The sequence below is a fragment of the Tsuneonella sp. CC-YZS046 genome (assembly GCF_035581365.1).
Classification (GTDB): Bacteria; Pseudomonadota; Alphaproteobacteria; order Sphingomonadales; family Sphingomonadaceae; genus JAWKXU01.
This window is the reverse complement of record NZ_CP141590.1, coordinates 847,544-1,073,658: the sequence shown is the minus strand read 5'-3', so window position 1 is coordinate 1,073,658 and position 226,115 is coordinate 847,544. Positions and strand designations below refer to the sequence as shown.

At 63.2% G+C, this 226,115-nt stretch carries 215 protein-coding genes, 9 tRNA genes, 1 other RNA gene and 2 pseudogenes (2 of these 227 running past the window's edge); 89 read left to right on the top strand and 138 right to left on the bottom strand.

The window, feature by feature from the left end:
- The 10 genes from prsR to thiE form a co-directional block, all read right to left on the bottom strand.
- Positions 1-318, bottom strand: partial view of a PEP-CTERM-box response regulator transcription factor gene (prsR, locus tag U8326_RS05395; RefSeq protein ID WP_416385513.1) — the beginning only. The gene continues 1,065 nt to the left of window position 1, outside the view; only the first 318 of its 1,383 coding nucleotides appear in the window; its start codon is at positions 316-318; its stop codon lies beyond the left edge, outside the window.
- On the bottom strand, positions 315-2,429 hold the full coding sequence (gene prsK / locus U8326_RS05390; RefSeq protein ID WP_324742816.1) for an XrtA/PEP-CTERM system histidine kinase PrsK: 2,115 nt from the start codon (positions 2,427-2,429) through the stop codon (positions 315-317). Before prsK ends, prsR begins: the two co-directional genes overlap by 4 nt.
- Entirely contained in the window at positions 2,426-3,814 is a 1,389-nt protein-coding gene (locus U8326_RS05385; RefSeq protein WP_324742815.1) for a TIGR03013 family XrtA/PEP-CTERM system glycosyltransferase, read from the bottom strand. The genes prsK and U8326_RS05385 overlap by 4 nt, the downstream gene beginning before the upstream one ends.
- A gap of 149 nt (positions 3,815-3,963) precedes the next feature.
- Positions 3,964-5,286: an amidohydrolase gene (locus tag U8326_RS05380; RefSeq protein ID WP_324742814.1), complete on the bottom strand. Its 1,323-nt coding sequence runs from the start codon at positions 5,284-5,286 to the stop codon at positions 3,964-3,966.
- 95 nt (positions 5,287-5,381) lie between these two features.
- Positions 5,382-7,238: an acetate--CoA ligase family protein gene (locus U8326_RS05375; RefSeq protein ID WP_324742813.1), complete on the bottom strand. Its 1,857-nt coding sequence runs from the start codon at positions 7,236-7,238 to the stop codon at positions 5,382-5,384.
- 164 nt (positions 7,239-7,402) lie between these two features.
- Positions 7,403-7,487 (bottom strand) — tRNA-Leu (locus tag U8326_RS05370).
- Between the two features lie 65 nt (positions 7,488-7,552).
- Positions 7,553-8,344, bottom strand: a complete 792-nt coding sequence (locus U8326_RS05365; protein ID WP_416385527.1) for an inositol monophosphatase family protein — start codon at positions 8,342-8,344, stop codon at positions 7,553-7,555.
- A 79-nt stretch (positions 8,345-8,423) separates the two neighbouring features.
- The gene (locus U8326_RS05360) at positions 8,424-8,864 is read right to left on the bottom strand and encodes a hypothetical protein (protein ID WP_324742811.1); all 441 of its coding nucleotides are present in this window, start codon (positions 8,862-8,864) and stop codon (positions 8,424-8,426) included.
- A 2-nt stretch (positions 8,865-8,866) separates the two neighbouring features.
- The gene (efp, locus tag U8326_RS05355; protein WP_324742810.1) at positions 8,867-9,430 is read right to left on the bottom strand and encodes an elongation factor P; all 564 of its coding nucleotides are present in this window, start codon (positions 9,428-9,430) and stop codon (positions 8,867-8,869) included.
- Positions 9,431-9,501: 71 nt separating this feature from the next.
- On the bottom strand, positions 9,502-10,125 hold the full coding sequence (gene thiE / locus U8326_RS05350) for a thiamine phosphate synthase (protein WP_324742809.1): 624 nt from the start codon (positions 10,123-10,125) through the stop codon (positions 9,502-9,504).
- A 124-nt stretch (positions 10,126-10,249) separates the two neighbouring features.
- Here thiE and U8326_RS05345 point away from each other — a divergent pair, with 124 nt between their 5' ends.
- Positions 10,250-10,618, top strand: a complete 369-nt coding sequence (locus U8326_RS05345) for a hypothetical protein (protein ID WP_324742808.1) — start codon at positions 10,250-10,252, stop codon at positions 10,616-10,618.
- A 3-nt stretch (positions 10,619-10,621) separates the two neighbouring features.
- Here the strand turns inward: U8326_RS05345 and U8326_RS05340 are convergent, their stop codons facing one another.
- The 6 genes from U8326_RS05340 to tkt all read right to left on the bottom strand — a co-directional run bounded on the left by U8326_RS05340 (position 10,622) and on the right by tkt (position 16,712).
- A complete protein-coding gene (locus tag U8326_RS05340) occupies positions 10,622-11,524 on the bottom strand; it encodes a fructose bisphosphate aldolase (RefSeq protein ID WP_324742807.1) in 903 nt (300 codons plus the stop codon).
- A gap of 111 nt (positions 11,525-11,635) precedes the next feature.
- Positions 11,636-12,052 carry a VOC family protein gene (locus U8326_RS05335; RefSeq protein ID WP_324742805.1) on the bottom strand — a complete coding sequence of 139 codons (417 nt, stop codon included), beginning with the start codon at positions 12,050-12,052 and terminating at the stop codon, positions 11,636-11,638.
- The gene (locus tag U8326_RS05330; protein ID WP_324742804.1) at positions 12,049-13,248 is read right to left on the bottom strand and encodes a phosphoglycerate kinase; all 1,200 of its coding nucleotides are present in this window, start codon (positions 13,246-13,248) and stop codon (positions 12,049-12,051) included. The genes U8326_RS05335 and U8326_RS05330 overlap by 4 nt, the downstream gene beginning before the upstream one ends.
- Positions 13,245-13,715 carry an MOSC domain-containing protein gene (locus U8326_RS05325; RefSeq protein ID WP_324742802.1) on the bottom strand — a complete coding sequence of 157 codons (471 nt, stop codon included), beginning with the start codon at positions 13,713-13,715 and terminating at the stop codon, positions 13,245-13,247. Before U8326_RS05325 ends, U8326_RS05330 begins: the two co-directional genes overlap by 4 nt.
- 1 nt (position 13,716) lies before the next feature.
- Positions 13,717-14,724: a type I glyceraldehyde-3-phosphate dehydrogenase gene (gap, locus tag U8326_RS05320; RefSeq protein ID WP_324742801.1), complete on the bottom strand. Its 1,008-nt coding sequence runs from the start codon at positions 14,722-14,724 to the stop codon at positions 13,717-13,719.
- Positions 14,725-14,738: 14 nt separating this feature from the next.
- Entirely contained in the window at positions 14,739-16,712 is a 1,974-nt protein-coding gene (tkt, locus tag U8326_RS05315) for a transketolase (RefSeq protein ID WP_324742799.1), read from the bottom strand.
- Between tkt and U8326_RS05310 the strand changes: the two genes are divergently transcribed.
- The 4 genes from U8326_RS05310 (at position 16,711) to U8326_RS05295 (ending at position 18,454) form a co-directional block, all read left to right on the top strand.
- Complete coding sequence (locus U8326_RS05310) at positions 16,711-17,121, top strand: hypothetical protein (RefSeq protein WP_324742797.1); 411 nt, start codon at positions 16,711-16,713, stop codon at positions 17,119-17,121. The genes tkt and U8326_RS05310 overlap by 2 nt on opposite strands.
- Positions 17,118-17,450 (top strand): cell division protein ZapA, encoded by a 333-nt coding sequence (locus tag U8326_RS05305; RefSeq protein ID WP_324742796.1) that lies wholly within the window; start codon positions 17,118-17,120, stop codon positions 17,448-17,450. Before U8326_RS05310 ends, U8326_RS05305 begins: the two co-directional genes overlap by 4 nt.
- Before the next feature lie 219 nt (positions 17,451-17,669).
- Entirely contained in the window at positions 17,670-18,242 is a 573-nt protein-coding gene (locus tag U8326_RS05300; protein ID WP_324742795.1) for a 5-formyltetrahydrofolate cyclo-ligase, read from the top strand.
- Positions 18,242-18,454, top strand: a complete 213-nt coding sequence (locus tag U8326_RS05295; protein ID WP_324743529.1) for a DUF2842 domain-containing protein — start codon at positions 18,242-18,244, stop codon at positions 18,452-18,454. The genes U8326_RS05300 and U8326_RS05295 overlap by 1 nt, the downstream gene beginning before the upstream one ends.
- A 43-nt stretch (positions 18,455-18,497) precedes the next feature.
- Here the strand turns inward: U8326_RS05295 and U8326_RS05290 are convergent.
- Positions 18,498-18,574, bottom strand: a tRNA-Asp gene (locus U8326_RS05290).
- 203 nt (positions 18,575-18,777) lie between these two features.
- On the opposite strand from U8326_RS05290, the gene U8326_RS05285 reads away from it, so the two are divergent.
- Positions 18,778-19,239, top strand: coding sequence for a hypothetical protein (locus tag U8326_RS05285; RefSeq protein ID WP_324742794.1), 462 nt, complete (start codon positions 18,778-18,780; stop codon positions 19,237-19,239).
- A 6-nt stretch (positions 19,240-19,245) separates the two neighbouring features.
- Here the strand turns inward: U8326_RS05285 and thyA are convergent, their stop codons facing one another.
- Positions 19,246-20,202: a thymidylate synthase gene (thyA, locus tag U8326_RS05280; RefSeq protein WP_324742793.1), complete on the bottom strand. Its 957-nt coding sequence runs from the start codon at positions 20,200-20,202 to the stop codon at positions 19,246-19,248.
- A gap of 100 nt (positions 20,203-20,302) precedes the next feature.
- On the opposite strand from thyA, the gene U8326_RS05275 reads away from it, so the two are divergent.
- Positions 20,303-20,379 (top strand) — tRNA-Pro (locus U8326_RS05275).
- Positions 20,380-20,571: 192 nt separating this feature from the next.
- On the opposite strand, the gene U8326_RS05270 is transcribed toward U8326_RS05275, so the two are convergent.
- Positions 20,572-21,243, bottom strand: a complete 672-nt coding sequence (locus tag U8326_RS05270; protein ID WP_324742791.1) for a GIY-YIG nuclease family protein — start codon at positions 21,241-21,243, stop codon at positions 20,572-20,574.
- Positions 21,244-21,523: 280 nt separating this feature from the next.
- Between U8326_RS05270 and U8326_RS05265 the strand changes: the two genes are divergently transcribed.
- From U8326_RS05265 to U8326_RS05250, 4 genes are all read left to right on the top strand, one after another.
- Positions 21,524-22,228 (top strand): NAD(P)H-dependent oxidoreductase, encoded by a 705-nt coding sequence (locus U8326_RS05265; protein ID WP_324742790.1) that lies wholly within the window; start codon positions 21,524-21,526, stop codon positions 22,226-22,228.
- A gap of 191 nt (positions 22,229-22,419) precedes the next feature.
- Positions 22,420-23,331 (top strand): helix-turn-helix domain-containing protein, encoded by a 912-nt coding sequence (locus tag U8326_RS05260; protein ID WP_324742789.1) that lies wholly within the window; start codon positions 22,420-22,422, stop codon positions 23,329-23,331.
- 181 nt (positions 23,332-23,512) lie between these two features.
- A complete protein-coding gene (locus U8326_RS05255; RefSeq protein WP_324742788.1) occupies positions 23,513-24,379 on the top strand; it encodes a phytanoyl-CoA dioxygenase family protein in 867 nt (288 codons plus the stop codon).
- 10 nt (positions 24,380-24,389) lie between these two features.
- Positions 24,390-25,601, top strand: coding sequence for a cytochrome P450 (locus U8326_RS05250; protein ID WP_324742787.1), 1,212 nt, complete (start codon positions 24,390-24,392; stop codon positions 25,599-25,601).
- 91 nt (positions 25,602-25,692) lie between these two features.
- Here U8326_RS05250 and recG read toward each other — a convergent pair whose 3' ends face one another.
- Positions 25,693-27,750: an ATP-dependent DNA helicase RecG gene (recG, locus tag U8326_RS05245; RefSeq protein ID WP_324742786.1), complete on the bottom strand. Its 2,058-nt coding sequence runs from the start codon at positions 27,748-27,750 to the stop codon at positions 25,693-25,695.
- 109 nt (positions 27,751-27,859) lie between these two features.
- Between recG and U8326_RS05240 the strand changes: the two genes are divergently transcribed.
- The 3 genes from U8326_RS05240 to mfd are packed head-to-tail and all read left to right on the top strand — an operon-like array spanning position 27,860 to position 32,122.
- Positions 27,860-28,264: a host attachment family protein gene (locus tag U8326_RS05240; protein ID WP_324742785.1), complete on the top strand. Its 405-nt coding sequence runs from the start codon at positions 27,860-27,862 to the stop codon at positions 28,262-28,264.
- Between the two features lie 49 nt (positions 28,265-28,313).
- Complete coding sequence (locus U8326_RS05235; protein WP_324742784.1) at positions 28,314-28,595, top strand: succinate dehydrogenase assembly factor 2; 282 nt, start codon at positions 28,314-28,316, stop codon at positions 28,593-28,595.
- A 38-nt stretch (positions 28,596-28,633) separates the two neighbouring features.
- Positions 28,634-32,122, top strand: coding sequence for a transcription-repair coupling factor (mfd, locus tag U8326_RS05230; protein ID WP_324742782.1), 3,489 nt, complete (start codon positions 28,634-28,636; stop codon positions 32,120-32,122).
- 8 nt (positions 32,123-32,130) lie between these two features.
- On the opposite strand, the gene U8326_RS05225 is transcribed toward mfd, so the two are convergent.
- Positions 32,131-32,781, bottom strand: coding sequence for a hypothetical protein (locus U8326_RS05225; protein WP_324742780.1), 651 nt, complete (start codon positions 32,779-32,781; stop codon positions 32,131-32,133).
- Positions 32,782-32,785: 4 nt separating this feature from the next.
- Positions 32,786-34,114, bottom strand: a complete 1,329-nt coding sequence (locus U8326_RS05220) for a GGDEF domain-containing phosphodiesterase (RefSeq protein WP_324742779.1) — start codon at positions 34,112-34,114, stop codon at positions 32,786-32,788.
- A gap of 135 nt (positions 34,115-34,249) precedes the next feature.
- Here U8326_RS05220 and U8326_RS05215 point away from each other — a divergent pair, with 135 nt between their 5' ends.
- The 5 genes from U8326_RS05215 to U8326_RS05195 all read left to right on the top strand — a co-directional run bounded on the left by U8326_RS05215 (position 34,250) and on the right by U8326_RS05195 (position 37,229).
- Positions 34,250-35,038, top strand: coding sequence for an NAD kinase (locus U8326_RS05215; RefSeq protein ID WP_324742778.1), 789 nt, complete (start codon positions 34,250-34,252; stop codon positions 35,036-35,038).
- Positions 35,039-35,097: 59 nt separating this feature from the next.
- Positions 35,098-35,172 (top strand) — tRNA-Asn (locus U8326_RS05210).
- Between the two features lie 146 nt (positions 35,173-35,318).
- The gene (locus tag U8326_RS05205) at positions 35,319-35,678 is read left to right on the top strand and encodes an EF-hand domain-containing protein (RefSeq protein ID WP_324742777.1); all 360 of its coding nucleotides are present in this window, start codon (positions 35,319-35,321) and stop codon (positions 35,676-35,678) included.
- A 424-nt stretch (positions 35,679-36,102) separates the two neighbouring features.
- Positions 36,103-36,414, top strand: coding sequence for a hypothetical protein (locus U8326_RS05200; protein WP_324742775.1), 312 nt, complete (start codon positions 36,103-36,105; stop codon positions 36,412-36,414).
- Positions 36,414-37,229: a ferredoxin--NADP reductase gene (locus tag U8326_RS05195; protein WP_324742774.1), complete on the top strand. Its 816-nt coding sequence runs from the start codon at positions 36,414-36,416 to the stop codon at positions 37,227-37,229. Before U8326_RS05200 ends, U8326_RS05195 begins: the two co-directional genes overlap by 1 nt.
- 96 nt (positions 37,230-37,325) lie before the next feature.
- On the opposite strand, the gene secA is transcribed toward U8326_RS05195, so the two are convergent.
- Together secA and U8326_RS05185 are read right to left on the bottom strand one after the other, a co-directional pair.
- Positions 37,326-40,064 carry a preprotein translocase subunit SecA gene (secA, locus tag U8326_RS05190; RefSeq protein WP_324742773.1) on the bottom strand — a complete coding sequence of 913 codons (2,739 nt, stop codon included), beginning with the start codon at positions 40,062-40,064 and terminating at the stop codon, positions 37,326-37,328.
- A gap of 92 nt (positions 40,065-40,156) precedes the next feature.
- Entirely contained in the window at positions 40,157-40,525 is a 369-nt protein-coding gene (locus tag U8326_RS05185; RefSeq protein ID WP_324742772.1) for a hypothetical protein, read from the bottom strand.
- Between U8326_RS05185 and argJ the strand changes: the two genes are divergently transcribed.
- The 3 genes from argJ to U8326_RS05170 are packed head-to-tail and all read left to right on the top strand — an operon-like array spanning position 40,518 to position 43,169.
- Complete coding sequence (argJ, locus tag U8326_RS05180; protein WP_324742770.1) at positions 40,518-41,744, top strand: bifunctional glutamate N-acetyltransferase/amino-acid acetyltransferase ArgJ; 1,227 nt, start codon at positions 40,518-40,520, stop codon at positions 41,742-41,744. The genes U8326_RS05185 and argJ overlap by 8 nt on opposite strands.
- Before the next feature lie 4 nt (positions 41,745-41,748).
- Positions 41,749-42,360, top strand: a complete 612-nt coding sequence (locus U8326_RS05175; protein ID WP_324742768.1) for a glutathione S-transferase family protein — start codon at positions 41,749-41,751, stop codon at positions 42,358-42,360.
- Entirely contained in the window at positions 42,357-43,169 is an 813-nt protein-coding gene (locus U8326_RS05170) for an inositol monophosphatase family protein (protein WP_324742767.1), read from the top strand. The genes U8326_RS05175 and U8326_RS05170 overlap by 4 nt, the downstream gene beginning before the upstream one ends.
- Here the strand turns inward: U8326_RS05170 and trxA are convergent.
- The 8 genes from trxA to ahcY form a co-directional block, all read right to left on the bottom strand.
- A complete protein-coding gene (trxA, locus tag U8326_RS05165; RefSeq protein ID WP_324742766.1) occupies positions 43,166-43,486 on the bottom strand; it encodes a thioredoxin in 321 nt (106 codons plus the stop codon). The two genes, U8326_RS05170 and trxA, sit on opposite strands and share 4 nt — an antisense overlap.
- Before the next feature lie 55 nt (positions 43,487-43,541).
- Positions 43,542-47,015, bottom strand: coding sequence for a double-strand break repair helicase AddA (addA, locus tag U8326_RS05160; RefSeq protein ID WP_324742765.1), 3,474 nt, complete (start codon positions 47,013-47,015; stop codon positions 43,542-43,544).
- Entirely contained in the window at positions 47,012-50,008 is a 2,997-nt protein-coding gene (gene addB, locus U8326_RS05155) for a double-strand break repair protein AddB (RefSeq protein ID WP_324742764.1), read from the bottom strand. Before addB ends, addA begins: the two co-directional genes overlap by 4 nt.
- Positions 50,001-50,723 carry a nucleotidyltransferase family protein gene (locus U8326_RS05150; protein WP_324742763.1) on the bottom strand — a complete coding sequence of 241 codons (723 nt, stop codon included), beginning with the start codon at positions 50,721-50,723 and terminating at the stop codon, positions 50,001-50,003. Before U8326_RS05150 ends, addB begins: the two co-directional genes overlap by 8 nt.
- Positions 50,720-51,709: an aminoglycoside phosphotransferase family protein gene (locus tag U8326_RS05145; RefSeq protein WP_324742762.1), complete on the bottom strand. Its 990-nt coding sequence runs from the start codon at positions 51,707-51,709 to the stop codon at positions 50,720-50,722. Before U8326_RS05145 ends, U8326_RS05150 begins: the two co-directional genes overlap by 4 nt.
- Positions 51,706-52,149 (bottom strand): tRNA (adenosine(37)-N6)-threonylcarbamoyltransferase complex ATPase subunit type 1 TsaE, encoded by a 444-nt coding sequence (gene tsaE, locus U8326_RS05140; RefSeq protein WP_324742760.1) that lies wholly within the window; start codon positions 52,147-52,149, stop codon positions 51,706-51,708. The genes U8326_RS05145 and tsaE overlap by 4 nt, the downstream gene beginning before the upstream one ends.
- Entirely contained in the window at positions 52,146-54,488 is a 2,343-nt protein-coding gene (locus tag U8326_RS05135) for a sensor histidine kinase (RefSeq protein WP_324742758.1), read from the bottom strand. Before U8326_RS05135 ends, tsaE begins: the two co-directional genes overlap by 4 nt.
- 140 nt (positions 54,489-54,628) lie before the next feature.
- Entirely contained in the window at positions 54,629-56,065 is a 1,437-nt protein-coding gene (ahcY, locus tag U8326_RS05130; RefSeq protein WP_324742756.1) for an adenosylhomocysteinase, read from the bottom strand.
- A 182-nt stretch (positions 56,066-56,247) separates the two neighbouring features.
- Between ahcY and U8326_RS05125 the strand changes: the two genes are divergently transcribed.
- A complete protein-coding gene (locus U8326_RS05125) occupies positions 56,248-56,727 on the top strand; it encodes a peroxiredoxin (RefSeq protein WP_324742755.1) in 480 nt (159 codons plus the stop codon).
- 44 nt (positions 56,728-56,771) lie between these two features.
- Here U8326_RS05125 and U8326_RS05120 read toward each other — a convergent pair whose 3' ends face one another.
- From U8326_RS05120 to U8326_RS05105, 4 genes are read right to left on the bottom strand one after another with little or no spacing between them, the layout of a single operon-like run.
- Entirely contained in the window at positions 56,772-57,458 is a 687-nt protein-coding gene (locus tag U8326_RS05120) for an SDR family oxidoreductase (RefSeq protein ID WP_324742753.1), read from the bottom strand.
- A 54-nt stretch (positions 57,459-57,512) separates the two neighbouring features.
- The gene (gene folE, locus U8326_RS05115) at positions 57,513-58,121 is read right to left on the bottom strand and encodes a GTP cyclohydrolase I FolE (RefSeq protein WP_324742752.1); all 609 of its coding nucleotides are present in this window, start codon (positions 58,119-58,121) and stop codon (positions 57,513-57,515) included.
- Between the two features lie 14 nt (positions 58,122-58,135).
- Entirely contained in the window at positions 58,136-59,665 is a 1,530-nt protein-coding gene (locus U8326_RS05110; RefSeq protein WP_324742750.1) for a phospholipase D-like domain-containing protein, read from the bottom strand.
- Between the two features lie 19 nt (positions 59,666-59,684).
- Positions 59,685-60,176: a hemerythrin domain-containing protein gene (locus U8326_RS05105; RefSeq protein WP_324742749.1), complete on the bottom strand. Its 492-nt coding sequence runs from the start codon at positions 60,174-60,176 to the stop codon at positions 59,685-59,687.
- A 158-nt stretch (positions 60,177-60,334) separates the two neighbouring features.
- On the opposite strand from U8326_RS05105, the gene U8326_RS05100 reads away from it, so the two are divergent.
- A complete protein-coding gene (locus U8326_RS05100; RefSeq protein WP_324742748.1) occupies positions 60,335-61,114 on the top strand; it encodes an SDR family oxidoreductase in 780 nt (259 codons plus the stop codon).
- 60 nt (positions 61,115-61,174) lie between these two features.
- Here U8326_RS05100 and U8326_RS05095 read toward each other — a convergent pair whose 3' ends face one another.
- The 6 genes from U8326_RS05095 to U8326_RS05070 all read right to left on the bottom strand — a co-directional run bounded on the left by U8326_RS05095 (position 61,175) and on the right by U8326_RS05070 (position 67,438).
- The gene (locus U8326_RS05095; protein WP_324742747.1) at positions 61,175-63,163 is read right to left on the bottom strand and encodes a putative bifunctional diguanylate cyclase/phosphodiesterase; all 1,989 of its coding nucleotides are present in this window, start codon (positions 63,161-63,163) and stop codon (positions 61,175-61,177) included.
- A 148-nt stretch (positions 63,164-63,311) separates the two neighbouring features.
- Positions 63,312-63,989, bottom strand: a complete 678-nt coding sequence (locus U8326_RS05090; RefSeq protein WP_324742746.1) for a class I SAM-dependent methyltransferase — start codon at positions 63,987-63,989, stop codon at positions 63,312-63,314.
- Positions 63,990-65,142: 1,153 nt separating this feature from the next.
- Positions 65,143-66,021, bottom strand: a complete 879-nt coding sequence (locus tag U8326_RS05085) for a sulfurtransferase (RefSeq protein ID WP_324742745.1) — start codon at positions 66,019-66,021, stop codon at positions 65,143-65,145.
- Positions 66,022-66,219: 198 nt separating this feature from the next.
- The gene (locus tag U8326_RS05080) at positions 66,220-66,690 is read right to left on the bottom strand and encodes a DUF6557 family protein (RefSeq protein WP_324742744.1); all 471 of its coding nucleotides are present in this window, start codon (positions 66,688-66,690) and stop codon (positions 66,220-66,222) included.
- Positions 66,691-66,872: 182 nt separating this feature from the next.
- Positions 66,873-66,949, bottom strand: a tRNA-Arg gene (locus U8326_RS05075).
- 54 nt (positions 66,950-67,003) lie between these two features.
- The gene (locus tag U8326_RS05070) at positions 67,004-67,438 is read right to left on the bottom strand and encodes a (deoxy)nucleoside triphosphate pyrophosphohydrolase (protein ID WP_324742743.1); all 435 of its coding nucleotides are present in this window, start codon (positions 67,436-67,438) and stop codon (positions 67,004-67,006) included.
- A 99-nt stretch (positions 67,439-67,537) separates the two neighbouring features.
- Between U8326_RS05070 and U8326_RS05065 the strand changes: the two genes are divergently transcribed.
- Positions 67,538-67,705: a Flp family type IVb pilin gene (locus U8326_RS05065; protein WP_324742742.1), complete on the top strand. Its 168-nt coding sequence runs from the start codon at positions 67,538-67,540 to the stop codon at positions 67,703-67,705.
- 97 nt (positions 67,706-67,802) lie between these two features.
- On the top strand, positions 67,803-67,985 hold the full coding sequence (locus tag U8326_RS05060; protein ID WP_324742741.1) for a Flp family type IVb pilin: 183 nt from the start codon (positions 67,803-67,805) through the stop codon (positions 67,983-67,985).
- Between the two features lie 83 nt (positions 67,986-68,068).
- Here the strand turns inward: U8326_RS05060 and U8326_RS05055 are convergent, their stop codons facing one another.
- The 5 genes from U8326_RS05055 to U8326_RS05035 all read right to left on the bottom strand — a co-directional run bounded on the left by U8326_RS05055 (position 68,069) and on the right by U8326_RS05035 (position 73,528).
- Positions 68,069-69,556 carry a M48 family metalloprotease gene (locus U8326_RS05055; RefSeq protein WP_324742740.1) on the bottom strand — a complete coding sequence of 496 codons (1,488 nt, stop codon included), beginning with the start codon at positions 69,554-69,556 and terminating at the stop codon, positions 68,069-68,071.
- A 126-nt stretch (positions 69,557-69,682) separates the two neighbouring features.
- On the bottom strand, positions 69,683-70,630 hold the full coding sequence (locus U8326_RS05050; protein WP_324742739.1) for an acetyl-CoA carboxylase carboxyltransferase subunit alpha: 948 nt from the start codon (positions 70,628-70,630) through the stop codon (positions 69,683-69,685).
- Positions 70,631-70,640: 10 nt separating this feature from the next.
- Positions 70,641-71,519, bottom strand: coding sequence for a tyrosine recombinase (locus U8326_RS05045; protein WP_324743528.1), 879 nt, complete (start codon positions 71,517-71,519; stop codon positions 70,641-70,643).
- Positions 71,520-71,543: 24 nt separating this feature from the next.
- Positions 71,544-73,391 (bottom strand): hypothetical protein, encoded by a 1,848-nt coding sequence (locus U8326_RS05040; RefSeq protein ID WP_324742738.1) that lies wholly within the window; start codon positions 73,389-73,391, stop codon positions 71,544-71,546.
- Positions 73,388-73,528 carry a hypothetical protein gene (locus tag U8326_RS05035; RefSeq protein ID WP_324742736.1) on the bottom strand — a complete coding sequence of 47 codons (141 nt, stop codon included), beginning with the start codon at positions 73,526-73,528 and terminating at the stop codon, positions 73,388-73,390. Before U8326_RS05035 ends, U8326_RS05040 begins: the two co-directional genes overlap by 4 nt.
- A gap of 90 nt (positions 73,529-73,618) precedes the next feature.
- Between U8326_RS05035 and U8326_RS05030 the strand changes: the two genes are divergently transcribed.
- From U8326_RS05030 to U8326_RS05020, 3 genes are read left to right on the top strand one after another with little or no spacing between them, the layout of a single operon-like run.
- Positions 73,619-74,188 carry a shikimate kinase gene (locus U8326_RS05030; protein WP_324742734.1) on the top strand — a complete coding sequence of 190 codons (570 nt, stop codon included), beginning with the start codon at positions 73,619-73,621 and terminating at the stop codon, positions 74,186-74,188.
- Positions 74,179-75,285 (top strand): 3-dehydroquinate synthase, encoded by a 1,107-nt coding sequence (gene aroB, locus U8326_RS05025; protein WP_324742733.1) that lies wholly within the window; start codon positions 74,179-74,181, stop codon positions 75,283-75,285. The genes U8326_RS05030 and aroB overlap by 10 nt, the downstream gene beginning before the upstream one ends.
- Before the next feature lie 43 nt (positions 75,286-75,328).
- Positions 75,329-76,720: a peptide MFS transporter gene (locus U8326_RS05020; RefSeq protein ID WP_324742732.1), complete on the top strand. Its 1,392-nt coding sequence runs from the start codon at positions 75,329-75,331 to the stop codon at positions 76,718-76,720.
- On the opposite strand, the gene U8326_RS05015 is transcribed toward U8326_RS05020, so the two are convergent.
- From U8326_RS05015 to U8326_RS04975, 9 genes are all read right to left on the bottom strand, one after another.
- Positions 76,712-77,083, bottom strand: coding sequence for a tRNA-binding protein (locus tag U8326_RS05015; protein WP_324742731.1), 372 nt, complete (start codon positions 77,081-77,083; stop codon positions 76,712-76,714). The genes U8326_RS05020 and U8326_RS05015 overlap by 9 nt on opposite strands.
- Positions 77,083-79,089 (bottom strand): acetyl/propionyl/methylcrotonyl-CoA carboxylase subunit alpha, encoded by a 2,007-nt coding sequence (locus U8326_RS05010; protein WP_324742729.1) that lies wholly within the window; start codon positions 79,087-79,089, stop codon positions 77,083-77,085. Before U8326_RS05010 ends, U8326_RS05015 begins: the two co-directional genes overlap by 1 nt.
- An 8-nt stretch (positions 79,090-79,097) precedes the next feature.
- The gene (locus tag U8326_RS05005; protein ID WP_324742727.1) at positions 79,098-79,487 is read right to left on the bottom strand and encodes a lysozyme inhibitor LprI family protein; all 390 of its coding nucleotides are present in this window, start codon (positions 79,485-79,487) and stop codon (positions 79,098-79,100) included.
- Positions 79,484-80,509, bottom strand: coding sequence for a biotin synthase BioB (bioB, locus tag U8326_RS05000; RefSeq protein ID WP_324743527.1), 1,026 nt, complete (start codon positions 80,507-80,509; stop codon positions 79,484-79,486). Before bioB ends, U8326_RS05005 begins: the two co-directional genes overlap by 4 nt.
- A gap of 2 nt (positions 80,510-80,511) precedes the next feature.
- Entirely contained in the window at positions 80,512-82,680 is a 2,169-nt protein-coding gene (gene scpA, locus U8326_RS04995) for a methylmalonyl-CoA mutase (protein ID WP_416385512.1), read from the bottom strand.
- Between the two features lie 72 nt (positions 82,681-82,752).
- A complete protein-coding gene (gene mce, locus U8326_RS04990) occupies positions 82,753-83,190 on the bottom strand; it encodes a methylmalonyl-CoA epimerase (protein ID WP_324742723.1) in 438 nt (145 codons plus the stop codon).
- On the bottom strand, positions 83,190-84,371 hold the full coding sequence (locus U8326_RS04985) for an acetyl-CoA C-acyltransferase family protein (RefSeq protein ID WP_324742722.1): 1,182 nt from the start codon (positions 84,369-84,371) through the stop codon (positions 83,190-83,192). The genes mce and U8326_RS04985 overlap by 1 nt, the downstream gene beginning before the upstream one ends.
- A gap of 46 nt (positions 84,372-84,417) precedes the next feature.
- Positions 84,418-84,849 (bottom strand): hypothetical protein, encoded by a 432-nt coding sequence (locus tag U8326_RS04980; RefSeq protein ID WP_324742721.1) that lies wholly within the window; start codon positions 84,847-84,849, stop codon positions 84,418-84,420.
- On the bottom strand, positions 84,830-86,362 hold the full coding sequence (locus tag U8326_RS04975) for an acyl-CoA carboxylase subunit beta (protein WP_324742719.1): 1,533 nt from the start codon (positions 86,360-86,362) through the stop codon (positions 84,830-84,832). Before U8326_RS04975 ends, U8326_RS04980 begins: the two co-directional genes overlap by 20 nt.
- A 120-nt stretch (positions 86,363-86,482) precedes the next feature.
- On the opposite strand from U8326_RS04975, the gene U8326_RS04970 reads away from it, so the two are divergent.
- On the top strand, positions 86,483-87,892 hold the full coding sequence (locus tag U8326_RS04970) for a helix-turn-helix domain-containing protein (protein ID WP_324742717.1): 1,410 nt from the start codon (positions 86,483-86,485) through the stop codon (positions 87,890-87,892).
- A 12-nt stretch (positions 87,893-87,904) separates the two neighbouring features.
- Here the strand turns inward: U8326_RS04970 and gorA are convergent, their stop codons facing one another.
- Both gorA and pgi read right to left on the bottom strand, forming a co-directional pair.
- A complete protein-coding gene (gorA, locus tag U8326_RS04965) occupies positions 87,905-89,251 on the bottom strand; it encodes a glutathione-disulfide reductase (protein ID WP_324742715.1) in 1,347 nt (448 codons plus the stop codon).
- Between the two features lie 19 nt (positions 89,252-89,270).
- Entirely contained in the window at positions 89,271-90,788 is a 1,518-nt protein-coding gene (pgi, locus tag U8326_RS04960; RefSeq protein WP_324742713.1) for a glucose-6-phosphate isomerase, read from the bottom strand.
- Positions 90,789-90,961: 173 nt separating this feature from the next.
- Here pgi and lepB point away from each other — a divergent pair, with 173 nt between their 5' ends.
- From lepB to era, 3 genes are read left to right on the top strand one after another with little or no spacing between them, the layout of a single operon-like run.
- Positions 90,962-91,801, top strand: coding sequence for a signal peptidase I (gene lepB, locus U8326_RS04955; protein WP_324742711.1), 840 nt, complete (start codon positions 90,962-90,964; stop codon positions 91,799-91,801).
- The gene (gene rnc / locus U8326_RS04950; protein ID WP_324743526.1) at positions 91,756-92,481 is read left to right on the top strand and encodes a ribonuclease III; all 726 of its coding nucleotides are present in this window, start codon (positions 91,756-91,758) and stop codon (positions 92,479-92,481) included. The genes lepB and rnc overlap by 46 nt, the downstream gene beginning before the upstream one ends.
- Positions 92,478-93,392, top strand: a complete 915-nt coding sequence (gene era / locus U8326_RS04945) for a GTPase Era (RefSeq protein ID WP_324742710.1) — start codon at positions 92,478-92,480, stop codon at positions 93,390-93,392. Before rnc ends, era begins: the two co-directional genes overlap by 4 nt.
- A 19-nt stretch (positions 93,393-93,411) precedes the next feature.
- Here era and U8326_RS04940 read toward each other — a convergent pair whose 3' ends face one another.
- From U8326_RS04940 to plsY, 4 genes are all read right to left on the bottom strand, one after another.
- Entirely contained in the window at positions 93,412-94,875 is a 1,464-nt protein-coding gene (locus U8326_RS04940) for an MFS transporter (RefSeq protein ID WP_324742708.1), read from the bottom strand.
- 35 nt (positions 94,876-94,910) lie between these two features.
- Positions 94,911-97,430, bottom strand: a complete 2,520-nt coding sequence (topA, locus tag U8326_RS04935; protein WP_324742706.1) for a type I DNA topoisomerase — start codon at positions 97,428-97,430, stop codon at positions 94,911-94,913.
- A 128-nt stretch (positions 97,431-97,558) separates the two neighbouring features.
- Positions 97,559-98,647, bottom strand: a complete 1,089-nt coding sequence (gene dprA, locus U8326_RS04930; RefSeq protein ID WP_324742705.1) for a DNA-processing protein DprA — start codon at positions 98,645-98,647, stop codon at positions 97,559-97,561.
- On the bottom strand, positions 98,644-99,237 hold the full coding sequence (gene plsY, locus U8326_RS04925) for a glycerol-3-phosphate 1-O-acyltransferase PlsY (RefSeq protein WP_324742704.1): 594 nt from the start codon (positions 99,235-99,237) through the stop codon (positions 98,644-98,646). Before plsY ends, dprA begins: the two co-directional genes overlap by 4 nt.
- An 83-nt stretch (positions 99,238-99,320) precedes the next feature.
- Between plsY and murI the strand changes: the two genes are divergently transcribed.
- The 4 genes from murI (at position 99,321) to U8326_RS04905 (ending at position 102,725) form a co-directional block, all read left to right on the top strand.
- Complete coding sequence (murI, locus tag U8326_RS04920) at positions 99,321-100,121, top strand: glutamate racemase (RefSeq protein ID WP_324742703.1); 801 nt, start codon at positions 99,321-99,323, stop codon at positions 100,119-100,121.
- A 123-nt stretch (positions 100,122-100,244) separates the two neighbouring features.
- Positions 100,245-101,459, top strand: a complete 1,215-nt coding sequence (gene hemA / locus U8326_RS04915) for a 5-aminolevulinate synthase (protein WP_324742702.1) — start codon at positions 100,245-100,247, stop codon at positions 101,457-101,459.
- Positions 101,460-101,649: 190 nt separating this feature from the next.
- Positions 101,650-102,102 carry a hypothetical protein gene (locus tag U8326_RS04910; protein WP_324742701.1) on the top strand — a complete coding sequence of 151 codons (453 nt, stop codon included), beginning with the start codon at positions 101,650-101,652 and terminating at the stop codon, positions 102,100-102,102.
- Between the two features lie 170 nt (positions 102,103-102,272).
- Complete coding sequence (locus U8326_RS04905; RefSeq protein WP_324742700.1) at positions 102,273-102,725, top strand: hypothetical protein; 453 nt, start codon at positions 102,273-102,275, stop codon at positions 102,723-102,725.
- Positions 102,726-102,931: 206 nt separating this feature from the next.
- Here the strand turns inward: U8326_RS04905 and nhaA are convergent, their stop codons facing one another.
- Both nhaA and U8326_RS04895 read right to left on the bottom strand, forming a co-directional pair.
- On the bottom strand, positions 102,932-104,182 hold the full coding sequence (nhaA, locus tag U8326_RS04900; protein WP_324742699.1) for a Na+/H+ antiporter NhaA: 1,251 nt from the start codon (positions 104,180-104,182) through the stop codon (positions 102,932-102,934).
- Between the two features lie 156 nt (positions 104,183-104,338).
- Positions 104,339-104,779 (bottom strand): helix-turn-helix domain-containing protein, encoded by a 441-nt coding sequence (locus U8326_RS04895; protein ID WP_324742698.1) that lies wholly within the window; start codon positions 104,777-104,779, stop codon positions 104,339-104,341.
- 137 nt (positions 104,780-104,916) lie between these two features.
- Here U8326_RS04895 and U8326_RS04890 point away from each other — a divergent pair, with 137 nt between their 5' ends.
- Positions 104,917-105,591, top strand: coding sequence for an SDR family NAD(P)-dependent oxidoreductase (locus U8326_RS04890; RefSeq protein WP_324742697.1), 675 nt, complete (start codon positions 104,917-104,919; stop codon positions 105,589-105,591).
- A gap of 55 nt (positions 105,592-105,646) precedes the next feature.
- On the opposite strand, the gene U8326_RS04885 is transcribed toward U8326_RS04890, so the two are convergent.
- Entirely contained in the window at positions 105,647-105,976 is a 330-nt protein-coding gene (locus U8326_RS04885) for an SMR family transporter (RefSeq protein WP_324742696.1), read from the bottom strand.
- 146 nt (positions 105,977-106,122) lie between these two features.
- On the opposite strand from U8326_RS04885, the gene U8326_RS04880 reads away from it, so the two are divergent.
- Positions 106,123-106,419 (top strand): PilZ domain-containing protein, encoded by a 297-nt coding sequence (locus U8326_RS04880; RefSeq protein ID WP_324742695.1) that lies wholly within the window; start codon positions 106,123-106,125, stop codon positions 106,417-106,419.
- 95 nt (positions 106,420-106,514) lie between these two features.
- Here U8326_RS04880 and U8326_RS04875 read toward each other — a convergent pair whose 3' ends face one another.
- From U8326_RS04875 to U8326_RS04860, 4 genes are all read right to left on the bottom strand, one after another.
- Positions 106,515-107,705 carry a type III PLP-dependent enzyme gene (locus tag U8326_RS04875; protein WP_324742694.1) on the bottom strand — a complete coding sequence of 397 codons (1,191 nt, stop codon included), beginning with the start codon at positions 107,703-107,705 and terminating at the stop codon, positions 106,515-106,517.
- A 143-nt stretch (positions 107,706-107,848) separates the two neighbouring features.
- Positions 107,849-109,021, bottom strand: coding sequence for a carboxynorspermidine decarboxylase (locus tag U8326_RS04870; protein WP_324742693.1), 1,173 nt, complete (start codon positions 109,019-109,021; stop codon positions 107,849-107,851).
- An 11-nt stretch (positions 109,022-109,032) separates the two neighbouring features.
- A complete protein-coding gene (locus U8326_RS04865; protein ID WP_324742690.1) occupies positions 109,033-109,383 on the bottom strand; it encodes a DMT family protein in 351 nt (116 codons plus the stop codon).
- Between the two features lie 7 nt (positions 109,384-109,390).
- Positions 109,391-110,602: a saccharopine dehydrogenase family protein gene (locus U8326_RS04860; RefSeq protein WP_324742689.1), complete on the bottom strand. Its 1,212-nt coding sequence runs from the start codon at positions 110,600-110,602 to the stop codon at positions 109,391-109,393.
- Positions 110,603-110,791: 189 nt separating this feature from the next.
- On the opposite strand from U8326_RS04860, the gene U8326_RS04855 reads away from it, so the two are divergent.
- The 3 genes from U8326_RS04855 (at position 110,792) to U8326_RS04845 (ending at position 113,188) form a co-directional block, all read left to right on the top strand.
- Positions 110,792-112,009 carry a DUF3419 family protein gene (locus tag U8326_RS04855; RefSeq protein WP_324742688.1) on the top strand — a complete coding sequence of 406 codons (1,218 nt, stop codon included), beginning with the start codon at positions 110,792-110,794 and terminating at the stop codon, positions 112,007-112,009.
- Entirely contained in the window at positions 112,006-112,662 is a 657-nt protein-coding gene (locus U8326_RS04850) for a class I SAM-dependent methyltransferase (protein ID WP_324742687.1), read from the top strand. Before U8326_RS04855 ends, U8326_RS04850 begins: the two co-directional genes overlap by 4 nt.
- Before the next feature lie 97 nt (positions 112,663-112,759).
- Positions 112,760-113,188 (top strand): MAPEG family protein, encoded by a 429-nt coding sequence (locus U8326_RS04845; RefSeq protein ID WP_324742686.1) that lies wholly within the window; start codon positions 112,760-112,762, stop codon positions 113,186-113,188.
- Positions 113,189-113,213: 25 nt separating this feature from the next.
- On the opposite strand, the gene trxB is transcribed toward U8326_RS04845, so the two are convergent.
- Positions 113,214-114,200: a thioredoxin-disulfide reductase gene (trxB, locus tag U8326_RS04840; RefSeq protein ID WP_324742685.1), complete on the bottom strand. Its 987-nt coding sequence runs from the start codon at positions 114,198-114,200 to the stop codon at positions 113,214-113,216.
- A 140-nt stretch (positions 114,201-114,340) separates the two neighbouring features.
- Between trxB and U8326_RS04835 the strand changes: the two genes are divergently transcribed.
- Positions 114,341-115,204, top strand: coding sequence for an alpha/beta hydrolase (locus U8326_RS04835; protein WP_324742684.1), 864 nt, complete (start codon positions 114,341-114,343; stop codon positions 115,202-115,204).
- A gap of 13 nt (positions 115,205-115,217) precedes the next feature.
- Here the strand turns inward: U8326_RS04835 and U8326_RS04830 are convergent, their stop codons facing one another.
- Positions 115,218-115,997, bottom strand: a complete 780-nt coding sequence (locus tag U8326_RS04830; protein WP_324742683.1) for a tyrosine-protein phosphatase — start codon at positions 115,995-115,997, stop codon at positions 115,218-115,220.
- A 236-nt stretch (positions 115,998-116,233) separates the two neighbouring features.
- On the opposite strand from U8326_RS04830, the gene U8326_RS04825 reads away from it, so the two are divergent.
- From U8326_RS04825 to U8326_RS04815, 3 genes are read left to right on the top strand one after another with little or no spacing between them, the layout of a single operon-like run.
- Positions 116,234-119,599 carry a transglutaminase family protein gene (locus U8326_RS04825; protein WP_324742682.1) on the top strand — a complete coding sequence of 1,122 codons (3,366 nt, stop codon included), beginning with the start codon at positions 116,234-116,236 and terminating at the stop codon, positions 119,597-119,599.
- A complete protein-coding gene (locus U8326_RS04820) occupies positions 119,596-122,103 on the top strand; it encodes a circularly permuted type 2 ATP-grasp protein (RefSeq protein ID WP_324742681.1) in 2,508 nt (835 codons plus the stop codon). The genes U8326_RS04825 and U8326_RS04820 overlap by 4 nt, the downstream gene beginning before the upstream one ends.
- Positions 122,100-122,972, top strand: a complete 873-nt coding sequence (locus U8326_RS04815; protein WP_324742679.1) for a transglutaminase family protein — start codon at positions 122,100-122,102, stop codon at positions 122,970-122,972. The genes U8326_RS04820 and U8326_RS04815 overlap by 4 nt, the downstream gene beginning before the upstream one ends.
- Before the next feature lie 19 nt (positions 122,973-122,991).
- On the opposite strand, the gene U8326_RS04810 is transcribed toward U8326_RS04815, so the two are convergent.
- On the bottom strand, positions 122,992-123,324 hold the full coding sequence (locus U8326_RS04810) for a hypothetical protein (RefSeq protein ID WP_324742677.1): 333 nt from the start codon (positions 123,322-123,324) through the stop codon (positions 122,992-122,994).
- 165 nt (positions 123,325-123,489) lie between these two features.
- Between U8326_RS04810 and U8326_RS04805 the strand changes: the two genes are divergently transcribed.
- A complete protein-coding gene (locus U8326_RS04805; protein ID WP_324742676.1) occupies positions 123,490-124,257 on the top strand; it encodes an SDR family NAD(P)-dependent oxidoreductase in 768 nt (255 codons plus the stop codon).
- A gap of 182 nt (positions 124,258-124,439) precedes the next feature.
- Here the strand turns inward: U8326_RS04805 and U8326_RS04800 are convergent.
- The 4 genes from U8326_RS04800 to U8326_RS04785 all read right to left on the bottom strand — a co-directional run bounded on the left by U8326_RS04800 (position 124,440) and on the right by U8326_RS04785 (position 127,273).
- A tRNA-Met gene (locus U8326_RS04800) sits at positions 124,440-124,516 on the bottom strand.
- A 181-nt stretch (positions 124,517-124,697) separates the two neighbouring features.
- Positions 124,698-125,669: an endolytic transglycosylase MltG gene (gene mltG / locus U8326_RS04795; protein WP_324742675.1), complete on the bottom strand. Its 972-nt coding sequence runs from the start codon at positions 125,667-125,669 to the stop codon at positions 124,698-124,700.
- 10 nt (positions 125,670-125,679) lie between these two features.
- Positions 125,680-126,942: a beta-ketoacyl-ACP synthase II gene (gene fabF / locus U8326_RS04790; protein WP_324742674.1), complete on the bottom strand. Its 1,263-nt coding sequence runs from the start codon at positions 126,940-126,942 to the stop codon at positions 125,680-125,682.
- Between the two features lie 94 nt (positions 126,943-127,036).
- The gene (locus U8326_RS04785; protein ID WP_324742673.1) at positions 127,037-127,273 is read right to left on the bottom strand and encodes an acyl carrier protein; all 237 of its coding nucleotides are present in this window, start codon (positions 127,271-127,273) and stop codon (positions 127,037-127,039) included.
- A 333-nt stretch (positions 127,274-127,606) separates the two neighbouring features.
- Here U8326_RS04785 and U8326_RS04780 point away from each other — a divergent pair, with 333 nt between their 5' ends.
- Together U8326_RS04780 and U8326_RS04775 are read left to right on the top strand one after the other, a co-directional pair.
- Positions 127,607-129,391: a GGDEF domain-containing protein gene (locus tag U8326_RS04780; RefSeq protein ID WP_324742672.1), complete on the top strand. Its 1,785-nt coding sequence runs from the start codon at positions 127,607-127,609 to the stop codon at positions 129,389-129,391.
- A gap of 128 nt (positions 129,392-129,519) precedes the next feature.
- Positions 129,520-130,284, top strand: coding sequence for a glucose 1-dehydrogenase (locus U8326_RS04775; RefSeq protein WP_324742670.1), 765 nt, complete (start codon positions 129,520-129,522; stop codon positions 130,282-130,284).
- Between the two features lie 54 nt (positions 130,285-130,338).
- On the opposite strand, the gene aspS is transcribed toward U8326_RS04775, so the two are convergent.
- The gene (aspS, locus tag U8326_RS04770) at positions 130,339-132,120 is read right to left on the bottom strand and encodes an aspartate--tRNA ligase (RefSeq protein ID WP_324742669.1); all 1,782 of its coding nucleotides are present in this window, start codon (positions 132,118-132,120) and stop codon (positions 130,339-130,341) included.
- Between the two features lie 137 nt (positions 132,121-132,257).
- On the opposite strand from aspS, the gene rnd reads away from it, so the two are divergent.
- Entirely contained in the window at positions 132,258-133,448 is a 1,191-nt protein-coding gene (gene rnd, locus U8326_RS04765) for a ribonuclease D (protein ID WP_324742668.1), read from the top strand.
- A complete protein-coding gene (locus tag U8326_RS04760) occupies positions 133,445-134,341 on the top strand; it encodes a hydrogen peroxide-inducible genes activator (protein ID WP_324742667.1) in 897 nt (298 codons plus the stop codon). The genes rnd and U8326_RS04760 overlap by 4 nt, the downstream gene beginning before the upstream one ends.
- 11 nt (positions 134,342-134,352) lie before the next feature.
- On the opposite strand, the gene pgsA is transcribed toward U8326_RS04760, so the two are convergent.
- Positions 134,353-134,904 (bottom strand): CDP-diacylglycerol--glycerol-3-phosphate 3-phosphatidyltransferase, encoded by a 552-nt coding sequence (gene pgsA, locus U8326_RS04755; protein ID WP_324742666.1) that lies wholly within the window; start codon positions 134,902-134,904, stop codon positions 134,353-134,355.
- 112 nt (positions 134,905-135,016) lie between these two features.
- Between pgsA and U8326_RS04750 the strand changes: the two genes are divergently transcribed.
- Positions 135,017-136,327, top strand: coding sequence for an MFS transporter (locus tag U8326_RS04750; RefSeq protein ID WP_324742665.1), 1,311 nt, complete (start codon positions 135,017-135,019; stop codon positions 136,325-136,327).
- 30 nt (positions 136,328-136,357) lie between these two features.
- On the opposite strand, the gene U8326_RS04745 is transcribed toward U8326_RS04750, so the two are convergent.
- Both U8326_RS04745 and U8326_RS04740 read right to left on the bottom strand, forming a co-directional pair.
- Entirely contained in the window at positions 136,358-136,552 is a 195-nt protein-coding gene (locus tag U8326_RS04745) for a hypothetical protein (RefSeq protein WP_324742663.1), read from the bottom strand.
- A 105-nt stretch (positions 136,553-136,657) separates the two neighbouring features.
- A complete protein-coding gene (locus U8326_RS04740; protein ID WP_324742662.1) occupies positions 136,658-137,071 on the bottom strand; it encodes an EVE domain-containing protein in 414 nt (137 codons plus the stop codon).
- A gap of 60 nt (positions 137,072-137,131) precedes the next feature.
- Between U8326_RS04740 and U8326_RS04735 the strand changes: the two genes are divergently transcribed.
- From U8326_RS04735 to U8326_RS04705, 7 genes are all read left to right on the top strand, one after another.
- Positions 137,132-138,070: an isopenicillin N synthase family dioxygenase gene (locus U8326_RS04735; RefSeq protein WP_324742661.1), complete on the top strand. Its 939-nt coding sequence runs from the start codon at positions 137,132-137,134 to the stop codon at positions 138,068-138,070.
- A 94-nt stretch (positions 138,071-138,164) separates the two neighbouring features.
- The gene (locus U8326_RS04730) at positions 138,165-139,862 is read left to right on the top strand and encodes a putative bifunctional diguanylate cyclase/phosphodiesterase (RefSeq protein WP_324742660.1); all 1,698 of its coding nucleotides are present in this window, start codon (positions 138,165-138,167) and stop codon (positions 139,860-139,862) included.
- Positions 139,863-139,925: 63 nt separating this feature from the next.
- Positions 139,926-140,735, top strand: coding sequence for a diaminopimelate epimerase (gene dapF, locus U8326_RS04725; RefSeq protein ID WP_324742659.1), 810 nt, complete (start codon positions 139,926-139,928; stop codon positions 140,733-140,735).
- Entirely contained in the window at positions 140,717-141,904 is a 1,188-nt protein-coding gene (locus U8326_RS04720; protein ID WP_324742658.1) for a MiaB/RimO family radical SAM methylthiotransferase, read from the top strand. Before dapF ends, U8326_RS04720 begins: the two co-directional genes overlap by 19 nt.
- Positions 141,901-142,827 (top strand): signal recognition particle-docking protein FtsY, encoded by a 927-nt coding sequence (gene ftsY, locus U8326_RS04715; protein WP_324742657.1) that lies wholly within the window; start codon positions 141,901-141,903, stop codon positions 142,825-142,827. The genes U8326_RS04720 and ftsY overlap by 4 nt, the downstream gene beginning before the upstream one ends.
- Positions 142,827-143,465: an inner membrane-spanning protein YciB gene (locus tag U8326_RS04710; protein ID WP_324742656.1), complete on the top strand. Its 639-nt coding sequence runs from the start codon at positions 142,827-142,829 to the stop codon at positions 143,463-143,465. Before ftsY ends, U8326_RS04710 begins: the two co-directional genes overlap by 1 nt.
- Positions 143,466-143,566: 101 nt before the next feature.
- The gene (locus U8326_RS04705) at positions 143,567-144,160 is read left to right on the top strand and encodes a urate hydroxylase PuuD (RefSeq protein ID WP_324742654.1); all 594 of its coding nucleotides are present in this window, start codon (positions 143,567-143,569) and stop codon (positions 144,158-144,160) included.
- 64 nt (positions 144,161-144,224) lie between these two features.
- Here the strand turns inward: U8326_RS04705 and U8326_RS04700 are convergent, their stop codons facing one another.
- The 10 genes from U8326_RS04700 to U8326_RS04655 all read right to left on the bottom strand — a co-directional run bounded on the left by U8326_RS04700 (position 144,225) and on the right by U8326_RS04655 (position 152,376).
- Positions 144,225-146,141 carry a potassium transporter Kup gene (locus U8326_RS04700; protein WP_324742653.1) on the bottom strand — a complete coding sequence of 639 codons (1,917 nt, stop codon included), beginning with the start codon at positions 146,139-146,141 and terminating at the stop codon, positions 144,225-144,227.
- Between the two features lie 97 nt (positions 146,142-146,238).
- Positions 146,239-146,874 carry a tetratricopeptide repeat protein gene (locus U8326_RS04695; protein WP_324742652.1) on the bottom strand — a complete coding sequence of 212 codons (636 nt, stop codon included), beginning with the start codon at positions 146,872-146,874 and terminating at the stop codon, positions 146,239-146,241.
- The gene (locus U8326_RS04690) at positions 146,871-147,281 is read right to left on the bottom strand and encodes a cytochrome c-type biogenesis protein (protein ID WP_324742651.1); all 411 of its coding nucleotides are present in this window, start codon (positions 147,279-147,281) and stop codon (positions 146,871-146,873) included. The genes U8326_RS04695 and U8326_RS04690 overlap by 4 nt, the downstream gene beginning before the upstream one ends.
- Positions 147,278-147,814 carry a DsbE family thiol:disulfide interchange protein gene (locus tag U8326_RS04685; protein WP_324742649.1) on the bottom strand — a complete coding sequence of 179 codons (537 nt, stop codon included), beginning with the start codon at positions 147,812-147,814 and terminating at the stop codon, positions 147,278-147,280. The genes U8326_RS04690 and U8326_RS04685 overlap by 4 nt, the downstream gene beginning before the upstream one ends.
- A complete protein-coding gene (locus tag U8326_RS04680) occupies positions 147,814-149,757 on the bottom strand; it encodes a heme lyase CcmF/NrfE family subunit (RefSeq protein WP_324742647.1) in 1,944 nt (647 codons plus the stop codon). Before U8326_RS04680 ends, U8326_RS04685 begins: the two co-directional genes overlap by 1 nt.
- A gap of 13 nt (positions 149,758-149,770) precedes the next feature.
- The gene (gene ccmE / locus U8326_RS04675; protein WP_324742646.1) at positions 149,771-150,232 is read right to left on the bottom strand and encodes a cytochrome c maturation protein CcmE; all 462 of its coding nucleotides are present in this window, start codon (positions 150,230-150,232) and stop codon (positions 149,771-149,773) included.
- Complete coding sequence (locus U8326_RS04670) at positions 150,229-150,369, bottom strand: hypothetical protein (protein ID WP_324742645.1); 141 nt, start codon at positions 150,367-150,369, stop codon at positions 150,229-150,231. Before U8326_RS04670 ends, ccmE begins: the two co-directional genes overlap by 4 nt.
- An 8-nt stretch (positions 150,370-150,377) precedes the next feature.
- Positions 150,378-151,097: a heme ABC transporter permease CcmC gene (ccmC, locus tag U8326_RS04665; RefSeq protein ID WP_324742643.1), complete on the bottom strand. Its 720-nt coding sequence runs from the start codon at positions 151,095-151,097 to the stop codon at positions 150,378-150,380.
- Positions 151,098-151,179: 82 nt separating this feature from the next.
- The gene (locus U8326_RS04660) at positions 151,180-152,244 is read right to left on the bottom strand and encodes a Glu/Leu/Phe/Val family dehydrogenase (protein WP_324742641.1); all 1,065 of its coding nucleotides are present in this window, start codon (positions 152,242-152,244) and stop codon (positions 151,180-151,182) included.
- Between the two features lie 55 nt (positions 152,245-152,299).
- Positions 152,300-152,376: transfer RNA gene (locus U8326_RS04655), tRNA-His, on the bottom strand.
- Between the two features lie 182 nt (positions 152,377-152,558).
- Between U8326_RS04655 and U8326_RS04650 the strand changes: the two genes are divergently transcribed.
- Both U8326_RS04650 and U8326_RS04645 read left to right on the top strand, forming a co-directional pair.
- Positions 152,559-153,191, top strand: a complete 633-nt coding sequence (locus tag U8326_RS04650) for a 2OG-Fe(II) oxygenase (RefSeq protein ID WP_324742640.1) — start codon at positions 152,559-152,561, stop codon at positions 153,189-153,191.
- Positions 153,192-153,220: 29 nt separating this feature from the next.
- Complete coding sequence (locus U8326_RS04645) at positions 153,221-154,039, top strand: MipA/OmpV family protein (RefSeq protein WP_324742639.1); 819 nt, start codon at positions 153,221-153,223, stop codon at positions 154,037-154,039.
- A gap of 66 nt (positions 154,040-154,105) precedes the next feature.
- Here the strand turns inward: U8326_RS04645 and rpmE are convergent, their stop codons facing one another.
- The 12 genes from rpmE to rpsB all read right to left on the bottom strand — a co-directional run bounded on the left by rpmE (position 154,106) and on the right by rpsB (position 165,500).
- Positions 154,106-154,333, bottom strand: coding sequence for a 50S ribosomal protein L31 (rpmE, locus tag U8326_RS04640; RefSeq protein WP_324742638.1), 228 nt, complete (start codon positions 154,331-154,333; stop codon positions 154,106-154,108).
- Positions 154,334-154,426: 93 nt separating this feature from the next.
- The gene (gene fabZ, locus U8326_RS04635) at positions 154,427-154,906 is read right to left on the bottom strand and encodes a 3-hydroxyacyl-ACP dehydratase FabZ (protein ID WP_324742637.1); all 480 of its coding nucleotides are present in this window, start codon (positions 154,904-154,906) and stop codon (positions 154,427-154,429) included.
- A gap of 25 nt (positions 154,907-154,931) precedes the next feature.
- Positions 154,932-155,621 carry an OmpH family outer membrane protein gene (locus U8326_RS04630; RefSeq protein ID WP_324742636.1) on the bottom strand — a complete coding sequence of 230 codons (690 nt, stop codon included), beginning with the start codon at positions 155,619-155,621 and terminating at the stop codon, positions 154,932-154,934.
- Positions 155,621-158,302, bottom strand: a complete 2,682-nt coding sequence (gene bamA, locus U8326_RS04625; protein ID WP_324742635.1) for an outer membrane protein assembly factor BamA — start codon at positions 158,300-158,302, stop codon at positions 155,621-155,623. Before bamA ends, U8326_RS04630 begins: the two co-directional genes overlap by 1 nt.
- Before the next feature lie 241 nt (positions 158,303-158,543).
- Positions 158,544-159,632, bottom strand: a complete 1,089-nt coding sequence (rseP, locus tag U8326_RS04620) for an RIP metalloprotease RseP (protein ID WP_324742634.1) — start codon at positions 159,630-159,632, stop codon at positions 158,544-158,546.
- A 28-nt stretch (positions 159,633-159,660) separates the two neighbouring features.
- Entirely contained in the window at positions 159,661-160,827 is a 1,167-nt protein-coding gene (gene dxr / locus U8326_RS04615; protein WP_416385511.1) for a 1-deoxy-D-xylulose-5-phosphate reductoisomerase, read from the bottom strand.
- Complete coding sequence (locus U8326_RS04610) at positions 160,812-161,522, bottom strand: phosphatidate cytidylyltransferase (protein ID WP_324742633.1); 711 nt, start codon at positions 161,520-161,522, stop codon at positions 160,812-160,814. The genes dxr and U8326_RS04610 overlap by 16 nt, the downstream gene beginning before the upstream one ends.
- Before the next feature lie 4 nt (positions 161,523-161,526).
- Positions 161,527-162,225: a polyprenyl diphosphate synthase gene (gene uppS, locus U8326_RS04605; protein WP_324743524.1), complete on the bottom strand. Its 699-nt coding sequence runs from the start codon at positions 162,223-162,225 to the stop codon at positions 161,527-161,529.
- A gap of 59 nt (positions 162,226-162,284) precedes the next feature.
- Complete coding sequence (gene frr, locus U8326_RS04600; RefSeq protein WP_324742632.1) at positions 162,285-162,842, bottom strand: ribosome recycling factor; 558 nt, start codon at positions 162,840-162,842, stop codon at positions 162,285-162,287.
- A gap of 3 nt (positions 162,843-162,845) precedes the next feature.
- The gene (gene pyrH / locus U8326_RS04595; protein ID WP_324742630.1) at positions 162,846-163,568 is read right to left on the bottom strand and encodes a UMP kinase; all 723 of its coding nucleotides are present in this window, start codon (positions 163,566-163,568) and stop codon (positions 162,846-162,848) included.
- 146 nt (positions 163,569-163,714) lie between these two features.
- Positions 163,715-164,644 carry a translation elongation factor Ts gene (gene tsf / locus U8326_RS04590; RefSeq protein ID WP_324742629.1) on the bottom strand — a complete coding sequence of 310 codons (930 nt, stop codon included), beginning with the start codon at positions 164,642-164,644 and terminating at the stop codon, positions 163,715-163,717.
- A gap of 85 nt (positions 164,645-164,729) precedes the next feature.
- Positions 164,730-165,500, bottom strand: a complete 771-nt coding sequence (rpsB, locus tag U8326_RS04585; RefSeq protein ID WP_324742628.1) for a 30S ribosomal protein S2 — start codon at positions 165,498-165,500, stop codon at positions 164,730-164,732.
- A gap of 241 nt (positions 165,501-165,741) precedes the next feature.
- Between rpsB and U8326_RS04580 the strand changes: the two genes are divergently transcribed.
- Positions 165,742-166,098 carry a hypothetical protein gene (locus tag U8326_RS04580; RefSeq protein ID WP_324742627.1) on the top strand — a complete coding sequence of 119 codons (357 nt, stop codon included), beginning with the start codon at positions 165,742-165,744 and terminating at the stop codon, positions 166,096-166,098.
- On the opposite strand, the gene U8326_RS04575 is transcribed toward U8326_RS04580, so the two are convergent.
- Together U8326_RS04575 and U8326_RS04570 are read right to left on the bottom strand one after the other, a co-directional pair.
- Positions 166,099-166,932 (bottom strand): phosphatidylcholine/phosphatidylserine synthase, encoded by an 834-nt coding sequence (locus tag U8326_RS04575; RefSeq protein ID WP_324742626.1) that lies wholly within the window; start codon positions 166,930-166,932, stop codon positions 166,099-166,101. It lies immediately after the preceding gene.
- Positions 166,929-167,678 (bottom strand): phosphatidylserine decarboxylase, encoded by a 750-nt coding sequence (locus U8326_RS04570; RefSeq protein ID WP_324742625.1) that lies wholly within the window; start codon positions 167,676-167,678, stop codon positions 166,929-166,931. Before U8326_RS04570 ends, U8326_RS04575 begins: the two co-directional genes overlap by 4 nt.
- A gap of 120 nt (positions 167,679-167,798) precedes the next feature.
- Here U8326_RS04570 and U8326_RS04565 point away from each other — a divergent pair, with 120 nt between their 5' ends.
- Positions 167,799-168,893, top strand: coding sequence for a phosphatase PAP2 family protein (locus U8326_RS04565; protein WP_324742624.1), 1,095 nt, complete (start codon positions 167,799-167,801; stop codon positions 168,891-168,893).
- A 7-nt stretch (positions 168,894-168,900) separates the two neighbouring features.
- On the opposite strand, the gene cofC is transcribed toward U8326_RS04565, so the two are convergent.
- The 6 genes from cofC to U8326_RS04535 all read right to left on the bottom strand — a co-directional run bounded on the left by cofC (position 168,901) and on the right by U8326_RS04535 (position 174,544).
- The gene (gene cofC, locus U8326_RS04560; RefSeq protein WP_324742623.1) at positions 168,901-169,506 is read right to left on the bottom strand and encodes a 2-phospho-L-lactate guanylyltransferase; all 606 of its coding nucleotides are present in this window, start codon (positions 169,504-169,506) and stop codon (positions 168,901-168,903) included.
- A 4-nt stretch (positions 169,507-169,510) separates the two neighbouring features.
- Complete coding sequence (gene cofD / locus U8326_RS04555) at positions 169,511-170,443, bottom strand: 2-phospho-L-lactate transferase (RefSeq protein WP_324742622.1); 933 nt, start codon at positions 170,441-170,443, stop codon at positions 169,511-169,513.
- Complete coding sequence (gene cofE, locus U8326_RS04550) at positions 170,440-171,219, bottom strand: coenzyme F420-0:L-glutamate ligase (protein WP_324742621.1); 780 nt, start codon at positions 171,217-171,219, stop codon at positions 170,440-170,442. The genes cofD and cofE overlap by 4 nt, the downstream gene beginning before the upstream one ends.
- Positions 171,216-171,896 carry an NADPH-dependent F420 reductase gene (gene npdG, locus U8326_RS04545; protein WP_324742620.1) on the bottom strand — a complete coding sequence of 227 codons (681 nt, stop codon included), beginning with the start codon at positions 171,894-171,896 and terminating at the stop codon, positions 171,216-171,218. Before npdG ends, cofE begins: the two co-directional genes overlap by 4 nt.
- Positions 171,886-174,288, bottom strand: a complete 2,403-nt coding sequence (cofH, locus tag U8326_RS04540) for a 5-amino-6-(D-ribitylamino)uracil--L-tyrosine 4-hydroxyphenyl transferase CofH (RefSeq protein WP_416385526.1) — start codon at positions 174,286-174,288, stop codon at positions 171,886-171,888. Before cofH ends, npdG begins: the two co-directional genes overlap by 11 nt.
- Positions 174,289-174,458: 170 nt before the next feature.
- Positions 174,459-174,544, bottom strand: a tRNA-Tyr gene (locus U8326_RS04535).
- A gap of 147 nt (positions 174,545-174,691) precedes the next feature.
- Here U8326_RS04535 and rlmB point away from each other — a divergent pair.
- Genes rlmB through U8326_RS04520 form a run of 3 tightly spaced genes read left to right on the top strand, consistent with a single transcriptional unit; the run spans position 174,692 to position 176,365 of the window.
- A complete protein-coding gene (gene rlmB, locus U8326_RS04530; protein ID WP_324742618.1) occupies positions 174,692-175,486 on the top strand; it encodes a 23S rRNA (guanosine(2251)-2'-O)-methyltransferase RlmB in 795 nt (264 codons plus the stop codon).
- A gap of 17 nt (positions 175,487-175,503) precedes the next feature.
- Entirely contained in the window at positions 175,504-176,256 is a 753-nt protein-coding gene (locus U8326_RS04525; RefSeq protein ID WP_324742617.1) for a hypothetical protein, read from the top strand.
- Positions 176,171-176,365, top strand: a complete 195-nt coding sequence (locus tag U8326_RS04520) for a hypothetical protein (protein WP_324742616.1) — start codon at positions 176,171-176,173, stop codon at positions 176,363-176,365. The genes U8326_RS04525 and U8326_RS04520 overlap by 86 nt, the downstream gene beginning before the upstream one ends.
- A 204-nt stretch (positions 176,366-176,569) precedes the next feature.
- On the opposite strand, the gene U8326_RS04515 is transcribed toward U8326_RS04520, so the two are convergent.
- The 3 genes from U8326_RS04515 to U8326_RS04505 form a co-directional block, all read right to left on the bottom strand.
- Positions 176,570-176,842, bottom strand: coding sequence for an HU family DNA-binding protein (locus tag U8326_RS04515; protein ID WP_324742615.1), 273 nt, complete (start codon positions 176,840-176,842; stop codon positions 176,570-176,572).
- Positions 176,843-177,079: 237 nt separating this feature from the next.
- Positions 177,080-179,479 (bottom strand): endopeptidase La, encoded by a 2,400-nt coding sequence (gene lon / locus U8326_RS04510; protein WP_324742613.1) that lies wholly within the window; start codon positions 179,477-179,479, stop codon positions 177,080-177,082.
- The gene (locus tag U8326_RS04505) at positions 179,476-179,700 is read right to left on the bottom strand and encodes a hypothetical protein (protein ID WP_324742612.1); all 225 of its coding nucleotides are present in this window, start codon (positions 179,698-179,700) and stop codon (positions 179,476-179,478) included. Before U8326_RS04505 ends, lon begins: the two co-directional genes overlap by 4 nt.
- 159 nt (positions 179,701-179,859) lie before the next feature.
- On the opposite strand from U8326_RS04505, the gene U8326_RS04500 reads away from it, so the two are divergent.
- The gene (locus tag U8326_RS04500; RefSeq protein WP_324743522.1) at positions 179,860-180,882 is read left to right on the top strand and encodes a TerC family protein; all 1,023 of its coding nucleotides are present in this window, start codon (positions 179,860-179,862) and stop codon (positions 180,880-180,882) included.
- A 47-nt stretch (positions 180,883-180,929) separates the two neighbouring features.
- Here U8326_RS04500 and U8326_RS04495 read toward each other — a convergent pair whose 3' ends face one another.
- From U8326_RS04495 to hrpB, 5 genes are all read right to left on the bottom strand, one after another.
- Positions 180,930-181,271 (bottom strand): YbaB/EbfC family nucleoid-associated protein, encoded by a 342-nt coding sequence (locus U8326_RS04495; protein ID WP_324742611.1) that lies wholly within the window; start codon positions 181,269-181,271, stop codon positions 180,930-180,932.
- A gap of 13 nt (positions 181,272-181,284) precedes the next feature.
- Positions 181,285-183,099: a DNA polymerase III subunit gamma/tau gene (locus U8326_RS04490; RefSeq protein ID WP_324742610.1), complete on the bottom strand. Its 1,815-nt coding sequence runs from the start codon at positions 183,097-183,099 to the stop codon at positions 181,285-181,287.
- Positions 183,100-183,137: 38 nt separating this feature from the next.
- Positions 183,138-183,232: signal recognition particle sRNA small type (ffs, locus tag U8326_RS04485), an RNA gene on the bottom strand.
- A 63-nt stretch (positions 183,233-183,295) separates the two neighbouring features.
- Complete coding sequence (locus U8326_RS04480) at positions 183,296-183,574, bottom strand: ETC complex I subunit (RefSeq protein WP_324742609.1); 279 nt, start codon at positions 183,572-183,574, stop codon at positions 183,296-183,298.
- 46 nt (positions 183,575-183,620) lie between these two features.
- A complete protein-coding gene (gene hrpB, locus U8326_RS04475; protein ID WP_324742608.1) occupies positions 183,621-186,092 on the bottom strand; it encodes an ATP-dependent helicase HrpB in 2,472 nt (823 codons plus the stop codon).
- A gap of 64 nt (positions 186,093-186,156) precedes the next feature.
- Here hrpB and U8326_RS04470 point away from each other — a divergent pair, with 64 nt between their 5' ends.
- Positions 186,157-186,588, top strand: coding sequence for a DUF5990 family protein (locus tag U8326_RS04470; protein ID WP_324742607.1), 432 nt, complete (start codon positions 186,157-186,159; stop codon positions 186,586-186,588).
- 18 nt (positions 186,589-186,606) lie between these two features.
- Here U8326_RS04470 and U8326_RS04465 read toward each other — a convergent pair whose 3' ends face one another.
- Positions 186,607-187,617, bottom strand: a complete 1,011-nt coding sequence (locus U8326_RS04465; RefSeq protein WP_324742606.1) for a polyprenyl synthetase family protein — start codon at positions 187,615-187,617, stop codon at positions 186,607-186,609.
- 65 nt (positions 187,618-187,682) lie between these two features.
- Between U8326_RS04465 and U8326_RS04460 the strand changes: the two genes are divergently transcribed.
- Together U8326_RS04460 and U8326_RS04455 are read left to right on the top strand one after the other, a co-directional pair.
- Positions 187,683-187,976 carry a chorismate mutase gene (locus tag U8326_RS04460; RefSeq protein ID WP_324742605.1) on the top strand — a complete coding sequence of 98 codons (294 nt, stop codon included), beginning with the start codon at positions 187,683-187,685 and terminating at the stop codon, positions 187,974-187,976.
- Positions 187,977-188,056: 80 nt separating this feature from the next.
- Positions 188,057-188,530, top strand: a complete 474-nt coding sequence (locus U8326_RS04455; RefSeq protein ID WP_324742604.1) for a nitroreductase/quinone reductase family protein — start codon at positions 188,057-188,059, stop codon at positions 188,528-188,530.
- 56 nt (positions 188,531-188,586) lie between these two features.
- Here the strand turns inward: U8326_RS04455 and U8326_RS04450 are convergent, their stop codons facing one another.
- From U8326_RS04450 to U8326_RS04425, 6 genes are all read right to left on the bottom strand, one after another.
- Positions 188,587-189,588, bottom strand: coding sequence for a toll/interleukin-1 receptor domain-containing protein (locus U8326_RS04450; RefSeq protein WP_324742603.1), 1,002 nt, complete (start codon positions 189,586-189,588; stop codon positions 188,587-188,589).
- On the bottom strand, positions 189,585-190,700 hold the full coding sequence (locus tag U8326_RS04445) for a hypothetical protein (protein WP_324742602.1): 1,116 nt from the start codon (positions 190,698-190,700) through the stop codon (positions 189,585-189,587). Before U8326_RS04445 ends, U8326_RS04450 begins: the two co-directional genes overlap by 4 nt.
- A gap of 5 nt (positions 190,701-190,705) precedes the next feature.
- Positions 190,706-192,109 (bottom strand): HAMP domain-containing sensor histidine kinase, encoded by a 1,404-nt coding sequence (locus U8326_RS04440; RefSeq protein WP_324742601.1) that lies wholly within the window; start codon positions 192,107-192,109, stop codon positions 190,706-190,708.
- 7 nt (positions 192,110-192,116) lie between these two features.
- Positions 192,117-192,794, bottom strand: a complete 678-nt coding sequence (locus U8326_RS04435) for a response regulator transcription factor (protein ID WP_324742600.1) — start codon at positions 192,792-192,794, stop codon at positions 192,117-192,119.
- 85 nt (positions 192,795-192,879) lie between these two features.
- A complete protein-coding gene (locus U8326_RS04430) occupies positions 192,880-193,191 on the bottom strand; it encodes a hypothetical protein (RefSeq protein WP_324742599.1) in 312 nt (103 codons plus the stop codon).
- Between the two features lie 68 nt (positions 193,192-193,259).
- Entirely contained in the window at positions 193,260-193,979 is a 720-nt protein-coding gene (locus U8326_RS04425; protein WP_324742598.1) for an SIMPL domain-containing protein, read from the bottom strand.
- A gap of 408 nt (positions 193,980-194,387) precedes the next feature.
- On the opposite strand from U8326_RS04425, the gene U8326_RS04420 reads away from it, so the two are divergent.
- A complete protein-coding gene (locus tag U8326_RS04420) occupies positions 194,388-196,175 on the top strand; it encodes an ABC-F family ATP-binding cassette domain-containing protein (RefSeq protein WP_324742597.1) in 1,788 nt (595 codons plus the stop codon).
- Positions 196,176-196,207: 32 nt separating this feature from the next.
- Here the strand turns inward: U8326_RS04420 and U8326_RS04415 are convergent, their stop codons facing one another.
- Positions 196,208-196,684 (bottom strand): DUF6456 domain-containing protein, encoded by a 477-nt coding sequence (locus U8326_RS04415; RefSeq protein ID WP_324742596.1) that lies wholly within the window; start codon positions 196,682-196,684, stop codon positions 196,208-196,210.
- A gap of 91 nt (positions 196,685-196,775) precedes the next feature.
- Here U8326_RS04415 and U8326_RS04410 point away from each other — a divergent pair, with 91 nt between their 5' ends.
- The 3 genes and pseudogenes from U8326_RS04410 to U8326_RS16405 all read left to right on the top strand — a co-directional run bounded on the left by U8326_RS04410 (position 196,776) and on the right by U8326_RS16405 (position 198,527).
- Positions 196,776-197,348 carry a helix-turn-helix transcriptional regulator gene (locus U8326_RS04410; protein ID WP_324742595.1) on the top strand — a complete coding sequence of 191 codons (573 nt, stop codon included), beginning with the start codon at positions 196,776-196,778 and terminating at the stop codon, positions 197,346-197,348.
- Positions 197,345-197,884, top strand: a pseudogene (locus U8326_RS04405) (glycosyltransferase); the annotation flags it as partial. The gene U8326_RS04410 and the pseudogene U8326_RS04405, both read left to right, overlap by 4 nt.
- A pseudogene (locus tag U8326_RS16405) lies at positions 197,879-198,527 on the top strand (glycosyltransferase). The pseudogenes U8326_RS04405 and U8326_RS16405, both read left to right, overlap by 6 nt.
- Before the next feature lie 22 nt (positions 198,528-198,549).
- On the opposite strand, the gene secF reads toward U8326_RS16405, so the two are convergent.
- Genes secF through yajC form a run of 3 tightly spaced genes read right to left on the bottom strand, consistent with a single transcriptional unit; the run spans position 198,550 to position 201,481 of the window.
- The gene (gene secF / locus U8326_RS04395) at positions 198,550-199,527 is read right to left on the bottom strand and encodes a protein translocase subunit SecF (RefSeq protein ID WP_324742594.1); all 978 of its coding nucleotides are present in this window, start codon (positions 199,525-199,527) and stop codon (positions 198,550-198,552) included.
- A gap of 13 nt (positions 199,528-199,540) precedes the next feature.
- Positions 199,541-201,145 (bottom strand): protein translocase subunit SecD, encoded by a 1,605-nt coding sequence (gene secD, locus U8326_RS04390; protein ID WP_324742593.1) that lies wholly within the window; start codon positions 201,143-201,145, stop codon positions 199,541-199,543.
- 9 nt (positions 201,146-201,154) lie between these two features.
- Positions 201,155-201,481 carry a preprotein translocase subunit YajC gene (yajC, locus tag U8326_RS04385; protein ID WP_324743519.1) on the bottom strand — a complete coding sequence of 109 codons (327 nt, stop codon included), beginning with the start codon at positions 201,479-201,481 and terminating at the stop codon, positions 201,155-201,157.
- Positions 201,482-201,679: 198 nt separating this feature from the next.
- Here yajC and U8326_RS04380 point away from each other — a divergent pair.
- Positions 201,680-201,756, top strand: a tRNA-Pro gene (locus U8326_RS04380).
- A gap of 256 nt (positions 201,757-202,012) precedes the next feature.
- Here U8326_RS04380 and U8326_RS04375 read toward each other — a convergent pair.
- The 3 genes from U8326_RS04375 to U8326_RS04365 are packed head-to-tail and all read right to left on the bottom strand — an operon-like array spanning position 202,013 to position 204,769.
- Positions 202,013-203,164, bottom strand: a complete 1,152-nt coding sequence (locus tag U8326_RS04375; protein ID WP_324742592.1) for a patatin-like phospholipase family protein — start codon at positions 203,162-203,164, stop codon at positions 202,013-202,015.
- Positions 203,165-203,168: 4 nt separating this feature from the next.
- Positions 203,169-203,927, bottom strand: a complete 759-nt coding sequence (locus U8326_RS04370; RefSeq protein WP_324742591.1) for an acetoacetate decarboxylase — start codon at positions 203,925-203,927, stop codon at positions 203,169-203,171.
- A gap of 35 nt (positions 203,928-203,962) precedes the next feature.
- A complete protein-coding gene (locus U8326_RS04365) occupies positions 203,963-204,769 on the bottom strand; it encodes a 3-hydroxybutyrate dehydrogenase (protein WP_324742590.1) in 807 nt (268 codons plus the stop codon).
- Positions 204,770-205,045: 276 nt separating this feature from the next.
- Here U8326_RS04365 and U8326_RS04360 point away from each other — a divergent pair, with 276 nt between their 5' ends.
- Positions 205,046-206,065 carry a DUF808 domain-containing protein gene (locus U8326_RS04360; protein ID WP_324742589.1) on the top strand — a complete coding sequence of 340 codons (1,020 nt, stop codon included), beginning with the start codon at positions 205,046-205,048 and terminating at the stop codon, positions 206,063-206,065.
- A gap of 50 nt (positions 206,066-206,115) precedes the next feature.
- On the opposite strand, the gene U8326_RS04355 is transcribed toward U8326_RS04360, so the two are convergent.
- The gene (locus U8326_RS04355; RefSeq protein WP_324742588.1) at positions 206,116-207,441 is read right to left on the bottom strand and encodes a hypothetical protein; all 1,326 of its coding nucleotides are present in this window, start codon (positions 207,439-207,441) and stop codon (positions 206,116-206,118) included.
- A gap of 389 nt (positions 207,442-207,830) precedes the next feature.
- On the opposite strand from U8326_RS04355, the gene ppk2 reads away from it, so the two are divergent.
- From ppk2 to accC, 9 genes are all read left to right on the top strand, one after another.
- Positions 207,831-208,751 (top strand): polyphosphate kinase 2, encoded by a 921-nt coding sequence (gene ppk2, locus U8326_RS04350; protein WP_324742587.1) that lies wholly within the window; start codon positions 207,831-207,833, stop codon positions 208,749-208,751.
- Positions 208,752-209,047: 296 nt separating this feature from the next.
- Complete coding sequence (locus tag U8326_RS04345; RefSeq protein WP_324742585.1) at positions 209,048-210,379, top strand: OprO/OprP family phosphate-selective porin; 1,332 nt, start codon at positions 209,048-209,050, stop codon at positions 210,377-210,379.
- A 188-nt stretch (positions 210,380-210,567) separates the two neighbouring features.
- A complete protein-coding gene (gene pstS, locus U8326_RS04340) occupies positions 210,568-211,662 on the top strand; it encodes a phosphate ABC transporter substrate-binding protein PstS (RefSeq protein WP_324742584.1) in 1,095 nt (364 codons plus the stop codon).
- A gap of 25 nt (positions 211,663-211,687) precedes the next feature.
- Complete coding sequence (locus tag U8326_RS04335) at positions 211,688-213,427, top strand: Na/Pi symporter (protein ID WP_324742583.1); 1,740 nt, start codon at positions 211,688-211,690, stop codon at positions 213,425-213,427.
- 211 nt (positions 213,428-213,638) lie between these two features.
- Positions 213,639-214,385 carry a transporter gene (locus tag U8326_RS04330; RefSeq protein WP_324742581.1) on the top strand — a complete coding sequence of 249 codons (747 nt, stop codon included), beginning with the start codon at positions 213,639-213,641 and terminating at the stop codon, positions 214,383-214,385.
- Between the two features lie 151 nt (positions 214,386-214,536).
- The gene (locus U8326_RS04325; protein WP_324742580.1) at positions 214,537-214,950 is read left to right on the top strand and encodes a holin family protein; all 414 of its coding nucleotides are present in this window, start codon (positions 214,537-214,539) and stop codon (positions 214,948-214,950) included.
- Between the two features lie 86 nt (positions 214,951-215,036).
- Positions 215,037-215,474, top strand: coding sequence for a type II 3-dehydroquinate dehydratase (locus U8326_RS04320; RefSeq protein WP_324742578.1), 438 nt, complete (start codon positions 215,037-215,039; stop codon positions 215,472-215,474).
- Between the two features lie 109 nt (positions 215,475-215,583).
- A complete protein-coding gene (gene accB, locus U8326_RS04315; RefSeq protein ID WP_324742577.1) occupies positions 215,584-216,078 on the top strand; it encodes an acetyl-CoA carboxylase biotin carboxyl carrier protein in 495 nt (164 codons plus the stop codon).
- Positions 216,079-216,094: 16 nt separating this feature from the next.
- Positions 216,095-217,444 (top strand): acetyl-CoA carboxylase biotin carboxylase subunit, encoded by a 1,350-nt coding sequence (gene accC, locus U8326_RS04310; RefSeq protein ID WP_324742575.1) that lies wholly within the window; start codon positions 216,095-216,097, stop codon positions 217,442-217,444.
- A gap of 23 nt (positions 217,445-217,467) precedes the next feature.
- Here the strand turns inward: accC and U8326_RS04305 are convergent, their stop codons facing one another.
- Positions 217,468-217,932: an Lrp/AsnC family transcriptional regulator gene (locus U8326_RS04305; protein WP_324742574.1), complete on the bottom strand. Its 465-nt coding sequence runs from the start codon at positions 217,930-217,932 to the stop codon at positions 217,468-217,470.
- A gap of 144 nt (positions 217,933-218,076) precedes the next feature.
- On the opposite strand from U8326_RS04305, the gene U8326_RS04300 reads away from it, so the two are divergent.
- Positions 218,077-219,966 carry a sensor histidine kinase gene (locus U8326_RS04300; RefSeq protein WP_324742573.1) on the top strand — a complete coding sequence of 630 codons (1,890 nt, stop codon included), beginning with the start codon at positions 218,077-218,079 and terminating at the stop codon, positions 219,964-219,966.
- Positions 219,938-220,933: a polysaccharide deacetylase family protein gene (locus U8326_RS04295; RefSeq protein WP_324742571.1), complete on the top strand. Its 996-nt coding sequence runs from the start codon at positions 219,938-219,940 to the stop codon at positions 220,931-220,933. The genes U8326_RS04300 and U8326_RS04295 overlap by 29 nt, the downstream gene beginning before the upstream one ends.
- Before the next feature lie 35 nt (positions 220,934-220,968).
- Here the strand turns inward: U8326_RS04295 and U8326_RS04290 are convergent, their stop codons facing one another.
- The 4 genes from U8326_RS04290 to U8326_RS04275 are packed head-to-tail and all read right to left on the bottom strand — an operon-like array spanning position 220,969 to position 224,237.
- Positions 220,969-221,820 (bottom strand): hypothetical protein, encoded by an 852-nt coding sequence (locus U8326_RS04290; RefSeq protein WP_324742570.1) that lies wholly within the window; start codon positions 221,818-221,820, stop codon positions 220,969-220,971.
- Positions 221,774-222,286 carry a DUF3299 domain-containing protein gene (locus tag U8326_RS04285; protein WP_324742569.1) on the bottom strand — a complete coding sequence of 171 codons (513 nt, stop codon included), beginning with the start codon at positions 222,284-222,286 and terminating at the stop codon, positions 221,774-221,776. The genes U8326_RS04290 and U8326_RS04285 overlap by 47 nt, the downstream gene beginning before the upstream one ends.
- Positions 222,287-222,288: 2 nt before the next feature.
- A complete protein-coding gene (locus U8326_RS04280; RefSeq protein ID WP_324742568.1) occupies positions 222,289-223,578 on the bottom strand; it encodes an ABC transporter permease in 1,290 nt (429 codons plus the stop codon).
- Positions 223,578-224,237, bottom strand: coding sequence for an ABC transporter ATP-binding protein (locus tag U8326_RS04275; protein WP_324742567.1), 660 nt, complete (start codon positions 224,235-224,237; stop codon positions 223,578-223,580). The genes U8326_RS04280 and U8326_RS04275 overlap by 1 nt, the downstream gene beginning before the upstream one ends.
- A 391-nt stretch (positions 224,238-224,628) precedes the next feature.
- Between U8326_RS04275 and U8326_RS04270 the strand changes: the two genes are divergently transcribed.
- The gene (locus U8326_RS04270) at positions 224,629-225,801 is read left to right on the top strand and encodes a GTP-binding protein (protein WP_324742565.1); all 1,173 of its coding nucleotides are present in this window, start codon (positions 224,629-224,631) and stop codon (positions 225,799-225,801) included.
- A protein-coding gene (hisI, locus tag U8326_RS04265) for a phosphoribosyl-AMP cyclohydrolase (RefSeq protein WP_324742564.1) crosses the window boundary here: on the top strand, positions 225,798-226,115 show its 5' portion. Its footprint extends 162 nt past the window's final position; only the first 318 of its 480 coding nucleotides appear in the window; it begins with the start codon at positions 225,798-225,800; its stop codon lies beyond the right edge, outside the window. The genes U8326_RS04270 and hisI overlap by 4 nt, the downstream gene beginning before the upstream one ends.

The following is a 226,115-nucleotide window of genomic DNA, read 5'->3' as shown; positions in this document are numbered from 1 at the left end:
ATCGATTGCCTTCAGCGCGCTTTCCCGCGCGCCATGGCCGGATGCGACAATCACCTTGGTATCGGGCTTAATCGCCATGATCTCATCCAGCAGAGCGAAACCCTCGCTGGTTCCGTCGGGATCGGGCGGCAGCCCCAGGTCCAGCGTGACGACGACAGGCTCCTCGGCGCGCAATGCCGCGATAGCCGCCGGACGATCCCCGACAACTATCACCTCGAAATCCTCATAGGCCCATTTGAGTTGAGCCTGCAGGCCCGGATCGTCTTCGACGACGAGTATCTTCGGTTTGCTTGCATTGATCTGCGGTTGGGCCATCATGCCACCTCGGCCTTGCCGGAATCGAACTTGCTGATGAGATCCGCCATCTCGGCCAAGGGCAGGCGGATGAAGAAGCGGGTGCCCAGCCCTTCCCGGGATTCCACGTCGAGAGTTCCCTTCATGGCCCGGATCAACTCGCGGGCTTCGAAGGCCCCGATACCGAAGCCTCCAGGCTTGGAAGATACGAAGGGTTTGAAAAGGCGGGTTCTGACAAATTCAGGGCTCATTCCGCATCCTGAATCGACAATCTCTATCACGCCCTCGACGCGATCCCGCCGCACTCGAACGAACACCGAGGCATCGTCCGGGCTGGCGTCGATCGCATTCTGCACGATATGCACGAGCGCCTGCTCCAAAGCCTCGCGGTTCGCGGTGACGAGGCAGGGCTGGCTTTCCACAACCATGATCTGGCTGCTTACGCTGAACCGCCTGGCGAGATCCGCGGCGCATTCGTCCAGATTGACGGCTTCGAGCGTTTCGGCCCCATGCTTGCCGTAGCGGCCAAGCCGCGCAAGCAACCCATTCAGCTTGTCGGCGCTGTTGCGCAGAGTAAGCAGCATATCGGCCCGAAATTCAGGATTGTCGGCATGGCGTTCGGCGTTCCGTGCCAGCAGGGAAAGCTGGCTGGCAAGGTTCTTGATATCATGCATCACGAAGGCGATGCGGCGATTGAACTCGTCGAAATTGCTGGCTTCTCTCAGCGCATCCTGCCCCGCCTGCTCGGCCAGATAGCTTGCGAGGTGCTGGCCCACCACGCGCAGCAGATCGAAATCCTCCCAGTCCAGTTGCCGGGCGACAGGGGGATGAGCCAGCACGACCAGCCCTGTGAGGCGCTCGTAATGGAGCAGGGGCACAAGCGTCCATGCCTTGCTTTCATCCAGCAGCCATTGCGGAACTATCGCGGCCTCGCCGCGCTGCTCGTGCCCATTCCTCAGATCGTCGAGATTGCAGACGAAATTCTCCCGCTCGAAGAATTCAACAGCCGAAGGCGGCATCGCCTCGGCGGGAACATCCGCCAGTGGCCATTGCCAGCTTGCGGCGAGCACCAGCTTCCCGTTTTCGCCAGGCAACAGCAGCAGGCCGCTGGGGCTGTCGCAAATATCCGCCACCGCCTTGATCGCCCGCTCGTGCAGCGGCGGCGCATCTTCTCCTGCGAGACCGATGGTCCGGGTAAAACGCAGCCACTCCGCCCTGTAATCGTAGCGGTGCTGGAACAGATGCTTGACCGCCGTTACCCGGAGCCATCGCCGCATATGCTCCGACGGCAGCCACAGGAGCGCAAAGACGCTGGCCGCGAACACGAAACCGATCTGGGTCAGCCGGGCAAAACCGCCGCCAATGAGGGCGATGGAATGCGCGATCCCGACCATGGTCACCAGATAGGCGCCGATCGCCAACAGCGAGAGGCTCTGAAAGGTCACTACGCGGGATGGCTTGAATTTCAGTTGGGACGCGCGCCGGCTGAACCCGATCGCGAGCGGCGCGACCATGGCGGCGGTAATCAATCCCCGCATCGCCGCCAGTTCGATGGGAAAGCGATCGCCCAGATAGCTGATCGTGTAGAAGTTGAGGTCGTATACCCACATCGCGGCCAGCGCCGCCGCCGGCCACCGCAGGATCGAGCGCGCCACCTGCTCCGCACCCACGTAAAGATTGTGCAGAAGCACGAGCGCTCCGACCGTGACCATCAGGCGGAATGTCACCAGAAGATGGAAGATCGCATCCTTCAAGGAGGCGGCCAGACCAGGCTGGACCGAAGCGAGAACCACCAGGGGCAGCAGCAGTTCGACAAAACCCAGCGCGAACAGGACCGGGCGGATCGGCCGCAAGCTCGCGTGGCGGCCGTCCGACGCGAACAGGAAATACAGCGCGACAAGCCAGCCTATATTCCGCAGGCTTTCAAACAGCAGCGCGGCAGGGGAAATCGGAGAAGTGCTGGCTGCTATCAGGCTCCACAAGGCGCTCAATGCCAATGCGGCGATAATCGCCCAGCGATTGGCTTGCCCTTCCTTCCTGCCCAGCAGCCATACCGCCAGCGATACGCAGGCAACCGCGCCGATCAAATGGCTCCAATAGCCGAACGCAATCCAGAACACGCTGCCGCCGCTCATCGCGCGCCCTCACCCCACAGGATGACGCGAAAGGTCTGCAACAGGATCAGTAGATCGAGAAAAGGCGTATAGTTCTTCGCGTAATAGAGATCATATTCCAGCTTGTGCCGGGCGTCCTCGATCGAGGCGCCATACGGATAGTTGATCTGCGCCCATCCGGTGATACCCGGCTTCACCATGTGCCTTTCCGCATAATACGGAAGTTTGTCCTCGAGGTCCGTAACGAATTCGGGCCTTTCCGGGCGCGGCCCCACGAAGCTCATCTCGCCTTTCAGCACAGTCCAGGCCTGGGGAAGCTCGTCGATCCGCACCTTGCGGATAAAGCGGCCGATCCGGGTTACGCGCGGATCGTTTTTCTGCGCCCACTTCGCCTCTCCGGCCTTTTCCGCATCCGACCGCATGGAGCGGAGCTTTATTACGTCGAAACTCTCGCCATACAGCCCCACTCTGGTCTGCCTGAAAAAGGCCGGCCCCTTGCTGTCCAGTTTGACCAGCAAGGCGAACAAGGCGATGATCGGCCATGTGACAAGCAGCAACAAGCTGCTGGCCGTGACGTCAAATATCCGCTTGGAGATACTCGACATCATGCGGCCGGAGGAAAAACCGTCCGAAAATATAAGCCAGCTCGGATTGACGGAATCCAGATCCACCCTGCCGGTTTCGCGCTCGATGAAGCTCGAGAAATCATTGACATGCACACCGGCGGTTTTGATCCGCAGGAGATCCTTGAGAGGCAGAGCGTTGCGCCGTTCCTCCAGCGCGAGCACGACTTCGCTTACGCCGAGATTTTCGACAAAGCGGCTGAGATCGTGAATAGCGGAACGGTTGATGGCTTCCTCGATCAGCGGCTTATTTTCGCTCATGCCGATGAAGCCGACGATCACGAAACCGCTGCCTTGGCGATTGGCCAGATCACGCAATCTCTCGGCACGCCGGCCGGCACCCAGCACGAGCACCCTGCGGCGGAACGCGGATGTCCCCAGCAGGCCGCCCACCACGATGCGGTTCACGATCAGCAGAATGATCGAAAACACCATGGCATAGGCCAGGGTGGAGCGCCAGAAATCGAGGCCCGGCACGACAAAATCGACAAAGGATAGCGCAATTATCCCGAGGCTGACCGCAACGACCAGACGCGCCAGCGCATAGCGCAGGGATCGCAGCGCCTCCGCGCCGTAGACGCCGACCGAGATCATGGCGATCAGCACAATCCCGGCAAACACGGAAAGCGAGGACAGGCGGTCGCCAATATGCCCGGCATTCATATCCAACTGCCCCGCGCGCAATTGCCAGGCCAATTCACCCGCAAGCATCAGCAGCAGGAGATCGACCAGTCCCAGCAACAGCACGGCATGGGGGATGTAATGCTTGAAGAGACGGATCATTGCTCCCCTTCACCCTTCACGTCCCAAGGACGACAAAGGACGCCTTAACCGAGAGAAATGAACTGTCGGTAAATTTTACAGAACTTTAAAAATCCAAGCGATTGCATTCGCTTGGAAGGTTTCCAAGCCCTTACTTGCCGGCAGATCGCTTATGGGGAGGAAGCAGGCATCAACTCGAGCGCCGCTAGCGCAAGCGCTTCGGCCGCCGTGCCGATCACCTTCTCGGCATCGGGCGCCCAGAACGGGCTGTGCAGCGAAGGGAGTTCCCGTTTGCCGGCCTGCGCTTCCTCCCACTGAGTTGCAGACACACCGCCCACCCAGAAAATCAGCGATTTGATGTGCTCCGGGTCCGCGCGACGATAACGGCCGAAATCCTCTCCGCCCATCACGGATGGCACTTCACGGACATGCTCCGCCCCAAACCGCGACGCGAACACAGCCGCGATGTCCCTGGTGAACGACGGGTCATTATAAGTTGCCGGGGTATAGCTTTCCGCAACCGTGACCTTGGGCATCCGGTCCTCCGGAACACCCGCGGCCAATGCCTCGCCCCGAGCGATGCGGGAAATTCCCTCAAGCAAGGCCTTGCGGGATTCGTCGCTATAGCTGCGAACCGTCAACTGCAGCCGCGCCTCATCGGGAATGATATTATGCTTCGATCCCCCATGAAAGCTGCCGACCGTCACCACGGCAGGTTCGAGCGGATCGTTCTCGCGGCTCACCAGGGTCTGCAGTTTCATTACAATCGAACTGGCCAGGACGATCGGGTCCCTGGTCGTATGGGGATACGCGCCATGGCCGCCCACTCCCGAAACCAGAATGTCCACGCTATCCACATTCGCCAGGGCATAGCCCGGCGAATAGCCGATCATTCCGGCGGGAAATTGCGCGGCATTATGGAATGCAATCGCATAATCCGGTTTTGGAAAGCGCTCGAACAGGCCATCGGCCAGCATGGCCGCCGCGCCTTCCCCGGTCTCCTCTCCGGGCTGGGCAATCATCACCAATGTGCCGGACCATTGCTCCTGGCGTTCGGATAAAAGCCGCGCAGCGCCGATCCATGCGGTCATATGGGTATCATGGCCGCAGGCATGCATTACCCCGGTTTCGAGGCCGGAGGCCGGTATGGCCACCTGCCTGGATGCAAAGGGCAATCCGGTCTGCTCGACCACCGGCAGCCCATCCATATCCGCGCGCAGCATCACCGTAGGCCCGGGGCCATTCGCCAGCACCGCGACTATGCCGGTCTTTCCGACTTTTTCCGTCACCTTGAACCCAAGGCCGCGCATCTGCCCGGCGAGCTTTGCGGCGGTTTCGACCTCCTGCATGCTCAACTCGGGTTGACTGTGGAGATCGCGATAGAGCGCCATCAACTCGAGCATATCTTCCGCGACAGCCGTCTTGAGATCATCCGCACGCGCCGGAGCAGAGAATGCCGCCAGCACCAGAAGAGGCAGAAGTATCCTTCTCATGATGCCATGCTATCTCAGATCGACGGCCATGCAAGCTCGCAGCTGAAGCTCATGAACCAGGCTCCGCAGCAGGAACGCCCCACCGGCCTTCACGGTCAGGCCGGAGGGCGAACGATCTGCACATGCCGAGAGTGAGGAGTGACCAGATCATAGGTGAGGCGGATCAAACCGCTCAAAGCCTGGCTTGTATCGGCGGATTCCAATAGAATTTTTATCGTATCGAAATGCGCGGACGCGAGGCCATGCCGCTTCAATTCCTCATCGCTTGTCACGATCAACGCGCCGGTCAAGGATTTGTCGATAAGCAGTGACCTGGCCGCAGCGAGATCATTGTCGAATGGTCTGGACCAGCCGAAACCGTCGATCCAGCTGCGATTGCGGAATGCCAATCCATTACAGCCCAGCTTAGCCGCCATTCGGGCGGCATTGAATTTCGGCACTTTCTCATTCTCAAGTATGATGAGATGCAAAGGAATTGTGGCCTTGCCGGGCATCAGCTTGCGCAGGATCTCCTTGAATATCTCGGGGGTGTCACGATAGCCGATCTGGGGCTGCGCATTGACCTCGCAGATAATGGCATGGCTTTCGCGCCACGATTTCGAAATATCCGGAATCAATAAATCGACACCCGCAAAATCGAGCTGCAGGATCTCGGCAACCCGCACAGCCATGCGCAGATTATCGGAATGAACCTGATCGAACGGGATCAGTTCATGGAAACCGCCCGCCGACACATTGGCCTTCCGGCGCAGGGGAACGAACACGCCCTCTTCCGGAATAGTGTCGGGAGAGCATCCATCTTCGTGCAGGATGGCGAGCGCTTCATCATCCAGCTTCAGGGAAACACGGTTCTTCCACGAGCGCCCGGACTCTTTCTCCGATGCTTTCCGCACATCCTCGAGCAATAGGGCGACAGACCTTTTTCCATCCCCCGTCACACCGCCCGGACGCCGCCTCATGATCTTTATGACTTCGCCATTCATCACGGTGATACGGAAATCCTCGCCTGCGACGTGCTGTTCGACGAGGATCAATTTCGATATCTTTCTGGCATCGGCATAACGCGCGCGCAGCGCTTCTTCCGTCCTTATGGATGGAAAAACTCCGACTCCCTGTTCCTGATCGGTTGGCTTGACCACCACGGGATAACCTAGAGCCGCCGCAGCTTCGACCGCAGCTTCCTCATCGGATACGAGCCGATGATTGGGCGCCGGCAAGCCGAACCGGCGCAGGACCTGAGCCGTCAGATATTTGTCCTTGGAAAAGATCCCACCCATCCATGTGGTATGTTCGCTGATAGTGCTGAACAGGCGAATGGAATTCTTGCCCTGGCCATAGGCTATCATATCATGGACAACGGTATGATACGGAATGCCCAGTTCCATGGCGGCTTCCATGAAGCGGAAACCATTGGTTCCTTTCATGGCGTAAGGCATCAGACTGTTCTGCATTGCTGCGAGCGAATTGCCCAACTCGCTTAATGTGCCATCCAGATTGCCAACGCCGGCGGCCAGGCGATTGACCGCCATGATCGTCCAGGCGAGCGCCATTCTGGTCGCTTCCAGATGGTCTGATGGAACGGCAAAACGAAAGCGTACTTTTGTCGCTCCCTCGGCTCCGCCGTTCATTCTCGAAATGCTGCAGGGGCCGAATACCGGCACGCTGCGATCCCGCTGGACCGCCGCCTGCCAGGCATGGACGCATTGCAAGAGATTCTCCTCCAGGGATGCCTCCGAATCCGGAGGCATCAATCGCGCATGAGGCACCAGTTGGGTCATTGCGGCCTTGATCGGGTCGATTTCCAGATCGGCCGGAGATTGAAGCGATACGACGCAAATCACGCTCGATTGCATGAGTCCAAGGATGGAACCTGCCAGCCAGAATGCCGTTTCCGGTTCGACCAGGATCAGCGGCGCTTTTGCGCGCTCCGTCTCTTCCCCCTGCGACGCCAAATCCGATGCCCTTCCCTGCGGATGAGAGATGATAATGGCGTCGACAAAGGGCGAAAACCAGCACTTCCAATCGAACGGGAAACCGTTCGCTATCCTGGGGTGAGTTTTGGACGCAAAACAGCGGGGATGAACGGCTTTCCTGTAAAGGCCGCTTCGTTTCCGCCTGGTGCCCCTGGCCCGACTCGAACGGGCACTTCCGAAGAAACTCGATTTTGAGTCGAGCGCGTCTACCAATTCCGCCACAGGGGCTTCGGAGGTTGCCGCCGTCTAGCGGCCTCGCATGGCTCCTTCAAGCCGCATCAGGGAATTTGCCCTCAATCCTTGAGAGCTTCGACCAATAATTTGTGGAGACGGGAATGAAGCGGATCATTTCCAGCCAGCACCTGACTATCGCAGATCGCCTGGGACCGCCCTCGCCAATCGGTCACAAAACCGCCCGCTTCCCTCACCAGCAGGCAACCCGCCGCCGTATCCCAGGGCTGGAGGTTGCTTTCCCAGAAAGCCTCATACCGGCCCGCGGCAACCCAGGCGAGATCGAGCGCGGCGGAGCCGAAACGGCGGATTCCGGCCACGCGCGGCCCGATGGCCTGATAAATCCGGCTCCATTCGCCCACATCGCCGGCACCGGCGAAAGGGATGCCCGTGGCGATCAGGGCTTCATCGAGATGGCGCCGCCCGGACACGCGCAGGCGGGCGTCCTGCAGCCATGCACCGCGCGACTTTTCCGCCCAGAAACTCTCGTCAGTAATCGGCTGGTAGACCAGCCCCGCCGTAACTTCCCCCCAACCGCTGCCATCGAGCTTCGGCTCCTGAACCGCGATGGAGATGGCGAAATGCGGGATTCCGTGGAGAAAATTGCTGGTGCCGTCGAGTGGATCGATGATCCAACGCGGCTTGCCCGGATCACCTTCCACCTCACCGCTTTCCTCAAGCAGGAAACCCCAATCGGGACGGGCCTGTTTGAGGTCATCATATAGGCTGCGCTCGGCGGCCCGATCAGCCTTGGACACAAAATCCGCCGGCCCCTTTCGGCTGACCTGCAGATGCTCGACCTCTCCGAAGTCCCGACGCAATCGGCTGCCCGCACGGCGGGCGGCGCGCTCCATCACGCGTAAAAGTCCTGAAACGGCCATTTAATTTACAAGCCTACGCGATGCAGTTGCCGCCCGATACAAGTTCACGCGATCAGCGGCCCTTGGCGGGAGCGGGAGTCGCCGAAGTAGCCGGCTTTTCCGCCTTGGCGAACGAGGGAGCCTTGGTCACTCCGCAGATCGTGGCAGCAGCCTGATAGAGGTTCTTCGGATCATTCGCGTCGAGCTTCGGATTCTTCGTGAAAACCTCGCCAGTCGCGACGCTGATGTTCTCCAGCTTGTTGTTGTAGAGGCAGGAGAACAGATAGCCTTTCTGGTCTTCCGGCACTTCCTTGTTCTGCAGGGCGCTGCTGAAGAGGCTCAAAATCTTGACGCCGCGCTCCACATTCGCCTTCTGCTGTTCAGGCGTGAGTGCAGTCTGTGCGGGAGCCGGCGCCTTGGCCGCCTCCTTGGAATTCTTGGCCGGCTCTGCGGCATGGAGCGCGAGCGGAATCGCGAGGACGGCAAGCGTAGCGACGATCGAGAAGGTACGCATAATCAATCAGCCTTTCGTACATATTCGCGGGCATAAACGTCGACCACGATCCGGGTGCCACTTTCGATATGCGGGGGAACCATCACGCGAACGCCATTATCAAGCACCGCAGGCTTATAGCTGGAACTGGCTGTCTGGCCTTTCACCACAGCATCCGCCTCTACGATGGTCGCCTCGACCTGTTCGGGCAGTTCAACACTGATCGGCCTCTCGTCATAAAGTTCCAGTGTGACATCCATCCCATCCTGCAGAAACGCGGCGGCATCGCCGAGAAGGTCCGCGGGAAGCTGGATTTGGTCGTATGTCTCCTTGTCCATGAACACGAGATTATCGCCCTCGGCATAGAGGTACTGAAAATCCTTCGTATCCAGCCGGACGCGCTCGACGGTATCGGCGCTGCGGAAGCGGACGTTGGTCTTGCGCCCATCGATCAGGTTCTTCATCTCGACCTGCATGAACGCCCCGCCCTTTCCGGGCTGGGTATGCTGGGTCTTGGCAACCTTCCAGATTCCGCCTTCATATTCGAGGATATTACCGGGGCGAATGTCAACGCCACTGATCTTCATGGGCCATACTTTCGAGAAACAGGGAAGCGGTTGCGCGCCCCTAGCGCCTGCCCGTAGCGAGAGCAAGGCAGCTAATGCTTCCGCTCTCCCAACAATTCGGTAAATCCGCGCATCGCCTCCGCTTCATCGCCGCTCCACACGGCTGCTGAAACCGCCAGGAAATCCGCTCCCGCCTCGATCAAGGGCCGGCAGTTGCCGAGCGTTATTCCGCCGATGGCGACGCAGGGCAATTCGAACAGATCCTGCCACCAGCGCAACAGCTCCGGTTCCGCCTTGTGCTTCGTTTCCTTGGTGACACTGGGGAAGAACGCCCCGAACGCAACATAATCGGCCCCGGCTTCCCCTGCTTCCATCGCCAGATGACGGCTGGCATGGCAGGTGACGCCGATCTGCACATCCCGGCCCAGCAACTCGCGGGCTTCGCGCACGTCGCCGTCCTGCTGGCCGAGATGAACTCCATCTGCCTTGATCCGGCGGGTCAATGATACGCTGTCATTCACGATGAATGCGACATCATGCGCAGCGCAGATTTCCTGCAGCGGGCCTGCGAGCCGGGCCGCTTCGTGCTCGTCCAGCCCCTTGACGCGAAACTGGAAGGCAGCCGCCGCGCCAGCCTGGAGCGCACGCTCCAGCCGTTCAGGAAAAGGGCCGCCCACTTCCAGCGGAGAAATCAGATAAAGTTGGCAAGTCTGCATGGACTTTGCCCTATCCTGCCTTTGCCAGGCCGCCAAGTCCGCTCTGGAGCAGGCGCCGATCATCGGGCATGATGGAGCGATGGCTATTGTCACTTTGTCGAAACGGCGGGCTTTGCCCGCAAGCATGTTCCTGTTGTTGACCATCCCGCTCATGGCTGGATGCGTGAGCTACAAGGTCAGGCAGGACGGCATTGCCAGAGCGGGACTGGGTGAAACAGTCTATGTCGATGGGCCACGGGTCACGCCGCTAAAGCTGCTGGAAGACAGCCGATGTCCGGCCAAGGTGCAATGCGTCTGGGCCGGGCGGATACGCATAGAGGTGCGTATCGATCTCGGATCGCGGAGCGAAACGCGAGAACTCACGCTGGGCGAGCCGATAACGGTCGCCGACGGGGCGCTCGATCTGGTGGAAGTATATCCCGAAGCGAAGGCCGACCGGAGCATATCTCCGGAAGACTATCGCTTCGGATTTCGTTTTGCGGGAGGAATTTAGAGATCAGGCGTCGGCCGGAGCCGCCACCGAAGCCTTGTAGATTTCGTCGATCGCACCGGCCAGCGAGGCGTCGAATTCCTCGTCGCTCATCTGGGCACGCAGATCTTCCAGCAGCGCGCGGCTGAAGCTAGCGATCACGCCCCGGTTCCGGGAAAGCTCCACGCAGGCCTCGGGCCGCTTGTAGCCGCCGGAAAGGGCAACCACGCGCAGCACCTTCGGATGATCCACCAAAGGATCGAACAGGCCCGGCTTGACCGGCAGGCTCAGCTTCAACATCACTTGCTGTCCATCCGGCAAGGCATCGAGATTGTTGAGGATTTCCTCGAGCAGGATCTGGTCGCACTCGGCGCGGGTCTCGCTCTTGATGTTCACTTCCGGCTCGAGAATCGGCATCAGGCCGTGGGCCGTCACCTGCGCGCCCACCTCGAACTGTTGCTTGACGACAGCGGCAATGCCTTCGCGATTGGCCGAGTTGATGACCGAACGCTCCTTGGTACCGAACACGCCAAGCGCCTTTGCGCGGGTAAGCAGAGCGTCGAGTTCGGGCATCGGCTTCATCAACTGAACGCCGTTCGCCTCGTCTTCCAGACCCTTGTCGATCTTGATGAACGGCACGACACCGCGTTCGATCAGCGCCTGCGGAGTGGGCTTTCCATCGACAGCGCCATCCATGGTCTTCTCGAACAGGATCGCGCCGATCACCTTGTCGCCCGTGAAAGCGGGCGAGGTGATGATCCGGCTGCGCATCTGGTGGATCAGACCAAACATTTCCTCGTCATTGGAATAGGCGGTTTCCTCGATCCCATATCCACGCAGCGCCTTGGGAGTAGAGCCGCCGCTCTGATCCAGAGCCGCGATAAAACCGTTCCCATTGGAAATCTTTGCCAACATGTCCTGATGAGTCATCGTGCCTTCCTGCCTTCTGTATGTCTTGCGCGCCTTAGCCAGCGGCGCAGGCTGCCGCAACACAGTCAACCATATCCGTTAAGCCCTCGTGACGGGCCACGGCGTTCTGCCTCAAGAATCCAATTCCCTGGATGGTCCCTTCAACTCCAGTACGTTGCCTTCCGGGTCGGCAAGGTAGATGCTGGGACCGTAGCCTTCCGCGCCATAACGTTGCGCGATTTCTGCCTCCGGAATGCCATGCGTAGCCAAAAAGGCAAGTATAGCCTCTCCGTTCCACGGGTCGAGCCGGAAGCATACGTGTTCGATATTGCGCCCCTCTACACCTGGCGGCGCTCCGCCCCGTTGCCCCAGCCTGCCGGCGCAATCGACCAGATCGATCAGGCAACCACCGGCCCGAAGCTGCACAAGGCCAAGCTCCTCGACCTGACGCTCGATCCGGGCGCCCAGAACATCTTCATAGAAACGAACCATCGCTTCCATGTTTCTCGCGCGGAACACGACATGGTCGATGGCCTTGATCGAGATCACTTCACCAGGGCCACCACGCCCGGCAGTTCCCGGCCTTCCATCCATTCGAGGAAAGCTCCGCCTGCTGTCGAGACATATGTGAAATCGGCGGCAACACCCGCATGATTGAGCGCGGCAACAGTATCGCCGCCCCCGGCGACCGAAACCAGCGATCCTTCACGGCTGAGTGCGGCCGCAGTCCTGGCGAGGGCCACGGTGGCAGCGTCGAACGGCTCGATCTCGAACGCGCCCAAAGGGCCATTCCAGACCAGCGTGCGGCAGGTCTTCAGCACATCGCCCAGCGCCTCAACAGCTTGCGGTCCGACGTCCAGGATCATCTCGTCGGCACCGACTTCATGGACATTGCAAATCCGCAACGACGCGGGATTGGCCGCAAATTCACGCGCAACCGCCACGTCATAGGGCAAATGCACCGTGCAGCCCGCCTTGTCGGCAGTTTCCATGATCTCTTCGGCCGTGCCGGTCAGTTCATGCTCGCACAGCGACTTGCCGACAGCGACCCCGCGTGCGGCGAGGAACGTGTTGGCCATCCCGCCGCCGATGATAAGGTGACCCACCTTGCCGACGAGGTGCTTGAGCACGGCCAGCTTGGTCGAAACCTTGGCGCCGCCAACCACTGCCGCCACGGGCTTCCGTGGGTTGCCGAGCGCCTTCTCCAACGCTTCCAGTTCCGCCTGCATGGAACGCCCCGCATAGGCTGGCAGAATGCGCGCCAAGCCCTCGGTCGTGGCATGGGCACGATGGGCTGCGGAAAAGGCATCGTTCACGTAGATGTCGGCATTCGCGGCGATCGCCTTTGCGAATTCCGGATCGTTCTTTTCCTCGCCCGGCCAGAAGCGGGTATTTTCCAGCATTCCGATATCGCCCGGACGTAGGATGCCGATGGCCTGAGCGGCAACAGGCCCTGAAACCTCGGGAATGAACATGACTTCGCGCCCCAGCACATGCTCCACCGCACCCTGCACGAGGCTCAGCGACATGGTCGAGTGACGCGCGCCCTTGGGGCGGCCGAAATGAGCCAGCAGGAGCACCTTAGCGCCCGCATCCGCCAGTTCGAGGATAGTGGGGGCGGAAGCCTTCACCCGGGTCGTATCGGTGACATGGCCCTCCTGCATCGGAAGGTTCAGGTCCACGCGAACCAGAACGACCTTGCCGCTCACGTCACCAATATCATCCAGAGTGCGAAAACCGCTCATTCCTCGATCCTCACTTCATCGCCGATGGCAATCTCGCCATCATCCAGCACCCGGCCCAGCACGCCGCCCCGCCAATCCGGCATCAGGGCCGCCTTCAAACCCGGGACAATCTCTTCCATACGGCTGCAAGGATCGCATTCGCAGGTTACTTCGATCCGAAGCGCATTGCCGATTGCGATCACCTTACCCGGCTCGCGCGGCAAGCGCAGCCCTTCGATCAGCAGATTGGCCCGGCGTGCATACCATGGCAGCGCCGTCCCATCCATCAAGCCGAGATCGGCAATGGCCGCACCCCAGCTTTCCGCCTCGATCAGTGAAACCTGACGGCGGGCGCTCTTGCCGGGACGGATGGCCCCACGAAAATCGCCGGCAACTCCACCCATGCGACTTACCGAAACTGTTTGCAGGGTTTCGATTTCGCCGCGTGGGCGGGCATGCCGTGCTATTCCGGCAAGGCGCCCGGACATTTCAAAGGAAGCTCGCCATCACTCCTGCCGTATCCAGCATGCGGTTGGAGAAGCCCCATTCATTGTCGTACCAGCTGACAACGCGCGCCAGTTGCCCTTCGAGGACAGCGGTTTCCAGGCTGTCGACGGTCGAGCTGGCCGGGTAATGGTTGAAGTCTGACGAGACCAGCGGCTCATCCGTATAATCCAGAATGCCCTTCATGGCGCCTTCAGCCGCAGCCTTCAGGGCGGCGTTGAGTTCCTCCTTCGACGTATTCCGCGAAGGCGTGAAGACCAGATCGATGAGGCTGACGTTCGGCGTGGGCACGCGAACCGAGCTGCCGTCCAGCTTGCCGTTGAGTTCCGGCAATACCAGACCGACAGCGCGAGCAGCGCCCGTCGTGGTCGGGATCATGTTGGTCGCACCGGCGCGAGCACGACGCAGGTCGGAATGCATCTGATCCAGCATCCGCTGGTCGTTGGTATAGCTGTGGATCGTGGTCATGAAGCCACGCTCGATGCCCACCGCCTCATGCAGAACCTTGGCCACGGGGGCGAGGCAGTTGGTGGTGCAGCTGGCATTCGAAACGACGATATCGTCGGCCGTCAGAGTGTCCTGATTGACGCCGAACACGATGGTCTTGTCGACGCCATTGGCCGGCGCGGAAATCAGCACGCGCTTCGCCCCGGCTTCGAGATGAGGGCTGGCCGCATCCTTCGACTGGAAAAACCCGGTGCATTCGAGCGCAATATCGATGCCCATCGCCTTGTGCGGCAGCTTGCCCGGATCGCGTTCCTTCGTGACGACGATTTTCTTGCCGCCCACCGTCATGCTGTCGCCATCCGACGTTACTTCGGCGGGAAACCGCCCATGAGTTGAATCATACTTGAACAGCAGGGCGTTGGATTTCGCATCAGCGAGATCGTTGATCGAAACCAGCTCCAGTCCACAATCGGGCCGTTCCAGGATAGCCCTGGCGACAAGCCGCCCGATACGTCCGAAACCATTGATCGCAACCTTGGTCGCCATATGAAGAACTCCTGCTAGCTGGCTAGTTTAGCTTTGATTTGCGGAACAATCGCTTCGACGGTGAAGCCGAAGTGCTTGAACAGATCGCCGGCCGGAGCGGAAGCCCCGAACCTGTCGATTCCGACGGTCAGACCATCGCTTCCGACGATCCGTTCCCACCCCAGAGTGACGCCGGCCTCTATCGAGACCTTGAGCACATCCCCGGGCAGCAGATCGGCGCGATAGGCGTCATCCTGAGCGAGGAAGCGCGACATGGACGGCATGGATACCACATCCACGCCAATGCCTTCCGCCTCCAGCGCCTCCCGCACATTCACAGCGAGTTCGACTTCCGAGCCGGTGGCAACAATCACGACCTTGCGCGGAGCAGACGCACCCTTCAGCCGATAGCCGCCTTTCGCGCTCAGATTCTCACCGCCCTGACGCAACTGCGGCAGGTTCTGGCGGGTCAAGGCCAGCACCGAAGGCTTGTCGCCGCTCTGCAGCGCAAGCTCCCAGCATTCGCCCGTTTCAACGAGGTCGCAGGGGCGAAACACCTCCAGATTGGGAATCATCCGCAGCGACATGACATGCTCGACCGGCTGGTGAGTTGGCCCATCTTCGCCGAGGCCGATGCTGTCATGCGTCAGAACGTAGATCACGCGTGCATGCTGCAAGGCCGAGAGACGGATCGCATTGCGGCAATAGTCCGAAAACACCAGGAAGGTGCCGCCATAGGGAATGACTCCGCCGTGCAGAGCCATGCCGTTCATCGCAGCGGCCATCCCGAATTCGCGAATGCCGTAATAGAGATAGCGGCCGGAATAATCGCCAGCGGAAAGCGGGCCGGTCGCCTTGGTCTTGGTATTGTTCGAGCCAGTGAGATCCGCCGATCCCCCTACCATTTCGGGAATCAGCAGAGTCAGCACTTCGAGCACCAGTTCGCTGGCCTTGCGGGTCGCAACAGTCTGCGGTTCGGCAAACAGCGCCTGCAGCCCCTGTTGGACGGCATCCCCGGCAGGCAGATCGCCATTCATGCGCCGCGAAAGCTCGGCGCCGCGAGCATCGGCGGCAAGCCGCCCTTCCCATTCGCTGCGGGCGGAAGCACCTTTCGCGCCAAGCGAGCGCCAGTCGGCCAGCACATCGCCCGGAACCTCGAAGGGAGCGGCGGTCCAGCCCAGGGCTTCGCGCGTGGCCGCAATTTCATCCCCGCCAAGCGGCGAGCCATGCACATTATGGCTGCCCTGCTTGTTGGGCGCGCCCTTGCCAATGATCGTGCGGCAGGCGACAAGCGACGGACGCCCATCGGCCACGGCAGCGGCAATCGCGCGCTCGATGTCGGCGAAATCGTGGCCGTCGCAGGATTCGGTATGCCATCCGGCAGCGCGGAAGCGGGCCGACACATCTTCGCTGGTGGAAAGATCGGTACCGCCATCGATGGTGATACGATTATCGTCCCACAGCACGACCATGCGGCCCAGCTTGAGATGCCCGGCGAGGCCGATCGCCTCATGGTTCACCCCCTCCATCAGGCAGCCGTCGCCGGCGACCACCCAGGTACGATGATCGACCAGATCGTCCCCGAAGCTGGCGTTGAGGTGCCGTTCGGCGAGCGCCATGCCCACCGCCATCGCCAGGCCCTGCCCCAACGGGCCGGTCGTGCATTCGACGCCCGGCAGCAGGAAGTTCTCCGGATGGCCGGCGCAAGGGCTGGTCAACTGACGGAAGTTGCGGATCTCTTCCATCGTCGGGTTCGCATAGCCGGTGAGGTGCAGCAGCGAATAGATCAGCATCGAGCCATGACCGGCCGACAGCACGAAACGGTCGCGATCCGGCCATTTGGGGGCCGCAGGATCGAACTTGAGGAAACGCGAGTAAAGCACGGTGGCTACATCGGCCATGCCCATCGGCATGCCAGGGTGGCCGCTATTGGCGGCCTGCACCGCGTCCATCGACAGAGCGCGGATGGCATTGGCCATAGGCGCCAGGCGGGACGGATCGAGGCTCATGCGAATTCTGCTCCTGCGAAGGCGCCGTGCGAAAAACGATCATCGGGGGCCGATTCGGCGCGCGGTTTCCTTTGCGGACGCGCCGCCTGCCGTCAAGCGCAGCGCTTTCGCAGATGCGCAACGATTTTCCTCAGATTTGTTTGCCGCTCCGGCGTGCAAATCTTTGCGGCAGCCCGCCTTTACGCTAACAAACCGCATGTCTCGGGACCGCATCGACATCGCCGTGAGGCGCATAGAGTCCGCTTTGGCGCGCATAGAAAGCGCTGCAGGCGATACAGAACGGCACGCACCGGAACCCGATCTCGTCGAACCCGACGAAGGCCTCCTGATCCGCCATGAGGCGCTGCGGCAAAGCGTGAGAGCCTCTCTTGCCGAATTGGACGCCCTGATCGGAGCCCTCGAAAAATGAGCAATGTCACGCTGGCGATTGGCGGCCGCCACTACACCGTCGCTTGTGCCGAAGGCGAGGAAAGCCATGTCACCCGGCTCGGACAGATGATCGCGGAAAAGCTTTCCGGGATGGGCAATGCCGTCGGGCAGAACGAGGCCAGGCAGCTTCTTTTCGCGAGCCTGCTGCTGGCCGACGAATTGCATGAAGCGCGCGCTGCCTCCTCCGCTTCCGAAGCTGCCGCACCACCTGCCGATCCGAGCGAGGATCTGGCGCCTTTGCTGGAACGGATCGCCGACCGCATCGAAAATCTTGCGGAACAGCTTGAGACGATGCCGGGCACTCCCTAAGTAGACCCATGACGGGTACTGCCCGGTACGCGCCGCTTGAACATCCCTGAGGCTATAAGCAATCCAAGGGGGCTGTCCCTGGCCGGGTCACTTTTTCGCATTGGGATTCGGCACATATGGCTCCCACCTGACGTTTTGGCGTCAGAGGATTTCCCGGCACCGGCCCATGGTGGTCCCGTCACCCTCTTTTGCCGGCCTGGACCGGCCCATCGGTGAAATATGGATTCCAAGCAGGAACTACGCAGCCGATTGCGCCGTTTGCGGCGGGAATATGCCGAAGCCCTGCCGGACAACATGCGTGGACTGATGTTCATGCGCCCGCCCCGGCTGGTGATGGACCATCTGCCTGCCCGGGCCACGATAGGCGTCTATCGCTCCAATTCCTTCGAGGCGCCGGCTTCGGCCTATGCGCGCTTCTTCCTCGAAGCGGGTCACGACATCGCCCTGCCCTGGTTTGCCGACCGGGAGAGCGGAATGGAATTCAGGGCATGGACCGATCCGTTCGGCGACACCGATCTCGAAATGGGGCCTTACGGGATTCTTCAGCCTGCCGGAGACGCCAGGCGACTTGTGCCCGATACGGTTTTCGTGCCGCTGCTGGGCTTCACGGCCGATGGCCAGCGGCTGGGCCAGGGGGGCGGACATTACGACCGCTGGCTCGCCGCCCATCCCGATACGATCGCAATAGGGCTGGCATGGGATTGCCAGCTGCTGGACAGCCTGCCGGTCGAACCGCATGATCGCCCGCTTGCGGCCGTCATCACACCGACCCGCCTTTTTGGAGCTTTATGATGCGTAAGGACCCTACCTGGCGTATTCCGGTCGGGATTCTCGGGCTACTCGGGGCGCTCGCGATTTATGCCCTGCTGGTATCCAGGGCAGCCGGCCCGATCGGAGGGCTGCCCGTGCTGGTGCAGACGGTGATCTACATCGTGCTGGGAACGATCTGGCTGCTTCCGCTGCGGCGGTTTCTGATCTGGATGGAGACGGGCCGCTGGCGTTGAGGGAGACGTCCGAACCAACCCCAGAACCGCGGAAATTCCCCAATGGCGCGAGTGACGGGGCTCGAACCCGCGACCTCCGGCGTGACAGGCCGGCGCTCTAACCAACTGAGCTACACCCGCGTATTCCTGGGCGTGCGTCCCTTGGGGAGCCGCGCCACTAGGGCAGCCCATCACGGCTGTCAACCGCCTCTCAATACCGGCGCGCAATCAAATCGCCGAACCGCTCGAAACGCCCCGCCTCACCCGCATCGTTAACCATATCTTGGCGCTTTGCGGCCTATTGCCTCGGCCTGTCCGGCAAGGGAGCGGACGGGGGGAATTGCATGCGTCCGATCTTGTTCGCCGCCTTTGCGCTATGCCTTGGCGCAGCCATCCATCCGGCCCAGGCCGAATTGATCTGGCGTCCTGCCCATGCGGTCTATGTCGAGAAATCCCATGTTCCAGGCTTGCGCCCGGTGCGCCTGCTGGAGCCGGCGGGCAAGATGTCGCCGGGCGACCGCGTGGTGCTGGTGCTCGATTGGCGCTCGCCCGCCAAGCCGGGCGGCTTCACCCTGACCAGCCCGGTTCCCAAGGCGCTTTCCTATGAGCGCAGCAGCAACGGGATGGAGGAAATCTCCGTCGACGGCGGCCGGAACTGGGGACGTTTGGGCGCGCTCACCATCCGTGATCCGGAAGGCGCCCGCCTCGCCACGCCCGAAGACGTGACTCATGTCAGGTGGCGCATTCCCGCACAGGCTGCCGCGCGCGGCAGCGGCAGGATAGCCTACAGCGCAATCGTGCGCTGAACCGGGTCAAACCGCCACGGGCGCCGGAATATGGGTCTGCGGCTCATACCCGCTGACCTGAAAATCCTCGATCCGGTAGGCGAAGATCGATTCGGGCAAACGCAGTATCTCCATCCGTGGATCGCCCGAAGGGGTGCGTGAAAGCTGCTCTTCCACCAAAGCCGCATGATTCAGATAGAGGTGGACATCGCCGCCCATCCAGACAAGCTCGCCCGGCTCCAGCCCGCTCTGCTGGGCCAGCATTCGGACCAGCAGGGCCGCGCCCCACAAGTTGAACGGCAATCCCAGCGCCACGTCGCAGCTGCGCTGATAGAGCAATCCGTTGAGACGGCTTCCGGCCACATGGAATTGATAGGTCTTGTGGCAGGGCGGCAGGGCCATTCCGTCCAGCTCGGCCACATTCCAGCCTTCGATGATATGCCGCCGGCTGCCCGGATTCTCGCGCAGGCTTCGCACCACCTGCGCCACCTGATTGATGCCCGGGCCAGCGCGAAACGAGCCGTCGCCCACAGGCTCATAGGTGGGCCAATCGACCCATTGCTTGCCATAGACCGGGCCAAGGTCGCCCCAGCGCTCCGCGAACCGTTCATCCTCGACGATTCTCGCGGAAAAATCTTCCCGGCTAATCGGATCGCCCGTCTCCCTGCGGTAGCGATCCAGCGGCCAGTCCGTCCAGATCTGAACGTTCTGCGCGCACAGCGCACGGATATTCGTATCGCCGGTGAGAAACCACAGCATCTCCCGGCTTGCCGTCTTCCAATAGACTCGCTTGGTCGTGAGCAAGGGCATCCGGCCGTCGGACAAATCGAAGCGAAGCTCGGCGCCAAAAACGGATCGCGTGCCGACGCCGGTGCGGTCGATGCGTTCGTCGCCTTGCCGCCAGATCCGGCGCATAAGCTCGAGATACTGCCATTCCCAGTGAGGGGAAGAAAGAGAATCGGTCGATTGTGCAAGACTGGCCATGGGCTATTCCTAAACCTGCAAATGCCCGCTTGCCACCCCGCCCTCTCGCTCCTATAGGGCCGCCTCTGCCTTGCTCCACAGCTTCTGTGGCGGCACCGGTCGGGGAGTAGCTCAGCCTGGTAGAGCACTGTCTTCGGGAGGCAGGGGCCGGAGGTTCGAATCCTCTCTCCCCGACCATTTTATTTTATATGTTCAAATCAGAGTAAGCGGCATGGCCCTCCGCAATGACGGGCTTGAGCCGCCCTGCCTTGGCAGGATTCAAGCGGCGGGTTTTCGGTCATTTTGCCAACCAGAGTCCTAAAACCGTCAGCAGGGTCCATCCTAGCGCAAAGCTACCAACTGCTCCTAGTATGAAGCCTACAATTAACTTCATGCCCCCCTCACATTCCATGGAAGTGAATAACGGTTAATTAAACCTGCTTCCAAACCCATGACTCCATCGACAGGCAAGCCATTCCAATCAAAGTTTGAAGGCATAGCCGCAAGAATTTCAAGTTTGCGGCCTTGCGCAAGCTCACTCTTGATGATGGCATTAATTCGTATGTTGGTAATCTGCCTTGGGCCTGGGCGAGTGTAAAAATATAAACGCTTTGCGATCCCCTTTGCGGCGACTCCAATATATTGAACGACATCGCCCTTACAGAACGCATAGACGCCCCGCTCAGTAGGTAAACGGCAATCGAATTCTATTACCTCTCCACTACTCAATCTCCAGGTCGCGCACATCTTAAAGCCACAGGTCAATAGGTAGGACTTGGTGAGGACGGGCTTTGCAGCAGACAACGAAGCTGGTTTTGATTCGAGCTTCGAGGCGATTATCTCTGGAGTTACAAAGCTTTTTTGGAGCGGATAATAGGCATACGGATCAGACTGGTATCCTGCGCCTCGACGTTCAATTTTCTGCTCTTTGACCAATCTGCGGCAAATATAATTTACCCTTTGCTGGACTCCTTCCTTTCCGAACAAATGCTTCGAAATCTCCAATTCCGTGAGGCCGGGCTTCTGCTGCACCAATTTCAAAACAGTGTTCGCGTGACTCATGTCCTCGATCCCCCTTTTCAAACGTAAACCGTCTTTCTCATGTTAAATTGAAATCGACAAACTGGCGCAAGTGCGCGGACCAATCAAAGCCACCGGAATGCACGGCGGCCACTCGTTCCTGCAGTCATGAAATGCAATCAGCTGATTTCAGCTTGGTTATCCACGCAAACGGCACCGCGCTACGGATCGCCGGGAAAATTTTCGAGCGAATTTCGTAAACCTGTTGACCTTTTTTCCGGACCACGCAATGTAAGTCATTACATAAATTCCGGGGAATTCGATGCCTACAGCCCTTCTCGTCCATGCCCATTCCGAACGCGATTCCTTCGTTACGGCGATGCGCGACCGGATTGCCGAAACGCTTTCCGCCAGCGGCCATGAGCTGATCCATTCCGACCTTTATGAAATGGGGTTCAATCCGGTCCTCTCCCCGGCGGATTTTGGCGAGCGAGGCAATCCCGACCATCTTGTTTACGCCTTGGAACAAAGGCACAATTTCAACGCCGGAACCCTGGCCCCGGATCTCGTCGCCGAGATCGAAAAGGTGAAGCAGGCCGATCTCATCGTGCTGACCTTCCCGCTGTTCTGGTTCGGCACGCCCGCGATCATGAAAGGCTGGTTCGACCGTGTTTTCATCTCCGGCGAGTTCTATGGCGGCAAGACCATCTATGAACGCGGCGGGATGGCCGGAAAGAAGGCCAGCGCGGCTTTCAGCCTTGGCGGCCGGGAAGACATGGTGGGCGCGCGCGGCATCCATGGGCCACTGGTGCATGGCATGCTGCGGCATCTTTTCCAGGGCACCCTGGGCTATGTCGGCATGGAGGTGATCGAGCCGTTCGTGGCTCACAACATTCCGTATCAGCCGCTGGAGGTAAGGCGGAAATGCCTGGACGACCTGGGCGCCTATTTCGCGGATCTGGACAGCAAGCCGCGTATTCCCATCCCTGATCTTGCAAACTTCGGCCCGAGATTCGAGCAATTGTAGGGGCCTGATGGCAAGGCAGCCCGACACATGCCGCCCCGCGTTGACCGGCGCCGAACGGCGGAGTAGCATCCCCTCCAAGCGCGATGGTGAGTGAGCCACGTTTTCGTGTGCGATCTGCTGGGCACAGGTCCGCATACGCCTCGACGATCGGCGCTCTCTCCGCAAGACGCGCATATGGATTGGAGAGCGAGATGTTCCAGATGGATACGGCGCAGGCTTGCTCGGCAGGCTACGACTGGTTCCGGAGTTGCTGGAACGTCGTGCCATCAAGCAAGGAAGATTGCACGATTTCGCAGAAGCATCGCCTGCAGGGCGATTGCCTGTTCGTTGATACGAAAATCAGGGGCTGCGAGGGGCACCGGGGAGAGAACGAGATCGTCCATTCGCAGGAGGACGGCCTCTACGTCACGCTCTACAATGCAGGCGGACTGCGCTTCTCCGCGGGAAGCCGGGAATCGGTAATGCAGGCTGGCGATATTCTGCTCTGGGACACCAGCCTCACCGGATCGTTCGATTGCAGGGCCGGCGCGAGCGGACGCACCATTCTGTTTCCTCGCAGGATGGTCGAAAGGCGGCTCGGGTCCGGCAACCGGATCAGCGGGATGCAGTCCGACCGGCATGATGCCAGAACCCTGCTTCTGCGATCATATCTCGAGAAATTGCATGATCTTGCCGGCAAAACCGCAGAATACATATTAAACGACCTGCTCGAGGCTTCGCTGGAACTGACCTATCTGTGCATGATCGGCGGCGATGACCTGCCCGACAGGGCCAGAACCCGCGCCGCGTTTCAGGACATAAGGAAGGATATTCGCGATCATATCGGCTCGGAAGACCTGACTCCGGCCGCTTCGGCGGCACGGCTGGGAATGAGCCTGAGAAGCCTTCAGACAACGCTTTCCACCCACGGCACCACATTCACCGCTCTGCTGGCGAACGAACGCATGAAGCGGGCCGCCCAGATGTTGCGCTCCCCGGCCTTGGCAGGCGCCTCACTCTCGGAGATCGCGCTGTCGCTGGGATTTTACGACCAGGCGCATTTCTCCAACGCCTTCCGGCGGTACTACAGAATGTCCCCGCGGCAATATCGGAACCTGTCCTAGCCGAACCGCGCGCCCGCACATATCGCGCCGCATTTACAAGTTTTCATGCAAGCGATTCCAAGAGTTGCGCCGGTTCTTCGGATAAACAGGCGGGATGACGCACGACGCTGGCGGCGAAGGACCATGACCGCGCCTTGAGGCCGAGTGCGTCGCACCGAAAGCAGAACGGACGAGGCGAGAGATGGAAGGTCAATATTCCCAATATGCGGAAGGCTTTGCCGAGGATGGCGTGGTCCTGATACCGGGCGCGCTGGATTGGCAGGAAATGGATCTGCTGGAAATGTGCTATGAAGCGCATTTCAATGCCGACAAGCAACTTGCGGAGCGGATGTATGGTGACGGGAAGGATGAGATCTACTTCCTGACAGACAACACCATCAGAAGCAGCGAACGCTATCAGCGGCTGATGTCGGAAACCCGCATAGCCGACATCGCGCGCGATCTCTTCGGAGGGCGGGACACCTATTATTATCTCGAGCAGATGTGGCAGAAGACCGGCGGCGCGCGCCGGACCGCCTGGCATCAGGATACGTCCTACATCCCCTTTTACGGCCCGGGCCTGCTGATCTTCTGGATTCCCCTCGATCCTCTCGATGAGGAGAACGTGCTCGAAGTGGTGCGCAAATCGCACAATGGCACCCTGTTCAACGCATCGATGTATGATCCGACCGACTTCACGGCGCCGCTCTACGATGAGAAGGACCTGCCCCGTCTTCCCAACATCGAAGCCGAGCGCGAGAAATGGGATATTTTCTCCACCTCCATGCAGCGGGGCGACGTGCTCGCATTCCATCCGGGCTGCCTGCATGGCGGCGCGCCGACCAGGCCGGACCAGCTGCGGCGCAGCTACACCTTCCGCTTTTTCTCCGACGAGGCCTATTTCCGTCCGCTGCCGGGCAAGCGCGATCTGGGGACGAACAAGTTTTCAAACCAGCGCCAGAACACCGATGACCGGATCGTGATGAAGGGCTTTGGCGTGCTTAATCCGGGGGATCCGCTCTGCAATAGCGATGAATGGGAGCGCGTCCGGACCGCAATCGATGCCTGAGGATCAAACGATGAGCCTGATCTCGAACTTCGATCATTATGCGACCCCGCTGGGGCCTGACGGCACGCCGTATGAATATTTCGAGATGATCCGCGATGAGGCGATTGCCGCAGGCGAGGAAATCGCCTGGAGCAATGCCCATGGCGGCTTCTGGGTGGTGACAAGCTGGCAGGCGAGCCGGGAAATTCATCAGAACACGGTCGATTTTTCGAACTCCGCGGTGACTTTCCCGCAATATTCGACCCCCAGCGGCAAGCCCTTCATGCTGTCCGGGCAGGACGAGCCTGATCACACCCATTATCGCCGGATGGTGCAGGCCCCCTTCACCAAGGTCCGCGCCAACCGCATGCTCGACGACATGCGGGCGATTGCCGATATGCTGGTCGACAGGGTGATCGACAAAGGCCGGATCGACGTCTGTCAGGCGACCGACCCCATGCCTGGCTATGCCTTCTGCGCGATCGTCGGCCTGTCGATGGAGGATGCCGAAAAATTTCGGCGCTTCGTTCATGCGATGGTGGAAGGGGCAACCGATCCCGAAGCCGCCGCGCCCGTCATGAAGGAGATGGAAGCCTATTGGCGGGAAACCGTGGAATTGCGGCGCAAGGAACCGAACGACGGGCTTCTGAGCGAAATCATCAACAGCGAATATGACGGGCAACGGCTGAACGACGAGGAACTGCTCGATTTCTTCACCGTGCTGCTGCTTGGCGGCTTCGACAATACGCTGCGTTTTCTGGCGAATTGCTTCTACCGCCTTGCCTGGGACAAGGAGTTGCGCCGCCAGCTCACCCGCAAGCCGGAGCTGATCCCCAGCGCTGTCGATGAATTTCTGCGGCTCGACGGCCCTGCCTGCATTTTCCGTAAAGTGGTCAATCCGATCACCATCGCCGGCGTAGATCTCCAGCCAGGGCAGATCGTGGGCATGATTCATCAGATCACCAATCGCGATCCGCGCCAGTTTCCGCACCCGGATCGCTTTATCCCCGATCGCAAGCCCAATCATCATTTCGCCTTTGGGATCGGCATCCATCATTGCCTTGGCGCCTATCTGGCCAAGGTCGAAGCCATCGCGATGATCGAGCGCTTCCTTGCCCGCATTCCGGAATTCGAGCTTGACCCCGAACGCCCGACACGATGGGTTTCAGGGCAGGTCGGCGGGATGCATGAAGTGCCGATCCTGTTCGAGCCGGGCAAGGTAAGCCAGTCTCTGGCCGCGTAGCCGGGCGGACAGTTTCCCGAACATCAATCGCGATCTTCCCGCAAAACGGCTTGTTCAGCACGGCATCGGCAGCCGCACCTGAGACTGGCCGCTAACCGCCCCGAAGCAGTTGCACGCCCCAGTCCCGCTCGAACAGGTAGAGCAGAATCCGCGCCGCTTCCCCGCGCGGGCTGGAAAGGCCGCCATCCCGCTCCACCAGCAGGCGGGCATCGTCATGGGCCAGCGGCAGCAACCGCTGGATCTGCTCCAGATTGGCCACATTGAACGGCGTATCGCCCGATTGCCGGGTGCCCAGCAGTTCCCCGCCGCCGCGCAGCTTCAGGTCCTCCTCGGCCAGGCGGAAGCCATCCTGCGTTTCCCGCATCAAACCCAGGCGCTGCCGCGCGGTTTCGGAAAGATGCTCCCCGCGCAGGAGAAGGCACACCGATTTCTCCGACCCGCGCCCCACCCTGCCCCGCAACTGATGCAGCTGGGCAAGGCCGAAACGCTCCGCCTGCTCGATCACCATCAGCGTGGCGTTTGGCACATCGACGCCGACCTCGATCACCGTGGTCGCGACCAGCACGCGCGCATCGCCGCTGGCGAAGCGTTCCATGGCAGCGTCCTTGATTTCCGGCTTGAGCTGGCCATGCACAAGCACCACAGCGTCACCGAAACGCGCCTTAAGGGACGTAAAACGCGCCTCAGCGGCGGCCAGATCCTCCGTCTCGCTGTCGCGCACCATGGGGCAGACCCAATAGGCCTGCTGGCCGCTTGCGATATGCCGTTCGACTCCCGCCGCCACATCGGCCAAACGATCCACGGCGATCACGCGCGTGTCGATCGGCTGACGGCCGGGCGGCATCTCATCGAGCCGGGACACGTCCATCTCGCCATATTGCGCCAGCGTCAGGGTGCGCGGGATGGGGGTCGCCGTCATGGCAAGGCAGTGCGGCGTGCGCTTGCCCTTCTGCGTGAGCATCAACCGCTGGCCCACTCCGAAGCGATGCTGCTCGTCGATCACCACCAGCGCGAGATTGCGATAGCTCACGCTCTCCTGAAAAATCGCATGAGTGCCCACCACGATGTCGATACTGCCATCCATCAGGCCCATCAGGATCGACTCCCGGGCCTTGCCCTTGTCTCGCCCGGTCAGCAGCGCGATGTTCACTCCGGTCGGCGCGGCAAGGCCACGCAAGGTCTGGTAGTGCTGGCGCGCGAGAATCTCGGTGGGAGCCAGCATGGCGGCCTGTGCGCCCGCCTCCACCGCCAGCAGCATCGCTTCCAGCGCGACCACAGTCTTGCCCGCGCCGACATCGCCCTGCAGCAGGCGCAGCATCGGGGCGCCCTGGGCCAGGTCCCCCTCGATCTCGCGGATAGAGCGCTGCTGCGCGCCTGTGAGCGGAAACGGCAAGTCCAGCTTCGCCCTGAGCGAATTATCGCCCGTGAGCGGCGTTCCCTTGCGGCTGCGATTGGCGTCGCGCACCAGCATCAAGGCAAGGCTGTTGGCCAGCAATTCATCATAGGCCAGACGATCCCGCGCCGCGGGATGCTCCGCCTTATGCGCCAGCAGCAGCGCATCGCGCCAGACCGGCCATTGCATTTTGGCCAGCAGGCCCGGCTCGATCCATTCCGGCAATTTGGGCAACCGCCCTAGCGCCTGCTGGACGAGAGCGGCAATGCGCGGCTGGGTCAGCCCTTCGGAAAGCGCATAAACCGGCTCGCACAATTGCCCGAGCATCGCGCTGCTTTCTTCCGCGACATGGTCGGGATGCACGATCTGCAGCATCTGCCCATATTGATCGAGCCTGCCCGCCACCCAGCGCATCTCGCCGACCGGAAGCTGCTTCTTCGCGGTGTAGGAAGCGCGGCCGAAATAGGTCAGCGCGCAGATGTTCCCCGCCGCATCCTGCGCCAGCACGCGATATGGCCCACGCCCCGACGTGGAGCGGTGCTCGGTGGGCGTCAGCGCAATCACGATCTGCTCCCCCACCGACGCTTCATCGAGATTGCCCACGGCGCGCCGTTGCACGAAGCGATCCGGCAGATGATAGGCCAGATCCCGCAGCCGATTCAGCCCCAGCTTTTCAAGCGGCTTGCGCAGCTTGGGCCCGACACCGTCGAGACTGTCCGTTTCCGCAAAGACCGGGTTGAGGCATTCGGGCCGCATGGCCCTTCATAGACAGGTTGGCGGGAAAATCGCCAGATTTGACGCAGCGCATTGTTCCACCTCCATGCTATGATGAAATGCAGGCCATCGTAACGAGAGGAGCAATCGCATGTTGCTGGCCCACAATACCGTTATCGCCTTGATCGACGGCAAGCGGTTCGAATTGTTCAGGAACGCCGGAAACGAGGCGGAACCGCAGCTTGCGCCCCTCCCCGCCCCCAGGCTGGACAAGCACAACAAGGGCGCCGGTGCGCATCACTATTCCAGCTCGGGCAATCCGACCGGGCACTTGCTGGATGAAGACGCCCATGCCGCCGCTGTCGCGGACTGGCTGAACCGGCAGGTTCTGGATCACAAGATCGAAAAGCTGGTGGTGATCGCCGCCCCGCGCACGCTGGGCGAATTGCGCCGCCATTTTCACAAGCAGCTCGAATTGGCCCTGCAAGGCGAACTGGCCAAGGATCTGATCGGCAGGCCCGCGCCGGAAATTCTTGCCGCCCTGCGCGGAAAATAGGTCGAAGGGTGGGTTGCCTGCCCACGCCGCCTGCCTTACCGGCAAATTCATGTCCAATGTCTCCGCCCCCGGGTCCGTCCGTCTCGCTCGCCTGAAGTTTCGCGCCTGGCATCGCGGCACGCGTGAGGCGGACTATATGATCGGCGGTTTCTTCGACCGCTACCACACCCAATGGGGTGCGGCTGAAATCGACTGGTTCGAGGATCTGCTGGAAGAGGATGATGTCGATGTGATGGCCTGGGCGCTCCGCACCATGCCGGTTCCGGAGCGATTTGCAGGCGAGCAGATGACGCTGATGCAACAGCTCGACTACGTAGAAATTCCGCGCTGACGGGAACGGTCCCGGCGCTTACAGCTTCCGCACAAAGAATGCCCGATCTTTCCCGTATCCTTACTGCCCGCAAGCCGCTGACCCTGGCTTCGGTCGCGCGCGGGGCGCAGCCGCTGGTGCTCGCGGACCTGGCCCGGGCCGCCCATGCCAGGTCGAAGGGCGGCCGCGCGATATTCATAGCGCCCGATGAAGCGGCTATGCGCGCGGTGGCCGATGCGGCAGGCTATTTCGCGCCTGAACTGGAAGTGATCGAATTTCCGGCGTGGGATTGCCTTCCCTACGACCGCGCCAGCCCGGCCCATTCCGTCAGCGCCCGCAGGCTTTCGGCGCTGTACCGGCTTCAGGCAGGCGATCCCGGGACACAATTGCTGGTAACGACCGTCAATGCACTGCTTCAGCGCGTGCTGACCCCATTCCGTATCCGCCAATCGGTGCGCGAATTGAAACCGAGCCTGGAAATCGGCCGGGAAACGCTGATCGCGCTGCTCCAGCGGCAAGGCTATGCCCGCACCGATACGGTGGCCGATGCGGGCGATTTCGCGGTTCGCGGCTCGATCTTCGATATTTACCCATCCGGCCTGGAAGGCGGGCTGCGACTGGACTTTTTCGGCGACGAGCTGGAATCGCTGCGCCTGTTCGATCCCAACACCCAGCGCACGACCGGGGTGATCGATTCGCATCTGCTGCTGCCGGCCAGCGAAGCCTTGCTGGACGAGGAGACGATCAAGCGCTTCCGCACGCGCTATCGCGAGATGTTCGGGGCCAATGCCACCGGCGATCCGCTCTATCAGGCAGTCAGCGACGGGCGGCGGCTGGCCGGGATGGAGCACTGGCTGCCCCTGTTCGAGGAACGGCTGGACACGCTGTTCGATCATCTGTCGAAGGACGATGTCGTCGTGATCGACGGCAGCGCCCTGTCTGCCGGTGAAGAGCGCCTGTCCGACATCGCGGATTACCATACCGCGCGCAACGAAACCGCAGGCCAGGCTGCGGGCAGCTACCGCCCTCTGGCCACCGACGCGCTTTACCTGCCGCAGCAGGAATTGGACGCCAGGCTGGCGGAATGGCCGGTGCATCGCGCAGGCATTTTCGCCGAGCCTGAAAGCGAACGCGTGTTGGATTTCGGGTTCACCTCCTCGCGCGATTTCGGCGCGGAGCGGGCGCGCGGCGACAATGTCTATGAAGCGGCTGCCCGCCACCTCGCCGCCCTGGGCAAGGCCGGGAAGAAGCCCCTGCTGGCGACCTACTCATCCGGCAGCCGGGCGCGGATCACGTCGATACTCGCCGATGCGGGGACGGAAGCCCGCCTGGCCGATAGCTGGCAGGATGCGCTAGGTCTTGCCGCGAAGGGCAAGCCGGTGGCGATCGTGCTGCCGCTGGAAACCGGCTTCGCCAATGACGAACTGGAGCTGGTCACAGAGCAGGACATCCTGGGCGACCGCCTTGTCCGGCGACGCAAGCGGAAGAAGGATTCGGACGCATTCCTGGCGGAGCTTTCCGCCATGCACCCCGGCGATCTGATGGTGCATATGGAGCATGGCATCGGCCGCTACGCCGGGCTGGAATCGATCCAGGTCGGCAAAAGCCCGCATGATTGCGTGATGCTGGAATATGCCGGGGGCGATAAGCTCTATATTCCGGTCGAGAATATCGACGTGCTGTCCCGCTATGGCAGCTCGGAGGAAAGCGTCCCGCTGGACCGGCTGGGCGGCGAGGCCTGGCAGCGCCGCCGGGCGAGGCTGAAGGAGCGCATCCAGCAGATCGCGCATGAGCTGATGCGCACCGCCGCGGTTCGCGCGCTCAAATCCGCCCCGGCCCTGCTGGCGGAGGAGGCGATCTACAACCAGTTCATCGACCGCTTCCCGTGGCAGGAAACCGAGGATCAGGAACGCGCGATCGGGGATGTGCTGGGCGACCTCGGGGAAGGCAAGCCGATGGACAGGCTGGTCTGCGGCGATGTCGGCTTCGGCAAGACCGAAGTGGCCCTGCGCGCCGCCTTCGTTGCCGCCATGTCCGGCCAGCAGGTGGTGGTGATCGCGCCCACCACGCTTCTGGCGCGCCAGCATTATTCCAATTTCGTCGAGCGCTTCGCCGGCTTTCCGATCAGGATCGGGCGGCTGTCCCGCCTCGTCCCCGCCAAGGAAGCCGCCCAGACGCGCGATGGGCTGGGCGACGGCACGGTGGACATCGTGATCGGCACGCATGCGCTGCTGTCCAAATCCGTCAAATTCAAGCGGCTTGGGCTGGTCATCGTCGATGAGGAGCAGCGCTTCGGCGTCAATCACAAGGAAAAGCTCAAGCAATTGCGCACCGATGTGCATGTGCTGACGCTCACCGCCACGCCGATCCCGCGCACGCTGCAGATGGCCATGTCCGGCCTGCGCGAGCTTTCCACCATCCAGACCCCGCCGGTCGACCGCCTTGCGGTGCGGACCTATGTGATGGAATGGGACGACATGGTGATGCGCGAGGCCTTGCTGCGCGAGCATCATCGCGGCGGGCAGAGCTTCCTGATCGTGCCGAGGATCGCCGACATTGCCGATATCGAGGAATGGCTGCGCCAGACCGTGCCGGAAGTGAAGGTGGTGACGGCGCATGGCCAGATGGCGGCCAGCGAAGTCGAGGAGCGGATGAGCGCCTTCTACGAGCGCAAATACGATGTGCTGCTGTCCACGACCATCGTGGAGAGCGGGCTGGATATTCCCTCGGCCAACACCATCATCATCCATCGCGCGGACCGCTTCGGGCTGGCCCAGCTATACCAGCTGCGCGGACGGGTCGGCCGCTCCAAGCTGCGCGCCTATGCCTATCTGACCTATCCTCGCGACCAGGCGTTGAGCGAAGTCGCCGAGAAACGCCTGAAGGTGCTGGGCGATCTCGACAGCCTGGGCGCCGGTTTCCAGCTTGCCAGCCACGACCTCGACATTCGCGGGGCGGGCAACCTGCTGGGTGACGAACAATCCGGCCATATCCGCGAAGTCGGGTTCGAACTTTACCAATCCATGCTGGAAGACGCGATCCTGGCGGCAAAGGCGGGCGAAAGCGGATTGGGGCGGGATTCCTCCGGCCTCAGCCCACAGATCACGGTCGATGCGCCGATCATGATACCGGAAGATTATGTGCCGGATCTGGCCGTCCGCATGGCGCTTTACCGCCGCCTCAACGATGCACGGGATCATGCCGAGATCGAAGCGCTCGCGGCGGAAATGATCGACAGGTTCGGCCCCCTACCTGATCCCACCGGCAATCTCATCAAGCTGATCGAAATCAAGCAGCAGGCGATCCTGGCCAATATCGCCAAGATCGATGTGGGCGCGCGGGGCACGCTGGTTACGTTCCATAACGACGATTTCCCCGATCCGGCCGGGCTGATCGCCTATGTGGAGCGGCTGAAAGGCACCGCCCGGCTCCGGCCGGACATGAAGCTGACGATCAACCGGGCCTGGGGCGATCCCAAGAGCCGCCTCAACGGCCTTTTCCAGCTCACCAAAGGGCTTTCGGGAATAGCGCGCAAGGCGGCGCGATAGCCACCGCCCTACCGAATGCGAAAGTGCTGTGCGTTGTAGATTCCGGTGAAACTGGCGACCTGCGCGCCGAACAAGGCCCGCGCATTGGTGAGGAATTGCCGCGCCGAAGCGCAGCCGCCGCCGCTGAGCGTGGCATAGGTGTATGTGCAGCTCACGGGCGCATAGGAATATAGCGCCGTTTCCACACCCCAGCCGCCATCATGAGGCTCTTCCCGGTCACGATCTCCGCCCCTTTCGGCCGACCGGTCGACCACTCTCGCATTCTTCGCGCCGACCACTTGCTGACTGTGATAACCGGCCAGATAGACGCCCTTCACCGCACCCGCGCCCGGTCCGGTGATGTTCCATCTGACAGGCTCATAGGATGACAGGGCAAGATAGACCGGACGATCGCCCTGATCGTCGATCTCCACCGTGACGTCTTCGCGTGGGTGCAGGCCCGGGCCATGATCTGAGCCGCCTTCATAGATGCCGATGGCATGGATCACATCCCCATCGGTTGACGGCGCCTCGTAACGGTCAGCCTGGTAATCATCATATTGCCGGCCGACGACCTCGACTATCGGGCCACCCGCGCTGCAGGCACAGACCGCAAGCGGAAGGACGATCGCCGGATTGCCGCGCCAGCCTCGGCGTAGCGATGAAACGGTCGGCCTCACAATTTCACTTGCCGCGGTCAGCGCTGGCCAATTCGAGGAAATCCGTCGCGCTCATCGGCTGCGCGCGCAGGAATCCCTGATAGAAATCGCAGCCTTCGCGCCCGATCAGTTCGCGCTGCCCTTCGTTCTCGATCCCTTCCGCGATCACTTTCAGGCTCAATGCCTTGGCCATTGCGATGATCGCACGGAACACGACAAGATCGCGCGGGTCTTCCTCGATTTCATCGACCATCACCCGGTCGAGCTTCAGATAATGGAGAGGCAGCAGCTTCAGATAGCGGAAGTTGCAGAACCCGGCGCCAAAGTCGTCGAGCGCGATCCGGATGCCCAGGTCGACCAGCTTGCCGAGCGCTTCCGCCGACCTTTCAAGGTCGAACAGCAGCGCCTGCTCGGTAATCTCGAGCGTGAGAAGGTCTGGGGTAAAGCCGGCCGCCACCACCGCCGCGGCGATCTCGTTAGGGAAGGACTGCGAGGTAAGGTCGGCCGCCGTCACGTTCAACGAAAGGCGCAGGTCATCCGGCCAGCCGACCGCGCCCGCCAGCGCCCGCCCCGCGATGTGTCGAGAAAGCTGCGCGACATGATCGGCCCGCTCGGCAATCGCGAAAAGCGCGCCCGCGCCGATCCTGCCCAGCTCCGGATGCTGCCACCTGGCCAGGGCCTCGGCCCCGACCAGACGGTCCCCCGCTATGGAATATTGCGGCTGATACAGTATCTCTATCTCGCCGCGATCCAGCGCGCCGAGCAGATCGGCTTCGAGTTGGGCCGCGCTGCGCCCCACCGGACTGAGTTCCCCATCTGCCCACAGTATCCTGCGGCCGGATTGCCGCTGCGCGCGGCCGAGCGTTTCGGCCAGCCGATCGAACATCGTGCCCGGCCCTTCCCCCGGCATACCGCGCAGCAGGGCGATTCTCGGCCAGAGGCGCATGATGCCATCGCCATGCCTGTTGGGAATTGGGCGCGCTACGCTGTCCGCAAGCGCCTCCGCCAGCCATTGCCATCTTTCCCGGCTGCAGGAATTGTTCGCTGCAAGCAGGAAGTTTCCGCCGCCCATGCGGGCCACGAACCATTCGCGGTCCAATTCCTCCTTCGCGAACTCCATGATCCGGCGGGCGACTTCCACCAGCGCGCTATCGCCCGCATGTTCGCCATAGGCCAGGTTGACCGTCTCGAAACGCCTCAACCCCAGCATCATCGCATGAATGGGCGCAATCCGCCCGGCGCGTTGCGCCGCGTCCTCCCAATCGGCGATCCGCATCTGCGCATGGTCCGGCCCGGCCAGGCCGGTCAGCGCATCGCGCTCCAAAGCGAAGGCGGAATGGGACTTTTCGTGCATTCATTCCCCATAACATGATAAATTTAGATTTCCCTTCCGCTTTTGCGTTCGCCCCTTCACGGCGTTTGTTGCCAAATCGCGCCGCGATTCATACTGTCCGCGCAGTTGGGCCGGATATTCCGGGCAGGGAGACCATTGGGCGTGCGACATGATTTCAAGAGCCTGGCGTTGCTCGCCTCTCCCACGGATCGCGCGCAGGATGCCGCCAGATCGCTCGCGGCCACGGCCCCCTGGGTTCCTCTGGAACAAGCGGAGGCGGTGGTGGTGCTCGGCGGTGACGGCTTCATGCTGCACACGCTTCACCAGATGCTCGATAGCGGGCGGGTCGTGCCGGCCTATGGCATGAACCTGGGAACCGTCGGTTTCCTGATGAACCGTTTCGCACGGCGGCCGGACCTCCTCCGGAAGGTCAACGAAGCACGGGCCTTCGCGGTCGATCCGCTGCGGATGGAAGCCCTCACGCAAGATGGAAAGCATCACGAAGTCTTCGCCATCAACGAAGTCTCTCTCCTGCGCGAAACCCGGCAGACAGCGAAGATACAGGTCACGGTAAACGAGAAGATTCGCATCGACGAATTGTTCTGCGACGGAATCCTGGTCGCGACCCCTGCCGGTTCGACCGCTTATAATCTCTCCGCGAACGGCCCGATCCTGCCGCTCGATTCGAAGATGCTGGCGCTGACCCCGATCAGTCCGTTCCGGCCGCGCCGCTGGCGCGGGGCCATCCTGCCTGATTTTTCGCGGATCGACCTGCGCGTGCTCGATCCCGAAAAGCGCCCGGTGGCGGCTGTCGCGGATCAGAAGGAATTGCGGGATATCGCGGAAGTCCAGTTGCGGATTGCGCGCGACAGGGAACTGACGCTTCTGTTCGATCCCGGGCACAGCCTGGATGAACGCATCGTCACGGAACAATTTATCGCGTGATCCGCTTGCCAAAGCTGGCTGCCCTTAATATAGGCGGCCCGTCCGGTGCGCCGGACTGCTCCCCGATAGCTCAGCGGTAGAGCTCTCGACTGTTAATCGAGCGGCCGTTGGTTCGAATCCAACTCGGGGAGCCATTTCCTTCCAGCAAGATCAGGATACTGCGCCGCGCATCGGGCATATGCGCTTATCGTATCTTGTGCCCGTCCTGGCCGTTTCACTGGAAACCCATGCTTCTCTGCCGGTTTATTCGAGACACAGTTCCGCGAGAGGAGATTTCCTGATGAAATTGGCTGTTTTGAGCGCGATCGCTGCTTTGACGATTGCTGGTTCCGCATCCGCGAACCCCGGGAAAAACCTGGATTCCGATGGCGATGGCGTCATAAGCCAAGCCGAATACGATGCCTCCGTCCAGGCGAGTTGGACGGCATTGGACAAGGATGGCAATGGCCAGCTTTCGCCCGCCGAACTGGGCGACAAGGCAGCCAGGCTTACCGATGCCGATAGTGACGGAGACGGTCAGATTTCCGTGGCCGAATATACAGCCAAGAAGTCGGCATGGTTCGCCGCTGCCGACACCGACGGCGATGGAGCCCTGTCCAAGGCCGAGTGGGAAGCCGCAAAGGCCGCCAAGAAGAAGTGATGCCATTGAGATCGGGGCGCAAGCCTGCGTCCCGATCTTGTGATTTGCGGTCCATATGCGACCGCTTGGGCTTAACCCGCATTCAACATAATTCCCCAGACCCCTCGGCTCGTTTTGGGCCAGGGAGTGCATAAAATCCCGGTTGCACTCATCTTCTGATTTGCAAATAACTCGCAATAGCGTATCTGGCGCTGGTGCTCGATGACTCGCAAACGCTGATCGGTGATCGCCGCAAGCCTTGCATCGCCTCGCACGCGGATAGTGTAGCGAACAATGGGAGACGGGAATGTACACTTTCATAGACCAGCCGGTAGATCGTCTCTGTAACGGAGGCCGCTTCCTGCTTTGGGCGATGAGAGGCTGGGCGCACGCGGTTGAACAGGGAACCTGCCCCCCGCTCGCCCTGAGCCGCGGATTTGCAAGCATGCATGCGCTGCCTGCGCTCCCCGATTTCCATCTGGCGATGGCAATGCTCAATCGCGATGGACTTGAGCGTATTTCACTCGCGCCGATCAATTGTCAGCGCATCATCGAACATGAGGCGATTCTGATCGGCATGTGGCGCGATCTGGCCAATGGCGATCTGGACAGGATGCGGGAAACCCTGGAACTGCTGGTCAAGGCCGAAGCCGTTTCCCCCATCGCCCGCGCCATGACCACGGTCACCGCCAAGCTGATCGCCGCAGGCTTTAATATAACCGGGCTTTCCGGTGCAATCGTGAAGGAAGTGAAGTGATGAGCGACAGGATCGCCGCATCAGCCCATCTGGCGCCCTCTGCGTCCCTGTCAGTAGAAGAGGTATGTTCGGTCCGCCATTGGAACGAGCATCTGTTCAGCTTTTCCATTACCCGGCCGTCCTCTTTCCGCTTCCGTTCGGGCGAATTCGTAATGATCGGCCTGCCGTCGGAAGGCCGTCCCCTGTTGCGCGCCTATTCGATCGCCAGCCCATCCTATGCCGACGAACTGGAATTCCTTTCGATCAAGGTGCCTGATGGCCCGCTTACTTCCCGCCTCCAGAATATCGGCAAGGGCGACAAGATATTCCTCGGGCGCAAGCCCACCGGAACGCTGGTCGCGGACGCCTTGCTTCCGGGCAAGCGCCTGTTCCTCCTTTCGACGGGAACCGGCCTTGCCCCATTCCTCAGCCTGATCCGCGATCCCGATATTTACGAACGCTTCGACCAGATCCTGCTGGTGCATTGCGTCCGGCAGGTGAGCGATCTGGCTTTCAGGGAATTGCTGGAGGGGCAACTGGCTGGCGATCCGCTGGTGCAGGATCAGGCGTTGCTGCAACTTCACTACCTGCCCACAGTGACCCGCGAAGCGTTTCGCAACACGGGCCGAATTGGAAATCTCATCGATAACGGCATCCTGTTCGCACATCCGCTTGTCGGCCCGCGCCATTTCGACCCGGAAAGCGACCGGATCATGCTTTGCGGCAGCATGGCCATGATTCGCGAAATGCAAGCCCAGCTTATTCAACTGGGCTTCACGGAGGGATCGAACGCCTCGCCTGGCGATTTCGTGATCGAACGCGCCTTCGTCGACTAGGCCTGCCTGTAGAAATTCAGGCGGCAGGTTTCCCGAAATTCCTTGTCAGCTAGCATGTAACGGGTCGCGCAAAGGCGGCTCGTCGCAGGGCCGGCGTCAACCGACTGCGCCGTGGCAATGCTTGTACTTGTTGCCGGACCCGCAAGGGCATGGCGCATTGCGGCTGATATTCATGTGAGCATAGGGATTTTCCGTGGCCGACCCGCTCGCACCCGCGGCGGTTTGAGGCACGGCGGCAAGCGCCCCCAGCATGGCTTCCGCGCCGGGCATGACCCCCGCCGCGTCATTCTCCCCGGTAAACGGATCGATATGGCCGGTCAGGAAGTCCGGCAATTCTGGCAAGTCCATGGGTTGCGGCTGGAATTGGAACTCGCTGTTCATCAGGATGCGCGTCACATCTTCCCGGATCGTGTCCAGCATCCGCTCGAACAGGCCAAACGCCTCCCGCTTATACTCGTTGATCGGCTGCTTCTGCGCATAGGCGCGAAGGAACACGACCTGCCGCAAGGCATCCAGCGTGGCGAGATGCTCTTTCCAGTGATAATCCAGCCGGTCGAGCAGAATGCTTTTTTCGACCTGCCGCCAGATGCCCGGATCATTTGACGCGATCTTGCTTTCCATCTTCGCGTCGGCAAGCTGGGCAATCCGCTCTTCGATGATTTCCGGCTCAAGCGCATCTTCCTGCATCCACTCGTCAATCGGCGGTTCCAGCCCGAGAACATCCAGAACCTTGACCTTGAGATCTTCGACATTCCACTGCTCAGGATAAGACCCGGCCGGGCAGGCATCGGCGACCAGCGTATTCACCGTGTCCTGCCGCATTTCGAACACGACATCGTCGACCGTTTCCGAGTCCATGATCTCCGCACGCTGTTCATAAACGACCTTGCGCTGGTCGTTCATCACATCGTCGTATTCCACAACCTGCTTGCGAATGTCGTAGTTGCGGGCCTCCACCTTCTTCTGTGCCGTTTCGATCGCCTTGGACAACCATTTCGACCCGATCGCCTCGCCGTCCGCCAGATTCGAGTTCATCATCCGCGCGAAAAGCGTGTCGGGTCCGAAGATGCGCAGCAGGTCGTCTTCTAGGCAGAGGTAGAAACGCGAAAGGCCGGGGTCGCCCTGGCGCCCGGATCGTCCGCGCAGCTGATTGTCGATGCGGCGGCTTTCATGGCGCTCCGTGCCCAGCACGAACAGGCCGCCCGCGGCTTTCACCTGTTCCCGCGCCTCGGCGACCTCGCGCCTGATCCGCTCGATCCCGGCGTCACGTTCCGGGCCTTCGGGTATGTCGCGCAATTCGTCCTCGATGCGGAACTCGACATTGCCGCCCAGCTGGATGTCGGTGCCGCGGCCCGCCATGTTGGTGGCGATGGTCACGGCGCCGAGCCGGCCCGCCTGCGCCACGATATGGGCTTCCATTTCATGGAAGCGCGCATTCAGCACGGCGTGTTGAACGCCTTCTTCCTTGAGGAACTGGGAAAGCAGTTCCGATTTCTCGATGGAAACGGTGCCGACCAGAACCGGCTGGCCGATCTCGTTCTTCTCCCGGATCGCCTTGGCGATGGCGCGGAATTTGTCGTTGGTATTTTTGTAGAACTCATCCTCTTCGTCGATACGTTGGATCGGCAGATTGGTCGGGATGGTGACGACGTTCATCTTGTAGATGTCGTAGAACTCCGCCGCTTCCGTGGCCGCCGTGCCGGTCATCCCCGAAAGTTTGGGATACATGCGGAAGTAGTTCTGGAAGGTGATCGAAGCCATGGTCTGGTTCTCCGGCTCGATCTTCACCCTCTCCTTGGCCTCGACCGCCTGGTGCAGGCCGTTCGACCAGCGCCGCCCATCCATCATCCGGCCGGTGAACTCGTCGATGATGACGACCTTCTCGTCCTTCACGATGTAATCAATATCGCGCTTGAACATCACATTGGCGCGCAAGGCCTGATCCAGGTGATGCACGACCTGCGTATTCTCGACATCGTAGAGGTTCGACGTTTCCAGCAGGCCGGCCTCTTCCAGCATCCGCTCGGCCAGCTCCACGCCTTCCTCGGTCAGGGTGACGCTCTTGGCCTTCTCGTCCGCCTCGTAATATTCAGGCCCGATCCGCCCCACGACCTCGTCGACCGCGACATACAGGTCGGACTTGTCCTCGGTCGGCCCGGAAATGATCAGCGGGGTCCGCGCCTCGTCGATCAGGATCGAGTCCACCTCGTCGACGATGGCGTAATTGAACGGGCGCTGCACCATCTGGTTGCGTTCATGCTTCATATTGTCGCGCAGGTAATCGAAGCCGAACTCGTTGTTGGTGCCGTATGTGATGTCCGCCGCATAGGCTTCGCGCCGCTCGGCCTCGTCCTTGCCCGGAATGATCGTGCCGACCGAAAGGCCGAGAAACCGATGGATCTGCCCCATCCATTCCGCGTCGCGCGTGGCGAGATAATCGTTCACCGTGACGACGTGGACGCCCTTGCCCTCGATCGCGTTGAGATAGGTGGCGAGCGTCGCCACCAGGGTCTTGCCCTCGCCCGTGCGCATTTCCGCGATTTCCCCGCGATGCAGCACGATGCCGCCCACCATCTGGACGTCGAAATGGCGCATCCCCAGCACGCGCCGCGCCGCTTCGCGAACGGTCGCGAAGGCTTCGGGAAGAATGCCATCCAGTGTCGCGCCGGCGGCAAGCTGCTCGCGAAACTTGTCGGTCTGGGCGGAAAGCTCCGCGTCCGTCAGCGCTTCGATCTGCGGCTCAAGCGCATTGATAACGCGCACGATCTTGTCGAGCGACTTGACGTAACGGTCGTTGGAGGAGCCGAAAACGGCTTTGGCGACGGCACCAAGCATGGGTTTTTCCTGTCAGTATGGAGTATCATCGAAAGCCGCTTCCGGCGCCCTGCGCCACGGCCACGCATAAATTGGAGAAGCGGAGAAAACCCCTACTCGTGCGCGCGATCAGGCCCGATCCGAACAGCAAGAGCTCCCGGCGCCCGCCGTTCAGGCGTGATGGCGATCAGCGGCGCGGCCTGCCCCGCGGCTTCCGAAAAGCGGCTTGCGGCCGGGGCGATCCGCTGGGCCAGCGCAACGGCCGATTTTTCCGTTTCCGCCTGAAGCTGCACGCCCTGATGAGCGGCAAGCCGCGTTTCCGCCGGCGCGGCGGTGGCGGCAAGGCCCGTAATCAGGGCAAGCAGAGTGAGCAGCTGTCGCAACATTGCGACGCCGAGATAGGGGCGGATCGGCCAAAGGTCCACCGGGAAAGCGCATTTACCTGCGCCCGGCGTGGAAGTAGAGGGCATCGCCATGGACATCGCCACCTCTCCGCTCGCCCTGCCCTTCCCCGAAATGCCGCCGGTCGCCGGCGTTACGCTGCGCATCGCCCGCGCCGGATACAAGGATTGGGGCCGGTGCGACCTGACCTATGCCGAACTGGCGGAAGGCACGGCGGTCGCGGGCGTCTTCACCCGGAATATCTGCTGCTCTTCCGAAGTCGAACTCGGCCGGGACAATGTCAGGCAGGGCCTTGCGCGCGCGCTGGTGGTCAATGCCGGCAATTCCAACGCCTTCACAGGCTATCGCGGCCGCGAGGCGGTGGAGCAGATCATGGCCCAGGTGGCGGAACATCTCGACTGCCCGCAGGAACAGGTATTTGTCTCCTCCACCGGCGTGATCGGCGTGCCGCTGCCCAAGGACAAGGCGCAGGCTGGCGTCGCTGCCGCGCTCGCCGCCCAGCCCTGCTCATGGGAGGATGCCGCCAACACCATCGGCACCACGGACACTTTCGCGAAGGGCGCGACCGCCTCCGCCATCGTCGATGGCAAGCGGGTGGAGATCGCCGCCTTCATCAAGGGCAGCGGAATGATCGCGCCCGATATGGCAACCATGCTGGGTTACATCTTCACCGATGCCGCGGTGGAACCGGCTTTCCTCCAGCAACTGCTTTCCGCCGCCAATGCAGGCAGCTTCAACTGCATCACCGTGGACAGCGACACCTCGACGAGCGATACGGTGCTGGCCTTCGCCACCGGCAAGGCCGGCAATGCACCGCTCGCATCGTTCGACAGCGCCGGAGCCGACGCCTTCGCGGCCGCGCTGAACGATGTCTGCCGCCAGCTTGCCCATCTGGTGGTGAGGGACGGGGAAGGCGCGCAGAAATTCATTGCGATCAGCGTCACCGGAGCGGTTTCCAGTGAAAGCGCCCGCAAGGTCGGGCTTGCCATCGCCAATTCGCCCCTGGTGAAAACCGCGATTGCCGGAGAGGACGCGAATTGGGGCCGTGTGGTCATGGCCGTGGGCAAGGCGGGCGAACCGGCGGACCGGGACAAGCTCTCTATCGGATTTGGCGGCGTGTGGACCGCCCGGAACGGGCTGCCGCTCGCAGACTATGACGAAACCCCGGTGGCGGAACATCTCAAAGGGCGTGAAATCGACATCGCCGTCGATCTCGGGCTGGGCGAAGGCGCGGCAACGGTGTGGACCTGCGACCTGACTCACGGCTACATATCGATCAATGCCGATTACCGGAGCTGAGTGAATGCTGACGATCTGGGGGCGGCTCAATTCCCATAATGTGAAAAAGGTCGCCTGGTTCGCGGAGGAGTTGGGCATGGCCTATCGCCGGATCGACACCGGCGGCCAGTTCGGCATGGATGCGGCCTATCTCGAAAAGAATCCCAACGCGCTGATCCCGACCATCGAGGATGAAGGGCTGGTGCTGTGGGAATCGAACGCGATCCTGCGCTATCTCGCCGCGCGGCATGGCGGCGAAAGATGGTGGCCCGCCGATCCGGCAAGCCGCGCCATCGGGGACCGCTGGATGGATTGGCAGGCCGGCTATGCCGATGCGCAGCGCAATGCCTTCGTCCATTGCATCCGCAAGCCCGAGGCCGAGCGCGACCAGACCGCCATCTCGGCATCGACGGCTGCCTGCGCGAAGCTGCTGGCGGTGCCGGAGCGTTACCTTGGCGAACGGCCGTGGCTCTCCGGCGACGCCTTCGGCATCGGCGACATACCGATGGGAGCCTATATCCATACCTGGTTCAACCTGCCGATCGAGCGCCCGGCCTTTCCCCATCTCGAAAAGTGGTATGCGCGCCTGCGGGAACGGCCTGGCTATGCCTCGCAGGTCATGATTCCGCTGACGTGAAGGCCCTTTCCGGCACATTCACCGGCGAAGTCCGGGCCTTGCTGCAAGAGGCCTCGCAACGCGCGATCCTTCCGCGTTTCCGAAAGCTCGCGAAGCACGACATCCAGCAGAAGGCGGCCGATGATTTCGTGACCGTCGCCGACCGCGAATCGGAGGAAATAATCGCCGCAGGGCTTGCGAGGATTCTTCCCGAAGCGGCAATCGTGGGTGAAGAAGCCAGCCATGCCGATCCATCGCTGCTGGATCGGCTTTCCGGCCTCTGCTGGATCGTCGATCCGCTGGATGGCACCCATAATTTCACACATGGGGCAGCGCCATTCGGCATCATCGTCGCGCTGGCCGACGCGGGCGAAACGCTCGCCGGCTGGCTATACAATCCGCTCTCGGGCCGTTTCTGCCATGCCCGGCGCGGCGGGGGCGCCTTTATCGGCGAGGACCGGATTTCAGCCCGAACCAGCGGCCTTGAACCGCCGGTCGCCGCCATTTCGCTGCTGTTCCTGGATCTGAACGAGCGACAGGCGATGGCAAGCCATATCGCCCCGCATTACACGGTGGTCGACATTCCCCGCTGCGCCGCCGAGCAATATCCCAGGCTCGCCCTGGGGGAGAACGATCTTTCGATCTTCCAGCGCACCTTGCCCTGGGACCATGCCGCGGGCGTGCTCTGGCTCAACGAGGCAGGCGGCAAGGCCGCGCGCCCGGACGGCTCCGCCTATCGGGTGGACCAGCACGCGCTTCCGGGATTGATCGGCGCGGCCAGCCCCGCACTCTGGGACGATCTGGCCGCGCGTCTTGCGTCGCTCGTTTAAAGCTCGCTTTCGATCCAGCTCTTGAGCTGGCTCTTCGGCGCGGCGCCAAGCTTCTGGGCAACCGCCTTGCCGTCCTTGAACAGGACCATCAGCGGGATCGACTGCACGCCGATCTGACCCGGGATGTTGGTGTTCTCCATGATATCCATCTTGGCGATGGTCACCCTGTCGGCCAGTTCGTCGCTGATTTCCTCGAGAGCCGGGCCGATCATCTTGCACGGACCGCACCAATCCGCCCAGAAATCGACCAGGACGGGCTTGTCGGAATTGAGGACGTCGTCGGCGAAGCTCGCGTCCGTAACGGCTTTTGTGGGCATTCTTAACTCCTTGCTCTCGCCACAATCTAGGATCGCTTCCGCCGAACGCAACGGCTCAGCCGGGATAGGTTTGCTGTATCCCCAGATATGAAGGCTTGTTGCGTTCCAGCACATCGGCGGAGATCGGAATGAGAATGGGGACCTGCGTATAGAGCAAGGCGGCCGTTACCTCACGGCCGGGATATATCTCCCGCAAGGCGGCGGCATAGGCCCCCATCTGGCGAAGGATGCCGCCCGGCACCTCCTCCAGGCCGGCGGGGGCGCGACGGGCGGTCTTGAAATCGACGACCGTAATGCGATCCGGGCTTATCAGCAGGCGGTCCACCGTGCCCGTAACGACCTGCCCGTCCACCGTGGCGGCCAGCGGCACTTCGGCCAGCGCGCCGGGCGCGAACACATCCTCCCAATCCGGCGAGGCCAGGACGACCAGCGCCGATTCCGCGATTTCCTCGCGCTGCTCCTTGCCGAGATCGGCGGCATTGCGCTCCAGCCATGCCCGCGCGGAAACGCCTCGCTGCTCCGGCGGCAGTTCCGGCAGGCGCTCCAGCAGGCGATGGATCAGCACCCCGCGCCGCGCCGCTTCCACCCCGGCCCCGGGCGGAAAGGGGGGATCTGGCGAATTGTCCTCGCCCGCCGCCGATGGAGCGAGCGGACGGGGCGGACGCGGTTCAGGGCCAATCGGCCGCATCATCCACTCCGGCAACACCATCCTCTCCTCCACCGGATGAACCGGCGCAACCGCTGCCGGCAAATCCGCCAGAACGCCCCATTCCCGCCGCTCGCCCCAGATCGGGTCGGGCAGCGGCGCGGCGGTGAACAGTGGGGCAAGCTGGGCATACCAGCTATCCGGCGCGGGTTGCGTCTCCCTCGCTCCCAGCGACCCGGCAATGAACAGCGCTTCCTCGGCGCGGGTCATGGCGACATACAGCAACCGCCAATGCTCTTCGCGCTCCGCCTTGGCCTCGACCGCCTCCGCCTCGCGAATGCGGCCGACCCGCTCCGCCTTGCTCAGGCCGGGCAGCGGGAGCAGCTTGCCAGGGCCGCCGTCGATGGAACGCTCCTGCAGGGAAAGGCCGCGCAGCAGGGACGCATCGGGATTGCCGGCGGCATCGGCCAGAATGACGATCGGCGCCTGCAGCCCCTTTGAGCCATGCACCGTCATCACCCGCACCAGCCCGTCGCTTGCCCCGGCCTCACGCTTCAGTTCGCCCTCGCCCGCATCGAACCACTGGAGGAACCCCTTGAGGCTGGGTGTGTGGGCGGAGGCATAGGCCAGCGCCGCGTTGACCAGTTCATCGATCGGATCGTTGGCTTCCTTGCCGAGGCGGGCAACCAGCTTGCGCCGCCCCTGCCATGGCCCCACCAGCAGCCAGTGCAGCAAGGCCTGGGGCGGCTCGAAATCTGCGCGCGCCAGCAGATCACCGAGCCTTTCGAGCGCATCCGCCACCTCCGGATGGCGGGACCGGCGCAGATGCGTCCAGAGCGCAACGCCCTTGTCGCGGAAGCAATGCTCCAGCAATTGCTCCTGGCTCCAGCCCAGCAAGGGCGCGCCGAGCAGGTTGGCGAGATTGAGGTCATCGAGCGGCTGGGCGGCGAAGCGCAGCGCGGCCATGAGATCCTTCACGGCCAGCGGCGCGCCGAGCCGCAAGCGGTCAACCCCCGCCACCGGGATTCGCCGCGCGTGCAGCCGCGCCACGATCAGCCCCGCCAGTTCCTTGCGCTTCCTGACCAGCACCATCACATCGCCCGGCCCGGCCCGGCGGGCGCCCCCCTTCACCAGCGGGAAGCCCTCGCGCATCCAGGCTTCGATCTGGCCGGCGATCCTGTCCGCCAGCTGGCGATCCGGCCGGGAGAGCCACTCCTGCTCGTCCTCCGGCGGCTCCTCGTCCTCATCCGGCCCGGCCCCGACTGCCCGCCACAGCCCGACGATGCCGGGCCGCTCCTCGCCGACATGGCGCTCCGGCGCATCCGCCAGCCCGAACCGCTCCGGGCCAATGGCCTGGATCGCGGCATCCACGAAATCGAGCACCGGCTGCGCGGTGCGGAACGAGCGGCTCAGCCCGAGATCGAGCAATTCGCGGGCGACGTGCTTTCCCCGCACTTCCCGCTCATTCTCGACCGCCCTGCCCATCGAAGCCTTCACCCGGTCGCGCGCGGCACTGAAATTTTCGGGGCTGGTGCCCTGGAAACGGAAGATCGCCTGCTTGTAGTCCCCCACCACGAACAGCGTCCGCAGCTTGCCGTCATGCTGCCCGCTACCCGCGAAGAAATCGCCGGTCAGCGCGTCGATGATCCGCCATTGCGCTTCGTTGGTGTCCTGCGCCTCGTCGATCAATATGTGATCGAAGCGCCGGTCGAGCTTGTAGCGTATCCATTCAGCCATGCCGGAGCGGGTCAGCAATTCCGCCGCGCGCCGGATCTGGTCGTCGAAATCGACGAAACCTTCCCGGGCCTTCGCCTCGTCCCAGGCCAGGGCAAACTTGCGGCCGACCGTCAGTGCCGGGGTGAGCCATCCGGCAAGCTCCACCAGCGCCCGCCGTTCCTGCAGCGCGACAACGCATGCCTGCACCCGGCCGATCGCGTCGGCATAGCCCGCATCGAGCTTGAGCATGGCGCTCAGGCTGCGCGGCTCGCCTTTCTGGGTGAAGAGCGCGCTCGCCAGTTCATCCAGCGCCGCCATGCGCTGGACCGTATCGCCCGCCAGCCAGCCCTCTATCACCGCGGCGCAATCCTGCCCCGTCTTCGCGGACCATCCGCGCTGCGCGGCGAGGCATTGCCGCAAGGCCCGGACATCGAAAGCATCGTCGCTGCACATATCCGGCAGGGAAGCGAGATCCGCATCCGCCGACAGCCCGAGCAGCAGGTTCACTCGCGGGCGCAGGGGCGGCGTCCATGCTCCAGCCCCGGTCCAGGCCTCGAGCGCCCGCGCGCACTGCATAAGCCAGGCCTCGACCGCATCCGGCCCCTTGCGCAGACTGAGATCGGCAATCGCCTGCAAGCTCTCCTCATCCCCTTGCGCCTCCGCATCGGTGAGCATCCGGGCCAACACTTCGCGAGCGAACAAATCGCGGTCGCGATCCTCCATCGCCCGGGTGCCCGGCGCAAGGCCCGCTTCCTCCGGAAAGGCCGTGAGCAGCCATTGCGAAAAGGCGTGGATCGTATCGATCCGCAATCCCCCGCCGGGGCAATCGAGCACGCTGGCGAACAGCGTGCGTGCGCGCGCCTGGGTTTCAGGCCCGAAATCCGCGCCGATCGCCTTGAGGTCTTTCGCCAGCGCCTCCGGCTTCATCCGCACCCAGTTCGCCAGCACTTCATTCACGCGAACGGCCATTTCCGCCGCGCCGGCCTTGGTGAAGGTGAGGCAGAGTATCTGCGAAGGCGTGACATCCGGCTGCAGCAGGAGCCGCAATACCCGCGCCGAAAGCACCTGCGTCTTGCCTGTTCCCGCCGAAGCGGAAAGCCACACGGTCTGCCCCGAATCGACGGCATCCTGCTGCGAACCATGCAGCGGATGGACCTTCCCGCTCATTGCCCGCCCTCCTCCTCGCGCCCCATCCATTCGTCGAGCCGCATCAGCTGGTCGTAATCGGCATAGCCGGGAACATCGGGGTTGAGGCGGGCGGTGAACGGCTCACCGCCCAATATCCAGCGATCCAGCGCTTCGTGAAGATAGCGACCCGCTTCGGGAAGGAAATCCTCGCGCGGGATGCCGCTTTTCCTGCGCCCTTCCAGCACCGGCTCCTCGACGAAGCCGAATCCCGTCTCGCTCTTCGCGCTCCTGGCCAGCGACCAGTATTCGAAGTGGGTCGGCTCGCCGGATACCCCGGCGAAAGCGCCATCCCGCGCCATCAGGCCCAGTGTGCCAAGCTGAAGCGCGAAGCCTGCCGCCACTTCCGAACCTGTCGGAGGGCGGCCGGTCTTGTAATCGACGATAGCCAGTTCTCCGCCGGGCAAGGCATCTATCCGATCGACACGCCCGTAGATCCGGATTCCCCGGACATCCATGGAGCCATCGCGCTCGAACGCAACCGGCCTGCCAAGCCCGCGCCGCTCCATTTCCGCCTCGACCCATTCCAGCGCCGCCAGCAATCGCGGCTGCCACAGGCTGCGCATCAAGGGATGGGCGTTCAGTTCCGTCAGCGTCGCGCGCGCGATGTCGCGCAACGAACCGCCCCGCTCATGCCAACGCCGCAGGATCTCATGAGCCGCCGTTCCCTTCCACGCGGCGGAGGGTTCCGCATCGAGCGGATCGAGCACACGCAACCGCAGGATCGCCTGCGCATAGAACTGATAAGGATCGCTGCGCAGCCGGTCGAGCGCGGTCACGCTGATCTCGACCCTTCGCTGCGCGGGATCGGGGCTGGGCCGTGGGCGAGGATAAGGCTCCGCCGCCGCCGCATCATCCACCGCGCGGGCGAGTTCGGGCAATTGCGTTTCCACATGCCGCGCCAGCAGATCCTCTCCCAGCAAGGCGCGCACCCGCAGCACGAAACGCGATGGAATGGCCGGCCCCTGCAAGTCACGGCGCGCCCTGCTCAACACGACTTCGGGCGCGCCCAGAGCGCCCGCCAGATCATGCGCGGAAAGCCCGATCCGGAAATCCGCGCCGGGAACCCCCAGCATGCGCAGCACCGCGGGCGGCAGCACCGGATCGGGGCCGGGATTGGCCGGCCAGCTCCCCTCGTTCAGCCCGGCGCAAATCACCAGATCCGCCCGGCTCATCCGCGATTCGAGCAAGCCATAGATCGCGACGCGCGGATGCCCGCCATATGGCGGACGGACGGCGATGGAATCCATGACATCCCGCAGGGCAGCGGCAATATCCGAAGGAGCAAGCACTGTGCCCACCGCCCCGGCATGGCTTCGCAAATCCTCGACCATCGAGGCAAGCGCCCGGCCATCCTCCCGCGACCACAAGCCGCTGCCGCACAGTTCCTCGGCGGTGCGGGCAAGCGCATCGAGCTGGTCGCCCAACCCGGCCTCGTCCGCCTTGGCCAGTTCCATCAGCGGAGACAAAACGCCGCCGATCCACGCCCACCAATCGCCCGCGCCCGAATCCGTTCTGGCCAGCTTGCCCGCGAGTTCCCCGATCGGCTGCAAGCCCGCAGCCGGGCGCGGCCCTCTCAGCTTCAGTTCCAGCGCCCGGACCCGGTCCAGCCACGCCGCGCGCCCTTCGCCCGCTCCGACCAGCGGATGCTCCAGCAACGCCAGCAGCGGAACCGGCGCTGCCTGTTCCCCCATCACCTCGGCAAGCAGGAGCAGGACTCGCCCTGCCGGAGTCTGCGAGAGGGGGCGGCCCGCGGAATTGTCGGCTTCGATATTCCACCGCCGCAGATGCGCGGAAATGCGGCTTGCCAAGCCCCGGTCCGGCGTAACCACGGCGATGCGTTTTTCAGGCTGTTCCAGCGCCTCGCGGACCAGCAGGGCGACTGCCTGGGCCTCTTCCTCCGGAGTGGCCGTTTCGACGAGCCTCACACCCGAAAGACGCCTGCGCTCGGCCGGTAGGCCCACCCAGCTCGCGCTTGCCCTGGGCGGAAGGAACAGGCTGGAGATCGCATGGCTTCGCTCTGGCGGGGCCGCCGCCATACCGGCCCTGTGCCAGGGCTGGACCTCCGCGCGGGAGACGCCCATGCGGTTCAGCAGCAGCTTGAGATGGTATTGCGGATGGGTAACCGCATCGGCGGGGCCGAACGGCAAGCCATCAGGCTCCTCGGGTGCGCCCGCGCGGCCCAATTCCTTCCACACCGCGTCATCCAGCGAAAGATCGAGATCCGGCAGGATCACCGCCCCGCCGGGAAGCTCGGCAACCACCCGCAGCAGGCCGGCCAGCGCCGGAGCGGCGCTCGTCACCCCGGCGGCCACGATGGGTGTGGCCGGAGGCGAGATGCGCCAGCGGCCCGCGGCATGATCGAACAGCCGGTTGCGGCGGGCCGGCCCATCCACTTCCCCGCGCGCTTCCAGCTCGCCGAGCCACTTGTCCTGCACCTTGAGGAACCGCTTGGTCGCTTCGACCCAATGAGCGGCCTGTTCGCCTATTATCCCGATCACCTGATCCTGGATCAGTTGCTCCGGCCCCACATCTTCCACCAGCAGGCGATCCATCGTCTGGCAGAACTGGCGGGAAAGCCGGAGCAATGCGCTGCCTCGCGGCGCATCCTGCCCCATTTCCTCGCGCAATATCCCGGCGATCCGCAACCACCGCCGGGTCGGATCGGCGGCCGGAGGAATGGCGCTTTCCGTGCCGATCGGGTCCAGCAGCGGCCCAAGCGTTTCATCCAGATCGAGATCGCCCACCACGGCCATGCGCGGCATGAGCAGCCCGGCCTGGCCCTTTTCACCGGCAAGACGGATGAACGCCTCGCCGATCGTCCGCGCCGCCCGCCGGCTCGGCAGCAGCAAGGTCAACCGGGCGAGGCCTATATCCTCCTCGCCGTAACGCGGCAGCAGGCCGGCAACCAGCGCGTCGGCAAACCCGCGATGCGCAGCAATGGAATAGACTTGCGGACCGGACCGATCAGCCACGTTTCAACGCGGCTTCGGTTGGCGCGATCGCTCCCGGATCGCCCACCTCGAACCACCGCCCATAGAAGGTCGTGCCATAGAGCCGCCCCTCCTCGATTGCCCTGCTCCACAGCACATTGGTGGAGAACGGCCCTTCGGGAGGATCGCGCAGCAAGCGACGCGAAACGATCTGGATGCCGGTATATATGAACGGCGCGATCCGGCCGCTGCGGCGGCGGCTGATCTTGCCGAGCGGATCGAGATGGAAGTCGCCCTTGCCGTCGAAATTCGCCGCGCTGGCATGGGGCACCACGAGCAGCAGGGCATCCATCGCATCCGGGTTCCATATGCGCGAAAGCTGATGGAACGCATTCTCCGGCCCGTCCAGCCAGAGATTGTCGCTGTTGATGCAGAAGAACGGGTCTGGAAGCAGGCCCTGCACCTGCGCCTTCACCATGCCCCCGCCCGTTTCCAGCAGGCAGTCCCGCTCGTCGGAAATGACGCATTCGGGAGCCTTGCGGGCCAGCACATGCGCTTCCAGCGAGTCCGGCAGATAATGGACATTGATTACCGCCCTGGCGACCCCCGCATCGGCGAGGCGATCCAGCGCATAATCTATCAGCGGCTTGCCGGCTACCGGCACCATCGGCTTGGGCCGGGTCGTGGTCAGCGGACGCATCCGCTTGCCAAGGCCCGCGGCCATCACCATCGCGGTGTCACTGGCGAGAGTGTTCATTCCAGGCCCCCTCCCCGCTCGGATCGCACGAAGCCGGGAATGTTCGAATCGAACCATGCAGCGACCGGGGCAAGCGCCGGATGCGCCAGATCACGTTCCAGAGCATCCCAGACGCGCGGAATCATGGACAGATAGCGCGGCTTGCCGTCACGCTTCCACAAGCGGGCGAAAATCCCCACGATCTTTGCGTTGCGCTGCGCGCCAAGCCGGGCATAATCCGCCTCGAACTCGCCGTTCGCGCCGGTCGCGGCCCGATAATGGTCCAACATCGCGCGCTCCAGTTCGGGCGAAACGTCGCGCCGCGCATCCTGCAGAAGCGAAACGAGATCATAGGCGGGATGGCCCACCAGCGCATCCTGGAAATCGATCAGCCCCTGCCCGCCATCGTCCAGCAGCATGATGTTCTCGGCATGATAATCGCGCAGAACCGTGACGCCGGGATTCTGCCGCTCGATCACGGGGCCGAGCACTTCGCGCCATGCCGCGGCATAGCCTGCCGCATCGACCTCGACCCCGGCGGCCGGGCAGAACCATTCGACGAACAGGGCGGCTTCCCGCTGATACACCTCCAGCGAATAGGGATCGAACGGCCCGGGCGGGAGCCGGTGCAGCGCGGCCAGCGTATCAACCGCGGCCCGATAGATGCGATATTCGTCCTGCGGCGCGTCCTCGAGATAATCGCGCATCCGCGCATTGCCGAAATCCTCCAGCAGCACCAAGCCGCGATCCGCATTCTCGGCATAGATCGCCGGCGCGCGCAGGCCGTGCCCGGAAAGCCACTGGCCGACGTGGAGGAACGGACGCGGGTCCTCATGCGGCGGCGGGGCATCCATCAGCATCGCCGATTGCGCCGGGCCATGGCCATTCGCGAGGATGCGGAAATAGCGGCGAAACGAAGCATCGCCGGCGAGCGGCTGTATTTCCGCTCCGCCCCAGCCAGCGGCTACAAGGAAGGAATCGATGCCGTCCGGCAACGTCGTCGTCATGGCAGCCGCCCTAGCCAATCGGCACCCGGTTCGACAATGGCGATCCGCCCTTCCCCGGAAATTTCCAGGGAAATGGACAGGCATCCCGCCTCATCCGCGAAGCCGCCCGCATGTTCGGGCCATTCCGCGATCAGGGCGGCGCCATCCCGGTAATCGTCCAGTCCAAGCTCCTCCGCTTCCTCGGGGTGGGCAAGGCGGTAGAAATCGGCGTGAACCAAGGGCAGCCTGACCCTGGGATGTTCGTAGAGCTCGACGATGGCGAAGCTGGGCGATGGCACTTCGCCCTCATGCCCCAGCGCGGCGATGATCGCCCTTGCCAGCGTGGTCTTTCCGGCGCCCAGCCCGCCGGAAAGCGCCACCACGTCACCGGGGCGAAGAACGGCGGCGATCCCCGCGCCGAACCGCGCCATGGCTTCCAGATCGGGGAGTTCGCGCTTCACGGCAGATGGATCGTCACGGTCGTGCCCTCGCCCTTCTCGGATTCGAGCTGCAGCGTGCCGCCATGCGCTTCGATCAACTGGCGCGCCAAGGGCAGCCCCAGCCCCTGCCGGCGCTCTATCGCCTTGCCATCGGTCGCCAGCTGGAAGCCGTCAAGCACGCGCGCCACTTCGCCTTCGCTCATTCCGGCCCCATTGTCGGATATGACGATGCGCGCCCCATCCTTCCGGCGCGAAAGCTCCACCAGTATCTTGCCCCGCTTCGGAGTGGCGGCGACCGCATTGTCGAGGATATGGCCGATGGCGCGGGCAAGCCGCCTCGGATCGCCCTTCACCTTCCCCGAGGATTTGTCCCCCCGCAATTCGAGGAAGAGGCCCGCTCCGACGATCCTTTCTTCCCGATCCCTGACCAGGCGGGTGACGAAGGGCATGAGATCGATGTCCTCGGCCGCGATCGGCAGCAGCCCCGCCTCGCTCTGCGACAGGTCGAGCACGGATTCGATCTGCTCGCCCAACCGCTCCACCGATGCGAGAATGCCGGCGACATATTCCTGGGCCTGCTCGCTCAGCTCCCCGGCCACGCCCGCCTGCAAAAGCTCGGCGAAGCCGCCTATCGAGGTCAGCGGAGTGCGGAACTCGTAGCTCATATTGGCGAGGAAGCGGGTCTTGACCGCATCCGCCTCCACCAGCGCGGTGTTGCGTTCCCGCAGGGCATCTTCCGCCTTCTGGGAATTGGTGATGTCCAGCACGGTGAGCAGGCCGTTGCCGTCCGGGAGCGGCACCCCGGCGAACTCCAGGGTCCGCCCATCGGACAGGGCGATCCGACCGCCCCTCTGCTTCCGGTCGAGCGTGGCGACCCGCACCGCTTCTCCCACGGTCTTCCCCTGCGCCGGCCTCGCCAGCTTTTCCCCGATCCGTTCCAGCAGGCTTTCGATACGGGGATGCTGATCGAGAAAAGTCTCGTCCAGGCCCCACACGGCCGCAAACCGCCGGTTCCAAAGCTGGAGCCTGCCGTCGGGCGCGAATACGGCGAGCGCTTCGAACAGGCTGTCGAAAGTCGCCGTGCGCGTGCGGAGCAAGGTGTCGCGCGTCGCGGACAGGGCGAGCTGCTCCGTCCTGTCCTCGGCGATCAGCACCAGGCCGCCATCCGGCATGGGCTGGGCCACCACCCGGAGATGGGTTCCGTCCCGCAAGGGCCAGGCTTCCTCGCGCGCCTGCCCGGGGCTGAACCATTCGGCATGTTCGCGCCGCCAGGCGGGGAAATCGCGCACCTCCGGCAAGCGCCCGGCATCGCGCGCCATCACCAGCCAGCCATCGAAATCGGGCGGGTTGACCAGCGCCCCTGGCTTCAGCGCAAAGATGCGATGGAATGGCTGATTGGCGAAGCTCAGGCGGCGGTCCATGTTGAACTGCGCCACCCCGATCGAAAGCTGGTCGAGCATGGAGCGCTGCGCCTCGCGGAAGGCGCGGAAGGCGCGGACCTGTTCCTCCATCTCCTCGATATCGATCGCATAGCCCGCCACCCCTTCCGCGCCGAGAGGCAGATCGCTCACGCGGATGCTGCGCCGTTGCCCGCCTATGGTGGCGGTCACGTCCCGCTCGACCGGATGGTCGCGCGACTGCGCCTGATACGCGATCTGGGCGGCGGTCAATCCGTCCACGGATTCCACCAGTTCGATCTGCCCGGCGACGACCGCATTGGCGTCAACCGCGCCCACCGCCTTGACATAGGCGCTGTTGACGAGCCGCAGCTTCATATCCGGGCCGCGGAACCACATGGGGATCGGAGCGGCTTCGATCAGGCCCACCAGCGCGGCGAAATCCTCTCGCGCGCGCGCCGTCTGGGCGCGAAGCTCGTTCAGTTCCGTTTCGCTCTCGCTGAAATCGAAGAACCAGACGATCGCGGCCCCGCCGGGCGACACCAGAGGATCGGCCAGATGCCCGCGCAACGCCAGGCTCCTGCTGGAACCGCGCGGCGTGATGACCATGTTGAAAGGCGCCGCGGCCTTTTGCGTGCGGCGGACGAATTGCGTCAGTTCCGCAAGCTGCGCCTCTTCCAGGCCGTTGGCGCCATTATCGAGTTCCGTGAGATAGCCCGGCACGCTGGGAAGCCCGAGCCAGGCGGCAAGCCGGGGCGGAGCCTCGATCCGTCCGTCCGTGCGGACCAGCAGGGGAATTGCGGGCGCTTCGTCGATCATCCGCGACAGGCGCCGCGCCGCCTTGCGATGCGCTTCAGCCTTCCGCGCCTTGTCCATCGCCGCCAAGGCAAGCCACGCCGCGCCGAATGTCCAGGCTGCAAGCAGAAGGGCAATCAATGCCAACGCGGCAGGGCTTAATTCCATCGCGCTTTCGCTATGCGCGCCCGGCACGGATTACAATGGCAGGGTTGCGGGTATCGACAAGACGTTGCCCGCCGGGCACGGGAAGGTCGGACGCCGCCATCCGGAGCGGGTGGAACGCCCCGGACGCGGCATGAATACGATCAGTAGCGGTAGTGATCCGGCTTGAACGGCCCATCGCGGGGCACGCCGATATAATCGGCCTGTTCCTGCGAAAGCCTGGTCAGTTTCACCCCCAGCTTTTCGAGGTGAAGCGCCGCCACCTTCTCGTCCAGATGCTTGGGCAGGACATAGACGTTGTTTTCATAGTTCGCACCCTTGGTGAACAGCTCGATCTGGGCCAGCACCTGATTGGTGAAGCTCGAACTCATCACGAAGCTGGGATGGCCGGTGGCGCAGCCCAGATTGACGAGCCGCCCCTTGGCCAGGACGATGATCTGCTTGCCTTCCGGGAACGTCACCAGATCGGTGCCTGGCTTGACTTCGCGCCACTCGTAATTGTCGAGCGCGGAAATCTGGATCTCGGAATCGAAATGGCCGATGTTGCAGACGATGGCCATGTTCTTCATCGCCTTCATGTGCTCGGCGGTGATGACATCCTCGTTGCCGGTCGCGGTGACGAAGATGTCGGCGCGAGTGACCGCCTCTTCCATCGTCACGACCTCATAGCCTTCCATGGCCGCCTGAAGCGCGCAGATCGGATCGATCTCGGTGACGAGAACCCGCGCACCGCCCTGGCGCAGCGAAGCCGCGGAACCCTTGCCCACATCCCCGAAGCCGGCGACGCAGGCGACCTTGCCGGCCAGCATCACGTCGGTGGCGCGGCGGATCGCATCCACCAGGCTTTCCTTGCAGCCATAGAGATTGTCGAACTTGGACTTGGTGACGCTGTCGTTCACATTGATCGCCGGGAACGGCAGCTTGCCCTGCTTCGCCAACTGGTAAAGCCGCGTCACGCCAGTCGTGGTTTCTTCCGAAACCCCATGAATTGCCTGCACTGTCCGGGGGAGATAGCCCGGCCTCTCCTGCACGAAAGCCTTCAATGCGCGCTGGAACTCGATTTCCTCGGCATTGGCCGGTTCGGGAAGAGTTTCGCCTGCTTCAATTCGCGCTCCCCACAAGGCGAACATGGTGGCGTCGCCCCCATCGTCCAGGATCATGTTGGCGGTGATGTCGTCGCCCCAATCGAAGATCCGGCCGACATAATCCCAATATTCGGCAAGGTTCTCGCCCTTGATGGCGAAAACCGGGATGCCCTGGGCCGCGATGGCCGCCGCGGCATGGTCCTGGGTGGAAAAGATGTTGCAGGTCGCCCAGCGCACTTCGGCGCCCAGCGCAACCAGCGTTTCGATCAGAACCGCGGTCTGGATCGTCATGTGCAGCGAGCCGGTGATCCGCGCGCCCTTGAGCGGCTGCGCGGCGCCATATTCCTGGCGCAGGGACATCAGCCCCGGCATTTCCGTTTCCGCTATGGCGATTTCGGCGCGGCCATAATCCGCCAGGGATATATCGCGCACGACATATTCAGGGCTGGTTGAAACTCTGGCGCTGGATGCGGTGGCCACTTCGGGATTCTCCATACGATTCGAGGGCAAAGGGAATGACCGCTCAAAGGAAAAGCGGTGCCCTATCAGGACGCCGCCCTTACCCTGTCACCGTAAACTAAGCAAACGCTGCGCCGCATTCCCGATCATCGCGGTTGCGTCGGCCCGCCCGAAATGACAATGCATAGGCCTGACAGGAACTATGAAAGGATGCTGTGATGACGATTTCCGTAGGTGACAAGCTGCCGGACGTTACCCTGGTGAAAGTCACCGAAAACGGTCCGGAAAAGGTCCAGTCGACGGACTATTTCGCCGGCAAGAAGGTCGCTCTTTTCTCCGTTCCGGGCGCTTTCACGCCCACCTGCTCGGCCAAGCACCTTCCCGGCTTCGTGGAAAAGGCGAGTGAAATCAAGGCCAAGGGCGTGGATGAGATTGCCTGCACCGCAGTGAACGATGCCTTCGTGATGGGCGCATGGAACAAGGCCGACGGTTCATCGGACATCACCATGCTGTCCGATGGCAATGCCGATTTCGCGAAGGCCGTCGGCCTGACCATGGATGGCTCGGGTTTCGGGCTGGGCACGCGGGGCCAGCGCTTCTCGATGGTCGTGAACGACGGCGTGGTCGAACAGCTCAACGTGGAAGAGCCGGGCGCATTCCAGGTCAGCTCCGCCGAACATATGCTCGGGCAGCTCTGAAAGCCGCCCGTTCCGCCTGAAAGGGAATGACGGCGAGCCTTGCCCTACCAGGGGTGCGGCTCGCCGTTCCATTTCCAGAAGCTGCCGGTGTTTTTGACCGTCAGCCTGCTTGCCACATCCCGGATTCCGCTCGCGCTTTCCTGCGGGGTTATTTCGGCATCCGGCCCACCCATGTCGGTGAGGACATAGCCGGGATGAACCACAGCGACGGCAATGCCGCGCGGTTCGAGATCCACCGCCAGGCTTTTCATCGCGCGATTTATCGCCGCCTTGGCCGCGCCATAGGAATAGAACCCCCCGATTCCCCAGGTCGAGGCGCCGACCTGGCTGGAAATGGTTAGCACCTTGCCCTTGGCTCGCTCGAGATTGGGAAGCAGGGCCTGCGTCATGTGGAATGGCCCCACGACCATGACTTCGAACGATTCGCGCCAATTATCGAAGTTCCTGTCTTCCGGCCCGCTTTCCATGCGGATGATGCCGGCAACATTGATGAGCAGGTCCACCGGCGTGTCACCGATCGCCTCGCCTGCCCGGTCGATCGACCCGCCATCGGCAAAGTCCACCTGGCCGAGCGTGATCGCGCCGGGGTTGCTCCCGGCAAGGTCGCTCAACCGGCCGGAGGCTGCGGGATCGCGGCACAGGGCGAACACATGATCGCCCGCTTCCACATATGCTTCGACCAGGGCGAGGCCTATTCCCCGGCTCGCTCCGGCAATAACGACATTGGCCATTACTTTTCTCCCTCGTTCGATTGGGATCGGCACTTCCCGTAACGGGTCCTGCCCCTAATATCCCATCAGGCTCAGCACTTCCTTGCGGCTTCTTTCATCCTGGCGGAAAGTTCCCATAACCTGGCTGGTGACCATGGAAACGCCCGGGGTGCGCACCCCGCGCGCCGTCATGCAAGCATGGCTCGCATCGATGACGACGGCCACGCCGCGCGGTTGCAAATGATCCCATATGCATTGCGCGACTTCGGCGGTCAGCCTTTCCTGGATCTGCAGGCGCCTTGCGAAGCCATGAAGGACGCGCGCCAGCTTCGATATGCCCACCACCCGCTTCTCGGGGAGATAGGCAATCGCAGCCTTGCCGATGATCGGCGCCAGATGATGCTCGCAGTGGGACTGGAACGGGATGTCCTTGAGGAGCACGATTTCGTCATAACCGCCCACTTCCTCGAAAACCCGGGAAAGATGGATGGACGGGTCCTCGGTGTAACCGACGCAATACTCCTTCCAGGCCCGCGCGACCCGCTTGGGCGTATCCAGCAGGCCCTCACGATCCGGGTCGTCGCCCGCCCAGCGGATCAAGGTCCGGATCGCGTCCTGTATTTCCTCAGGAACCGGCGGCTTGCCATGGGGCTGGTCCTCGTCCGGGCCATCCAGGCTGCTCATCTGTATCAACCCCCTTAGTTTCCTCTTGGCCGCCGCAGGATGCTGCCCCTCCGGAAAAGCCCCCGGCGGCGACCGATGGGTTCGAACATCTCTTCGGGGCTTTCCGGATCGAGCACGGCATTGTCCGCCAATGCCTGCTCCATCTCGCCCAGTTCGGGAAGCTCGAACAATCGAAGTGTCTTTTGTCCGTCTCGAGGCGCGTTGTCGATCATTCTTGCCATGGAGCCGCAAGATTCCAGCATGGCGCCGACCGCCGGCGGCTCCAGCCCGCAATGTTCGGCCAGCAGGGAATGGCGCAGCGCCCGGATGGCGTCGCCCGCATGGGCGTTGGCCGGCCGCGCGACATCGATGAAGAGATCGCATTCGCTGTCCAGCCCCTGCGAGCGATTGTTCATGTTGGCCGAGCCGATGCGAATGATCTCATCGTCCACGATCATGATCTTGGCATGAACATAGATCGGCGTATCGCCGGTATAGGGCACATAGACGCGGAATCTGTCCTTGGGGTCCTTTTCGCCAAGCGCCCGGATCAGCCGGACCCGGGCGCCATCCATCGCCTGCTGCTCCAGCCAGCCTTCCGCGGTAAGTGGCATCACCAGAACGAATTCGGGGGGATCATCCTCCGCCAGCCGGGCCGCTATCGCTTCGCCGATCGCCCGCGATGCGAAATACTGGCTTTCGATATAGACGAAATGCCTGGCCCGGCGGATATGCCGCACGAACAGTTCCTCGATCTCGCGTATTTCGCAGCAATCGTCATGTTCCGCCCGGGTGCGGGAAATCCCGATCTCGACATCGCGAAACTCGGCTTCGAGCGCCTCCGGCCATGGGCTTTCCGATTGAGGCGCTGACATCGGCAATGGCGAACCGCCGGCATGTTCCCACCGACGCCTGCCCAGCACCCCCAGACAGGCCGCCGCTTCCCCTTCCAGCATCATCGTCGCGTCATGCCACGGGTCGCACCGCCGCCCTCTCGGCGTCTTGCGGCGCGGATCGTCTTCAATATGGTCACGGGTGTCCCATCGTCCCGCCGTCATGTCGATGCCGCCGCACACCGCGAAGCAATCGTCGATCACCGCGATCTTCTGATGATGGCTGCATCCGACCGGATGAGCGGAATCGAACTTCAAATGGATTCGCCGGGCCAGGCGCCAGCGCAGAATATCGAGGCCCATCGTTCCCCTCGAGAGAATGCTGACGATGCTGACATTCCATTTGAGCAGATTCACCTGCAGGGATTTCCGGCGACGCACCAGCCAGGTAACGAAAGCTCCCAGCCTGGACGGATAGCTTCCCCGGCGGCGGATATTCCACCAGCGCCGCCCCTTCACCAGATGGATTCGAGTATCGAAATCCCAGCCGATCAGAAGGATGCGTTGCCTTGCCCGCAGCATCGCATCCTGCATCAGCTCAAAGTAAGGCGCGCCGTCGATCACGACATGCGCGCGGGTGGCCATGGCATAGCGCCAGACGCCCGGCTCGACTGAGCGGTCCGGATAGGGGTCTGAAGATATGCTCCCGTTTTCCGCGCTTGCTCTCTCCACCGGCACCCTCCCCCTCAGGCTATTCCTTGGCGTCGTCCTTCTTTTCCGGCGTCACCTCGGCCTCCGCCTTCTCTTCCTTCTTCCGGTGCTCGAAGACCGCGCGCATGTGCCGGGTATCCTCATCGGTAAGAAATTTGGCGAAATCGGGGAAGTGCTCGTCCTCTTCCTCCTCGATGTGATGAAGGTAGCGATGCTTCAGTTCCTTGAACTTGATGAGCCAGGCGCCGGACGACATGTCCGTGGCGGCGATGTCGTTCAACGCTTCTTCGATCTCATGATGCTCGGCCACGGAATGGCGTGTTTCATCCGTAGTCTCCGGCTTGCGCATCATGGTTGAATACAGCGCCTGCTCCTCGGCCGCCGCATGGCTCTTGGCGTCGATGGTGAACTGCTCGAACCAGGCGCGGCGATCGTCGCTGTCGCCATGGGTTTGCTCCAGCTTCTCCAGTATGGTCCGCTGGCGGTCATGATCCTGCTTGAGCCGCGCGAAAATATCGGTGTTCTCGCTCATTGTGTTTCCTTTTGACCTTTCGCATGGAAACGGGCCAGTTTCAGGGAGGTTCCGTCACGCCGCCGGCAACGGAGCCGATTGCCGCCACCCCGGGCTTAACGGCAACCCGCCAGTCCGATATGCAGCAATCCCATCTCTGTTTCAGGAGGAACTGCTTCATGGATCTTGGCCTGACCGGCAGGAACGCTATCGTCTGCGGATCGTCGAAGGGTCTGGGATTTGCCTGCGCTTCCGCGCTCGCAAGGGCCGGAGCGAACGTCCTTCTGAATGGACGATCGGAAAGCGGGTTGAAGGATGCCTGCGAAAGACTTTCGACCGAGGTGGGCGTTGCGATCCGAGGAGTAGCCGCCGATGTGACGGAGGAAGGCGGACGCAATGCCCTTCTCGGCGCCATGCCTCAACCGGACATACTCGTCACCAACGCGGCTGGCCCGCCGCCCGGGAGTTTCGAGGAATGGGGCGAGGCGGAATGGAACGCGGCCGTCCGTGCGAACATGATCGCCCCGATCCAGTTCGTTCGCTTGTGCATCGGCGGGATGCGGCAGCGCCGCTGGGGCCGGATCATCAACATCACCTCCTCCGCGGTCAAGGCGCCGTTGCCTTCCCTGGGCCTGTCCAATGGCGCCCGTTCCGGCCTGACAGGCTTCATGGCCGGGCTGGCGCGGGAGATCGCGCGAGATGGCGTCACCATCAACAATCTCCTGCCCGGCTCTTTCGAGACGGACCGCTTGCGGCATCTCGCCCAGGCGGACGCAGACAGGCGCGGCCTCAGCTTCGAGGATGTATGGGCCGAGAAAGCCCGGCTCAATCCCACTGGAAGGCTGGGCAGGCCGGAGGAATTCGGGGCGGCCTGCGCCTTTCTCGCCAGCGATCTGGCCGGCTATATCAATGGCCAGAATCTGCTGCTCGATGGCGGGACCTACCCGGGCACATTCTGATCGAACACGCGCGCAGGCGTTGCCTGGCGGCTGCGTCTCAGCGCCAAAGTGGCGAGGCTTCTACCCTCTCAGGGTGCGCAACTGCACTATGCCTTCATGGAAGGAATGAGGAACCGCCGCATTCGGCGAACTCGACAAGGCCCCCAGGGCCTGCGCCGCATTCATCGGCTTGCCGAATACATAGCCCTGCACATGCCTTACGCCCAGCGCGCGAGCGGCCGCAAGTTGATGGACAGTCTCGATCCCTTCGATCGTGCAATCGAGATGGAGCTGGCGGGCCAGGGCCAGAATGGTGCTGGTGATCGCCCGCGCTTCGCCATTCGTTTCCAGCACACCGGCGAAGCTGCTGTCGATCTTGATCTGGTTCAACGGCAGGCGATGGACATGGCTGAGGCTGGACTGGCCCGTGCCGAAATCGTCCAGCGCGATCCGGAAGCCCATCGAGCGCAGCTGCGCGAGATTGGCGGCGGCGTCCTCGTAATCCGAAAGGATCGCCGCTTCGGTGATCTCGAAGATGACGGCCTCGTTCGGCGCATTGGCATCCCGCACAACCCTGGCAAGCCGCTCCGGCGCGCCATCGCCGATGATATCGGCGGCGGACAGGTTGACCGAAATGGCGCAGCCATACTCCCACGCGGGACATTCGCGCAGGCTCCTCGACAATACGGCGTCGGTCAGTTCGGCGATCCGGCCGGTCGATTCCGCGATATCCACGAACCGTCCGGGCAGGAACCATGTCTCACCGTCCGGGCTCCACCGGACCAGCGCTTCCAGGCTCACGATCCGATCCGTATCGATATCGACCACCGGCTGATAGACCACGGAGATCTGCTCGATCAGGTTGGTGGAGTTGAATACCCGGGTGATCGTCCGGCGCTCTTCCAGTGCGGCTTCGTCCTGCGCTTCATAAACGGCGACCTTGGCTTTCGCCTGCCGCTTCGCGCGATACAGGACCGAATCCGCCCGTTCCAGGCAATCGGTCACTTCGCTGCCGGGCTGGGCGCGATAAAGACCGACCGAGCAGCCGATCCGGAGAAGCTCGGAATTATATGCGATCCGCTCCTCGATATTGCCGGAAAGCGAGGCCATCGCCGAAACCGCCTCTTCCGTCGACAAGGACCCGGAAAGGATCAGGGCGAATTCATCGCCACCCAGCCGGCCGAACGCCTTGACGAACGGGCTGCCCGCGATCCGCCGCGCCACCGCACAGAGAACGGTGTCGCCGCCGGTATGGCCATAGGTGTCGTTTATGCCCTTGAAACCGTCGAGATCAATCACCGCGAGCCAGGGAGCATCGTCCGGATGCGCGGCAAGCGCCCTGTCCAGCTCGTCCAAGATCGCGCGCCGGTTCGGCGCGCCAGTCAGCGAATTGGTGGCCGCCAGATGCTGGTTGATTTCGGCAAATTCCGTGGCATCCCGGCGTCGGACTTCGATCTCCGCGCGGGATTGCAGCAGCTTGACGAAGTCGCGGTGATGGCTGGCCACCACCGCCAGGATCAGGATCGTCACGACCGGCTGGACCAGCGCGACCAGCATCCCGTTCGGGTGATCCTGCATCATGAACCAGGCGCTGGACGGTATGATGACGACCGCCGCGATCCGCATCGCGATGCTGGGCATCTGAGTCAGGCCCATGATCGCCACGAAGCTGGTGATGGATACCATGTAGTGAATAAGGCTCTGCTGGGTGTCATTGCCCCAATTGTAGAGCCCAAGCGCCCACAGCACGCAGGCCAACGCGATCGCAGGCTCGATTACCGACATCTTCCGCAGGTCGGAACGCAATGTCGTCACCTTGCGGCGCGCGACGCTCGAAGGGCGCCAGTGAATCGCGCGGAGAACGACGAACGGTGCAATGGCGAGCGGGCAGGCGATGGAAAGCCACGCCGGCGTCACATTGACGAAATTGGCGCTGAGCACAGCCATGTTGAACAGCAGCACGCAATAGAGCAGAGGCACCCTGCTCGTCAGGGACTGCGCGTATTCATGGGCGAACGCCGCCTCTTCTCGCTGAGAGGCGAGCTTGCCCAGGCTTCTGCAAGCCTTCATGGCCAGATGCAACGTTGACCCCGAGAATAGCTTCTCACTCATCGCGCCCGGTTAATTCATCCGGGTAAAGGTTGCGTTTACGGGCCGCCGATTTCCGGTTCCGAAAGGCAGCGCCAATCAGCGATTATCCGCGCCACAAGAAACACGATCACACCGTGGCGACCCAGCCCCGGAAGCTGAAAGCGGCATAGAAAAGAGCAATATCGCAAAAGCCTGCCCGCCCGAGCAGCGCTTCCTCATCGTCTGACGACAGGATCGGCAGCTGCGAACTCATCGTTTCGGCCGAAGCGGCCGCCTTTGCGAGGTCGTGAGAGGCCGTGTCCGCAAACGCGACCGAACGCGCCAGCCAGGATGGAAGGTCGCTTCCGGCCGGATAGCTGTGGTGGGCAACGACAAGCCGTGCGCCCGGCTTCATCCGACATCGCATGGCCTGCAACGCCTTCAGGCGCTCTTCGCGACCGAGAAAGTGGAGCGTGAGCAGACAGGCCGCGCCGTCGAACGGGCCTTGCGGGGCATCGTCCATATAGCCCTGGATGAGTTCAGCCCGCGTGCCGAGCGGCCCGAGAACGTCCCGCGCCAAATCCAGCATCTCCGCCGACGGATCAACGCCTGCGAAGCGCCAGCCAGGCCGGGCCTCGGCGAATGCCTTGAGTTCCAGGCCGCCGCCGGCTCCGTAGACGAGAATGTCCGCCATCTCCGGCGCACGCTCCGCCAGCAGCAGCATGGCCATGCGGTGGAGGTCGGCATAGCCGGGCACTTTGCGCGGCGTTTCCTCGGCATAGCGGGCGACGGCTGTCGCGTCGGTAAAGGGGCGCAATGTGTCCATGGTGAGTGTCGATCCTTCGGCCGGACACCAGCGCGCGGCGCGCTGAAGTGCGCGCCGTCACGCCATCCGCGACCGCCGATTTCCGCGAGAGATTCGCCCCGCCGTCAGAGCGGGACGGCGACTCGGCTGCATGTCTCGGGAGCAGTGCGGGCGGACGTATTCCAGGTCGCCTTGCGGCCATTGACCGCCAAGCGGTTGCCGTCCGCGCTTTCATATATCCGGCCACGAGCGCCGCGAACCAGGTGCATCGGCCCCGCCCGGCCTCCGTTGACGGAAACCAGCGCCCCGTCGCGAAGAAAATCGACCCTCAGCCGGGTGCCCCGATCGCACTCGAAATAATCGCCGCGACCTGAGTTTTCCGGGGTTTGGCACCCGGCAAGCATGGCGCATGCCAATCAGCGCCGCGCCGAGCAATAAAGACTGTCTGCTCACATCGTCTCTCCTCAAAGGCCCGACGCAGATTCCGGTCGTCGGCAGTTGGTCATGGTTTCCTGACGGCTAGGTTGCACACATTGCCTCAGCTTGCCGACCGTGAACGGAGCACGTCGGCGGGATATATCCGGCGATTACGGTTTCGGCTCTTTCACAGGCAGCGGCTATCACATGGTCGCATACCCGGCAGAAGCGGGCACCACACGCGGTCGCTCGTTTGCGTGAGGGGCAACAACTTTACCAGCTGCATTATTAGCCCCCTCAAAGGTCAAGGAATATCCGGATTCCGCACCCGCTTTTCGCCGTTTACCACCCCGGGGCATTTGCTGAAAGCGACATTTCTCCGCGGCTCTGCAGATCAGGCGACGAGGCTGACGCCGCGCACCTCCACCTGCGGACCTGAGAATGCGCGAGAGCCGCGTTGATGCTGTTGGCAACTCTTGCCTAATTCTTCTTGCGAATCACTTGCAAAAGGAATGCCGATCCTCTATCGCGTTCCTGTTCTTGGATTTCTCCCGAGGACTCGGGCTTGCGGGAATGACTTCCTTGCAAGTTTCGCTCTCCCAACTTTCAGGGCCCGCTTCGGCGGGCCTTTTTTTGCCTTGCCAAAACCCGCCACCTGCCGGGACGGCGCAGGCGCTGCCATCATGGCATGGCAAATGACCACCTTCGGATCGTTAGCGACAGGCTGCTTTCCGACAGGAACTTTCAACCTTGCGGATTAACCGTCTATTTCAATTGGCAAGGACATGTCTTTCGCCCATTCACCCATCGAGCCATCGTAAAGGGACAGATCGGTGTAGCCGAGTTGATAAAGAAGGAAGAGATCGAGCGTCGCCGATATACCCCCGCCGCAATAACAGATCACCCGCTTATCTTTCGTGATGCCTTGGGCGGCGAAAGCGGCATTCGCTTCATCCAGTGTGACGAAGGTTTTGCTCTCATTGTTCACCAGAGTTGCGCCATAGACGTTCAGGCTGCCGGGGATGCGGCCCGAACGCCCGTAGGAACTGGGATCAAGACCGGCATGAAGAGCGGGGGAGAGGGCATTCACGATTGCGGTATCAGCTTTTCCGATGGCATCCAGCACATCGAGCTTGTTCACGAACCAGCCCGGTCGTGGCGATGCCTTGAATGGAGCGGGCGGGTAGCCCTGCGCCGGTCCGCTTTGCGTTGGCCGGCCTTCCGCCCGCCACTTGTCGAAGCCTCCGTCCAGAACCGCCACATTGTCGAAGCCAAGCGACTTCAGCATCCACCAAAAACGCGTGGCCCATGTCATGGAGCCGATACTGTACAGCACGACTCTGCTGTCCATTCCGATACCGTGCCGGCCAAAAGCGGCTTCGAGTTGGGCCACATCCGGCATCATGAAATGAAGCGCGGTGGCCTGGTCCGAAAACTCACCTTCCAGATCGAGGAAGTCTGCGCCTGGAATATGCGCCTCTTGGAAAGTGGCGCGCCCCGAAACGGCGAGGTAGGGCTGCCCGCTGCCAGGAGGAAGGCGGTCGAGATAAGTGGTGCAATCGAAAATGCGGAGGTTCGGATCGGCCAGAGCAGCAGACAGTTCGTCGGTGTCCACTAAGGCCTGAGGGTCGCGCATGGTGCCATTCCGTATGATATGGTTCTGGCCTTATCGGACAAGGCCGTCGATTTAAGCGCGATTGTGTGCGTGTCCCCTGCGCATGGCAACACCGCAAATCGCCTCCGCAAAGCACTGGATGCTCATTCGCGTAAATTAAAGCATCTCACAGAGGCAGACAGCAAGGGCCTGAGAGGTCGTCGAGGAGGCGGTCGAGGCTTAGAGGTTCCTTCCCGCCAAATCCCGCTCAGCCTCTTCCTTTAGGTCCATGAGGGTATCGAAGCGCTGTTGAATTTGTTCGGGCCAGCCGCACCACGTCATCTCATAGTAGAGATGGCAGGCAGCCTGATGAACATCGAGGTCGTCTGGATACTCCACCTCCATGAGCTTCCACTCGCCCCAGGGCGTAAACTCGAGCGCATAAGGGGTATCCTCATTCGGTAGCCGACCGCTGACATCGTACCAATCCGCCTCCTCCTCATCCGCGCCCTGGATATATTTGATAACGACGGTCATCCGTTCCTTAACGACCCCAACCGCACCATTCACAATTCCCTGATACTGGCGGAAGTTGGCAGCGGTCGCCCATGTCTTTTCACCGTGCTCCGCCACCTCGTGACTATAGGCGCGGCGATACTCCGCCTCCACTTTGGCCGCATCCGCTGCATTGATGATATCTACAACCCGCATAACGGCTCACGCTCGAGATTCCGCTTCATCCCATAATTGGCATGGCGCAAAGCCATCGCTGCTCAGCAAGAGAGCGGCCCGGACCGACTTGCGAAACTGCTCCGCCTGATGCCTATCTGATGCCTGAAACGGCGAGAGGCGGCACCTTTTCGGATACCGCCTCATCCAACCGTTTGAACTATTGGCGCGCCCGGAACGATTCGAACGTCCGACCCTCAGATTCGTAGTCTGATGCTCTATCCAGCTGAGCTACGGGCGCGCAGTGAGGGGGCACATAGGGGCATGATCGATGCAATGCAATCCCCCAGAGCGATCAGGCTGGAGAAGCCTGCGAACAGGGCCGGATCAATGCCTCCAGCAAGTCCCGGTCGAGCTTCGGCTTGGGCAAGTCCATGGCTTCGCCCTGGCTGAACCAGCCGATTTCCCCGCCTTCCAGAGACAAGGGATCGCCGGTCCACCGTTCGATGTTGTAAAGAAGAATTACAATGGCCGGCCCATCCGCATCGGCATCATGCTCGGCAAAGGCAATCGGGCCGACATCGGGCAGGCCGACAGCGATTCCCAACTCCTCCGCAAGCTCGCGAACCAGCGCCAGGCGAGGCATTTCGCTGGTTTCGACCTTGCCTCCGGGAAACTCCCACAAGCCGGCATGGCGCTTTCCCGGAGGTCGCTTTTGCAGGAGAAAACGGCCTTTCTCATCGCGAAGAAGCCCGGCCACGACCAGCATGACTGTCGGATTGGTTGTCAAACCGGATACCGCCGTAAACGTTTTGTTAGAACTGTTGGAAGAAAAGCCCGCATGTTCAGACCGTAAAACCGGAGCCTGGAAATGCGAACCAGAAATTTCTTGGCGCGGCTTCTCCGTAACGATGCGGGCGCGACCGCCATCGAATACGGGCTGATCGTTTCCCTGATCGTCATAGCTATTATTTCATCGGTGCGGGGCGTGGCGGATGAAACCAACGGTCTGTGGGCCTTTGTCAGGGAAAACGTCCAAGAGAAAATGGGCGGATGACCGATTAGGATTTTGTCAACCTCTACACGCTAATTCGAGGCTTGCTTAAGCCGAATGGCGAGAGCCGGGTACCGAAAGACTGAACCAGGAGACTGACATGAAATTCTTCAACAAGCTTATTCGTGACGAAGCCGGCGCGACCGCCATCGAATATGGCCTGATCGCCGCCCTCATCGCCGTCGCCGCCATCACCGCGATGGGCGCGCTGGGCGACAGCCTGTCCACCACCTTCACCACTGTCAGCACCCAGCTGAATGAAAACAATACCGTCGACGAGTAAGCAAATAGCGCTTAGCGTAACTACAAATCGAGAAGAGGCGGCAGGGCAACCTGCCGCCTTTTTCTTATCAGCGGGATGCAATCTCAATTGGTCGTCTTGACGACGATCTTCACCTTCTGCCCAGGCGTGACCGTCTGACTGGCCGACAAGGCATTCAGAACGCGGAACCTGGCTTCCTGGGAATCCCCATAGGCCATCCGCTGGGCGAGCGACGCGACCGTATCCCCGGCCTTCACGGTGACGAGGCTGATGCGGCGCGGCGTGATCGCCGCCGCTTCCGAAGCGGATATGCGGCGGAACGAACTATACATCGTATTGAACACGCTGGCGCGGCCGGCGGGCGTGATGGTGACGAAATGGAACGCCCGGTCATTGGCCAATTCATAGGCGAAGACCGTCGCATCCACCTGCCCGTTGCCGGAATTGACGCGCACCATGCCATAGGCAGCCGGGATGCCGTTCACGGTCGTCTTCTGGAAGGTGGAAGGAGCCAGGGTCTTCCCTTCCCCGGCCAGCGCATTGAACACATTGCGGACATAGGTTTCGAGATTGCCGCTATAAGGCCCGGTGGAAAGCTGGCCCTGTCCGCTTTGGCCGTTGATCGAAACCGCCCTTGTGCCATTGGCCATGTAGAAACCCTGCGGCGCTTCAAAGGCGAGCCGCAGTTCGGGGTGAAGGAAGGTCCGGCCCTCGATCACGCCCTGCTTGGGATCGTCGCCATACATCACCCCGTCGATGCGGGTGAGGAAAATATCGCGGTTCGTAGCCCCGCCCGGACTGGTGCTCGCCAGATTGCGCGCCGTCTTCACGCGCGAAGCCGGATCGGGGTGGGTCGAGGCCCATTCCGGCATCTTGGCGCTCTGCCCCATCAACTGCGCATCCAGCGAATTCTGCGCGGCAAGGCTGGAAAGCAGCGTAGCCATCGCTTGCGGATCATATCCCGCCCCGCGCAGATAGCGGATGCCAAGCTCGTCGGCCTGCAATTCCTGGCTACGCGAATATTTGAGAGTGACCAGCTGCGGAACCGTGGAGGAAATCTTCTGCCCCAACTGCCCCAGCGCACTGTTCCCGAACACCACGCCGGACAGGACCTGGCCCAGCACGCCCAGCAACGCGTTCTGCTGCGCCTTGGCCTGACGCTTGGCCGAATGACGGGCCGCGACATGGGCGACCTCATGGCCGAGCACGGCGGCCAGTTCCGCCTCGTTGTTCATCAGGCCGACGAGTTGCCGGGTCACATAGACATAGCCGCCCGGAATGGCGAAGGCATTGTTCACCGAGGAATTGAGCAGGGTGACGGTGAAATCGCCCGGCGCGCTGCTCAGCCCCGATTGCACCGCGACCTTGCGGGCGACCGATTCCACATAGGTTGCGCGAGCGCCTGTCTCCGCTCCGCCAAACTCGGAAACCAGTTGGGGATGGGCCTGGGCGCCCTGCTGCTTCTCCGTCTGGGTCAGCGGGGTTCCGGTCGATGCGATATTGCCGCCGACGCAGCCCGCCAGCGCAAGCATGACAGCGGAACGGGTCAGGAAAGCCACCGGCTTTCTGCGAAGAATGGATTTCTTGGGCATGCGAAGGCTCCTCACTGACCGACGCGGCTATTCGACGGTGAATAGACCGCTTTTTGTTCACATTTCCATCGGGAACCCGCGCAAGGCTTTTTCGGTTCCCCTCTCACCTGGAACAGCTTGCCGGATTCAGTCCCGGCCTATCCTCAGAAAGCGTTCTTCCCGCATTCGCTGCAGTTCCCGTATGTCCATCCCCACCAATTGATCGAGTTCCTGACCGATTGCCGCCGCGAGCGTTTCGGCGGAAGCCTCGGGATCGCGATGCGCGCCGCCGACAGGCTCGGCCACGATACGATCGATCACTTTCAGCGCAAGCAGATCCTGCGCGGTTATCTTCATCGCTTCCGCCGCATCGGCCGCCTTTTCGGCGGTGCGCCAAAGGATCGAAGCGCAACCCTCGGGGGAGATCACCGAATAGATCGCATGTTCGAGCATCAGCACACGTTCCGCGCTGGCCAGGGCCACCGCGCCGCCGGAGCCGCCCTCGCCCACCACCACGGCCACCATCGGAACCGGCAAGGCAAGGCAGGCCTCGGTCGAACGGGCAATCGCTTCCGCCTGTCCCCTCTCCTCAGCCTCCACGCCCGGAAACGCGCCGGATGTGTCGACCAGCGTCACCACCGGCAATCCGAAGCGGCCGGCAAGTTCCATCAGCCGGATCGCCTTGCGATAGCCCTCCGGCTTGCCCATTCCGAAATTGTGGCGGATGCGGCTGGCGGTATCATGGCCCTTTTCATGGCCGATCAGCATCACGCGGCGCCCGCCCAGCCGGGCAAAGCCGCCCATGATCGCTTCATCCTCGCCAAAATGGCGATCGCCCCCCAGGGGAATGAAATCCTCGAAGACGCGTTCGACATAGTCACGGAAATGCGGGCGCATCGGATGCCGGGCGACCTGCGCCTTCTGCCATGGGGTGAGCGCAGCATAGGTGCTGGCGAGCAATTGCGCGCTCTTGGCTTCGAGCCGCTCCAATTCCTGGGAGATATCGACATCATCGCCTTCGGCGGCGGCACGCAGTTCGGTAATGCGCGCCTCGAGCGCAGCCACCGGCTTTTCGAAATCGAGATAGGATATCATGCCTGTAGCGCTAATCGTGCTTTGCCCTTCCCGCAAGGGGATGACGTTCATTGACGAGCGCGACCAGGCGGGCGCTGTCCACATGCGTGTAGATCTGGGTGGTGGCGATGCTGGCATGGCCGAGCAGCGTCTGGAGCATCCGCAGGTCCGCCCCGCCTTCGAGAAGATGGGTGGCGAAAGCATGGCGCAGCACATGCGGGCTGACCTTTTCCGGCGGTATCCCCGCGCGTGCCGCCAGTTCGCGCAAAAGCTGGAACAGGCGTATCCGGGTGAGGTGAGCGCCGCGCGACGGAAACAGATGCGTTCCACCCGTTCCCCGCACTTCCAGCCATTGCGACAATGCGCGCCGGGCGCGGCCGCTGACCGGCACCATGCGCGACACGCCGCCCTTGCCCTTCACCGTCAGGAACGGGGCATCGCGCGGAACCGCGGCCAGCGGCAGCGAGACGAGTTCGCTTGCCCGCAACCCGGAACCATACAGCAATTCGAGCAGAGTGAGCATTCGCACTCCCGCCCGATCGCCCCGCAGCGCTTCCGCCTCCGCCTGGGCAAAGAGCGCTTCGATCTGGGCATGGCTCAGCAGGCGCGGCAGGGGCCTGCGGGGCGCGGGGCGCGGCAGCACGGCGGATGGATCGTCCCCTCTCCACCCCTCCTCCGCCAGAAACCCGAAGAACTGGCGCAGCGCCGATGATTTTCTGGCGAGGCTGGAAGGGGCAAGAGCCGACCACGCCCCGGCAAGCCGGGAAAGGGCGGCCCGGTCAGCCTTTACCAGATCGCCGGCGATTTCCTCCGCGCCTTCAAGATCGCGGCGATAGGCAGCGATCGTATTGGGGGCCGCGCCCCGCTCCACGGCCAGCATCGCAAGGAAGGCTTCGATGGCCGAGCTGATAACGCCGCCCCTAGGTCCTGGCCCTTAGGCCCGGGCCACGGCTTCGGCCGCGATCATGCGCGCCTCGGCATCGAGGCCGACCCGGCGCAGCGCCGAAACGATGTGATAAAGGTGGCGCGCCGTCATGCGGTTCCACCCATCGCCCTGCATCCCCAGACCCGCAAGCAGGGCCACCAGGGCCGGATTGCGAACCTTGGCCGCCTGATCGATCGTCCTGCTCCAGCGGGTCTGCCGCCGGAGATTGACCCCCAGCCCCTCAGCGGCATCGAAGGCTGTCGACTCGTCCAGCCTGCCCAGCCCGGCAAGGCCCGCGATCAGGAAACGCGACTTGCGCTGACCCTGGCTTTCATCATCGCCGATGAATGAATCGAGCGCACCCGAACTGACGGTCTGGTTCCGCTGCGGCTGCGCGAGCGCGAGCAAGGCCCAGGCCATGCTGCCTTCGGAAACGACGCTGCCCCAGCGCATCGCGCTGCGGTCCAGCCCGCCCGCCAGCATCGAGGCGATCAGGGGCGCGGCGTCATCCTCGAAATCCGACCGGGGAGGAATACGGGCGGCCGCGCGCGCGGTCAGCACCTGCCTCGCATAAGCCGTCTCGCCTTCTCCCCAGAGATCGCGCAACGCATCGAGCCGATCGTCCGGCGTCTGGCCGACATAGGCCTCCCGCAATCGGGATGCAGCCGTGCTCAACTCGCCCGTAATCTCGCTATTGGCGTAGATCTGCGAATAGAGATCGACCATCGCGGCATTGGAAAGGATGCCTTCCCTGCCCGCCACCGTGGCGGCATTGGCCCGCAGCGGCAGGGGCAGCATCGGCGCGGTCGCGGTGGCTCGCTGATAATAGGGGCCGGCATCGTTGAGCAGCGCGGCGGGAACCTCGATGCCCAGCGCGCTGGCCAGCGCAAACCGCCAGGGAGTGAGTTTGTCGACCTTGTCCCATTCGATATTGACGGTGCGCCGGGCCTTGCCGGCGGCGCCCGCGAAACGCTGCGCCAGCAGGACGTCGATGCGGGGCGCAAGCCCGCGTGAAAGCGCCAGCTTGAGTTGCCGGTCGGCGCTGGTTGCCTCGCCCGCATAGGCCGCGCAGATGGACTGCAGAAGCTGCCATTGCGGGTCCTTGCGGGCGCCGCCCTGCAGGCGAACCATCGGACATGCGCCAATGATGTCCGCCGTGCCGATATAGGCATCAAGCGCGGCACTGGTGAGCGCGGGGGAATAGTTTGCGGGGTCCACATCCTGCGCCAGCGCGCGCGCCGCCACGTTTTCGCCAAGCCGGTTGAGCAATCCGGTCCGCAGCGCGGCAAATTCCACCGGGTCCATGCCCGCCGGCGCATCCAGCCTGCTCGCCAGCGCACGGCGCAGCAAGATATGCCCCCAGCGCGACACCATCGGGCGCTTGGTGCCGTTCAGCGCCGCGCGCACCAGCGTGGCCGGCTGGGCGGCAAGCGAGGAGGACGGGAAACCGCCTTCTGCCCGGTCGATGATGCCGACTCCATCCAGAGAGCGCCGGGCGGCTGGCGGTATGTCGAATTTCGGCTTCAGCCCCAGCAGCGCGTCGACCTCGTCCGTGGTCATGGCTTCCAGTTCGGCAAGCGACGGGAAGCCTTCCGGCAGCTTGGCGGGTTCACTTGCCGGGGCAGGCGCTTCCGTGCCCGGCAGGGGCTGGATGACGGGGGTGGAAGCCGGGCTGGATGCGGATGGCGCGCGCGCGGCGCCGGGCGCCGGGCTGGATGCAGGCGCGGGGGCCGGAGCGGGCGCGGGATTGCCGAAGCCGGGCGGCAGCAGGGATTCGGGCGCATCCTGCGCCAGCACGAAGGTGGAGCATAGCCCCAGCGCGACACCGGCAAGAAGAAACTTGCGCTTCACGGTCATGCCGCCGCACCCGGCAGTTCCACGGGTTGAACGATTTCGTGCACGGGTTCCTCTCCGCCATCGATCCAGGCAAAGATCAGAAGCAGCATGATCAGCGCCACTATCCACCAGACGATCCGCCTCCCGGCCATCGCCATTCCTTGCCTCCAAACAATCAATCTTCCGGCACCCATCGATGTGGCCGGTCACTTGCGCTGCCGCCTACCGCATCTATAGGCGGAACGGCAATGCCTATCGACCCTTCATCGCTTTCCGAGACGGAGATCGCGCGGATAAAGCGGCGGATCGACCGCCCGATCGTGCTGATCGGGATGATGGGCGTCGGCAAGTCCTCGGTCGGGCGGAAACTGGCTCTCCTGCTGGATTTGCCCTTCACCGACGCGGACGACGCGATCGAACAGGCGGCCAAGATGCCCATTCCCGAAATCTTCGAGCGATATGGCGAGGCCAGCTTCCGCGATGGCGAGCGCCGCGTCATCGCGCGGCTCATGGAACAGGCCCAAGGCGTGATCGCGACCGGGGGCGGCGCATTCTGCGCCCCTGACACACGCGCGCTGATTCTCGAAAAAGGCATCCCGGTATGGCTCGACGCCTCTGTCGACACGCTGCTCGAGCGGGTTTCGCGCAAGGACAACCGACCCCTGCTGCGCCAGGGCGATCCGCGCGAAATCCTCACCCGGCTGCGCAAGGAGCGTGAACCCTTCTATTCACAGGCCCCGATTCATGTGAGGAGCGAAACCGGGCCGCATCAGCGCACCATCAAGGCAATCCTGCAGGCGATAGACGAATGGCTGTAATTTCCGTTGAACTGGCTGGACGCCCCTATGAGGTGCGCGTTGGCGCAGGCTTGCTGGCGGACCTGCCCGCGCAATGCGGCAAGCTGCTGCGCAAGAAGCGCGTCCCCATCGTCACCGACGCCAATGTCGCCCGCCATTGGCGCGAAACCATCGACAGCGTTTTGCAGGGAGCGGGTTTCGAGCCGCGCTGGCTGATCCTGGAACCGGGAGAGGCGACCAAGAGTTGGGACGGGCTGTCGCGCGCCGTGGAGTGGCTCCTCGGAGAGGAAGTGGAGCGCGGCGACCATATACTAGCGCTGGGTGGCGGCGTAATCGGCGACCTCACCGGCTTCGCCGCGGCAATCCTGAAGCGCGGCTGCGGCTTCATCCAACTGCCGACCAGCCTGCTGGCGCAGGTCGATTCCAGCGTGGGCGGCAAGACCGCGATCAACAGCAGTGCGGGGAAGAACCTGATCGGGGCCTTCCACCAGCCATCGCTGGTTCTCGCCGATCTGGACACGCTGGAAACGCTTCCGCCGCGCGAGCTTGCCGCCGGCTATGCGGAAGTCATCAAATACGGCGTGCTGGGCGATCCCGATTTCTTCGCCTGGTGCGAAGCGAACGGCCCGGCCATGCTGGCGGGCGACCGTCCCGCGCGCGAGGAAGCGGTGGCCCGCAGCGTCGCCGCCAAGGCCCGGATCGTGGCGGAGGACGAAAGGGAAACAACCGGCACCCGCGCCCTGCTCAATCTCGGCCATACCTTCGGCCATGCCCTGGAAGCGGAGACTGGCTTTTCCGACCGCCTGCTACATGGCGAGGCCGTGGCGCTGGGCATGGTGCTGGCCGCGCGCTTCTCGGCGCTTCGCGGCCTGATGCCGCAAGGCGAGGCCGACCGGGTGGCGGCGCTGGCGGCAGCTGGCGGGCTTCCATCCCAACTGTCCGCGCTGGGGCTGGCCTGCGACGGCATACGGCTGGCCTCCCACATGCTGCACGACAAGAAGATGGACGCAGGCACCCTGCCCTTCGTTCTGCTGCACAGCATCGGGCAGGCTTTCCTGGCCCGCGACGTGAAGCTCGAGGATGTGGCATCCTTCCTCGACGGGGAGCTTGGCGCATAATGCAGCGCCCAGCCTTGCGGCGACGCCCTTGGGCGACGGCCCGATGACCACCGCCCAAGCCGCTCCGGAGCTGGAGGAACGCCAAGACGCCGAGCGAAACCTCGACAAGAGCTTTCTCGGCCATCCGAAAAGTCTCGGCTATCTGTCGTTCACCGAAGCGTGGGAGCGCTTTTCCTATTACGGGATGCAGGCGCTTCTCGCGCTCTACATGACCAACGCCCTGCTCAAGCCGGAACGAGTGGGGAATGTGATCGGCATCGAGGCGCTGCGCCGGCTTTATGGCGGGATAGATGGACAGCCCTTCGCCTCGGCGATTTTCGGAACCTATACCGCCTGCGTCTATCTCACTCCGATTCTCGGCGGATGGATCGCGGACCAGCGGACCTTGCTGATCGGCGCGCTGACCATGGCGGCAGGCCATTTCCTGATGGCCTTCGACGCCAGCTTCCTGTTCGCGCTGCTCTGCCTGATCGTCGGCTCGGGCCTGTTCAAGGGCAACATCGCCAGCCAGGTCGGCGCGCTTTACCAGGAGGGCGATAACCGCCGTGCCGACGCATTCCAGATCTTCTATCTCGGGATCAATGCTGGGGTGATCGCCTCTCCGCTGATCGTCGGCACGCTAGGCGAGAAAGTCGGCTGGCACTGGGGCTTCGGCGCGGCCGGGGTCGGCATGCTGATCGCGATCGTCATCTTCCTGATGGGCCGCAGATACCTGCCACCGGAAACACCCCGATCGGATAGCACGGGCAAGCGCAAGGCCGCCGAATCCATGACCAGGCAGGACTGGCTCGCCACTGCGGCGCTACTCCTGCTGATCCCCGTCATGGCGATAGCGATCATGCCCAACAATCAGATATTCAATGCCTATCTGGTATGGGGCGACACCGCCTTCGATCTCACCTTTCGCGGAGAAAAGCTGCCGACGACCTGGCTGGTGACACTCGACGCGGTCGTTTCGGTCAGTTTCCTCGCGCTCGTGACCCTGTTCTATCGCTGGTATGGCAGGCGCTGGCGCGAACCGGACGAACTCACGAAAATCATCATCGGTTCCCTGTTTTCAATTGGCGGTCAGCTCTGTCTCGTCTCGGCAGCGGCGTTCACGCCTTCCGGCGAGAAGATCGGCCTGTTCTGGCCCGTGATGTTCCATGTGCTGAACTCGATCGGCTTCGCCCATCTGCTGCCGGTCAGCCTTGCCCTGTTCGCCCGATTGGCGCCGGCCCAGATCAGCGCGACCGTAATCGGCCTCTATTATCTCGCCTTCTTCGCCGGCAACGCATTGGTCGGCTGGGTCGGCGGCTGGCTGGAAACCATGCCAAAGCCGCAGTTCTGGCTGATGCATGCGGGCTTTGCGGCGGTTTCGGGGATCGCCTTCGCGCTTCTCAAGCTGCTGATGCCACGGCTCGTTCCAGCGCAGCCGGACAGGCGCTCAGAATAATCGGGCGCCGTCCGGCACGTGCTGATCGGGCTGGAACAGCACCACACGCCCTTCCCCATCCGCGAAACCCAGCGTCAGCACTTCGGACAAGGCCGGGCCGATCTGGCGCGGCGGGAAGTTGACCACCGCCGCAACCTGCCGCCCCAGCAAGGCATCGGGCCGATACAACGCAGCAATCTGCGCGCAGCTTCGCTTGATGCCGATCGCGGGGCCGAAATCGATCCGCAGCTTGAGGCTGGGCTTGCGCGCTTCCGGAAATTCCTCCGCAGCCACGATGGTCCCGACGCGGATGTCCACCTTCAGGAAATCCTCGAAGCCGATTTCATCCGCGCGCGGCGCGTTTGGATCGTGCAGCAGATGCATTATTCAAGTTCCAGAATCACCGCATCCACCCGAAGGCTCTCGCCAGCCTTGGCGTTTACCGATTTCACCACGCCCGCCTTTTCCGCGCGCAGGATGTTTTCCATCTTCATCGCCTCGACCACGGCCAGCGGCTGGCCGATCTCGACACGATCGCCTTCCCCGACATTCAGCGCGACCAGCAGGCCCGGCATCGGGCAGATCAGGAATCTCGAAAGATCCGGTGGCACCTTCTCTATCAGATGCCCGGCCAGAGGCGCGATATGCGCAGGCAGCACGCGAACGTCGTGCGCCGCCCCACGGGTGGTGAGCGTAAAGCCCATCCGTTTCATGCCGATCTTGACCGCCAGTTCCTCGCCGCCGACCTCGGCAACGACCAGCGGCTCGCCCGGAGTATAGGCCATGGAAAGATCCACAGCCTCGCTATCGACCTTGATCTCGTCCTCCGCGAGCGACACGATGCGCGCCGCATCGCCGATCTTCACCTGCCATTCGGCTGGCGGGTCGAGCGGGCCGTCCAGTTGCCCGTCGATATTGCGGGCACGATCTGCCAGCGCCGTCGCGAGGAACGCCGCGATGGCGGAAAGGTTGCGCAGCAGCGCGGCATCGGCCGGGGCGCCGGTGAACCCTTCGGGATATTCCTCGGCGATGAAGCCGGTCGTCAGTTCGCCGGAGCGGAACCGGGGATGCTGCATGATCGCGGAGAGGAAATCTATATTGTGGCCCAGCCCCTCGATCCGGAACTGGTCGAGTGCCGCGATCTGCTTGTCAGCGGCTTCATCCCGCGTTTCGCCCCAGGTAATCAGCTTGGCGATCATCGGGTCGTAGAACATGGAGACTTCGCCCCCTTCGGCTACGCCATCGTCCACGCGGGTGCCTTCCACGCCCCGGATGCCGCCTTCCCAACCGGGCACGGGGGAGTCATACCGCACGAGCCGGCCGGTGGAAGGCAGGAAGCCGCGATAGGGGTCCTCCGCATAAATGCGGTTCTCGATCGCCCAACCGTCGATCTTCACGTCATCCTGCGTCAGGCTCAGCTTCTCGCCCGCCGCAACGCGGATCATCTGCTCGACCAGATCGACCCCGGTGATGCATTCCGTAACCGGATGCTCCACCTGCAGGCGCGTGTTCATTTCGAGGAAATAGAAGCTCTCGCCCGTGGGGTCCGCGCCCGATACGATCAATTCGACGGTGCCCGCGCTGTAATAGCCCACGGCCTTGGCCAGGGCGACGCATTGCTCGCCCATCGCCTTGCGCATCTTGGGGGTGACGAAGGGAGACGGCGCTTCCTCGACCACCTTCTGATGGCGGCGCTGGATCGAGCACTCGCGCTCGTTCAGATAGATCACATTGCCGTGCTGGTCGCCCAGCACCTGGATTTCGATGTGGCGCGGATTGAGGATGAACTTCTCGATGAAGACGCGGTCATCGCCGAAGGAGTTCAACCCCTCGCGCTTGGTGGCCTCGAAGCCCTCGCGCACGTCCGTCTCGTTGTAGGCGAGGCGCATGCCCTTGCCGCCGCCGCCGGCGGATGCCTTCATCATCACCGGATAGCCGATCTCATCGGCGATCTTCACCGCATGCTCGGTATCCTCGATCTCGCCCACGAAGCCCGGCACGACATTGACGCCCGCCTCCTTGGCCAGCTTCTTGGATTCGATCTTGTCGCCCATCGCGGCGATGGCGTTCACGGGCGGGCCGATGAACGCGATGCCTTCCGCCGCGAGCTGTTCGGCAAAGCTGGTCCGCTCGGACAGAAAGCCATAACCGGGATGCACCGCCTGCGCCCCGGTCTGCTTGCAGGCCGCGATGATCCTGTCGGCGATCAGGTAACTTTCGGCAGCGGGCGAAGGGCCGATATGCACCGCCTCATCCGCCATGCGCACGAAAGGCGCGCGCGCATCGGCATCGGAATAGACGGCCACCGTCTTGATACCCATGCGGCGCGCGGTCTTGATGACGCGGCAGGCAATCTCGCCGCGATTGGCGATGAGGATCTTTTCAAACATCGGCATCCCTATTGCTCAATCAAGGAGCGCAACTGTTCCGTGCGCCGTTCAGTCAATGTGGTCTTGCATGTGCTGACGAGCAACGGCTCCATGGAGCCGCCGCGCGCCCAATATCCCTCGCTGGCGCATTGCCGGTCTCGATACGTCAGCCACGCGCGCTGCGCGGCAAGCAGCGTGTCGAAATGCCCGGGACGCTTATCCTGGGAGAAATCCCATTCCGCATCCCGTGCCTTCATGGCGCTGGCGGTCAGCTTCCATTGCTGGTTGAGAGCCGCATCCGCTTTCTCGAATTCCCGGGCCGCGCACCAGTTCATTTCCTGCTGGGCGACGGGATTGTCGCAATTCCAGTCAGGCATGCCCGACGGTGCGCCGGCCGCCAGGAAAAGCGCGACGATCACTCGGCAGGCTCTGGCACCGCGCAGCAGGACTTTTCGCGCTGCTCCGCCGGCATGCCCTTGAGGCCAAGGCGGGCGAACAGCTTCGCGTCATTGTCATCGCCGGCATTGGGCGCGGTCAGGAGCTTGTCGCCGGTGAAGATCGAATTCGCGCCCGCCAGGAAGCACAGCGCCTGGGTGCCGTCGGACATGCTCTCGCGGCCCGCCGAGAGGCGGACCATGCTCTTCGGCATGGTGATCCGCGCCACGGCCACGGTGCGGACGAACTCGATGTCGTCGATCTTCGCCAGCGGCGTATCGGCTAGCATGTCGCCCAGCGGTGTGCCCTTCACCGGCACCAGCGCATTGATCGGCACGCTGTCCGGATGCTCCGGCAGGGTAGCCAGCGCATGGATGAAGCCCACGCGATCCTCGCGCGTCTCGCCCATGCCCACGATGCCGCCGGAGCAGACATTGATCCCGGCCTTGCGGACATTGTCGAGCGTATCGAGGCGATCCTGGAAGCTGCGGGTGGTAATCACCTCGGCATAGCGTTCCGGCGAGGTATCCAGATTGTGATTGTAATAATCCAGCCCGGCCTCGGCCAGCATGTCCGCCTGCTTCGGGGTCAGCATTCCCAGCGTCATGCAGGTTTCCATGCCCATTTCGCGAACGCCCTTCACGATCTGGACGATGGCCGGCATGTCGCGATCCTTGGGATTGCGCCATGCCGCGCCCATGCAGAAGCGGGTGGAGCCATGATCCTTCGCCTGGGCAGCGGCCTGCAGCACCGCCTGCACGTCCATCAGCTTGGTCGCCTTCACATCCGTGTCGGCCTTCGCGGATTGAGAGCAATAGCCGCAATCTTCAGGGCAACCGCCGGTCTTGATCGAAAGCAGCGTGGAAAGCTGGACTTCATCCGGATTGAAATTCTCACGGTGAACCTGCGCGGCCCGGAAGACCAGCTCGGTAAAGGACAGGTCGAACAGTTCCGCAATTTCTTCACGGGTCCAGTCAACGCGCGTCATCGGCATCCTTTCGATCATATTCATTCCGCGGCCTCCGCCAGCTCGTCCCCGGCGGGCGGCATGTTGTGGCCCAGCAGGCGCAACACATCAGCCGCGCATTCGACCACATTCGAACCCGGCCCATAAATGCCCTGCACGCCCGCGTCTCGCAAAAATTCATAGTCCTGCGGCGGGATGACGCCACCGGCGATCACCTTGATGTCGGTGCGGCCCTGTTCGCGCAGCTTGCGGATCAATTCGGGGATCAGGGTCTTGTGGCCGGCGGCAAGGCTGGAAGCGCCCACCACATCGACCCCGCTCTCGAGCGCAAGGACGACCGTTTCATCCGGGGTCTGGAACAAGGGGCCGGACACCACGTCAAAGCCCATGTCGCCGAAGGCCGAAGCGATGATGTTGGCGCCCCGATCATGCCCGTCCTGCCCCATCTTGGCGACCAGCAGCTTGGGCTTGCGGCCGAGGCGGCGTTCCACCGCCTTCACCCCTTCGACAACCTGCACCCAGCGGCTGTCGCCTTCATAGGGGGCGGCATAGACCCCCTTCACCGGGGTCGGCACGGTGCCATAGCGATCGAAGCTCTCTTCCATGGCGGAAGAAATCTCGCCCAGCGTCGCGCGCGCGCGCGCGCATTCGACCGCCAGCGCCAGCAGATTGTTCTCGATGCTGGAAGGCTTGGCCGCTCCATCGCGCAGCGCCTGCAGCGCCGCCTGGCATTTCGCCTCGTCACGCTCCGCCTTCACCTTGTTGATGCGGGCGATCTGCGCTTCGCGGACCTTGGTATTGTCCACTTCGAGGGTTTCCAGCAGATCTTCATTCGCGAGGCGATATTTGTTGACGCCGACGATCACATCCTCGCCGCGGTCCACGCGGGCCTGCCGCGCGGCAGCAGCCGTTTCGATCATCGCCTTGGGCCAGCCGGCCGCCACGGCCTTGGCCATGCCGCCTTCGGCTTCGACCCGTTCGATGATCTCCCAGGCCCGGTCGACCAGTTCCTGCGTCAGCGCCTCGATATAGTAGCTGCCACCGAGCGGATCGACGACCTTTGTCATCCCGGTTTCTTCCTGGATGATGATCTGGGTGTTGCGGGCGATACGGGCGGAGAAGTCCGTCGGCAGGGCGATCGCTTCGTCCAGCGCGTTGGTGTGGAGCGACTGGGTGCCGCCCAGCATCGCCGCCATCGCCTCGATCGTGGTGCGCATGACGTTGTTGTAAGGGTCCTGCTCCGTCAGCGAGACGCCGCTGGTCTGGCAGTGGGTACGCAGCATCTTGGAGCGTTCGTCCTTCGCGCCGAGTTTGGTCATCACCCGGTGCCACAGCACGCGCGCGGCGCGCAGCTTCGCGATCTCCATGAAGAAGTTCATGCCGATGGCGAAGAAGAAGCTGAGGCGGCCCGCGAACTTGTCGATATCAAGCCCGCTGGCGACGCCATAACGGACATATTCCGCGCCGTCCGCGATGGTGAAGGCCAGTTCCTGCACCTGCGTCGCGCCCGCTTCCTGCATGTGGTAGCCGGAAATCGAGATGGAGTTGAACTTCGGCATCTCGCGGCTGGTGTAGCCGAAGATGTCCGAAATGATCCGCATCGAAGGCTCGGGCGGATAGATGTAGGTGTTGCGGACCATGAACTCCTTGAGAATGTCGTTCTGGATGGTCCCGTCGAGCAGCTTGCGGTCGACCCCCTGCTCCTCGCCCGCGACGATGAAGAAGGCGAGGATCGGGATCACCGCGCCGTTCATGGTCATGGAAACCGACATCTGATCGAGCGGAATGCCGTCGAACAGAATCTTCATGTCCTCCAGTGTGTCGATCGCCACCCCGGCCTTGCCGACGTCGCCCGTCACGCGCGGATGGTCGCTGTCATAGCCGCGATGGGTCGCAAGGTCGAAGGCGACCGACAGCCCCTTCTGGCCGGCGGCCAGGTTGCGCTTGTAGAAGGCGTTGGATTCCTCGGCGGTGGAGAAGCCGGCATATTGGCGGATCGTCCAGGGGCGGCCCGCATACATGCTGGCGCGCACGCCGCGCGTGAAGGGCGCGAAGCCGGGCAGGCCGGGATCGGTGCCGACATCCTCTGCCGTATAGAGCGGCTTTACGTCTATGCCTTCCGGGGTGTGCCAGGTCAGATCCTTGCCCTTGACCTCCTTCTCGGCCAGAGCCTTCCAATCGTCGATTGCAGGATTGTCACTCACGTCCATTCACTCCGTTCGGCTCTCACTTCATGGGCACAAAAGGCGGTTTGCCGCCCGTCGCCAAAACCGGCACCCTCGTCAATGCGCCTCTTGCGGGGTTTCCATGATTTCCGTCAGCATACCACCCATATCCTTGGGATGGACGAAAAAGATGAGCGTGCCATGCGCGCCGATGCGCGGCTCGCCCAGCACGCGCTTGCCCAGCGCCTCGAACTCCGCCCTGGCGGCGTGAATGTCGGGCACTTCGAAGCAGATGTGATGCTGGCCGCCCAGCGGATTCTTCTCCAGCCACTTGCCGACCGCCGAGTCCGCCTCGGTGGGCTGCAGCAATTCCACCTGGGTGCCGGCCGTGCCGTTCTCGCCGGGCGTATTGACGAAGCAGACCCGCACCTTCTGCGATTCCAGCACGAAAGGCTCGGTAATGTCGGTCGCACCCATCACATCGCGGTAGAAGGCGATGGAAGCGTCGAGATCGGGCGTGGCGACGCCGATATGGTTCATCCGGCCCAGCTTCATCAGACCCGCTCCACCACCATCGCAATCCCCTGTCCGCCGCCGATGCACATGGTGATAAGGCCATAGCGGCCGCCGGTGCGGTGGAGTTCGTAGACCGTCTTCACGGTCAGGATCGCGCCGGTCGCGCCGATCGGATGGCCGAGCGAGATGCCGGACCCGTTGGGATTGGTTCTGGCCGGATCGAAGCCCAATTCCTTCGCCACCCCGCAAGCCTGCGCGGCGAAGGCTTCGTTCGCTTCGATCACATCGATCTGATCGAGCGTGAGGCCGGCCCGCTCCAACGCAACCGGAACGGCCTTGACCGGCCCAAGCCCCATGAGGCTGGGTTCGACCCCCGCATGGCCCCAGCCCAGGATTCTGGCCATCGGCTTGAGCCCGAGTTCGGAAACCGCCTTGCCGCTCGCCAGCACGACCGCGCCCGCCCCGTCATTGATGCCGGAAGCGTTGCCGGCCGTCACCGTGCCGCCATCCTTCTTGAAAACCGGCTTCAACCCCGCCATCGCCTCCAGCGAGGCATCGGCGCGGACATGCTCATCCGTATCGAATACCGTCACCCCCTTGCGGGTCTTGATCTCGACCGGAACGATCTGCTCCTTGAAATAGCCCCCGGCAATGGCGGCGGAGGCCCGCCTGTGGCTCTCTACCGCGACCGCATCCTGCTCCTCGCGGGAAATGCCGCAGCGTTCGGCCACGTTTTCCGCCGTGATGCCCATGTGGACGTTTTCAAACGGGTCTTGCAGCGCGCCCAGCATGGCGTCATCGAAAACGAGATTGCCCATCTTCACGCCATTGCGCGCCGCGTTGGTCATGTGGGGAGCGTTCGACATCGATTCCGCGCCGCCGCCAATCGCTATCCGGTGTTCGCCCAGCGCAATCGCCTGCGCCGCCGACACGATCGCCTGCAGCCCGGAACCGCACAGGCGATTGACGTTCATGGCCGGAGCTTCAATCGGCACGCCCGCATTCACGGCCGCAACCCGGCTGACATAGACATCCTTGGGCTGGCTCGGCACCACCGTGCCGATCACCACGTTCTCGACCCTGTCGGGGGATATTCCGGCGCGGGCAATCGCTTCCCTGATTACTATCGCGCCAAGCTCGGCGGGACGGAGCGAGGCCAGCGAGCCGCCGAATGTGCCAATCGCCGTCCGCGCACCGCTGATGATATAAATATCTTCCACAATCGTTCCTTCTGAGTTTGAGCGCCGGAAGCGGCCCGGCTTGGTATCAGTAATCTATCCCCAATCGGCGATTGAGGTCATCCTTGCGCTTCTCGGCCTCGGCTTTTCTTCCTTCGATATCCCGGTCGATGCGATCCATTTCCGCATCGCGTTTCAAGGCGTCCAGATCCCGCTTCATCCTATCGCGCTCAAGCCGATCCGACAGATCGGAGAATGCCTGCCTCGAATTCGAGGAATCCGTGGCAATGGGCGGCGCCAGGCCGGTCGGGGATTCCCCGTTCCAATCCTGGTTTTCCTCCCAACTCCGGGCAACGGCATCATCTGCCGCATCGGCCTCCACATCTTCCAGCCCCGCGCGCAGATCCTCTACTTCCGACCGCAGCCTTTCCACCTCGGCCTCGCTGGCCCTGTCCGAGCAAGAGCCGAGCAATGCCAGGCAGGCAAAGGCAATGAACGGCTCAGAGCGGAATGTTGTCATGCTTCTTCCAGGGGTTCTCCAGCGCCTTGTTGCGCAGCTTGCGAAGCCCGAGGGCAATGCGGCGGCGGGTGGAATGCGGATGGATCACCTCGTCCACGAAGCCCTTGCTCGCGGCCACGAAGGGGTTGGCGAAGCGGTCCTCATATTCCCTGGTGCGCTGCGCGATCTTGTCCGGATCGCCCATATCCTTGCGGAAGATGATCTCCACCGCGCCCTTCGCCCCCATCACCGCGATCTCGGCGGTAGGCCAGGCATAGTTGAGATCGCCGCGCAGATGCTTGGAACTCATCACGTCATAGGCGCCGCCATAGGCCTTACGGGTGATGACGGTGATCTTCGGCACGGTTGCCTCCGCATAGGCGAACAGCAGCTTCGCGCCATGCTTGATGATGCCGTTATGCTCCTGGTCGGTGCCGGGCAGGAAGCCGGGCACGTCCACGAAGGTCAGGATCGGGATGTTGAAGCAGTCGCAGAAGCGCACGAAACGCGCGGTCTTCTTGGAGCTGTTGATGTCGAGGCACCCCGCCAGCACCATCGGCTGGTTGGCAACAACGCCGACCGTGCGCCCTTCCACCCGGCCGAAGCCGCAGATGATATTGGCGGCATGGGCTGGCTGCACTTCGAAGAAATCGCCCTCGTCCAGCGTCTTGCGGATGATCTCGTGCATGTCATAGGGCTGGTTCGCGTTGGCCGGGATGATCGTGTCCAGGCTGTCCTCGATCCGGTCCCACGGGTCCGAAGTGGGGCGCAGCGGCACCTCTTCCCTGTTCGACAACGGCAGGAAATCGAAGAAATCCCGAACCGACATCAACGCTTCGATGTCGTTCTCGAAGGCGATGTCGGCAACCGAAGTCTTGGTGGTGTGAGTGATCGCGCCGCCCAGTTCCTCCTGCGTCACCACCTCGTTGGTCACAGTCTTGACCACATCCGGGCCGGTCACGAACATGAAGGAGCTGTCCTTCACCATGAAGATGAAGTCGGTCATGGCAGGGGAATAGACCGCGCCACCGGCGCACGGCCCCATGATGACCGAAAGCTGCGGCACCACGCCGGAAGCCAGCACATTGCGCTGGAAGACCTCCGCATAGCCCGCAAGGCTGGCCACCCCTTCCTGGATGCGGGCGCCGCCTGAATCGTTCAGGCCGATCACCGGCGCGCCGACCTTCATCGCCATGTCCATGATCTTGCAGATCTTCTGGGCGTGCCGTTCCGACAGCGCGCCGCCATAGACGGTGAAATCCTGGCTGAACACGAACACGAGGCGGCCGTTGATCGTGCCCGATCCCGTCACCACGCCATCGCCGGGAATATGCTCCTCATGCATCCCGAAATCGGTGCAATTATGCTCGACATACATGTCATATTCTTCGAAGCTGCGCTCATCGAGCAGGACCTTGATCCGCTCCCGCGCGGTCAGCTTGCCCTTGGCATGTTGCGCGTCGATACGCTTCTGCCCCCCGCCCAGCCGCGCGGCGGCGCGGCGGCGCTCCATTTCCCCGACATTGGCGGACATTCAGGCCCCTCTCACGATCTGGCACTATAGCAGCGTGCGGCCATGACGAGGGCGAACAGCACTGTCCAGTGTTAACTTGCGAAGTTGCAAAGCCGCATTTTGCAAAATATCCTTGGAGCCATGTCGATCAGAAGGCGGATATTCGCAGGCCAGAGGCTGCGCGCGCTACGGATGATCCGCGCCCTGCGCCAATCCGAAATGGCGCAGCGGCTCGGCATCAGCGTGTCCTATCTTTCCCAGCTCGAAAATGACGACAGGCCGTTGAGCGACGCGCTGCTCGATCGCCTGGCGCGCGAATTTCCGCTGGATTGGCAGGATCTCGGCGCGGACAGCACCGAGAAGCGCCTGATCGCGCTGAGAGAAGCATCGGCGGACCCGCTGTTCGCCGAAGCGCTGGCGCCCGAACAGCTTGCCCGCATCGCGGAGCAGCAACCCGCCTTCGCCGAGCGCTTCATCGCCCTGCACGAAGCCTACCGCCGCACCGGCCAAAGGCTGGAGATGGTGGACGAGGCCCTGGCGGCGGACAATGCCGGCGGCGCGCGCCTGCCCTGGGAAGAAGTGCGCGACTGGTTCCACTTCGCCAACAATTACGTCGATCCGATCGACCGCGCGGCGGAGCGGCTGGCCAATCGCCTGAGACGCGGGCCCCCTTCTCCATCGGCCGAAGCGATGGAACAGCAACTCGCCGCAGGGTTTTCCGTGTCGGTGCTCTACCATACCGAAGGCGCGTTGCGCGAATTCGACGCGCAGATGGGCCATTTGCTGATAGATGCCGCGCAACCGCCGGAAACCCGGCGCTTCCAGCTTGCGCACCAGCTTGCCGCGCTTGCGCTGAAGGCGGAGATCCTGTCGGTCGTAAGCGAAGCCGCGCTGCGCAGCGCCGCCGCCCGTCAATTGCTGTTCGTCGGTCTGTGCAATTATGCCGCGGGCGCGATCCTGATGCCCTATCGCCTGTTCCGGGACGAGGCACGGCGGATGCGCCATGACATAGACCGGCTCGCTCTCATCTTCGGCACCAGCTTCGAGCAGACCTGCCAGCGCCTTTCCACCTTGCAGCGCGCCGATGCGAGAGGAGTGCCGTTCTTCTTCTGCCGCGTGGACATGGCCGGCAACATCACCAAGCGGCATTCCGCCACCCGGCTGCAATTCGCCCGTTTCGGCGGCGCGTGCCCGCTGTGGATCGTGCATGAGGCGGTGGCGATCCCCGACCGTATCCTGGTCCAGCTTGCGGAAACGCCCGATGGGGTGCGCTATGTCTCGATGGCCAAGGGGCTGGTCAAGCCTTCGGGCAGCTTCGACCGGGCGCCGCGCCGCTATGCCGTGGCGCTGGGCTGCGAAGTTTCCCACGCCGACGAGTTCGTCTATGCTGCGGGGCTGGACCCCGACACCCCGCACCGGGTCGACAGGATCGGCATTTCCTGCCGGCTGTGCCCGCGCACCGATTGCGACCAGCGCGCCTTCCCGCCCAACGATCGGGCGATCCTGGTCGACCCGGACAAGCGTGAGGTCGTTCCTTACAAGATCGCCTGAACCGCAAGGCCCTCAGCGCATCAGCACCAGTTCCTCGGCCATGGAGGGATGCAGCGCCACCGTGGCGTCGAAATCCGCCTTGGTCAGCCCCGCCTTCACCGCAATGGCGGCCGCCTGCAGGATTTCCGGCGCTTCCGGGCCGATCATGTGCAGGCCTACCACCCGGCCGGTCGTGTCATCCACCACCATCTTGTAAAGTCCGCGCTCCGCCCTGTCGGCGAATATGTTCTTCATCGGCCGGAAATCCGACGAATAGACCCGGATCTTGCCGAGCTTGTTGCGCGCATCGCCTTCGGTCAGCCCCACCCCCGCCAGTGGCGGATGAGAAAAGACCGCGCTGGGGATGCAGTCGTAATCGACCTTGGTCGGCTTGTCGCCGAACAGCGTGTCCGCGAAGGCCTGCCCTTCCCGGATGGCCACCGGGGTAAGCTGCACCCGGTCGGTCACATCGCCGACCGCATAGATGCTGTCGCAACTGGTCTTGCCGTGATCGTCCACCGCAATCGCGCCATTCCTGCCCAGTTCCACCCCGGCGCTTTCCAGCCCCAGCCCCGCCGTGTTCGGCTTGCGCCCGGTCGCGACCAGCACGGCATCGGCTGGAATCGGGTCGCCCCGCCCGGCATGGACCTGGAGCGTGCCGTCCTCGTCCTTCTCGATCCGCTCGAACGGGGCATTGAGCTTGATGTCGATTCCCCGCGCCATGGAGATCTGGACCAGCCTGTCCACCAGAGCGCGGTCATAGCCGCGCAGCAGCGCCTCGCTCCGGTTGCAGAGCGTTACCTGGCTGCCCAGCGCATTGAAGATGCCCGCGAATTCCATGGCGATATAGCCGCCGCCGATCACCACGAGGCGCCTGGGCAGTTCCTCCAGATGGAACATCTCGTTGGAAGAGACGGCATGTTCGATCCCCGGCACATCGGGCATGGCGGGCCAGCAGCCCACCGCGATCAATATATATTTCGCGCTGATCTCCCGGCCGCTCGCCAGCTTGACGCTGTTCGGCCCGGTGACGGTCGCACGCTCCAGAAAGCGCTCGACCCCGTTGTTCTCCAGCGTCTGCGTGTAAAGGCCGTTGAGCCGGTCCACATCACGCAACACATGATCGCGCAGCTTCGGCCAGTCGAACGACATCCTGCCGATGGTCCAGCCATAGTTCTGCGCGTCTTCGAGGTCTTCCGCGAAGTGAGAGCCATAGACCAGCAGCTTCTTGGGAACGCAGCCCCGGATCACGCAGGTCCCGCCCACCCGGTATTCCTCCGCCACCGCAACCTTCGCGCCATGCGCCGCGGCGACCCGGCTGGCGCGGACCCCGCCGGAACCGGCGCCGATGACGAAAAGGTCGTATTCGTATTCCGACATTCAATTATCCTTTCTCGCCTCAGGCCAGCCCCGAGGCCGCGAGCAAAGCTGCGGTGCTGAGGTCGAAAGTTTCTCCGCCCCGGTCGATCTTGCGGGCGATTTCCTTGCCCAGCTCCACTCCGAACTGATCGAAGGGATTGATCCCCATCAGCACGGCGCTGGCGAAGGTGCGATGTTCATGGAACGCGATCAGCGCGCCCAGCGTGGCCGCGTCGAGATCGTCGCACAGGATGGTCGCCGATGGGCGGTCGCCCGGATAGGACCGCGCCGGATCGCCGCTCGCCTTGCCCGCCATCAGCGCCGCGCCCTGCGCAAAGCAGTTCATCAGAAGAATGCGATGATGGGCCGGGTCGAGGCCGTCGCCCGGCGCGATCGAGGCGATGAAATCCACCGGCACCAGATGCGTGCCCTGATGCAGCAGCTGGAACACCGCGTGCTGCGCATCCGTGCCCACCCCGCCCCAGGTGATCGGCGCGGTGGCCGCGGAAACGGGCTGGCCATCGGCGGTCACGCCCTTGCCGTTCGATTCCATCTCGAGCTGCTGGAGATAGGACGGCAGCAGGCGCAAACGCTCGTCATAGGCGAACACCGCGCGGGTCTGGCAGCCCCGCAATCGCGTGTAATAGAGATCGGCGAAGGCCGCGCGCAGCGGCAGGTTGGCCGCGCCGTCATGGTCCAGAAAATGCCGGTCCATCGCCGCCGCGCCTTCCAGCATGGCATCGAATTCTTCCCAGCCCACCGCCAGCGCGACGGGAAACCCGATGGAGGACCACAGCGAATAGCGCCCGCCGACCGTTTCGGGAAAAGGCAGGATGCGGGTTTCGTCCACGCCCCATTCCACCGCCTTTTCCGGGCTGGCGGTGAGCGCCACCACCCGGCCGCCCGGATCGTCGACCCCGCCGTCACCCAGCCATTTGAGCACGCTTTCGGCATTGGTCATCGTCTCGATCGTGGTGAAGGTCTTGGACGCCACCGCCAGCAGCGTGGTCTGCGGATCGCAGGCGGCAAACGCTTCTTCCAGCGCGCAGCCGTCGACATTCGAGACGACATGCACGTCCACCAGCGCAAGATCGCGCGCCAATGCATCCACCGTCATCGCCGGACCGAGCGCGGAGCCGCCGATTCCGACATGGATCAGGTGCCTCACCTCCCCCAGGGCGCCGTCATGAATCGCTTCCACCAGCAGCTTCATGCGCTCGTGCAGCGCCTGCGCTTCCTCGACGCTGCTGTCCCTGCCGAGGCCGCGCTGCGCGATGTGCTCGGCCGCGCGGCCTTCCGTGGGATTGACGATATCGCCCGCGAACAATGCCGCCCGGGCGGCGGCGAAGCCGGCAGCCTCGGCCAGCACCTCGAAACCGGCCAGCAGTTCCCCGGTCAGATGGGTCTTCGACCAATCGAAGCGAATCCCGCCGCCCTGCGGCAGGTCGAACCGCGCGGACAACAGGGAAAGGCGGTCCGGGTCGTGGAAAAGCTCGGCCAGAGGAGGAGTGCGGTAGAGCCCGAGCTGGTCCCACGCCGCCTTCGCCCTGTGATTCATGCCGGTCCTTTCCGATCCGCGCGGATCGCCTGAGAGAGCCAAGTCCTATGCCCGTTCGGACGCATGACGCAATGCCCGAACCAGGTTTAAGGTTCGATACAGGCACCCTCCTGTCAAGCGCGCCGCGATAAGCCCACTTGACGAGAAAGGCGCTGCCCAACATGGACACAGCCATGAACGACAATTCACCGGATGTCAGCGCCTCGCCCGAGGCAGAGCCGCGCCCCAGGCGGGAAAAGAAGGAGGACAGCTTCCCTGTCTTCCTGTTGAAGCTGGTCGCGATCGTGGTGATCTTCCGCAGCTTCATCTTCTCGCCCTTCAACATACCGAGCGAAAGCATGTTGCCGCGCCTGCTCGACGGGGACTACCTGCTCGCGGCGAAATGGCCCTACGGCTACTCCAAATATTCGATGCCGTTCAGCCTGCCGGTGATACCCGGCCGCATCTTCGCCAGCCAGCCGGAACGGGGCGATGTGGTGATCTTCAAGGCGCCCCCGCTCAACGACACCGACTATATCAAGCGGGTGATCGGCGTGCCGGGGGACACGGTGCAGATGGTGGGCGGCGTGATCCACCTGAACGGCAAGCCGGTGCGGAAGGACAAGATCGCCGATTTCATCGTGCCGGTTTCACCCAACACCCCCTGCGCTTCGATCCAGTTCGAGGATCGGACCCAGGACGGCGCCCTGGTCTGCCGCTATCCCCGCTATCGGGAAACCCTGCCCGGCGGGCGCAGCTACGAAGTGCTCGACCTCGGCCTGACGCCGCAGGACGACACGGCCCCCGTCGTGGTGCCTGAAAATCATATCTTCCTGATGGGCGACAATCGCGACAATTCGCAGGACAGCCGTTTTCCGGCCCAGCCCGGCGGCGGCATCGGGCTGGTTCCGCAGGACAATCTGGTCGGCAAGGCAAGCATCGTGATGTGGTCCACCGACGGCTCCGTCGAATGGCTCAAGCCCTGGACATGGTTCACCGCGGCCCGCTGGAATCGCATCGGGGGCACCTTTTGAGGAAGACCGGCGGCCTGACGCCTGAAACGGCGGCTTTCCTGGCCGGGTTGGGGATCGAACCCGTCGCGAACGAGAATCTGTGGCAGGAAGCGCTGACCCACGGCAGCGTCGGAACCGTCCGGAACTATGAACGGCTCGAATTCCTGGGCGACCGCGTGCTGGGCCTCGCGATCGCCGAATGGCTCTACGAACAGAGCGACAATACCGAAGGCCAGCTCTCCCAGCGGCTGAACGCCCTGGTCAGCCGCGAAATGTGCGCGCGCATCGCCCGGGAAATCGGCTTGCCGGAGCATATCCGGCTGGGCAAGCAAGCCCGCGACGATGGCGGGGCGGATAGCGACAATATCCTCGGCGATGTGATGGAGGCCCTGCTCGGCGCCAGCTTCCTGACGCGCGGCTTCGGCCCGACCCGCGATCTGGTCCGGCGCATCTGGGCGAATGCCGTCGCCGGCCGCGCCGGGCATCGCAAGCATCCCAAGAGCGCCTTGCAGGAATGGGCGGCGGGCAATCGCCGCGCGGTGCCGGAATACAGCCTGGCCGAGCGGTCTGGGCCGGACCACGCGGCCAGCTTCACCGTCAAGGTGCTGGTCCGCAATGTGGGGGAAGCCGAAGCAAAAGGCTCCAGCAAGCAGGAAGCCGAAACGGCGGCGGCCGCCGCCTTCATGGAGAAATATGCGTGACCATTTCGCAAGCGGAGCCTGAAACCTGTTGCGGGGTGGTCGCGGTGATCGGCGCCCCCAATGCCGGCAAATCCACGCTGGTCAATGCACTGGTGGGGCAGAAGGTGGCGATCACCAGCGCCAAGGCGCAGACCACCCGCGCACGGCTGCTCGGCATCGCGCTGGAAGGTTCCGTGCAGATCATCCTGGCCGACACGCCGGGCATCTTCGCGCCCAGGCGCAGGCTCGACCGGGCGATGGTCAGTGCGGCATGGGACGGCGCGCAGGAAGCCGACGCCATCCTGCTGGTGGTCGACAGCGTGAAGCAGCGCAGGCACGAACTCGGCCCCTTGCTGGAAACGCTGAACGCCCGGCCGGAACGCAAGCTGCTGGTGCTCAACAAGGTGGATGCGAGCAGGAAGGAAGCCCTGCTCGAACTCGCGCAGGAATTCGCAGGCGCCGTCGATTTCGAGGAGGTGTTCTTCATCTCCGCGCTGACCGGCGACGGCGTGGCGGAACTCAAGCGCCATCTTGCCGGGCTGATGCCGCAAGGCGTGTGGCATTATCCGGAAGATCAGGTGTCGGACGCCAGCGAAAGATTGCTCGCCGCCGAGATCACGCGGGAACAGCTCTACCGCCAGCTGCATGACGAGCTGCCCTATGACAGCGCGGTGCGCCCGGAAAGCTACCAGACCAGGCCCGACGGCAGCATCGAGATCCACCAGCAGATAGTGATCGGGCGGGACAGCCAGAAGCCGATCGTGCTCGGCAAGCGCGGCGCGCGGATCAAGGCGATCGGCGAAGCCGCCCGCAAGGAATTGGCGGAATTGCTGGGGGTGAAAGTGCATCTGTTCCTCCATGTGAAGGTGGAGGAAAACTGGGCCGAAAACCGCGAGCTTTACGAAGCGATCGGGCTGGACTGGGTGAAGTAGACCCCAGGCCCGCTCGGTTTCAGATCCCCGGTTCCACCATGTGCCGCGCCAGGCGCTGGGCGCGCACGGTGCGGAACCGCACCATGCTGCAGCCCATGGCCAGAATCGCCAGCAGGGCCGAGACCAGCATCGGCACCGGGCCAAGCCCCATCCCCAGCGCCAGCAGCACGCCCACCAGCGTCGCCGCCATGGTCTGCCCGAGCAGGCGCGATGTGGACAGCACGCTGCCGGCCGCGGCGGAACGGTCCAGCGGCGCGTTGCCGATCATCAGGCGCGAATTGGGCGCCAGGAAGAATCCGAAGCCGGCCGCCGTCAGCGAAAGACGCCATGCGATCCCGGCCGGGCCGACCCCCTCGGGCAGGAACGCCAGCAGATAAAGCCCGCAGATCGCCACCATCAGGCCCGGAATCCCGAGCTTGGTCGGCGCGACCCGATCCGACAGCCATCCCGCAAGCGGGGAAATGACCAGCATGGTGAGCGGGAAAGGCATCAGCAGCATCCCCACTTCGTCCGGCGCATATCCACGCCCTTCTTCCAGCATGAAAGGCAAGGAGAGCATCAGCGCGGCGATGGCGCAGAACGCGGCCACCGCCGCCAGGGCGGAAAGCCCGATCGCGGGCATCGCCAGCAGATCGACAGGCACCACCGGACGGGTGCGCCTACGCTCCCTGCGCACCAGCAGGGCGACCGAAACCACCCCCGCCACCGCCAGCAAGGCCCCGGGCCAGGGATTGGCGGCATGAGTCGCAAGCTGCAGGCCGCCGATCAGCAGGCCCACGGTCAGGGCGCTCCACAGCCCGCCGATCCAGTCGGCCCGGTCAGGCTTGGGGTGAGGGTCCGGCAGGGTCCGGCCGAGCAACAGAGAAATCACCGCGAGCGGCGCCGCCGCCGCGAACACGGCCTTCCACGGATAATAGGCAACGATCAATCCGCCGAGCGTCGGCGCCATCGCCGCGGCAGAGGCGATCACCACGCTGTTGAAGCCAAGCCCGCCGCCCAGGCTCTTTTCCGGATAGGTTTCGCGCAGAATCGGCACAGCAACCGACAATGCCATGCTCGCGCCCAGCGCCTGCACGGTCCGCAGCAGCAGCAAGGACGCGAAATCATCGACGAAGATGCAGAGCGCGGACGCAATGCAGAGGATGAGCTGCCCGAGCTGGTAGAGCTTGCGATGGCCGATACGATCTCCCAGCGCGGCGAAGGGGAGCAGCCCCATCACCATCACCATCTGATAGATGGTGACGACATTGGTGACCACGCCCTCGCCGACCGCCAGTTCCCGAGCGATCGTCGGCAAGGCGACGTTGGGAATGCTGCCGTCGATGACCAGCAGGGCATTGCCGAAGGACAGCGCGACAATGGCCCAGATCCGGCGCGGAACCGGCAGCCCTTCCCCGGCGGTTTCCGGCAACACCGCTCCATCGCCGGCGGATGAATCCGCCAGCGCATTGTCCCGCTGTTCCTCGTCTCGTATCTTCAACATGGCCGCGAAACGCTTTTCAGCCGAAAAAGTCCCGCCTAGCTAGCCGCCTTTTTCTTGGCGGGCGTTTTCTTTTTCTTCACGGCCTTCTTCTTCGCCGGAGCCTTGGCCGCGCGTTCGTCGATCAGGCGGATCGCATCCTGCTCGGTCACATCCTCGGGTTTCATGTCCTTGGGGATGGTGGCGTTGGTGGCGCCATCGGTGACATAGGGGCCATAACGGCCCGGCATCACTTTCATTTCCCCCCCGCTGGTCGGATGCGCGCCCAGCGTCTTGATCGGTTCCGCCTTGGCGCCACCGCCGCGCCCTCCGCCCCGGTTGGCCGCCTCGGCCAGCAAGGCGACGGCCGCGTTCATGCCGGTTTCGAACACGTCCCGAGTGGACTGGAGCCGGGCATATTTGCCCTCATGCGCCAGATAGGGGCCATAGCGGCCGATGCTGGCGGTAATCGGTTTCCCGCTTTCAGGATGCGCGCCCACCTCGCGCGGCAGGCTCAGCAGCCTGATCGCCCAATCCAGATCGAGTTCGGGAATATCCTTCGGGATCGAGGCGCGCTTCGCCTCCTTGCCTTCGCCGAGCTGGATATAGGGGCCGAAGCGGCCCACCCTGCGCGTAATCTCCTGGCCGCTCTCAGGGTCGGTGCCGAGCGCCGCATCGTCGCCGCCATCCGCGCCTTCTCCGCCGGGCTGGGCAAAGCGGCGGGTATATTTGCATTCGGGATAATTCGAGCAGGCGATGAAGGCGCCATATTTGCCGCCGCGCAGCGCAAGCCTGCCCTCCCCGCATTTCGGGCACAGGCGCGGATCGCCGCCGTCTTCCTTGGGCGGAAAGAGATAATCCTCGAGAAAGCCGTCCAGCACTTCGGTGATCTCGGAGGGCTTGCGCTCCATCACCTCGTCCGACTTCGGCTTGAAGTCCCGCCAGAAGGATTCCAGCACCGCCTTCCAGGCGGCCCGGCCGCCGGACACGTCGTCCAGCTCGTCCTCCATTCCGGCGGTGAAATCATAGGCGACGTAGCGCTCGAAGAAGCGTTCCAGGAACGCCGTCAGCAGCCGCCCGGATTCCTCCGCGAAGAAGCGGTTCTTCTCGGTGCGGACGTAATTGCGGTCCTTCAGCACCTGGATCACCGAGGCATAGGTGGAAGGGCGCCCGATGCCCAGTTCCTCCATCCGCTTGACCAGGCTGGCTTCGGAATAGCGGGGCGGCGGCTGGGTGAAATGCTGGGCGGCCTCCACCCCCTTCTTCGCCGGGCAATCGCCCTTGTTCATCAGCGGCAGGAGATTGGCGTCATCCTCGTCGTCATCCTTGTGATCGCGGCCTTCTTCATAGACCGCGAGGAAGCCGGGAAACTTCACCACCTGCCCGGTCGCGCGCAATTCGTGGCGGCCGGTCGGATCGCGCAGGGTGACGGTCGTCCGCTCCAGGTTCGCCGCCGCCATCTGGCTGGCCATCGCCCGCTTGAAGATCAGGTCGTAGAGCTTGGCCTCGTCTCCCGATCCGGCGCGATCCCGCGTGAAATCGGTGGGCCGGATCGCTTCATGCGCTTCCTGCGCATTCTTCGCCTTGGTGGAATAATGGCGCGGCTTTTCAGGCAGGTAATGCCCGTCATAGCGATCCGCGATGGCTTTGCGGGCGGCGGAAATCGCGCTCGGGTCCATCTGCACGCCATCGGTCCGCATATAGGTGATCGCACCCGCCTCGTAGAGGTTCTGGGCGAGCCGCATGGTGTGGCTGGCGGAATAGCCCAGCTTGCGGGCCGCTTCCTGCTGCAGGGTGGAGGTGGTGAACGGCGGCGCGGGATTGCGCTTGAGCGGCCTGGTCTCGACATCCTCGACCGTGAAGCGGGCGCCTTCGACAGCCGCCTTGGCCCGCATCGCGATGCCCTGCTCGCCCAGCGAGAGCTTGTCGAGCTTATCGCCGTCGAAGCGGACGAGGCGCGCATCGAACTCCGTGCCGTCATGCTCCATCCGGGCGATGACCGACCAGTATTCCTGCGGCTTGAACGCCTCGATCTCGCGCTCGCGATCCACGATCAGCCGCAACGCCACGGATTGCACCCGGCCTGCGCTCTTGGCTCCGGGCAGCTTGCGCCACAGCACCGGCGAGAGCGTGAAGCCGAACAGGTAATCCAGCGCGCGGCGGGCAAGATAGGCGTCGATCAGGTCGCGGTCCAGCGCGCGGGGGCGCTGCATGGCGTCCGTGACCGCCTGCTTGGTGATGGCGTTGAAAGTGACGCGCTCCACCTCTTTCGGCAGGGCCTTCTTCTTTGCCAGCAATTCCTGGACGTGCCAGCTGATCGCCTCGCCCTCGCGATCGGGGTCGGTGGCCAGGATCAGGCGATCGGCCTTCTTGGCCGCGTCGGAAATCTCCTTCACCCGGCTGGCCTTGTCGCGATAGGTTTCCCAGTCCATCGCGAAATCCTCGTCCGGGCGGACCGAACCGTCCTTCGGCGGCAGGTCGCGGACGTGGCCGTAGGACGCGAGAACCTTGTAATCCTTGCCGAGATATTTCTCGATGGTCTTCGCCTTGGCCGGCGATTCAACGATGACGAGCTGCATTTATATTCCGAACTTCCCACGCGTATACGTACGTGCGCGAGGGTGGCGACGCAGGATGGGGTTCGTCAAGATGGCACGCTCACTCTAAATAGTTCAGCCGATCCGCTTGCCGCCAACCGACGATCGCCTCAGCTCGCGAGCGATACGCGGCCGCCTGCATGGCGAACAAGCCGCCCGGCAATCTCCAGCTCCAGCAGCGCAAGCTGGACGGCAGCGGTGCCGCCCCCGCTCTGGCGGATCAATTCGTCGACCGCGACCGGCGCGGCGGTGAGCAGCGTTCCCACATCCGCCGGCCCCTGCGCCAGATCCTCCGGCAGGTCGTAGGCATCCCCGGCGGCTTCCCGGAAGCGGGAGCGCGCCTGCCCGCCGAAGCCGCGCACCAGCTCGATCACGTCATCCGGCGACTGGACCAGAACCGCGCCGTCGCGGATCAGCTGGTTGCAGCCGTGGGAGCGCGGCTCCAGCGGCGAGCCGGGGATCGCCATCACCTCGCGCCCAGCTTCCCCGGCCAGCCTTGCCGTGATCAGCGAGCCGGATCTGGGGGCGGCCTCGACCACCACCGTCCCGGCCGCCAGCCCGGCGATGATCCGGTTGCGGCTGGGGAAATGGTTGCCGCGCGGCTCGGTGCCCGCCGGTTGCTCGGCGATCAGCAGGCCGCGCTGCGCGATCTCCTCCTGCAGATCGGCGTGCTGCGGCGGATAGGCGACATCGATGCCGCTGGCGATCACGCCGATGGTCGCGGGCATGGCGCCGCGATGGGCCGCGCCGTCGATCCCACGCGCAAGCCCCGACACCACCGTCAGCCCCGCTTCCGCCAATCCCGAGGCGAAATCCCGCGCGAGCTTCACCGCCGCGGCGGAGGCGTTGCGCGCGCCGACGATGGCGACGCAAGGCCTGCCCGCCAGCGCGACATCGCCGCGCACCGTCAGGATCGGCGGGGCGCTTTCCAGCTCGCCCAGCAGCGCGGGATATTCGGGCGAGTCATGAAACAGATAGCGCGCGCCTGCCTTGCGGACCGTCACGATCTCGTCCTCCACCCGCACTTGCGGCGCGGCGCGATAGGGCCGCCCGCCCCGCGCCGCCAGTTCCGGCAGTGCATCCAGCGCAGCGCGGGCATCGCCGAAGCGGCGCAGCAACTGGCGATAGCTGACCGGCCCGATATGGGGCGAGCGCAGCAGCCGTATCCGCGCGAAGGCTTCGTCCCGGGAAATCGTCACTTGCCGGCGCCGACCTTCGGCTCCGTCCCGTTGCGCAGGCGCGCGATATTGGCCTGGTGCAGCCACAGCACCAGCACCGCGATTCCGGTCAGGGCCGCGACATAGGCGGGGTAGCCCAGCAGCCAGGCCGCGACCGGAGCGGCGATGGCCGCGCTCATCCCGGCCAGCGAGGAAATGCGGGTCAGCGCCAGCGCCGCCAGCCACACCAGAGCATAGGCCAGCCCGACCGGCCAGGCGAGGCCGGTCGCCACGCCCATGGTCGTCGCCACCCCCTTGCCGCCGCGAAAGCGGAGCCAGACCGGGTAGCAATGCCCGACCACCACCGCGAAGGCCGCCAGCGTCTCCATGCCCGGAAGCAGCGCCTTGACCAGCAGCACCGCCGCCAGCCCCTTGCCGAGATCGAGCAGCAGCGTCGCCGCCGCCAGCCCCTTGCGTCCGGTGCGCAGCACGTTGGTGGCGCCGATATTGCCGGAGCCGATGCTGCGCAGGTCGCCCGCGCCCGTGATCCGGGTGAGGATCATCCCGAACGGAATGGAACCGAGCGCATAGCCCAGCGCAATCGCCAGAAATCCGGCCTGCCAGCTTTCCAAAAACCCCTCCCCAGATCGATAAGCCTTTGACTATCTTAAGCGGAGTTCTTGCATTTCGGCAGGGGGAAAATATGGCGAACAGCATGGCACCCGATCCGACCGCCCCCATCCTGCTGTTCGATTCCGGCATCGGCGGGCTGTCGGTGCTCGCGGAACTGCGCAAGCTCCTGCCGCAGGCGCCGGTGATCTACGCCGCCGACAATCGCGGATTGCCCTATGGCACCAAGACGGAAGCGCAGGTTGCGGCGCGCGTCGCCGGCTTGCTGGGCCGGATGACCGAACGGTTCGGCCCCCGCCTCGCCTGCATCGCCTGCAACACCGCCTCGACCATCGCGCTCGGCATGGTGCGCGAAGTGCTGGAGCTTCCGGTCGTCGGAACGGTGCCCGCGATCAAGCCCGCCGCCGCCCTGACGCACACAGGGGTGATCGGGCTGCTCGGCACCTCCGCCACCATCCGCCAGGCCTATGTCGACAATCTGGAAACCGAATTCGCGCAGGGAAAACGGCTGATCCGCCACGCCGCACCCGATCTGGTCGGGGCGGCGGAAGCCAGGCTTCGCGGCGAGGAAGCCGACCCGGAAATCTATGCCGCCGCGGCGCGCGGGCTGCGGGCGCAACCGGATGGGGAGCGGATCGACACCGTGGTGCTGGCCTGCACCCATTTCCCGCTGGTCCAGGAAGAGCTGGCCAAGGCCCTCGGCCCGGATATTCGCTTCGTGGACGGCGCGGCGGGCATCGCCCGGCGGATCGCCTTTCTCACGCAGGGGCAGGACTTCGTCCGCGAGAAAGAGGATTTCGCGGTATTCACCGCCAATGGCGAGGATCTAGCCCTGCTCGCCCCGGCGTTGGCCGGATACGGGCTGACCGATCATGCCATCTTCTGATCCAGATCAAATCTCTTCGACAAAGATGTGGATAAGGAGCCCACGATTAGGTAAGGGGCTGGAAATTGGCAGCCGCATCGAGCGGGGAATGATCTCCAGGCGGCGACATGGGCGGACAATCCGTTGAACTACGAACACATTTTTGACCAGGCAATCGAACGGCTCCATTCGGAAGGCCGCTATCGCGTGTTCATCGACATTCTCCGCAACAAGGGCGCCTACCCCAACGCGCGGTGTTTTGCCGGCCATAACGGCCCGAAGCCGATCACCGTGTGGTGCTCCAACGATTACCTCGCCATGGGCCAGCACCCCAAGGTCATCAACGCCATGGAAGAGGCGCTGCACGATGTCGGCGCCGGCTCCGGCGGCACCCGCAACATCGGCGGCAACACCCACTACCATATCGAGCTGGAGCGCGAGCTGGCCGATCTCCACGGCAAGGAAGGCGCGCTGCTGTTCACCAGCGGCTATGTCTCCAACGACGCCACGCTCTCCACCCTGGCCAAGCTGCTGCCGGGCTGCATCATCTTCTCGGACGAGCTGAACCACGCCAGCATGATCGCCGGAATCCGCAATTCCGGCTGCGAGAAGCGGGTGTGGCGCCATAACGACATGGCCCATCTGGAAGAGCTGCTGGCGGCGGAAGATCCCGCCATTCCCAAGCTGATCGCCTTCGAAAGCGTCTATTCGATGGACGGCGACGTCGCGCCGATCCACGCAATCTGCGACCTGGCGGACAAATACAACGCGCTGACCTATATCGACGAGGTTCACGCGGTGGGCATGTATGGCCCGCGCGGCGGCGGCATCACCGACCGGGACGAAGCGGCGCACCGGATCGACATCATCGAAGGCACGCTGGGCAAGGCGTTCGGCGTGATGGGCGGCTATATCGCCACCGATTCCCGCATCATCGACTGCATCCGGTCCTACGCGCCCGGCTTCATCTTCACCACCTCGCTCAGCCCGGTGCTGGTCGCGGGCGTGCTCGCCAGCGTGCGGCACCTCAAATCCTCCAGCGTCGAGCGGGATGGCCAGCAGGCCGCCGCCGCCTCGCTCAAGCAGATGTTCCGCGACGCCGGGCTGCCGGTGATGGATTCCACCACCCATATCGTGCCACTGATGGTGGGCGATCCGGTGCGCGCCAAGAAGATCAGCGACATCCTGCTGGCCGAATATGGCGTCTATGTGCAGCCGATCAATTTTCCCACCGTCCCGCGCGGCACGGAGCGGCTGCGCTTCACGCCGGGGCCGGCCCACAATGAAAAGATGATGCGCGAACTGACCGACGCGCTGGTGGAAATCTGGGACCGGCTGGAGCTGAAGCTCGCGGCCTGAGGGCGGCTCCCCGCGTCGTCATTCTGTTTTTTCGTCATCCCCGTGCAAACGGGGAGCCAGTCAGTTCCACCCCAACTCGCCCTGGATTCCCGCGTTCGCGGGAATGACGAGGAAGGTATATGGGGCATGGTTGAGAACGTCTGCTAACGAGCCAATTGCGGTCGTGCGGAATATCGCGCAAGCTCCAAGAATGAGACCACCGTCAGTTCTTTTGGTATTTACAGCCCTTCTGTTGACTGCCTGTGAGGCCAAGGAAAATGGCCGTAGTTATTGCACGGAACAAATCGCTGGGCTCGAATCGGGTATGCAAACGATTTCAGTGATCCTACTCGTGCCCGATCATTATTCTGCACGCGGGACTAACGGTAGCATTCATGCAATAAATCCGGGCTGTGATTACGCACTTAATGCATTCTTGTCCCGTGAAACCGCCGAGCATGTGATTGGAGCAGCCAAGCATTCCTCGCTGATCCATGCATCTGGACGTAGGGTTGTCGATGCAAAACTTGACATCTGGAATTTCCAAGACGGCTCTGGAGAGGCTAGATTCTTTGTGCTCGAAGCATACAATCTTACTACCCCGAAAACCCTGCCTACGTTCACCGACGCCCGATATTTTCACCGCGAGGAAACTGGCAGCTAACCACCCCCTTACAGACATTAACCCCCATCCTCATCCCAGCGAAAGCTGGGATCGCTGTGGGCAAAGCACCACCTAGCCGCCCGAGATGCCAGCTTCCGCTGGCATGACGCAGTTCAGGTGGTGGGCGTTCCACCTTTCCTACATGCCTGAAATCTGGCTTATCCTGCTGGATGAGACGCAGACGACATCGCCCCGCCCGCTGGCCCGCTTATAGACGGGTTCCCTGCTTCACCCCGGTTCCGTTGCGCGCGCGGCGCGACGGCTGGACGCCCGAGCGGCAGGCCCGCTTCCTCGGCTGGCTGGCCCAGACCGGCTGCGTCGCCAAGGCCGCGGCCAAGCTCGGCATGGCGCGCGAGACTGCCTATCGCCTGCGCCGCCGGGAAGGCGCGGGCAGCTTCGCCCATGCCTGGGATGCGGTGATGACCATCCGCGGCGGCGGGGAAGCGCCCCGGCGAAAGGTCACACTGGATGAGCGCTGGATGCTCGCCATGGAAGGCGGGTTCGTGGTGCGGATGCGGCGGGGCCGTTTCCTGGCAGCATGGCGCAAGCCCAGCACTTCCGCGCTGCTCAGCCTGCTGGCTTCCTACGACCGGGCATTGCGGCGGCACGACTTATGGGCATGAGGCTGGCTGAAAGGGAAATGCACATTTCCCACGTTTTGCGTCAACTGGCCCACCCTATTCCGCATTCATCGTCATGCCAGCGAAGGCTGGCATCTCTCTCGATGATGTGGCGCCCTGCCGGGAGAGATGCCCGATTGCCCGAAGGGCAGTTTATCCTGAGCCAGTCGAAGGGCGGCGATGACGAATGGGGTCTGGGTTCTCAAAGCCTAGCGCACATCCCCGTCCCGCGTGATTTCGCGCGCCTGAATCGCTTCCTCGCGGTCATGCTCCGGATGCAGCGGAGCGAAGCGCAGCAGGGCATAGCCGGTCAGGGCCGCGACCAGCGAGCCGGCCAGCGTGCCCAGCTTCGCCTCTTCCACCAGTTTCGGATCGCCAAAGGCAAGTCCGCCGATGAACAGGCTCATGGTGAAGCCGATCCCGCAGATCACCGCCACCGCATAGATCTGCAGCCAGGTGGCGCCGCGCGGCTTCGCCGCGAAGCCGGACCGGGCCGCAAGCCACACCGCCGAGAAAATGCCGAACTGCTTGCCGAGGAACAGCCCGGCGGCGATCCCGACCGGCATCGGCGCCAGAATATCACCGGGAGCCAAGCCCGCCAGCGCCACCCCGGCATTGGCAAAGCCGAACAGCGGCACGATGAAAAAGGCGACCGGAGCATCGAGCAGATGCTCCAGCCTGTGCAGCGGGGATTCCGGCGAATCCGGATCGCCCGGCGTGGGAATGATCGGCACGGCGAAGGCGGCAAGCACGCCGGCAATGGTGGCATGAACGCCCGACAGCAGCACCGCATACCACAGCAGGGCGAAGAGGATCAGATAGACCGCCAGCGCGCGCACCCCCAGCCGGTTGAGCAGGAACATCGCGGCCAGGACGGCGGCGGCGGCGGCCAGCGCCGGAAGGGAAAGGCTGGCGGTGTAGAACACCGCGATGATCGCGACCGCGCCCATATCGTCGACTATGGCGACCGTCACCAGGAACAGCTTGAGCGAGGTCGGCGCCCGGCGCCCCAGCAGGGCCAGCACGCCGATGGCAAAGGCGATGTCGGTCGCCGCCGGGATCGCCCATCCCCTGGCCAGCACGGGATCTCCCCCGGCCAGCAGCAGGTAGATGACGGCGGGAAACGCCATTCCGGCAAGGGCGGCGACCAGCGGCAAGCGGCGCTGTTGCCAGGTCGCAAGGCGGCCATCGACCAGTTCGCGCTTGATCTCCAGCCCCACGAACAGGAAGAACACCGCCATCAGCCCGTCGTTGATCCACAAATGGGCCGTCATCGGGCCGAGCTTTTCAGTCAAGGCCGGGCTGACGGGCAGATGGAGCAGATCGCGATAGAGCGCGCTGAGCGGCGAATTCGCGACAATCATCGCAAGCGCTGCGGCCCCCATCAGGATGATGCCGCCGGCGGCTTCGCTGGCCAGGAAGGCGCGGAGCGCGGAGCGAGGGCTGGAACGGTCGGTCATTCCGAGCGCCCTAGAGTGATTTCGAAGCAAGTGGAATCACTTGCTGACTCGGAAATCACGGAAAACAGGCAAATTCCAAACTCGTTCCGGTTCAACCAGAACTGGAGCGAGTCTGGAGCGATTTCAAAGCAAGTGGAACCGGAACCGGCCGGGCGGCTATCCCTGGCGCGTGACAGGCTTGGCCCCGGAAGAACCATCATTTTCCAGGCCGGCCGAGAACGACAGCAAATGATCGGCGAACCAGTCGTCGAGCCGATGCATCACGCTTTCCAGGGAACGCCCCAACTCCGTCAGCGAATATTCTACATGCGGCGGCGAGGTTTCGAGATCCCTGCGCTGGACCAGCCCGTTCGCTTCGAGCCGGCGCAGCACCTGCGTCAGCACCTTTTGCGAGATTCCCTCGATCTCGCGTTTCAGCGCGCCGTTGCGCCGCGGCCCGTGGCGCAGCGCGATGAGGATGAGCAGGACCCATTTGTTGCCGATCAGCTCGATGAACCGGCGGGAGCTGCAAGTCTCGCTCAACGGCTCGGGCGGGCCGAGCGCATTGCCCTTGCCCCCATGCGGCATGATGCCGTCCTGGAAATTTCCGCCTTGCATGGGGCGACCATACCGAAACCCCCTGCTTCGCCGCAACCGTGCCGCGCAAATCCGCAGGCACCGCGAGGTGCCTATCTTCCCCGCCTGAAACTCGGCCATTAGGATTCCGCCGGATCAGGCTTTTTCGAGGTGTTGCAATGAGTGCGAGAGTGATGCTGATAACCGGCGGCTTCGGCGGCCTTGGCACAAGGCTGGGCGCGCTGGCGGCCGATGCCGGATACAAGGTCGCGCTGGTGGGCCGCTCCCGCGCCCAGGACACCGGCTTCCCGGCCCTGCGGCTCGAAGGAATTGACACCGGCAGGCCGGAGGAAGCGCGCAAGGCCGTCGATCTGGTGGTCGAGCAGCTGGGCGGCCTCGACGTGCTGGTCAATGCCACGGGCGATTTCACCATCGGCTCCGTTCAGGACGGCAATGTCGAGGATTGGGCCAGGCTCTATGCCGCGAATGTGGTGCCCGCCGTTGCCGCCTCGCAGGCCGCGATTCCGGCGCTGGTCGCATCGGGATCGGGCCGGATCGTCAATGTCGGCGCGGCGCTGGGCGGGCAAGGCGCGCCCTTCGTCGGCGCGGCGAGCGCGTCGAAATCCGCCCTTGCGCGAATGACGGAAGCGGCGGCGGCCGAGTTGGCCGAAAGCGGCGTCACGGTGAATATCGTGCTCCCCACCATCATCGATTCACCCCGCAACCGCCAGATGATGCCCGATGCCGATCCGGCCGACTGGGTCAGCTACGAGCAGGTGGCCGGAGCGATCCTCTCGCTCGCCGCGCCCGAAGCGGGCGATCGCACCGGGCAGGCCATCCCGATCGGCTTCTGAGGTCTGGTCGATGGCGGCGAGGCAGCAGTGCGGAGGGAATCCGCATCGGCGCGCCTCAATGCGCGCTGGCCCTGGAAAAGCAGTTCATCACGATCACGCCGGCGATAATCAGCCCCATGCCGACCAGCGCCGGCGCATCCAGCTTCTGGCCATGGAACAGCCAGGCGGCGGCCGTGATGAGCACGATGCCGACCCCGGACCAGATGGCGTAGGCGACGCCGGTCGGCACGTGCCGCAGGGTCAGCGAAAGGAAGTAGAACGCCACCGCATAGCCGGTCAGCGTTATCAGCCCGGGAGTGAGCCTCGTGAAGCCGTTCGATTCCTTCAGGGCAGTGGTTGCCGCCACTTCGGCGAGGATGGCGATCATCAGGTAAACATAGGGCATGGCGCGGCTGTAAGGCGTTTCCTGCCCGATGTCATCGCGCTTCGGAAGGCCGGAACATCCCTTCCGTAGTGTTCACCCCAAGGCTTAAACCGGCCTTAACCCTGATCGGATAAGCATATCGCCGTGCCGCCACGGGAGAGTTCGGTATGGAGCGCAGGAAGGAAAGCCGGTTGTTCGCCGAAGTGGCGGGCAGTTACGAGCTTGCCGGAGGGCCGGTGCGGGATGTCTATATCTCGCAGATCTCGGCCAATGGCTGCCGCCTCGGCAATCCATACAACGAGCTGGCGGCCGGTGAAGCCGTGCAGATTTCGCTGGGGCCGGTCGGCCCGCTGGAAGCCATCGTCAAATGGACCAACGGCGATCACGCCGGGGTGGAATTCCATGCCGCCCTCCATCCCGCCATCCTGACCTGTTTCGCCGGATATTGCCGGGTAGCCAGCTAGGGCCGCCCCGGCAGGGCATAGGCCCCGCCATAGGGGAAAAATGCAGGCGAGGCATGAGCGGGAGCCCTGCGATTGCCGCAAGGCTCCCGTTATGGTCAGCGAAGGCTCACCACATTGTCGCTTTGGCGCGGATCGGCGCGATCGCCGCGATAGAGACTGGCCATCGGCTCGTCCGCGACATTGACCGCGAGCGCCCGCCCGAAGCCGTTGAACCCGGTCTTCATCGCCGCGCCATAGGCGCCCAGCATGCCGATCTCGATGTAATCGCCCGGCTTGATGTCGGCGGGCAGCAGGAACGGCCCCTTCATATAGTCGGCATCGTCGCAGGTCGGCCCGTAGAAGGCGAATTCCTCCAGCCCGTTGGAACGCTCCTCGTCCAACGCAGCCACGGGGAAACGCCAGCCGACATGCGCGGCGTCGAACAGCGCGCCATAAGCGCCGTCATTGATGTAGAGTTCATCGCCGCGCCGCTTCTCCACGCGGACGATCAGCGAGTTGTATTCCGCGCACAGCGCCCGGCCCGGTTCGCACCACAGCTCCGCCGAATAGGAAATCGGCAGCGATTCAGAGGCGCGATGGATCACGCCGAAGTAATCCTCCAGCGGCGGCGGCTCCATGCCCGGATAGATGCTGGGAAAGCCCCCGCCGACATCGATGATATCGACCGTGACCGACGCATCGACGATCGCCGCGCGCACCCGCTCCAGCGCCTGCACATAGGCGAAGGGAGTCATCGCCTGGCTGCCGACATGGAAGCATATGCCCAGCCAGTCCGCCACCTGGCGAGTGGCCTGCAGCAGCGGCGCCGCATCGGCGAGATCGACGCCGAACTTGGAGGCCAGGCTGAGCTCGGCGAATTCCGACGATACGCGCAGACGCACGCAGAGGCGCAGATCGGTCGCCCGGTCGGTGGCCGCCACGATCTTGTCCAGTTCCTCCAGCGTGTCGAGGCTGAACACGCGCACGCCATGCTGGTGATAGGCTTCGCGGATAGCGGCCGGCGACTTGACCGGATGCATGAAGCACAGCGTCGCATCCGGCAGTACTTCGCGCACCAGCCGTACCTCGGCGATCGAGGCCACGTCGTAATGCGTGATTCCGGAATCCCACAGCACGCGCAGCAGCTCCGGCGAAGGGTTGGCCTTCACCGCATACAGCGACTTGCCCGGAAACTTCCGCGAGAAGAAACGCGCTGCTCGCGCCGCGGCATGCGGGCGATTGATAATGACGGGTTCGTCCGGCGAAAGGTCGCGAACTACAGCCGATGCGTCAGGATAGATGTACAACTCAAGGGACCCCCAAAACGGTTAGTTTCGAACAAGGCTGCCTTGCGGTTAGGAAGTCCCCTTGGGGCAGCGGAGGGGTCCTATAAGACCTCTCCCCTTAATCTCAAATGAAATTTTTGTGACAGTCCCACACTGTCGCAAACTCAACTCAGCCGGTCGCGAAAATCGGCGTAACCGAATGTTTTTACACGTTCGAGCGCATCGGTCTCGCTGTCCCAGAGCCAGATGGAAGGAAGCGGCACGCCATTGAAGGTGGTCGTTTTGACCATGGAATAATGCGCCTGGTCGAGGAAGGCGATTCGCTCGCCGGGTCGTGGCGGAACCGGCAGCCGGTAATCGCCGATCACGTCCCCCGCCAGGCAGGACGGGCCGCCGAGCCGGATCGGCTCCCCTTCTTCCCCTTCGTGCAGCATGGCCGGCCGATAGGGCGCCTCGAGCACATCGGGCATATGGCAGGTGGCGGAGATATCGGTGATGGCGAGCGGCATCCCGTTCCTGTGCGAATCGAGGATGCTGCCCACCAGAATGCCGGCGTCGAGCGCAACGGCTTCCCCCGGCTCGAGATAGATCTCGCAGCCGGTATCGTCCCGCACGTCGATCAGGAATTCCACCAGCTCGTCGCGCTGGTAATCGGCCCGGGTGATGTGATGCCCGCCGCCGAAATTGAGCCATTTGAGCTGCTCGAAATAGGGCTCGATATGGTCGAACAGCTTGTCCCAGGTGCGTTTCAGCGGCTCCAGGTCCTGCTCGCACAGGGAATGGAAATGCAGCCCGTCGACCAGCGCGACATGCTCCTCCGTCAATTGATCGACCGGAAAGCCCAGGCGCGAGAACGGCGCGCAGGGATCGTAACGCGCGACTTCACCTTCCGGATTCAGCGGATTGATTCGCAGTCCTATATCGAAATCGTTCCCCCGCGCCCGGGACAGGTCCAGCATCTCCGAGAAGCGCTCGATCTGCATGGGCGTGTTGAAGATCACATGGTCGGACAGGCGGCAGATCTCCTCCATGTCCTCCGGCTTGTAGGCGGCGCAGTAGGTTGCGATCTCCCCATCGTAATGCTCGGCCGCCAGCAAGGCCTCCCACAGCCCTGAAGTGCAGACCCCGTCGAGATATTCGCCGATCACCGGAGCCACGCTCCACATCGAGAAAGCCTTGAGCGCGGCAAGCACCTTGATCCCCGCGCGGTCGCGAATATCGGCAAGGATGCGCAGGTTTTCGCGCAGCTTCGCCACGTCCACCACGAAGGATGGGCTGTCCACCCGATGCAGGTCGAAATGCGCGAAGGCTCCGGGATCGCCGGCTCTCGTTTCCATGATTCCGATCCTTATCCCAACGGCGCCTTGAAGACGAAATAGGCGCCGGCCGCAATCAAGGCGAAGCCGACGATCTGGCTGATTCCCGGCTTTTGCCCGAACAAGGCCCAGGCCACCACGATGAAGCCGAGCAGTGAAAACAATTCCTGCAGCGTCTTCAGTTCAGCCAGCGAATAGGCTCGCACACCGATCCGGTTGGCGGGAACGGCCAGGCAATATTCGAAGAAGGCGATGCCCCAGCTTGCGAGGACAGCGATCCACAAGGCTTTCTGAGGCGCCTTGAGATGGCCGTACCAGGCCAGGTTCATCAGCAGGTTGGAGCCAGCCAGCAACCCGACCGGCGCGATCGCGTTCCAGCCCATCGTGCTCTCAGAAGTCCAGTGGTCCGGGCAGTTCCTCCACGGTCCACGGCAGCCCATGCCGGTTCAGCATGTCCATGAAGGGATCGGGATCGAACTCTTCCATGTTGAACACGCCTTCCCCGCGCCATGCGCCCGTCAGCAGCATCGCCGCGCCGATCATCGCCGGAACGCCGGTGGTATAGCTTACCGCCTGGTTGCCGGTTTCCTCATAGGCGGCCTCATGGTCGCAAATGTTCCTGACGTAGAAGGTCTTCTCGCCCGAACCATCCAGCACCTCGCCAGTGGCGATATCGCCGATGTTGGTCTTGCCCTTCGTCGTCGGGCCAAGGCTCGACGGCTCAGGCAGCACGGCCTTGAGGAACTGCAGCGGGATGATTTCCTTGCCTTCGTAGACCACCGGATCGATCCGGGTCATGCCAACATTCTGCAGCACGGTCAGATGCTTGATGTATTCGTCGCCGAAGGTCATCCAGAACCGCGCCCGCTCCATCTCGGGAATGAACCGCGCGAGGCTTTCCAACTCCTCGTGATACATCAGATACATGTTCTTGGGGCCGACGCCTTCGAAGTCGAAGCTCTGCCTCACGCTCATCGCGGGCGTTTCGACGAACGCGCCGTTCTCCCAGTGGCGAGCGGGCGCGGTGACTTCGCGGATATTGATCTCCGGATTGAAATTGGTGGCGAAGGCCTGGCCATGATCGCCGCCGTTGCAATCGAGAATGTCGAGCCGGCGGATAGTCTTGAGCTTGTGCTTCTTGAGCCACATGGCGAACACGCTGGTCACGCCCGGGTCGAACCCGCTGCCGAGCAGGGCCATGATGCCCTTCTCCCTGAAGCGCTCGTGATAGGCCCATTGCCACTTGTATTCGAATTTGGCCTCGTCCTTCGGCTCGTAATTGGCGGTATCGAGGTAATCGACGCCGGTGGCGAGGCAGGCGTCCATGATCGCCAGATCCTGATAAGGCAGCGCCAGATTGACCACCAGCTTAGGCTGGATCTTCTCGATCAGCGCGATGGTGGCGGGCACGTCTTCCGCGTCGAGAGCATAGGTATCGATCAGAACGCCGGTGCGTTGCTTCACCGATTCGGCAATCGCATCGCATTTGGATTGGGTGCGGCTAGCCAAGCTGACATGGCTGAAAATGCCGGAATTCATCGCCATTTTATGCACCGCGACGGAACTCACCCCGCCAGCGCCAATCACCAGAACCTTGCTCACCTTGATCTCCTCCGGAGCGTGCAGAGCGCACGCATATAGGTCGGGTTTAAGACATCTCAACTCATCCGGCATCGCAAACGGCGCCGGCCCGCGGAAATCAGGGAATGCGCCCTGTCGTCACCGCACAGTCACAATCGTGGCGGAAACTATGCGCAGGGCACCCGCCCTCCAGCTGGGGTCGAATGTCACATGGCTAAACCCGCCGAAGAACTGATAAGTCACGCCGTCGTCCGCAATGGACACAATCCCGCCGCGCGCCTGCTCGACAAGGCCTTCGCCTTCGCCTTCAAAGGCCTGGTTTACGCGCAGATCTGGGAAGATCCGGTGGTCGATATGGATGCGATGGCGATAACGCCCGATTGCCGCATCATCACCATCGCCAGCGGCGGCTGCAACGCACTGTCCTATCTCATTGCAGACCCCCGCCAGGTAATCGCCGTCGATCTCAACACGGCGCATGTGGCGCTCAACCGGCTCAAGATCGCCGCGATCAAGCACCTGCCGGATTATGAGCATTTCAGCCGCTTCTTCGCCGAGGCGGACAGCCCGGCCAATATCGCGGCCTATCGCCGCTACCTCGCTCCACAACTCGATCAGGCCACCCAGCGTTACTGGGAAGGCCGCGACCTGGTGGGACGACGGCGGATCGCGGGCTTCTCCCAGGGAATCTACAAGCGCGGGCTGCTGGGGGGCTTTATCGGCCTCGCCCATCTTCTGGCGCGCCTCTACCGCATCGATCCGCGCGAAATACTGGAAGCGCCCACCACCGATGAGCAGCGGCGGATCTTCGAGGAGAAGTTCGCGCCGATATTCGAGCGGCGCTTCATCCGCTGGCTGACCGATCAGCCGGTATCGCTGTTCGGGCTGGGCATTCCGCCCGCCCAATATACAGCACTGGCCGGCGACGAACGGATGGCGATAGTGCTGCGCAAGCGGCTGGAAAAGCTGGCCTGCCATTTCCCGGTGAACGACAATTACTTCGCCTGGCAAGCCTTCTCCCGTGGCTATGGCCGCAGCCCCGCCCGCCCCCTGCCCCCCTATCTGCAGGAAGCCAATTTCGCCCTGCTGCGCCAGCGGATCGGAAGGCTGGATATCCGCCACGCCAACATCGCCAACCAGCTCGCTGCCCAGCCCGACGAAAGCCTGGATCGTTACGTGCTGCTCGATGCGCAGGACTGGATGACCGACGCGCAACTGAACCGTCTCTGGACGGAAATCCTGCGCACCGCCCGCAAGAATGCGCGCGTGGTCTTTCGCACGGCGGCCGAATCCTCGCTGCTGCCGGGCCGGGTTCCGGAGCAGATCCTGTCCCGCTGGCACTATGCGGAAGAGCAGTCTCGCGCGCTGACCCTGCGCGACCGGTCATCCATCTATGGCGGCCTCCATCTTTACGAGCTGCGCGGATGACCGACGGCACAACGGCGATGCCCGGACACGGGGCGCTGATGGATTCGGTTTATCGCGGCCAGCGCCATATCTACGACGCCACACGCAAATTCTTCCTCTTCGGCCGCGATTCCCTGATCGAGGATCTGGATTGCCGGTCGGGGCAGACGATATTGGAGATCGGCTGCGGAACCGGCCGCAACCTCGCCCTGATCGGGCGCCGCTGGCCCGGCACCCAATTGCACGGGCTGGATATTTCCCATGAGATGCTGAAAAGCGCTCGGGCCAAGCTCGGCGAACGGGCAATCCTGCAATTTGGCGATGCCACCGCATTCGACCCCGTCGCCCTGTTCGACCGGGCCGGGTTCGATCGGGTGGTCCTTTCCTTCGCGCTTTCCATGATCCCGGATTGGCAAGCAGCCATCAAGTGCTCGGCTGCCGCGCTTGCTCCGGGCGGATCGCTTCATATCGTGGATTTCGGCAATCTCGCCGGCTTGCCGCTGCCGCTACGCGCCGCGCTGAATGCATGGCTTCGGCATTTTCATGTATCGCCGCGCCTGGAACTCATCGGCTTTTGCGAAACCATTGCCGGCCAGATGGGCTGGCAATGCGCCGTGCAGCGGGCGCCGCTCGATTACTACAGCTGCGTCACCCTGATCCGCCCCAAAGTTTAGCCGCTCATCCCCTTAATCGGGCCACGCCCCGGAAATTCCAGCTTGTGCGGCGGGCCAGCGCAGGCATTATCGCGCCTCCTGAAAAGGGGAGAGGACAATGCTAGGAATGACCATTCTGCAGCCGGTCGCCGCTCTTGCGATCTGGACCATGGTGATGTGGTGGTGGATGTATTTCACCCGCTTGCCCGCCTTCGGAAAGATCAAGCTGTCACCCGAAGAGGAAGCTCGCCTCACCGTCGCCAAGCTCGACGAGCTGCTGCCGCCAAGCGTCCAGTGGAAAGCCCATAACTACAATCATCTGCATGAAGCACCTACGGTATTCTATGCAGTGGCTATAACCCTCGCCATCGTCGGAGCCGGGGACGGCATCGCCGCCAGCCTAGGCTGGGCCTATGTCGCGCTGCGGGTGCTGCACTCGCTGGTGCAGGCCACCATCAACAAGGTGATGGTCCGGTTCGCGCTGTTCGCGCTTTCCAGCCTGGTGCTGATGGCGCTGATCACGCTCACCGCAAAGGCGGTGTTCTGACGCCGGACCTTCGGAAAGCGGCGGCTCAGGCCGATGCCGCCGCTTCCTTCTTCTGCTGGTTGCGCGCGAAATCGAGCGATGCCAGGAAGCGCTCCGCGTCGAGCGCGGCCATGCAGCCCGTGCCGGCGGCGGTGACCGCCTGCCGATAGGTGTGGTCCATCACGTCGCCGCAGGCGAATACGCCGGGAACGGCGGTTTTCGGCGTGCCTGCCTCGACCACCAGATAGCCGGATTCATCGGTTTCGAGCTTGCCCTTGAACAGTTCGGTGGAAGGTGCATGGCCAATCGCCACGAAGGCCCCTTCCGTGGCGAACTCGCTCATTTCGCCGGTGACGGTATCCCGCAAGGCCAGCCCGGTAAGCCCGCCCGACGCGGGATCGCCGATGAAGCGGTCCACCGCCTTGTTCCAGATGACCGTGATCCTGGGATGGGCGAACAGCCGATCCTGGAGGATCTTCTCGGCGCGCAACTCGTCGCGGCGATGGATCAGGGTCACATCCTCGCTGTGGTTGGTAAGATAGAGCGCTTCTTCCACGGCGGTATTGCCGCCGCCGATCACCGCCACCTTCTTGCCGCGATAGAAGAAGCCGTCGCAGGTGGCGCAGGCCGAGACGCCCTTGCCGGACAATTCCTGCTCGCCCGGCACGCCCAGCCATTTCGCCTGCGCGCCCGTCGCGATCACCAGCGTATCGCCGATATATTCGTCGCCACTGTCGCCCACCGCCCGGAACGGAGAACCGCTGGCAATATCCACATCGACGATGGTGTCCCACATCATCCGCGTGCCGACATGCTCCGCCTGCGCCTGCATTTCCTGCATCAGCCACGGACCCTGGATGACATCGCGAAAACCCGGATAATTCTCCACATCGGTAGTGATCGTAAGCTGGCCGCCGGGCTGCAGGCCCTGCACCACGATCGGCTCCATGCCGGCGCGCGCGCCATAGATTGCCGCCGAAAGGCCGGCAGGGCCGGAACCGATGATTAGCATCCGAGTAGTATGAGTCGCCATGAATTCCTCCGGAAAGGCGAGATAGGCGGGCGCGGAGCGGATTGCCAGCCCGCCACGCGATGATCCTGCTTTTGCGGTATCAAGCTGGCCTTCGCGCCATGGATTGACGGAGGCGGACGATCCGCGCAAAGCCACATCCCATGCAATTCTTCGGCCCCACTTCGCACAGCTTCATCTCCCAGCGCCTACGGCTCAACTATGTGGATTGGGGCAATCCCGATGCGCCGCCGCTGATCCTCCAGCACGGCGGACGCGACCATTGCCGGAGCTGGGACTGGGTGGCCGAGGAACTTCGCGACGACTGGCACGTCATTTGCCCCGATTTGCGCGGCCATGGCGACAGCGAATGGGTTTCGGACGGCGATTACGACCTCAACGCCTTCGTCTATGATTTCGCGCAGCTGGTGGAAACCCTGGGCTACGATCAGGTGACGATCGTAGCCCATTCGCTGGGCGGCAATATCGCTACCCGGTTCACCGGCCTTTACCCGGAAAAGGTCCGCAAGCTGGTGAATATCGAAGGGCTGGGCTTCTCGCGCAAGCATGGCAACGATCTGGACCCCTTTCCGGACCGCTTCCGCAAATGGATCGCCGATACGCGCAAATCCGCGGGCCGTTCGCCGCGGCGCTACAAGACGCTGCGGGAAGCCTATGAGCGCATGAAGGAAGAGAACGGCCACCTTTCGGACGAGCAGGCCCGTCACTTGACCATTCAAGGCGCCAGCCGGAACGAGGACGGCACCTGGAGCTGGAAGTTCGATCCCTATCTGAACGTCTGGACCCTGTCCGACCTGCCGAAGGAGGATGTGGTCGAACTATGGGAAGCAGTCACCTGCCCGGTGCTGCTGCTCTGGGGCAAGGACAGTTTCTTCTCCAGCCCGATAGAGGATGGCCGCGCCGCGCATTTCCAGGATGCAAGGGTCGTGGAATTCGAAAATGCCGGCCACTGGCTCCATCATGACCAGTTCGACCTGTTCATGAAGGAATTGCGCGGCTTCCTGTAACGGAGGCGGGGATTCAGCCTTCCAGAACCCGGGCGGCAATCGCCTCCCGCTTCGCCGAATCCACCTTCAGGCCTTCCCGGAAGAACGTGTCCAGCGAGCCATAGCGCTCCTTGATCGAATCGAATGCCGCGTCCAGCCACTCCGGATAGACGCCGCTCAGCACATAAAGCGCGGATTCGCTCATCTCGCCCCAGCGCTCCTGCATGAACTCCCCTATTTCCTGCATATGCCTGGCGCGATCGCTGGCTTCGTTCGTCAGAAGGTAGTCCCGCATCACATCGTCGGGATGAACGCCCATAAGGGTGTGGAACAGGGCCACCGCCACGCCTGTGCGGTCCTTGCCTGCGAAACAGTGGATCAGGCTTGCGCCTTCGCTGCGGGAAAGCGCGTCGAAATAGGTTTCCAGCATTGAAAAGATGCTCGGCCGGAAAGGAAGGCCGCGATAGGTGACGATCATCCGTTCCTGCATCTGCGGCTCATCCAGCGAGGCCAGATCGCCCTGCAGATGCGGCGGCAGCGAAGCGCTCTCGCGCGGGTCGAAAAACACTTCGGCCGCGAAGCCCGCCGCGCGCCGGCACGGATATGTCTCCCGTTCCGAACCGCCGCGCAGATCGATCACGGTCGAGAAGGGAATGCTGCCGATGGTGCCGAGATCATCGTCTGTCGCGCGGGCGTGCTGGCCCGAACGGAACAGCAGCCCGCTGCGTAGTTTTCCGCCATCCGCAGTCCCGTAACCGCCGTAATCCCGAAAGTTATGGATGCCGTTAAGCGCGATAATCCGACTATGTATCATGCGGCTTCCTTGCCAGCGCAAAGTTCAATTCGCAAGCCGAGCCTGCATCGGCTTATGCAAGCCCGACCCTCGGTTACGGTAGTTCACGCCCGTTATGAAACGGTGACACGATCCCGGCATCGGGCCGGGCGCCAGCGGAGCATAGGGATACGGAAAAATTCCTGCTCCCTCGGCGGACTGCCAGCATTGGGCGTCTTTTTGTTGCAATGCAACATTCAAAGGCGTCTAATGCCCGCATGATACGGGCGGCGCTGAATCACCTCACACGTTATCGCTATAACAGGCCGGTTCAGCTTGGCCCCCAGGTGGTCAGGCTGCGCCCCGCCCCCCACACACGCACGGCCATTCCCAATTACTCCCTCAAGATCGAGCCGGCCGGCCATTTCCTGAACTGGCAGCAGGACCCGCATGGCAATTGGCTGGCGCGGATCGTGTTCCCGGAGCGGGTGGATCACTTCTCCATCGAAGTCGATCTGATCGCCGACCTTACGGTGATAAATCCGTTCGATTTCTTCGTGGAGGAGAATGCCGAAGAAGTTCCCTTCAGCTACGACGCGGAACTGCGCGAGGAACTGTCCGCCTATTTCGAGGCCGCGCCTGCCGGGCCCCTGTTCGAGGCTTTGGCGGCGGAATTTTCGCCCTGGCGCGGACGAACCATAGATTTCCTGGTGGCGATCAATCAGACGCTGGAACAGCGGATCGGCTACGTCGTGCGGATGGAACCCGGCGTGCAGACGCCGGAGGAAACCCTCAGCCTCGGCACGGGATCATGCCGGGACAGCGGCTGGCTTCTGGTCAACCTGCTGCGCCGCCTGGGCTATGCGGCCCGTTTCGTTTCCGGCTATCTGATCCAGATGAAGGCCGATGTGGAGCCGGTGGAAGGGCCGAAAGGCCCGGAAGCCGATTTCACCGATCTTCATGCGTGGGCCGAAGTCTACGTTCCCGGCGCGGGCTGGATCGGGCTCGATCCCACCTCGGGCCTGTTCGCGGGAGAAGGCCATATTCCGGTGGCGGCAACCCCGCATTACCGTTCCGCGGCGCCGATCAGCGGCGTGGCCGAACCGGCCGAGGTCGATTTCCATTTCGAGATGCGGGTGGACCGCGTGCGCGAGGCCGTGCGGATCACCAAGCCCTTCACCGACGAGCGCTGGGAGGCCCTGCTTGCCTTGGGCGACAGGGTCGACGCCGATCTCCAGGCGCAGGACATGCGGCTGACCATGGGCGGAGAGCCGACCTTCGTCGCGGCCAGCGACCCGGAAGCGCCGGAATGGAACGGGGAAGCAGTCGGCCCCACCAAGGCCAAATTCGCCGACAAGCTGATCCGCGACCTGCGGGATCGCTTTGCCCCGGGCGCGCTGCTCCACCACGGCCAGGGCAAATGGTATCCGGGCGAAAGCCTGCCGCGTTGGGGTTTTTCGCTCTATTGGCGCAAGGACGGCAAGCCGCTCTGGAACAATGCCGCCCTGATCGCCGCCGATCCCGACGACCGGCCCGTTCGCCCGCTCGGCCCGGAAGATGCCGCCCATTTCATAGCGGAAACCGCGCAAAGCCTTGGGGTCGAACAGGATTTCGTCAGGCCGGTGTATGAAGATCCGGAAAAGTGGGTGAAGCGCGAAGGCGAATTGCCGTTCAATGTCACCCCGGACGATCCGAAGCTGGACGATCCAGAGGAACGCGCGCGGATCGTGCGCACTTTCTCGCGCGGGCTGAACACTCCGGTCGGGTATGTCCTGCCGATCCAGCGCTGGCAGGCCGAACCGGCCAAGGGTCCACGCTGGAAAAGCGAGCAATGGACCTTGCGGCGCGGCGCGCTGTTCGCGGTGCCGGGAGATTCCTCGCTCGGCTACCGCCTGCCGCTCGGCTCCCTGCCCCATGTGCCGAAATCCGATTATCCCTATATCCATCCGCGCGTCACCACCGATCCGCGCGAGCCGCTCGCCGATTTCCGCCAGCAGCGCCCGATGGCGGCGCAGGAAGACAGGGAGCGGGAAACCGCGCAAGCGCCGGCCCAGCGGGCAGAACGCGTTGCGGGGCCTGACGGTGCGCAGCAGGAGATCGTCGAACAGGAAATCGTGGAAGGCGCGGTGCGCACGGCTCTCACGGTGGAGCCGCAAGGCAGTTACCTGTCCGTCTTCATCCCGCCCGTCGAAGCCATGGAGGATTTCCTGGAGCTGGTGACGGAAATCGAAGCGACAGCGGAGCGGCTGGCGCTTCCCGTCCGGATCGAAGGCTATCCGCCGCCGCCCGATCCCCGGGTGAATGTATTGAAGGTGACGCCTGATCCCGGAGTGATCGAAGTCAACATTCACCCCGCCGGCAACTGGGCCGAACTGGTCGACATCAGCACCCAACTCTATGACGCCGCGCGCGAATGCGGGCTGACAGCCGACAAATTCATGGTCGATGGCCGCTCGGTCGGCACGGGCGGCGGCAACCATCTTGTAATGGGCGGTGCGAGCGTTACCGAAAGCCCGTTCATCCGCCGCCCGGACCTCCTCAAGAGCTTCGTGCTCTATTGGCAGCGCCACCCTTCATTGAGCTACCTGTTCTCGGGCCTGTTCATCGGGCCGACCAGCCAGGCGCCTCGCATCGACGAGGCAAGGCATGACAGCCTGTATGAGCTGGAAGTGGCGCTTTCGCAGGTGCCTAGCCCGGATCAGCCGCCGCAATTCCCCTGGATCGTCGATCTGCTGTTCCGCAATCTGCTGGTAGACGTTACCGGCAACACCCATCGCACGGAAATCTGCATCGACAAGCTTTATTCCCCCGATGGACCCACCGGGCGTCTCGGGCTGGTCGAATTTCGCGGTTTCGAGATGCCACCGGATGCAAAGATGAGCGTAGCGCAACAACTGCTGCTGCGCGCCTTGGCTGCCTGGTTCTGGCGTGAACCGCAGGATGGGTCGCTGGTGCGCTGGGGCACGGCCCTGCACGACCGGTTCCTGCTGCCTCATTTCGCCTGGACCGATTTCCTCGAGGTTCTCTCTGACCTGCGCCGCGCCGGCTATGATTTCGACCCGCAGTGGTTCGAGGCGCAAAAGCAGTTCCGCTTTCCGATCCATGGCACGGTGGAGGCCGGCGGCGTGGTGCTGGAAATCTCCCATGCGCTGGAACCATGGAACGTGCTCGGCGAAACCGGCGCCATCGGCGGCACGGTGCGCTATGTCGACAGCTCGACCGAGCGCCTGCAGGTGCGGGCGAGCGGCCTTGTGCCCGGACGGCATGTGATCGGCTGCAATGGCAGGCGCGTGCCCCTGCATCCGACAGGCAAGCCGGGTGAGGCGGTGGGTGGCGTGCGCTACAAGGCCTGGGCGCCGCCCAGTTGCCTGCATCCCTTGCTGAAAGCCGATACTCCGCTGACGTTCGATGTATTCGACAGCTGGAATGGCCGCTCGCTGGGCGGATGCGTCTATCATGTGGCGCATCCCGGCGGCCGGGCCTATGATGATGTGCCGGTAAACAGCTATGAAGCCGAAGCGCGGCGCAAGGCCCGCTTCCAGGATCATGGGCATACGCCGGGCAAGGTGGAAATCCCGCCGGAAGAACATGGGGGAGAATTTCCGATGACACTCGATCTGAGGCGCCCGGCGCGACTGGGATGAGCGACACGGGCCTGTCTGCCCCCAAGGCTGAACTCCCGGGGCCGGAACCCTGTTCCGATCCGCTCGCCTGTTATGATGCTGCGCCGGGCAGTGGCGACATCTACAATTCGGCGCCTCCAGCGGTGGCGCAGCATTGGCGCGACTTCGCGGCCGGGCTTGCCAAGGCGGGCCAGGGCGATCTGCGCAGGATACAGGCTTATATCGACCGTCACGTCGACGATCTGGGCCTGGCTTTCCGGGTCACCGGCGATGAGCAGGAACGGCCATGGCCGCTCGCCCCGATGCCGATCATCATCGGCGCGCAGGAATGGCATTCGCTTGAGGCCGGGCTGGTCCAGCGCGCCAACCTGCTGGAAGCCGTGATCGCCGATATTTATGGTGAGCAGCAATTGGTGTTCGATGGGCGGCTTCCCGCATCAATCGTGACCGGCAGCGCGAACTTCGCCAGCCGCATGGTCGGCATGAAGCCCAACGGCGGATATTTCCTGAATGTCTATGCGGTGGATCTGGCCCGCGGCCCGACCGGGGAATGGCGCGTGCTGGCGGACCGGGTGCGGTTGCCCACGGGTATCGGCTACGCGCTGGAAAACCGGCTGGCGATGGCGCGCGCGACCGGCGATCTCCTCGCTTCGATCGGGACGCGCCGGCAGGCCGACTTCTTCGAGGCGCTGCGCCATGGCATTGCCGCCGCCTGCGCACGCGTCGAACCGCGCATCGGCCTCCTCACGCCGGGCCGGTTCAACCAGAGCTACCCGGAACAGGCGCATCTCGCGCGCCATCTCGGCTTCTCGCTGGTGGAAGGGCGCGATCTGGTGGTGCGGGACGGTCGCCTGTTCGTCCGCACCATCGCCGGGCTGAAGCGGATCGACGCCCTTTGGCGCTGGATCAACACGCGCGATATAGACCCTCTCCATTTCGATTCCCGCTCGCGTATCGGTGTTCCCAATCTGCTATCGGCCTGCGCCGAAGGCGGCGTCGCCATCGCCAACTGGCCCGGAGCCGGAGTGATCGATTCGCGCGCCATGTCGGCCTTCCTGCCGCGCTTGTGCAAAAGCGTGCTGAGCGAACCGCTCAAGCTGCCCAATGTCGCGACCTGGTGGTGCGGGCAGGCCGAGGAAAGGCAATATGTTCTCGACAACCTGGGCAAGCTGATCGTCAGCGCCGCATTCGGCGGCCCGGTATCCGCGCTGCCCGGCGGCCGCTCGATCGCGGGGTCGGAACTTTCCCCCGAGCAGCGCAGCAAACTGGTCCAGGCCATCGACCGCCGCCCGATGGATTATGCCGCGCAGGAAATCGTGAACCTGTCCACCACCCCATGCCTTGTGGAAGACCGGCTGGAGCCGCGCAGCTTCACGCTGCGCGCTTTCCTCGCCCGCGACGGAGAAGGCCGCTGGGTCGCCCTGGCGGGAGGGTTCGGGCGAGTGTCAGATCGCGACGAGTTGCGGACTTCGCTGATGGGACTGGGCGACCTGTCGGCGGATGTCTGCATCGTGGAAGACAGCTATTCCGCTCAAACCGTGGTGCCGCCTGCCCTCGCCCCCCCTGCCGTTCGCCGGGCGGATGGGGCCTTGCCGAGCCAGTCGGCCGACAATCTCTTCTGGCTGGGCCGCTATTGCGAGCGCGCCCATCAGACCGCGCTTGCCATCCGCACCTTGCTGGATACGGCCAGCGGCCAACATGCGGAAACCGATACCGGCACCGCCACTGCCCGCCTTTCCGCCCTGCTGGAACGATGGTCCGCCGTTCCGCCGGGAAGTGCTTCCCTGCCCCCGCTGCAAACCGCGATCACCGCCCTCACGGCAAAACGCCAGCCCGGATCGGTTGCCGCCCTTGTCGAGACTGCACGGCAGATCGCCCTGCTGCTGCGTGACCGGCTCAGCCGCGATACCTGGCGCGTGATCCATCGCCCCCTGCCCGATTTCAAGGCGCATGATCCCGATTCCGTATCGGCGGCCACCGGCATCGCGATCGAACGCTTTGCCGCTTTCGCCCGCCTGATGGCGGACAGCATGGCCCGCACCCCGGCATGGCGTTTCCTCGATATGGGCATTTCGCTGGAGCGGGCCAGCCTGATCGTGCAAGCGTCTGCGACCATGGTCCCCGGCAGCGCCAGCGCCGAGGATCTCGCGGCATTGCTTGAGCTGGTCGATGGGCAATCGCTCTATCGCAGCCGCTATCTGACGATGCCCTTCATCGCCCCCGTTCTCGACATGGTTCTGCTCGATCCGGTTCAACCCCGGGGGCTGGCTTTCCAGATTTCCCGCTTGGCCCACCACCTCGCCGCCCTGCCGAACCTGCGGGATGATGGAATGATGGAGCTGCCATTGCGTCTCGTGCGCGAATTGCGCGGGAATCTGGAAGGCATCACCGCGGAAAATCTCGATCAGATTGCCCTTCAGGGAATTGGCGCGCGCATTGCGGAGTTGTCCGACGCCATATCGCGGCGTTATTTCCTGCAGGAAGAAACCGGCGCTCTTCCGGGCGACACGGCCTTTCTTGCATGATCTACAAGGTCAGTCACCGCTCGCTGATCGCCTACGATCCGCCGGTTATCCATGCCCGTTTCAATCTGCGGCTCCGGCCCGTGGCATGGGCGGGCCAGAAACTGCTTTCGCAACGGTTGAGCTTCCTGCCCCTGCCCGCGAATATTACGGAAACGCTGGGGCCTTATCCCGTCAATACAACCCGATTGATTTTTGCCGAACCACTGCGCGAACTTTCACTGGAAAGCGAATTCCAAGTCAGGGTCGCCGCAAGGCCGATCCCGGATGATAGCAGCACAATCGAAGATATACGCCGCGACGCCTTGCAATCGCGCGATCTCACCATGCTGGCGCCGGCGCCCTATCTGTTTGGATCGCCCATAGCCCGCCTGCATGACGAAATCGCGGAATGGGCCGCGCCGCTGTTGCCGCAAGGCAGATCGATTCTCGCGGGCGTTCGAGATCTGACGGCGGCGATCCATTCCGGGTTCACCTACAGGCCCGGCATCACCAACAGCAAAACCCCTCCCATCGAAGCATTCCGGAAACGCGAAGGCGTGTGTCAGGATTTCGCGCACATCATGATTATCGCGTTGCGATCTCACGGCATTCCCGCAGGCTATGTCAGCGGCTACCTGCGCACGGAACCTCCGCCCGGCGAGGACCGGCTGGTGGGTGCCGATGCCATGCATGCCTGGGCGCAGGTCTGGTGCGGCCCGCGCCTGGGCTGGATCGGCGCCGACCCCACGAATAATTGCCTTGTCGGCTCTGACCACATTATCGTGGCCATGGGCCGGGACTATGCCGACATCGCCCCGATCGACGGGGTTTTCGTGGGCAATTCATCCCAGCACATGAATGTTGCCGTGGACGTGGTGCCGGTCGGCTGAGGCCCCCTCTCCCCCGACCTCAGAAGATATTGGCGACCCCGATCAGCACGCAGGCGAGCACGAGAATGGCGATTTTCGCAATCGACGCCGGCTCGCCATACATGAAGATGCCGACCGCGACGGCCCCCAGCGGCACGAGCGCCGCCACGAAGGGAATGAGAAGCCCCAGATTGACCCCCATATTGCTGATCCGCGCCAGAAGGCCGATCCCGACTGCGAAGCAGAGAGCCAAACCCAGGGTCGGGAGAGGTTGCGTAAGCCCCTTGGTGGCCGGCATGATCATCAGCCCGATGACTTGAGCCAGCGCGGAAAGCAGAACCAGAACAACGATCAAAGGTGAAACTGCAGCCATATGATTATCCTCTCCTCGAAATTATCGGCAAGGCTGTAACCGGGATAAGTCTGTTCTGCGAGCAGGAAAGGGTTAATGGTCTGATGAAATGACCATGACGCTTGACTGGCAGGGCCACGGCAGGCCAACTTTCAGCGATCTGAACAAGAGGAACGAGGAAGTTGGATGACCAGATTTTCCGGTAAGATCGTGATCGTAACCGGGGCGGGCACCGGGATCGGCGCGGCCACGGTCCGGCGCTTCGTCGATGAAGGCGCGAAAGTCGTGCTTGTCGGCCGAACTCTTCAGAATCTGGAAAACGCGGCCTCGGGCCTACCCAAAACGCAGATTGTCCTGCATCCCGCCGATGTTGCCGAAGAGAGCGCGGTCGATGAGCTGATCCACGGGGTAACGGCGCAATTCGGCCGCCTGGATGTGCTGGTGAACAATGCGGCCATCTTCCTGCCCGGCCCCGCAGCGGACGTTACGACGGATGAATGGCGTCAGGTCATGGCGGTCAATCTGGACGGCGTCTTCTTTGCGACGCGCGCGGCTATCCCGCATCTCATCAGGACCGGCGGATCGATCGTCAATGTCGCATCCGCATCGGGGCTGGGGGCGGACTGGAATGCGGCGGCCTACGATACGGCGAAGGGCGCCGTGGTGAATTTCACGCGCTCGGTCGCCCTCGATTACGGGCGCAGCGGCATCCGCATCAATTCCGTCTGCCCGAGCCTGATCGACACGCCGATGGCGGCCGGGGTCAAGGCCAGCGCCGAACTGCTCGGGAAATTCGAGGAGCGGATTCCCTTCGGCCGCATTGGCCAGCCAAGCGAGGTCGCGGCGGTCATCGCATTCCTGGCAAGCGAGGACGCGAGCTTCGTGCATGGGGTGAACATGCCGGTCGATGGCGGGCTGGCGGCATCGAACGGACAGCCCGCGCTCTATTTCTAGGCGACCGGCGGCAATCGGGGAAGGCCAGGAAGCGCGCGAGGCGTTGCGGACCATGGTCGAGCGGATCATTCTGACGCCAAGATCCGACGCGCCTGGAATGTCGATCGAGATTGAAGGCCGCCTGTCCGCAATGCTCGATCTCGGTCGGGGCAACACCCCCACTAAAAAGGGTACTGTTCCGTTGGTAGCGGAGGAGGGACTCGAACCCCCGACACGCGGATTATGATTCCGCTGCTCTAACCACCTGAGCTACTCCGCCCCACAAGACTGCGCCTGATCGAGGCTGCGGCGCCTGAAAGGCCCCGGCAGGCGGCGCTCTTAGGGCGAGCGCGAGGCTCGGTCAACCGCCCTTTCGGCCTCTGGAACGCCAATTTTGACAAACACCCGCGTACCGCTGGAGGGATCAGTGGCGCAAGCCGCACTGCCCGGTCATCCAACCGCTACATTTCACCGCGCGCACGCCGGATTGCGAACCACTTCTCCACATTGGCATTGTGCTGCTCCAGAGTGTTCGCGAAAACATGGCCGCCGGTGCCGTCGGCCACCATGTAGAGCGCGTCCGTCTTGGCGGGATTGAGCACCGCCGCGATCGATTCACGCCCGGGGTTGGTGATCGGCCCCTTCGGCAGCCCAACCATGCTGTAGGTGTTGTAATCGTTGATCGCGGCGATTTCCGATTGGCGGATGCGCCGCCCCAACGGCTTGCCCCTGGTGATGGGATAGATGATCGTCGGATCGGCTTGCAGCAGCATCCCCTGCTTCAGGCGGTTGGAATACAGCCCGGCCACCATGCGGCGTTCGGAAGGCTTGCCGGTTTCCTTTTCCACGATGGAGGCGAGGGTCAGCGCTTCCTGCGGAGTCTTCACCACCAGCCCGGGCGCGCGTTTGGCCCATAATTCCGCCAGGGTGCGTTGCATCGCGGCCTGCATCCGCGCCAATACGGCAGCGCGCGGCTCGCCCCGCTCGAAGTCGTAGCTTTCGGGCAGGACGGAACCCTCGGTCGGCATCGGCACATCCCCGGTCAGGAGCGGTTCGGCCATCAGCCGCTCATGCACCATGATCGAAGGCATGCCTTCGGGAATGGTGACGAAGCGGCGGATCACTTCATTGCCCTGCAGAATGGACAGGATACGCGCCGGACTGGCCCCGGCAGGCAAGAGGAATTCGCCGGCTTTGATCGGATCGTTCGATCCGAGAAACCGCGCGCGAAGCAGGAATGCCTTGGCCGATCCTATCGCGCCCTGCTCTTCCAGCTGCTGCGCGACATTGGCGAGAGAGGAACCGGAACGGACGACGAAAGCCTTCTCCTGCCGGAGAGAACCCGCGCCATACCAGCCCCAGGCGAAGCCGCCCGCGGCAAGAGCCAATCCGAGAAGCGCCGCCAGCGCAAACAGCCAGCCGCGGCGGATCACGCCTATATCCCTAATCGACCTGCTTCAGGACCAGGCTGGCATTGGTGCCGCCAAAGCCGAAGCTGTTGTTGAGAACCGCGCGAACCTGGCGCCTTTTGGCCTGATAAGGAACGAGATCGACCCCGACGCAGCTTTCGCTCGGATTGTCGAGATTGAGCGTCGGCGGCACGATCTGGTCACGCAGGGCAAGGATGCAGAAGATGCTCTCAACGGCACCTGCGCCACCCAGAAGGTGACCTATCGCGGACTTGGTGGAACTCATCGATACATTGGAGATCGCATCGCCGAACAGGCGGCGAACCGCCCCGAGTTCCAGCTCGTCGCCCAGTGGGGTCGAGGTGCCGTGGGCATTGATGTAATCGATGTCCGCCGGGCTTACCCCTGCCTTGCGCAGCGCCATCTCCATGGAACGGTAAGCGCCCGAGCCTTCCGGATGCGGTGCCGTCACATGATGGGCATCGCCCGACAGGCCATAGCCCACCACCTCGGCGTAGATCTTCGCGCCGCGCGCCTTGGCATGCTCATATTCCTCGAGCACCACGACGCCAGCGCCCTCGCCCATCACGAAGCCGTCGCGGGCCTCGTCATAGGGGCGGCTGGCCTTTTCCGGCTGATCGTTAAAATTCGTGGAAAGGGCGCGTGCCTGCGCGAATCCCGCGATCCCGATCGGGCAGATCGTGCTTTCCGCACCGCCCGCCAGCATGATGTCGGCATCGCCGTCCTTTATCATCCGCGCGGCATCGCCAATCGAATGCGCACCCGTGGAGCAGGCGGTGACTACCGCATGGTTCGGCCCCATCAGGCCATAGCGGATCGAAACCTGGCCGGAGATCAGGTTGATCAGGCGGCCATGAACGAAATGCGGAGAAACCCGGCCCGGCCCCTTCTCGGCCAGCACCAGCGATTCCTTCTCGATCCCGGGAAGCCCGCCGATGCCGGAGCCGATCGAGCAGCCGGCGCGCAGCCGGGTCGCCTCGTCCAGCTCGGTAAGGCCGGCATCTTCCATTGCCTGTCCGGCGGCATCGATGCCGTAAACGATGAACGGATCGACCTGACGCTGGATCTTGCTGTCGACCCGCCTGTCCGGATCGAAGCCATATTCGTGGTCGGCCGGCTTCACTTCGCACGCGATCCGGCATTTCTGATCCGAAGCGTCGAAGCGGGTAATCGGGCCCGCCCCGCTTTTTCCAGCCAGGATATTCTTCCAGGTCGTCTCGACATCGGCACCCAGGGGGGTGACGAGGCCCAGACCGGTTACGACCACACGGCGCATAGCAACTCTCCGAAATTACGAAAGGCTCAGCCCATTATGGGCCGAGCCTGTCCGTCCCCGTCCGGCGGGTAGCGCGGCGGGGAGAAAGGGCAGCTTAGCCCTTGTTGTCGTCAATATACTTGATCGCATCGCCGACGGTGCCGATCTTCTCGGCGGCGTCGTCAGGTATTTCAACACCGAATTCTTCTTCGAAAGCCATGACCAGCTCGACGATGTCGAGGCTGTCGGCACCCAGATCGTCAATGAAGCTGGCGTCCGGGGTCACCTTTTCGGCTTCAACGCCGAGATGCTCGACGACAATCTTCTTCACGCGGTCAGCGGTATCGCTCATGCAAAATCCCTCTCGAAAGGATGCGGTTGTTCGGTCGGCTTTCGCCCTAATGAACGGTTTGCAGGCTGGCAAGGGGATTGCGCACAGCATTGCCCGCGCCCACGCTGCGAAAATGCCATATCCCGGCACTTCCACGCGGATTTCGCGCCAAATGCGCCATATTTTCAGGGGGCGCGGATAATTTATGGCACGCTCGCGCCCAACTGCCCGCAAGAATACCCGAAAACACCTGAAAGCCCAAGGAAATGTGACAAAATGAAGAAACCGATTATAAGGCAATTTTAATGGCAGGCCGACATATGGGGCGCATGAACTCGTCTGCCAGGAACTGAAATGAGCGCGCCGCTAGAACGTTCACCGATGCCGAATATCCGCGATGTGGACTTTGCCTATCAACCGATTATCGGCACATCGTCGCTGCGCGTGCATGGATTTGAGGCACTGGCCCGCATCGATACGAGCGAATTTTCCCACATCCACGACTTTCTCAATCATTCCTATTCCATCGGAAAATTGCGGGAAGCCGAAACCGGCCTGCTGCGCTCGGCCATTTCCAAGTTCTGCGAATTTCCGGAAAAGCATTTCGTCCGGCTGTTCTGCAATGTGGACAACCGGACTTACGATGGCCTGCCGCTCCACAAGGCATCGGTCGTGGAGCTTCTGGAAGGCACGGGGCTTCCCGCCGCCAACCTCTGCCTCGAAATCTCCGAGCGTCACCCCATGCAGTCTTTCGACACGATCCGGCAGATCGTGGAAATGCTGATGGCGCATGGAGCGCATGTCGCGCTGGACGATTTCGGCATCGGCAATTCCGGGCTGCACATGCTGCTCAATCTGGAGCCGCATTACGTGAAGATCGACCGCACCTTCATCGCGGGTATCGCATCCAGCACCCGCAAGCAGGCGATCGTGGCCAAGCTGTGCGGCCTCGCGCACGCGCTGGGCTTCCAGACGGTGGCGGAAGGCGTCGAAAACGAGTCCGATTTCAGGATGTCGCGGGATATTGGCTGCGACCTGGCGCAAGGCTTCCACATAGCGAAGCCCACCACCAACATTCGCGAGCTTTCGGTGGTATATGGGCAGACCCTCACCGTCTCGTCCACGCCTCGAATGTCTCCGCGCGTCGCAGAGCTGCTCACCCCGGTCGAGCCGGTGTATCTCGACCAGCCGCTGCGCGATGTGGCCGACACGTTCAAGGAGCGGCCCGACCTGCGCCTGCTGCCCGTGATCGACCGGAACCGGAACGTGCAGGGCGCAGTGCTGGAGGAAGATGTGCGCCGCCTGATGCTGAGCGATTTCGGGCGCTCGCTGCTCGCAAACAAGGGGATGGATACCAGGATCGGCAAATTGCTGCGCCGCTGCCCGGTTGCGGACGCCAATGGAACGGTCGAAGCGATCGTCAACAGCTATGTCACCGCCGACGGCGCGCAGGGCCTGATTCTGATAAGCGACGGCCACTACGCCGGCTATCTCAACAACAATGCCGTGCTGCGCCTTGCCGCGGAGCGCGAGGTCAATGTCGCGCGGGAGCAGAATCCGCTCACGCGCCTGGCGGGGGCCGAGAGCATCCAGCGCCACTGGGATAATCTACTTGTCCTGAAAGGCCCGAGGATGGTGGCCTTCCTGGACTTCGACAATTTCAAGGCGTTCAACGACAGCTACGGCTTCGCGTCGGGCGATCGGGCATTGCTGATGTTCGCAGGCCTGCTGCGGCGGCTGGAGAAATCGCGCGGCGCGTTCGTCGCCCATATCGGCGGGGACGATTTCCTGCTGAGCATGGGCTTGCCGGAAAGCGAGGGCGAGCAGGCGGTGCGCGACCTGCAGCTTCGCTTCGCCCAGGATGTCGAAAGCCTCTATACCGCGGACGATCGCGGAAAAGGCGGAATTACGGCAATCGACAGGTTCGGCGTGGCGCGCTTCTTCCCCCTGCTCCAGATCTCCGCAGGTGTGGTTCACCTGTCGCAGAATCGGGCGGGCATGACCCGCGAGGATATCGTCGAGCAGCTCAATGCCGCCAAAGCCGCCGCGAAACGCGCGGAAAACGGGCTGGCGGTGAGGCGCCTGCCCGAACGCAAACGCGCGCGCGCCTCTTCCATCCAGACCCGGAATGCCGCCTGATTGCCGCCATCGCGGCCAGGCGACCTGCGGGCGCCGGCTTCATCAACTTGACAATATGGTCAGGATAATTCCTAGTGCCCCTCCTCGCGAGCCGGAAGGTTCGGCAAACAGACCAAGGGAGTGGAAAAATGGGACGTCTGGCCGGCAAGGTGGCAGTCATAACGGGCGGCGCTTCGGGGATCGGGGCGGCCTGTTCGCGCCTGTTCGCCCAGGAAGGCGCGAAGGTGGTGATCGCCGACATACAGGAGCCGACCGACCCGGCACTGGCCGGGGCGATCAAGGCGAACGAGGCATCCTTCGCCTTCATCAAGACCGATGTGATGAAAGAGGAAGACGTCGCCGCGGCCATCGCGCTGGCTGAGAGCAGATGGGGGCGGCTGGACGCCACGGTGGCCTGCGCCGGCGTTTCCGGGCAAGGCAGCGATGTCTCGCTCAGCCAGGACGAATGGGACACGATCATGGCGATCAATGCGCGCGGCGTGTTCTTCGTCCACAAGCACGCCATTCCGGCCATGCTGAAAAGCGGCGGCGGCTCCATCACCAATATTTCCTCGGCTTACGGAATGATCGGCGCGGCCGGGTTCGCCGCCTATTGCGCGTCGAAGGGCGCGGTCAGGCTGCTGACCAAATCGACCGCCATCGAGCACGCAAGGGAAGGCATCCGCTGCAACTCGATCCATCCCGGCGTCATCGAAACGCCGATGCTGCACGCCATATATGATGGAACCGAGGACCCGGAAGCGACGCGCCAGCTGTTCGAGGCCCAGCAGCCGAGCGGACGCACCGGACGGCCCGACGACATCGCCTGGGGCTGCGTCTATCTCGCTTCGGACGAGGCGGCGTTCGTCAACGGCGCCGAACTCTCCATCGACGGCGGAATCGTGGCGGGCTGATCGGGGCCGCAGCCGGGAGAGCGACGGTTCCCCTCTCCCGGCCCTGTCAGGGCCTTACTGCTTCGGCGGCTCGACGATCCGAATGCCAAGCTCGCGCAATTGCTTCGGCTCGGCGGGCGACGGAGCCCCCATCAGCAGGTCTTCCGCGCGCTGGTTCATCGGGAACAGCGTGATTTCGCGAAGGTTGACCGCGCCGCAAAGCAGCATGACCACCCGGTCCACGCCAGCGGCCATGCCGCCATGCGGCGGGGCGCCATAATGGAACGCGCGATAGAGGCCGCCGAAGCGTTCCTCCACATCTTCCTTCGACAGCCCCACCTTCTCGAACGCGGCGACCATCGTTTCCGGATCGTGGTTGCGGATCGAGCCGGAAGCGATTTCATAGCCGTTGCAGACGAGGTCATACTGATAGGCGTTGATCGTCAGCGGGTCCTGATTGCGCAATGCTTCCAGTCCGCCCTGCGGCATGGAGAAGGGATTGTGCGAGAAATCGACCCGCTTTTCCTCCTCATCCCATTCGTAGAACGGGAAATCGACGATCCAGCATAGCTCGAAGCGATCCTGGGCGATCAGGTCCAGTTCCTCGCCCACCCGGATGCGCGCGGCGCCAGCCAGCTTGGCGGCGGCCGCTTCCTTGCCGGCAGCGAAGAACAAGCCGTCGTCCGGGCCGAGGCCAAGCTCGTTATACAGCTCCTCCATCCGCTCCGGCCCGTGGTTCTTGGCGATCGGACCGCCGAATTCGCCACCCTTGCGGGTGACATAGCCAAGCCCGGCATGGCCCTCGCTCTGCGCCCAGCCATTCATGTCGTCGAAGAACTTGCGGCTCTTTTCCGCCGTGTTCGGCGCCGGAATCACGCGGACCACCCCGCCCTGCCCCACGATCCGCTCGAAAATGCCGAAGCCGGATTTCTCGAAATGGCGGGTGACGTCCGAAATAATCAGAGGATTGCGCAGATCCGGCTTGTCCGAGCCGTATTTCAGCATCGCTTCGGCATAGGGAATGCGCGGAAACGAGCCGGTGGGCGTGACATGCCGGCCCTCGGCGAAAGCCTCGAACACTCCGCCGATCACCGGCTCCATGGTGTTCCACACATCTTCCTGCGTGACGAAGCTCATTTCCAGGTCGAGCTGGTAGAATTCGCCCGGCAGGCGGTCGGCGCGCGGGTCCTCGTCGCGGAAACAGGGTGCGATCTGGAAATAGCGGTCGAACCCGGCCACCATCAGCAACTGCTTGTACTGCTGCGGGGCCTGCGGCAGCGCATAGAACTTGCCGTTATGGATGCGGCTGGGCACCAGAAAGTCCCGCGCGCCTTCCGGGCTGGAAGCGGTGAGGATCGGCGTGGAATATTCCGTGAAGCCAGCGTCCGCCATCCGGGTGCGCATGTCGGAAATGATCCTGGTGCGCTTGACGATATTGGCGTGCAGCGTGTCGCGGCGCAGATCGAGGAACCGATATTTGAGGCGGATCTCCTCGGGATACTCCTGCTCCCCGGCCACCGGCATCGGCAGTTCCTCGGCCCGCGATTGCACTTGCGCCGCACGCGCGAACACCTCGATCGCGCCGGTGGCGAGATTGGGATTGACGGTTTCGGGACCGCGCCTTTTCACCTCGCCGTCGATGGTGACGACGCTTTCCACCCGCAGCGAATCCAGCAAGGCCAGCGCCGGGCTGTCTTCGTCCGCCACGATCTGGGTGATGCCGTAATGGTCGCGAAGATCGACGAACAGAACCCCGCCATGGTCCCGCTTGCGGTGAATCCAGCCGGACAGGCGAACCGTTTCACCGGCATTGTCCTGCGACAGGGCGGCGCAGTGGTGGGTGCGGTAGAGATGCATCTAAGTTCTTTCCATCCGGGCTTGCGTAAGGCAGGGGGATTCCCTGACATGCAGCGCGCGCTAACACGGGAAGTCCACCGCTTTGTCAAGCCGCAGCCCTTGGGCTGGGCGCTGTGCGGCGCTATGAACGGACGGAAATGAAGATACACGATCTGATAACCACCACCGCGGAACTTGCCGATTTGTGCGCACGCCTTGCCAAGGCCGACTATGTCGCGGTGGATACGGAATTCATGCGCGAGAACACCTATTGGCCGGAGCTTTGCCTGGTCCAGATCGCGGATGACAAGGAAGCAGCCGCCATCGACCCGCTGGCGGAAGGGATCGATCTTGCGCCCCTGCTCGATCTGCTGACCAACAACGAGGATGTGCTCAAGGTCTTCCACGCCGGCGGCCAGGATTTCGAGATCATCTACAATCTCACCGGCAAGACCCCGCATCCGATCTTCGACACGCAGGTGGCGATGATGGCGATCAGCCAGTCGGAGCAGATCGGCTATGCCAATCTCGTCGAAAGCTGGCTCGGCACCACGATCGACAAGGGCGCCCGCTTCACCGACTGGTCGCGCCGCCCGCTGACGGAACGCCAGATCGAATATGCGATCGGCGACGTGACCTATCTTTCCAGGATCTTCCCGCGAATCCTGAAACGCCTGCGGCAGACGGGGCGCGGCGCCTGGCTCGACGTGGAGATGGAGCGACTCGCCGATCCGGAAAACTACAGCAACAATCTGGATGAAGCGTGGCACCGCATCCGCCCGCCATCACGCAACGCGCAAGTGCTGGGCCGGCTCAAGGCGCTGGCGGCATGGCGGGAAAAGGAAGCGCAGGACAAGAACATCCCGCGCGGGCGCATCATGCGCGACGAAACCCTGGCGGACCTCGCCAGCCATCCGCCCAAGCAGCAGGCCGATCTCGCCAAGGTGCGCGGGCTGTCGGCCGCGTGGCGGGAAAACGACATCGGCCGGCGGCTGATGCGCGTGCTGCGCGAAGCGGAACCGCTGCCTGCGGACGAGATGCCGGCGAAACCCCAGCGCGGCGCCCCGCTTGGCAAGGAAGGCGCGCTGGTGGCGGACCTGCTCAAGCTGCTGCTCAAGATCCGCACCCGCGAGATCGACGTGGCGGCGAGGCTGCTCGCCCGCAGCGAGGAACTGGAAGCCCTCGCCGCCGGAATGCGCAACCTGCCGGTGCTGGAAGGCTGGCGCTATGAGATGTTCGGCCGCGACGCGCTGGAACTGGTCGAGGGCAGGCTCGCCTTCGCCGTGTTCGAAGGCAAACTGAAGATGACTCATGTCGACGAGGTCACGCAGGGCATCGCCGCCGGATGAGCACATATCTGCCTACGCTCAAACAGCTCCAATATCTCGTCGCGCTACATGAACATGGCCATTTCGGCCGCGCGGCGGAAAGCTGTTTCGTTTCGCAATCCACGCTTTCGGCAGGCTTACGCGAACTCGAATCGCTGTTGGGCGTGACCCTGGTGGAGCGCAGCAGGAGAGTGGTGCGCTTCACGCCGCTCGGCAATGCGGTGGTCGAGAAGGCGCATCGCCTGCTGCGCGAGGCCGAGGAGCTTTCCGAGCTGGTCCAGTCCGCCGGGCAGCCGCTGGCGGGCGAATTGAGGATGAGCGTGATCCCCACCATCGCGCCGTTCCTGCTGCCCCGCATCCTGCCCCGGCTGCGCAAGGAACGCCCGCAGCTCAAGCTGTTCCTGCGCGAGGAAACCAGCGCGGATGCGATCGAATCGCTCCATCACGGGCGCGCCGATTGCGTTCTTCTGGCCCTGCCTTTCGCGACCGGCGACGTGGACAAGGAAATAATCGGCCAGGACGCGCTTTACGTAGCCTTTCCCAAGGACGATCCCCGCGACCCGCCGGACGAGGTGCCGCCCACGATGATCGACGAGGGCAGGCTGCTGCTGCTGGAGGACGGGCATTGCCTGAGGGAACATGCGCTGGCCGCCTGCAACCGCCCGGAACTGCGCGCGAGCGCGACGATGATCGGCACCAGCCTGCATACGCTGGTCCAGATGGTCGACAATGGGCTTGGCGTGACCATGTTGCCCGAAATGGCGCTGGATGCCGGCATCCTGCATGAAACCGAAGTGGTCGCACGCCCGCTCAAGGCGAAGAACGCCAGCCGGGAGATCGCTCTCGTGTGGCGCAGAAATTCTCCGAGAAGCGACGAATTCCGGCTTCTGGCGGAGGAATTGCGAGCGGGGTGATCCCGGCCGGTTCAATCCATGTGCTTCAGGCCGACCCGCAGATAATCCCACCCCGTCAGCACGGTAAGGATCGCCGCGCCCCACAGGCTGACGATCCCTACCTGATACGGCAGGGGCCAATGCGGAGTTCCGCCCGCGAGGATCAGGGCGCCCAGCGAAACCAGCTGAAGCGTCGTCTTCCATTTCGCCAGGCGGGACACGGGAACCGATACCTGCACTCCGGCCAGGAATTCCCGCAGGCCGGACACGGCAATCTCCCGCAGGAGAATCACCAGCGCGGCGATCACGTGCCAGCCGGCGATGTCGCCATTGGCGGTCAGCATCAGAATCACGCCGGCGACCATGATCTTGTCGGCGATCGGATCGAGGAAAATCCCCAATTTCGAGACGGTTCCGCTGGTGCGCGCAAGATAGCCGTCAAAATAGTCCGTTATGCCCATCAGGCAGTACACGACAAACGCCGCGGCATAACCGCTCGACCATGCGGGCCACCACAGCAGCGCGACCAGAAGTGGAATCGCAACGATGCGCGAGAGAGTGAGTATATTCGGCAATGTCAGCATGGCAGTTGCGTTACCGTTTCCCGGGCCGGTGAAAAAGCTCTGCCTGCCCCCTTGTTCCCCACTCGCATACCGCTAGGGTCTGCGCCAGCCAGAGGCCGCTGACAAGGGTTGCATGACGACATCGACACATCTTCTCGCCCGGCGGCGTTTCCTTCCGCTGTTCGTGACCCAACTGCTCAACGCATTCAACGACAATCTCTACAAGAACGCGATGGTGCTGTTCGTCGTCTACAGCGTCTATAATTCCGAAGCGGAAGAAGCGAAATTCAGCGCCATCGCCTCGGGGCTGTTCATCCTGCCCTTTTTCGTCCTATCGGCCCTTGCCGGGCAACTTGCGGACATGCGGGACAAGGCGAAGATCATCCGCACGGTGAAGTTCTGCGAAATACTGATAATGGTTTGCGGCGCCGCCGGGCTGGTGCTTGCCTGGATGGATCAGATGACCGAAGCGGTGGCGATCCCGCTGATGCTGGCCGCATTGTTCGCCATGGGCATCCACTCGACCTTTTTCGGTCCGATCAAATACGCGATCCTGCCGCAGCACCTCAGGAAGGAAGAGGTGCTGGCCGGGACCGGACTGGTGGAAGCAGGCACCTATCTGGCGGTGCTGGGCGGGACCATCCTTGCCGGCTGGATTCCGGTGGAATGGGCGGCGGCCTGCGTCATCGTGACTGCCGTGATCGGCTATATCACCAGCCAGGAAGTCCCCGCCGCACCGCCGGCCATCGCCAGCCAGCCGCTCGATTGGCACCTGCTGCGATCGTCAGTCACCCTGGTGCGCAACACGATGCACGATGCCTGCGTCTTTTACGCCATTCTCGCGATCAGCTTCTTCTGGACCATTGGCGCCGTGCTGTTCATCCAGTTCCCGCCGCTGGCCAAGAACGTCCTGATGGCCAGCAAGGAAGTGGCCAGCCTGTTTCTCGTGATCTTCTCGGTCGGGGTGGCCGTCGGCTCGATGTCGATCAATTCGCTCCTCAAGGGCACGGTTTCAGCTCGCTTCGCCCCTGCCTCGGTGCTGGTGATGGGTTGCTTCGTCGCGGCCTTCTATTTCGTCTGCCGGGCATGGCCTGCCCCCGAAAGCGCGGAATTGCACTCAATCGGGGCCTTCATTGCGCTCCCGCTGGCGATTCCCCTGCTGCTGACCCTGCTCGGAATCGCCATTGCCGGCGGGATGTTCGTGGTGCCGCTTTATGCGTTTCTCACCACCAAGGTCGATCCGTCGCAGGCGGCGCGCACCATTGCCGCGAACAATATCGTGAACTCCGGGGCGATGGTGGGCGGGTCGCTGCTCGCCGTGGGGCTGAGCGCGGCGGGCGTGGCGGTGGTCGATCAGTTGCTGCTCAGCGCCGCGATGTGCATCGTATCGGCATGGCTCGGGCAGATGCTCTACAAGGCCGAATGCGCCCAATTGCCGGCTTAGTCGCAGCGCCGCGATCCGGAAAACCGCCGGTCAGAAAATGAACGCGCTGACCGCCAGGAAGCTCGCGCAATAGGCCATCAGGAACTCTCGCAGGTCCTGCATCGTCCAGCGATGCCTGGCGCGCACCTCGCCCCCCACGGCAGCGACCGACCGCACATGCGGCGGCAACGATGCAAGGAACGGATGCCGGGCGGCTTCATCGGTAAGGACCAGAGTGCGGCGCATTCCCGAACGTTAACGCACCGCTTACCATTTAACAGCCCGCCCTGGTTGCGTTTTCCCCTGTCGTCGCACTATGAGACAAGATCGCCCACAGGTATGAAGCGATGCTCACTCGCCTGACATCCTGAGCACTTCCTGCCATTCCGTGGGCTTTATCTCGGCCACTGAAAGGCGGGACAGGCGGACCAGCTCCATATCGGCCAGCGTCGGGTTGGCCTTGATCTCCCGAAGCGTGACCGCCCGGCCCAGCTTGCGCACCGGCTTCACCTTCACCGCCGCCCATTTCCCCTCAGGATCGGTCGGGTCGACGATCCCCCCTGCGCTGATCTCGACAATGCCGACAATCTCCTTGCCGATATTGGAGTGATAGAAGAACGCCTGATCGCCCGGCTTCATCGCGCGCAGATTGTTCGCGGCCCGATGATTGCGCACCCCATCCCAGGTCCCTTCCCCTTCGGCCATGAGATCGTCCCAGCTATAGGCGTCGGGTTCGGACTTCATCAGCCAATAGCTTTTTGCCATGCATATGCTCCCGTCAGACGTTAGGACGGCGGCTTAGCCGCAAACTTCCCACCGGGCCATATGGACTCTCCCGCACTTCCCGTTCTGTCCCTTGCCGATCCGGCCGGCGCCTTTGCCGAAGCAATCGGACGCAGCTTTCGCCAATTCGGCTTCGCGCTCGTCCGCGACCATGGGCTGGACCGGGATCTGGTCGCCCGGGCCTGGGCCTTGACCAAGGCGTTCTTCGCCTTGCCGGACGCGGAGAAGCGCCGCTACCATGTGCCGGGCATTGCAGGCGCACGCGGCTATACCCCGTTCGGAACCGAAATAGCCAAGGGCGCCACTCGCCATGACCTGAAGGAGTTCTGGCATGTCGGGCGCGATCTTCCCGCCGGGCATCCTCTGGAATCGGTCATGCCGGCCAATATCTGGCCCCTTTCGCCCGAAGGATTCGAACAAACCCTCGGCGCGCTGTTTTCGGAGATGGACCGCGTCGGCGGGCTTCTTCTATCCCGCATCGCGCTACATCTGAAACTTGCGGAAGATTGGTTCCGGCCCGCGACCAAGGACGGCAACTCGATATTGCGTCTCCTCCATTACCCGCCCGTCGAGGATGATGCGCAAGGCGCGATCCGGGCCGAAGCGCATGAGGACATCAATCTCATCACCTTGCTGCTCGGGGCAGAGGAATCCGGGCTTCAACTGCTCGACCGCAATGGCGCGTGGATCGACGTCGCGCCTCCGGAAGGCACGCTGGTGGTCAATATCGGCGACATGCTCCAGCGCCTCACCAATCACGTCCTCCCATCAACCACGCACAGGGTGCGAAATCCTTCCGGGCCAGCGGCCGGACGCAGCCGCTATGCCATGCCGTTCTTCCTGCATTTGCGCAGCGACTTCCTGATCCGCACCCTTCCCCAATGCATCGGCAGCGGCAATCCCGATCGCTATCCCGAACCGATCACCGCCGACGCCTATCTCCAGCAAAGGCTCAGGGAAATCGGGCTGGCCAAACCCTGATCGCGGCCACCGGAATGCTTCCGAACCGCTTTTAACTAAAATTTCAGCCTATCGGATGCATTTCGTTCGACACATCACGCGAAGGGGGCTTCGCTTGGCAGAGAGCGGCAACAGCGAAATACAGGGCGCAAGCCCGGGAAACGATCGTCTCAGGAAGGCGGATCGGGACATAGTCGTGCTTGGCGTTGCGATTTCGGCGATATTGCTGTTCGTCGGAACCGGCGGTTCCGTGCTGCCGCTGCTGGTGGATTACTGGCTCGCCGACGGCAACCGTCCGAATGCGCTGCTCATCAACCCGCTGCTCCTCAATATCGCTCTCATCATCTTCGGCTGGCGCCGGTATCGCGAACTGACGCAGGAGGTGCGCGAGCGTCGAAAGGCTGAGGAGCAGGCGCGGGTGCTTGCTGAAACCGATTCCCTGACGAATTGCCTCAACCGCCGCAGCATCGGCCCCGCCTCGGCCGATCTCATCGAGAAGGCGCGGCGATCCGGGCGAATAGTCGCGATGATGGTTCTCGATCTCGATGGCTTCAAGCTGGTCAACGATCTCAACGGGCACGGGATGGGCGATGCCGTGCTCCAGGAAACCGCGAAACGGCTGCAGGAGACGATACTGCACGACGGGGTGGTCGCACGTCTGGGCGGCGACGAATTCGCATGCATCGTCACATGCGATCCCCGCAATCCCGACCGGATCGACCAGCTTGCGACCGGGATAATCCAGGCCATCGCGCAGCCGATCGTCATCGGCGAAACCATCTTCGAGATCACCGCATCTATCGGAATAGATCGAATCGATTCGAACCTTCCGGAGCAGGCCGAGCACGCCGACTGGGAACTGCTGCTGCATAATGCCGACATCGCGATGTATCACGCGAAGAAAAAGGGGCGGAACCGCTACGCCTGGTTCCAGTCGGCAATGGAAAGCGAATTGCGCTTCCGCAGCCAGATGGAACAGGGGATTCGGCGCGGCATCGGCAAGGGTGAATTCGTCCCCTATTACGAACAGCAGATCGATATCGACAGTGGCCGCCTGGTCGGCTTCGAGATGCTCGCGCGCTGGAACTCGCCGGAACTGGGAATTGTCAGCCCCGAGATATTCATCCCCATCGCGGAGGAGATAGGCGTCATCTCCGAGCTGTCGGAATCGCTTATCAGGCAAGCGCTGCGGGATGCGAAGAACTGGAATCCCGACCTTCTCCTTTCCGTCAACATCTCGCCTCTGCAACTGCAAGACCCATGGTTTGCGCAGAAGCTCCTGAAAATGCTGACAGACAGCGGCTTTCCCCCGCATCGTCTAGACATCGAAATCACCGAAAGCTGCCTGCACGAGAATATCGGCGAGGTCCGCTCCGTCGTCACCAGCCTCAAGAATCAGGGCATCAAGATCAGCCTCGACGATTTCGGCACAGGCTATTCGAGCATTGCCCAGCTGCGCTCCCTGCCGTTCGACCGCCTCAAGATCGACCGCAGCTTCATCGCGGAACTCGGTTCGGACAAATGCAACCCGAAGCTCGTGGAAGCGATCATCTCGCTTGCCAAGGGGCTGAACCTGCCGGTCACCGCCGAAGGCATTGAAAACGATCGCGTTCTCTCCGTCCTTAGGGAACTGGGGCAGATGAAGGGCCAGGGCTATCTCTACGGCCGGCCGGAAGACGCCGATGCCACCCTCACCCGGCTTGCCGAACAGAAGCTGCTGGCGGAAACGCCTTCATTTCCAGCAAAAGCCAGCGCGCGGGCCGAACCGCCGCAATTCGATCCCAAGGATGCCAGGCGCAAGGCCATAGGCTGAGCGGGCATCCGCTTTTCCGCACCTCTGGACGGGAAGGCTCGCAATCCCTAGACGCGCAAGGCTATGCGCGTAGCTTTCGTCAAGATGCACGGCCTCGGGAACGACTTTGTCGTGATCGACAGGCGCGTCGGCAATGTGCCGCCGGTCGACACGGCTCTCGCCCGCAGCCTTGCGGACAGGCGCACCGGAATCGGCTGCGACCAGCTTGTCGTGATCGAGGGCAGTCAGGCCGCCGACTTCCGGATGCGGATCTTCAATCCCGACGGCGGAGAGGTGGAAGCCTGCGGCAATGCCAGCCGCGCGGTGGCGCTGCTGCATGGGGAGCCGGCGCGCATCGAAACCGCCGGCGGCATCATCCATGCCCGGCCCGCCGATCACGGAATCGCGGTGGACATGGGCCATCCTCGTTTTGAATGGAACGAGATCCCGCTGGCCTATGCGATGGATACCTACAGCATGCCGGTCGGGTGGGACGGGCTGGAAAACCCCATCGCCGTCAACGTCGGCAATCCGCATGTGGTCTTCTTCGTGCCGGATACCGATTCCATCGAACTCGACCGGCTTGGCCCGCAGATAGAGAACGATCCCCTGTTTCCCGAGCGGGTGAACGTGAATGTGGCCACCATCGTCAATCGTCACTCCATCAGGCTGCGGGTGTGGGAACGCGGCGCGGGCCTGACCCGCGCTTGCGGGACCGGCGCTTGCGCCACGGCGGCGGCGGCCATCAAGCGCGGCCTTGTCGAGCGACAAGTCACGGTAGCCTTGCCTGGCGGAACGCTGGCAATCGCGCTGGGCGAAGACAGCGCGATCACCATGACCGGGCCGGCGGCCGAAGCCTTTCGCGGAAGTTTCGAATGGGGAGCCTTCGCTTGAGCGTGGAGGTGATTTCCCTGGGCTGCCGTCTCAATATCTCGGAAAGCGAGGCAATCCGGTCGCTGCTGGGAAACGAGCCGGACATCGTCGTGGTCAATAGTTGCGCGGTGACGGCCGAAGCCGTGCGCCAGACGCGGCAGGCCATCCGGCGGGCAAGGCGGCGGCGGCCCGACGCGCGCCTTCTGGTGACCGGCTGCGCCGCCGAGATCGAGCGGGCCGAACTGGCCGCCATGCCGGAAATCGACGGTATTGTCGCGAATGGAGCCAAGCTGGATGCGCGGGCGTGGAATGTGCCTGCACAGCCGAAGCCCGCTGCGCCCAGTCACACCCGGGCCTTCATCGCCATCCAGAACGGCTGCGACCATGCCTGCACCTTCTGCGTGATCCCGCAAGGCAGGGGGCGGAGCCGTTCCCTCTCCATCCTGGAAGTGCTGGACGATGTCGAACGGCACCTTACCCAGGGCGCGCCGGAGGTGGTGCTGACCGGGGTGGACGTGACCTCCTGGGGCCATGACCTGCCGGGCGCCCCTGCCCTGGGCGCGCTGGCAAGCGCCATATTGAGCCGCTTCCCGCAATTGCAACGGCTGCGGATGTCCTCGCTCGATGGGATCGAGATCGACGGGGAATTGTTCGAATTGCTGGCGAGCGAACCGCGAATGATGCCGCATCTCCATCTTTCCCTGCAATCCGGCGACGACCTGATCTTGAAGCGCATGAAACGCCGACATCTTCGCGCGGACGCCGTCGATCTCGTCGAGCGGCTTCGCAAGCGCCGGACGGACATCGCCATAGGCGCGGATCTGATTGCCGGCTTTCCCACCGAGACCGAAGCAATGCACGCCAACAGCCTCTCCATCATCTCCGAACTCGGCATCGTCCATGGGCATATATTTCCCTATTCCCCCCGCCCCGGCACTCCGGCGGCGCGGATGCCGCAGGTGGACAAGGCGGCGATCAAGGAACGCGCCTCGCAACTCCGCGCGAAAGTGGCCCGTGTGCGATCCTCCTGGCTCGGGGGGCTTATCGGCGCCGAACTGACCGTTCTCGCCGAGCGCGACGGGACGGGCTACGCCGAAAACTTCGCGCGCGTCGCCTTGCCCGCCGGGACACCGCCGCGCACCATTCTTGCCATCACTCCCACCCAACTCGAGAACGGCGTGCTGCAATGAGCGAACCAAGCTGGTCGGAACGCCTGCTGGGCGGGTTTCGAAAGACTTCCGACCGACTTTCCGAAAATCTTTCCGGGATCGGCGGCGGCACCGCCAAGCTCGATGACGCCACGCTGGATGAGGTGGAAGATGCGCTCATCCTTTCCGATCTCGGCCCATCGGCCGCGGCGCGGATCAGGGAGAAGCTCGCCGGCAAGCGTTTCGGGCTGAGCATCAGCGACAAGGAACTGCGCGAAGCGGTGGCCGAGGAGATAGCGGCGATATTGCGCCCCGTGGCCAAGCCGCTGGAAATCACCGCCTTCCCCCGCCCGCAAGTAATTCTCGTCATCGGCGTGAATGGCAGCGGCAAGACCACCACCATCGCCAAGCTCGCCCACCTCTTTCAGGAAGAGGATTACGGCGTGATGCTGGCGGCGGGCGATACTTTCCGTGCCGCCGCCATCGGCCAACTGGGGGTCTGGGCAGACCGGCTGGGCGTGCCGATCGTCAAGGGGCCGGAAGGCGGCGATCCGGCCAGCGTGGTGTTCGATGCGGTCAAGGCGGCGACATCTCAGGGCATCGACGCCCTGATCGTCGATACGGCGGGCCGGCTTCAGAACAAGCGGGAACTGATGGACGAACTGGCGAAGATCCGGCGCGTTCTGGGCCGCCTTAATCCCGAAGCGCCGCATGATGTGGTGCTGGTGCTGGATGCCACCAACGGGCAGAATGCCCTTTCGCAGATCGAGATCTTCAAGGAGGTCGCAGGCGTTACCGGCCTAATCATGACCAAGCTCGACGGAACCGCGCGCGGCGGCGTTCTCGTCGCGGCGGCTGAACAATATGGCTTGCCGATCCACGCGATCGGAGTGGGCGAACGGATAGACGATCTGCGCCCCTTCGATCCGGATCTGGTCGCGCGTGTGATCGCAGGGGTGGCATAATGGTTGCTGAAAAGAAGAAATCGGGCTGGCTGAACCTGGTGGTCGATTATGGGCCGCTGCTCATTTTCTTCCTGGTCTATCGCCACTATTCGCCAGCCGACAAGGAAAATGCCGTGGGCGAGGTATTCGCGGTGATGCGCGGCACCGGCGCCTTCATCGTTGCCGCCATCGCGGCGCTGGGCATCTCGAAATGGCGGCTCGGCAAGGTTTCGCCGATGCTGTGGCTTTCCACGGCCCTGATCGTCGGCTTCGGGGGGCTGACGATCCTGCTCCACGATCCATTCTATGTGCAGATCAAGCCCACGGCGATCTATATTCTGTTCGCCGCCGTGCTCCTCGTGGGATACTGGAAGGGCAAGGCGTTGCTCAAGATCCTGCTCGAATCGGCTTTCGAGGGCCTGGACGACGAAGGATGGATGCTGCTCTCGCGCAACTGGGGGTTTTTCTTCCTGTTCCTAGCCGCGCTGAACGAAGGGCTGCGCCTGTGGCTCTCTTTTGGAGACTGGCTGGCCACAAAGCTCTGGGTCTTCATGCCCCTGTCCTTCCTGTTCACCTTCTCCCAGATTCCCATGCTGCTGCGCCACGGCCTGGGCGAGAAGGGGCAGGAAGAAGCAGAAAGCCAGATCCCGCCTTCCTGATATTTCACGAAATCATGTGACAAAGGCCGGTTGTTTTCTATTATGCGCCCGCTTCCGCCCGCAATTGCGGATATAAAAACGAGAAGTAAGGGGGAACGAACATGGCCAAGTTTTTCGGTAATCTGCATCTGATTCTGGCGGTCGGGCTGATAGCCGCGATCGTGGTGATCGTTTCATTCGCAGGCTGGACGGGAGGCGATCCGAAGTCGATAACCGATGACGTATTCCGCTGGCTCCACCTGTTCTTCGGGGTGCTGTGGATCGGGCTTCTCTATTATCTGAACTTCGTTCAGGTGCCGACCATGCCCTCGATTCCTGCGGAGCAGAAGGGCGCCATCACCGGCTTCATCGCGCCCAAGGTGCTTTTCTTCTTCCGCTATGCGGCTCTGCTGACGGTAATCACCGGCCTGGCCATTGCATTCCACAACGGATATGGCGCGCTGGCCCTTACCTTCGGCGGCCAGGGCGCGGACGGGATCAACCTGATCGGCCTGGGAATGTGGCTTGCGCTCATCATGGCCTTCAACGTGTGGTTCATCATCTGGCCGGCGCAGAAGAAGATTCTGGGCATTGTCGAAGCCAGCGCCGAGGAAAAGGCCGCCGCGGCCCCTCGCGCCCTTATAGCCAGCCGCACGAACCTGCTGCTTTCGCTGCCGATGCTTTACGCAATGGTCAGCGCGAACGTGGTCAACTAGGGTTCGCGGCCATCTATCATGAAGGGGCGGTGCGCAAGGCGCCGCCCTTTTCCTATGGCAGCGATCAGATCTCGAGCTGGCTGCCCAGTTCGACCACCCGGTTGGTCGGCAAGCGGAAGAAATCCATCGGCGCGGCGGCATTGCGCATCATCCAGGCAAACAGCTTCTCGCGCCAGATCGCCATTCCGGGATTCTTGGAACTGAGCAGGGTCTGGCGCGACAGGAAGAAGCTGGTCTTCATCATGTCGAACGGCTCTCCGCACATATCCACCTTCGCGAGCGCCGCCGGCACATTGGTTTCCTCCAGGAAGCCGAAATGCAGGGTCAGACGATAGAAGCCCTCACTCAGATCGACGACCTCCCAGCGCTCGGACCCGTTCAGGGTCGGCACGTCCTCGATCTCCACGGTCAGAATGATCACGCGTTCATGCAGCACCTTGTTGTGCTTGATATTGTGGAGCAGCGCGGACGGCACGCCGGTATTGCTCGATGCCATGAAGATCGCGGTTCCGGGCACCCGCGCCGCGCTGTTGTGGGCGCTTTTCGCGAATACCTCGATCGGGATCGACGCCTCCGCCATGTTCTGGCGCATCAACGCGCGGCCTTTCGCCCAGGTCGTGAGCAAGATGAAGATGAACAATCCGATGAGAAGCGGAATCCAGCCGCCATCCGGAATCTTCGTGAGGTTGGCGCTCAGATAGGCGACATCCAGTACGAAAAAGAGCAGCAGCAATGGCGCAGCCTGCCACCATTTCCATTTCCACATGGCGAAAAGCACCACGGCGATCAGGAAATTGTCGATCAGCATCGCCCCGGTCACCGCAATGCCATAGGCGGCAGTCAGGTTGGATGAACGCTGGAACACCACGACCAGAAGCAGCACCGCAATCATCAAGGCCCAGTTGACCGCCGGGATATAGATTTGCCCCATGGCCTTGCTGGTATGCTTGATCGACATGCGAGGGATGAAACCAAGCTGGATGGCCTGCTGGGTGACGGAGAACGCGCCTGTTATCACGGCCTGGGCGGCGATGACCGCCGCCATGCTGGCTATCAGCAACAGCGGCCACTGGAACCATTGCGGAGCGAGAAAATAGAACGGGCTTTCCAGCGCCGCCGGCACCCGCATCAACAGGGACGCCTGCCCGAGATAGTTCAGGACCAGCGCGGGAAGGACCAAGGCCACCCAGGACAGCCGGATCGGCGGGCGGCCGAAATGCCCCATATCGGCATAAAGCGCTTCCACCCCGGTCACGGCCAGCACCGCCGCCCCCATCGCCAGAAAACCGCGCAACGGATCGGCAAGGAACATCACCACCGCGTAATGGGGGCTCAAAGCACCGATGACGCTGGGCATGGCAGCGATACTCATGATCCCGAGGATCGCGATCGTCGCCAGATAGAGCGTCATCATCGGGCCGAACAAGGCGGCAACCCGCGCCGTGCCGCGCTGCTGTATGAAAAACAGGACAATGATGATGCCCACCACAAGCGGAACGACCAGCGGCCCCATTCCCGGCGAATAGACCGCCACGCCTTCGATCGCGCTCAGCACGGAGACGGCGGGGGTTATCATGCTGTCCCCATAGAACAGAGCCGTCGCGAACACGCCCAGCAGGACGATGCCGGCGCTCCATCGCCGCTGGCCCACATTCATGTTTATCAGCGCGAGCAGGGCGAGGCTGCCCCCCTCTCCCTTGTTGTCGGCGCGCATGATGATGAAGACGTATTTGAGCGTCACGATAATCATCATCGACCAGAACATCAGGCTGATGATGCCGTAGACATGCAGTTCGTCGAGCGGCAGCGGATGGTGCCCGGCAAAGGTGTCGCGCAGCGCATAGAGCGGGCTGGTGCCGATATCTCCGAACACCACGCCCAGCGCGCCGACGGCAAGTTTCAGGATGTTCCCATCCGGTTGATGCGCGCCATGCCCCGGTTGCGGAGGCTCAGCTTCGCCTTCGATCACGGCGTCACTCATCGAGATTGCGCACCCCTGATGCCTTCCGGGACCCGTGGCCGGACTCCGGATTGTGGGGGCTGGCGCTTAGCAATATGCGCTGGGCACCGCAACAGCATCACTCAGCCTGTGCCGCGATGCGGCGGAGAAGTTCTTCCAACCCCCTGACCCGCAATTCGAGATCGGCCCGCCACGGCGCATCGGGTGCGGTCCTGGCCAGCGCCCTCGACCAAAGCTGGTGCGCTTCGACCAGCTTGCCCGAGCGGAGCATCGCCACACCCATGAAGAAATCCGGCCCGGCGGCATCTGGCGCGGCCGCTTCCGCGCGACGATAGGCATAAAGCGCGGCCGGAGAGAGATTGCCTTCGGAATGCGCCGCCAGGGCATTGGCCATCGCCAGCCAGGCTTCCGCATCGTCAGGATGTTCCCGTACCGCCGTTCTCAATGCCTCGGCGGCGCTGGCAAAATCTCCACGCCGCGTAAAAGCATCTGAAATAATAAGATAATTATTCGGAATATGGGTGTCGCTGAAGCGCTGGCGAGCCTCGACGATCAGCGGACCTTCAGCGCTGGCGGAACGCACGGCGTCCCGGGGCGCTCCGGCCATGTCCGGCGTCGCCTGGGTGGAATAGCCGGCCAGCCCCAGCATCAGCGTGGCGCCCACGCTGCTCCAGGCCCAGCGCGGCAGGCGGAACAGAGCCGCCATCGCCAGGAAGGCCGCCAATGCCACGCCGATCGCAATGGCCCAACTCATGGGCGCCTGCCGAACCGACGGAGCAGCACAACGGCACCTAACAGCACCAGAAGCAGCGGCACGACGAACAGAGGCCATGTCGCACCGTCCAGACGGGGCTTGTAGCTCACATAATCGCCATACCGCTCCACCAGCCAAGCGCGAATGGATTCCGGAGCCTCGCCGGCGGCGATGCGTATACGGACCTGATGGCGCATATCGCCAGCCATCGGCGCATCCGAATCGGCAATCGACTGGCTCTGGCACTTGAGACAGCGCAGCGTCTCCATCAGCGCCTGCGCCTGCGCTTCCTGCTCGGGATCATCGAGCTGGCGATAGGCATAGGGCGCGGGCGGGAGCGAATCCTGCGCAAGGGCGGGCGCTTGCAGCGAAAACGCCAGCATGAGAGCGAGCAGAACATGTCTCATTCCCCCGCCTCCTTCAGCTTGTCCAGCAGGATGGCCACGTCCCGCTTCCGCACGTCGCCGATATGCTGATAGCGGATGATGCCCTGTCCATCGACCACGAAGGTTTCGGGCACGCCGGACGATCCGATCTCGAGCTGGATCGAGGAGAGATTGTCCGCCCCGATCCGGGCATAGGGATTGCCGTATTGCGCGAGGAAGGCGGCCACATCCTCCGGCTTGTCGCGAATGGCAACGCCGACGATCTGCGCATCCTGCGCCTGCAATTCGGCCAGTTGCGGGGCCTCGGCCGCGCAGGGAATACACCAGCTGGCCCAGATATTGAGCAGCTTCGGCTTCCCGTCCCTGAAATCCGCCGTGGAAACGCCGGGCCGGTCCGGGCTGGCCGCGGGCAAGGCGAATTGCGGAACCGGCTTGCCGATCATCGCGCTTTGCACCTTGCGCTCCGCGGGGCGGTAGAGCTGCAATCCCACCAGGGCCAGAAAAGCGGCGAACACCGCCAGGGGCAGCCAGATTGTCCAGCGAAGCCCGCTCATCAGCCCATCTCCGCCTTGCGTTCGGCAATCTTCGCCTGCGCCGTCCGGCGCTTCAGATCGTTCGCCAGACGGCCCAGCAAAGCCAGCAGGCCGCCCAGCGCAATCAGTATTCCGCCAAACCAGATCAGGGTGACGAATGGCTTCCACCACAGCCGCAGCTGCCAGCGGCCATCTTCCGATTCATCGCCCAGCACCGCATAAAGCTGGCCATTCCAGCGCGTCAGCAGCGCGGATTCGCTGGTTTCCTGCTCCGGCGCCCAGAAAGTGCGGGACTGGGGCGTCACCGTGACCGCGCGACCGCCTCGATATTCCGCCGCCAGCCTGCCTTCCATCGCGGTCCAGTTAGGGCCGGCAACCGGCTCCACCGCGTTCAGGCGCACTTGCCAGGGACCGACCGTCATGGTTTCCCCCACCCGGGCGGCGACCAGCTTCTCCACGGAAAACGCGCTTTCCGAAGCCATGCCGAACAGGGATACCGCAATGCCGAGATGGGCGATGACCATGCCCCACACCGCCAGCGGCAAGCGCCGCAGGCTCCTGCCCCGCAAGGGCAACAGGCTCGCCACTCCAAGCCCGGTCGCCATCGCGAACCCCAGCAGCGGCAGAAGCCCTGGAGGGTTCCATGCCAATACGCCCACCAGAGTCGCGAGGCTCACCAGCGCGGCGAAGATCAGCGGGGTTTTCACGCGGCCGAGCCAGTCGCGCCGCCAGCGCAGCAACGGCCCGATCGCCATCACCACCACCATCGGCACGAAAAATATCGCGCCCGCCGGATTGAAATAGGGCGGCCCCACCGAAACCTTCACATCGAAGGCCTCGGTCAGCAGCGGATAAAGCGTGCCCACCAGCACGATCCCCAGGATCGCGCACAGCATCACATTGTTGAAGACCAGCGCGCCCTCGCGGCTGGTCACCGCGAAACGCTCCCCCTCGGCCACGGTGCCCGCGCGCAAGGCGAACAATGTCAGCGCGCCACCGATATAGATCGCCAGCAAGGCGAGGATGAAGCTGCCCCGTTCCGGGTCCACCGCGAAGGCGTGAACGCTCGTCAGGATTCCCGAGCGCACCAGAAAGGTGCCGACCATCGACATCGAGAAAGCGACCACGCCCAGCATGATGGTCCAGGCCCGCAAGGCATCGCGCGCCGCCAGCACGCTGGCCGAATGGAGCAGAGCGGTCGCGGCGAGCCACGGCATGAGCGATGCGTTCTCGACCGGGTCCCAGAACCACCAGCCGCCCCAGCCCAGCTCGTAATAGGCCCAGTAGCTGCCCGCCGTGATCCCCAGGGTAAGGAAGATCCAGGCACCCAGCACCCAGGGGCGCATCGCGCGGGCGAAGGCAGGCGTGACCTGGCGGGTGATCAGCGCCCCCACCGCGAAGCTGAACGCCACCGAAAGCCCGACATAGCCGAAATAAAGCGTCGGCGGATGAAGCGCGAGGCCGATGTCCTGCAGCAGCGGATTCAGCCCCATGCCTTCCGCCGCCGGTTCCGGCAGCCGCTCGAACGGGTTCGACGAAAACAGCAGGAAGGCGTAGAAGCCTAGCCCGACAAAGGCCTGCGCCGCCAGGGTGGCCTGTATGGTCTTTTCCGGCAGGCGGCGTTCCAGCAGGGCGATCAGTGCGCCGGCCATCGCCATCACCGTGACCCACAGCAGCATGGAGCCTTCGTGATTGCCCCATGCGCCGGACAGCTTGTAGATGAATGGCTTGGCGGAGTGGGAATTCATCGCCACCAGCTTCACCGACAGATCGGTGCGGGTGAACAACAGCAGTAGCGCGCCGAAGGAAAGCGCGGCAAGAACGCCCTGCACGGCGGCGGCCGGGCGCACCAGCACCGCCAGCCTTTCCTCCCCTTCCCGCAGCGCAACCGCACCGCCAAGCAACTGCAGGACAGCCAGCGACGCGGCCAGCCACAGGGCGGCCAGTCCGAATTCGGCGATCATTCGCCGGCCGCCCTCATCGCGAAGTTTCCGCCACGGTCGCCCGCGCCTGCTCGGCGGTCATGTCCTGCAATTCCCGCGGCATGTAATTCTCGTCATGCTTGGCAAGAAGATTGTCGGCCACGAAGGTGCCGTCCGGCTCCAGGCGGCCTTCCGCCACCACGCCGGACCCTTCCACGAAGAGATCCGGCAATATTCCCGCATAGCGGACCGGGACGCGCGCCTTCCCGTCACCCACTATGAAGCGGATGGTGACGCCGTCGGGCATGGTGTTGATCGAACCTTCCTCGACCATGCCGCCAAGGCGCACGGCGCGCGTGGCATCCGGCGGGGAAGCGGCCATCTCGCTCGGCACATAGAAGTAGCTGGCCTGGCTGCGCAAGGCCCATGCCGCCAGCAGGCCCGCGCCGATCAGGGCCGCAAGCGCGATCAGGAGCAGGACCAGCCGCTGATGCTTGGGCGCGATCCTGCCGCTCATTTCCCGCGCGCCTTGTCACGCCTCGCTTCGGCGCGCCGCATGGCGAGCCAGCTCCACCCCGCAAGCAGCAGCGTTCCGATGATGCCGACGGCATAGGCAGCCGCCACGAACAGCCATTGATCGAGCGCTTCGCGCATAGCCCGCCTTACGCCTCCAGCGCCTTGCGCCGCAAGCGGGCCTCGGTCTGTATATCCGCCAGCAGGGCGCGCATTCGCGCCAGCATCACGCCGCCGAATATCAAGGAGAAGCCGATCGCCGCCACCAGCAGCGGCCAGAGGAAGGCCGGGTCGATGGCGGACTTTCCGAGCGTGATGCTGGGCGGCTGATGGAGGGAATTCCACCACACCACCGAACGGTTGATGATCGGCACATTGACCGCCCCGACCAGCCCGAAGATCGCCGGAATCCGGTTGGACGCGCCATCCCGCTGCGCCGCGCCGGCCAGGGCGATATAGGCGAAATAGAGGAACAGCAGCACCAGCATGCTGGTCAGGCGCCCATCCCATACCCACCAGGTGCCCCAGGCAGGCCGGCCCCAGATCGAGCCGGTGACGAGGCATATGGCAGTAAAGACAGCGCCCGGCACCGCCGCGGCGCGCGCCGCGATACCCGCCAGCGGATGGCGCCAGACAAGCTCCACCAGGCTGGCAATCGCAATCATGGTCCAGCCGCCCATGCCGAGCCAGGCAGTGGGGACATGGATGAACAGGATGCGCACCGTCTCGCCCATCAGGCGGTCGGGCGGCACCGCGAACCAGCCATAGGCGAGCGCGGCGCCGGAAATCGCCAGGCCGCCAAGCAGCAGAGGCGCGGTAAGCCAGCGCGCAAGGCGCAGGAAACGGGCAGGATTGGCAAAACCGTGCATGGGTCGGGGCTATCCGGAGCTTGCGGTGCCTTTGGCAGGTGCCGAGGTGTCAGGCAAGTGCTTCCCCCTCTCCAGCCGAAGATTACCGGCCGATCGACGCCTGGGCCATGCGGTCGGCAACCATATCCGGAGTCAGCCCGCTCTCCTCGCTTTCCCGCCAGATCCGGGTCAGGCGCCCGGGGATCTGCGCGATCCGCGAATGCACTTCATCCACGCCGCAATGCTCGCCGTTGCGCCGGGCGACATATTCCAGCGTGACATTGATGATGCCCCCCGCATTGATCACATAATCGGGTGCATAGAGAATGCCCCGGCCCGCGAGCGCCAGCCCATGTTCCGGCCGGGCGAGCTGGTTGTTGGCGCCGCCCGCCACGATGGGCGCATTGAGGCGGGCGATGCCGGCATCATCCAGTATCGCGCCCAGCGCATTGGGGCTGAATACATCGCATTCCACTTCCATGATCCGCGAGGGATCGACCGTGGCCGCGCCGAGTTGTTCGGCGAGCGCCCCGACACGCGGGCCATCTATATCCGCAAGGGTCAGCCGCGCCCCATCCCTGGCGAGAAGGCGTGAAACTCCGCCGCCGACGCTGCCGACGCCCTGCACCGCCACATGGACGCCATCCATGGAATCCCGCCCCAGCCTGTGGGCAACCGCAGCCTTGATGCCAAGATAGATACCCATTGCCGTAAACGGCCCGGGATCGCCGCCGGCGGAACCATTTTCGACCGGCAGGCCGGAGACATGATCCGTGCGCCTGGCGATGGCGGCCATATCGGCCTCCGCCATGCCCACATCCTCGGCGGTGACATAACGCCCGCCGAGCGCCTCGATCGCATCGCCGAAGGCGGACAGCATTTCGGGAGTTTTGGAGCGAGCCACATCGGCCAGGATCACGGCCTTGCCGCCGCCGGCGGGCAGGCCCGCCATGGCGTTCTTGTAGCTCATCCCGCGTGAGAGGCGCAGCGCATCGCGCATGGCATCTGCGGGTTCGGCATAGTGCCAGAAGCGCGCGCCGCCGCCCGCGGGCCCGAGATGCGTGGAGTGAATCGCAATGATGGCGGTCAGGCCGGATGCACGGTCGCGGATCACCTCGACCAGTTCATGATCGTCGAAATCGGGTTCGGTCCAGAAGGCGGTCATCATACCCCTTGATTCGCCAGTGGATCGCAATGGCGAGACATCCAAAGCTGCAAGGAAATGGGGCGATCGATGGGGTTCGAACCCACGACCTCCGGTACCACAAACCGGCGCTCTAACCAACTGAGCTACGATCGCCATATATTCGGGACCCGGCCTGAAACCGGGATACCGCGCGGCGGCGAGCCTCTCGCACAGACCGCCCGATTTGGAAAGTGAAAACTGCGCATCTCCAGAGATTGCAAAGGCGGTTTCCTCCCGGCCTGTGCCCTGAAGCTTGCGGCTTGCCTTTGCCCGGCAAGGGCTTATGCCTCCCCGATATGGGCGCAAGCGGTGACACTTCGGCCGAGAAGCTGGCCATCTGGCCCGGCATTCAGCGCATTCCCGTCTCCGCAGCCGAAGTCTTCACCTGCAAGGCGTTCCTCCCTGCCCCGCTGTGCGACGAGCTGATCCGGCTGATCGACCTCAATCGCCGCCCTTCGACCATCGCGGACCCGAATGGGGACGATTATTTCCGGACCAGCGAAACCTGCGATCTCGATGCAGGCGAGCCTGCCGTGGAAGAGCTGGAAGGGCGGCTGAACGCCATTTCCGGGATCGCCCCGGAATATGGAGAACCCGTGCAGGGGCAGCGTTACGATGTTGGGCAGGAATTCAAGGCCCACACCGATTATTTCGATCCCTGGGGCCAGGATTACCAGCGCTATTGCTCAGTCTCCGGCCAACGCACCTGGACGATAATGATCTATCTCAACACCGTCGATGCAGGCGGCGGCACGCGCTTCAAGGAACTCGGCAAAACCTTCCAGCCGGAGCGCGGAAGGCTGCTGGCATGGAACAACCGGAAGCCGGACGGGCAGGCCAACCCGGCAACGCTGCATCAAGGGATGAAGGTCCGCAAGGGCGTCAAATACATCATCACCAAATGGTACAGGGAACGCCCATGGGGCTGATCTGGTGCCTGAACGGATCGAGCATGCCTATGAAGAGCGGCAAAGCGCGCCAGCCTGCTTATGCAGGGATTCTCGCATTTCTCCTGATATATTCGCCCCAAGCCGCATGGGGGCAGGACACGCCGCCCCCGGCCCGGTCGACCGAGCGGATCAGGATCTACGCCGGCCCGGAAATCGGCCCCGCCTATCCCGGTGCGAAAGATACCCGCTTTTCCCCCTTCTTCGATTTCAGCCGCGCCAGGGGCGAAGAAGAATTTGCCTATGAAGCGCCGGATGAAGGCTTCGGGATACCCATCGTCAGCGTGGAGGGCATCTATCTAGGCCCGGTTATGACCTTCACCGCCAGGCGCAGCGTGAACGATACCGCGCCCGGCATTGCGCCGGTCAAGGCCACGGCCGAAGCAGGCGTCTCGCTGCAGGCGGAGATCGGCGATCGTCTCTATGGCTTCACGGAGATCCGCCGGGGCATCGGCGGGCATGATGGCTGGGTGATCGGCGCAGGGCTGGATTACATCCTGCGCGACCGCGACAAATGGCTGATCTCGATCGGTCCCCGGCTGGAGTGGGGCAATCGCCGCCATCAGCGCGCCTATTTCGGCGTAACTCCGCAGGAATCCGCCGCAGCGGGGGTGGAAGCCTATTCGCCCGGCTCCGGCATCCAGTCGCTCGGTGGAACGCTGGGCGCGCTCTATCAGCTTTCCCCGCAATGGGGCCTCGCCGCCTATGGGCGCTACGACCGTCTCGTGGGGGATGCGGCGGATTCACCGATCACGGAGAATTTCGGGCGCAGGAACCAGTATTCCGCCGGCATTGCGCTCAGCTACACTTTCACCCGCATACGGCGCTGATCCGCCAAACGGAAAGGGCGGCCCCGAAAGGCCGCCCTTGGAAATTCCGGACACGCGAAGCGCCGATCATTTCTTCTTGAGCGAAAGCCCGCCAAACCGCTTGTTGAACTGGGCGACGCGGCCGCCATCCTGCAGGCGCTGAGGGCCACCCGTCCAGGCGGGGTGGCTGGTGGGGTCGATTTCCAGCGTCATCGTGTCGCCTTCCTTGCCCCAGGTCGAGCGGGTTTCGAACACGGTGCCATTGGTCATCTGCACCTTGATGGTGTGGTAATCGGGATGGATATCGGCCTTCATGGCTGCTGCTCCGTATGTGTTGGCCGGTTCCGACCGGCCTGCGGATAAATGGAAAGGCGCGCCCTTAAAGGCAGGACGCGCAAAAGGCAAGCGTCAGGCTTGCTCCTCCGGCGGATCGGCCACCATGGCCGTGAACTGCACCTCGCAGGCAAGTTTGCCGCCGACCATCGCCTTCCCCCAGAACTTGCACACACGCGCGCGCTTCTGGACGAAGCCGACATGGAGATCCAGCAGGCATCCAGGCTCGACCGGGCTGCGGAACTTGGCTTCCTCGATCGCCATGAAATAGACGAGCTTGCCGCTGCCCGCCAGTTCCAGCGTCTCGATTGCGAGAATGGCCGCCGCCTGCGCCATCGCCTCGACGATGAGCACGCCCGGCATGATCGGCCGCCCAGGGAAATGGCCCTGAAAGAACTGCTCGTTGAAACTTACAGCCTTGATCGCGTGAATCTCCTCGCCGATCGTCAGGGATTCCACCCGATCGACCAGGAGCAACGGATAGCGATGAGGCAACGCATTCAATATCTTGCAGATATCGTATGCGCCGCCTGCCGCCTGGGTCGTTCCGCTCACCAGCTTGCCCTCGTTCCGTGCGGACCTAGCGGCCCTGCGGCTGCGGGCCTGCCGGCTGGCTGGGCTGCGCGGGCTGGCCCGGTTGGGGCTGGGGCTGAGCCTGTGCGGCTTCCTGCTGTTCACGCAGCTGACGCGGCAGCCAGCCCTGCGGCGGCACGATCTGCACGCTGGGCAGCAGCGTATTGAGTTCGTTCAGGACGCCCTGGTTCAGATTATAGGCCGGATCGGCGAAGAGAACACTGTCCGGCGTCATCACGAGAGAAATCTTGGCCTTTTTCGCGGCACTTTCCACCGCCTCATTCAGCTTGTCGCTGATCTGTTCCTCGACATAGGCGCGCGAAAGCGAAACCGGGGCAAGGATCTGCTGCAACTCACGCTGACCGGCCTGCTCGATCTGCTGAATCTGGGCAGCCTGCTGCTGCAGCGCGGCCTCATTCGGCTTGGGCGCCCTGCGATCCGCTTCGAACTTGTTCACCAGCGGTTCCAGCTGGGCCTGGATCTGCTTGCGGCGATTCTCGGCCTGATCGATCTGCGCCTTGTAAGTGACCGGGCGCTGCTGCTCCGCAGTCTTGTAGGCGTTCGAATTGCCGATGATCGCCGGAATGTTGACGATACCGATACCCTTGATGGCCTGAGCGGCGGCAGGAGCCACCGCGACCGGGGCAACGGATAGGACGAGGCCGGCGGCAACCGCCGATTTGAGGAGAAATTTCATCAGAATTGGGTTCCTACGTTAAAGGAGAACGGCTTGGTGTCGTCGCCGGGTTCCTTGAGAAGCACTTTCGCGAAATCGATGCGAAGCGGGCCGAACGGTGAATTCCAGTTCACGCCAATACCGACAGCAAGGCGCGGTTTCCAGGTATTGCCGAGGAAAACTTCCGTGAATGGAGGAATGGTCGTGCCGAGCGCCGAGTTCTGGTTGCTGGTCAGACAAGCAGGTGGGTTCGGATTGATTTGGTCGGTGACAGTCGATGTCTGCGTGGCCGTACATGCGCCATCCACCACCTCGGCGGCATCGATCTGCGTGTAAAGCGGCTGACCCTGCTCGTTCAGAGACTCAATGAACTGCGATTCCCTGTAATCCTGCAGCTTCGGACTCTTCACGCCCCATACGGCCCCGACATCGGCGAAGATGGAAGGTCTCAGGCCCAGCTCGCGAGCACCGGAGCCGAGCGGAATCTCCAGTTCGGCACGACCCGTATAATAATACCGGCCGCCGAGCGCGTCATCCGTCCAGGTGCCGCGATCTTCCGACGCGACCATTGGCGTGCTGGAGTCACTATCATCGTCGATATAGGGTTTGCGTATAACACGCGGGCCTACGCCGCGAATATCGAAACCGCGCAATTGCGGCTCGCCCAGGAAGAAGCGGTCGGTCAGCCTGACGTCATCGACGCCATCACCGGTGCGGTTCCGGAGCGCCTTGATCATGCCGCCTTCCGCGCGCAGGGAAAAGATGAACCCGCCGCCGACAGGCCAGTATTTCGCGGCTTGCGTGGTCAGGCGGGCATAACGCACCGAACCGCCCAACCCGGCGAAATCGACACCGATCGTTGCGGTATGCCCTCTCGTCGGCCGGGCGCGGTTGTCCAGCGTATCATAGATCAACGAGGCGCCGAGAATGGAGCTGGTATCCTTGCCCAGCGCATCGCAGAGATAGCGGCCTGCGAGCAGAGGCTCGCACTCGCCATTGCGGAAGAATTCGCGGCCCAGCGACACATCGTCATAGTTGAAGGTGTAGCGCACCAGCCCGGTGACATATTCCGTCAGCGGCACGCCCGCGCGGAGGGTGAAGCCGGTCGTGGAACGCTCATAGGTCGTATTGCGATTGCGCTGGAAGTAATTGAAGCTGTTCATATCGCGGCGGTAGATGTCGATGCCGGCCGATATGTTCTTGTCGAACAGGTAAGGCTCGGTGAAGCTGACCTGCGCGGAACGCGAATATTTCGAATAGCTGGCGCTCAAGCCCAGGGTCTGGCCCCGGCCCCGGAAATTGCGCTGCTGGATCGATCCCTGGAAAATGAAGCTCTCAAGGCTGGAGAATCCGGCCGAAAGCTGCAATTCGCCCGTGGGCTTTTCTTCCACATTCGCTTCGAGAATGATCCGGTCCGCGGCGCTGCCCTGCTGCTGCTTGACCTCGAAATTCTCCTGGAAATAGCCGAGCGACTTGATCCGGTTGGTGGAGCGCTTGACCTGCAGGGAATTGAACGCATCGCCTTCCGCAATGCGGAACTCGCGGCGAATAACCTTGTCCTGGGTCAGCGTGTTGCCATTGATGTCGATCCGTTCGACATAGACGCGCGGCGCATCGGCTATGGTGAAGCCCACGCCCATGGTAAGCGTGTCCTTGTCGCGGCTGAAACGCGGGCGGACGTCCGCAAAGGCATAGCCCCGGGTTCCCGCCACCTCGGAAATATTCTCGACAGTGTCCTCGACCTGCTTCGCATTGTACCAGTCGCCCTTTTTCATCGGGAGATTCCTGGCGATCAGGTCCGCGTTGAAATCGCGCAGCTGGCTCTCGACCGTGACATCGCCGAATTTATAGCGATCCCCTTCCTCGACCACATAAGTGATGATGAAGTCCTGCTTGTCGGGAGTAAGTTCGGCCACGGCGGACACGACACGGAAATCGGCATAACCTTCGGTCAGGTAGAACTGGCGCAGCTTCTGCTGGTCGAAGGCGAGCCGATCAGGGTCGTAGCCGGTATTGGAGCTGAACAGGCGGAAGAAGCGCGCCTGCTTGGTCACCATTTCGCCGCGCAGCTCCCCGTCGGAGAAATGCTCGTTGCCGATGATGTTGATCTGGCGAACCTTGGATTTCGGGCCTTCGCGGATTTCGAACACGATATCGACGCGGTTCTGTTCCAGCGAAACCATCTTCGGTTCCACTTCCGCGGCGAAGCGGCCCTTGCGCTTGTAAAGCTCGATGATCCGGGCAACATCCGCGCGAACCTTCGACCGGGTGAAGATCTGGCGCGGGGCCAGCTTGATCTCCGGCAGGATCTTGTCGTCCTTGATCCGCTTGTTGCCTTCCAGCACGATGCGGTTGATGACCGGGTTTTCCTTCACCTCGATCACCACATCGCCCTCATTGTTCCGGATGCTGACATCGGCGAACAATTCGGTCGCATACAGATCCTTGAGCGCCTGGTCGGCGGCGGCCTGCGTATAGGGCTGCCCTTCGCTCAATTGCACATAGCTGAGGATGGTCGCCGGCTCGAGCCGCTCAGACCCCACCACGGTCAGCGTATTGATCGTCTGGACCAGGGGCGCGGCAGGCTGGGGCTGCACTTCCGCCCCGCTCGCCGTCGCGGCCTCCTGGGCGAATGCAGCCGCTGGAAGGCCTGCAAGAACCGTAGAGCCGAGCAGCGCGATCGCAAATTGCGAGGAACCCATTCTGTCTGCCTTGCGGCCCATATCCCGTCCAATCCTCGACACGGTACTTACCATCGATGTCGTTCGCGCCATTCTCATCCATTTGCCTCGATCGAAACCGACGCAATCAGATGGCGTCATGCGGAAACGCCGCCCTCTGCCCGATCAACCGTTCTCGATCAAGCACTAGCCGGTGCGGATTCTGCATCGTCCTACTTTCTATCCCCGCCAATCTTGCGAAAATGCGCCGTGTTGTGGCCGCCTAGCTGCCGAACAGCGGAAGTGACGCAATGTCGTTGATCGTCACAAACACCATCAGAGCCAGCACGAAGCCGATACCAGTACGATAGGCCCATTCCTGACTGCGCGGCCCGATGGGTTTGCGGCGTATGGCTTCCGACGCGTAGAAAGCCAGATGACCGCCATCGAGGCCAGGAATTGGCAGGAGGTTAATGAATGCCAAATTAATTGAAATCAGCGCCACGAAATAAACGAAAGGCTGCCAGCCGAGCGACAATTGCTCGCCTGAGTATTTGGCGATCTTGATCGGGCCGCCCAATTCTTCGACCGCGCGCTTCCCCGTCACGATCTGGACGATGCCCTGCCCCATCATGACCATGATATCCCCGGTCTGCCTGACCCCGAGAGAGACGGCTTCCAGCGGGCCTACCGCCACGAACTCGCCCGGCACCGACATGATGCCCAGCCGGCCGATCCGCGTTTCATTGCCGAAACGATCCCGCTCGATCACCGAAGGGATGCGGAAATCCACATCGAAGACGCGGTCCCCGCGCTTGACCTTGAGCACGATCTCGTAATCGGGGAATGGCACCACGCGGTCGCGCAGCCGGTCAAAACTTTCCACCGGATATCCATCCACCGCCAGAATGCGGTCCCCCTCGCGAAACCCGGCCTTGGCTGCCGCGGAATTTTCAGCGACGGCCGCGACGACCGGCGGAATGACGAGCTTGCCATAGGCCAGGTTGAAGGCCGCGAGGATCGCCACCGCAACCACGAAATTGGTGAAGGGTCCGGCTGCGACGATCAGCGCCCGCTGCCAGAGCGGCTTGGCCTGAAAGGTGGAGGCGCGCTGCTGTTCAGGCAGGTCAAGCCATTCCTGGCTGGGCTGGCTTGCGGGGTTCATGTCCCCCGCGAACTGAACATATCCGCCCAGCGGAATCGCCGAAAGCTTCCAGCGCGTGCCGCGCTTGTCGGTCCACCCCGTCAATTCCTTGCCGAAGCCGATGGAGAAGGCTTCCGCCTTCACTCCGAACCAGCGGCCGACGAGGTAATGGCCCAACTCATGAATGGTCACGAGCGGCCCAAGAACCAGCAGGAACCCTGCAATCATCAGGAAAATCGATGGGGACTCGGTCAAGTCAGGCCAACTCCAGAATCTCTCTAGCCACGGCGCGGGCATCCCTGTCTATCACCAAGACGTCATCCAATGTAGCCGGTGCCGCGGGCAAATCCGCCGCCAGCACGCGTTCGACATTTGCGGCAATATGGGTGAATGCGATCTGACCGGCCAGGAATGCCGCCACCGCCACTTCATTCGCCGCGTTCAGGACCGCGGGAGCGGCTCCCCCGGCCCCTGCTGCCTCGCGCGCCAGGCGAGTAGCCGGAAAACGCAGTTCATCGGGCGCGTGGAAAGTCAGGCTGCCCAGCGCCGCGAGATCGAGCGGCTCGCAGGGAGTCTCCATGCGGCCCGGCCATGCAAGAATTGACGCGATCGGAACCCTCATGTCGGAGGGGCCGAGCTGGGCGAGCGTGGAACGGTCATGAAACTCGACCAGGGAATGCACCACGGATTGCGGATGGATCACGATCCGGAGCTTGTCCAGGCCGACGGGAAAGAGGTGGAAGGCCTCGATCAGTTCCAGCCCCTTGTTCATCATGGTGGCGGAATCGACGCTGATCTTCGCCCCCATATCCCAATTGGGGTGGCGAACCGCTTCTGCCGGGGTCGCCTGCTCCAGCCTTTCCCACGTCCATTCGCGAAAGGGGCCGCCGCTCGCCGTCAAGGTAATCGCACGCACCTGCGCCGGGTCGTTGCCGGCAAGGCATTGGAAAATGGCGTTATGCTCGGAATCGACCGGCAGCAGGGTCGCGCCATGGCGCGCCACCGCCGCGGTCATGACGTCACCGGCCGAGACAAGCGCTTCCTTGTTGGCCAGCGCCACCACCCTGCCCTGCTCGATCGCCGCCATGGTGGGCGCAAGACCTGCGCAGCCGACGATCGCGGCGACCGTCACTTCCGCTCCGCGCGATGCCGCCTCGCACAGCGCCTGGGCGCCGCCCGCAGCCTCGATCCCGCTGCCCGAGAGCAGTTCGCGCAATTCCGGAAGACACGTTTCGTCGGCCACCACCACGCATTCCGCCCCGAATTCGCGCGCCAGTCGCGCAAGCTCGCCCGCATTGCCGTTGGCGGTCAGGGCCACCACGCGCCATTCGTCGCGATTGCGGCGAATGAGATCGAGCGTAGAGCTGCCGATGGAACCCGTGGCGCCAAGGATGGAAATGGTGCGGGTCACAGTTTCAGCCACCCCCCGCCCAACGCAGCGCCCGCTATGATCGCGACCGGCAGCAGCCCATCCACCCGGTCGAACAAACCGCCATGACCGGGAATCAAGCGGGAACTGTCCTTCACCCCGGCCTTGCGCTTCAGCCAGCTTTCAAAGAAATCGCCCGCCTGAGCGGCAATGGCAAGTCCGGCCCCCAGGCTGGCCGCGACCAGCACGGCACGCGCAATATCGCCTCGTGCCCCTTCCGATGCGGCCAGCGCCTGGGCGGCAGATGCGGCCAGGGCCACCATCAGCCCGAGAAAGAGCGCCGATGCGGCCATTCCACCGAACAACCCCGCCCAGGTCTTGGAAGGGCTGATGGACGGCGCGATCTTGGGTCCGCCAATTGCCCGCCCGGTAAAATAGGCCCCGGTATCGGTGAAAATCACCACCCCCAGAACGAGAGCCAGGACAATCGGCGGCATGATGACGAGGGAGACGGCGGCAAGGCCGATATAGAGCGCGCCCGCCATCCACCAAGCGACCGTCCTTGCATGGTCCTGGCCGAGCTTGCGCACCAGCATAGCGAACTCGAAATAGGTAATCATTGCCATCAGTATGATGAAGCCGTCCAGCACGCCATCGCCTTGCCAGAAGGCAAATGCGACCAGGGCCAGCATGACCGCCGCCGAAAGGGTTCGCACGCCAAGATCCCGATTGCGCGCAACAGCGCGCATGGGTTCAACGCCCGCCAAAGCGCCGCTCCCGTCCCGCGAATTCGGCCAATGCCTCTTCCAGATGGGCCAGCGTGAAGTCCGGCCAGAGCACATCGGTGAAGTAAAGCTCGGCATAGGCGGCCTGCCATAGCAGGAAATTGGACAGGCGAACCTCGCCCGATGTCCGGATAAGCAGATCGAGCGGAGGCAGATCGGCCGTGTCGAGCGCCGCCTCGATAGCTTCGGCCGTAATCTCGCCGCCAGCGGCAGCGGCCTTGGCCGCGCGAACGATTTCCTGCTGCGATCCGTAATTCAGCGCCACCGCAAGAGTCCCATTCCTCCCACCGGCGGTGCGCGCCAGCGCATCTTCGATCATTTCGACAAGATCGGCAGGAAAGATACTGTAATCGCCAATGATTCTGAGACGAATACCATTGGCGATGAATTCGGGAAGATCGCTGCGGATGAAGTGGCGCATCAACCCCATCAGATCCTGGATCTCCTCTTCGGAGCGCCTCCAGTTCTCCGAGGAGAAGGCATACAGGGTGAGAACTTCCACGCCGGTGGAGCGCAGACCGCGCACAAGGTTGCGCACAGCCTCGACGCCACGCGTGTGGCCTACGGCCCTTGGCAGGAAACGCTTCTTCGCCCAGCGGCCATTGCCATCCATGATGATGGCGACATGACGCGCGCCATGTGCCGCCGGCCCGCCCTTCTCCGCCACAGCCGAGTGGCCGGCGCCACTAGTCCTCTCGCGCGAGCGAAGCGGGGACGATTCGTCATTCACTGACCGAGGATTTCCTTTTCCTTCTGGGCCGCGGCCTCATCCGCCAGCTTCACATATTCATCCGTCAGCTTCTGGACCTCGTCTTCCTTGCGTTTGCGGTCGTCCTCGCTGATTTCCTTCTTCTTCTCGTCTTCCTTGAGAGCTTCCATTCCATCGCGGCGGACATTGCGGATCGCGACCTTCGCCTTCTCGGAATATTGCCCCGCAAGTTTTGCGAGTTCCTTGCGCCGCTCTTCGGTGAGATCGGGGATCGGCAGGCGGATCGTCTGGCCATCGATGATCGGATTGAGGCCCAGCCCGGCATGGGCGATGCCCTTCTCGACCGGGATGACATTGGATCTGTCCCACACCTGGACCGACAGCATGCGCGGTTCCGGCGCCGATACGGTCGCGACCTGGTTGAGCGGCATCATCGCGCCATAAACCTCGACCTGCACAGGATCGAGCAGCGCGACATTGGCCCGGCCCGTGCGCAGGCCGGTGAGATCACCTTTCAGTGAATCCACTGCACCCTGCATCCGCCGTTCGATATCGGCCTTGTCATACTTTGCCATGGTTCACACTTCCTCTTGCACTATCGTCTGGACACCTTCGCCAGCCAGCACCCGCGCAAGATTGCCTTTCTCGCGAATGGAGAAGACCACGATGGGAATGTGGTTCTCCCGGCACAATGCGACAGCCGCGGCATCCATAACTTTCAGATTATCTGACAAAACTTTGTCATAAGATATTGTATCGAAACGATTTGCCTGGGGGTTTTTCTTCGGATCGCTGTCGTAGACGCCATCCACGCTGGTGCCCTTGAGCAAGGCGTGGCACCCCATTTCGGCCGCGCGCAGAGCAGCGCCGGTATCGGTGGTGAAAAAGGGGTTGCCCGTTCCCGCGGCGAAAATGACGATGCGGCCTTTCTGCAAATGCCGTTCGGCACGGCGCCGGATATAAGGTTCACATACCGAAGCCATGGGGATCGCCGACTGGACACGCGTTTCCACGCCCAGCCGTTCCAGCGCGTTCTGCATCGCCAGCGCGTTCATCACGGTGGCCAGCATTCCCATGTAATCGCCGGTCGTGCGATCCAGCCCCTTGGCCGCGCCGGCCACCCCCCGGAAGATATTGCCGCCGCCGATCACCAGGCAGATTTCCAGCCCGGTATCCTTTGTCGCCTTGATCTCCGCCGCAAGCTCGGTAACGAATTCGGGATCGAGCCCGAACTGCTGACGCCCCATCAGCACTTCGCCGGAAAGTTTGAGCAGGATTCGCTTGAATTGCGGCAAAGGCATCGGAGGAAAACTCACGCGACAAGACGGGCCGGCGGCTCTTATAGAGCGCCCGGCGCGCCTGCCAAGGGGCACGGACGGGCTCTCACCGGATACAAAAGACCCCGCGCCGCCGAAGCCGCGCGGGGCCTATACTTTGGAGCGCTCTATCAGGCGCCGGCAGCGGCGGCGGCCACCTCGGCGGCGAAGTCGCTTTCTTCCTTCTCGATGCCTTCACCGAGCTGGAAGCGAACATAATCCTTGAGCACGATGGCGGCGCCGGCTTCCTTGCCGGCCTTCTCCACCACCTGCGCAACCGGGGTCTTGTTGTCCATCACGAAGATCTGGCTGAGCAGCGCGTTTTCCTTGGCGAACTTGTTCACCGCGCCTTCCACCATCTTCGCCTGGACCTCGGCAGGCTTACCGCTTTCGGCCGCCTTTTCGGCCGCGATGGCGCGCTCGCGCTCTAGCATGGCCGGATCGAGGCCATCCGCATCCAGCGACAGCGGGAAGGCCGCGGCGATATGCATGGCGATCTGCTTGCCCAGCGCCTCGAGCACATCGGCCGGAGCTTCGCTTTCCAGCGCGACGAGCACGCCGATTTTGCCCAGATTAGCGCCGAGCGCGTTATGCATGTAGGGCACGACAAGGCCCTTATCGACCGAAACGCTCTTCATCCGGCGCAGCTGCTGGTTCTCGCCGATCGTCGCGACATTATTGGTCAGCTTCTCCGCAATCGTGCCGCCATCGGGATAGGCGGCATTCTTGAGGTCCTCGATGTCATCCGAAGAAATCTCCAGACCCTTCTCGGTAACCTTGCGGACAAAATCCTGGAACTGGTCGTTCTTGGCGACGAAGTCGGTTTCGGAATTGACTTCCACGGCAACGCCGCGGGTGCCCCGAACGGCAACGCCGACCAAGCCTTCCGCCGCCGTGCGGCTGGATTTCTTCTGGGCGGCGGCAAGGCCCTTGGCGCGCAGCGCGTCGACCGCAGCCTCGAGATCGCCGTTGGTTTCCTCCAGCGCCTTCTTGCAGTCCATCATGCCGGCGCCAGTGCGCTCGCGCAGGTTCTTCACGTCAGCGGCGGAATATGCAGCCATCGGTTTGATCCTTTTAAAATCTTGTGTGCGCCGAACCCGGCAAGGTTCGGCGCGATAGGTACGGAATGTTGCGGCGCTGTTGCGCTCAGACCGTTTCGGTGGATTCTTCTACCACGACCTCCTCGATCGGCTGATCGAGTTCGCCGATGTCGGCGCCGGAATCGACAACCGCACCCTGGCCGCCCTTCGAAGCAGCCTGAGCGATCGCATCGCAATAAAGCCGCACGGCGCGGCTGGCGTCGTCATTGCCCGGAACCGGGAATGCGATGCCCGACGGATCGACATTGGTGTCGAGGATGGCGACGACCGGGATGCCAAGTACGTTGGCTTCCTTGATCGCCAGCTCTTCCTTGTTGGCGTCGATCACGAACATCACGTCCGGAATGCCGCCCATGTCGCGGATGCCGCCCAGCGAAAGCTCGAGCTTGTCGCGCTCACGGGTAAGCTGCAGGACTTCCTTCTTGGTCAGGCCCGCGGTGTCACCCGAAAGCTTTTCCTCCAGGGTCTTGAGCCGCTTGATCGACTGGCTGATGGTCTTCCAGTTGGTGAGCATGCCGCCCAGCCAGCGGTGGTTGACGAAGTGCTGCCCGCAGGCGCGCGCGGCTTGGGCGATCGGTTCCTGCGCCTGGCGCTTGGTGCCGACGAACAGGACCTTGCCGCCAGCGCGGACGGTTGCGGACACGAAATCCAGCGCGCGGGCGAACAGCGGCACGGTCTGCGACAGGTCGATGATATGGACGCCGTTGCGCGAGCCGAAGATATACGGCTTCATCCGCGGGTTCCAGCGGTGGGTCTGGTGGCCGAAATGCGCACCGGCCTCGATCAATTGCTGCATGGTGACGGTAGGAGCCGCCATAGGTATTTCCTTTCCGGTTATGCCTCTGGAAGACTGGAACCGTGCGGACACCCGCTGCGGCACCGGGATATGGGCCTTCCATGTGGATTTGCCTGGGATTGAAGGCCGGAAAATCCGCCTCTTCGCTCACAGACCGCGCGCCCTTAGCGGCAAACCGGGACAAAATCCAGCGTCAACTCATCGCAGGTAATGCCGAACCGGACGCAGAATGCGCTTGACATAAGGAACAAAAAGGGAACATATGTATCCAGCATTGGAACAAGGCATTTCCCTGAGTTGTTTTCCACAAGTCTCCCACAGGATGCAAACAGGGATAGGCACAGGAAAAGGCATAATCATGATTACAGCTATCCTCGGTGCGTTGTTTGTATCGTCCGCCCTCGTTGCGGGCGCCGTTCTTGCCGATGCTTTTCGCAAGGCAAGGCACCTGCATGGCGAATTGCGCCGCGCACTTGCGGCTCCCCATGATTATCGCGATGTGCGGATTCGCCATGTCGATCTGAAGGTTCATGCCGCCGTCGCGCAATTGCCCGTCGCCCGGCTCGGCACCCGTCAAAACAGGCAAAGGAATTTCCCCGAGCTTGCTCTCGCGGCGTAATCAGGAAAGGTCGGTCAGGCTGGTTTCGACAGGGCCGGCCTGCAAGGGGCGGCGCGAGGATGATCTGGCCCGCTTTGCCCGGGCATAGCTGAACAGGCCATAGGGCATGAGGAGCAGATAGCTGGCGCAAAGTGCCGCCAGTGTCCACCAGGGTTCGGTCAGCAGGGCCGCGAAGACAAGGCCCGCCAGGGCGAGCATTTCCAGCCGGATATTGCGGCGCGGACGAAGCGACGTCCAACTCAACGTGGCGAGGTTCGAAATCATCAGGAATGCGATGAGGGCGACCCAGGCGCTGACCAAAACGGGTTCGCGAAAGATCGTCCAGCCGCTTGCCAGCCACAGATACAGCGGAAGGAAGGCCAGCCCTGCCCCCACCGGTGCGGGCACTCCCGTCAGGAATCCGGCGGACTTGTGGGGCTGGTCGTCGGTGTCGATCTGGGCATTGAAGCGGGCCAGCCGCAAGGCGCAGCAGATGGCGAGCGCCAGGGCGGCGAACCAGCCGAAGCGCGGAAGATCCTGCAGGGACCACAGGAACAGGATCAGCGCGGGCGCCATGCCGAAGGACAGGGAATTGGCCAGGCTGTCCAGTTCCGCGCCAAAGCGCGATTGCGCCTTCAGCAACCGTGCGATGCGCCCGTCGATCCCGTCCAGCAGCCCGGCCAGGATCACCATCAGTATGGCTTTTTCCCAATTGCCGACGATCGCGAACCGGATGCCGGTAAGCCCGGAACACAGGGCGGCCACGGTAATCGCATTGGGGACCAGCGCCCTTAAGGTAAGGCCCGGCTTGAGTCGGCGAGATCCTCGCCGGCGCAAGCCATCCCCATCGCTCATTGGCTGACGCCTTCCATCGTGTATTGCTCACCGATCCGGGCCAGCACCGTTTCGCCTGCGATGATCTTCTGGCCCAGAACCACCTGGGAATCGGTGCCCTTGGGCAGATATACGTCCACCCGGCTGCCGAAGCGGATCAGGCCGACCCGCTGGCCGGCCGCGAGAATATCGCCCGGCTTGATGAAGGGAACGATCCGGCGGGCAACCAGCCCGGCGATCTGGGTAAAGCCGATCGCAACGCCGTCAGGCCGCTCGATCAATATGTGCTGGCGCTCATTCTCTTCGCTCGCCTTGTCGAGATCGGCATTCAGGAACTTGCCCGGAATATAGACCACGCGGCGCACCGTTCCGCCAATCGGCGTGCGATTGATATGCACGTCGAACACGCTCATGAAAATCGAAATGCGGGTGACAGGGCCGCGAGCAAGGCCGCGCGAGCCGCTGCCGTCATCCACCTGAAGCTCCGCCGGAGGCTCCACCTGCTGGATAAGCGCCACCAGCCCATCCGCGGGCGACAGCACCAGCTTGTCATCCTGCGGCACCACCCGTTCCGGATCGCGGAAGAACGCAAGGACGCCGAGGGTCAGGAACGCCATCGGCCAGGCCACGGTTTCCCACGCGAGAAACGCCGCCACCAGGCAGATTGCAGCCGCAATCAACCCGAACTTGCGGCCTTCCGCGTGAATTGCGGGCCAGCGCCAAGCTGCTTCGCCCCGCCCCCGGTTGTCCATTATCTCTCCGGCCATCGGCGACATGTAGGGCGGGCATTCGCGCGGAACAAGCCAAATGCGGTGGCCCCGAATCCCTTAAGCCTTTGCTTAACTCTTTCCCTTATCATTTTCAGCGAGTTGGGGCTTGGAGTGGGCATGGGCCGGCGTGAAATCTTGCAGCATTTCCGCAATGACGGATATCGCGCCGAGCTTGTCGGCCAAATCCCGGTCTTCGTCATTTCGGGGCTGCTTTTCAGCATCTCGGCTGGCATCCTCATGCAGGTCGGGCTTCCCTTCCCGCTTTCGGTGATCCTGCATAACGCGGACCTTTATCCGAAAGGGCTGGGGCTGATACTGATCGCGGACGCCGTGGCCGCGCTGGCGAAACACCGCCCGGCATCGCCACTCGCCTTTCTGGGCAAGCGCTATGCCGAGCCATCCTTCCTCGCCAGATTGCTCGCCCGCCTGCCGCTGTTTCTGGTGCTCGCCCTGCTCCTGCCGCTTTTCGCGATGCTCAAGCCGTTGATCCCGCTTTTCCAGCCTTACACCTGGGACGCCACGCTGATCGCGTGGGACCGGGCCATCTTCGGCACCGATCCATGGATATTGCTGCAACCCGTGCTGGGTTATCCGCTGATCAGCTCGATCCTTGCCGGATTCTACCATGGGTGGTTCCTGCTGGTTTATCCCGGCTCGCTGTTCATTCTGCTCGCGCCACAGGCGGATTCGATCCGCCGGCGCTACTTCCTGGCGCTGGTGCTCACCTGGCTAATCACCGGCTTCGTATTGGCCATTGCCTTTTCCAGCATAGGCCCCTGCTTCCTCGAACCGATCCTGGGCGATCGAACCTTCGCCAGCCAGATGGCCTATCTGCACCGGGCCGACGGCCAGTTTCCGATCATGGTGCTCGATGTGCAGCAGATGCTGCTGGACGCCTATCTGGCGCAAGGACCCGGCCATGGAGCGGGGATCAGCGCCATGCCTTCGATGCATGTGGCCATGGCGTTTCTCTTCTATCTTGCCATCCGCCATGTTTCGCACCGCGTCGCGCCATATTGCCTCGCTTTTGTCCTGCTGATCTGGATCGCCTCGATCCATCTCGCCTATCATTACGCGCTGGACGGCGCCTTCGCGATCATCGCGACATGGCTGATCTGGAAGCTCTCGCAGGCCGTCTTCGTCTGGTGGGACCGGGCAAGCGCCGCCCTTGCCCCAAGCATCGCCAGCAGGCCAGGCACGATTACGGCCTGAAGCCTTTTCAGGGCGTAACGATATCCGCCCATTGCAGGCGGGCCAGGTCCTCTGCGGTATCCACATCCAGCGCCAGCCCCGGCCGTTCGACCAGAACATGCGCCAACCCGGCTTCGCGCGCGGCCGATATATGGGCGGCGAGACTGCCGGGGCCATAGCGGAAGGGAATCGCATGGGGCCGCGCCATCAGCAGCGCATTGGTGCCCCGCCCGGCGTGATCCAGGGCAATGACGACATCCGCCGTTCTCGATGCCTCGACCATCGCGGCAAGATCGCCATGCCCCAAGCCCGGCAGATCGGTCGCCAGGGCAAGAAGCGGGCCGGAGCCCTGCGATGCGGCGACCGCCGCGCCTTGCTCCAGCGCTTCATTCAGGCCGGAACCCTGTTCCAGCACAGCTTCCATCCCCCTTGCCCGGCTTTGCTCGAGCAAGGCCCGCGAGCGGCTGACGATAATGATCCGATCCGCTGGCAGGAACGACAGGCCAATCTCGCATACATGATCGAAAAGCCGCTGGTTGAGGATGCTCCGCTTGTCCGCTGGAAGCACGGAAGCCAGCCGACTCTTGCCATCCTCCACCGGGCGCACCGCGATCAGGACCCGAAGATCCGCCATTGTCTCAACCTCGCGCAAGAGTGCGGGCGAAGGCCAGCACCTCACGCGCCAGCCGGGCCTGATCCTCATCATCCCGCATCAGCGTATCCGTCGCCAGGATGGCAGGACAGCCATCCGCCGCATTTTCGGCATCCGCGTGATCGATGACAAGCCCATCCAGCAGGCTCCCATAGTGCCGAATGATCGTTTCCGCCGTTGCGGCCATGCCCAGTTCCGCCATGATCTTGGCTGCCGGCCCCTTCACCGCTTTTCCGCCAATGAATGGCGAAACCGCCACCACCGGCACGCGCCGTTGCTCCAGCCTGTGCCGCAGTCCCGGCAAGGCCAGGATAGGGTCGATGCTCAGCACCGGATTCGAGGGACAGATCACAATCGCTTCCAGCGCCGGATCATCGAGAGCCGCCAGAAATCCCGCGCTCGGCCGCGCCTTGTCTACCCCCTCGAAGCGGATGGATTGAAAGCACGGCGCGCATTGCCGCCGCACGAAATAATGCTGGAAGGGCAATTCCCCTTCATCCGTCAGCACCATGCTGCGCACCGGATCGTCGCTCATCGGAATGATCGGATGAGTGATTCCGAGCCGCTGCGTCAGTCTCGCCGTCACCTCCGAAAGGGTCTGCTCACGTAAAAGGGCGGTCCGCAGGACATGCATCGCCATGTCCCGATCGCCGAGGCGGAACCAGTCTTCCCCGCCCAATTCGCCCAGCATGTCGAGGAATGCCCAGCTCTCGCCCGCAATGCCCCAGCCAAGCTCCCGGTTGTTCCGGCCCGCAAGCGTGTAGGTGACGGTATCGAGATCCGGGCAGATACGCAGGCCCAGATGATCGAAATCGTCCGCCGTATTGACGACTATCCGCAGTTTCCCCGGCTGCAGAATGGCCGCCAGCCCGTTGGCGAGCCGGGCGCCGCCCACGCCCCCTGCCAGCGCGAGGATCATGGGAACAGGTCCAGCGCGCGGGGCCGCACCAGATCCGTGGCCTTCCCTTCTGCTACGGCAAGGCCGCCGCCCCGCAAGAGCACCAGCGGACGGCCTTCGTCCGCCTGCCCCATCAGCAGGGACGCTGCGGCGGCGATCTCGTCACCCAGCCCGATCTCGGTGGTTTCAAGCGGACGGCCGAACAGATCGGGATTGCCGCGCAGATCGGCCACCGCTGGAATGCCGCTGACGCCGATGGCGGTCCCGACCGTGCCATTGCGCCAGGCACGGCCCAGGCTGTCGATGATGAGCACCGCGACATCCGCCCCGCTCCGCGCGAAAAGTTCGGCCCGGATCGCGCGGCAGCTCGCATCGGGATCGACCGGCAGGAGAAGAACGCGATCATCGCCATCCCCATCCGCCGAAGCGACGTTGGAGCGGTCGATGCCGGCATTGGCCAGCACCAGCCCGAGCCGGTGCCGGACGATGATGACCCCTGGCCGCACCCGCATCACCTCGTCCGCTTCGGACAGGATCAGTTCGACCAGGCGGGGGTCCTTCGCGCACTGGCCGGCCAGCTCGATCGCGCGCGGCGAAGGCGTGACGAAAGACAGCGCAACGGCGCGGCCTTCCGCCTTCGACACGATCTTCTGCGCCAGCACCACGACATCGCCGCTTTCCAGCGCAATGTCCGCCCTGGCCAGGCAATCGAGGATGAGTCCCGGCAGGTCGTCGCCCTCTCCGACCATCGGAAAGTCACGAGGCGCCACCAGGGTGACAGAGGTTGTAGAGGTCATTCCTGCCCGGTCGGGATACCCGTGATGCGAATGCCGGTGCCCGGCACCTTGTAGCGCCGGTTGAGGCCGATCAGGATGGAGGTCAGGCCTTCGGCGACCACCGAGTTGCAGAGCGGCCCGGCATTCCAGGCGCACAAGCCGATTGCGCGGGTCAGGCCTACCACCTGCTCAGCCGCTTCGCTGTCGTCGGCGCACACCAGCACGTCGCATTCGATCTCTTCATCCAGATGCGTGAGGTGATGGGCCGAAATATTCTGGAACGCGGATACCACGCGCACGCCATCGCCCAGCAGCTTCTGGATCGCTTCCACGGCGGAACCGCCTTCCGGCAATTGCACCCGGCTGACCTTGGGCGGAACCAGCGGCACGGTGACATCGACCAGGATCTTGCCCGCCAGCTTTTCCTTCACCTCCTCCACCGTCGAGCGCTGCGCGGCATAGGGAACCGCCAGCACGACAATGTCCGCCTCGCTCGCCGCCGCGACATTATCCAGGCCGCGCAGGGCTTCGCGGCCGAGAGTGGCGTTCATGCCGTTCGCCGCCTCCTGCGCGCGTTCGGCGGAACGGCTGCCGACGATCACCGGATAGCCGCGATGCGCCCAGCGCAGGGCAAGGCCACCGCCTTCATTGCCGGTTCCCCCCAATACGGCGATGGTAACAGACTTGTCATTTCCCATAAGAAAGGCTTTCCAACTCTTTTTTCTTGCTCGATTTCTTGCGCGGAGGCGTTTGCACGACCGGCTCTAGCGGCGCGGCTTCCATCCCCCTTTGCACGATGGCCTCGTCCACCACGCCGTAAAGTGTCGTCCGCTGCCGTGGCTCCCTGCCCAGCGACCGGATGATCTCCTGCATCGCGGCGGGCGGCATTTCCTGCCCATGGCTGGTGCCCGCCGCGCGCGAAATGCTCTCATTCATGAGCGTGCCGCCCATGTCGTTGGCCCCGGCATTCAGGCAGGCCGAAACCCCGGCCGCACCCAGCTTGACCCAGCTTGTCTGGATCGAATTGATATGGGGATGCAGCGCCAGCCGGGCCACGGCATGCATCAGCACCGCTTCCCGGAAGGTCGGCCCCCGGCGCGACTTGCCCCGAAGCGCGATGGGCGCTTCCATATGCACGAAGGGGAGCGGAACGAACTCCGTGAAACCGCCCGTTCGCGCCTGCAGGCAGCGAATATGCAGCAGATGACGCGCCCATTGCCGGTAATTGTCGACATGGCCGAACATGATCGTCGCGGTGGTGCGGAAACCCACGCGATGCGCGGCTTCCACCACTTCCAGCCATTCGCCGGTATCCAGCTTGTCGGCGCAGAGTATGGCCCGCGCCTCGTCATCCAGGATTTCCGCCGCCGTGCCGGGCAGCGTATCCAGCCCGGCGGAACGCAGCTTGCGCAGATAATCTTCCAGCCCAAGCCCCAGCGTTGCCGCGCCCTGGGCCACTTCGAGCGGGGAAAAGGCATGGATATGCATCTCGGGAACAGCCGCGCGAACCGCGCGCACCAGCCCGAGATAGGTTTCCCCGGTATAATGCGGGTGAATGCCGCCCTGCATGCAGACTTCGGTCGCGCCCCGGTCCCACGCCTCGCGCGTGCGCCGCACCACCTCTTCCAGATCGAGATCGTAGGGCCGGCCGCGCAGCGCCTCGTCCATGCTGCCCTTCGAAAAGGCGCAGAAGCCGCACTTGTAGGCGCAGATATTGGTGTAGTTGATGTTGCGGTTGACCACATAGGTCACGGTGTCGCCCATCACACGCTGGCGCAGCGTGTCCGCCGCTTCGCAGATATGATGGAAGTCGGCATCGCGCGCGGCGAACAACAGCGCGATCTCTTCTTCCGAAAGATCGGCGCCGTCGCCGGCCTTGGCGGTGATCTCGCGAATTCGCGAATCCACGCCCAGGGATGATCGCCGGGGCAGGCTGGGCTGGCGCGTTGTGCCGGGCGACCACAGATCTTCCCTGCCAAAGCCGGAACCATCCGCGGCCGCGGAGAGCAGAGGCTCGATGGAAGAATCCACCCAGCGCGAGGCCTCGGCCAGATAGGAGGGGTAGACCGGCAAGCGCGCGACGAGAATGCGCCCTTCCGCTTCCGTAGCCGCCCGCAGCCGTTCCACTTCCGGCCAGGGGGCTTCCGGATTGACGTGATCCGGAGTGACCGGCGAAATCCCGCCCCAGTCGTTGATCCCGGCCGAAAGCAGCCTCGGAAAATCGGCGGCGGACAGGTTGGGCGGAGCCTGGATGTTCATCTCCGTCCCCAGGATCAGCCTGGCAGCGGCAATGGTCCAGAGCAGTTCCTCCATGTCCGGCTCTGGCGCATCGGCCATGACGGTGCGCTGCTTGGCCCGGAAGTTCTGGATGATGACTTCCTGGATATGGCCGTAGCGCGAATGCAGGCCGCGGATGGCGACGAGCGCCTCGATCCGCTCGAGCCGGGTTTCCCCGATGCCGATCAGGATGCCGGTGGTGAAAGGAATGGCAAGCTCGCCCGCCAGCCGGATCGTTTCCAGGCGCGCGGCCGGCTCCTTGTCGGGCGAGCGGTAATGCGCCCCGCCCTTCTGGCAAAGGCGATCCGATACGGATTCCAGCATCAGCCCCTGCGAGGCGGAAACAGGGCGCAACATCGCCATTTCCTCGCGATCCATCACCCCCGCATTGACATGCGGAATCATGCCCGTCTCGTCCCTGACGGCAGCGCACATTTCCGCAAGATAGGATAGCGTCGTCTCATGCCCCAACCGGGCCAGTTCCTCCCGCGCGGCGGTAAAGCGCAATTCCGGCTTGTCGCCAAGAGTGAACAGGGCCTCGGTGCATCCCGCCGCCTTGCCGGCGCGGGCGATGTCGAGCACCTGCTCGCGCGTGAGATAGGCGGCCTCCCCTTTCCTGGGCGGCTGCGAAAAGGTGCAGTAATGGCAGAGATTGCGGCAAAGCTGGGTAAGAGGAATGAACACCTTGGGGGACCAGCTCTGGACCCAGCCATGCCCCCGATCGCGCAAGGCAGCGGCCGAATCCAGCAATTCCTCGAAGGAAAGCCGGTCTAGCGCCGCAAGAATCTCCCGCGCATCATTCTCCTCGCTAATGATCGTACTATCCTCTTCCAGTCAGTCCGGAATCATCCACTCTCAGGAATGGCAGGGTGATTGCAGGCAAACAGCCGGATAGCAACCATTCCGCAAGTCCGGAGCGGTTCCTACGCCTATCCTGTCCAATAGGTCAAACAAACGTATCTGGCTTTATCGGGTAAGGCTGGTGGTGGACAGGGCTGGATTCGAACCAGCGTACGCTCACGCGGGCAGATTTACAGTCTGCTGCCTTTAACCACTCGGCCACCTGTCCACACCATTGCCGGTTGCGGGTCGCCCCGCGAATTGCTTCCCAGAAAGAAGCTCCGTCCGGCCGAGTGCGGGCGTCCATGACGAACCGATGCTTGCCTGTCAATGGGGGGGCTGGCAGGAGACGGAACATTCGCAACAGGGAGCATTCATGAGCAAGGGGCGCAAGGAACGTGCATTACGCGGACGCGCCGGGCGGATGCAGGGCGGGCGCGGCAGTGGACGCGCCAGCAAGGGCATGGTCCGGCTATGGGGGCATCACGCCGTGGAAGCGGCGCTGAAGAACCCCGACCGCGTCCATCGCAAGCTATGGGCGACCCGGGAGGCTATCGAACGGCTCGATGGCGAATTGCCGGAAGATTTTCCGGTGGAATACGCCGACACGCCTGACCTCGCCCGGCTCGTCACCAAGGATTCGCCCCATCAGGGGCTGGTGCTGGAATGCGAACCGCTCGACGGGCTTTTCCTCGAAGATGTGCTGGCAGGCGATCCCGCGCGTCCGGTGATTGTCCTGGATCAGGTCACCGATCCGCACAATGTCGGCGCGATCCTGCGTTCGGCGGCGGCTTTCAATGCCTGCGCGCTCGTCACCCAGGATCGGCACTCGCCGCCCGAATCCGGCGTCGTGGCCAAATCGGCGTCCGGGGCGCTCGAGGTCGTGCCCTGGGTCCGGGTGGTGAATCTGGCCCGGGCGCTCGAAGATATCGCGGAGGCCGGATACTGGCGCATCGGCCTTGCCGGCGAAGCCGAAACCACGCTGGCGCAGGCGCTGCCTTCCGGCGCCGTGGCATTGGTCCTGGGCGCAGAAGGCGAAGGAATGCGCCAGAACATCGCAACCCATTGCGACGCGCTGGCCCGCCTGCCGATCAGCGAATCGATGGAAAGCCTCAATGTCTCCAACGCCGCGGCGATCGCTCTCTATGCGGCGGCAACCCGTCACGGATGAGTTCCGAAGGAGTTTTTATGCAAGAGAACAAGACCGGACCGCGTATCGCCACGATCCTCTTCGCCGTGCTGGCCACCGCGTTGCTGGGCGCATGTTTCCTTGCGCCGGGCCGCTTCGTTTCGGGCCTGGATATTCGGAAGGATGGCCAGTTCACCTTCTCTTATACGGGCGAGATCCACATGCTGGCGCTCAGCAAGCTGGCCGAGGACGCCGCCGAGGAGGAGTTCGAGCAGGACCCCTGCATCGACGAGGAAAGCGGGGAAGAACGCGACTGCACCCGAGCCGAAATCGCCGAACAGAAGAAGCTGTGGGAAGAAGGCCGGCAGGAACGCGCCGAGCAACGCAAGCGCGATGCCGAACAGATGCGCGCCTTGCTGGGCGGCATCGATCCGTCCGACCCGAAGGCCGCCGACCAGCTGGTGGAGCGCTTGCGGCGGCAGGAAGGCTGGAAGCGCGTCGACTACAAGGGCAACGGGCTGTTCGATGTCGACTTTTCAGTGACCGGCAAGCTGACCCATGACTTCGCGTTTCCCACCATCGAGCGCTTCCCGATGGCCAACCCGTTCGTGCAGCTGTCGCTGCGCAAGGATGGTGCGGTCAGGCTCGATGCGCCGGCTTTCGCCGCCAATCCGGCCGATCCGATGCGGATGATGATGCTGGGCAATGCCTCTGGCCTCGGCGGGGATGAGTTCGAAACCGAATCTGCCGGAAACCTCGGGCACGTTCACCCTGACGACCGATGGGGCGATCCTGGCCAACAATACCGATGAGGGTCCGCAGCCCGCCACCACCGGCAAGCAGCTGCGCTGGACGATCGGCGGCTCACCGATGGGCAACACGCCCGCCGCCCCCATGGCGCTTATCCAGCTCCAGCGCTGAAACGCGGGAGCGGCGCCCAAAAACAAACACCGCGCCGGCCGGAAGGCTGACGCGGTGTTTTTCGATAATCGACCGGAACCGGAATGACCGGCATTGCTGCCAGCTTGAGTGGCCACTCCGTGTCAGTCGTCTCCATACATCTGCCTGCCGTTCAGGCCGACAGATCGGACGGGGCGGATTTGGCCCCGATCATTTGGAAAAGCCTTAGTTGACCGCGTCCTTCAGGCCCTTGCCGGCCTTGAACTTGGGCTGGTTCGATGCCTTGATGGTCATCGGCTCGCCCGTACGCGGGTTACGGCCAGTCGACGCCTTACGCTTGGCCACAGAAAAAGTGCCAAACCCAACAAGACGGACTTCATCTCCCTTAGCCAGCGCCTTGCCGATGGAGTCGAACACGCTCTCGACAGCCTTGGTCGCATCGCTGCGGGTAAGGCCGCTCGAATCGGCGACGGCGCTGATCAGATCATTTTTGTTCATGGTTGAGTGAACCCCCTCTAGGTTGAAAAAACCGTGGTCGCGGATTGCCTTTCCGACGGCGCGCGAATTGAAACGGTTTTGCCCTGCGTGTCAAAGGCAAAACGCGCGCAAAAGTGCGGTTTTCCCATATTTGAACACGGTTTTCGACGAGTCGAGTGCTGAAACCCCCGACTCGCCAGACCGGCAGGCGGCCATGCGCTTGTCACCGGCCGCCGATTCGCTGCACCGCAATACGAATCAATGGGCTGTGGGCGGCACAGCCCCTAATCCCGACGCGGCATTGGGCTGGCTCGCCAGATCATCCGCTTCGGTCCATTCGATCGGTTCCGGAACGGCGGTGAGCGCATGGGCCAGCACCTCATCGACATGAGATACCGGAATGATCTCCAGCCCTTGCTTCACGTTTTCCGGAATCTCGGCGAGATCCTTGCGGTTCTCTTCGGGAATCAGAACGATCTTGATGCCGCCGCGCAGGGCGGCGAGCAGCTTTTCCTTCAACCCGCCGATCGGCAGGACCCGGCCGCGCAAGGTCACTTCCCCGGTCATCGCCACGTCCGGGCGCACAGGCACCCCGCTGAGCGTGGAAACGATCGAAGTGACCATTCCTATGCCCGCGCTCGGGCCATCCTTCGGCACCGCGCCTTCCGGCAGGTGGATGTGGATGTTCTTGCGCTGGATCAGCGAGGGATTGATGCCGTAATGCGGGGCGCGGGCCTTTACGAAGCTGAAAGCGGCCTGGACCGATTCATTCATCACCTCGCCAAGCTTGCCGGTCGTCCTGATCTCGCCCTTGCCAGGCACGGTGACGCTTTCGATGGTCAGCAATTCGCCGCCCACTTCCGTCCAGGCCAGACCCGTTACGGCGCCCACCTGCGCCTCTTCGTCGGACACGCCGTGGCGGAACTTGCGCACCCCGGCATAATCGCCGAGATTCTCCGGCGTGATGGTGACGGACTTCACCTTGTTCTCGAGGATCGCGCGCAGGACCTTGCGGGCCAGGCGTGCGATTTCGCGTTCCAGCGTGCGAACGCCCGCCTCGCGCGTGTAATAGCGGATCAGGTCGCGCAGGCCGGGTTCGGTCAGCTCGAACTCGCCTTCCTTGAGGCCATGCGCATCGATCTGCTTGCGGATCAGGTGGCGTTGCGCGATCTCGACCTTCTCGTCTTCCGTATAGCCCTCCAGCCGGATGATCTCCATGCGGTCCAGCAGGGGCTGCGGCAGGTTGAGGCTGTTCGCCGTGCAGACGAACATCACGTCGGAAAGGTCTATATCCAGTTCCAGATAATGGTCCTGGAATTTCGCATTCTGTTCCGGATCGAGCACCTCCAGCAGGGCCGAAGCCGGATCGCCCCGGAAATCCTGGCCGAGCTTGTCGATTTCATCGAGCAGGAACAACGGGTTGGACGCGCCCGCCTTCTTGAGGTTGGTCACGATCTTGCCCGGCAGCGAGCCGATATAGGTGCGCCGGTGCCCGCGGATTTCGGCCTCGTCCCGCACGCCGCCCAGCGACTGCCGCACAAATTCGCGGCCGGTGGCCTTGGCGATCGACATGCCGAGGCTGGTCTTGCCCACGCCCGGCGGGCCGACGAGGCACAGGATCGGCCCCTTGAGCTTGTTGGTGCGCGCCTGAACCGCCAGATATTCGACGATCCGGTCCTTGACCTTGTCCAGCGCATAGTGATCGGCATCGAGCACTTCCTGCGCTTTCGAGATGTCCTTCTTGAGCTTGGACTTCTTGCCCCAGGGCAGGCCCAGCAGAACATCGAGATAATTGCGCACCACCGTGGCTTCCGCGCTCATCGGCTGCATCGACTTGAGCTTCTTCAGCTCGGCCTGGGCTTTGGCCCTGGCTTCCTTGGAGAGCTTGAGAGTCTCGATCTTCTCCTGCAATTCGGAGATTTCATCGCCATCTTCGCCATCGCCGCCGCCCAGTTCGGACTGGATCGCCTTCAACTGCTCGTTGAGGTAATACTCGCGCTGGGTCTTCTCCATCTGGCGCTTGACGCGCCCGCGAATCTTGCGTTCCACCTGCAGGACGGAAAGCTCACCCTCCATGAAGGAATAGACCATTTCGAGCCGCTTCATCGCATCCGGCTCGGTCAGCAGCGACTGCTTCTCGGAAACCTTGATATTGAGATGGGCGGCAATCGTATCGGCAAGGCGCGCCGCATCCTCGATCTGCGTGAGCTGCGAGGCCAGATCCTCGGGCAGCTTCTTGTTCAACTTGGAATATTCCCCGAACTGGTCGAGCACGCTGCGCATCATCGCCGACACTTCGGGGCCGGTCGACACCTCGGGATCGAGCACTTCGATCTGCGCGACCACGAAGTCACGCTCCGACCGCATATCGCGAATTTGCGCGCGGTGGTGGCCTTCGACCAGAACCCGCACCGTGCCGTCGGGCAGCTTCAGAAGCTGAAGCACCTGGGCGACCACGCCGATGTCATAGAGATCGTCGCGCCCCGGATCGTTGCAGGACGGATCGAGCTGGGCGAGCAGGAAAATATCCTTGTCGCCCATCATCACTTCTTCCAGCGCGGCCACAGATTTCTCGCGCCCGACGAAAAGCGGCACGACCATGCCGGGGAAAACCACGATATCGCGCAGGGGAAGCAAGGGAAGCAGGTTCATCGTCATCCAATTTCCAAATTGGCGCATCGCATCATGCGCTCCGGGCAAAGCGCCCACTGTTTTTCAGGATATGGGATGGCTGGTTGCGCTCTGCAATGGCGTAAACCGGCTGGGTTGTGGATGGGGCCGGCGACGAGCCAATCGCCACAACCGCCGAATCCCGCCTCCCACCCGGAAATCAATGTTTCCGCTGCGGCTTCCGCTTGATTTTTGAGCCGCGCGTTCATATTTCCTGAGCGCGGACCGGGCCCCTCTGGCGAGGGCTGATTAAGCCCTCGTGATGTCGGACCGCATCGGACGATCCGATGCTTCGACGGCCCCATGCCTACGGTCATCATGATGCTGCGGATTCTCCGATCGACCAAGCGGATCGTGAGGAATTTATGTTGGAAGCGCTATCGATGGACTGGCTGGGCACGCCGGCATGGTTCTGGCTCGCGTTCCTGGGCATCGTCATCGCCCTGACCGCCTTCGATCTCGGCGTCCTTCACAAAGACGACCGGGAAATGGGAATCGGCGAAAGCCTCAAGCTGTCGGCATTCTATATCGGTATCGCGCTTCTTTTCGGGGCCTGGATCTGGGCCGAACGCGGCGCCGATCTCGGCATGAAATATTATACCGGCTTCTTCATCGAGAAGGCCCTCTCGATCGACAACGTCTTTGTCATAAGTTTGATTTTCTCTTATTTTTCAATACCTCTGCGCTATCAATACAGAGCGCTTCTATGGGGCATCATCGCCGTTATCGTGCTGCGCGGGCTGATGATCGCGGGCGGGATCGCCCTGATCCATCACGCCTATTGGATCATCTATCTTTTCGCCGCGTTCCTGATCTTCACCGGAGTGAAGATGTTCTTCGGCAGCGAGGAATCCGCGAACATATCCCACAATCCCGTGCTCCGCTTCATCTCCCGCCACATGCCGGTGACTCATGAACTGCACGGCAACCGCTTCCTGGTGAAAGCCCACCATCCCCGGACCGGCAAGCCGACTCTCACGGCCACCCCGCTGCTGCTGGCGCTGGCGGTCATCAATGTCGCGGACCTCGTTTTCGCGATAGACAGCGTGCCGGCCATCCTGGCGATCACGACCGACACCTTCATCGTCTACACATCCAACATCATGGCGATTCTGGGCCTGCGCGCACTCTATTTCGCGCTGGCGGCGATGGTGCATCGCTTCCATTACCTGAAATATGCGCTGGCCGCGGTGCTGGTCTTCATCGGCACGAAAATCTTCATAGCCGATTTCTGGCTCGGCGGCGGGAAATTCCCGCCAGCCCTGAGCCTTGGCGTGACCTTCGGCCTGATCGCGGCCGGCGTGCTCTATTCGCTATGGAAGACGCGCGACGGGGCAAAGCCGCCGCATCGCGTGGACGGGGGGCCGAAAGACAGCAGCCGTTCCGGCTGACAGGCTCTCCTCCCCCCGTCCGGGTTCATGCGGGTTTCGCGCCGGTTTCAGCCCATGCCGGGCAGGTTGAAACCCGGCGGCAAGCCCATGCCCTGCTGAATCCGCTGCATTTCGGCATTGGCGGCCTGATCGGCCTTGGTGCGCGCATCGTTGAAGGCGGCGGTGACCAGATCCTCGAGTATGTGCTTCTCGCTCGGCTGCATCAGGCTGTCGTCGATCGAAACTGTCAGGATTCGTCCCTTGGCGGTGCAGCGGATCTTCACCAGCCCGCCGCCGGAAAGGCCCTCCACTTCGATCGAATCGAGCTTTGCCTGCGCTTCGCCCATCTGCTTCTGGATGGTCTCGGCTGCCTGCTGGGCCGCCTTGATCATCTCTTCCATCGATTTCATGACAATATTTCCTTCAAGCTCTCTTGCTCCAATTCCGGTCGCGCGCCGCGGACACTTCGTTTTCGTCCACGATCTCCGCCTGCGGAAATGCCGCGAAGGCAGCGGCGACAAGCGGATCGCGCAACAGTGCATCCGCCGCCTGCGCCTTGCGGGCTTCCTCCCGCTCCAGCAGCGAAGGCGCGCCCTCGCCTGCGCCCTGCTCGACCTGCCAACGCTCGCCGGTGGCCTTGAGCAGCGCATCCCGCAATTCGGGCGCGGGATCGAGCGCGATGCCCGGAACCAATGAGTAGATCAGCCGGCCCGGCATCAGGTCGATCACCCGAATCCAGTCCCGCATGATCTGGGCCACCCGGAGATGGCCCGCCGCATCCACCCGGGCCACCAATGCTTCCCAATCGGGCGCCGCCGCTGCGGATGGCCCGGGGGTTGTCCCCCCGCCTTCCCCCCGCGCCACCGGCGCAACGCCACTGGCGAGCATATCGTCCAGCTTTTTCGCCAGAGCGCCCGGGTCCGGCATGTCCGCCGCATGCATCACCCGCAACAGCGCCATCTGCGCCGCGATCAGCGGGTCCGGCGCGCCGCGCACCTCGTCATAGCCCTTGAGCAGCAATTGCCAGAGACGATGCAGCTTTCCGGCGCCGAGGCCCTGCGCCCATTGCTCGATCAGCGCGCGTTCTTCCGCCGTCGGGGCATCCGCGCCGCTGCCGCCGACCTGGGCCACGGTGATCCGATTGACCAGTTCCATCAGCGTCCTGAGCAGCGCCAGCGGCTCCACCCCGAGCGCATATTGCGCATCGATCCGCTCCAGCAGCGAGGGGGCATCACCAGCCAGCAAGGCCGCGAAAAGATCCCGCTGCGCGCCCTTGTCGGCAAGGCCCAGCATATCGCGCACGCGTTCCGCCACCACCTTGCCGCCCTCGGCGCCGTCCGTCTCGAAATCCGCATGGGCGATCGCCTGATCGAGGATCGACAGGCCATCGCGCACCGAGCCTTCCGCCGCCCCGGCGATCATCGCCAGCGCCTCGTCCTCAGCCTCCACGCCTTCCTTCGCGCAGATGGCCGCGAAATGCTCCTGCAGCATCGGGGTGGGAATCCGGCGCAGGTCGAAACGCTGGCAGCGCGAGAGGACCGTGACCGGCAACTTGTCCACCTCGGTTGTGGCGAAGATGAATTTCACATGAGGAGGTGGTTCCTCAAGAGTCTTCAACAATGCATTGAAAGCATTGCGGGAAAGCATGTGAACTTCGTCAATGATATAGATCTTGTAGCGGGCCGAAACCGCAGCATAGCGCACCGCCTCGATGATCTCCCGCACATCGTCCACGCCGGTGTGGCTCGCGGCGTCCATCTCGATCACATCGATATGGCGGCCTTCGGCAATGGCGACGCAAGGCTCGCACCGGCCGCAGGGATCGATGGTCGGCCCGCCCTGCCCGTCCGGGCCGATGCAGTTCAACGCCTTGGCGATCAGCCGGGCGGTCGAGGTCTTGCCCACCCCGCGCACGCCCGTCATCAGGAAGGCGTGGGCGAGCCTATCGCGCTCGATCGCATTGCCCAGCGTGCGCACCATCGCATCCTGGCCGATCAGCTCCGAAAAGGTCTGAGGGCGGTACTTGCGGGCCAGCACCCGATAAGGCTGCGCGCTGGAAGAAGCAGCGGCAGGGGAAGGCACCGCCGAGGGAGGCGCCGTCTCGACGCGAGGCGAAGGTTCCGCGCCGCCGAACAGCGCCGATTGACCCGCCGCTTCGAGTTCAGCCGCGCTCGGCTTGGCTTCCTCAGCCTCATCGGCCGGCGCGCTATCGCCGAACATGTCTCCGGAATCACCCATGGGCGTCAAACTAGGGACTGCCGCTCACAATGTCAGGGGAAAAAGGAGCCGGGCGACCCGCCGCAATCCGGTATGGCTGCTTCCTTCCGGACCTGACCAGGTTAACGGACGCAAACGCCCGCCCGACTCCCGGTCGCGCATATGGCGAGGGAACCAGGGCGATGCAACCCTTTCCCGTTTGCGGAAGGAGCGGGGTTTACCGGAAATTGTCGGCGTAGGCCTGGATCTTCAGCCTCTTGGCCGGGGTGGGATGCACGCGCGCGGGGATGCCGTATTTGGCGGCATAGGCCTGCGCAGCATCCTTGCTGGGAAACTTCAGCTGGACCTGTTGCCGGGTATCGCCGGAGCCGGCCCAGCCCATCAGCGGATCGGGCTTCTTCGCCTCCGCCGGATCGAATTCCAGAATCCATTGGTCGACAAGCGCCTTGCCGGACTGCATGGCGTTCTTCGGGCGTTGATAGATGCGTGCGCTCATGGCCCCTGCCTTTCCTGCGAATCGCGCAAAGAATCAAGCGGGCAAATCACGCGCGCGACTGCCCTTCGAATGCATTCCGGGTCTTGAGGCTGGGCGCTTCCGCCCAAGGCTCCTCCGGCCAGCGATGCTTGGGATAGCGCCCTTTCATGTCCTTCGCCACATCACGCCAGCTTCCGCGCCAGAATCCGGGCAGATCGCGGGTGGCCTGGATCGGGCGGCCCGCGGGCGACGTCAGTTGCAGAAGCAGCGGCGTCTCGCCGATCATCGGGTGCCGGTCCAGCCCGAACAGCGCCTGCACCCTCACCTCCACCGCCGGCCCGCCATCGTGATCGTAATCGATGCGATGGCTCGTGCCGGCCGGGCTGACGAATTCGCGCGGGGCAAGCCTGTCCAGCCTCTGCCGTTCGTCCCAGCCGAGCCGAGCGAGCAAGGCATCCGCCACCGCTCCCCTCGGCAGATCGAGATCGCGCCGCCCCGAGAGGAGCGGCAACAGCCATTGCTCGGCCCCGGCGGCGAGCGCCCGCGGATCGAGCGCCCCGACCCCCGCATGGCGCGCCCTGGCGATCAGGCCCGAAGGAAGCAGCGTATCCAGCCTCTCGCGCGCCTTTTCGAGCAGGAGAGCCTCCAGCGCCGCGGCGTCCGGCGCGGGGTCCGGACCAGTCGCCAGGACAATCGCGCCGAGCCGCCGCTCCAGCCGCGCTTCCACCCGTCCCTCGGCCTCGTTCCAGCGGGCGAGGTGGCGGCGCTCGATCCGCTCGCCCAGCCATTCCTCCACTTCCGCCGTGGTCAGCGCGAAGGCGGCAGTGATCCGCGCGCCTTTCGCTGCCCCCTGCGCATCGCCGACCGCCAGCCATTCCGCGCCAGCCAAGGGAGACGCGGGATCGAGCGCATAGCCCCTTCCCCCGGCGGACAGCCAGCTTTCCCCCTTGACGTCACGACGCCGGGCGAGATTGTCCGGCAGGCCATAGGCCAGGAGAATGCCGGGAGGGGGAGCGGAGCCGCCAATCCGCTCGGCCAGCGTCTCTGCCCGCCGCGCCCAGCCGTCGGCCAGCTTGCGCGAAGCCTCGGCGCGGGGCGAGCGATCCCCTTCCCAGCGCGACAAGCGCTGGCCGAGATCCTCGCCCTTCCCGCCCAAGCCACGCTCCTGCAGCAGCAGGGCGATCCGCGCGGCCATTCGCGCCGCGCCATGTTCCGCGCCATGCAGGACCATCGCGGCCAGCGGCGGCTCCATCGGCAGGCTGGCGATGTTTCGCCCCGCCGGGGTGATGCGGTCGTCCTCGTCCAGCGCGCCCAGCAACCGAAGGCGAGCGCGGGCTGCCCCCAGCGCCGCCTCGGGCGGGGGATCGAGCCACGGCAAGGCCCGGGGATCGCCCGCGCCCCACTGCGCCAGCGCCAAGGTGAGCGATGCGAGATCGGCATCGACGATTTCCGGCGGATCGAATTGCGGGCGGCCGGGATGCGCCGCTTCCTCCCACAGCCGATAGGCGATGCCCGGCCCCTGCCGTGCCGCGCGGCCCGCCCGCTGCGCGGCGGCGGCCTGGCTCGCCCGCCGCGTCACCAGATGCGTGACCCCTGCCGCGACATCGAATTCCGCACGCCGGGCCAGCCCGCTGTCCACCACCACCGATACGCCATCCAGCGTCAGCGAGGTTTCAGCGATACTTGTCGCCAGCACGATCCGCCGCCGCCCTTCCGGATCGCGGCGGATGGCCGCGCGCTGCGCCGCTGGCTCGCACTGCCCGTGCAGAGGCAGGATCGGGACGCCGGGCAAGCGGCTTTCGAGCCTTTCCCTCGTCCGCTCGATCTCGCCGACCCCGGGCAGGAAGGCCAGTATATCGCCCTGTTCGTCGCGCCATGCCGCCATCACCGCGCCGGCCATCGCATCCTCGATCCGCAGTTCCGGCTGCGAGCCGAGCCAGCGGATCGCCAGCGGATGAGCCTTGCCCTCGCTCGCGATCACCGGCGCCTCCGGCCCCAGCAAGCGGGCGAAGCGCTCTCCGTCGATGGTGGCCGACATCACCAGGATGCGCAGGTCCTCTCGCAGCACCTGCTGGCTTTCCAACGCGAGGGCCAGGCCAAGATCGCTGTCGAGATGGCGCTCATGCGCCTCGTCGAACAACACCGCGCTGATCCCGGTGAGTTCAGGGTCGTCGAGAATGGTCGAAACGAAGATCGCCTCGGTGAGGACCAGAATGCGGGTTGCGGCGGACCTCTTGCCATCCAGCCGGGTCAGATAGCCGACCCGTTCGCCCGGCTTCTCGCCCAGCAGCTCCGCCATCCGCTCGGCCGCCGCGCGCGCGGCCACGCGGCGCGGGCTGAGGATGACGACCATGCCGGAGCACCAGTCCTCCCCGATCAGCCCCGGGGCCACGGCCGTGGTCTTGCCCGCTCCGGGCGGCGCGATCAGCACGGCGGAACTGCGCGTGGAAAGCGCGGCCAGCAGATCGGGCAGGACGGAATGGATCGGCAGCATCGTCACAACGCCCCTCTTACCGTCATGCTGAACTAGTTTCAGCATCCATTGCGTCCCTTGGGGAGCGGATATCTTTTCCAGCCATCGCTCATCACCCTATAAGACCGGAATGGCACGGGCAGAACAGCGCTTGATCAATCTGCGGATCGTTATCGAGCAGCCGGTTATCGGCGTGCTCCACAGCCTTCAGGCGAAGGATGGACTGCCGCTCGATCCGAAATCCTCGCACGAGGGGGAACCGCTCGTGTTCGATTTCCCGATCCGCATTGAGCCCGGCCCCAAATTCTTCGGCGACCAGGTGCGGCGCGAAGGTCCGGTGCGAAGATTTGTCTATATTCGTATCGGCGAACTGGCCGGTGATCCTTCCTCGCCTTGGTCCCGCCGGATGAAGATCGATATCCACGACCTCGACAATGACCTGCTGGATCACGCAGCCAAGCATGGTGGAGTGATCGAAACGACGGTCATCGGCACCGACAAGGACGGCACACCCACCTGCGCCACTGTGCGACCCGTGAGGCGCCGCATTGTCGAGCGCTAAAGTCAGGGCTTTTTCGGCTCAATATCCCCGGCTGACCGCGAAGCGCGCGGCCTCGACCATGGCGGCCCGAGCCTTGCCGTCGGGAAAGATCGAAAGCGCATCGATCGCCCGCTCCGCGAAATGGCGGGCGCGGTCGCGCGTCGCGGAGACGCCGTCACGCTTGCGGATCAATGCGACCGCATGGGCGAGATCCTCGTCCTCGGTGCGGAACCCGGCGATCGCCTCCTGCCAGAAGCGGCGCTCCTCGTCATTGCCGCGCGCATAGGCCAGGATCACCGGCAGGGTCATCTTGCCCTCGCGGAAATCGTCGCCCCGGTCCTTGCCCATTTCGGCGGCATCGGAATCATAGTCGATGGCGTCGTCCACCAGCTGGAAGGCGATGCCCAGATTGCGGCCATAATCGTCCAGCGCGCGCTCTTCCGCCTCGTCCCTCTCGGCCACCACGGCGGAAATGCGGCTGGCGGCCGCGAACAGGGCGGCCGTCTTGGCGCCGATGATCGAAAGATAGCGATCCTCGCTGGTTTCGATCTCGCGCTGGGCGGTCAATTGATCGACCTCGCCCTGCGCGATGATCGCGGATGCGCCGGACAGGATCTTCAACACCCGCAGGCTGCCGTCCTCGACCATCAGTTCGAAGGCCCGGCTGAACAGGAAATCGCCCACCAGCACGGTCGCCGGGTTGCCGAACACGATATTGGCGGTCTTCTTGCCGCGCCGCAGGTCGGAATCGTCCACCACATCGTCATGCAGCAGGGTGGCGGTGTGGATGAATTCCACCGCCGCGGCCAGCTTGTGATGCCGCGTGCCCTGATACCCGACCAGCTCCGCCCCGGCCAGGGTGAGCATCGGCCGCATACGCTTGCCCCCGCCCGAAATCAGATGGCCGGCGAGCGCGGGAATGAGGGGAACCTCGCTCTGCATCCGGTCCAGGATGACGGCATTCACGCTGTTCATGGCAGTGGCGGTAAGCGAAAGAAGCGGGCCTAGTGACGGCTCGCTGCGTGGCAGTGGAATGACCTCGGCGCTCATGGCCATGGCCATGGGGCGACATGAGGCGCTTGGCAAGCGAACAATGTGTGATAGAGGCTTGCACCATGTCGAACATCGCCGAAGATTCAACGCTGGCCGCCTATCGCAAGAGCATCGACAATATCGATGCCGCGCTCATCCACATATTGGCGGAGCGTTTTCGCATCACCAAGGCGGTGGGGGATTACAAGGCCAGAACGGCCCTGCCCCCCGCCGACCCGGCCCGGGAAGAACGGCAGATCGCCCGGCTTCGCAAGCTGGCGGAAGATGCCGATCTCGATCCGGAATTCAGCGAGAAGTTCCTGCGCTTCATCATCGATGAAGTCATCCAGCACCACCGGCAGGCGCGCGGCGGCTGATCTTTCCGCAAGGCCTTGGCCATGAGGCGGAGCTGGGTTAGCTTCGGCACCGGCGCGGCGATGCGCCGGGGGAGAGAAACATGGCCGATGCCAATGAATTCATGGCGAATCTCAAGCCGTTCTTCGAAGATCACCTGCGGCGATACCTCGCGGACGGCAATGACGGGCACTATATCGATGGAAGCCAGTTCGGTGGCCCGGAAAAGACCACCACGCTGCTGCTGAAGACCATCGGCCGCAAGAGCGGGCAGGAATATATCACGCCGCTGATCTATGACCGCGCGGGCGACGAATATGTTATCATCGCCTCCAATGGCGGCAGGGATTTCGATCCGGCCTGGTTCACCAATCTCGCCGCGAAGCCCGGCGTCCGGTTCCAGGTAGCGGAAGATCGCTTCGAGGGAAGCTGGCGGGTCGCCGAAGGCGAGGAGCGGGCGAGGCTCTGGGCGCAGATGGCGAATTATTACCCGCCCTACAACGAATATGAAACGCGCACCGACCGCTTGATTCCTGTGGTGCTGCTGCGGGCGGAACGCGGCGTGGAGACGCTTTAGCGTTTTAGCGTTCTCGTCATCCCGGCCCTTCGGCTGGCCAAGCCAGCCGCTCAGGATCAACTACAGCGCTCTACGGTCACATCTCTGGGTTCGCTCAGTTTGCAGATCGCATGACCATCAAAGGAGCAGACATATCCTCCATCGGTGACGGTGCACTGCTCACTTCCTACGCCTACATCAACGCCCAACAATTTCGCATTACCAGCCTCAGCCAAGCCCGTGCATGTTTCCTCGGCCTTGGCCAGGGCATTGCCTTGGGCAATGGAAGCGGCGGCAGGTTTATGAGCGGATGGTTTCGCCAGATTAGCCGCGACATAGACCGGCATGCGCCGTTCCGCAGGCTCCCAGCTGGTTTGCGTCTCCTGGGTTCGACCATCCAGCCGCGCCTGTGCCTGAGCGGCATAATGCCCACCTGGATAATTTACCAGAAACCGGCGCAGCGAATTGCAGGAACCCGTCTCCACCTTGTCCCAAGTGGCTTGTTCTTCCGCGCTGGGCCGGTTGGCCATCCCCAAGTCGTTCCACAATCCAATAGCTGCGGGAATGAGGTATATCACTGTGCCAATTGCCGGGACTACCGCAAGCGTCTGCCGGATCAGCATGGTCCGTGGTGCGCTGGCAGGCGGTGGGTCCTTCCCTGCAATCTTGTAGCGTGCGCCGCTCACGAGATCGCGCATATACAGATTGCCCCCGAACCATTTGCGCCAGCCAGCCGGTTTTGAGCGCCAACCACGCATGTCGTAGAGTGTGCAGCCCGCCATTTCCGGCGGCGGCAAGGGGTCGTCGATACGCACGCAGATCGCATTGCCTGCCTGCAAGCTCGATTTCGCTATGTCATGAAACAAGGTTGCATCGCTGCCGACGCTCGCCTTGCTCCAGATCAGAATGACGCAGCGTGCTTCGGCCACACGTTGCCCTATATTATTGGGTGGCAGGCCCCCTCCACCAGCGGGCAACTGCTGCCACCACGTATCGATCCCGGCCTCCACCAGCGCTTCGAGTATGACTTCGGTTCGCGCCGCATCGACATCGAGCGAGAGGAGAAGGACCTGGCTCATGGTTGCTGATTGTCTAAAACTGAAGGCGTGCCTTGTTCTCGCGCCGCATTCTCGGCTGCTTCCGCTAGAAAGTCTTCATAGGAGGGTTTGAATATGCCCTGATTCTTCATTGCTTGAAGATGCAATCTTACTCGCTCCCAAGTGAAGCCAGGGACTCCGGCGTCAGCAAGCCTTTGATATGATGTAGCTACATCATATTGCAGTTCAGCATTGCCCGGATCGCTTCGAGCTAAATTCTCGGCAATGGTCAAAGATTGATGATAGCGTTCAATCGCGCTTGTGAGGTCGCCTTGAGCCATTTGCGCATTGCCGATATAGCCAAAGCTGGCCGACAAGCGGCTTTGCAGCATAACGTCGTTTGAAGAACCCTTCACCAAGAGTTCGGTGGTAGCCAAGGATCGACTGTAGCTATCCAGTGCGCCAACTGGATCTCCCTGCACCATTTGAATATGGCCGAAAATATCCAGGCTAGTCGACAAAAGATGTTGCAGCCTTAGATCGTCCGGATTTTCCTTAGCCAAGCGCTCAGTTATAGTGAGAGATTGACGATAGCTCTCTGTCGCGCCAGTTATATTCGCCTGCATCGCCTGTATGGAACCAATGACCATGAAGATACCAGACATATCCTCCTGCAGCTTGGCATTATTGGGGTCACCTCTAATTAATCGTTCTGTTAAAGTTAGATATTGACGAAAGTGCCCTAGGGCTACAGTCAATTGTTCTTGTACATCCTCACCTTTTGCCGAGCGCTCCATTATATTTATTAATTGCTCACTGCCCTCCAAATGAGCTAATTTGCGCCGCAGCATCACGTCCTTCGGATTGGCTCTGGCCAAGCGCTCAGTTATAGTAAGAGATTGACGATAACTCTCTGCCGCACCAGCCAGATCGTCATCATCCATTTGAACTCTGCCGAGCACACTTGCCGCCATTAGATGCTCCGAATCATTCTGTGCGATTTTCTTTATCCGCAGCGCTGCATCGCGCGCCTTTGACATATTTCCGATATCATTATAAAGACTTGAAAGAATATCCCAATCCCATGGATTGGCAGGATCATAATACACAACTTTCTCATACATTCTGATGACATTTTCTGTTTTTTCTTGCAATCATTCTAGCCCGAGCGCGGGAGGGAGAGCTTGACCAGCAGCCCGCCCAGGTCCGGGCTTTGCGTCAGCCCCACCGAGCCGCCGTAGATTTCCGCCACGTCGCGCACGATGGCGAGGCCGAGGCCAGTGCCGGGCTTGCCGGTGTCCAGCCGCGCACCGCGATCGAAAATGCGCGTCCTTTCGCCGACGGGAATCCCCGGCCCGTCATCCTCCACCCAGATCTCGCAGGCAGCCGCATCGGGATCGACATCGACCGTCATGAACACGCTGCCGCCGCCATATTTCGCGGCATTCTCGACGAGGTTGCCCAGGATCTCGTCGAGATCCTGCCGTTCGATGGCCACCATCGCCTCCTTGTTCCCGTCGAGATCGAACCGGACCTCGGGATAGAGACGGCCCATGGCGCGATAGACGCCTTCCGCGCTTTCCCAGACCGGGGTGCGGGCATGGCCGATCGCGCGCCGGCCCACGGCCCTCGCCCGGGCCAGATGGTGGTCGATCTGGCGGCGCATCACCTTGCTTTCCCGCAGGACCGTCGCGGCCAGATCCGGCGCCCCGGTATTCGCCGCATTCGTCACGACGGTGAGCGGGGTCTTCAGCGCATGGGCGAGATTGCCCGCGTGCGTGCGCGCTTCGGCGGCCTGCCGCTCCGAATGGGCGAGCAAGGCGTTGAGTTCCTCGACCATCGGCTGAATCTCGAGCGGCAAAGGCTCCATCACCCGATCGGTGCCGGTGGTTCGCATCCGCTGAATGGCGAGGCGGACGCGCCGCAACGGGCCGAGGCCATACCATATCTGCAGGACAACCAGCAGGAACAGGCCGATCCCCAGCACGGCGAAGCTCCATACGAGGATGGAACGCACCCGCGCGACCTGCGAATTAAGCTCCCCGCGGCTGGCCGCGACCGTGAACCACCATTGGGTATCGCTGCCCGGAAGGATGATGGATTGCTCGATCATCCGCAGAGGCTCATCGGCGAACTGGTTGCTGTCATAGATTTGGGCGTCGCTGCCGAAATGCTTGCCCTGCAGCTTCAGGCTCCGATCCCACAGCGAGCGGGAGGGGAAGTCCTCATGCCCCTTGCCGGTGATCTGCCAGTAAAGGCCGCTGTTCGGCTCGAGGAACCGCTGGTCGCCCAACGGACGGTTGAAGAACACCTCGCCGTCCGGCCCGATCTCCGCCGCGCCGATCATGGCGGTGAGCATATATTCGAGCTGCTCGTCGAAATTCTTCTCGATCAGGCCCGTCAATGTGCGGTCGAGCGCGATCCCGCCGACCAGCAGCAGGATGCCGATCCACCCCGCGGCGATCAGCATCATGCGCCGCGAGATGCTTCCGGTATGCGGAGCGGTTTCCACCTCCTGCCCCGCCGGCGCAGGCAATTCCTGACCTGCGCTGGGGGAGGTCATCGCCGCCTCATCCGCGCGGAGCGTCGGCGGGGTCGTCGAGGCTGTAACCGAGGCCACGGATGGTCGTGATCACATCCGCCCCGAGCTTCTTGCGGATGCGGGTGACGAAAACTTCGATCGTGTTCGAATCGCGGTCGAAATCCTGGTCGTAGATATGCTCGATAAGCTCCGTGCGGCTGACCACCTTGCCCTTGTGATGCATGAGGTAGGACAGCAGCTTGTATTCCTGCGCCGTCAGCTTGACCGGCTCCCCGGCCAGAGTGACGCGGCCGGAGCGGGTGTCCAGCCTCACGTCGCCGGCGGTAAGCTCGGACGAGGTATTGCCGGAAGCGCGGCGAATCAGCGCGCGGAGCCGGGCGATCAGTTCTTCGGTCTGGAACGGCTTGGCCAGGTAATCATCGGCCCCCGCATCCAGCCCGGCCACCTTGTCCGACCAGCTGTCGCGCGCGGTGAGCACCAGAACCGGGAAATCGCGGCCTTCCCTGCGCCACTTGCCGAGCACGGTCAGCCCGTCCATCACCGGAAGGCCAAGGTCGAGGATCACGGCATCGTAATCCTCGGTCGAGCCGAGGAAATGGCCGTCCTCCCCATCGACGGAAAGATCGACGGCATAGCCGGTCTGTTCCAGCGTGGATTTCAATTGCTGGCCGAGGGTAGGTTCGTCCTCGACGATCAGGATGCGCATTCCTCATGTCCCCTAATGCTGCGCGTTGGAATGAAATTGGGCACTAGACAGGAACGCGTCAAGCGGCTGCATGGGTCCCGCAAGACTATCTTGACCGTCGCATCACCCTTCCGGAGCGCGCATCCACATCGACGAACATGACGCGGCCATCGTGAATGAACTTCAGGCGATAGGCCATCGCGGCCGCGTCGTATTCCGGGCCGAGATACTGCATCCCCCTCATTTGCGGCAGAATCCTGCCCTCGATCTCCCGCAGGGACTGGACGTTTCCGGCCTTCATTTCCCTGCGGACCTGGCCCTGGTCGTCCCGCGACTGGGCGAGCGCCGGAGCGCCCGCCACGCTGACGGCCAGGACGGCGGCAAGGGCCATCGGAAGAGAAGCTAGTCGCTTGCGCATGATGGCCTTTTGCCTAATCGCCACGCCTTGAACAAGGTGTGAATAAGCGCGGGAAGCGCCGTTAAGCCTCAGCGGGTGAGTTCATACTTCACCGTGACGGTCACCCCGGTGCCCACCAGGCCCGGCTCCACCGGCGGCGCGGCGGCGGCGGTCGTCTGGATTGCGTCATAGGCCTTGCGGACCATCGGCATCGGCGTCTGGCCGCTGATCGCCTCGTTGATCTCCAGCAGCCTGACGCCGGAATAACCCGCCATCCGGGCATATTCCATGGCCTGATTGCGGGCTCGTTCCATCGCCGTCTTGCGCGCCTGGGCCTTGGCCTCGGTGTCGTCGTCGATCGAGAAGTTCGGCCCGTTGAGATCGGTGGCGCCGGCCGCGACAAGGGCGTCCAGAACCTTGCCGGTATCGTCGATCTTGCGCAGGATCACGCTGACCTGGTTCGAGGCCTGATAGCCCCGGAACACCTGCCTCTGCGTCGCCTGGTTGTAATCATATTGCGCATAGAGATTGATGCCGGTAGTCTGGATATCGTCCTTGGCGATGCCCAGGGCCTTGATCTTGGCGACGACCGCATCCATCGCCTTGGCATTCTCCTGCATGGCGGCGACCGCGGTAGGCGCGCGGCTGGTGACGCCAGCCCCGACCGTCGCGATGTCCGGGCGGGCCTTGACCGTCTCATTGACCGTCAGCTCGACCACCGGGCCGGTGGCCTGGATCTGGACATCGGCGGCAAGGGCGGGTGAGGCCAGCGCCGATACGGCAACCAGCGGCAAGGCATAACGGATCATATCGGGTTCTCCCAAGATTTGGCACGCGGATGGGTGCGCCAGCCCATATTACGCATCGGTGAACGGTGTGGTTCCGGCGCTGGATGGTTGACGGACACATAACATGGGATTCGCATCGCTATTGCAAAAAACCGGTTCCCACTTTTTTGCGCGATGCCTGTCCCTCTTATCGCATCGCTATTGCAAAAAACCGGTTCCCACTTTTTTGCGCGATGCCTGTCCCTCTTATCGCATCGCTATTGCAAAAAACCGGTTCCCACTTTTTTGCGCGATGCCTGTCCCTCTTATCGCATCGCTATTGCAAAAAACCGGTTCCCACTTTTTTGCGCGATGCCTGTCCCTCTTATCGCATCGCTATTGCAAAAAACCGGTTCCCACTTTTTTGCGCGATGCTCTAAGGCCCCCGCCATGGCTGCCGCACCGATCTTGAGCTGGGAAGAACTGGGACTGATTCAGGGGGCGGGATGGCTGTTCCGCGACCTGGACCTGCATATCGGCCCGCGCGACCGGCTCGCGCTGATCGGCCGCAATGGCGCGGGCAAGACCACCCTGCTCAAGCTGATCGACGACCGGATCGAGGCGGACAAGGGCAAGCGCTCGATCCAGCCCGGAACCCGGGTGGTGATGCTGGAGCAGGACCCCTTCTTCACCGGCTTCGCCACGCTGATGGATTTCGCGCTGGATGGGCCGGACGCCCCGCCCCGGCACGAGGTGGAGGCGATCGCCGGGCAGCTGGGCATCGACATGAGCCGCCCGGCCGAGAGTGCTTCGGGCGGCGAACGGCGGCGGGCCGCGCTGGCCCGGGCGCTGGCGTCCGAGCCCGACCTGCTGCTGCTGGACGAGCCGACCAACCATCTCGACCTCGCCGCGATCGACTGGCTCGAAAGCTGGCTCAACCGCTACACCGGCGCCTTCGTGGTCATCAGCCATGACCGCACCTTCCTGACCCGGCTGACGCGGGCGACCCTGTGGCTCGACCGAGGCACCCTGCGGCGCAAGGAAGTCGGCTTCGGCGGCTACGAAGCCTGGGAAGAACAGGTCTATGCCGAGGAAGCCCGCGCGGCCGAGAAGCTCGACGCCAAGCTGAAGCTGGAGGCGCACTGGCTGGAACGCGGCGTCACCGCCCGCCGCAAGCGCAACCAGGGCCGGCTGGAAAAGCTCCATCTGATGCGGGCGCAGCGCGCGGCGATGCTGACGCCGGGCGGCTCGGCCAAGCTCAAGCTCGCGACCGACGATGTGAGAACCAAGTCGGTGATCGTGGCAGAGCACGTGACCAAACGCTTCGGCGATCGCGCGATCATCAGGGATTTCACCCTGCGGATACAGCGCGGCGACCGGATCGGCGTGGTCGGCGCCAATGGCGCGGGCAAGACCACCCTGCTCAAGCTCCTCACGGGCGAGATCCAGCCGGACGAAGGCAGCGTGACGCTGGCGAAAACCCTGCATGGAGTGATGATCGACCAGCAGCGCAGCCTGCTCTCTCCCGACAAGCGCGTGCGCGACGTGCTGGCCGAGGGCGGGGACTGGATCGACGTGCGCGGCCACCGCAAGCATGTGCAGGGCTATCTCAAGGAATTCCTGTTCGATCCCGGCATCGTCGACACCAAGGTCGGCATCCTTTCCGGCGGCGAGCGCTCCCGCCTGCTGCTGGCGCGGGAGTTCGCCCGCAAGTCGAACCTGCTGGTGCTGGACGAGCCGACCAACGATCTCGACCTCGAAACGCTGGACCTGCTGCAGGAAGTGATCGCGGATTACGACGGCACGGTGCTGATCGTCAGCCACGACCGTGATTTCCTCGATCGCACGGTCACGGTGACGCTCGGCCTCGACGGCTCGGGCAAGGTCGACATCGTCGCGGGCGGCTATGCGGATTGGGAAACGAAGCGAAAGAGCCGCGTCGCGCCGGTCAGAAAGGCGGCGGAGAAGGAAAGTCCGACGCCAGCCGCTCCCCCGCCCCCGCCCAGGAAGGCAAAGCTGAGCTACAAGGATCAGCGCGACTACGATCTGCTGCCGCAGCGGATCGAAGAGCTGGAAGACATGATCTCGCATGGCGAACAAACGCTTTCCGACCCGGACCTCTATGCCCGGGACCCGCAGAAATTCGCGCAGCTCACCTCTTCGCTGGAAAAGCTGCGCGAGGAAAAGGAAACGGCGGAGGAGCGCTGGCTGGAACTGGCGGAGCAGGTGGAAGGCTGAACGCCTCAGGCATCGGCCGCTCCCCGCACGGGTCAGGAAATCCGGTAGAATTCCGCTACCCGCTCCAGCGCCAGCCTGAGCACGAGCTTGCCGCTGCGCGCGGGCCAGGCGAGCGAGCGTTCCGCTTCGGGCAGGGGATCGCCCGCGCAGACCACGCGCCACAGAATGTCGTTCAATCCCTTGCCCGCCTCGGCCATCGCGCCGTCGAACCTGATCTTCGCCGCAAGCTGGCGCTCGCCCGGCGTCAAGCCGCTGTCGGCCCCGCCCCCATCCACCCGCACCGCATCCCAGCGCATGGTGATGGCGGGTGAAAGCTGCGCCCGCTCGTAATCCATGCGCAGCCGTTCCCCCGCATCGAACAGGCGACGGTCGATATGCCCGCGCGCATGGAGCCAGGACAGGGGCGATTCGGCCAGATTGACCGTCACCCTGCGGGCGCGGCGGCCAGGTTTTCCGCACCGGCGCGGGCCTTCCGCCGTCAGTTCCCGTTCGACCAGTTGGCGCTGCATTGCAATCTCCTCGTTGAAACCGTGCAGGCACTTGCCAAATCGAGATGCTTGTAGGAAAGCGGAAACCGATTTGGTTAGTGGAGAGGCATTCATGATCAATCGCATCCGCGATATCCGCAAGGAAAAGGGCATGACCCTTGCCGATGTCGCCGCTGCCTGCGAGCCGCCGACCACCGCACAGACCATCGGCCGGCTCGAAACCGGCATGCGCAACCTGTCGCTCGTCTGGATGAACCGGATTGCCGCCGCGCTGCAGGTCGAGCCGGAAATGCTGGTGCGCGGGAAGGAAAGCCCGCAGCCGAAAGTGGTGGCGAAGCTGACGGACAGCGGCGCGGAATCCCTTTCCACCCAGCGCGACGCCATCCTGCCGACGGACCTGAACAGCGGCGCGCCGCTGATGGCGCTGGCGATCGAGACGAGCGCGGGCGAATATCGCCCCGGCGACCAGCTCTGGCTGCGCCAATTGCCGCCTGAGGACGCCCCCAAGGCCATCAATCGGGATGTCCTCGTGCCGCGCAAGGGCGGGCGCTTCGCATTCGGGCGCTTGATAGACCGGCAGGGCAAGCGCGTCGGCGTGCTTCCGCCCGGGCTGGGGCAGAAACAACTGGTGGTCGATGACCCGCCCTGGTTCGGCGTGGCGGAAATGCTGGTGCGCAGACTGTGACGGCACGCCGCCTGCTGTCGATCGCCACGCTTTACCCCAATCGCCACACGCCGCGCTTCGGAACATTCGTCGCCCGGTCGCTGGAAGCCCTGGCGGCGCAGCCCGGCTGGGAGGTAACCGTCATCAATCCGATCGGCCTGCCGCCGCTGCGCCTGGGCCGCTATCGCCAGCTGGCCGGGGTATTGACCGACGGTGTCGAGCATGGCGTGGAGTTGCACCGCCCCAGCTTCCCGATCCTGCCGGGGCTGTCCGGCCCCATCAATCCCGCGCTGATCTCCCGCGCGATACTGCCGCTGGCGCGCCGCCTGCACGCGCAGAAACCGTTCGACCTGGTGGACGCCCAGTTCTTCTATCCGGATGGGCCTGCCGCCGCGCGAATTGCGAAGGCCCTGGATCTGCCTCTCGCGATCAAGGCGCGCGGCGCGGACATCTCCTATTGGGGCGCCAGGCCCTATGCCCGGCGCCAGATGATCGCCGCAGCCGCCCGGGCGGGCACCCTGCTCTCGGTGAGCGAGGCCCTGGCGCACGACATGGCGGCGATCGGCCTGCCACGCGAAAAGATCGCGATCCACTATACCGGGCTGGACCGCGCGCGCTTCCATCCCCGCGACCGCAAGACCTGCCGGGCGGAAATCGCGGAAAGGTTCGGCATCAGCCGGGATGGAGCGCTGCTCGCCACGGTCGGCGCGCTGATCCCGCGCAAGGGGCAGGCGCTGGTGATCGAGGCATTGGCCAATCTGCCCGGCGCACGGCTCGCTCTGGTCGGGACAGGTGCCGATCAGGACGCTTTGGGTGCCCTTGTGCGCCGTCTGGGACTTGCCGGGCGAGTGCATTTCCTAGGCGCCCTGGACCATGATTTCGATCCCCCTGCTGCTTTGCGCCGCCGATGCGATGGTATTGCCATCCGAAAGCGAAGGGCTGGCCAATGCCTGGGTGGAAGCGCTGGCCTGCGGCTGCCCGCTGGTGATCAGCGATGCGGGTGGCGCGCGCGAAATTCTCCGCGACGCGAGCGCCGGTCTGATCGCCGAGCGCGATCCCCGGGCCATTGCCGCAGCCGTTCGGGCGGTTCTGGCCGCGCCGTCCTCACCGGAAATGGTCGCGCAGAACGCCGCGCAATTCAGCTGGCGCGCGCACGCGGAAAGGCTCGCCGAATATTACGAGGGGCTATTGAAAGCCTGAGTGCGCCCCGGAGGAGGCTTGCTCAGGCGTCACCGCGCGCGAGCCGCCCGGCCTTCTCATCCGCGTCCTCGACCGGAACAAAGCTCTCCGAAGTCACGCCAAGCCAGATCAGGATCGGCGTCGCCATGTAGATCGAGCTGTAGGTGCCGACGAAGATGCCGAGCGTGATCGCCGCAGTGAACCCGAAGATCACATCCGGCCCCAGCAGCAGGAGCGCGATCAGCGTTATCAGCAGCGAAAGGGAAGTGACGATCGTTCGGGACAGGGTTTCGTTGACCGACATGTCCAGCAACTCGGCAACTGGCATCTTCCGGTATTTCTTCAGATTTTCCCTGACGCGGTCATAGACCACGATATTGTCGTTCAGCGAATAGCCGATCAAGGTCAGCAGCGCGGCGACGATGTTAAGGTCGAACTCCATCTGGGTAAGCGCGAACATGCCCAGAGTCAGCGTCACATCATGCACCAGCGCGAACAGCGCACCGACGCCGAACTGCCATTCGAACCGCACCCAGATATAAATCGAAATGCCTATCATCGCGAGGCCGAGCGCGAGCATCCCCGTCTGGAACAACTCACCGGAAACCTTGCCGGATACGGAATCCACCCCGTCGATGCGGGCGTCGCTGTGTTCCGCCTGGATCGTCGCGGTGATCTTGCGCGCCATCGCATCCGCGAGCGCGGGCTGCCCTTCCGAGCCTTCCGGCAGCTTCATGCGGATCGAGATTTCGTTCGGCTTGCCGAATTGCTGGATGATGGGTTCGCCATAACCCAGCGCGCCGACCGTTTCGCGCAATTCGGCAACCGGCGCCTCCGCCGTCTGCGTGAAGGTCACGCGGATCATCTGGCCACCGACGAAATCGACCCCCAGATTGAGGCCGCGGACCAGCACCAGCGCGATCGAGAGGGCCATCAACAGGATGCTGACGGAATAGAACGGCACGCGCCACCGCAGGAAGCGAATGTTCGTATCGTCGGGAATGAGCTTGAGCAGTTTCATCGCTGGCATTCCTTCACAGCACGATTTCCGACGGGCGTTCCTTGCGCAGCCAGTTGGCGACCCACATGCGGGTCAGCGTCACGGCGGTGAACACCGAAGTGACGATACCGATCATCAGCACCATGGCGAAGCCGCGCACCGGGCCGGAGCCGAACAGGAACATGAGCACCGCCGCGATGACGTTGGTGATGTTGGCGTCGAAAATCGCGCGGCTGGCCTCGCGATAGCCGGCCTCGACCGCGGCGAAGACCTTTCGCCCGCGTTTGCGCTCCTCGCGTATTCGCTCGTTGATAAGCACGTTGGCGTCCACCGCGGCGCCAATCGTCAGCACGAAACCGGCAATGCCGGGCAAGGTGAGCGTGGTGTTGAAGATCGCCATCACACCCAGGATCATCAGCACGTTGAGAACCAGAGCGATGCACGCATATATCCCGAAGCGGCCATAGGTAGCGATGATGAAGGCCATCACCGCTATCGAACCGACCAGCATGGCGATCAGTCCCTTCTCGATCGAGTCAGCGCCGAGATCGGGGCCTACGGTCCGTTCCTCGACCACCTTGAGGTCGACCGGAAGAGCGCCGGAACGCAATGCAATCGCGAGCTGGTTGGCCGTCTCCACCGTGAAGCTGCCGGAAATCTGCGCGCTGCCGCCCAGGATCGGTTCGTTGATGTTGGGAGCCGACAACACCTTGCCGTCGAGAATGATGGCGAAGGGGCGATTGACATTCTCCGTGGTGAGCTTGGCGAATTTCGCACCGCCCTGCTGATCGAAGGTGATCGTGACCACGGGTTCATTGTTCTGCGAATTGAAGCTCTGCTGGGCGTTGGTCAGGGAATCGCCCTTGATCCCGCCCAAGCGCTTGACCGCGATCGCGCCGACACCGGAACTTTCGGCTTCCGCATAGGGCACGATTTCGCTGCCCGGAGGCGCCACGCCCCTGGCGATATCGGCCGGCAGGGCAGTGGTGTCGACCAGCTTGAACTCGAGCTTGGCGGTCTGGCCGAGCAGATCCTTCAATGCCTTGGGATCGCTGAGGCCGGGAACCTGCACGACGATGCGCTGGGCGCCCTGGCGAATGATCGTGGGTTCGCGGGTGCCGAGCGCGTCGATCCGCTTGCGCACCACTTCGGTCGCCGAATCCATCGCCGAAGTGACAGCCTGGTCGATGCCCGCCTGGGTGGGCGTCAGCTTGAAGCGGTTGCCTTCGACCACTTCGATCTTCCAGTCGCGCTGCCCGGTCAGGCCGGCGCCGGTGGTCAGCGGAAGTATGGCTTCGCGTGCCGCGTCGACCTGCGACGGGTCTTCCAACAGGAACGACAGCGTTCCGCCCTTGCTCGATACATCACCGATGCGGATGCGCGGTTCCGCGGCGCGCAGCGCACCCCGAACCGATTCTTCCATGCCTTCCAGCCGCTGGCGTCGAACCTGGCTCGGATCGGCTTCCAGCAGGATGTGGCTCCCGCCCGCAAGGTCCAGCCCCAGATTGACCTTGGGGTCCGGCAGAAAGCTGGGCCAGTTCGCGCCTGTTACGGAAACGAGCGAGGGCAGAGCCGCAACCACCAAGACCACAGTGACGAACCACAGCCAGATCTTTTTCCAGCGAGGAAATTCAAGCATGGCTTGGGATCAATCGTTCGCTGGGGCGCCGCTGCCCGGCGTCAGGATTTCGCCGATCGTGCCCTTGACCGCTTTCACGCGCACGCCCTGCCCCAGCTCAAGCTCCGCATAAGTGTCATCCACCTTGATGACCTTTCCGACAAGCCCGCCCGCGGTGACCACCTGATCCCCCTTCTTCAACGCCGCGACACGCGCCGCGTGTTCCTTCTGGCGGCGAATTTGCGGGCGGATAATCAGGAACCAGAAAATGACGCCCATGCCCACCAAAGGCAACATCGACACCCAGAAAGGAGGTTCCGACCCGGAGGCTGCGGCTGCGGAAAGAATATCTAGCATGAATGCGCTCGTCGCAAAAAAGGTCAGGCAGATCGAGCCCGAAGCCACGGCCAGCAAGGCTGGCCTTCCGGCACGGGGGTGGAAGGTTGCGCGCCTAGCAATAAAGAAGGTCGTGCGCAACGCACGCATCGCGGAAATGACGCGGGGAAAGAGCCTCTTGTATTGCGGTTTGGCGATGCTATAGGCCCGCTCCACGGTCGGGACGTAGCGCAGCCTGGTAGCGCATCACACTGGGGGTGTGGGGGTCGGAGGTTCGAATCCTCTCGTCCCGACCAGTGGAGCCGGCGGAAAGACGCGGCTTACAGCCAGAGATCGAAGCGATGCGACGGGCCGGCGAGAGCCGTAAACCGTCAGGCCACACCATCGCATTCAGATCGCGAACGAGCGCCTTTCCCCCAACCCGCACCGAATGGAACGACAAGGCGCGCGTGGCTATCGGGCAAAATCGCTCCGCATGGCATCCGGGAATGGGTGCCGCTTACGCAGGCAGGAAGCGCAGCGGCAATTCGCTCATCCGGCGTCCGGCCTCAATCAGCTCGGATCGTCGCGATGGACATCATGCACTGTCATGCCGATCGATTCCGGCGGCTTCGCCAGCCATTTGCGGTGGCCGAGAGTCTTGCGCGTGTCTTGATAGCCGGAATCCCAATGCTCGCGCATCGAACTGCCCGAGAACTCATAATCCTTCGCATCGCTCTCGTATATCTTCTGCTGATAGATGAGATGCACGATGTTGATCTGCGGCACGTCTTCCATGGCGGCAAGGAAAGCATGATCGTCGTCGGTGAGCGCTTCGGGCGGGACGCGCAGCAGCGCCTGATGCAACTTCAGCCTGAGGTTATGAAGGCGGCGGAAGGTGTCCGTATTGTTGCGCGTGCGGCTTGAATACATGATGTCCTTATGGCGGGCGAGAACGTCGCCCATGTCGCGCGGCAATATGCCCCGCGAACTGAACAGATCCACCTGAAACACCAGCGTGTCGTGAACATCCTCCTGCTCCAGCAGATATTGCAGCGGAGTGTTGGAGACGATGCCGCCATCCCAATAATATTCGTTTTCTATGAGGACCGCCGGGAAAGCCGGCGGCAGCGCACCCGAAGCCATGATATGCTGAGGCCCAAGCACTTCGATCTCGCTGTCGAAATAGCGGAAGTTGCCGGTGCTGACATTCACCGCGCCGACACTGAGCCGGCGTTCGCGATTGTTGAGCACATCCCAGTCAATCAGCCGATCGAGCGTGTGCTGAAGCTCGTCCGTGTCGTAGAAGCTGGTGGCGCCCGAGGCGCCGGAAAGCTGCAACCAGGGATTCGCGTTGCGCAACTTGAAGAAGCCCGGCAGGCCGGTGGTCATCGTCATCATCGAACTGACCTGGTTGCGCAGCCTTCGGAAGACGTCGCCCTCCGGTGTGAACAGCCAGATCTTCCGCTCCGAGACGGTTTCCCAGAAATCGCGCAGCCGGTCGAGCTGATTCTCCGGCCGATTGCCGGCGATGATCGCCGCGTTGATCGCCCCGATAGACACGCCGGACAGCCAGTTGGCATGGACGCCAGCCTCCGCCAGCGCCTGAAACACGCCGGCCTGATAGGCGCCCAACGCGCCGCCGCCCTGCAGGACCAGCGCCACCGACTGATAGGGGGCAAGCAGTTCCTCGATGTCCGGCGTCTCGTTTTTGCGCTTGCGCATCGTCTCAGGCATGTCGGTCACTCCCCTGACTGGCCATATAGTCATGCACCACCTCGCCCAGGCCGAGCGTGAGGTCGGCGACGAAATGCACGGCCGAGACGATCTCCAGCACCGGCAGGCGGGCGACGTCCGCGATCACATGGCGGTGCAGCTCCAATTCGGCCGGCCCCGACCACGCCTCTTTGACGACGATGTCCTCCAGGCGATAGCGGACCAATTCGCAGATGCGCGGCGTGGCGTCGACATGCGGGATGATCTTGACGAGGAAGTTCGGCTCGCCGAGCGCTTCAGCGATCGCGTCCGTATCGAGCGCCTCGTGCTTGTAGGCCATGGTCGCGGTGGAGCAGAGCACAGAGCCGTAGTGCAATGTGCCAACGATCACCTCGCCTTCATGGACGAGCTTGGGAAATGCGAGCTTCTTGGGAAAGCCCCAGATCTCGCGGCCGCCGGCAATGGGCGCATCGTCGTCGAGATACATGGCGTGGACATACACGCCCGCCTTGCCCTCGAACCGCACCGGAATGACCTGGCCCGATTCGGTGTAGTCGCCGAAGCCGGTGGCGTCGGGCATCTTGATGAATTCATACTTGACCACCGGCTCGGCGATCTCGAGCGGTTCGGGCACGACGGCCCGCAACGCATCCGGATCGGTGCGATAGCTGATAATGACATATTCCCGATCGAAGAACCGATATGGCCCCGGCGGATAAGCGGGGTTCGACAGAGGCATGGCATAAGCGCGGCGAACGTCGTCAGCTTTCATCTGCGCAATCCTGTTCGGGAAATGATCGTGTCAGGTCAGTGGGCCGTCCAACCGCCATCGATAGGCAGGATCGACCCGGTGATGGAGGCCGCTTCCCCGCTGCATAGATAGAGCGCGAGCGCAGCCACCTGATCGACGGTGACGAACTCCTTCGTCGGCTGGGCCTCGAGCAACACGTCATGGATGACCTGCTCTCTCGTCAGCCCGCGCGATGCCATCGTGTCGGGGATCTGTGCCTCGACGAGCGGTGTCCAGACATAGCCGGGGCAGATGGCGTTGACGGTGACGCCCTGCGTCGCGACTTCGAGCGCGACCGTCTTCGTCAGACCCGCTACGCCGTGCTTGGCCGCGACATAGGCGGATTTGTAGGGCGATGCTATCAGCGCATGGGCCGAGGCGATGTTGACGATGCGGCCCCAGCCGCGCCGCTTCATGCCGGGCAGCGCCGCCTTGATCGAATGAAAGACCGCCAGCAGATTGATGGCGATGATCGCCTGCCACTTCTCGTCGGGAAATTCGTCGATCGGCGCGACATGCTGGATGCCGGCGTTGTTCACCAGAATGTCGCAGCCGCCGAGACTGCCCTCGGCGAGCGCCACCATTTCGGCGATCTCGGCGCCCGAGAGCATGTTGGCCGGCGAATAGAGGCAACGCACGCCGAAATCCGCCTCGATGGCGGAGCGCTCCGCCTCGATGGCAGCGGCATCGCCAAGGCCGTTGATGACGAGATTCGCGCCCCGCGCCGCGAACTGGCGGGCGATCGCCAACCCAATGCCACTGGTGGAGCCCGTAACCACGGCAACCTTGCCATGCACACCCGCTTGTCCATCCTGGACGGTCATTGGCTGCCCCCTTTTCATTTCAATGTCGGATCGGCGACGATGCATCGCGTTGAGCCACACCGAGGTTTCGATTGCATGACATCATCGCGTTCCTCTCAGCCGTTCGCGCCATTGCGCGGCAAAGGCTTCAGCATCGGCCGGCAAGCCGAAAATCGTCACCGATTCGTCAGGTTACGATGTTACGGCCCTTTCGATTTCATGATGCCTGCAACATTGTGGGGTCATTCGCCGGCATTCACCCGACTGCCGGGCCTATCGGACCGAGGACCAAGAATTGTGAGCATTGGCCTGATCGCACTTCTCGACGACATCGCCGCGCTGGCCAAGGTCGCCGCAGCTTCGCTGGACGATGTCGCCACCCAGGCCACCCAGGCCGGCACCAAGGCCGCGGGGGTGGTCATCGACGACACCGCAGTCAGCCCCCGCTATGTGACGGGCTTCTCGGCATCACGCGAGTTGCCGATCATCGGCAGGATCGCGCTCGGCTCGCTGCGGAACAAGCTGCTGATCCTGCTGCCCGCCGCGGTCGGCCTGAGCCTGGTCGCGCCGCAGGCGATCCTTCCGCTGCTGATGCTGGGCGGGCTTTACCTCTGCTACGAGGGCGCCGAAAAACTTCTCGAACTGGTGTCGCCTCACACCGCTCATGCGCATGAGGCGGAGTTCGAGCCGGCCGAGTCCGATCAGGCATCGTTCGAGGACCAGAAGGTCGCGGGCGCGATCAGAACCGACTTCATCCTTTCGGCGGAGATCATGGCCATCACCCTCGGCTCGGTTCCCGACGCCGGCCTGGCCACGCAGGCGATAGTGCTCGCCGTGGTCGGCTTCGGCATCACGGTGGCGGTCTACGGAGTAGTGGCCCTGATCGTGAAGGCCGACGATATCGGCCTCCACCTTGCCAGGGTATCCTCCCCTTCGATGGCGGGCTCGGCGACGCGCGCGGTCGGGCGCGGGCTGGTTCAGGGTATGCCCTATTTCCTCAGAGTGCTCGGCCTGGTCGGGACGGTGGCGATGGTTTGGGTCGGCGGCGGCATCGTCCTGCACGGGCTCGAAGGCTATGGCCTCGCGTGGCCGAGCCATTTCCTCCACGATACCGGCGAAGCCGCCGCGCATACGCTCCCCGCGATCGGCCCCTTCCTGTCATGGCTGGTCCAGGCAACCGGCTCCGGGCTGGCCGGTATCGTGATCGGAGGGCTGGCGATTCCGGCGATGAGCTACGTCATCCTGCCTGCATGGCGGATGGCCTCGCGCCTGGGAGGCATCCGCCGCGTGCAGGGCTCCACCGAAACGCAGGCCTGAGGGAGCCAGGCTTCCCGCCGCCCGGCCGGTGGTCATTCAGCGCCGGTCGTTTACTTCGGCACCGTCCGGCAGGACGATCCACTGCCGAAGTCGGCCGTGCCGGAATCGCAGGTCCAGCCGCGATACCAGATGTCGCTTCCGTCGCGCACCGCGCCGATATAGTTGGTGGAGACCATGAAATCCCCCAGCGAGGCGGCGTCGAAAGCCGGCACGGCACTTTCATTGGTGCCATTCACGAACAGGCCCGACAGGGTCGAGATGAAGTTCGGGCGGTTGTTCGATGCCGGAAAATCGAAAATCTGGCCCCAGACGGACTGCGATATTTCGCTGTCGCGCGGGAAGTTCCCCTCGCCGCAGGCAAGGGCGACCGAGCGGAACACGGGCGGGCCCTGGTCCTCCAGCACGGCGTTGGCCGGCCTCAGCGTCGTGCCGTTGGTGGACGCGATGTTAATGCAACTGCGCGGCGCGACGATCACGCCGTTGACCGCCGTATAGTCGGCGCCGCCGCGAATCAGGAATGCGCTCCCCGCACGGGTCGAGCGGGCGAGGAAGGTGAAATTGGCGAGGCGGGTCCATTGCCGGGGCAGCGAATCCTCATTGCCGGAGGAATCGGCTTCCACGATGGAATCGCCTGAACTTCCGCCCGCACGTTGGACCGCGATCACGAACTGCAGGAAACCCTGATAGCCCTGGTCGGTATCGAGGCTGTCGTCGTCATTGCCCGTGAGCACCAGATAGCGCGCGTTGGCCCGTCCGCCGAACCATTCGATGCCGTCGTCCGAGCTGTTGTGGACCTGAATATGATCGAGCGTGGTGCCCGATCCGACTCCGGCCAGCGTCAGCCCGTTGATCTCCTGGTCCGGCGCGATCTCGAAGCCGGCGTAGCGAATCTGGACATATTGCAGCGTGCCGCTGTCGTCATCCGCGCGGCCGCCGCCGTAAAGCAGGTCGGGAAGGCCTTCATAGGCCTGTTCGCAATTGTCCGACCCGCCGGGGACGTTGCGCAAGCAATCCGAAACCGGCGCCCGGCCGAGCACGATGACGCCGCCCCACTGGCCCTGGCTGCTGTCGTCGGCAAGCCCTTCGACATTGCTGCGACTCGTGAAAATGATCGGGGCCTCGCGCGTGCCCGCCGCCTGGAGCTTCGATCCGCGATTGACCACCAGATAGTCGAGGCCGCCCGTCCCGAAAACCACCACGCCCGGCTCTATGGTGAGCGTGACCGGGATTCCGCCCGGGTCGCGGCCATCACCGCCGACATCGCGCCCCACCTCGACGCGGCGCGAAAGCGAATAGATCGTGCCCGCGCGGCGCGGCAACGTCAGATCCTGCAATATCCGGTCGGGAAGGACGCAATTGCGCAGATTGCCGACCACGCCGCCATTGACGAACTGATCCGGGCAATTGGCGGCAGGCCCCGTCGGAGTCGGCCCCGGCGTTGGACCAGGAGTGGGAGCCGGCGTCGGCGAGGGACCAGGCGAGGTCCCGTCACTGCCTCCGCAGGACGTCAGCAGGGCAGCCGTGCAGGCAAGGGGCAAAATCAGGAATTTTCGCAAATGATTGCGCATCGGGCGTCGGACCATCGTTCATCAGGATTTGTGACGGGTCGTAGAGCACGCCGGGCTTACATATTTTTGACTGCCGTCGGCGCGACCCATCCTGGGTGCCCCGGACAGGCTCGCTCCACGCCCGCGGGATGGTCACTATCCTGTCATAAGGAGACGACAAACACGGAGCGGAAAGCCACGAGAAACGGAACATATCCATGACATTTTCCAGTTCCCCCTCCTTCGAGATGGATCGCGTGAAGCAGGAGATTGCCGACAGTTTCGACGAGGAACTGGAGATGGAGATTGACGAGAGCCGTCTGGAGACGATGCTCAAGGATCTTTCCGATCATCCCGAACAGGAACAGATCGACCGCCGCGTCTATTTCCGCGAGTTGTTCCGCCTCCAGCATGAGTTGGTGCGGCTGCAGGACTGGGTCCAATACAAGGGGCTCAAGGTGCTGGTCATCTTCGAAGGCCGCGATTCGGCCGGCAAGGGTGGTGTCATCAAGCGCATCACCCAGCGCCTCAACCCGCGCGTCTGCCGGGTCGTCGCCCTTCCCGCCCCGACCGAGCGTGAACGCAGCCAATGGTATTTCCAGCGCTATGCCACGCATCTGCCGGCCGCCGGCGAAATAGTGCTGTTCGACCGAAGCTGGTATAATCGCGCGGGCGTCGAGCGGGTCATGGGCTTCTGCAACGAGGACGATGTGGAGGAATTTTTCCGCTCGGCCCCGGAGTTCGAGCGCATGCTGGTGCGCTCGGGCATCATCCTGCTCAAATACTGGTTCTCGATCACCGACGACGAGCAGCAGTTCCGCTTCCTCATGCGCATCCACGATCCGCTCAAGCAGTGGAAGCTCTCGCCCATGGATGTCGAGGCGCGGCGCCGGTGGGAGGACTATACCCGCGCCAAGGAAGCGATGCTGGAACGCACGCATATTTCCGAAGCGCCCTGGTGGATCGTCGAGGCGGTGGACAAGAAGCGCGCGCGATTGAACTGCATCTCGCATCTCCTCGCGCAGATTCCCTATGACGACGTGCCCAAGGAAGAGGTCATCCTGCCCGACCGCGTGCGGCACGAGGATTACATCCGCCACCCGGTTCCACGCGAGATGTATGTCCCCGAGACATTCTGAGGCGGCAACGCCCGCATCGCTTCAAATCACCCCCCTTGCCCGGCCGATCGGCCGGGCTTTTTGTCATGGCCGGGACCGCGCGCGTCGGCACCGGATTATGACCGCGTCATTGCGTCCGACCCAAAAGAAAATTGTTTCCGCATATTTGCCGAACGACATCAGAACGTAAAAAAGCGATGCCAACCGACTGCCAGCTTTAGTGAAAATTTCACTCGAACGGAGCAGTGATGCTTGGCCGTGGTCTAATATTATTCGCTTTCACAACGGTCTCCTGGCCGAGTCTCGCTCTGGCGCAAGTGGAGGAATTGGCCGGCGCCGAAACCCCGGCGGATGCCGAATTGAGAGACGAGGTAGCCCGCCTTCGCGCCGAAGTCGAAGCGATGCGGGAGGAAATGCGCACTCTTCGCGAGCAGGCGGCGAGCACCGCCGATCCGTCCGGTAGCCCTGATGCAGCGGGCCAGGCGCGGGCTGCTTCGGCCGCCGCTTCCACGAATGACGATGCCACGCGGATAAGCTGGAAAGGCGCGCCGGAGTTCAAGAACGCCGACGGCTGGAGCTTCAAGCCGCGCGGACGGATACAGATCGACGGCGGCTATTTGAGCGCGCCCGCCTCGCGCGTCAGCGGCCAGGCGGATGGGCGCGGCTTCACTAGTCGTATCCGGCGCGCCTATATCGGCGCACAGGGCACGATTCCCGGTGGTTTCACTTATCGCGCCGAGGCGGAGTTCGCAGGCAACTCGGTTTCGTGGACGGATCTCTACCTAGCCTACGACACCGGGCCATTCACCTTCACTGTCGGCCAGCACCATCCCTTCACCTCGATGGAGCAGCTTCAGTCCGACCTGTTCCTGTCGTTCAACGAGCGCGCCGCCTTCATCGGCGCCTTCAACCTGGAACGTCGCGTCGGCTTGTCCGCCGGCTTCAAGGGCAAGGCGGTCATGGCGAACGTCGGCGTCTTCACCGACGACCTCGGCAGCCTGACGAACGATGGCAACAAGAGCGTGAGCTACGACGGCCGCGTCGTCTGGATGCCCAAGCTCGGCGACATGCAGCTCCATCTGGGCGGATCGGCGCATTATCGCAACCTCGGACGTTTCCAGGCGACTCTCGGCAACCGATATCGCCAGCGGCCCTATATCGCCACGACCGATATCCGCTACATCGACACGGGTGTCTTGACGGTCGACAGCGAAATGCATGTCGGCACGGAGTTCGCGCTCAATCGCAAGCGGCTCCATCTGGCGGGCGAGGCGGCCTGGCTGAAGGTGAAACGCCCGGGAGACGCCGACCCGACTTTCTTCGGCGGCTATGCCGAGGCCGGCATGTTCCTGACCGACGACACGCGCAGCTACCGCAACGGCGCGTTCGACCGCACCACCCCTAGCAGCCCCTTGGGCGACGGCGGCTTCGGCGCGCTGGAACTCAACCTTCGCTACGATCACCTCGACCTGACCGACGCGGGCATCGGCGGCGGCACCCAGAACGGCTTCGGCACCGCGCTCGTCTGGACGCCCACCGCCTACGTCCGCTTCATGCTGAACTACATGCATCTCATCTATGACATTCCGAGCGCCCAGCCGAAGTTCAACGCCGATGTCGTCGGGATGCGCGCGCAGGTGGATTTCTAATAATCATTCTGCGTAACGGACCAGTAAAGTCCGCATATCGCTTTCATATTATTCCTGATTTTCCAAAGCATGTTTCAGACGAATAATTCAATTTCTCCGATCCATAGCGGGCTGGTCATAGAAGAGTCACAGATCAGCGCCAACCTTCATCCAGAACCCAACTCCCATTTCGAGGCAGTGGACAGATCATGCTGACGAGTTCTCCTGACGGTGTACCTGTTCTGGAATCCCGGACTCTCGTCCGCCGGCGCTTCGTCATGGCCCTGGGCGTGGCGGTGGTCGTTGCGGCGGTCGCGCTGCTGCTGGTCCGCTCAGGCGTGAACGACCGCATCCTCGGCAGCGGCTCGACCGCGGCCCAGCCACTGATCCAGCGCGTCGCGGTCGATTTCCAGAACGCCCGCTCGGGGGACCAGGACTGGATCTCCGGAAGCGCCGGGGTCGAATATGAGCCGGTGGGCTCGCTCGGCGGGGTGATGCGCCTCGATGATCCCGAGGTGGATTTCGCGGTCACCGACTATCCGCTGTCGTCCGAAGCGCTGCAGCAGCGCGACGCGGTCCAGTTTCCGATCGTCGTCGGCAGCATCTCGGTCGCCTATAATCTGGAGCAGCCGACCCCGCAGCCGCTGCGCTTCGGCAGCAAGACGCTCGCCGGCATCTTCAGCGGCCGGATCGTCTCCTGGGCAGACCCCGCAATCGCCGCCGACAATCCCGGCGTCAGCCTGCCCGCGACCGCGATCACGGTCGTCTATCGCAGCGATGGCTCCGGCTCGACCTATAATTGGTCCAGCTATCTCTCGCGCGTCGACGCCGACTGGAAGAGCGGCATCGGCACGGGAACGACCCTGAAATGGCCGGTGGGCACCGGGATCAAGGGCAGCAGCGACATGGCGAAGGCGATCGGCGCGACGCAAGGTACGATCGGCTATCTCGACAGCGGCCAGGCCAAACGCGCCGGGCTTTCGGTCGGCCTGGTGCAGAACGATGCCGGCCAGTTCGTCGCAGCGACGGAAGCCAACGTGATAGCCGCCCGCGGCAACCCGGCAGCGGCCAACGCCTATCCGGTCGTGGCCGCATCCTATGTCATCATGAAGCGAACCAATGCCTCGTCCAACGACAACGAGCGGACGCTGAGATTCCTTTCCTTCCTGCTCGATCATAGCGCGGAGGCAGCCCGGAGCCTCGGCTATCTGCCGCTCGCGGACCGCGACATCGCCGAAGTGCGGCAGATCTGGTCGCGCGAGCTGAACTACACTGCCCCAAGCAAAGCCCCGGCGGCAAACTAAGCGACCAACTGACGGGGGAACCACCATGGAAGTCGATATTTTCAAGGAAATCATAGTCCCCGTTATCGGTGGGCTTGGGGTATTCATGCTCGGCCTGGAGTTCATGGCCAACGGCATCCAGGCCCTTTCGGTCAACAAGATGCGGGAATGGCTCGCCAAGATGGCCGGCACGCCCGCCAAGGGTGTCCTTGCCGGAACGCTCATCACCGGCATCATCCAATCGTCCACCGCCATGACCGTCATGACCGTCGGCCTCGTCAATGCCGGCGTCATCGCGCTGCGGCCCGCGATCAGCGTTATCATGGGCGCCAACATCGGCACCACGTTGGGCAACGGCTTGATCGCGCTGCCGCTGGGGCCGCTGGGCCTGCTGTTCGGCGGCATCTTCGGGCTGATCTATGTCTTCGGCAAGACCGATCGCGTGCGCAACATCGCGCTCGCCTGCCTCGGCTTCGCGCTGATCTTCTACGGCCTCAACCTGATGACCGGCGGATTGAAGCCGCTGAAGGACATGCCTGAAGTCATGTCGGTGCTTTCGAGCCTCGACGCCTCGACTTTCCCCGGCGTGATCGCCTGCGCGCTGATCGCCGCGCTGGTCACCGCGATGATCCACTCCTCTTCGGCAACGATCGGCATCGTCATGGGTCTGGGCGCTTCCGGCGTGCTGCCCTGGCAGACCGCCATCGCCTTCGCCATCGGCGCCGACCTCGGCACCACCATCACTTCGTGGATGGCCTCGCTCAACCTTACCAAGAACGCGAAGCGTGCCGCCTATGCCCACATCGGCTTCAATTTCATCGGCGTCACGGTCGTCCTGCTGCTCTTCTTCCCGGCGATCGAAGTGCTCAAGTGGGGCATGGGTTTCTTCGGCGGCGATCCGGGCACGCCGGTCGTGGTCGACGGCAAGGAAACCTTCCCGCTCGTGCCGGTCGCGGTGGGTATATTCTCCATCGTATTCAACATCTTCAACGTGCTCATCCTCTATCCCTTCGTCGGCGCTTTCGAGCGCGTACTCTCTCGCATCGGCCATTCGTCGGAAGAGGACATCGAGGACTACTCGGTGCCGCGCTATCTCGACCGCAAACTGATCGACAGCTTCGTGTCCGCGGTGCCCGCGGTCGAGCAGGAAACCCGGCGGCAGCTCCAAGCCGCCGCCCTGTTCCTCGACATCGCCCGCGACAAGCCGGGGGTTCCCAAGGACCCGGGCGAGCACCACACGGCAACCGACCTGCTTGGCCGCGACATCCGCAGCTATTCGGCCGCTCTGTTCCACGAGGATATGCCGCGCGAACAGCTCGACCTCGTCGCCAGCCTGATCGAGGAAGTCGATTTCACCGGCAGCCTGTCCGAAACGCTCCACCAGATCGCGCGCCGCGTGAAGCGCTCGGAGTTCAGCGACCCCAGCCGGGCCTTCATCGACGAGGCTCTCGATCGGCTGGATCAGTCGCTGACGCCGCTGCTTTTCGCAGGCGATGCGCCTGAGCCGCGCCTGCCCGCCGGGCACAGCAAGGTGGAGCCGATCGAAAGCCTGCGCTGGCGCATCCTGGAAAGGGATCGCCGGGTCCCAGCCGCCGAAAAGGGCGCGCTGCTGGCGCTGCTCGGCAGCATCGAGCGGGCCGAGGGCATGATCAAGCGCATCGAGGACGAACGCGCCTCGGTGGATCGCGCCACCATCCTCAGCGATGCCCGCGAAGGCAGGGCGCACAGCACGGCCCCGGATCGCGCGCGCCCCGAGGGCGAAGGCGAGGTTGCGCTGGCGACCTGAAGGCGCAACTGGCAATACCGGTGCTGTGACACTTCTCCAGATACCTTGAAGCGGCAGCGGTATGCCGAAACGAAGGAAATGCCTCGGCCAGTTGGTGCTCCGACCAGCGGCCGAGGCGCTGACAGCCGGTTCCGGCCGACTGTCGAAATATCTCCGCTTACCAGTATTCTACCTGCTTTCCTGCATCGCATTTCTGCCCACAGTTCCAGCAATGGCGGAAGAAGCAGACGATCTCTGCCCCGACCGGCCCGGCCTCGGAACACCCACCTGCACGGTTCCACCGGGTGGAATTGTGGGCGAGTTGGGGATTGCGGCCTGGGAAAGGGACGGCGATGCGATATCGCGCACCGACACGATCATGGCCGGCGAAATGCTCCTGCGGCTCGGCCTGGCGGAAGGGCTTGAAGCCCAGGTCGGCTGGGACGCCTACGGCCATGTCCGCACGCGCGACCTGGAATCGGGGACGACCGACCGGATCGCGCGCGTCGGCGACCTGACGCTGGCGCTGCGACACACCCTGCACGACCCAGGCGAGCGCGGCTTTTCCATGGCTGTGATGCCCTATGCCACTCTTCCGACCGGGCGGATGCCCATCGGGGCCGGAGATTGGGGCGCGGGCCTGCTGCTGCCGCTGGCTCTCACGCTGACCGAGAACGTCTCGCTTTCCGCCACGCCGCAGATCGACGCAGCGGTCGACAGCGACGGGAGCGGAAGACATCTCGCCTTCGGCAGCGTCCTCGGCCTCGACTTCGCGCTCGGCAACCGGCTGGGCGCCGCGACCGAGATCTCGCTCTATCGGGATCGCGATCCGGAAGGGCACGACACGATCATCCTCGCGGGGTTTTCGGCCGCATGGCAGCCGAACGACGCCATGCAGTTCGACCTAGGCGTGAACATCGGCCTCAATTCGGCCAGTCCCGACAGCCAGGTCTATTTCGGAATTGCCAGGCGGTTCTAGGATATGATCGCGCGGTTTACAGGGAACGCGCAGCCCACCGCTCATTTCCCCCTATTCTCCACAGCGGTATATTTTCTGTACACCAGGGAACATTTTCCTACACGAACCAAATTGGTTACCTGATGGCGACTCACAAGCAGGAGCGTGCATCATGGCATTGCTGGAAGCCCTTATCGGTCCTCTCGCCGCAATCATCGACAAGATCATCCCGGACAAGACTGCCCGGGACCAGGCCAAGCTGGAACTCATCAAACTTCAGGGAACCCGGGAACTGGAACTGGTGCAGGCCAGGCTCTCCGCAATCGTGGCAGAAGCCGGCTCGCGGGACCCGTGGACCAGCCGGGCCAGACCAAGCTTTCTCTATGTCATGTATGCGATCATCCTGTGGGCCATCCCCATGGGCATTCTCGCCGCTTTCCGGCCGCAAACCGCAACGAATATCGCAATCGGGATGAACGCCTATCTCAACGGCTTGCCGGAGCCGCTCTATGCGCTCTTCGGCACGGGATATCTGGGCTATACGGCGGCCCGCCAATGGGGGAAGACGAAGGGCGTCGACAATTAGGCCATAACTGCGGCTAGCCGTTCCATGCCTTTGCCGAGCAAGCAGCATGGCGCTATGGCCAATACTTCATCATTTGCGAGACAATCATGACCAGCAATGTCGTCTATGTCCTCAATGGACCCAATCTCAACCTGCTCGGCACGCGGGAGCCGGAAATATACGGCTCCGATACGCTGGACGACATTGCCGGAATGCTGGAAGACCGGGGCCGGGAGTTCGGACTGGAAATCGACATGCGCCAGTCCAACCATGAGGGGCATCTGATCGATTGGCTGCATGAGGCTCAGGCCGAAGGGGCGAAGGCGGTCCTCCTCAATGCGGGCGGCTATACCCACACCTCGATCGCCCTGCTGGATGCGATCAAGGCGATCAGGACGCCGGTGATAGAAGTGCATCTGTCGGACCCGGCGAAGCGCGAGCCTTTCCGCCATCTCAGCTATATCGGAATGGGCGCGGTACAGACCATCGCGGGCCATGGCGCCAACAGCTATATCATCGCGCTGGAAGCCGTTGCCCGGCTTTGAACCGGCGTGGCAGGTGGGGTGCAAAGTGGATTTGACAGCGACAACCCCTTGCCAGCCTTGCCGCGCCTGCGCATAGCGGGCGCACAGTGAAACGACCCCCGAGGGAAGAATGGGCGAAAACAAGGGCGCGGCCACCGCAGGCGGCATGAATATCGACAGTGCGCTGGTACGCGAACTGGCTGAATTGCTGGCCGAAACCGGCTTGAGCGAGATCGAGGTCGAGGATGGCGAGCGCAAGATCAAGGTTGCGCGAACGCTCTCCGCTCCCGCTGCCTATGCCCCCGCCATTGCGGCGCCAGTCCCCGTTCCGGCTGCCGTAGCATCGGCGGCGCCTGCCGAAAACACCCCCGCGGCCGATCATGCGGCGGATGGCAATACGGTAAAATCGCCCATGGTCGGCACCGTCTATTTGTCGGCGGAACCCGGCGCGGCGCCGTTCATCACCACGGGCAAGCAAGTAAAGGCCGGCGAAACCCTGCTTATCGTCGAAGCGATGAAAGTGATGAACCCCATCACCGCCCCTTCCGCCGGCACGGTGAAGGCCATTCTCGTCGACAATGCCCAGCCGGTCGAATTCGACCAGCCGCTGGTCGTTATCGGTTGAGCCGGCGGTTCCCACCATGCCGATAACCCGTCTGCTGATTGCCAATCGCGGAGAAATCGCGCTGCGAATCCATCGCGCGGCGCATGAAATGGGCATCGAAACCGTAGCCGTGCATTCGACCGCGGATACGGATGCGATGCATGTCCGCCTGGCCGATCATGCGATCTGCATAGGGCCGCCGCCGGCAAGCGAAAGCTACCTCAATATCGCGGCGATCATTTCCGCCGCGGAAATCTCGGGCGCGGATGCGATCCACCCCGGTTATGGCTTCCTTTCCGAAAATGCGAAATTCGCCGAAATCGTCGAAGCGCACGATATCGCCTGGATCGGCCCGAAGCCGGAGCATATCCGCACCATGGGCGACAAGGTGGAAGCGAAGCGCACCGCGCGCGATCTCGGCCTGCCGCTCGTTCCCGGCTCGGACGGGGCGCTCCAGTCGATCGAGGAAGCCAAGGAAGTTGCCGCCCGGATCGGCTATCCGGTGCTGGTCAAGGCTGCATCCGGCGGCGGCGGCAGGGGCATGAAGGTCATTCCGTCCGAGGAAGATCTGGAAACCCTCGTCAGCCAGGCCAGGAGCGAGGCGAAGGCAGCCTTCGGCGACGACACCGTCTATATCGAGAAATATCTCGGCAATCCGCGCCATATCGAATTTCAGGTGTTTGGCGACGGCAATGGCAATGCCATCCATCTCGGCGAACGGGATTGTTCGCTGCAGCGCCGGCATCAGAAGGTGCTGGAAGAAGCGCCCTCTCCCGTCATTTCCCCGGAAGAGCGCGAACGCATGGGCACGATCGTTTCCAATGCGATGGCCCAGATGGGCTATCGCGGCGCGGGGACGATCGAATTCCTTTGGGAAAACGGCGAATTCTACTTCATCGAGATGAATACGCGCCTGCAGGTGGAGCATCCCGTCACGGAAGCGATCACCGGCCTCGATCTCGTGCGCGAACAGATCCGGATCGCCGAAGGCAAGCCGCTTTCCGTGCAACAGGAAGAGCTGCGCTTCACCGGCCATGCGATCGAGTGCCGGATCAATGCGGAAGATCCCTGGAGCTTCGCTCCCTCTCCGGGCCAGGTCACCAGCTATCATGCCGCCGGCGGGATGCATGTGCGCGTCGATTCAGGGCTGTATTCGGGCTACCGGATTCCGCCCTACTACGATTCCATGATCGCCAAGCTGATCGTCTATGGGCGAACCCGCGAAGGCTGCATCATGCGCCTGAAGCGCGCGCTGGGGGAAATGGTGGTGGAAGGGGTGAAAACCTCGATCCCGATGCATGAAGCGCTGCTGGAAGAGCCGGATTTCCTCAACGGCGACTACACCATCAAATGGCTGGAGGAATGGCTGGCCAAGCGCCAGGGCTGAACCGCCCGGCGGTCAGCAGCGGCTCATTCCAGCGGCACGCCCGGCAGTTGCTTGGCGGTGCGGATGGTGAGCGAGGTCTTGACGCTGGCGACATTCGGTGCCGGAGTCAGCTTGCTGGTGAGAAATTCCTGAAAACTCTGCAGATCCTTGCTGACGATCTTCAGGATGAAATCTATCTCGCCATTCAGCATGTGGCATTCCCGCACTTCGGGAAGGGTGCGCATATGGTCTTCGAACTGGCGCAATGCATCCTCCGCCTGGCTCTTGAGGCTGACCAGCGCGAACACCATGATGGAAAAGCCCAGTTTCGCGGGATCGACCTCGGCATGATAGCCGCGAATGACCCCGGAATCCTCCAGCGCGCGGACCCGGCGCAGGCAGGGCGGCGCAGTCAATCCGACATGACCGGCCAGTTCGACATTGGTCATCCGTCCTTCGTCCTGCAGTTCTGCAAGTATCCGGCGATCGATTTCGTCGAGATTGGCCATGCGTTCCCCTGCTCGATTCTCAGATAATGGTGGAAAACATAACAGAGTTAAGCCTGAAAATCGGGGTTTCGAGTAAGTTTATTTCATGCTGTGCCGTTGTCCCGCTTTGCGACGCGCTCTTCGTCGTGGTTTGAGCATCCAGCAATGCTGATAGACCCGAATCTCGCGCGGGCGACGCTCGCGGTCCTGAGCGAACTCGCTGGAGTCCGGATGCATTTTGACGACCGCCTCGCCACTGTGCTGCGCTCCGGCGCATCGGGCGAGCGCGCGGCTCGCACCCAGTATCGCCAGTTGCTGGACCTGATCGGCACCTTGCCGGCCAACGCCATCGGCATCACGCTGCAGAGCGGATATGAGCGGCTTGAAGAGCTTGCCCGGATGATCCCGGCGGCGGAACGGGCGGCTATCATTCGCGATCAGGGCATCCGCCTCGCCAATCCCCGTCTGGTCGCGCGGCTCGCGGAACAGGAAGCGGAAGTGGCCACCGCCGCCATGGCGAGCGCCCGCCTGACGCAGGAAGACTGGCTGGCACTGATTCCCGCGCTTCCGGTCAGGGCACGGGGCCTGCTGCGCCACCGCAAGAATCTGGGCGGCGAAGCCGAAAAACTGCTGGCGCGGCTGGGAATCCGCGATCTGGTGCTGACTGGCCCCGCCAGCACGATCCTTGACGATCACGCCCGGATTCTGGAGCCTCAATGGATCGAACCCGCGGAACCGGCAGGCCCCGCGGAAGCCGAAGAGCCAGACCAAAAGATTGCACCTGTCGCCGATGATCCCGCCGGACGGGAAGATCAGGAAGCGATCGGGGCCATCGTCCGCAGGATCGAAGCCTTCCGCCGCGCGCGGGAGAGCCTTTCGCCGCCCAACGGGCCGGATTCCCCCCGCCTTCCGCTTGGCGAACGGCAGGAATCGGACCCAGGCGCCTTGCCGCGCGCTTTCGATTTTGAAACCAATGCGCACGGACACATTGCCTGGACCGATCCTTCCGTCGCGCCAATGGCGGTGGGCCTGAGGCTCGGCATAGGCGACAATCATGCGCCGGCCCGGCTCGATCCGGCTTCCGGGCGCGCCATGCGCGATCATCTTCCCATAAATGCCGGAACGCTGGCAATCGACGGCGCACCCGCGATTTCCGGGTTATGGCGGATCGATGCCACTCCGCGCTTCGACCTGCCCGAGGGCAATTTCACGGGATACTGCGGAAGACTACGGCGCAAGCCCACCCAGCCCAAGCAACCTGCCGAGAACGGAGCCGCGCATCGGATGCGCGAGCTGCTGCATGAATTGCGCACGCCGGTGAACGCCATTCAGGGTTTCGCGGAAGTGATCCAGCAGCAGGTATTCGGCCCGGCTCCGCATGAATATCGTGCGCTGGCCGCAACCATCGCTGGCGATGCGGCGCGCATTCTGGCCGGCTTCGATGAGCTGGACCGCCTCGCCAGGCTGGAAAGCGACACGCTGGAACTCGAGCCGGGGCAGCATGATTTCACCGCCGCCTTACGTGCGATAGTCGCGCAGCTGACCCCTTTTCTCGACGCGCGCAGCGGCGGGATCAGTCTGTGGGGAGATGATGAAGCGACGCCGGTCCCCCTGGCCAAGGTCGAAGCGGATCGGGTTGCCTGGCGCCTGCTCGCTACGCTTTGTGGCGCCATGACCGCAGGGGAGCAACTCGACATCCATGTGGCGCGGGAGCCGGATCGGGTCATATTCGCGTTCGAGCTTCCGGCCGCGCTGGCTGATCGGGATGATATATTTTCCGCGGCGCCCCGCAGCGCGGGCCAGGCCATAACCGCCGGCCTGTTTGGCTCCGGCTTCGCTTTCCGCCTTGCCCGGGCCGAAGCCAGGGCCGTTGGCGGGGGCATGGCGCGCGAGGGAGATACGCTGCAGCTATGGTTCCCGCTCTTGACCGCGGATGGCCCTGACCATAGCCATGGTGCCGGCGATACTGAAGGTGAGGTAAAACGTGCCACTCGATCGGGGTCGCCAGGGGCCAGAACGTCATCCGATGCCTTCGATAACGGATCTTCCGCGTGAAACGGCCTTTGCCCGCTTTCACGAAGGTTTCGGCCAACGCTTCATCCTGACTGTCGACACGGAAGAGGAATTCAACTGGAACGCTCCGTTCCAGCGCAGCGGCCATCGGCTGGATCATGTCGGCCGGCTCGCCAAGTTCCAGCAATTCTGCGAAGGGCTGGGCGTCATTCCGACTTACCTGATGGATTATCCCATCGCCGATTCGCCCCGCGCCGCCGAGATTCTGCGCGGACCGATGGAAGCCGGCCTTGCCGAAGCAGGCGCGCAGTTGCACCCTTGGGTCAATCCGCCACATGACGAGCCGGTCAATGATTTCAACAGCTTTGCGGGAAATTTGCCCTATGCGCTGGAGCGCGCCAAGCTGTTTCAGCTGCGCGACAGGATTTCCCGCAATTTCGGCGTGACGCCGCGCATCTACCGGGCCGGCCGCTATGGCCTCGGCCCCAATACGGCAAGCATCTTGTGCGAAGCGGGTATAGCGATCGACACATCGGTTCGCGCCCGCTTCGATTACAGCTCGGGCGGCGGACGCAATTATCGGGACCATCCGGTGCATCCCTACTGGATAGATACCCAATGCAAGCTGCTGGAACTGCCCCTCACCACCGTCTTCACCGGCGCGCTGCGCAAGCAGGCAGGGCGGATCTACCCGGCGCTGTGGCGCATGCCGCGAATGCGCGGGATAATGGCCCGGCTGAAACTGATGGAACGCGTGCCGCTCACACCTGAAGGCGTGACCGTAAGGGAAGCGATCCATGCCACGGACGTCGCGGTCGACAAGGGACTGCCCCTGCTCGTCTTTTCCTTCCATAGCCCCTCCCTGCATCCGGGGAGCACACCCTATGTCCGCGACGAGGCCGATCTCGATCGCCTTTACGATTGGTGGAGAGGCTTGTTCGCGCATCTTGCGGCGCGCGGGGTGCGGCCGACGACGGTTTCAGAAATAATGGGCTCGGTCGAACTCTGACGCCCTGCCGAACGAACCCTTCAAAGCCCCTTGCGTCACAGCTGGCGGCACCCGGCCGCGTCCCACGCCCCCTCAGTTTCATCGACCTCGGCCGCCATCACATAGTCATAGCCATGACGCAGGCAGCCTTCGCAAGCGATATGATCGAGGGCGCGCGCTCGCAGATCCTCGCCGGTAGCTGCCAAGGCGTCGGCAAGCGGCCGGTTGGGCAGCTTTGCCAGACGTGGCGTACACATGTCGATCTGGCTGTTCACGAACCGCTCTTTATAGCGAATGGGAAAGCGTTTCGCCGCAATGACGCGAAATCCCGAGCCTTCGAGATGATCGACCACCCATTGCGTCGGATATTCCCGGTAAGGTTTGTCTCCTGTGAGCAGCAGGCAGGCGTCGCGGAAGCGGCCGATCTCGCGAATCAACTTGCCATCCGGGGTATTGGCGTCCTGATTCACATAAGGCTCGAGCCCCACGACATAGAGGCGCTGACCGACTAGTGGCCGCAATCGAACGAACAGGCTGTGCTGGAAATAAGGCGCAAATCCCTCGACTGCCCCAACCAGATAATCGGCGAGCACAGTGTCGTAACGTTCACCGGCCAGCAGCGCCGGGTCGGCCCAATTGCCCAGAATGATGCGATCCTGTGGCCGGCGGACCCGTTCGACGGCGTCACGGACCTGGATCGCATGGCCCTCCGCGCCGCTTACGGCGGTCCAGCGCTCTGTCTGGAGAGAGGATATCCAGTTGATCGAATTCGTGCCCGTTCCGGCGTCGAGAAAGCTGCCCCAGGGTGCCTCACCCTGGAGAGCCTCAATGTAGCGGAACAAAGCGGATGGCTTCTTTGCCTTAGCCTGGTTGGGCATTTCTGAGCCTGTAGAAGATTCCGCTCTCATCCTGTCCGGTAAGTTCCAGCGTGCCCGTGATGATTGTAGGATTCATTTCATCAACTCTGACCGGGACCGCGGCATAGACCTCAATGAACTGGTTGGGCAGAGCGTGCAGATGGAACGGACAGCCGGGTGGATAGCCCAGCAGCACGAAATGCTTCTGCCGCACGCCGTTTTCAAGCGGTATCATCCAGCCCGCCACCTTGATCCGCTTGCCAGCCAACGCCTTGATCGTCGGCGGGAACATCGGCTTCGTGTAAATGATGTGCGTCTTGGAATCGGTCCGGTCGTTGAGTCTCGTGGTTTCCAGCAACTTCCACGACGTTCCGCCGGGCGGAGTCCTGGCTGGCTGCCAGACGTCCTCGACCGGAGCCCTGCCCATCTCCTGCATGGCGGCGGGGGCTGGAGCAGGCCCAGCTAGAAGGAGGAAAGGAACCAGCGCTGCGAGACGCAGATGGTGCATCATAGCCATGATCAGTTTGCCCTTGCCAATGTACTGGTGAGATCGACGCGGAACACACGCAACGCCGGGACGAGTGCGGCAATGAAACCGATCGCGGTCACAACGGCAAGGATCGCCAACTCGCCGGGATGCGGTTGCCACGGACGAAGCCCCAGTTCACCCAGTGCAGCGAAGCCGCGCACTGCGCCCATCAGGACGAGGTGGCCGATCAGCAGACCCAGAACGCCGCCAGCCAGCGCCGTCGCCAAGCCCTCGGCGATCACCGTGCCGAACACACGCGCTCGGGTTGCTCCCATGACGCGTAGCAAGGCGAGGTCGCCTTCGCGCGCGCTCGCGGCATTCAGCAGTGTCACGAAGATGGAAAGCCCACCGACGGCCGCGAGCAGCCATGCAAAAAGGCGGGCACCATCTATCCCCACACCGAGAAGGGAGAGCAGCCGCGTAGTTTCGACAGCCGGAACGGCGGCCTGCATGTCAGTCTGGCGATTAATCATCGAGGGGATGCGGAGCGCACCGGCGGCATTGCGATAGCGCACCAGCAACGCGGTAACTTCAGGCGCGAGCGGGTCGCGGCTTTCGGCGAGCACCAGCGTGTCGGAATCGTTATCCGCATGCGCGTCATGATGATGTTCTGCATGGCCGTCATGCGCGGTCGTGCCATAATCATGATCTTCATCGTCATGCGCGATGCCATGGACGTCCCATACAGTCTGGACCGAGGCGAGGATCAGTCGATCGATCACCGTGCCTGTGGGTTTCAAGATGCCAACCGTCGTGAAAGGGTTAGAATGATGCTCGCCTGCGCCTTCCCCATCGCCGAGCCCATGACTGCCGACGAACTTCTGGCCAAGCCCGGCGCCCAGCTTCGCTGCCACCACCGCCCCCATCACAGCTTCGCCATGTTTCTCAAACATGCGCCCGGTGGCCAGATCCGCGCCATAAAGTGCGGGATAGGCAGGCTCGGTTCCAACGATCCGATAGCCTCGGAAATTGTCACCAAGAGCGAGAGGCACGACTCCAGCCACCGCCGGATCACGGCGCAACATGTCGATGCTGGTGAGTGGAATATTCCCGGTCGGCTGATCCATCTGATAGATGCTGGAGAGGATGAGCTGAAGCGGCGAGCCCTTGGCGCCAACGACGAGGTCGATCCCCTGAGCATTGCGCTCAAGCCGCTCCGAAAGCTGGGATGAGACGAGCAGCAGGATCGTGAGCGAGGCGACAGCCAATGCCAGCAACAGCATATTGAGCCCTGTGACAAGCCGCCGGCTGCGCATGTAGGCAAAGGCAAGGCTCAGCATCAGACGGCTTTGCTCGCTGCGCTATCGAGCATCAGGCTGTTCGGGATATACGCGCGAAGCCGTTGATCGTGCGTTGCGATCAGCAGGCTGCTCCCACGGGACTTAGCCGTTTCGACGAGAAGCAAGGCGATCTTTTCGGCATTGGCATCGTCTAGCGCGCTCGTCGGCTCGTCTGCCACCAGAAGATCGGGCTGGCCCACCAGCGCGCGAGCAATCGCGGCGCGCTGGGCCTCGCCCTGGCTCAGTTCGCACGGTCTGGCGTCCACGCGATGCGCGATACCGAGGGCATCGAGCAACCCATCAATGGCCGCATCGTCGGTCCGGCCATGGGTGAGCCTTTGCGCCAAGCGCAGATTTCCACGAACGTTGAGCGCGGACACCAGCCGTAGGGTCTGGAAAATGATTCCGATGCGGCGACGGCGCAAATCGTCTCGGGCAGCGGACGAGCGCCCTGTCATCGCCTCACCGGCAATCATGATCTCCCCCGCATCAGGCGTGAGCAGGCCGGTGATGAGATTGATCAGCGTGCTCTTGCCCGAACCGGACGGCCCCAGCAGCAGCAGGTGCTCGCCGGACGAAACGCTGCAGCTAAGCCCGTTCACGACAGTGGCCGCGCCGTAAGACTTCGATACTCCGCGCACTTCCAGGGCAAACGTCATCCCTTCTTGCCCCTGGCAGGAGCACAGGCATTACAGAACAAACGGGGTGATCTCGCAGCAGGGTGACGGTTCAGCATAAAGATACGATATAACGTCTCTATATGAAATTAGACAAGACATGATCCGGGCACTCATCGTGCAGGATGAACGGGTGGCAATCGTCTCATAGAGCGCCTGCCCCATTTCACGAAACCACGGCCCCTTATGGCTGCATTTGCGAAGGTGCTGTGTCGCATTCTTCATCCAGGATCAGGATCTGGACAACCGGCACTCTTCGCGTGGACGCGGTATCCGATTACCTCAAAACAGGCTGTCTCCTTCCGGTTGCTTGACGGCGTTATTCGTATCGAGTTATGATATGTTATATCGTATCTAAATCGAGAATCTGAAGATGTTGCTGTCACCCGGTTCCCAATCCCTCATTCCCATCTCCGTACTCACCGGGTTTCTCGGCAGTGGCAAGACTACTTTGCTCAATCGACTGGTGCGCGATCCCGCCATGAACAGGGCTCTCGTCATCATCAACGAATTCGGATCCGTGGGGCTGGATCACGATCTTGTCTCGCGTTCGACCGAAGATCTGGTCGTCGAGATGATGGGCGGCTGTCTGTGCTGCACCATTCGCGGCGATCTGCTGCGCGCCTTGCGCGATGCGCCCTTCCGCTTCGCGCGTGACGGCAAATGCTGGTTCGATCGCCTCATCATCGAGACGACCGGGCTGGCCGACCCGGCGCCCATCCTTCACACGTTGATGACAGACGATCATCTGCAATCGCTTTATCGGCTGGACGGCGTCATCACGACAGTCGACGCCGCGACCGGCATGGCCACGCTCGACGCGCAGGAGGAATCGCTCAAGCAGGCGGCTGTCGCCGACCGGCTGCTCCTCACCAAGACCGACATCGCGCCCGAAGCAGACATCAGTGCGCTTGAAGCAAGACTGCGCGCGATCAACCCGGCCGCGCCGATTATCAAGACGACCAATGGCGAGGTCGATGCCGCCCGGCTGTTCGACGCCGGGCTTTATAATCCGGCGACGAAGAGCGATGATGTCCAGCGCTGGCTCAATGCGGAAGCCTATGAAGAAGCCGATCATGGTCATCACAGCCATCACCATCATCACGATGTGAACCGGCATGACGACCGCATCCGCGCGATCTGCCTGACGTTCGACGCGCCGCTCAAGGGCACCGCCTTCGACCGCTGGCTCGGCATCCTCACCATGTTCAAAGGACCGGATGTCCTGAGGATCAAGGGAATCGTCAATATCGAGGGTGAGGACAAGCCCATCGTGATCCACGGGGTCCAGCACGTCCTGCATTCGCCAGTTACGCTCGATGCCTGGCCGAGCGGGGACAGACGCACGCGCATGGTATTCATCGTCCGCAACATGGATGAAGCCGATCTGCGCGGCACGCTGATGCTGATGACCGTCGGTCTCCAGCAATTTTCCTGGCAAGGCGCCGATGAACTTGATCTCGATGTCCAGCCAGGTCTGATCCCGGACAAGCCCAATGCTCGATCCATAGGTGACTACGAAATCCGCCTGGACGGTGCCGCATGACAGCAGCGCCGCTTTTGTTCGCCGAGCGCACATCGGTCGAGCAAGTGGAACTCGGCAATGAGCTTGCGCCGCGTTTCGATGCGGCGGGATTGCTGCCGGCCATTGTCGTCGATGCAGCCAGCAGCCAGATCCTCATGCTGGGGCAAATGAACCCGGATGCCCTGGAGCGCACTATCGTCACGCGGCAGGCGCATTTCTGGTCCCGCAGCCGGCAGGCGCTCTGGCGCAAAGGCGAGCATAGCGGCTTCACCCAGACGGTGGAACGGATGCTGGTCGATGACGATCAGGATGCGGTCATCCTGCTCGTGCGAGTC

Excerpts from the sequence above, each read along its gene's own strand:
- prsK (WP_324742816.1), bottom strand. The coding sequence starts at position 2,429 with ATGAGCGGCGGCAGCGTGTTCTGGATTGCGTTCGGCTATTGGAGCCAT.
- U8326_RS05385 (WP_324742815.1), bottom strand. The coding sequence starts at position 3,814 with ATGATCCGTCTCTTCAAGCATTACATCCCCCATGCCGTGCTGTTGCTG.
- U8326_RS05380 (WP_324742814.1), bottom strand. The coding sequence starts at position 5,286 with ATGAGAAGGATACTTCTGCCTCTTCTGGTGCTGGCGGCATTCTCTGCT.
- U8326_RS05365 (WP_416385527.1), bottom strand. The coding sequence starts at position 8,344 with ATGGAGCGCGCCGCCCGCCGTGCGGGCAGCCGATTGCGTCGGGACTTC.
- U8326_RS05360 (WP_324742811.1), bottom strand. The coding sequence starts at position 8,864 with ATGCGTACCTTCTCGATCGTCGCTACGCTTGCCGTCCTCGCGATTCCG.
- efp (WP_324742810.1), bottom strand. The coding sequence starts at position 9,430 with ATGAAGATCAGTGGCGTTGACATTCGCCCCGGTAATATCCTCGAATAT.
- thiE (WP_324742809.1), bottom strand. The coding sequence starts at position 10,125 with ATGCAGACTTGCCAACTTTATCTGATTTCTCCGCTGGAAGTGGGCGGC.
- U8326_RS05345 (WP_324742808.1), top strand. The coding sequence starts at position 10,250 with ATGTTCCTGTTGTTGACCATCCCGCTCATGGCTGGATGCGTGAGCTAC.
- U8326_RS05340 (WP_324742807.1), bottom strand. The coding sequence starts at position 11,524 with ATGACTCATCAGGACATGTTGGCAAAGATTTCCAATGGGAACGGTTTT.
- U8326_RS05330 (WP_324742804.1), bottom strand. The coding sequence starts at position 13,248 with ATGAGCGGTTTTCGCACTCTGGATGATATTGGTGACGTGAGCGGCAAG.
- U8326_RS05325 (WP_324742802.1), bottom strand. The coding sequence starts at position 13,715 with ATGTCCGGGCGCCTTGCCGGAATAGCACGGCATGCCCGCCCACGCGGC.
- gap (WP_324742801.1), bottom strand. The coding sequence starts at position 14,724 with ATGGCGACCAAGGTTGCGATCAATGGTTTCGGACGTATCGGGCGGCTT.
- U8326_RS05310 (WP_324742797.1), top strand. The coding sequence starts at position 16,711 with ATGCGAATTCTGCTCCTGCGAAGGCGCCGTGCGAAAAACGATCATCGG.
- tkt (WP_324742799.1), bottom strand. The coding sequence starts at position 16,712 with ATGAGCCTCGATCCGTCCCGCCTGGCGCCTATGGCCAATGCCATCCGC.
- U8326_RS05305 (WP_324742796.1), top strand. The coding sequence starts at position 17,118 with ATGAGCAATGTCACGCTGGCGATTGGCGGCCGCCACTACACCGTCGCT.
- U8326_RS05300 (WP_324742795.1), top strand. The coding sequence starts at position 17,670 with ATGGATTCCAAGCAGGAACTACGCAGCCGATTGCGCCGTTTGCGGCGG.
- U8326_RS05295 (WP_324743529.1), top strand. The coding sequence starts at position 18,242 with ATGCGTAAGGACCCTACCTGGCGTATTCCGGTCGGGATTCTCGGGCTA.
- U8326_RS05285 (WP_324742794.1), top strand. The coding sequence starts at position 18,778 with ATGCGTCCGATCTTGTTCGCCGCCTTTGCGCTATGCCTTGGCGCAGCC.
- thyA (WP_324742793.1), bottom strand. The coding sequence starts at position 20,202 with ATGGCCAGTCTTGCACAATCGACCGATTCTCTTTCTTCCCCTCACTGG.
- U8326_RS05270 (WP_324742791.1), bottom strand. The coding sequence starts at position 21,243 with ATGAGTCACGCGAACACTGTTTTGAAATTGGTGCAGCAGAAGCCCGGC.
- U8326_RS05265 (WP_324742790.1), top strand. The coding sequence starts at position 21,524 with ATGCCTACAGCCCTTCTCGTCCATGCCCATTCCGAACGCGATTCCTTC.
- U8326_RS05260 (WP_324742789.1), top strand. The coding sequence starts at position 22,420 with ATGTTCCAGATGGATACGGCGCAGGCTTGCTCGGCAGGCTACGACTGG.
- U8326_RS05255 (WP_324742788.1), top strand. The coding sequence starts at position 23,513 with ATGGAAGGTCAATATTCCCAATATGCGGAAGGCTTTGCCGAGGATGGC.
- U8326_RS05250 (WP_324742787.1), top strand. The coding sequence starts at position 24,390 with ATGAGCCTGATCTCGAACTTCGATCATTATGCGACCCCGCTGGGGCCT.
- recG (WP_324742786.1), bottom strand. The coding sequence starts at position 27,750 with ATGCGGCCCGAATGCCTCAACCCGGTCTTTGCGGAAACGGACAGTCTC.
- U8326_RS05240 (WP_324742785.1), top strand. The coding sequence starts at position 27,860 with ATGTTGCTGGCCCACAATACCGTTATCGCCTTGATCGACGGCAAGCGG.
- U8326_RS05235 (WP_324742784.1), top strand. The coding sequence starts at position 28,314 with ATGTCCAATGTCTCCGCCCCCGGGTCCGTCCGTCTCGCTCGCCTGAAG.
- mfd (WP_324742782.1), top strand. The coding sequence starts at position 28,634 with ATGCCCGATCTTTCCCGTATCCTTACTGCCCGCAAGCCGCTGACCCTG.
- U8326_RS05220 (WP_324742779.1), bottom strand. The coding sequence starts at position 34,114 with ATGCACGAAAAGTCCCATTCCGCCTTCGCTTTGGAGCGCGATGCGCTG.
- U8326_RS05205 (WP_324742777.1), top strand. The coding sequence starts at position 35,319 with ATGAAATTGGCTGTTTTGAGCGCGATCGCTGCTTTGACGATTGCTGGT.
- U8326_RS05200 (WP_324742775.1), top strand. The coding sequence starts at position 36,103 with ATGCATGCGCTGCCTGCGCTCCCCGATTTCCATCTGGCGATGGCAATG.
- U8326_RS05195 (WP_324742774.1), top strand. The coding sequence starts at position 36,414 with ATGAGCGACAGGATCGCCGCATCAGCCCATCTGGCGCCCTCTGCGTCC.
- secA (WP_324742773.1), bottom strand. The coding sequence starts at position 40,064 with ATGCTTGGTGCCGTCGCCAAAGCCGTTTTCGGCTCCTCCAACGACCGT.
- argJ (WP_324742770.1), top strand. The coding sequence starts at position 40,518 with ATGGACATCGCCACCTCTCCGCTCGCCCTGCCCTTCCCCGAAATGCCG.
- U8326_RS05185 (WP_324742772.1), bottom strand. The coding sequence starts at position 40,525 with ATGTCCATGGCGATGCCCTCTACTTCCACGCCGGGCGCAGGTAAATGC.
- U8326_RS05175 (WP_324742768.1), top strand. The coding sequence starts at position 41,749 with ATGCTGACGATCTGGGGGCGGCTCAATTCCCATAATGTGAAAAAGGTC.
- trxA (WP_324742766.1), bottom strand. The coding sequence starts at position 43,486 with ATGCCCACAAAAGCCGTTACGGACGCGAGCTTCGCCGACGACGTCCTC.
- addA (WP_324742765.1), bottom strand. The coding sequence starts at position 47,015 with ATGAGCGGGAAGGTCCATCCGCTGCATGGTTCGCAGCAGGATGCCGTC.
- U8326_RS05150 (WP_324742763.1), bottom strand. The coding sequence starts at position 50,723 with ATGAACACTCTCGCCAGTGACACCGCGATGGTGATGGCCGCGGGCCTT.
- U8326_RS05145 (WP_324742762.1), bottom strand. The coding sequence starts at position 51,709 with ATGACGACGACGTTGCCGGACGGCATCGATTCCTTCCTTGTAGCCGCT.
- U8326_RS05135 (WP_324742758.1), bottom strand. The coding sequence starts at position 54,488 with ATGGAATTAAGCCCTGCCGCGTTGGCATTGATTGCCCTTCTGCTTGCA.
- ahcY (WP_324742756.1), bottom strand. The coding sequence starts at position 56,065 with ATGGAGAATCCCGAAGTGGCCACCGCATCCAGCGCCAGAGTTTCAACC.
- U8326_RS05125 (WP_324742755.1), top strand. The coding sequence starts at position 56,248 with ATGACGATTTCCGTAGGTGACAAGCTGCCGGACGTTACCCTGGTGAAA.
- U8326_RS05120 (WP_324742753.1), bottom strand. The coding sequence starts at position 57,458 with ATGGCCAATGTCGTTATTGCCGGAGCGAGCCGGGGAATAGGCCTCGCC.
- folE (WP_324742752.1), bottom strand. The coding sequence starts at position 58,121 with ATGAGCAGCCTGGATGGCCCGGACGAGGACCAGCCCCATGGCAAGCCG.
- U8326_RS05105 (WP_324742749.1), bottom strand. The coding sequence starts at position 60,176 with ATGAGCGAGAACACCGATATTTTCGCGCGGCTCAAGCAGGATCATGAC.
- U8326_RS05100 (WP_324742748.1), top strand. The coding sequence starts at position 60,335 with ATGGATCTTGGCCTGACCGGCAGGAACGCTATCGTCTGCGGATCGTCG.
- U8326_RS05095 (WP_324742747.1), bottom strand. The coding sequence starts at position 63,163 with ATGAAGGCTTGCAGAAGCCTGGGCAAGCTCGCCTCTCAGCGAGAAGAG.
- U8326_RS05090 (WP_324742746.1), bottom strand. The coding sequence starts at position 63,989 with ATGGACACATTGCGCCCCTTTACCGACGCGACAGCCGTCGCCCGCTAT.
- U8326_RS05085 (WP_324742745.1), bottom strand. The coding sequence starts at position 66,021 with ATGCGCGACCCTCAGGCCTTAGTGGACACCGACGAACTGTCTGCTGCT.
- U8326_RS05080 (WP_324742744.1), bottom strand. The coding sequence starts at position 66,690 with ATGCGGGTTGTAGATATCATCAATGCAGCGGATGCGGCCAAAGTGGAG.
- U8326_RS05060 (WP_324742741.1), top strand. The coding sequence starts at position 67,803 with ATGAAATTCTTCAACAAGCTTATTCGTGACGAAGCCGGCGCGACCGCC.
- U8326_RS05055 (WP_324742740.1), bottom strand. The coding sequence starts at position 69,556 with ATGCCCAAGAAATCCATTCTTCGCAGAAAGCCGGTGGCTTTCCTGACC.
- U8326_RS05050 (WP_324742739.1), bottom strand. The coding sequence starts at position 70,630 with ATGATATCCTATCTCGATTTCGAAAAGCCGGTGGCTGCGCTCGAGGCG.
- U8326_RS05040 (WP_324742738.1), bottom strand. The coding sequence starts at position 73,391 with ATGACCGTGAAGCGCAAGTTTCTTCTTGCCGGTGTCGCGCTGGGGCTA.
- U8326_RS05035 (WP_324742736.1), bottom strand. The coding sequence starts at position 73,528 with ATGGCGATGGCCGGGAGGCGGATCGTCTGGTGGATAGTGGCGCTGATC.
- U8326_RS05030 (WP_324742734.1), top strand. The coding sequence starts at position 73,619 with ATGCCTATCGACCCTTCATCGCTTTCCGAGACGGAGATCGCGCGGATA.
- aroB (WP_324742733.1), top strand. The coding sequence starts at position 74,179 with ATGGCTGTAATTTCCGTTGAACTGGCTGGACGCCCCTATGAGGTGCGC.
- U8326_RS05020 (WP_324742732.1), top strand. The coding sequence starts at position 75,329 with ATGACCACCGCCCAAGCCGCTCCGGAGCTGGAGGAACGCCAAGACGCC.
- U8326_RS05015 (WP_324742731.1), bottom strand. The coding sequence starts at position 77,083 with ATGCATCTGCTGCACGATCCAAACGCGCCGCGCGCGGATGAAATCGGC.
- U8326_RS05010 (WP_324742729.1), bottom strand. The coding sequence starts at position 79,089 with ATGTTTGAAAAGATCCTCATCGCCAATCGCGGCGAGATTGCCTGCCGC.
- bioB (WP_324743527.1), bottom strand. The coding sequence starts at position 80,509 with ATGATCGAAAGGATGCCGATGACGCGCGTTGACTGGACCCGTGAAGAA.
- scpA (WP_416385512.1), bottom strand. The coding sequence starts at position 82,680 with ATGGACGTGAGTGACAATCCTGCAATCGACGATTGGAAGGCTCTGGCC.
- mce (WP_324742723.1), bottom strand. The coding sequence starts at position 83,190 with ATGAAGCTGGGCCGGATGAACCATATCGGCGTCGCCACGCCCGATCTC.
- U8326_RS04980 (WP_324742721.1), bottom strand. The coding sequence starts at position 84,849 with ATGACAACATTCCGCTCTGAGCCGTTCATTGCCTTTGCCTGCCTGGCA.
- U8326_RS04975 (WP_324742719.1), bottom strand. The coding sequence starts at position 86,362 with ATGTCCGCCAATGTCGGGGAAATGGAGCGCCGCCGCGCCGCCGCGCGG.
- U8326_RS04970 (WP_324742717.1), top strand. The coding sequence starts at position 86,483 with ATGTCGATCAGAAGGCGGATATTCGCAGGCCAGAGGCTGCGCGCGCTA.
- gorA (WP_324742715.1), bottom strand. The coding sequence starts at position 89,251 with ATGTCGGAATACGAATACGACCTTTTCGTCATCGGCGCCGGTTCCGGC.
- pgi (WP_324742713.1), bottom strand. The coding sequence starts at position 90,788 with ATGAATCACAGGGCGAAGGCGGCGTGGGACCAGCTCGGGCTCTACCGC.
- lepB (WP_324742711.1), top strand. The coding sequence starts at position 90,962 with ATGAACGACAATTCACCGGATGTCAGCGCCTCGCCCGAGGCAGAGCCG.
- rnc (WP_324743526.1), top strand. The coding sequence starts at position 91,756 with ATGGTTCACCGCGGCCCGCTGGAATCGCATCGGGGGCACCTTTTGAGG.
- U8326_RS04940 (WP_324742708.1), bottom strand. The coding sequence starts at position 94,875 with ATGTTGAAGATACGAGACGAGGAACAGCGGGACAATGCGCTGGCGGAT.
- topA (WP_324742706.1), bottom strand. The coding sequence starts at position 97,430 with ATGCAGCTCGTCATCGTTGAATCGCCGGCCAAGGCGAAGACCATCGAG.
- murI (WP_324742703.1), top strand. The coding sequence starts at position 99,321 with ATGGCACCCGATCCGACCGCCCCCATCCTGCTGTTCGATTCCGGCATC.
- U8326_RS04910 (WP_324742701.1), top strand. The coding sequence starts at position 101,650 with ATGAGACCACCGTCAGTTCTTTTGGTATTTACAGCCCTTCTGTTGACT.
- U8326_RS04905 (WP_324742700.1), top strand. The coding sequence starts at position 102,273 with ATGAGACGCAGACGACATCGCCCCGCCCGCTGGCCCGCTTATAGACGG.
- nhaA (WP_324742699.1), bottom strand. The coding sequence starts at position 104,182 with ATGACCGACCGTTCCAGCCCTCGCTCCGCGCTCCGCGCCTTCCTGGCC.
- U8326_RS04895 (WP_324742698.1), bottom strand. The coding sequence starts at position 104,779 with ATGCAAGGCGGAAATTTCCAGGACGGCATCATGCCGCATGGGGGCAAG.
- U8326_RS04890 (WP_324742697.1), top strand. The coding sequence starts at position 104,917 with ATGAGTGCGAGAGTGATGCTGATAACCGGCGGCTTCGGCGGCCTTGGC.
- U8326_RS04885 (WP_324742696.1), bottom strand. The coding sequence starts at position 105,976 with ATGCCCTATGTTTACCTGATGATCGCCATCCTCGCCGAAGTGGCGGCA.
- U8326_RS04880 (WP_324742695.1), top strand. The coding sequence starts at position 106,123 with ATGGAGCGCAGGAAGGAAAGCCGGTTGTTCGCCGAAGTGGCGGGCAGT.
- U8326_RS04870 (WP_324742693.1), bottom strand. The coding sequence starts at position 109,021 with ATGGAAACGAGAGCCGGCGATCCCGGAGCCTTCGCGCATTTCGACCTG.
- U8326_RS04865 (WP_324742690.1), bottom strand. The coding sequence starts at position 109,383 with ATGGGCTGGAACGCGATCGCGCCGGTCGGGTTGCTGGCTGGCTCCAAC.
- U8326_RS04855 (WP_324742688.1), top strand. The coding sequence starts at position 110,792 with ATGGCTAAACCCGCCGAAGAACTGATAAGTCACGCCGTCGTCCGCAAT.
- U8326_RS04850 (WP_324742687.1), top strand. The coding sequence starts at position 112,006 with ATGACCGACGGCACAACGGCGATGCCCGGACACGGGGCGCTGATGGAT.
- U8326_RS04845 (WP_324742686.1), top strand. The coding sequence starts at position 112,760 with ATGCTAGGAATGACCATTCTGCAGCCGGTCGCCGCTCTTGCGATCTGG.
- trxB (WP_324742685.1), bottom strand. The coding sequence starts at position 114,200 with ATGGCGACTCATACTACTCGGATGCTAATCATCGGTTCCGGCCCTGCC.
- U8326_RS04835 (WP_324742684.1), top strand. The coding sequence starts at position 114,341 with ATGCAATTCTTCGGCCCCACTTCGCACAGCTTCATCTCCCAGCGCCTA.
- U8326_RS04830 (WP_324742683.1), bottom strand. The coding sequence starts at position 115,997 with ATGATACATAGTCGGATTATCGCGCTTAACGGCATCCATAACTTTCGG.
- U8326_RS04825 (WP_324742682.1), top strand. The coding sequence starts at position 116,234 with ATGATACGGGCGGCGCTGAATCACCTCACACGTTATCGCTATAACAGG.
- U8326_RS04820 (WP_324742681.1), top strand. The coding sequence starts at position 119,596 with ATGAGCGACACGGGCCTGTCTGCCCCCAAGGCTGAACTCCCGGGGCCG.
- U8326_RS04815 (WP_324742679.1), top strand. The coding sequence starts at position 122,100 with ATGATCTACAAGGTCAGTCACCGCTCGCTGATCGCCTACGATCCGCCG.
- U8326_RS04810 (WP_324742677.1), bottom strand. The coding sequence starts at position 123,324 with ATGGCTGCAGTTTCACCTTTGATCGTTGTTCTGGTTCTGCTTTCCGCG.
- U8326_RS04805 (WP_324742676.1), top strand. The coding sequence starts at position 123,490 with ATGACCAGATTTTCCGGTAAGATCGTGATCGTAACCGGGGCGGGCACC.
- fabF (WP_324742674.1), bottom strand. The coding sequence starts at position 126,942 with ATGCGCCGTGTGGTCGTAACCGGTCTGGGCCTCGTCACCCCCCTGGGT.
- U8326_RS04785 (WP_324742673.1), bottom strand. The coding sequence starts at position 127,273 with ATGAGCGATACCGCTGACCGCGTGAAGAAGATTGTCGTCGAGCATCTC.
- U8326_RS04780 (WP_324742672.1), top strand. The coding sequence starts at position 127,607 with ATGAGCGCGCCGCTAGAACGTTCACCGATGCCGAATATCCGCGATGTG.
- U8326_RS04775 (WP_324742670.1), top strand. The coding sequence starts at position 129,520 with ATGGGACGTCTGGCCGGCAAGGTGGCAGTCATAACGGGCGGCGCTTCG.
- aspS (WP_324742669.1), bottom strand. The coding sequence starts at position 132,120 with ATGCATCTCTACCGCACCCACCACTGCGCCGCCCTGTCGCAGGACAAT.
- rnd (WP_324742668.1), top strand. The coding sequence starts at position 132,258 with ATGAAGATACACGATCTGATAACCACCACCGCGGAACTTGCCGATTTG.
- U8326_RS04760 (WP_324742667.1), top strand. The coding sequence starts at position 133,445 with ATGAGCACATATCTGCCTACGCTCAAACAGCTCCAATATCTCGTCGCG.
- pgsA (WP_324742666.1), bottom strand. The coding sequence starts at position 134,904 with ATGCTGACATTGCCGAATATACTCACTCTCTCGCGCATCGTTGCGATT.
- U8326_RS04750 (WP_324742665.1), top strand. The coding sequence starts at position 135,017 with ATGACGACATCGACACATCTTCTCGCCCGGCGGCGTTTCCTTCCGCTG.
- U8326_RS04745 (WP_324742663.1), bottom strand. The coding sequence starts at position 136,552 with ATGCGCCGCACTCTGGTCCTTACCGATGAAGCCGCCCGGCATCCGTTC.
- U8326_RS04740 (WP_324742662.1), bottom strand. The coding sequence starts at position 137,071 with ATGGCAAAAAGCTATTGGCTGATGAAGTCCGAACCCGACGCCTATAGC.
- U8326_RS04735 (WP_324742661.1), top strand. The coding sequence starts at position 137,132 with ATGGACTCTCCCGCACTTCCCGTTCTGTCCCTTGCCGATCCGGCCGGC.
- dapF (WP_324742659.1), top strand. The coding sequence starts at position 139,926 with ATGCGCGTAGCTTTCGTCAAGATGCACGGCCTCGGGAACGACTTTGTC.
- U8326_RS04720 (WP_324742658.1), top strand. The coding sequence starts at position 140,717 with ATGGGGAGCCTTCGCTTGAGCGTGGAGGTGATTTCCCTGGGCTGCCGT.
- ftsY (WP_324742657.1), top strand. The coding sequence starts at position 141,901 with ATGAGCGAACCAAGCTGGTCGGAACGCCTGCTGGGCGGGTTTCGAAAG.
- U8326_RS04710 (WP_324742656.1), top strand. The coding sequence starts at position 142,827 with ATGGTTGCTGAAAAGAAGAAATCGGGCTGGCTGAACCTGGTGGTCGAT.
- U8326_RS04705 (WP_324742654.1), top strand. The coding sequence starts at position 143,567 with ATGGCCAAGTTTTTCGGTAATCTGCATCTGATTCTGGCGGTCGGGCTG.
- U8326_RS04700 (WP_324742653.1), bottom strand. The coding sequence starts at position 146,141 with ATGAGTGACGCCGTGATCGAAGGCGAAGCTGAGCCTCCGCAACCGGGG.
- U8326_RS04695 (WP_324742652.1), bottom strand. The coding sequence starts at position 146,874 with ATGAGTTGGGCCATTGCGATCGGCGTGGCATTGGCGGCCTTCCTGGCG.
- U8326_RS04690 (WP_324742651.1), bottom strand. The coding sequence starts at position 147,281 with ATGAGACATGTTCTGCTCGCTCTCATGCTGGCGTTTTCGCTGCAAGCG.
- U8326_RS04685 (WP_324742649.1), bottom strand. The coding sequence starts at position 147,814 with ATGAGCGGGCTTCGCTGGACAATCTGGCTGCCCCTGGCGGTGTTCGCC.
- U8326_RS04680 (WP_324742647.1), bottom strand. The coding sequence starts at position 149,757 with ATGATCGCCGAATTCGGACTGGCCGCCCTGTGGCTGGCCGCGTCGCTG.
- ccmE (WP_324742646.1), bottom strand. The coding sequence starts at position 150,232 with ATGAGCGGCAGGATCGCGCCCAAGCATCAGCGGCTGGTCCTGCTCCTG.
- U8326_RS04670 (WP_324742645.1), bottom strand. The coding sequence starts at position 150,369 with ATGCGCGAAGCGCTCGATCAATGGCTGTTCGTGGCGGCTGCCTATGCC.
- ccmC (WP_324742643.1), bottom strand. The coding sequence starts at position 151,097 with ATGCACGGTTTTGCCAATCCTGCCCGTTTCCTGCGCCTTGCGCGCTGG.
- U8326_RS04660 (WP_324742641.1), bottom strand. The coding sequence starts at position 152,244 with ATGATGACCGCCTTCTGGACCGAACCCGATTTCGACGATCATGAACTG.
- U8326_RS04650 (WP_324742640.1), top strand. The coding sequence starts at position 152,559 with ATGGGCGCAAGCGGTGACACTTCGGCCGAGAAGCTGGCCATCTGGCCC.
- U8326_RS04645 (WP_324742639.1), top strand. The coding sequence starts at position 153,221 with ATGAAGAGCGGCAAAGCGCGCCAGCCTGCTTATGCAGGGATTCTCGCA.
- rpmE (WP_324742638.1), bottom strand. The coding sequence starts at position 154,333 with ATGAAGGCCGATATCCATCCCGATTACCACACCATCAAGGTGCAGATG.
- U8326_RS04630 (WP_324742636.1), bottom strand. The coding sequence starts at position 155,621 with ATGAAATTTCTCCTCAAATCGGCGGTTGCCGCCGGCCTCGTCCTATCC.
- bamA (WP_324742635.1), bottom strand. The coding sequence starts at position 158,302 with ATGGGTTCCTCGCAATTTGCGATCGCGCTGCTCGGCTCTACGGTTCTT.
- rseP (WP_324742634.1), bottom strand. The coding sequence starts at position 159,632 with ATGATTGCAGGGTTCCTGCTGGTTCTTGGGCCGCTCGTGACCATTCAT.
- U8326_RS04610 (WP_324742633.1), bottom strand. The coding sequence starts at position 161,522 with ATGCGCGCTGTTGCGCGCAATCGGGATCTTGGCGTGCGAACCCTTTCG.
- frr (WP_324742632.1), bottom strand. The coding sequence starts at position 162,842 with ATGGCAAAGTATGACAAGGCCGATATCGAACGGCGGATGCAGGGTGCA.
- pyrH (WP_324742630.1), bottom strand. The coding sequence starts at position 163,568 with ATGCCTTTGCCGCAATTCAAGCGAATCCTGCTCAAACTTTCCGGCGAA.
- tsf (WP_324742629.1), bottom strand. The coding sequence starts at position 164,644 with ATGGCTGCATATTCCGCCGCTGACGTGAAGAACCTGCGCGAGCGCACT.
- rpsB (WP_324742628.1), bottom strand. The coding sequence starts at position 165,500 with ATGGCGGCTCCTACCGTCACCATGCAGCAATTGATCGAGGCCGGTGCG.
- U8326_RS04580 (WP_324742627.1), top strand. The coding sequence starts at position 165,742 with ATGTATCCAGCATTGGAACAAGGCATTTCCCTGAGTTGTTTTCCACAA.
- U8326_RS04575 (WP_324742626.1), bottom strand. The coding sequence starts at position 166,932 with ATGAGCGATGGGGATGGCTTGCGCCGGCGAGGATCTCGCCGACTCAAG.
- U8326_RS04570 (WP_324742625.1), bottom strand. The coding sequence starts at position 167,678 with ATGGCCGGAGAGATAATGGACAACCGGGGGCGGGGCGAAGCAGCTTGG.
- U8326_RS04565 (WP_324742624.1), top strand. The coding sequence starts at position 167,799 with ATGGGCCGGCGTGAAATCTTGCAGCATTTCCGCAATGACGGATATCGC.
- cofC (WP_324742623.1), bottom strand. The coding sequence starts at position 169,506 with ATGGCGGATCTTCGGGTCCTGATCGCGGTGCGCCCGGTGGAGGATGGC.
- cofD (WP_324742622.1), bottom strand. The coding sequence starts at position 170,443 with ATGATCCTCGCGCTGGCAGGGGGCGTGGGCGGCGCCCGGCTCGCCAAC.
- cofE (WP_324742621.1), bottom strand. The coding sequence starts at position 171,219 with ATGACCTCTACAACCTCTGTCACCCTGGTGGCGCCTCGTGACTTTCCG.
- npdG (WP_324742620.1), bottom strand. The coding sequence starts at position 171,896 with ATGGGAAATGACAAGTCTGTTACCATCGCCGTATTGGGGGGAACCGGC.
- rlmB (WP_324742618.1), top strand. The coding sequence starts at position 174,692 with ATGAGCAAGGGGCGCAAGGAACGTGCATTACGCGGACGCGCCGGGCGG.
- U8326_RS04525 (WP_324742617.1), top strand. The coding sequence starts at position 175,504 with ATGCAAGAGAACAAGACCGGACCGCGTATCGCCACGATCCTCTTCGCC.
- U8326_RS04520 (WP_324742616.1), top strand. The coding sequence starts at position 176,171 with ATGAGTTCGAAACCGAATCTGCCGGAAACCTCGGGCACGTTCACCCTG.
- U8326_RS04515 (WP_324742615.1), bottom strand. The coding sequence starts at position 176,842 with ATGAACAAAAATGATCTGATCAGCGCCGTCGCCGATTCGAGCGGCCTT.
- lon (WP_324742613.1), bottom strand. The coding sequence starts at position 179,479 with ATGACGATGAACCTGCTTCCCTTGCTTCCCCTGCGCGATATCGTGGTT.
- U8326_RS04505 (WP_324742612.1), bottom strand. The coding sequence starts at position 179,700 with ATGAACGCGCGGCTCAAAAATCAAGCGGAAGCCGCAGCGGAAACATTG.
- U8326_RS04495 (WP_324742611.1), bottom strand. The coding sequence starts at position 181,271 with ATGAAATCGATGGAAGAGATGATCAAGGCGGCCCAGCAGGCAGCCGAG.
- U8326_RS04490 (WP_324742610.1), bottom strand. The coding sequence starts at position 183,099 with ATGGGTGATTCCGGAGACATGTTCGGCGATAGCGCGCCGGCCGATGAG.
- U8326_RS04480 (WP_324742609.1), bottom strand. The coding sequence starts at position 183,574 with ATGAGCGCACGCATCTATCAACGCCCGAAGAACGCCATGCAGTCCGGC.
- hrpB (WP_324742608.1), bottom strand. The coding sequence starts at position 186,092 with ATGCTGAAACTAGTTCAGCATGACGGTAAGAGGGGCGTTGTGACGATG.
- U8326_RS04470 (WP_324742607.1), top strand. The coding sequence starts at position 186,157 with ATGGCACGGGCAGAACAGCGCTTGATCAATCTGCGGATCGTTATCGAG.
- U8326_RS04465 (WP_324742606.1), bottom strand. The coding sequence starts at position 187,617 with ATGAGCGCCGAGGTCATTCCACTGCCACGCAGCGAGCCGTCACTAGGC.
- U8326_RS04460 (WP_324742605.1), top strand. The coding sequence starts at position 187,683 with ATGTCGAACATCGCCGAAGATTCAACGCTGGCCGCCTATCGCAAGAGC.
- U8326_RS04455 (WP_324742604.1), top strand. The coding sequence starts at position 188,057 with ATGGCCGATGCCAATGAATTCATGGCGAATCTCAAGCCGTTCTTCGAA.
- U8326_RS04450 (WP_324742603.1), bottom strand. The coding sequence starts at position 189,588 with ATGAGCCAGGTCCTTCTCCTCTCGCTCGATGTCGATGCGGCGCGAACC.
- U8326_RS04440 (WP_324742601.1), bottom strand. The coding sequence starts at position 192,109 with ATGACCTCCCCCAGCGCAGGTCAGGAATTGCCTGCGCCGGCGGGGCAG.
- U8326_RS04435 (WP_324742600.1), bottom strand. The coding sequence starts at position 192,794 with ATGCGCATCCTGATCGTCGAGGACGAACCTACCCTCGGCCAGCAATTG.
- U8326_RS04430 (WP_324742599.1), bottom strand. The coding sequence starts at position 193,191 with ATGCGCAAGCGACTAGCTTCTCTTCCGATGGCCCTTGCCGCCGTCCTG.
- U8326_RS04425 (WP_324742598.1), bottom strand. The coding sequence starts at position 193,979 with ATGATCCGTTATGCCTTGCCGCTGGTTGCCGTATCGGCGCTGGCCTCA.
- U8326_RS04420 (WP_324742597.1), top strand. The coding sequence starts at position 194,388 with ATGGCTGCCGCACCGATCTTGAGCTGGGAAGAACTGGGACTGATTCAG.
- U8326_RS04415 (WP_324742596.1), bottom strand. The coding sequence starts at position 196,684 with ATGCAGCGCCAACTGGTCGAACGGGAACTGACGGCGGAAGGCCCGCGC.
- U8326_RS04410 (WP_324742595.1), top strand. The coding sequence starts at position 196,776 with ATGATCAATCGCATCCGCGATATCCGCAAGGAAAAGGGCATGACCCTT.
- secF (WP_324742594.1), bottom strand. The coding sequence starts at position 199,527 with ATGAAACTGCTCAAGCTCATTCCCGACGATACGAACATTCGCTTCCTG.
- secD (WP_324742593.1), bottom strand. The coding sequence starts at position 201,145 with ATGCTTGAATTTCCTCGCTGGAAAAAGATCTGGCTGTGGTTCGTCACT.
- yajC (WP_324743519.1), bottom strand. The coding sequence starts at position 201,481 with ATGCTAGATATTCTTTCCGCAGCCGCAGCCTCCGGGTCGGAACCTCCT.
- U8326_RS04375 (WP_324742592.1), bottom strand. The coding sequence starts at position 203,164 with ATGCGCAAGCGCAAAAACGAGACGCCGGACATCGAGGAACTGCTTGCC.
- U8326_RS04370 (WP_324742591.1), bottom strand. The coding sequence starts at position 203,927 with ATGAAAGCTGACGACGTTCGCCGCGCTTATGCCATGCCTCTGTCGAAC.
- U8326_RS04365 (WP_324742590.1), bottom strand. The coding sequence starts at position 204,769 with ATGACCGTCCAGGATGGACAAGCGGGTGTGCATGGCAAGGTTGCCGTG.
- ppk2 (WP_324742587.1), top strand. The coding sequence starts at position 207,831 with ATGACATTTTCCAGTTCCCCCTCCTTCGAGATGGATCGCGTGAAGCAG.
- pstS (WP_324742584.1), top strand. The coding sequence starts at position 210,568 with ATGCTGACGAGTTCTCCTGACGGTGTACCTGTTCTGGAATCCCGGACT.
- U8326_RS04335 (WP_324742583.1), top strand. The coding sequence starts at position 211,688 with ATGGAAGTCGATATTTTCAAGGAAATCATAGTCCCCGTTATCGGTGGG.
- U8326_RS04330 (WP_324742581.1), top strand. The coding sequence starts at position 213,639 with ATGGCGGAAGAAGCAGACGATCTCTGCCCCGACCGGCCCGGCCTCGGA.
- U8326_RS04325 (WP_324742580.1), top strand. The coding sequence starts at position 214,537 with ATGGCATTGCTGGAAGCCCTTATCGGTCCTCTCGCCGCAATCATCGAC.
- U8326_RS04320 (WP_324742578.1), top strand. The coding sequence starts at position 215,037 with ATGACCAGCAATGTCGTCTATGTCCTCAATGGACCCAATCTCAACCTG.
- accB (WP_324742577.1), top strand. The coding sequence starts at position 215,584 with ATGGGCGAAAACAAGGGCGCGGCCACCGCAGGCGGCATGAATATCGAC.
- accC (WP_324742575.1), top strand. The coding sequence starts at position 216,095 with ATGCCGATAACCCGTCTGCTGATTGCCAATCGCGGAGAAATCGCGCTG.
- U8326_RS04305 (WP_324742574.1), bottom strand. The coding sequence starts at position 217,932 with ATGGCCAATCTCGACGAAATCGATCGCCGGATACTTGCAGAACTGCAG.
- U8326_RS04300 (WP_324742573.1), top strand. The coding sequence starts at position 218,077 with ATGCTGATAGACCCGAATCTCGCGCGGGCGACGCTCGCGGTCCTGAGC.
- U8326_RS04295 (WP_324742571.1), top strand. The coding sequence starts at position 219,938 with ATGCCTTCGATAACGGATCTTCCGCGTGAAACGGCCTTTGCCCGCTTT.
- U8326_RS04290 (WP_324742570.1), bottom strand. The coding sequence starts at position 221,820 with ATGAGAGCGGAATCTTCTACAGGCTCAGAAATGCCCAACCAGGCTAAG.
- U8326_RS04285 (WP_324742569.1), bottom strand. The coding sequence starts at position 222,286 with ATGGCTATGATGCACCATCTGCGTCTCGCAGCGCTGGTTCCTTTCCTC.
- U8326_RS04280 (WP_324742568.1), bottom strand. The coding sequence starts at position 223,578 with ATGCTGAGCCTTGCCTTTGCCTACATGCGCAGCCGGCGGCTTGTCACA.
- U8326_RS04275 (WP_324742567.1), bottom strand. The coding sequence starts at position 224,237 with ATGACGTTTGCCCTGGAAGTGCGCGGAGTATCGAAGTCTTACGGCGCG.
- U8326_RS04270 (WP_324742565.1), top strand. The coding sequence starts at position 224,629 with ATGTTGCTGTCACCCGGTTCCCAATCCCTCATTCCCATCTCCGTACTC.